The sequence below is a fragment of the Chromatiaceae bacterium genome, assembly GCA_016714645.1.
Lineage (GTDB): Bacteria > Pseudomonadota > Gammaproteobacteria > Chromatiales > Chromatiaceae > M0108.
In genome coordinates this window covers 747714-978399 of sequence record JADKCI010000001.1, presented here as the reverse complement: position 1 = coordinate 978399, position 230686 = coordinate 747714, and the positions used below count along the sequence as shown (strand labels likewise).

The window sequence follows — 230686 nt, the reverse complement described above, 5'->3', positions numbered from 1 at the left end:
GAGCGCTGCGAGCAGGCCCTCAACATCCTCTGCGATGCCTATGACCGCCGCGATCACTGGAAGAAGAAACGCGCCTTCCTGGATCGCATGCGGGCGCACCCCTGTCGCGGCCTGCGCGCCGCCGCCTGGCAGCGCCTCTGCACCATCCATATCGACGAGGGCGCCTTCGCCGAGGCGCGACTGGCCTTCTCCCAGACCCAGCGCGAGGCCCCGGATAATCCCGGCACCGCCCTGCTGGAGATTGCCCTGCTGGCGACCCAGCACGAGGAAGGCCTGGCCCGGGATCGCGCCCTCTTCTGGCGCCACAAACTGCGCCGTTCGGGGGAGGAGGACGCCGGGATTTTTGATTTCCTGGAGCAGGCCGGCCGCGATCCCCAGGATGCCCTCATGACCAGCCAGTCGGCCGTCATCGACCACCGCCTCATGGACCTGCGCGACTGGACCAGGGCTAACGCCCAGCGCCCACTCCCGCTTTATCAGCTGGAGGCGGCCATCCTGGAGACGCGGGACGTCAAACCCCTGGCCGCCACCCCCGCCGCGGAGCGGGACGCCGTGGGCTATCCCCAGCCAGCTCCCGAGCCCCGCCACCAGATGCGCCTGCTCCCGCCGCCCGACCTGGCGGCACTGGAGACCCAGTGGCAGACCGCCTTCCCGGCCCCTAAACCCCTCGGCCCGCAACTCATGCCGATCGCCACCGCCACCAACCCCTGGGAGGAGGAAGAGCGGGAAGAGGCGGACTGGCTGGCCTTTCTCGACCGCCAGCCGGAGGCGGCGGACAGCCTCGACATCCTCGACGACCTGGTCACCGCTATTTATGTCCATCCGGACAGCGCCCTACCCTGGATCGCGCGCGCCCTGCTCGTGCCCCTGCTGGAGCGGGCCCAGTCGATCCTGGCCCGGGTGCTGCCGGACGAGGACCCCCGGAACCTCCCCTGGGAACTGGCGGACAATCGCCCGGCACTGCGCCTCCTGTTCCGACTCTACCTCGCCCAGAGCGAAGCCGGCCAGGAAGAGGAGGCCGTCGCCAGCCTGCACCGACTGCTGCGGCTCAATCCCCGCGATCATCACGGCATCCGTGCCGATCTCATGAATGACTACCTCCGCCACGGCGAGGACGAACAGGCCCTGGCCCTGGCCCGACGCTTTCCCAGCGACCGCCTGGTGGACCTGGCCTATGGCGAGGTCCTGGCCCTCTTCCGCCAGGGCTCGTCCCGGCAAGCCCAGCAAGCTTTGCGCCGCGCCCAGAGCCAGCTGCCTCTCATCCCCCGCTACCTGACCCAGAAACGGGTCGCCCGCCCGCGCGCGCGGGAGCCAGGGCCCAGCCCAGCCAGCGCCGAGACGGCCTGGTTCTATCGCGAGTCCATGCTCGATGTCTGGGAGGCCGAGCCGGGGCTGCTGGACTGGCTCCGCCGACAGGCGGGTTAAGCGCCGTCGGGCAGGCAAAGGTTAAGGGTTCCGAACAGGCCGGTACCTCTTTGTGGTGCCGGCGGGCTAATGCGGATGCGGTGGTCGCCGGGCCTGAGTCACCCGTTTCTCAATCGTGACTCAGCGGCGGGGCAACCCAGCCCCAGAGACCCGCGGACGCCGGCTTCAGGGGGTCGCCTGGGGCCCCAGGGTGCCATCGCGCAGGCCAGCGATGACGGGGGCCGTGCCGGGTCGCACGCCCCGCCACAGCCAGAAGGCCTCGGCGGCCTGTTCCACCAGCATCCCCAGGCCGTCCAGGACCCGAGCGGCGCCGCGGTCCTGGCCCCAGCGGCAAAAGGGGGTGACCCGATCACCATAGACAAGATCATAGGTCCAGCCCCCGGGGGCCAGGCAGCCGTCCGCTATCGCCGGCAAGGAACCGCCCAGGCCGGCGGAGGTGGCGTTGATGATGAGGTCGAAACCCTCGCCCTCTAGCTCGTCAAGGCCGCCGCCGCGCACCTTTCCCCATTCCCAGCCCTGCCTGGCGCGCAGGTTTTCGCCGAGGGTGGCCAGGGCCAGGGCCCGCCCGGTCGTGCGGTTGGCGATCACCAGTTCCGCGATCCCGGTCTCCAGCAGGGGCTCCAGCAGGCCCTTGGCGGCCCCACCCGCACCTACCAGGAGCACCCGCCGGCCCGGAAAGACAAAGCCGTGGTTGCCGCCCAGGTCACGGACCAGGCCGACCCCATCGGTGTTGTCCCCCCGCAGCCGGCCATCGGGCAGCCGGATCAGGGTGTTGACGGCCCCTGCGATGGTCGCCCGGGGGCTGAGTTCGTCGGCCAGCTCCCAGGCCTGCTCCTTGAAAGGCACGGTAACATTGAGCCCCTGGCCGCCGCTGTCCAGAAAACGCCGCACCTCGCCCGCGAAGTCCGCCAGATCGCCGAGGATGCGACCATATTCAAGATCCTGGCCCGTGGCGCGGGCAAAGGCGGCATGGATCAGCGGCGACTTGCTGTGGGCGATGGGGTTGCCGATGACGGCATAGCGGTCGGTCATGGCTCAGCCTTGCAGCCAGCGGGCGGCGTCCTTGGCGTAATAGGTGAGGATGGCATCGGCCCCGGCGCGGCGGATCGACAGCAGGGACTCCAGGACCACGGCGCGCTCGTCGAGCCAGCCGTTCTGGGCCGCAGCCTTGAGCATGGCGTATTCACCGCTGACCTGATAGGCCATGGTGGGCACGCCGAATCGCTCTTTGACCCGCCGCACGATGTCCAGGTAGGGCAGGGCGGGCTTGACCATGACCATGTCGGCACCCTCCTGGAGGTCGAGGGCGACCTCGCGCAGGGCCTCGTCCGTGTTGGCCGGGTCCATCTGGTAGCTATACTTGTCGCCCCCGCCCAGATTGGCCGCCGAGCCCACGGCGTCCCGGAAGGGACCGTAGAAGCTGGAGGCGTACTTGGCGGAATAGGCCAGGATGCGGGTATGGATGTGACCCGCCCCTTCCAGGGCGGCGCGGATGGCGCCGACACGCCCATCCATCATGTCCGAGGGCGCGACGATGTCCGCTCCGGCTTCGGCATGGGACAGGGCCTGCTTGACCAGGACCGCCACTGTCTCGTCATTGAGCACGTAGCCGCTGGCATCAATGAGCCCGTCCTGGCCATGGGTGGTGAAGGGATCGAGGGCGACGTCGGTAATAACGCCCAGGTCCGGCAGGGCCTGCTTAAGGGCACGCACCGCCCGTTGGGCCAGGCCCTGGGGATTGAAGGCCTCGCGAGCGTCCTCGGACTTAGCCTCGGGCGGGGTCACGGGGAAGAGGGCGATGGCCGGGATGCCCAGATCCAGGATCTCGCGGGCCTCCACCAGCAAGAGGTCGATGCTCTTGCGCTCCACCCCCGGCATGGAGGCCACCGGCTCGCGCCGGCCCTCGCCTTCCAGGATGAAGACGGGGTAGATCAGGTCTTCTGGTCCCAGCCGCGTCTCGCGCATCAGCCGGCGGGTAAAGACATCGCGGCGCATACGGCGCGGGCGGAGCGCGGGGAAACCGGGGCAGGAAGGGTTATCAGAGGTCATGGGCGAGTCCATAATGGCGAGAAGTTGCGGTAGGTACGAAACGGCGAGTTTAGACTCGGGACCCTTGCCCGTCCCGCGCCACTCACCCGTCTTGGGAAAATATCCTACCCTTGACCGCCAGCTAGCACTAGCCCAACCCCGAATTGCCACGAGCCTCAGCCATGTTCCAGCATCATAGCCACGCAGACCACCGTCACGATCACCGCCACGACCACCCGCACGTCCATGGCCCTCAGCCCCGGCACCCCAACAGCTTCGCCGTCGATCGCCCGGATTTCGAGGAGCGGGTGATCGGGGCCTCACGGGAGGGACCCATCCTGGTGGATTTCTGGGCCGACTGGTGCGGCCCCTGTCACGCCCTGACGCCTCACCTGGAACGAGCGGTGGCCGAATGCCAGACGGCCATCCGCCTGGCCAAGGTCGAGGTTGACGAGGGTGACAACATGAAGCTGGCGGGGCATTACCGGCTGCGCGGCTTCCCCACCGTCATCCTCTTCCGTGACGGGGAGGAGCAGTGCCGCTTCAGCGGTGCCCGCTCGACGGCCCAGATCCGCGACTGGTTGCGGGAGCATCTGGACGCAGCCCCCACCGGGGGCGGGGCCTGATGCCTAAGGTGCTTTTCGGCAATACCGCTATCACCCCGCGATCGGGCCGGGCGACCAACGTCGGCCCTGGAGCCCCGCCGAGGGTAGCCCGTATCGATCTTTCAGGAAGGCTCCCAAGCCCTTGCGACGAACTGTCAATCAAGCCGCCTCGGCCAGCCAGTCCCGCGCCACCAGGAATCTGTCGTAGAGCGCCGCCTCCGACGACCCGGGCTCGGGCTGCCAGCCATAGCGCCAGCTCACCTCTGGCGGCAGGGACATGAGGATGGATTCGGTCCGGCCACCCGATTGCAGCCCGAACAGTGTGCCCCGGTCATAGACCAGATTGAATTCCACATAGCGGCCCCGGCGGTATTTCTGAAAGGCCCGCTCCCGCTCGCCCCAGGCCAGGTCCTTGCGCCGCTGAACGATCGGCAGATAGGCGGGCAAGTAGTGATCGCCGACACTTTGTACCAAGGCCAGGCTGCGCCCGAAGCCCCCTTCATCGAAATCGTCGAAAAAGAGGCCACCGATGCCGCGTGGCTCGTCGCGATGCTTGAGGAAAAAATACTCGTCGCACTGGCGCTTCAGACGAGGATGGACCTCGGCCCCAAAGGGCAGGCAGGCGGCGCGGGCGACCCGGTGCCAATGGATGGCATCCTCCTCGAAACCGTAATAGGGGGTCAGGTCGAAGCCGCCGCCAAACCACCAGACCGGCTCGGCACCCGACTTTTCGGCCATAAAGAAGCGCACATTGAGATGGGAGGTAGGCACGTAAGGATTGCGGGGGTGCATGACCAGGGAAACGCCCATGGCTTGATAGGCCCTGGCCGCCAGTTCCGGACGCCGCACCGTCGCCGAGGCCGGCAAACTGGCCCCAAAGACCTGGGAAAAATTGATTCCACCCTGCTCGAAGAGGTCGCCCCCGCGCAGAACCCGACTACGGCCGCCCCCCCCGCCGGGCCTCCGCCAGGTCTCCTCGATGAAATCGGCGTTACCATCCTCTTGCCGCAGGGCCTGGGTCAACCGGTCTTGAAGCGCCAGGAGGTAATCCTTGACGGCGTTGGCATCGGGCCTGGAGGTCATGATTCAGGCCCTCGCGCTGGCCGTGGTGGCGGGATAGAAATGGACCGCCAGCCACAGGCAGCGGGGCTCGGGGTGCGTCTCCAGCACCCGGTGCGGGGTATGGGCGGGAATGACCAGGTGATCACCCGGACTCAGAGGCACTCGCCTCCCGGCTACCTCCAGTACCGCCCGGCCCTCCACCAGCATCACCCATTCATCCTGTTCCTGGTCGTAGAGACCAGGGTCCGGGGAGGCGCTGCTGCTGATCCGCTCGACACGCAGATTGGCCTGGCGCCAGAGATCCTCGCAGGACTCCCCGAAGACAGGGGCAGGCGAATTGGTAAAGAAATTAACGGGGTTCATGGCAAGGTAAGACCCTCCAGTTCATCGTTAGGCCCCAACAAAAAAACCGACACAAGGTCGGTTTTAGTGTGCGCCGCCCCCGATCGATGGGGCGACAGCCGGGTCCGAGAATCCTCAGGCCATCGCTTTGATGCGAGCATTGATGCGACTTTTGTGACGGGCGGCCTTGTTGGCGTGAATTAGCCCCTTGCCAGCGGCGCGGTCTAGGAAGGGCACCGCTAGCTTGAAGGCCGCCATGGCAGCTTCCTTGTCACCCGCGGCAATAGCCTTGAGCGTGTTCTTAACGTAGGTGCGCATGGCGCTACGGCGAGAGGCATTGTGCTGGCGGCGCTGCTCGGACTGACGGGCGCGCTTGATGGCTTGGGGGGAGTTGGCCAACTGGTATCTCCTAAAATCCTGTGAGACTCGCGGGGCGAAATTCAAGACCGAGCATTGTCCCTAAGCAGCGTGCCTCTGTCAACCGAGCCCTGGATATTTGTCATTCCCACCTCGGCCCAGGCGGACCGGCACCGGCCGGCACACCCTCCCGCCAACTGGCTCCCCAATGCGCTATCTGGACCATTTCGAAGAATTTAGCCGCGTTTAACACCCCGGGACCCGAATTTTTGATGGCCATATGGGTAGGATGCTCTACTATTACCGTTCCGTGACTTTGCCCGAGCCGCCCGCGCGGGCCATCCGGGTTTCCCCTTGAGACCCCCATAAAAATTCCAGTCGATACATGCACGACATGCACGCGGAGGCAGATGATGTCTGAAAACGAGGTCCAGCCGACCACCGAAATATCCGCGGCGACGCACGCCGCCAGTGCCACGGCCGCCGCAACGGCCAGCGCCGCGCACCCTCAGGAAAGCGAGCACCAGGAGCCAGCGGCCAAGGCCGCCCCGGCGAAGGAACCGCATGCCAAGGATGCGGAGAAGCAGGCCGCCAAGGCGGCCGAGCCCAAGAAGGCTGAAAAGGACGACAAAGCCGATAAGGAAACCAAAAAAGAAAAGCCGCCCAATATCCTGGTGAACATCCAGGTGGATGAGAAGGCCCTCAAGAAGGAGGCCGAGGCCTACTATCCCTACAAGAAGAAGCTACCGACGGCTGAATACGAGGTGATGAAATTCGATCTCCAGATCGAGTTGCTCAAATGGCAAAATTGGGTCAAGGAGAGCGGCGAACGCGTCATCGTCTGCTTCGAGGGCCGCGATGCCGCCGGCAAGGGTGGCACCATCAAGCGCGTCATGGAGCACCTCAACCCCCGCGGCGCCCGCGTCGTCGCCCTGGAGAAGCCCAGCGAACGCGAGCGCACCCAGTGGTACTATCAGCGCTATCTTGAGAATCTGCCCGCCGCGGGCGAGATCGTCTTCTTCGACCGGTCCTGGTACAACCGCGCTGGCGTGGAACGGGTCATGGGCTTCTGCACCCCAGCCGAGTATCTGGAATTCATGCGCCAGACCCCGGAACTGGAACGTATGCTGGTCCGCAGCGGCATTCGCCTACATAAACTCTGGTTCTCGGTCACTCGCAAGGAGCAGTTGCGGCGCTTTAAGTCCCGCGAGCACGACCCGCTCAAACAGTGGAAGTTGAGCCCCATGGACCTGGCCTCCCTGGACCTCTGGGATGAATACACCAGCGCCAAGGAAAACATGTTCTTCTACACCCACACGGCGGACTCCCCTTGGACCGTGATCAAGTCCGACGATAAAAATCGGGCCCGTATCAATGCGATGCGCTTCCTGCTCGCCAAGAGCCCCTACCCGAATCGTAATCCGGCGGTCGCCTGCCTTCCTGACCCCGAGATCGTGGTCGCACCGCAGATCCAACATCTGAATCCCGCTTCGCTCTAAAACCCAGGGAGACGCCATAAGGCTATGTCGACACGCTACGAAAAACACGCCAAGCAGGTAGTCAAGGGCTTCAAGGAAGTCATCGACGATGAGGCCAAGAAGGCCCTCACCGACGAAGACTTCGACCAACTCGCCATCTTGATCAATTCCGCCATCACCAACTCCGTCCTCTCGGCGGTGGAAAAGGTGGCCGATGACCTGGAGAAGTCCGTCCGCAAGATCCGCCGCGGGGCTGAGCATTACGACGACTAAGGGCCCGGAATGGGCGGGGCGGGTTGATTGCAACCCGCCCCGCCCTGCTCACTCGAACTTATCAAGGTGACCGCGACGCTTCATCATGGCCATGATGCGCTCGGTCAAGATCAACTCCATGGCATACATCATCTTGCCGCCCGGAATCACCAGGGTATTGAAGCCCGTGATCATGGCCCCCTCGATCAGCCCCTTGAGGCGAAGCTTGTACTCCACGTCTGGCTTATCCTTGAGGAAATGGATGAGCACCAGGCTCTGATCCGCCGTCGGGATATTGGTCACGCAGAAGGGATTGGAGGTATCGGTGAGGGGGATGCGCTGGAAGTTGATGTGCGTCTGGGCAAACTGGGGCAGGATGTAGTGCATGTAGTCATACATGCGGCGATGAATGGTGTCCATGACATCCGCGGGCTGGTAGCCACGTTCAGCCATGTCACGGTTGATCTTCTGCACCCATTCCAGATTGATGGTCGGGCACACGCCGATGAGCAGGTCCACCTCCTTGGCGAGGTCGATATCCCCAGCGACCACGCCGCCGTGCAGCCCCTCGTAGAAGAGCAGGTCCGTGTCCGGCGGTATGGGCTCCCAGTCAGTGAAGGTACCTGGCTCCGCGCCGTACAGGCTGGATTCCTCCTCGTCGTGGACATAGTGGCGACGTTCACCCGCGCCCGAACGGCCATAGGACTGGAATAACTCCAACTGCTTGTCAAAGAGATTGCCCTCGGGTCCGAAATGGCTCAGATGGTGGTCATCCTTCTTGGCCTGCTTGAGTTCCGCCCGCATCTCCTTGCGATTAAAACGATGGAAACTGTCGCCCTCGATGAAGGCGGCGCGCGCGCCAACGCGCTTGAAGATATGCTCCAAGGCGTTCTTAACGGTGCTGGTGCCGGCGCCGGAGGAACCGGTCACCGCCAGGATGGGGTGCTTTCTCGACATACTGTCGTCCTCATGCTCTCGTGTTGTCGTTACCGAAGTCGGGCGTGTTGGCCCGAAACCTTCAAGTGAAGCGCGATATTTTTCACGCCCCTTGGGGTATCATCGTCTCCCAGCCCTGTCCCAACAAGTACTAACTCCTGCGGTGGTTGCAGGCGCCGGCAAGATTCAGCCCGAGAAATCCGCACGAAATGACTGAAGGCCTCCGCCCCGCCATGACCACCCACGCACCCGGCGCGCACCCGGCGCCCTGGGGAGGGCCCTGGCGCGGGCATCACCGCTCCCCAGCCCGACCCGGCCCAAGCGTCTGGCTCATCGGCCTCCTTCTGCTGATCTTCATGACCGCAGTCCCCGCCGCCGATGTCATGCCCTACGATCTGACCCTCAAGCCGACCGGCAATGCCGCCATGGACCAGGCCCTGCTGGACGCATCCCTCCTCGCCAGCCTCCGCGAGGAGGCCAAGGCCGGGGCCTTCGCCCTGGGCTCCCGCGCCAACAACGACCTGCCGCGCCTCGACGACGTGCTGCGCAGTTTCGGCTACTACGACGCCTACATCGACATCCGCCTCAACGGCCTGCCCCTCGACGAACCGGACCTGGTGGCGCGTCTCGAGGCCAGTGCCGAGGCAACGACGACCCCGACCGCCCCCATCCCCGTCCAGGTGTCGATCGATCTCGGCCCCCTCTACCACCTGGGCGAGGTCCGTCTCGACGGCGAGATACCGGCCAAGGCACGCGCCGCCTTCACCCTGGAGCCCGGCCAGCCGGCCTTGGCCGCCAGCGTGCTCGCCGCCGGCCAGGCCCTGTTGACTGCCCTGCGCGAGGAGGGTTATGCCCTCGCCGCGATACCCGCGCCGGAGGTCATCGTCCTGCACGCCACCCGGACCATGGACGTCACCTACACCGCTACCCCGGGCCCGCGCCTCGCCATCGGCCCCGTAACCATCCGTGGGCTGGATAGGCTCAAGGAGGACTATGTGCAGCGCCGCCTGGGTCTGGAACCTGGCGAGCTCTATAGCCCCAGCCGTCTGGAGCGAGCGCGACGGGAACTCACGGACAGCGGCGTCCTGTCCAGTGCCCGCCTCATCCCTGGCACGGAACCCGACGCCTTCGGGCGCCTGCCCATGACCCTGGAGGTCACCGAACGCCCCCCACGGGTGCTGCGTTTCGCTGGGGCCTATTCGTCCGACGAGGGCGGCAGCGTCTCGGCCTCCTGGACCCATCGCAACCTCTTTGGCCGCGCCGAACGCCTGACCCTGCGCGCCGATATCGGCACCCTGGGCGCGTCCTATACCACCGAACCCAGCTATCTCGTCAGCGCCGCCTTCGTCAAACCCGACATCTGGCGGCGCAATGACGACCTGAACCTGGACCTGGCCGCGGTCCGTGAATTCCTCGACGCCTACGATCGGGACGCCATCTCCGCCGGCGTCTCCCTGCAACGGCGTTTCAGCGAAAACCTCAGCGCCGGCCTGGGCGTCGGCATGGAGCGCTCCCGGATCACCCAGGACGACATCACCCGCGACTACCACCTGGCCTTCCTGCCCCTGACCCTCAAATACAATGGGGCCGGCGACCTCCTCGATCCCCGCGAGGGCGCGCGTCTAGACGCCCGGGTTGCCCCGACCCAGGTCCTGAGTGGCGACGCCAGTAATTTCATCCACCTGCGCACCACCGGGACCGCCTACCTGGACCTGACGCGCCTCACCAGCGCCCAGCGGGAATCGGGACGGACCATCGTCGCCGGCCGCCTGTCCATTGGCCGCATCTTTGGCGCCTCGGCCGATCAAGTGCCCCCGGACTGGCGCTTCTACGCTGGTGGCGGCGGCTCGGTCCGTGGCTACCCCTACCAATCCATCGGTCCCCAAACCCTCACGGGCCAGCCCAAGGGGGGCAGCAACCTGCTGGAAACCAGTCTGGAACTCCGCCAACGCCTGTGGGGGAACTGGGGTGGCGCCATCTTCGCCGATACGGGTGCCGTCTCCGACCTGAATTTTCCCGGCACCGGCACCTGGGCCATCGGCGTAGGCGCCGGCATCCGCTATCACACCCCCGTGGGGCCGGTACGGCTGGATCTCGCCACCCCGCTGAACAATGAGGCGGACGATCCCGCGGTACAGGTTTACATCGGCATCGGCCAGGCCTACTGACCATGCGCCGCCTGGTACGCCTCCTCCTCATTCTGACCAGCCTGCCGCTCCTCCTGGTCGCCGCCCTCTGGGGGGCCGCCAACACCGGGCCGGGGCGGGACTTCATTGCCCGCCAGATCGGCCCCCTGAGCAGCGGCCTGGTCCAGGTAGAGGGCCTGGCGGGCCAGTTGCCCCTGAACCCACGCCTGGCCCGGCTGGAAATCCGCGACGCCGAGGGCGTCTGGCTCCTGGTTGAAGAGGTGGCCCTGGACCTGAACCCCTGGCCGCTTTGGCGAGGCCAGATCCAGGTCGAGGCCCTGACGGCGACGACCCTGGCCCTGGACCGGCTCCCCGCCTACGCGGAGAGCACGGAGACCTCAACACCCTTCCAACCGCCCCCCCTGGCCCTGCGCCACCTCGCCGTCCAGCGTCTGACCCTGGGGCAAGTGGCGCCCGGGGCGCCCGCCATGAGCGTCACGGGCCAGGGGACCCTGACCCGTCTCGATGACTTCTCGGCCCAAGTCGCCCTTGAGATCCCCGGCCGCGCGGACCGCTACCAGGTGGCGCTGACGGCCAGCCCCGCGGACCTCCGCCTCGACCTCCAGATCCACGAGGACCCCGCGGGCCTGATCAGCGCCCTCCTCCGTGCCCAGGGCGTGCGGCTGCCACCGGAGGTGGATCGCTGGCAACTAGCGGCCAAGGGCACGGGTCCCTGGACCGCCCTCGCCCTCACGGCCGACCTGGCGGCGGGCCCCCTCCAGGCCACGGCGGCTGGCCAGCTCGATCTGCAGACCCAGTCCGCCGCCAACCTCAAGCTGCGGGCCGAGCTACCGACCATGTCCCTGGCGTTACCGGATGGCGCGACCATGGCCTGGCAGGCTATTCACCTGGAGGCCGATCTCAATGGACCCTGGAGTGCGCCCCAGGGCCAGGCCCAGTTGGAGGCAACGGGTCTGGACTACGGCGAATCGGGGCTGTCCCGCTTGACGGCCCACCTGGAAGGCGATGCCCAGGGCGTGAGACTGGAAGGCCAGGCCAAGGGCGCCCGCATCCCAAAGGCCCCGCCCGAATTCGCCGAGCAGCCCTTGCGCCTGACCGCCGAACTTGCGCCCCGGGAGCCGGGCCAACCCTTCCGCCTCGACCTCGATCACCCCATCGCCCAATTCTCGTCCCAGGGTAAACTGGAGGAGCTGTCGGGACAGGCGACCCTCACCCTGGCCGATCTCACCACGCTTGCCATCCTGACGGGACAAGACCTGGCCGGCAAGGTCCAGGTCGTCGCTGATTTCGCCCTCGGCGAGGCCGCCGGCCGCTCGCCCCGACTGGCAGCCAGCGGCGAGGTACATCTTACCCGGGCACCCGGCCCGACCCTGGGCCTCCTCGGCCCCGAAGCCCGGCTGGCTGTGACCGCCGCCCCGGTGAACGGTACCTGGCAACTCGCCAGCGCCCGCATCGATGGCGCCAAGCTACAGGTCCTAGCCACCGGCTGTGCCGCCGAAGAGTCGGGTGCGGAGGGATCGGGCCCGGATGCGCCCCCGCTGGCGCCGCCCAGCGACTGCGCGGCGGGACCCCACCAAGCCCTGCATTGGTCCCTGGACCTGCCCGACCTCACCGCCCTGGCCAGCGACTGGACCGGCCGGTTCCAGGCCGAGGGCACCTTCGCGGGCTGGCCACCGCCCAGTCACGCGGATGCCGCCACCCCCGCGGCCTCCGACCTGAGTGCCAACCTGACCCTGGACGCCCGTCATGCCCAACTCGGTGCCGCCAAGGTCACTGGCCAACTCGCGGCCAACCTGAGCGAGGCGAGTGGCGACCTGAGCCTGGGCGGCGACTGGGGTGGCCAGCCCCTCGCCCTCCGCCTCCTGGCTGACCGCGCGGCGAATGGCGCACTGAACCTCACCCTCGACGGCAGCCATCTAGCCGGAATCACCGCCAGCGGCCAAATGCACCTGCCCACGGGCGCCACCCTGCCCCAGGGCGAACTCAAGCTGGAGGCCAGCCGTCTCGCCGACCTGGGGCCGCTTCTGGGTCAGGAGTTGGCCGGCAGCCTCGATCTGCGCCTGAACCTGACCGCGACCCAGGCCAATCTCACCGCCACGGGCAAGGGGCTGCGTCTACCCAGCGCCATCGGTATCGGCCAGGTCAGCCTGGAGGGTAAGGTAGCCGATCTCCCGGCCCTGGCCGGCATCGAGGCCCGACTCCAGGTTGATGGCCTGACCGCTCCCGAGGTGGCGGGGGACCTGACCCTGACCGCCAAGGGCCAACAGAGCGCCCTGGACCTGACGGCTACCTCCCGCCTGACCACCTCCCCCCTGGGCGCCGCCAGCCTGGGGTTGGCGGCCGGTCTGGACATCCCTGGCCACCGGCTGTCCCTCACCAAGCTGGAGACCCAGGCCAATGGCGAGACCCTGCGTCTGCTGGCCCCCGCGGCAGTGGATTTCAAGGATGGCCTGGCGGTAGATCATCTCAGGCTGGGGCTGGGCACCGGCACCCTCGACCTCAGGGGCCGCCTGCTGCCCGAGCTGGACCTGGAGGCCAGCCTGGTCAAGCTGCCCCTCGAAAGGATCGCCGCCCTCGCCGGCAGACCCGTCGCCGCTGGTCTCCTCGACGCTCAAGTCAAGCTCAAGGGCCAGCCAGACGCCCCGGCGGGCAGCCTGAGCCTCAAGGGCAGCAGCCTAAGACTGACCGAGGACAACGGCTTCGGGATGCCTCCCGCCGGGCTGGATACCAACCTGACCCTCAAGCCCGGCGCCAACGCCCTGGATGTCAGTGCCCAAATGGGGCCTAAAGGCAACCTGCGGCTGCGCGGCCAGGTCGGCGGTACCCTGCCCCTGGCCCCCGGCGTCCTCGCCCTGCGCGCGGACGGCCACATCGACCTCGGCCTCCTGGATCCCCTGCTCACCCCCGCTGGCCGTCAGGCCACGGGTCAGGCCAACCTCGATGCCCGCATCGCCGGCACCCTGGCCGCGCCCAAGCTCGAAGGCCGGCTAGGCCTCGCCGGGGTCGCCTATCGCGACTGGAACTCGGGACTCAACCTCACCCACATCGCCGGCAATCTGATCCTGGATGGCGACCGGCTGCATCTGGAGGGCCTGTCCGGCCAGGCCGGCAGCGGCACCCTGACAATCTCCGGCGACATCGGCCTGCTCGCCCCGGGCCTGCCCCTGAACCTGAGCCTGGTCGCCCGCAACGCCGAGCCCATCCGCTTCGACTGGCTGAAGCTCAGGGGCGATGCCGATCTCAGTCTCAAGGGCCCCGCCGCCGGGGCGACCCTGGCGGGCAAGATCCACTTCGACCGCATCGACATCCGTCTGCCCGAACGCGTGGCGGCGAGCGTCCCCATCCTGACGGTGCGCGAAGAGGGCGTGTCTCGCCAACCTCGCGCCCAGCCTCCGCAAGCGGCAACCCCCGCAGTGCCCTTCCAGATGGGTCTGGAACTGAGCCTGGCCGCCCCCCGCGGCGTCTATATCCGTGGCAAGGGCGTGGACGCCGAACTGGGGGGAGAGCTGCAAGTGGGCGGCAACCTGGACCAGCCCGCCATCGCCGGCGGCTTCAACCTGATCCGCGGCGAGTACATCCTGGTCGGTCAGACCCTGAAATTCAGCCGTGGCCGCATCGGCCTGGATGGTGCCGCCGGGCTGGACCCCACCCTGGACCTGGAGGCGCGGGTAACGGCAGCGGGCAGCACCGCCATCCTTGGCGTCAAAGGCACGGCGACCGAACCGCGCATCGTCCTAAGTGGGGAGCCCGAGCTGCCCCAGGACGAGATTCTGTCCCGCCTCCTCTTCGGCGTCGCCGGCACCCGCCTTTCGCCCTGGCAGACGGCGCAGGTGGGCCTCGCCGCCGCGCGCCTGGCCGGGCTAGGCCCCAAGGGGCCCGGTCTCCTGGAAAGCGCCCGCACCACCCTGGGGCTCGACAGGCTGAGCGTCGGCACCGACAAGGACGGGGGCACCACCGCCGAGGCGGGCCGCCAGCTCTCCGAACGTGTCTATCTTGGCGCCCGCCAAGGCACCCGCGCCGGCGAGACCCAGGGCGTCCTGCGCATCGAACTCACTCCCAGCCTCCGCCTCGAGACCGATATCGGCGCAAGCAGCAGTTCCCGCGCCGGCATCGCCTACGAACGTGAATACTGAAATCCTTTCCCGAGGAGGATAGGGCCGCCGAGCGGACGGATTATTGCGTTATCATTTACGCCTTCAACCGGAGGGAGATTTGGATGTTTGACTGGATTTTTCTGCCCGAGGCCTGGCTGGCCCTGGCGACCCTAACGGCGCTCGAAATCGTACTGGGTATCGACAACATTATCTTCCTCACCATCCTGGTGGGCCGGCTGCCGGAGCATCAGCGCCAGCGGGGACGGGTGATCGGTCTGGCGTTGGCGATGGGTACCCGCATCGCCCTGCTGCTTTCCCTGGCCTGGATGATGAAGCTGGTTGCCCCCTGGTTCATCATCCTGGGGCATGAAATCTCGGGGCGGGACCTGATCCTGATTCTGGGCGGACTCTTCCTGCTCTTCAAAAGCACCATGGAGATCCACGAGGCCGTGGAGGGGCCCGAGGCGGGCGAGCCCTCCCTGGCCGGCAAGGCTGGGGCCGGTTTTGTGTCCATCGTTGTCCAAATCGCCATCATCGACATCGTTTTTTCCCTCGACTCCGTCATCACCGCCGTCGGCATGGCCAGTCAAGTCCCGGTGATGGTGATCGCGATCGTCCTGGCGGTGGGGGTCATGATGTTCGCGGCCAAAACCATTGGCGACTTTGTGGACCTTCATCCCACCATCAAGATGCTGGCCTTGAGCTTCCTGGTCCTGATCGGCTTCGCCCTGGTGGGCGAGGGCCTCGGCCTGCACATCCCCAAGGGCTACATCTACTTCGCCATGGCCTTCTCGCTGGGGGTGGAGATGGTCAATATGCGGATGCGCACCAAAGCTAAGCCGGTGGAGCTGCGCAAGTGGCTGGAGGAGGATGCTCCCGAGGTGCCCCGCCAGGACATAGCCTGACATGGCCCTGTCAGATCCCTTGTCAGGCCTGGCGCCAGGCAAGGGACCCGGTTTCACGCCCGAGAGGGTCAGCCTTGGGCCGAGGTCGGCCCCGGCCTCCGGTTCCGGGGCTTCCATGAATCTTGATGCCTGAAGAAGAGCTTGCGATGAAATCCTGTTTCCAGCCCAGTGCCCGCCAGATGAACTGGCTGATCGCGATCGGGTTCGGCTCGGTCTTCTACGCCTACTATCTGCGCCATATGGTCATTCAGAACACCCATGTCTTTCTGGCCTGTCAGGAGGGCCTGGATACCTGGCTCTGCTCGACCATGAATCTCGCCATCCTGCTCTTCAACCAAGGGGCCTTCGGCGCGGTGGCGGTGGTGGCGGCCTGCCTGCATCTATTCTGGCCGTCGGTCCTGCTCTTCGCCCTCGCCCTCGGTGCCGCCGGCTTTGGACTGGTGATGCAGAATGGCGACATGGCCGGGTTGGCGGTCGGTTTGCTGGTGCTCAGTCTGGCTCGCCCCGCGCGATCATAAGGGTAAGGGCGAGCACCGCCAGGGCAAGGCAGAAGCCTACGGCCTGCCAGTTGGCTACACCTTCGTTGAGCAGGATGTAAACCGCCGCCAGCGCCAGGATCGTGGCGGCGGTCTTTTCCGCCAGGGGCCTGGAGCTGGAGCCTTGCCGCCGGCGCAACGCTAGCACCAGGAAGGGTATGAGCCCGCCGATGAGTTGGGCGTAGGGGAAATCGACATAGCGCGGGTCGAACACCAGCATCAGCGCCGTCTGGATCGTCAGGACCACCAGGGCCGCCAGGGCCAGCCCCGCGGCGACCGCGCAGCGGTCCCGAGGCCAGCGGGCCACTGGGCCCATCACCCGATAGAGCGGCGGCACCCCTTGCCGTACCATCAGTGCCCCCGCGCCGGAGATGGGTGCCAGAGCCGCCACCGCCACCCAGGCCATGGAACCGATCCAGCCGGACAGACCCAGGCTCTCCACCCACATGGCCTCGACGGCCAACCCGATGGCGGTGCCTGACACCAGGGCGATGGCCGCGACGCCAAACCAGGCGGCCGTCGTAGCCCCGCTCGTGCGCCGGGCCGACCAGCCAGCGGCCAGGAAGATGAGGGTTACGAGCAGGACGCCCATCAGGGCCTGCCAGGGCCAGAAGGGATGGTTCGATACCGGCTGGCCCCAGGCGAATTTCGGCGCGCGCCCCTCGGCATCGAACAGGCCCCAGTAGCCGCCGACCGTGCCCTCGCGTTGGCGCTTCCAAGGCTGATCGAAGGCCTCGATCAGATTGACGCCAAACTTTTCCCGGTCGGCCAAGGCCATGACCTCATGGAGAAAACGGGCTTGATTGACCCGCGATGGCGTGGCCCCATCCCGCATCCGTCCCGCGCTCGGCCAGCCGATCTCGCCGATGAATATCTCCTTATCGGGCAGCAGGGCCACGATTTTCTGGCGTGTCGCCTCCGCATGGGCGACCGCGCCCGCCACCGGGGTGGGGAAGTCCTCCCAGTAGGGCAAGAGGTGGATGGTGACGAAGTCCACGTCCTTGGCGAGGTCGGGATGACGCAGCCAGAATTCCGGGACATCCGCATAGGTCACCGGCACCGGCACGGCGGCCTTGACCTCGCGAATGGTGGCCCCGAGGTCGGCGGGGGTCATTTCGCCGCGGAGCAGCACCTCGTTGCCGACCACCACCGCGGACACGACCTCGGGATAGCGTTGCGCCAGACCGATGGCGGTATCAATCTGCGTGCGATTCCGGTCACGCTCCGGGGCGAGCCAGATGCCCAGCATCACCTTCAGTCCCGCCTGTTTGGCTAGCTCCGGCACGAGATGGGTACCATGATTGACGCCATAGGTGCGGATGCAGCCGGTGCGGGTCGCCAGTTGGCCCAGGTCCGCGGCGATGCGCGCCGGATCGATCTGGATGTCGCCGACGAGGGGGCTCTCGTCGCCGCGAAAGGGCGCGTAGGAGAGACAGGGCGTTTGGCTCGCCTCGCCTTTTAGGGTTGGCATGGGTTCCGGCCGGCCCAATCCCCACCAAAGAGCCGTGACCACCAGCAGGGAGAGCGCGTAGAGACTAAGGGGGAGCTTCATCGGGAACCTGTTGCAAGAGGGACGGATACGGATGCTTAGGGACGCGAGGCCATAAAGGCCAGCCTTGGCGTCGCATCAGGGGGATGGCGGATGCTTCCCGAGCCTCGGCCGCGCCATCAGAGCTTGGCGTCCTGGCCTGGAGGCGCGGGGCTGGCCGCCCTAGGCCTGAACTGGGGGCGGTCCAGCCAGTAGGGATCGGCTACGCCCTCACGATAAGCCTCCAGCGACGCGGGGGAGGAGTTGACGCGCAGGTTGGCGAAGGTCCCTTCCTCGGTCTCCCAGCGCTCATGCCAGAAGACGGCGGCGCGGAAGAGGCGGTAGGGGTCCTTGAGGGCGGGGAAGGCGGCGCGGATGAAGTCTGCCTTGTCCCCGGGCTTAAATTCGCCCACCCCCCACTCGGCCAGAATCATGGGCTTATCGGGATTGATGCGGTGCAAGGCGGGATAGGCATCCTCCAGGACGTCATTAAAGGAGGGCGAACCGTCGAAGCGATTCAGTTTGCCGTAGGCACTCAGTCCCAGCCAATCCGCGTAGGCGTCCCCGGGATAGTAGTTGGCCATCACATTCCAGGGCTCCTTGGGCAGGGAGGCATTGTTGGCATGAAAACCCCAGAGAATGTTATCGACACCCCGGGCCCTGACACGGTCGATGACGTAGCGATTAGCCCTTTTCACCAGCTCGGGGCCGGCGTAAAGGGTACGCCCCTCCTCCTCGCCAACAATCTCGCCACCCCCGTACAAGACGCCTGACCAGGGGAACCAGCTACCGTTAGCCTCCAGGCCCCAGGTGACGAGCAGGGGCTTGCCATGGGCCTTGGCCCCGTCGGCCCATTGGTCGATATAGGCGTCCCATTGACCCGCGAGGATGCTCGGGACCTTGAAGCGGTCTGGACCGCGGTTTTCCATATAGGGCCGATCCCAGGGTGACCAGAAGATCAGCGGCACGGCCCCATAGGCGGCAATGATATTGGCGGCCTTGGTGGGGAACTGCTGCTCCCCCCAGAAGCTACCAAAGGCGACGATGGCGAGATGTTTGCCGGTCAGCTTCTCGAAGTCCGTGAGGGCGTCATAGGTGACATCGCCCTCGCCCTCGCCAAAATCCACATAGGCCCCCGTATAAGCCGCGTCCTTGGGCAGGACGAGATCCACTGGCCCCGTGGGCATGACCGCGGCCGGGACCCGCTTATCCGCCGATTCACCACTCTGACCACAGCCCGTCAGGACCGCCAACAGCGCCAGCATGCCCAGCAGCCTGGCCGACGCCAGCGCGGGCCAGCCTCGGCCTGGGTATAGCGGAGGTAAACTCATCCCCGCCTACCCTCCGTCAGGCCCTGGGCGACCGTGGCGGTGCGATCCAGTTTGCCCCAACCCACCCATACCCCCTTAAGGGCCTTGAAGATGGCCTTGGCGACAGCGTAATTGAAGACGGGCCGGTAGATGATCCGCATCGGCAGGATGAGCCAAACCTGGCGCAGGGGTTCGCGCTCAATCCAATAGGCTACCGCCGCCAGCAGCATGTCCGAGGCGATGAAAATAAAAAAGTAGATATAGAGCAGCAGATTGGTCGGGTTGAGAATGAGGGCCGCGAGCAGCACCCCATCCACCAGCAGCCCGATGGCCACCAGCACGAAATTGAAGAACCAGGCATTGGGCAGGCTGAACCAACCCAGGGCGCCATGCCGCAGGGCGAAGAGCAGGTCCCGGTGTTTCCAGAGGCACTGCAGGGTCCCGAAGGCCCAGCGGAAACGCTGACGGGCAAAGGTGCGCGGGGTCTCGGGGGCCTCGGTCCAGGCCACCGCCTGGGGGGCATAACGGATGCGGTAGCCCTGGCGGTGCAGGCTCAGGGTGAGGTCCGTATCCTCGGCCAGAGTGTCGGTGCTGATCCCCCCCGCGGCCCGGATGGCGTCCAGCCGGAAGGCGCTCACCGCCCCGGGGACCACGGTGATGCAGTTCAAGTGATCATAAGCCCGACGGTCCAGGTTGAAGCCGCAGGAATACTCCAGGGCCTGAAAGCGGGCAAAGAGGGTTGCGAGGTTACCGACCCGCGCCCGGCCGGAGACGGCGCCGACCCGGGGATCGGCGAAGGGCCGCACCAGCTCGGTGATGGTGCCGGGCTCGAACTGGGTATCGGCATCCAGGCTGACAACGATCCCATGTCTGACCTCCTGGAGGCCCTTGATCAGGGCCCGGGCCTTGCCCAGATTGGCCTGGCGCACCAGGCGAATGCGATCATCCTCCTTCACCATGGCGGCGACGATATCACCGGTCCCGTCACTGGAGCCGTCATCGACCACGATCACCTCCATGGGTCCGGGATAGCGGGTGGCAAGCAGGGTTTTCAGCGTTTGGCGAATCACCTTGGCCTCGTTATAGGCCGCCACCAGCACGGACACGGGCGGACAGGAGGGGGGCGGACACTCAAGCGGCGGCCAGTCGGACGCGGCCCGAGCCAGGCGCTCGGCGCGGCGACTACGCAAGGCGAGTCCAATCACCATGAGGGTCTTGAGGATGGTCAGGGCGGTGGCCAGGATCAAGAGGGCCCAGAGGAAATTGCTCACGGCGTGGATGATCTCGAAGCCGCCGTCGCTGATCATACGGATGATGGGCTGCTGATTGGCCGGCACGGGGGGCATGAGTTGCGCTGCCGGGATTTTCAGGATCTCGGAGAGCGGCAGGATGGTCTCGCCCCTGGCCCGCAGGTAGTGGATGATCTCGGGCAAGACCTCTACCGTTTGGGTCCGGTCGCCGCCCGCGTCATGGAGCAGGACGATGCTGCCCCCATCCCGCCGGCCCATGCGGACACGCTCGAGCATGGTCTCCACCCCCGGCTTAGCCCAGTCCTCGGGATCGATATCCATGGTCACCGTCAGATAACCCATGCGCTGGGCAATGCCAATGGGCACCAGTTCCTCGACGGTATGGGGGTTGGTATCGGCGTTGTAGGGGGGCCGGAAGAGGATGGTGGACTGGCCAGTAATGGATTCAATCAGGCGCTGAGTGGCGTTCAGCTCCAGCCTGGCCCTCTCCTCCGAGACCTCGGCGATATTGGGGTGGGTGTAGGTGTGGTTACCGATCAGGTGCCCCTCGCGGACAATCCGCTGAACCAGTTCGGGATGCTTCTCCATGTTGGCGCCGATCAGGAAAAAGGTCGCCCGCACCCCCTCACTTTTAAGGATATCCAACAGGGCCGGGGTCCATTCAGGGTCCGGGCCATCGTCGAAGGTAATGGCAACCGCATCCTGGGGTCCCGCGCCCTCATGCACCAGTGTCAGATATGTGGGGAACTTCTCGTAGCGGGCGCTGGCCAGGTTGTTCTTGTCAAGGGTGACGCGGCGGAGACCATCGGCGCGGTGGTCGTCGATGGTAATGAGACTGCCCTTGCCGACATGGGCCATGGCATTGCCGGGGCTGAGGGTTTCGAGCTGGGCGAGGTCTAGCGGGGCAAGAGGCTTGGCGGGATCGAGGGCCAGGACGGGCCAAATGTCGGGGTCCTCGGTACCCAGCCGGAAGATAGCGATGCCGCCGGCCTGACTGGCCCGAGTGGCCCGCAACTGGTTCAGGAAGGTGACGGCGTCCAGAAACCAGATATTGTGGACGGCGTCCTGATCCTGGTACCGGAAGCGCGGATTCAGGGTTGGCGAATCGAAGGCCAGGCCCTTCTGGGCCGAGCGCCCGGCCATGGCCATAGCGTCCTCGAAACTGATGAGACTGGCCTCCTCGTCACCCTCCCGCCAGTCGTAACCATAGGCACCGATGCCGATCACCCATTGGCCCGGCTGGCCATAGCCCTGGGTCAAGGTGCCGAGCCAACCATTGAAGAAGGTTTGGGAGGCCACCGGACCGGGCGGATTGAGTTCGGCGTTCTCGTCGTAGAGGGCGGCGACGAACCGATCGACATGGGCGGCGAGGGGCTCCAGGTCCAGCAGGACCAATTGGCGGCGGGCCGGGACACTGAGCCACAGCTCCAGATCATTAGCGTGGAGTGCCGCGGCCACTCGGGCCAGCAAGGCGGTCAGGGCCTCCCGGTAGTAGGGATCGATCTGCTGCCAGTCGATGAGGACGCCCGCCGCGCCGACCTCCTGGAGGGTCACCACCAGATTGGCCGCGAGGAGTTCCTGTTGGGCAAGGGGCCCATTCAGCAGGGTCTCCACCGCCTCGGGCTGCCAGACCTCGTTGGCATCCAGGTTGCGCAGTTGGGGAATGAGGGCCAGACCCGCCTCTCGCGCCAGCTCCAGGACCTCCTCGGACTGGGTCAGCTTGATCCCGCCCTGGCCATTCTCCAGGTAGAGCCAGTCGGGGGCCAGGTGGGTGAGTTGGTCGGCATGGGCCTTGAGGGAGGCGAGGGCGGCGGGGTCCCAAGTCTCGAAATAGCCCAGGCGGATGTCACCCGTGGGCCCAGCGCCGGACACGGCCAACCCCCGACCCTTGTGCTCCTTGGCGAAATCCAGCCAGAGGGGCTTGGCCGCCTCCCGACGGGCCTGTTCCACCGGGGGCTGGGCCTGCAGCCGCGCTTTGAGCTGTTCCGCCGCCGGGGGCAGTCCGAGGCTCGAAGGTACGAACAGCGTCTGAATGAAAATGACCATGCCTAAGGCCGCCAGCCCCCCCAGGAGCAGGCTATAGCGCTTGAATCTTGGCCAGCGCTTGCCTGGGCGATCAAGGAAGACGAAGGATTCCGCGCCCTCGGAGCCCGGTTGGCCCTCCCGCCGATCACTGGTTGTGGGTTCTAGTGACATCTTTCCTAATCCTACCGCCCAGGGCTGATGGGTGTAAGGGGGCTGCCGGCGAGCCATGCGGCGGTCTGCTTGCGTTGCTTGGCCGGCATTATGGCGAGAGATTCCTAGGGGTGGAAGGGTACCGACGTGACTATATCAGGCGCAACGCCATCCCATAACAGGGGGCGCGTAGAATAAGCGAACTTTCGCTGGCCCGTGGATAAAAACCTCGCCCCCATGAAACGCCCTAACCACATTGTATTATTGTCTTTTTTGTTGCTGTCCGCCTGCCAGCAGCCGACCGAAACCCTCTTGACCGGGGATACCCAAGGCACCAGTTGGCACCTCAAAATGGTCCTGGACGGGACCTCCGCCAACCCGGAGGAGATCGGGACGGCCGTCGCGGCCCTGTTTCGCCGAATAGACGAGCGGTTTTCCAACTGGCGCGAGGATTCGGAACTGGCCCGCTTCAACCAGCAAGAGACCCGGGACTGGCAGAGCCTCTCGCCGGAGGTCGTCCAACTCACCCACCTCGCCCGCGAGATCCATGACAAGACCGGGGGCTGTTACGACCCAACGGTCCAACCCCTCTCGGAACTCTGGGGCTTCGCCCGCGAAGAGCAGCGCCTACCCGAACCCGCGGAGATCCAGGCCATCCTCGCCCACATCGGCATGGACAAGCTGGAGATCGATGCCACCCAGGATCGGCTGCGCAAACGCGACCCGGAGCTGCGGTTGAGCCTGGATTCCATCGCCCAAGGCTACACCATCGGCGCCATGGCCCAACTGCTGGAGGACCGGGGCATCCACAACTACCTCGCCGAAATCGGCGGCGAGATGAAGGTCAAGGGCCACAAGGCCAACGGCAGCGCCTGGCGCGTGGCGGTCGAGAAGCCAAGGCCCATGATCCGGGAGGTCCAGCGCATCCTCGAGCTTCATCGGGAGGCCGGCATTGCCGTCATGACCTCGGGGACCTACCGCAACTATTTCGAGGCCGATGGCAAGACCTATTCCCACATTATCGACCCTCGAACGGGGATGCCCGTCAACCATCGGTTGCTCTCGACTACCGTCCTGCACGAGGACCCGACCCTGGCCGATGCCTGGTCCACCGCCCTCCTCTGTGTGGGCGAGACCGAGGGGTTGCGCATCGCCGAGGCGGAAGGGCTACGGGCCCTGTTCATCCACCAGGAGGGGGACCAGCTCAAGGAGACCTTGAGCCCAGCCTTCGCCAGGTACCTGGAGCCCTGAGCACCGGACCACCAGGCCGGGAACTCCGGCGGGCAACCCCAAATCCAATTTTCGATAATCCGCCAACCCCAATTGTCCCATCCTCGATCCCCGCGGAGGTTTGTCATGACACCCTCACCCCTCTGGCACCAGCACGACGTCGCCACCAGCTTCCAGGAACTCGGCTCCAGGCGGGAGGGCCTGACGGAGGCCGAAGCCCAGGAACGCCTGGCCCGCTTCGGCCCCAATCGCCTCACGCCCCCCCGGAAGCGCGGGCCCCTGATGCGCTTCCTTCTGCAAATCCACAACGTCCTCATCTATGTCCTGCTGGGTGCCGCCGGGGTCACTGCCCTGCTGGGGGAATGGGTCGATACGGGGGTCATCCTGGGCGTAGTCCTCATCAACGCCCTGATTGGCTTCATCCAGGAGGGCAAGGCCGAAAAATCCCTGGACGCCATCCGCAACATGCTCTCGCTCCAAGCCACCGTCATCCGGGAGGGGCAACGGCGGGAAATCGCCGCCGAGGACCTGGTGCCGGGCGAGATCGTGCTCCTGGCCTCCGGGGACAAGGTCCCCGCCGACCTGCGCCTGATCGAGACCCGCAACCTGCGCATCGAGGAGGCGGCCCTCACGGGCGAATCGGAACCGGTGGAAAAATCCCCGGACCCGGTCGCCGCCGACGCCCCCATCGGCGACCGGGTCTGCATGGCTTACTCCGGCACCCTGGTGGTCTTTGGCCAGGGCCGGGGCCTGGTCGTGGCCACCGCCGACAACACCGAGATCGGCCGCATCGGCCGCATGCTGGCGGACGTCGCCGGGGTCATGACCCCGCTCCTCAAGCAAATGGCGGTCTTCGGCCAGTGGCTCACCATCACCATCCTGGCCCTGGCCGCCTTCGCCCTGGGCTTTGGTATGCTGGTCCACGGCCAGGGCGCCGCCGACATGTTCCTGGCCGCGGTGGGCATGGCCGTCGCCGCCATCCCCGAGGGCCTGCCCGCCATCATGACCATCACCCTGGCCCTGGGGGTGCAACGCATGGCCGCCCGCCGGGCCATCGTGCGCCGTATGCCCGCCGTGGAGACCCTGGGGGCGGTCACCGTCATCTGTTCCGACAAGACCGGAACCCTGACCAAAAACGAGATGACGGTGGGTCACCTGGTCATGGCCGGCCAGGTCATCGAGGTGCAAGGAACGGGTTACGCGCCCCAGGGTGGCTTCTCGGCCCAAGGCCGGGAACTGGACCTGGAGGAGGTGCCGGCACTCATGGAAATGGGCCGTGTCGCCCTGCTCTGCAACGACGCCCGCCTGCGGGAATCCGGGGGCGACTGGCACCTGGAGGGCGATCCCACCGAGGGGGCCCTGCTCACCCTGGGCTACAAGATGGGCCTGGACCCCTCTTTCGAGGCCGAGGCCCTGCCCCGCCGCGATGTCATCCCCTTCGAATCCCAACATCGCTTCATGGCCACCCTGCACCACGACCACGGCGGCCATGCCTTTGCCTACATCAAGGGCGCCCCGGAAGAGGTGCTCCTGCGGTGCGCCCATCAGCGCCAGGCCGGCGAGGACCAGCCCCTCGATCTCCCCTGGTGGCAGGGCCAGATGGAGACCCTGGGGCAGAGCGGCCAGCGGGTTCTAGCCCTGGCCTTCGCCGCCATGCCCCCGGGCAAGGCGGAACTGGAGTTCACCGACCTGGACGGCGGTCTCACCCTACTGGGGCTGGCGGGCATCATGGACCCACCCCGCGAGGAGGCCATCCGCGCCGTGGCCAACTGCCAGGCCGCCGGCATCCGTGTCAAGATGATCACCGGCGACCACGGCGTCACCGCCCAGGCCATTGGCGCCCGCATGGGCATCGGCAACGGCCGGGCCCTCACCGGGGCCGAGGTGGAGGCCCTGGACGACGAGGCCCTGCGGCAGGCGGCGGCGGAGACGGATATCTTCGCCCGCGCCAGTCCTGAGCACAAGTTGCGGCTGGTCCAGGCCCTCCAGGCCAATGGCGAGGTGGTGGCCATGACCGGCGACGGGGTCAACGACGCCCCGGCCCTGAAACGGGCGGACGTGGGCGTGGCCATGGGCCGCAAGGGCACGGAGGCGGCCAAGGAGGCAGCGGCCGTGGTGCTGGCCGACGACAATTTTGCCACCATCGCCGCCGCCGTGGAGGAAGGCCGCACCGTTTACGATAATCTGCGCAAGGCCGTCATCTATGTACTGCCCGTCAGCGCCGGCCAGGCCGCCATGGTACTGGTGGCCGTGCTCCTGGGCTCCACCCTGCCCATCACCCCGGTGCAGATCCTCTGGGTCAACATGGTGACCGCCGTCACCCTCTCCCTGGCCTTCGCCCTGGAAAAGCCGGAGGCCAACATCATGCGGCGCCCGCCCCGTGACCCGGCCACGCCCCTGGTGGACGGCTTCATGCTCTGGCGCATTCTGTTCGTCACCCTGCTGATGGCCCTGGCCTCCTTTGGTCTCTTTCTCTGGGAAACGGCGCGGGGCGCCGATATCGCCACGGCGCGGACCGTGGCGGTCAATGCCCTGGTGGTGGCGGAGATGTTCTACCTCTTCAACTGCCGCCGCCTGCATGACTCCATCCTCAACCGCGAGGGCTTCCTGGGCAACCGCCTGGCCCTCCAGGCCATCGCCTTCCTGCTGCTGCTGCAACTGGGCTACACCTACCTGCCCCTGATGCAGACCCTCTTCCACACGGCCCCTATCGACCTGACCGCCTGGCTGCTGATTTTGGCCGTTGGGGTCCTGCTGCTCCTGATCGTGGAGGGGGAAAAGGCCCTGATCAGCCGTTACCAACGGCGGGGGACTCGGGGAGGCTGAAGCACCCGACCGCATGAACACCGCCGTCCTGGTCATTTTCGTCATCGTCTATCTGGGCATGATCCTGGGCGGCCTGCCCTTTTTGCAACTGGACCGCACCGGCGTCGCCCTGCTGGGCGCCATCGCCCTGGTAGGCGTCGGGGCGGTCAGTATCGAGGCGGCGGTGCAAGCCCTGCACCTGCCGACCCTGATCCTGCTGTTTGCCTTCATGGTGGTATCGGCCCAACTGCGGCTGGGGGGCTTCTACGCCTGGGTCACCCTCAAGCTGGGGTTGCTACCCCTGGGGCCCCCGCTGCTGCTGGGGGCCCTGGTCGCCCTGGTCGGGGCCCTGTCGGCGGTGTTCAGCAATGACGTCGTCTGTCTGGCGGTGGCGCCGGTCCTGATCGACGCCTGCCGGCGGCGGGGTCTTAACCCCCTCCCCTTCCTGCTGGGGCTGGCCTGCGCGGCCAATGTCGGGTCGGCGGCCACCCTCATCGGCAACCCCCAGAACATGCTGATTGGCGCCACCCTGGGGCTCTCCTTCAGCGGCTACGCGGCCCAGGTGCTGGCACCGGTGCTGCTCGGCTTGCTGGCGACCTGGGCCATCATCGCCTGGCAGGCACGGGGGCACTGGGCCGCGCTGGTCCCGGCCCGGGAGGAAGCGCGGGGACAGCGGCTCCCCGATGCGCCCGCCTTCAACCGCTGGCAGACCACCAAGGGCCTGCTGGTGGCCGGGGCCCTGCTGGGGGTCTTCCTCTTCACCTCCTGGCCCCGCGAGGCTGCGGCGCTGGTGGGGGCCGGGATCCTGCTCACCAGCCGCCAACTGCATTCGCGCCACATGCTCGGGCTGGTGGACTGGGAATTACTGGTGCTCTTCATGGGCCTGTTCGTGGTCAACCATGCCCTCCAGGACAGCGGACTGGTAGCCGAGGCGGTGAGGGCAATGGCGGCGGGGGGCGTCCCGCTGGAAGCGCCGGGACCCCTGTTCGGGGCGGCGGTGCTGCTCAGCAATCTGGTCTCGAATGTGCCAGCGGTGATGCTGCTGTTACCCCTGGCGACCGATCCCCTGGCGGGGCCGATCCTGGCCCTGGCCAGCACCCTGGCGGGGAATCTGTTGTTGGTAGGCAGTATCGCCAACCTCATCGTGGCGGATGCGGCGGGACGGCGGGGCCTGGCGATCGACTGGCGTACCCACGCCCGCGTGGGCGTTCCGGTCACCCTGGCGACCCTGGGCATCGCGGCGGCCTTCCTGGGCTGGCGATGGAGCGGAGGGCCGGGTTAGGCAGGATTTGCCCGAGCGGGCGGATTCAGAATGCGGCGCGCAGCCATGCTTAACCAGCGCGCCGCGCCGTCGCTAACCCCAGGTCTCCACCTCAAAACCGACCACCGTGCGCCGCTCGCGGCTAAATTCGACGCCAATCAGATGCAAGGGACAGCCCGAGGCGCGGTATTTGTCCGCGTAGCCACGCTCCTTAATCTGGCGCAATGCGCCGCCCTCGGGCTCCCGCGCCACGACTTTGAATTCAAATAGATAGATCTGACGATTGAAACGCACCGCCATGTCCAGTCGTCCGGCATTACTGCTCTCCTCCGGGACAATCGCCAGCCCAAGGGAAGCGAAATAGGCGTAGAAGACGCTCGCGTAATAGCCTTCGTAGCGGGCGATGGGGTTGTTGCGGTACCAGTCCGAGGGGATGCCGGCGAAAAAGGCGGTAAACAGCCGTTCGAGTCCCGCAAAGTCGTTGGCCAGGAGCAGATCGTAGAGTCGACCGACATTTTCCATCGTGGCATCGGAACGGACGGCAAGCTGCTCCAACAGGGCGCCGTTCAAGCCAGCGCGGACCTCCTGGTTCGGGTAGCGCAGTCGATATTGGATCACGGGGCCGAGTTGGCGGACCGAGTCGATGGTGAGATAGCCGGTCTGGAACAAGAGGGCCTCCGTGGCAATCCGATCCACGTCGAAGGCGGAAAGCAGTTGCTCGCTGGCCAGCAGATGCTCCAGGCGGGGGACAAAGACCTGGCGCTCGAGCAAGAGGTCCACGAGAAAGGTCGGAGTGGCCGTCTCGAACCACCAGGGGCGGAATTGGCGCTTTTCGAACAGCAGCAGCAGGTCGAAGGGGTTGTAAACCGCCTCTCCCGTCCAGTTGTAGCCGTTGTACCAGTCGCGGATCTGTTCGCGGTCGAGCCCCGGCAGTTCCGGGGCAAACACCTCATTCAGGTCCGTCTCAGTGTAGCCGCACAGTGCCGAATACTTGGCATCAATGCTGATATCATTGAGATTATTTAGTCCGGAAAAGAGACTGACCTTGCTGAATTTCGAGACACCGGTCAGAAAGGCGAACCGCAAATGCGGGTCCGCGCCCTTGATGACTGAATATAGATTGCGCAAGCCATCGCGCATGGCGCGTGCGATCTCGGGCGCGGTCAGGTTGTCGAGGATGGGTTTGTCGTACTCATCGACCAAGACCACTGCGCGCTCACCATATTTGGCCTCGGCCGCGCGCATCAGGCCAAGAAAGCGGCCCGCCAGGCTCCGATGTGGGCTTTGTACCCCGAGGTTTGCCTCGTTATCGGCCAGGATCTCGCCGATCCGCTGATCGAGTTCGGCCCGGCTGTGCATCACCCCCTCGGCGAAGCTCAGACGAATCACCGGATGACGCCGCCCCCAATCCCAGCGCGGATGTGCCCAGAGCCCCCGAAACAGCGGCTCATTGCCTGCAAACAGCTCGCCCAGGGTATCCAGGAACAGGGATTTGCCGAACCGGCGCGGACGCGACAGGAAGAAATACTTGCCTTGCTCGATCAAGTCCAGGGCGTAACCCGTCTTATCGACGTAATAACAGTCGCGCTCCCGAATCTCCCGGAAGGCCTGGATGCCGATGGGTAGGATCTTGCGTGTCATGGGACTTCTCGGTGCTTGGCAGCCCCAAGTCTAAACTAGCACGCCGGTTTCACCCAAGGCCCTGACCCTGCTATGTCTCGCAAAATGAGCTTCATGGCGGTTCCTCGTCGAGGCAGGCGAAATACCACGGCTTGCGATCAAGGTTAAGACGATGCGGAAGCCCAGGGATCTCAACGATTGAGCAACCACCCCGGGAAATCATGGCCTCCTGTGCATCACTGTTCCGTAACAACAATCTCGTAACCTGGTATCTGGACGGAATCCAACGCGAACCGCAGCCTCGATCTAGGGGTCATATGACGCAACATTGTCCGCATCTGCCCCCCCAAGGACCACACGGGGTCGAGTTACGAAATAAAACAAATATCCAGCCCGATTCCCTGGGGAACGCCGTCGCATCGCGCCACTGAATCGGCACGCAAGAAGGCGGCGCCAGAGCGATAATGGGTCGCTTCCAACCCACCTCAGTGGAGGAGACATGTTTCAGGTCCGCATTCACGGCCGCGGGGGCCAGGGCGTCGTCACCGGCGCCGAAATGCTCTCGATCGCCGCCTTTCTCGAAGGCAAGCACGCCCAGGCCTTCCCCAGCTTCGGTTCGGAGCGCACCGGCGCCCCGGTCGTCGCCTTCTGCCGCATCGATAACCGGGAGATCCGGCTGCGCGAGCCCATCATGGCCCCGGACGCCATCATCATCCAGGACCCGACCCTGCTCCACCAGGTTGACGTCTTTCAGGGCCTCAAGCCCGATGGCTATGTCCTGATCAACTCCAGCAAGAGCTTCGAGGATCTGGACATCGGCGAGGTGGCCACCAAGCTGCGCGCCGATCGCCATGCCTGCGTCCCGGCGACGGAAATCGCCATGAAGCACCTGGGGCGGCCCCTGCCCAACGCCGTGCTGCTCGGCGCCTTCGCCGGGCTCTCGGCGGCCATCAGCCTCGCCGCGGTCATCTCGGCGATCCGCGACAAATTCTCCGGCAAGGTCGCCGAAGGCAACATCGCCGCGGCCACCGCCGCGTTCGAATTCGTCAAAGGCAAACGCTCGCCAGGGGAGATCGCCTAATGGCCCTCAAACAAATCGAAGGTTCCCACGGGGTCGCCGAGGCGGTTGCCCTCTGCCGGCCCGAGGTCATCTGCGCCTATCCCATCAGCCCCCAGACCCACATCGTCGAGGGCCTGGGGGAGATGGTGAAATCCGGCGACCTGCGCGCCGAATTCATCAACGTCGAATCGGAATTCGCCGCCATGTCCGTGGCGATCGGCTCCTCCGCCGCCGGCGCCCGCACCTACACGGCTACCGCCTCCCAAGGCCTGCTCTTCATGGTGGAGGCCGTCTATAACGCCTCCGGCCTGGGCCTGCCGATCGTCATGACCGTGGCCAACCGCGCCATCGGCGCCCCGATCAATATCTGGAACGATCACAGCGATTCCATGAGCCAGCGCGATTGCGGCTGGCTCCAGCTTTTCGCCGAGACCAACCAGGAGGCCCTGGACCTGCACATCCAGGCCTTCAAGATCGCCGAGGAGCTGTCGCTGCCGGTGATGGTGTGCATGGACGGCTTCATCCTGACCCACGCCTACGAGCGCATCGATGTCCCGAACCAGGAGCAGGTGGACAACTTCCTGCCACCCTTCGAGCCGCGCCAGGTGCTCGACCCGGCGGCGCCCCTGTCGATCGGGGCCATGGTCGGCCCCGAGGCCTACACCGAGGTGCGCTACCTGGCCCACCTCAAGCAACTCCGGGCGCTGGATCTGATCCCGCGGGTCGCGGCGGAATTCAAGGCCATGCTGGGCCGCGAGGCCGGTGGCCTGATTCGCCCCTACCGGGTCGAAGGCGCGGAAACCATCGTCGTGGCCCTGGGTTCGGTCCTCGGCACCATCAAGGATACGGTGGATGAACTGCGGGAGGCCGGCCACCCGATCGGCGTCGTCGGCATCACCACCTTCCGCCCCTTCCCCCTGGACGCCACCCGCTACCTGCTGCGGGATGCCAAGCGGGTGCTGGTCGTCGAAAAGTGTTTCGCCATCGGCGTGGGCGGTATCGTCGCCACCAACGTGCGGTTGGCGCTCGATGGCACGGGTCAGCCGGTCCGGGACATCATCGCCGGTCTCGGTGGCCGCGCCATCACCAAGGACAGTCTCGCCCGCATTTTCCGGGAGGGCATGGCCGACCAGCTTGAGGCCATGACCTTCCTGGACCTCGACCACGCCGTCGTTGACCGGGTGCTCGAGCGCGAGCGTCAATCACGCCGTTCCGGCCCGACCGCCGAGAACATCCTGCGCGAGGTCGGCACGGTCGCTTCCAAGATCGCCTGAGAGGGACCCCTATGTCATTTCAACCCGTCCGCTTTTACCAGACCGGCACCTTCACCGTCGGTAACCGCCTGCTTGACCAGGACAACCGCTCGGTCCAGGCCACCCAGGTCCGCACCAATTCCCTCAACTCCGGCCACCGCGCCTGTCAGGGCTGCGGCGAGGCCCTCGGCGCGCGCTACGCCATCGACGCGGCCATGGTCGCCTCGGATCGGCAACTGATCGCCGCCAATGCCACCGGCTGCCTGGAGGTCTTTTCGACGCCCTATCCAGAGACCTCCTGGCAGATCCCCTGGATTCATTCCCTGTTCGGCAATACCGCCGCCGTCGCCACCGGCATCGCCGCGGCGATGCGCATCAAGGGCCGCTCGGATGTCCGCATCGTCGCCCAGGGTGGCGACGGTGGCACCACCGACATCGGCTTTGGCTGCCTGTCCGGCATGTTCGAGCGCAACGACGACGTCCTCTATATCTGCTACGACAACGAGGCCTACATGAACACCGGCGTGCAGCGCTCCTCGGCGACGCCGCCGGCGGTGCGCACCGCGACGACCATGCCGGTCGGCCCCGAGCCGGGCAATGTCTTCGGCCAGGGCAAGAATGTCCCCCTGATCGCCATGGCCCACGGCATCCCCTACGTCGCCACCGCCACCGTCGCCGACCTGCGCGACCTGGAGTACAAGGTCAAGCGGGCTATCGGCATTCGCGGGGCCAAGTACATCCACATCTTCGTCCCCTGCCCCCTCGGCTGGGGTTCCGCCTCCAACGAGACCATCCAACTGGCGCGCATGGTCAAGGAATGCGGCCTCTTCCCGGTCTATGAGGCCGAGAACGGCGAGGTGGTCAGCGTCTCCAAAATCCGCAAACAGATCCCGGTGGAGGAATACATGCGGCCGCAGCGGCGCTACGCGCACCTCTTCGGTAAGACGCCCGCCACCAAGGTCATCGCCAAGATCCAGGCCATGGCCGACCGCAATATCAAAAAGTTTGGCCTACTCGAAGAGGGGGTGAACCGATGAGTACCGTCAAGAACAAGCCCTTTGCCATCACCCTCAATGTCGGCTCCTCGCTCGCCAATAAGACCGGCTCCTGGCGCACCGCGCGCCCCGTCTATCTCGACCGCCTGCCGCCCTGCAACAACCAGTGCCCGGCGGGCGAAAACATCCAGAGCTGGCTGTACCTCGCCGAGGAGGGCAACTACGAGCAGGCCTGGCGCAAGATCATGGAAGAGAACCCCTTCCCGGCGATCATGGGCCGTGTCTGTTATCACACCTGCGAAGGCGCCTGCAACCGCGGCAAGGTCGACCTGCCCGTCGGCATCAACTCCGTCGAGCGCTTCCTGGGCGACCAGGCCCTCAAGTACGGCTGGACGGTGGCCCCGGGCAAGCCCACCGGCAAGAAGGTCATGGTCCTGGGCGCCGGCCCCAGCGGCCTCTCGGCGGCCTACCATTTGGCCCGGATGGGGCATGCCGTCACCGTCTTCGAGGCCAGCCCCAAGGCGGGCGGCATGATCCGCTATGGCATCCCCAAGTACCGGATGCCGCGCGAGAAACTGAACGCCGAGATCCTGCGCATCAAGGACATGGGCGTGGATATCCGCCTCAACAGCCGCATCACGGACGTCGCCCAAACCCTGCGGGAGGGCGACTTCGCGGCCTGCTTCCTCGCCGTCGGCCTGCAAGAGGGGCAAAAGGTGGATATTCCGCAACGGGGGGATCTGCCGGTTCTTGACGCCATCAGCGTGCTGCGCGCGGTGGAACTGGAGGACCCGGTCGCCCTCTTTGGGCACGTAGTGGTCAATGGGGGCGGCAACACGGCTATCGACGTGGCCCGGTCGGCGATCCGCCTGGGGGCCATCTCGGTCACCGTCATCGTCCGCCGGGCCCGCGAGTACATGCCCGCCCACCCCGGCGAGATCAGCGAGGGTCTCGAGGAAGGCATCAAGCTGCTCAACTTGCGCCAGATCATCGGCATCGACGGCCACACCCTGACCCTGGAGACCATGGTCCCCGGCGAGGGCAGCGGCATCCTGCGGACCGGCCAGACCACCACCATCGAGGCGGACGTCCTGGTCCAGGCCTTCGGCCAGACCGGCGATTTTTCGGCCTTCGACCAGCTCCCCGGCCTGGTGATCGCCGACGGCGCCGTCCAGGTAGGCACCGACCTGATGACCGGCGCGGCCGGTGTCTTCGCTGGCGGCGACATGATCCCCTGGGCGCGTAACGCCACCGCCGCCATCGGGCTCGGCAAGAAGGCGGCGCGCAACATCGACGCCTATCTGCGCGGGACGAAATACACGCCCAAGCCGAAGGCGGAGATCGCCGACTTCAACAAGCTGAATACCTGGTACTACTCGGACGCGCCGCGCACCATCAGCCCCCTGCTCGACCTGGTCCGGCGCACCACGGGCTTCGCCGAGGTCGTCGGCAACCTCGACGAAGGCAACGCCCTCTTCGAGGCCCGGCGCTGCATGAGTTGCGGTAACTGCTTTGAATGCGATAACTGCTACGGCGTCTGCCCCGACAACGCCGTAATCAAGCTGGGTCCCGGCAACCGCTTCCGGTTCAACTACGACTACTGCAAGGGCTGCGGCATCTGTGTTTCGGAGTGCCCCTGCGGCGCCATCAAGATGGTTCCGGAGGAGATCTGAGGGCGTGGCCCACCCCGTGGTTTTGAAACGCCTCTGATCCGTTCCGAGTTAAGGGCCGGCCTATAGGCGCCCATCCACGGCCCCCGCCGGCAGAATGGACTTGACGTCATAAAGGATGGACCTGGCCTTGCCCAGGGCCCTGATGGCTTCGGAGCCCATCGCGGTGAAGTCGCGGTGGGCAACGGCCAGGATGACGGCATCGTAACCGCCGGGCGCGGGCAGGGCCGCCAGGCAGTCGATGCCGTATTCGTGCCTGGCCTCGGCGCGATCCACCCAGGGATCGAAACAATCCACCGCGATGCTGTAGTCACGCAGGGCGTCGATGATATCGATGACCCGCGTATTCCGCAGGTCCGGGCAGTTCTCCTTGAAGGCAAGGCCCAGGACCAGGATGCGGCTGTTACAGACGCCGATGCCATGGCCGAGCATGAGCTTGACGACGGTCTCGGCGACATGGGCGCCCATGCGGTCATTGATGCGGCGGCCGGCGAGAATGACCTCGGGGTGGTAACCGATGGCGATGGCCTTGTGGGTCAGATAGTAGGGATCGACGCCGATGCAGTGGCCGCCAACCAGGCCGGGGCGGAAGGGCAGGAAATTCCACTTGCTACCGGCCGCCTCCAGCACCTCCAGGGTGTCGATGCCGAGCCGCCCGAAGATGAGGGCCAGCTCGTTCATGAGGGCGATGTTGAGGTCGCGCTGGGTGTTCTCGATGACCTTGGCGGCCTCGGCGACGCGGATGCTGCTGGCGGGGTGGGTGCCGGCGACGATGATCTGGCGGTAAAGGGCATCGACGATGGCGGCGATCTCGGGGCTGGAGCCGCTGGTGACCTTTTTGATGGTGGTGAGGCGGTGGTCGTGGTCACCGGGGTTGATGCGTTCGGGGCTGTAGCCGAGGTGGAAGACCTGGGGTTCATGCCCCCTCTCCCCCGGCCCCTCCCCCGCCAAGGGGGAGGGGGGTGAAGACGGCGCGGCGGTGTGACTTCCTGCTCCCTCCTCCCTGGCGGGGGAGGGTTGGGGAGAGGGGGAGGAAAGATACTTGAGCCCGGACACCCGCTCCAGCACCGGGGCGCAATCGTCCTCGGTGCAGCCGGGATAGACGGTGGATTCGTAAATGACCAGGTCGCCGGGCTTAAGGACCTGGCCGACGGTGGCGGAGGCCTTGAGCAGGGGCGTGAGGTCGGGGCGCTTGTACTCATCCACCGGGGTAGGGACGGTGACGATGAAGATGCGGCAGGCGCGCAAGGCCTCCAGGTCATGGGTGATACGCAGTTGCCGGGCGGCGGCCAGGGCGGCGGGGGTGACCTCGCGGGTGCCGTCGTGGCCCGCTTGCAGTTCCGCGATGCGCCCGGCGTTGATGTCGAAGCCGACCACGGGGCGGTGCTGACCGAATTCGACCGCGAGCGGCAGGCCGACGTAGCCCAGGCCGATAATGGCGAGCGGGGTGTCGGGGGCAGTGAGGTGAGCGAGGTTTTCGGTCATGATGGCAGCTAGACTGATGCGCGCAAGCGACGAGGGAAAGTCGAAAATAATAACCGGAACAGGATCAAGAACCCAACCCAGCAATAGTAGGCACAGCAATTCCCGCCGGGCTTGGGCGGGGCCCGCCGAGATGGGCAGGAGAAATGCCCGGAGCTAGTAAAACTGGTATTTAATCACAGGGGTTCTGACATATCACCTTGTGACATGACATCAGATAGTCTCTTTCAGGACGACCTGTGACTTTCATGTCAAGGCTGGGGACCGGGCTTAATTGAGCCTGAGGGAGGCACTGGCTTAAACCTGACTTGCTCCCCCTCGCTCCCGTAACCAAAGAAAGATGACGGGCGTGACAATGAGGATGTGCACCAGGCTGGAGATCATGCCACCAACCACGGGGGTGGCCAGGGGCTGCATGATCTCCACACCGGTGCGCTGGAGCCAAAAGATGGGGGTTAGGGAGGCGATGGTGGTGGCGACGGTCATGACCTTGGGGCGCAGGCGAAGGCGGGCGCCCGCCTTGACGGCCTGGGTCAGCTCCTCGCGGGTGAGGGCCCGCCCCAGGCGCTGGCGCGCCGCCTGAACCGATTCCTCCAGATAGGTGACCATGATGACGCCGGTCTGGATGGCGGTACCGAACAGGGCGATATAGCCGACCCAGACGGCAACGCTAAAGTTAAAGCCCATCCAGGCTTGGAGCAGGACGCCACCGGTGAGGGCAAAGGGCACCGCCAGCAGGACATGGGCCGCCTCCCCCACCGAGCGGAAGGTCATCACCAGGGCCCCGAAAATAATCAGGATGACGGCGGGGAAGACATAGAGGAGGGTCTGGCGGGCCCGCAACTGGTGCTCGTATTGGCCCGAGTATTCAATCGACATGCCCGGGGCCAGGCTGACCTGGCTGGCGATGCGTTCCTTGATGTCTTCGACGAAGGTTCCCAGGTCGCGGTCGCGGACATTGGCCTGGACGAAGACCCGCAGCCGGCCGTTCTCGCTCTGGATCTCGTTGGGTCCGACCACCCGCTTGATGTCGGCCACCTGGCGCAACTGGACGGTGGCCCCGGCCGGGGTGGTCACCAGGATCTCACCCAGCCGGTCGATGTCGCCGCGCTCCCCCTGTTCCAGGCGCACCTGCAGCGGCCAGCGCTCGCGGCCCTTGAGGGTAGTGCCGACGGTGGCCCCGCCGATCCCGGCCTCCACCTGCCGGAACACCTCCTGAACGCTGAGCCCATAGCGGCCGAGTTGGTCGCGGCGCACGGCGATCTCCAGATAGGGCTTGCCCTGCACGCGCGAGGGGGCCACCCCTACCGCTCCCCGCACCCCGTTGATCACCCGTTCGACCTCAAAGGCCTTCCGCTGGAGGGCGTCCAGGTCATCGCCAAAGAGCTTGACCCCGACCTGGGCGCGGATGCCGGTGCTGGTCATGAGGATGCGATTCTCGATCGGCTGGAGAAAGCCGGGCACATAGCCGGGCAGGTTCATCAGCTCCGCCGAGAGGTCGGCAATGATGGAGGCCTTGGTGGTCCCGGCTGGCCACTGGTCGCGGGGCTTGAGCTGGATGGTGGTCTCGATCATCTCCACCGGGGCCGGATCGGTGGCGGTGGTGGCTCGCCCCAGCTTGCCCGCCGCCGAGACGACGGCCGGGTGGGCGCGGATCACCTGGTCCTGCCAGGCCATGATGCGCTTGACCTCGGTCAGGGCGGTGGCGGGGAGCAGGACCGGCATGAAGAGCAGGGAGCCCTCCTCCAGGGTGGGCATGAACTCGCTGCCGAACCCCTGGGTATGACGCGCGACGGACTCAGGCAGCCGCTCGTTGACCGCCCGGGGCAGGCCCAGGGCGATGACCAGGCAGACGGCGAGCAGGCTGGCGGCGAGCCCCAGCACGGCCTTGCGGTGGCCGAGGGCCCAGTCCAGCGCCGGGTCATAGAGCCGCAGCAGCCCCTTCATCAGCCAATTCTGGTCCTCGGGCTGGAGCGGCCCCCGCACCAGCAGGGTGCAGAAGACCGGCACCGCCGTCACCGCCAGCAGGGTGGCGCCGATCAGGGCGAAGGTCTTGGTGTAGGCGAGGGGGTGAAAGAGCTTGCCCTCCTGGCCGGTCAGCAGGAAGACCGGCACGAAGGCCAGGATGATGATCAGCATGGAGAAGACCAGGGGCCGGCCCACCTGGGTGGCGGCCGTCAGGGTCTGGGCAAAGACCTCGGCGGGCGTGAGCCGCCGCCGCAGGGCCGCCTCGGCGCGCTCGCAGTGCCGGATGACGTTCTCGGTCATGACGATGCCGGCATCGACCAGGACGCCGATGGAGATGGCGATGCCCGTCAGGGACATGATGTTGGCGGCGATGCCAAACTGGTCCATCAGGATGAAGGCGATGAGGATGGAGGCCGGCAGCGGCAGGGTGACGATCAGGATGCTGCGGAAATGGAAGAGAAAGAGGATGTGCATCAGGATGACGAGGAGGATTTCCTCGGTCAGGGCCTCCTTCAGGGTGGTGATGGCACGCCCGATCAGGTCGCTGCGGTCGTAGAAGGCCACCAGGCTGATGCCGGGGGGCAGGCCGGGCGCCAGAGTGGCGATCCGGGCCTTGACATCCTGGATGACCTGGTAGGCATTCTCGCCGTATCGCATCACCACGATGCCGCCCACGACCTCCCGCCCATCGACATCGAGGGCCCCGCGGCGGAAATCGCCCCCGACCTGGAGGGTGGCGACATCGCGCAGATAGAGGGGCGTACCGTTGCGGGGCAACACCGGGATCTGCTCCAGGTCGGCGATATCCCGCACCAGGCCCACCCCGCGCACCACGAACTCGGCGCCATTCTCCTCGATGGTCTTGCCGCCGACATTGAGGTTACTCGCGGCCACGGCGTCCATGACCTCGCCCAGGGTAGCGCCATATTGCTTCAGCTTGAGGGACGAGACCTCGATCTGATACTGGCGCACGAAGCCGCCCATGCTGGCGACCTCGGCCACCCCCGGCACGGCGGCGAGCTGATAGCGGACATAGGTATCCTGAATGGTGCGCAGCGAACCCAGGTCCTGAGTGCCCGACTCGTCCTTGAGATAGTACTGAAAGACCCAGCCAAGCCCGGTGGCATCGGGTCCGAGCCGCGCCGTCACGCCCTGGGGCAGCAGGTCACCCAGGGAATTGAGGCGTTCCAGGACCCGGGTGCGGGCAAAATAGACATCGACCGCGTCGGCAAAGATGACGGTGAGAAAGGAGAAGCCAAACATCGAACTGGCCCGCACCGTCTTGACCCCGGCGAGGCCCTGCAAGGAGACCGAGAGCGGGTAGGTGATCTGATCCTCGACCTCCTGGGGTGAACGCCCCGGCCAGTCGGCGTAAACGATGACCTGATTCTCCGAGAGGTCGGGGATGGCGTCGATCGGTACCCGGTTGATCGCCACCAGTCCCCAGGCGCACAGGGCGAGGAAACCGCTGATGACCAGGAAGCGGTGGTGCAGGGACCCCTGGATGAGGCGGGCGATCATGGGCAGGCCTACTTGACCTCGTCGCCGCAGCCCAACATGGCGGGACCAAAGAAGGGGTTGCGCAGTTGCGGGGTGCGCGAGGGCCAGCGCGCGGTACCCAGCACCGGACTCATGGGGCACTGATAGATCCAGATATCCCCGCGATGACGCAGATGCTCCTCCTGGGCCAGGTCCGCCACGGCGGTGCTGAAGGGCTCGAAGGCATGGCGCGCGGCCTCCAGATCGGGGGCCTCGGTCAGCTTGCCGGTCAAGGCCGCCAGGCCCGCGCGGCTGGCCGGGGGATGGCCCGCCAGATAGGCGGCGAGGGCCTCCCGCAGGGCGGGCACCTGCTTCTGATATCCAGACAGGTCATCGCTGGCAAGGGCGCTGGCAGCATCGGCGGTCACAAGCACCAGGGTGCGGAGGAGCCCGGTGGCGGTCTCATCGTGGCCTGGGGTGCTGGCGTCCACCTTGGCGGGCAGGACCGGGACCGGTTCGGCCGCCGCGACCTGGATGGCGGCATGGGCGAGTTGCGCCTGGGAATCGAGGATCAGGGCGGCCTGGGTCACCAGCCGATCACCCTCGGCGAGGCCACTCAGGATTTCCACCTGGGTATCGCCCACCCGCCCGAGCCGGACCTCCCGCGCCCGATAGCCCTGCCCGGCCTCCTCGACATAGGCGATGGGCCGCTCGCCATGTTGCAGAATGGCGGCCCGCGGCGCGAGCAGGGTCTCCGGGGCGGTGATGGCCACCGCCGCCTGGGCGGTCTGGCGGTAACGGAGCTGGCGTTCAGGGTTCTCCAGGGTCACCCGCACCCGCGCCGTGCGGGTCATCTCATTGAGGCTGGGATCGATGAAGCTGATGGGGGCGGTCAAGACCTGGCCGGGCTGGGAGGGGATCGAGACCTCGACGGTCTGGCCGACGCGCAACCAGGCCAGGTCCGGCTCGTAGGCGTCGAATACGAACCACATGCGCGAGAAGTCCCCGATCTCGAAGAGGGGATCGTTGGTCTTGACGTATTGGCCTTCGTAAACCGCGCGGCTGATGACGGTGCCGGACAGGGGGGCGCGGATGTTGACCATGGCGGTGGGCTTGTGGGTGCCCTCCAGAATCACGATCTCCTCCTCGGTCAGGCCCAGCTCCAGCAGGCGCTCGCGGGCGGCCGCGCGTTCGGAGAGGGACGAGGCGACGGCGCCGGCCTTGATGCGCTCGACATACTGGCGCTGGGCGGTGAGCATCTCGGGGCTGAAGACGGTGGCGAGCGGCGCCCCGGCCTCGACCTCGGCACCCACATAGTTGACCTGGAGCTTTTCGATCCGACCCGGCACCCGGGCGGCCAGGATGCGGTGGCGGGTGTCGTCGTCCTCAATGACCCCGCTGACGCGCAGGGTGCGGGTGAGGGTGCCCCGAATCACCGGGCTGGTTTGCACCCCGGTCACGGCGGCCTGGGCGGCGTTGAGGGTGACCCGATCAGGATCGATCGTCCCATCGCCCTCCTGGGCGACGGCGACCAGTTCCATGCCGCAGATGGTACAGCGGTCGCCCGGTTTATCCGATTTGATCCATGGGTGCATGGGGCACTGATAGACCGCCGCATTGGGGACGGGGTCCGAGGTGGCGTGCAGGTGGGGGATGGCGGCCAGGACCCTGGACGGGCCACCCAGCAAGGAGACAAGGACCATCAGGACGCAGAGGCCAAGGCGGAACAGAGTCAGGCTAGGCATAGGGGCACCTTACAAGGGATCAGCTAACCAATCAGGGCACCGATTTCTGGGGCTTGGCAAAATCCGTCACGATCTTGCTTAAATCGGCGGGGGTGAGACTCTCGTCATAGATGCCGGCGCCGACCTGGATATCCGACTTGAAGGAGACCGGCGCGCTATGAACGTAGGAGATCTTGCGGGAGGCCTTCGCCTCGCCTGGCTTTGGCCACCAGTACTCGACCCAGCCGCCCTCTCGGTTCTCGCCCGCCTTGCACATGTCCTGGAACAAGGGGTGGTCCTTGTCGTCGCGCATTTGCAGGATGGGTTTGCCCACCAGGTCGGGGCGCAGGGGGTGGGCGATCATCACATCGTCTCGGCAGCTATAGACAAAGACATAGCTGTCCTTCCAGACCCAACGGGCATCCTTGTTATTGTTGAAATCCGAGAAACCGGCCAGGCCCTTGTCTTCCAGATATTTGGCGGCCTCCCGTACCTTGGCCACGACCTCCTCGGCGGAGGCGATGGCGGGATCGGCGGCCCAGGGGGAAGCGGGGGTAAGGCCCAGGGTCAGGATCAGACTGGCCAGGGCAAACTGAGTTTTTCCCATCATTGAGGTCCTCTTGAATCGAATTTTGCCGATCAGGGATAAATCTGGCGCTGAAAAGGCGCCCTCAGCCTAACCAGGCCTTACCCGCGGGCAGGAGCTCACGCCCATAAAGCTCGTTCAGGATGATACGAGCCATCATGTACCAGGCCGACAAGGCGCACAGGATCAGGGTATAACCGGCGACGACCGTCATTTGCGGGTAGCCAAAGTGCGCCAGATCCAAGAGGACGAAGCCGGCCAGCAGCAAGCTGAAGGTGACGGCCATGGCGCCATGGATACGCAGGGAGCCCACCCAGAGGATGGCCGTAAACAGGGTCCAGGCGACGAGGAACCAGCCGACATCCTCGGTGCTGGCTTTGAAGAGATCGAATTTGTTGGCGATCAGCATCAGCGCCAGGGCAATCCAGAAGGCGCCGTAGGAGGTGAAGGCGCAATAGCCGAAGTTGTTGCCCGTCTTCTGCTCCTGAAGTCCGGCGATCAGTTGCGCCAGGCCACCGAAGATGAGTCCCAACCATACCACGGGCCCAATGCTGGGCATCCAGCCGACGTTGTGGAATTGCAGCACCAGGGTCGTGAGACCGAAGCCCGCCAGGCCAACGACCGCCGGGTTACCAAGTTTTTGTTCCGCCATGGTTTCTTACCTGAATGCCTCTTGAATTTGGTTGAGGGGCGGGGATTGGAGTGGGATACACCCCGCCCCGGGGACTCTGGGGCTTCAAGAACAGGGTACCCAGGAGGATAACTGGGTACGCGATTGAGGGTTTTACAGGGTGGGCTGGCGGGAGCCGCCAGCCTTGAGAAAGCTAGGCCGCCTCGACTCCCGAAGCGGCGGCCTATTAAGGTGCCCGTCGTTAGTCGGCCAGGGCCACGACGCTGACGCGGGCCGTTCCACCCATGGCCAGCTTCTTGGCGGCGGCCCGGGAGAGATCGATGATGCGACCGCCCCGGTGGGGGCCCCGGTCATTGATGGTCACCTCGACCTGCTTGCCATTCCTGAGATTGGTGACCTGGGCCCGGGTCCCCAAGGGCAAGCGGGGATGGGCGGCGGTAAGGGCATTTTGATTGAAGACGTGACCACTCGCGGTTTTCTTGCCATGGAATCCGGGACCGTACCAGGAAGCCTTGCCCACCTGGTGGCTCTCGGAGGACTTATCGCCCTTATTCCACTTCTTACTGCCCGCATCCGCGTGGGATGAAAAGCCGATGGGTAACGCCAGGGCTATCATCAGCGTGAATGGAGAGATTCTGGCAATCCTGAAGCGAGGAAACCGAGCCTTGGAGCGGGGTTCGTGTCGTGTATTCAAGAGTAACCTCGTTAATCGATCGGGATAAAAATCAACAATTTGCTATAAAATGCAGATAGTTACCCCGAATTGACAAAAATATGAACGGCAAGGTTACCATGACTTGGGGACAAAAGACCAGAGGCGCGGCCTAGGAGACTGGCTCCTCGTCCGGCAAGGATACGGATTCGGCCAGTCCCACGGTGCCATCCTCGGCGATCGCCAAATCCTGGAAGAGGACCTTGGTGATGCGGTGTTTGTCCATCTCCAGCACCTGCAGGCGGGCACCTTCCAGAGGCACCTCGTCGCCAATCTGTGGGATGCGACCCAGTTGGTGGTACACCAGGCCACCCAGCGTGACAAAGTCACCGTCCGGGAAGGGGAAGTTCACCAGGGATTCCAGATCGGAGGTCCGGATGCCCGCGTCGATGGCGTATTGGCTGCCGCTTAACTTCTTGACGTAACGGTGTTTGTGCTTGCTGAATTCATCCGAGTAGTCGCCAACGATCTCCTCCAGGATATCCTCCAGCGTAATCATGCCGGCGGTGCCACCATATTCGTCCACCACGATGGCAAGCTGCTGACCCGTGCGCTTGAAATCCTTGAGCAGTTCGCTGAGGGCCAGGGTCTCGGGGACAATATGCAGGGGCAGCATGATATCGCCGATGCGGTGCTGCTTGATGGGGGCAACATCATCCGTATCGGCCAGGCTACTGAGAAGTTCCTTGATGGCGATCATGCCCACCATATCGTCCAGGTTGACATCATAAACCGGGTAACGGGCATGGCGACCCTCCCTGAACATAATCAAGGCCTCCGCCACCGTGGCATCCTTGTTCATGGCGGTGATGTCGGTACGCGGCACCATGGCATCCCTGACCTGCTGCTCGTCGAGGTCGAACACCCCCCGGATCATCTGGGTCTCCTCCGCGTTGAGTACCCCGTCATGTTCGCTCGCCGTCAGGATGGTACGAATCTCCTCCTCCGTAATGGAAAAGTGCCCGGCCCCTTCCTTGGCCAGATCGCGCTGACCGAAAACCCAAAGCAAGCCCTCGGAGGACTTATTCATAATCCAGATCAAGGGTTTGAGACTAGAGTAGAGAAAGTTCATGATGCCGGCGACGGCCAGGCTCAGGGTCTCGGCCTTGTGGAAGGCCAATACCTTGGGCGCCAGTTCGCCACCCACCACGTGCAGGAAGGAGATGACGACAAAGCCAAAGATATAGGCAGCGGTATGAGCGACATCCACCAGGGACTGGCCGCCGGAGAAGCTGATGGCCATGGCCTCGAACACAGGATCGATGAGATGTTCCATGGTGGTGATGCCGATGGCGCCCAGGGCGAGGGAGACCAGGGTGATGCCGATCTGGGTCACCGAGTAGAAGCGTTCCGGCTCCTTGTGCAGCAATTGCACGGTGCGAGCGGCCTTGTTTCCGGTATCCGCCAATTGCTTGATGCGGCTGCGCCGCGCCGAGGTCAAGGCGATCTCGGAACCGACGAAAAAGGCGTTGCCCATCACCAGCAGGACGACGGCGAGAAGATTGAAGATCAGGTGGCTTTCCATCTTTATTTTAGGTCTATCAGGTTGCCGGTCATAGCCGGAATAGAACACCTTGATAATTCATAAGGGTTCGCGAATGGCGGGGGCTAATCACCCCTCCGCCACCTCAGGGCGGACGGGATGACGCCAAGCCAAGACACTCAATCCATTGACGGAAGGGAGACAAGCGCGCGAGCGCCCGGGGGACGGCCAGCGGGCAGGTACCCCTTAACCGAGCGGGGCGCACCCCGCTAGACCTGCGCCCCCGCGCCATCCCCTTCCTTCTTGACCAGGGCCAGGTTGGCGGGGCTGACACCCAGGAGGATCGCCACGTTGCTGGCGATGTAGATGGTGGAGAAGGTGCCGGAGATGACGCCCACGATCATGACCAGGGAGAAGCCACGCAGGGTCTCGCCACCAAAGAGATAAAGCGCCACGACCACCAGGAAGACGGTACCGGCGGTGATGATGGTCCGCGACATGGTCTCGTTGACCGACTGGTTCATGATCTCCAGGGGTGAGCCCTTGCGCACCTTGCGGAAATTCTCGCGGACCCTATCGAAGATGACGATGGTATCGTTGAGCGAGTAGCCGATCACGGTCAGGATGGAGGCCAGGACATTGAGATCGAACTCAAGCTGGAAGAGGGTGAAAACACCGAGACAGATGATGGCGTCATGGATGGTGGCGGCAATGGCGCCCACGGAGAAGCGCCACTCGAAGCGCAGGGCGACATAGAGGAGGATACCGAAGACCGAATAAAGGACGGCCAGGCCGCCCTGCTCGGTCAGTTCCTTCCCGACCTGGGGACCCACGAACTCCACCCGCCGCATCTCCACCTTGCCGCCGACGGACGCCGCCAGGGTATCGAACACCTTTTGGCTCAGGGCGGCATTATTGGTTTCACCGCTGGGGGGGATGCGCAGCAGGATGTCGCGGTTGCTGCCGAAGTGCTGCACCGTGATCCCCGACAGACCTGCGGCTTCCAGGACATCGCGCACCTCGGCGGTGTCGGTCGGCTCCTGATAGCCCAGCTCGATGACGGTACCGCCGGTGAAGTCCAGGCCGTAGTTCAGGCCTTGGACCGCCAGCGAGACAAAGGTGATAAAAATGAGCACGCCGGAGAAGACCAGGGCCTTCCAGCGGTGGGCCATGTAGTCAATGGTGCCAAACTTGATTTCACGCATGATGGGTCCCTCAGACGGGCAGGCGCGCTAAGCGCCGACCGCCCCAGATCCAATTGATCATGGCGCGGCTGCAGGTGATGGCGGTGAACATGGATGCGATGAGACCCACGGTCAGGGTAACGGCGAAGCCCTTGATCGGCCCCGTGCCGAAGCTGAAGAGGACCACGGCGGCGATCAGGGTGGTGACGTTACCGTCAATGATGGCCGACAGGGCCTTGTCATAGCCCGCGGCGATGCTGGCCTGGGGGGTATTGCCATTGCGGATTTCCTCGCGCATCCGTTCGAAGATCAGGACGTTGGCGTCCACCGCCATGCCGATGGTCAACACCATGCCCGCGATACCCGGCATGGTCAGGGTCGCCCCCAGCAAGGCCATGACCGCCACGATCAGCACCAGGTTCAGCATCAGCACCACGTTGGCGACCACCCCGAACCAAGAGTAATAGAAGGCCATGAAGACGACGACGGCGAGGAAGCCGATGATCACCGACATCAGGCCCTGGTCAATGTTGTCCTGACCCAGGCTGGGGCCCACGGTACGCTCCTCCACGATTTGGATGGGGGCGGCCAGGGCGCCGGCGCGCAGTAGCAGGGCCAGGTTGTGGGCCTCCTCGGAGGAGTCCAGGCCAGTGGTCTGGAAGCGCTTGCCGAAGGGCTCGCGGATGGTGGCGACGCTGATCACCTCCTCCACCTTCGCGGTGGTCTTCACCGGCTTGCCGTCCACCTGCTTGGTGGTGGTCCGGTTCTCGATAAAGACCACGGCCATGGGCTTACCCACATTCTCGGTGGTCATGTCGAGCATGCGCCGGCCGCCAGGGCCGTCCAGGGCAACGGTGACCATGGGCGTGCCACTCTGGGAGTCGAATCCGGAGGCGGCGTCGGTGATCTGATCGCCGGTGACGATGACCCGGCGCTTGAGCAGGACCGGGCGCCCATCCCGATCACGGTAGAGCCGGCTGGCCGCGGGCACCTTGCCCGCCTCGGCATCGGCCACACTGTGCTCGGTGTCCACCAGACGGTATTCCAGGGTCGCGGTGGCCCCCAGAATCTCCTTGAGTCGCCCCGGGTCCTGGGCGCCGGGCAGTTGGACCACGATACGCCGGTCGCCCTGACGGGCGATATTCGGCTCCGCCACGCCCAAGGCGTTCACCCGGTTACGCAGGGTGGTGACATTCTGTTGGAGTGCGAAGTCCTGGAGTTGCTTCTGCTGCGTCGGGGTCATGGCCAGGGTGACCAGGAAGTCGCCGCCCTGCTCCAGGACCTCCATCTTCAGGTCCCCGAACTGTTTGGCGATGACCTTCTCGCCCGCGTCGCGGGCCGGCAGGTCCGCGAACTTGACGATGACCTGACGCTGGACCCGGCTGACCGTGATATAGCGCGCCTTGGCATCGCGCAACTGGGTGCGGATGTCCTCGACATAGCGATCGAGGGCCTGGTCCACGGCGGCTTCCATGTCCACGTCGATGAGCACATAGACACCCCCCCGCAGATCCAGTCCCAGCGTCATGGGCTTGAGACCCAGGGCCTTGATCCAGCCCGGCAGATCCGTGGACAGGGTGAGGGCGCTGCGGTACCGGGCGGAAAGGCTGCTCTCAATCGCCTCCTGGCCACGCAGTTGATCACCCGAGCTATCAAAGCGCACCAGGATCTTGCCACCCTCCAGGGTGTCGATCCGCTTGAAGGGGACCTTGGCATTCTCCAGGGTGGCGCGGATCTCATCGGCGCTGGCGGCGGTCATCTCGGTCTTGCGGGCGGCCGAGACCTCGATGGAGGGGTCCTGGGGGAAGAAGTTCGGCAGGGCCAGCACCAGGCTCACCAGGATGACGCCCAGGATCAGCAGGTTTTTCCAGAGGGGGTAACGATTCATGGGGATCGGTTCTCGCGGGGATCACGGCGGACCCAGGGTTAGAGAGGCAGGTCCGGAGCAGGGATCGGTGTGGCCGCTTCAGGCATTCCTCCCAGGCACCGGGCCGGCGTAGGGCCGACACGGCGACGTTGAGGACCGGGATTACAGTTCCTTCAGGGAACCCTTGGGCAGCACCGTCTCCACGGCGACGCGGCGTACCTTGACCTGGACGCCCTCGGCGACCTCGACCAGGGCGAAATTCTCGCCCAAGTCCAGGACGCGGCCAGCGATGCCGCCGGCGGTGACGATCTCATCGCCCTTGGCCATGGCCTCGACCATCTTCTTGTGTTCTTTCTGGCGCTTGACCTGGGGACGGATCATGAGGAAATAGAGCAGCACTACCAAACCGATGGGAAAGAGCAGGCTCAAGAGGGGATCGCTCTGTGCCGCGGCGCCAGCGGCCTCCTGGGCCAGGGCGTCGGAAATAAAAAAGCTCATGGTTAGACCTCGACTAGGGATGGCGTCGCCAGGCAACGCTAGGCTAAAAAACTCGATGGGCATTATGCCATGGATGATAAAGGGGATGTCCCGAAAAAATTTGCCGCCGTGGCAAGGTTGGTTGCTCTGGATAGTGGCCGGATTCCGGGCCTCGGCTGATAATGGCCGGGGTCGACTTGACACCTGATTCAGGCCAGCCCGGTATGCGTCGTCACGCCCTATCGCTTCATTCCCCATCCGGACCCAGCCCGTGAAACCCTTATTCAGACTCCTGGCCCCCGTCATCCTGATCGCCCTCATCGCCATCGCCTGGTGGCTCTGGGGCCGGGCCGGCAAGGGTGACGCCGGTCTGACCCTCTACGGCAATGTGGATATCCGCGAGGTCGAACTGTCGTTCAGGCAGCCGGGACGCCTGGAGTCCCTGAGGTACGAGGAGGGCGAGAGGGTTCACCAGGGCGACCTGCTCGCGGAGTTGGACGAGCGCCCTTACCGGGATGCCCTGGCCGCCGCCGACGCAGCCTATCGGCGCGCCGAGGCCGAACTCGAAAAGCTGCGTCACGGCAACCGCCCCCAGGAGATCCGGCGCGCCGAGGCGGAGGTGAACCTCTTCACGGCCCTGGAGAAGCGTTTGGCCGCCGAACTCAAGCGACAACGTGAGTTGGCCGCCTCCGCCTTTGCCAGTCAGCAGGAACTGGACAAGATCCATGCGGATTACGACGAGGCGGTCGCCGGCCTCGTCATGGCCCAGCAGACGCACTCCCTGCAGCGGGAGGGTGCGCGCGCCGAGGACATCAGCGCCGCCGAGGCCAACCTCGCCAGCGCCGCCGCCGCCCGCGACCAGGCCCAGACCGCCCTGGATGACACCCGCCTGATTGCCCCCGCGGACGGCATCATCATGAGCCGGGTCCTGGAGCCGGGTAGCATGGTAACCAGCCAGACGCCGGTCTATACCCTTTCGCTGCCCGATCCCGTCTATGCGCGTGCCTACGCGGCGGAGCCCCAGCTTGGCCAGGTGGCGCCCGGGACCCCGGTACAGGTGACCACCGACAGCTCCAGCCAGGTGTACCGGGGCCACATCGGCTTCGTCTCGCCCAAGGCGGAATTCACGCCAAAAACGGTGGAGACGACCGCCTTGCGGACGGACCTGATCTATCGCCTGCGGATCATCATTCCCAAGAGCGACGAGGGGCTGCGGCAAGGGATGCCCGTCACGATTCAGGTAGCGGCCCCGGCCACCCCCGCAGGCCCGGGATCATGACATCGGCGCCCCCGGCGGCCGCGGTGCTGCTGGCAGCGGTTACCAAGCACTTTGGCGCGACCCAGGCCCTCAAGGGACTGACCACCGAGATCCACGCCGGCCGCCTCACGGGGCTCGTGGGCCCCGATGGGGCCGGCAAGACCACCCTGATGCGCCTGATGGCGGGCCTGATGGCGCCCACCTCTGGACGGATCGGCATCCTGGGACGGGATACGCAGCGCGATGCCGGGGACCTCGCCGCCCTCGTTGGCTACATGCCCCAGCGCTTTGGGCTCTACGAAGACCTGTCGGTGATGGAAAACCTGCGCCTCTATGCCGCCCTGCGCGGCATGGCCGCCCGCCAGCGCGACCAGGCCCTCGATCGGCTCCTGACCTTTACGCGGCTGGGTCCCTTCACCCCGCGGCTGGCGGGCAAGCTCTCCGGGGGCATGAAACAAAAACTCGGGCTGGCCTGCGCCCTGCTGGGCACGCCCCAGGTCCTGTTGCTGGACGAACCCAGCGTTGGCGTGGACCCCGTGAGCCGGCAGGACCTCTGGGACATGGTCGCGGCACTGACCGGCCAGGGCCTGGCGGTGGTCTGGGCCACCGCCTACCTGGACGAGGCCGAGCGGTGCGAGTCCGTGCTGCTGCTCAACGAGGGGGAACTGCGCTTTGCCGGCCCCCCCGCCGCCCTGACCGGGCGCATCAGCCACCGCTGCTTCCGGATACGGGCCCCCCGGGGCGATCGCCGCGCCCTGCTCCAGCAGGCCCTGAACCTGCCCTCCGTCTGCGATGGGGTGATTCAGGGCGAGGCGATCCGCCTCGTCCTGCGCCAGGATCAGTCCTCCGACAGCATCCAGGCCCTGGCCAGGGCGGCGGGGGCCCAACTGGAGGCCGTGACGCCCCGCTTCGAGGATGCCTTTGTCGATCTGCTGGGGGGAGGACCCGGTGGGACATCCGCCCTGGCGGAGCGCATGCCGCCCCAGGACCTGGGCCTGGACTACGCGGTCGAGTGTCGCCGCCTGACCAAGCGCTTCGGCGCCTTCGTGGCCACGGACGAGGTGACCTTCCAGGTGCGGCCGGGGGAGATTTTCGGTCTGCTCGGGCCCAATGGGGCGGGCAAGTCCACCACCTTCAAGATGCTCTGCGGCCTGCTCAAGCCCAGTTCCGGCGAGGCCCGGGTGGCGGGACTGGACCTGCGGCGCGCCAGCGGGCAGGCCAAGGGACGCCTGGGCTACATGGCCCAGAAATTCTCGCTCTATGGACTGCTCTCCATGCGGCAGAACCTGGCGTTTTATGCCGGGGTCCAGGGTCTGGAGGGCCCCCTGAAACGGGAGCGCATCGCCGAGATGGTGGAGACCTTCCAGCTCGCCGCCTTCCTCGACCGGGCCCCGGAAGAACTGCCCCTGGGGTACAAGCAGCGGCTGGCCCTGGCCTGCGCCCTGATGCACCGCCCGCCCGTCCTCTTCCTCGACGAACCCACCTCGGGGGTGGACCCCCTCACCCGCCGGGAATTCTGGACCCACATCAACGGCCTGGTGCGCAAGGGCGTGACGGTGATGGTGACCACCCACTTCATGGACGAGGCCGAATACTGTGACCGGATCGCCCTCATGGTCCAGGCGCGGGTCATTGCCCTCGACACCCCGGACGCCCTCAAGGCCGCGGTGGCCTTGCACCCGGGGGAGGAACCGACCATGGAGCAGGCCTTCATTCGCCTCATCGAGAGGACGGACGCGACCCTGGCGGCGGCCCCCCGGCGGGAGGCGGCATGAGCGCGCCCACCCCCTGGTCATCCCAGGGCTTTTCCGGGAGGCGACTCCTGGCCCTGGTACGCAAGGAGGGGCTGCAGGTGGTGCGCGACCCATCCGCTATTCTGATTGCTTTCGTACTGCCCGTGATCCTGCTGTTTCTCTTTGCCTATGCCGTCTCCCTGGACATCCGCCAGGTCCCCATCGGCCTGGTGCTGGAGTCGGAGGATCCCAGCGCCCAGTCCCTGGCCGCGGCCTTTTCCGGGACCCGCTACTTCCAGGTGACACCGGCCCGGGACCGGCGCCAGGTGGCCGGCGCGGTGGCGGCGGGCGATCTGAAGGGCTTCGTGGTGATTCCCGCGGACTTCGCGCACCGCCTCGCCGAACCGCTGGCGGGGCCCCTGGTGGAGGTCATCACCGATGGTTCCCAGCCCAATAACGCCGGGTTCGTCGCCCATTATGCCGAGGGGGTGGTCCTGGGCTGGGCCCAGGCCGAGGGCTTGGTGCCCGCCCCCCGGGTGGATTTACAGCCACGCTTCTGGTTCAACCCGGAGATCGAGAGCCGCCGCTTCCTGGTGCCCGGTGCCATCGCCATCATCATGACCATGATCGGCACCCTCCTAACCGCCCTGGTGCTGGCCCGCGAATGGGAACGGGGCACCCTGGAGGCCCTCTTCTCTACCCAGGCCCGGGTAGCCGAGATCCTCATCGGCAAGTTGCTGCCCTATTTTGGTCTAGGCCTGCTGGCCACCCTGGGTTCGGCGGCGCTCGCCATCAGCGTTTTTGGCCTGCCTCTCCAGGGCTCCTGGGGGACCCTGCTCCTGGTGTCGGCGGTCTTCCTGGTGCCCGCCCTGGGTCAGGGGCTGGTGATCTCGGCAATCACCAAGAACCAGTTCATCGCGGCCCAGGTGGCCCTCTTCACGGGCTTTCTGCCGGCCTTTCTACTCTCGGGTTTTCTGTTTGAGATCGACTCCATGCCCGCCCCAATCCGCGCCATCAGCCTGATCGTCCCGGCCCGCTATTTCATCGCCTCCTTGCAGACGGTCTTTCTGGCGGGGGACACCTGGCCGGTGCTGGTGCCCAACATGGCGGCCATGCTAACGATTGGCGCGGTATTTTTCGCGCTGGCGCGGCTCAAGACCCGCAAGAGCCTGGACGCCTGACGCGGGAGCCCTTACCGATGAACCTGATCCCGCCCCGCCTGCGCGCCCAGATCGTCAAGGAACTGTTGAGCATTCTGCGCGACCCGCGCGCCCGCTTCATCCTGATCGGCCCGCCCCTGCTCCAACTGCTGGTCTTCTCCTTCGCCGCCACCCTGGAGGTCAGCAACGCCACCCTCGCCGTTTACGACCGCGATGGGGGCCGCTGGGCCCAGGAATTGGTGGCGAGCCTGGGGGCCGCCAGTTTCGTGGGCACCCTGCGCCAGGTGAATAGCCGGCAGGCCCTCCACGCAGCCATCGAACGGCGGGAGGCGATCCTGGCCTTGGAGATTCCCGACACCTTCTCGCGCCAGATGACGTCCGGGGAGCCCGCCGCGCTCCAAGCCATCGTCGATGGCCGGCGGGCCAACTCCGGCCAGGTGGCCCTGGGCTATGTCGAGGAGGTGGCATCCAATCTGGGGGCGGCCTTCGCGCCCGCCGCGCGACAGCCCCCGGTGCGCATCAGCATCCGGCACGCCTACAACCCCAACCTCATCTATCAGTGGTTCGTGGTGCCCAGCCTGGCGGGCATTCTGGTGATGGTCGTCTCCCTCACGGTCACGGTCCTATCCATCGCCCGTGAGCGGGAGTTGGGGACCTTCGATCAACTGCTGGTGTCGCCCACCACCTCCACCGAGATCATCCTGGCCAAGACGGTGCCCGCCCTCCTAATCGGCGGCACCTTGGGCCTCCTCATGGTCACGGCGGGGATCGCGGGCTTTCGCGTCCCCTTCCAGGGTTCGCTCCTGGCCCTCGCCGCCGCCATGCTCCTCTTCATCCTCTCGATCGTCGGGGTGGGGTTGATGATCTCCGCCATCAGTGCCACCCAACAACAGGCCATCCTGGGCGCCTTCGCGGTCGTGGTGCCCATGATCCTGATGTCCGGCTTCGCCACCCCCGTGGAGAATATGCCCCCTGTGTTGCAATGGCTGGCGGAAGGCATCCCCCTCAAGCACTTCCTCATCATTGTCCAGGGCTCCTTCCTCAAGGGCATGCCCCCCGGGGAGGTCTGGAGCCATGCCTGGCCCCTGATCATCATCGCCCTGGTCACCCTGGGGCTGGCCACCCTGCTGGTGCGCAGTCGGCTGCAATGACAGGGATATTTCCTGATCTTCAGCCCTGACCCCGAGCCAGTCAGTCCAGGGCCTCGCGGTCAGCCGCCCTGTCGCGCCTGGAAGTCATGGGCGAAGCTTTCCAGCCGGCCGGCCGCGATGGCTGACCTTAGGTCGGCCATCAGGGTCTGGTAGTAGCGCAGGTTGTGGATAGTGTTGAGCCGCGCCCCCAGGATCTCGTGGCAGCGATCCAGATGGTGCAGATAGGCGCGGCTATAGTTCCGGCAGGTATAGCAGTCGCAGTCCGGGTCCAGGGGGCCCGTATCGGTGCGATGGCGGGCGTTGCGGATGCGCACCACCCCGGCATGGGTGAAGAGGTGGCCGTTGCGGGCGTTGCGGGTAGGCATGACGCAGTCGAACATGTCGATGCCGCGCATCACCGCCTGGACGATATCGGCTGGGGTGCCGACCCCCATGAGATAGCGCGGCCGGTCCGCCGGCAGGCGGTCGGCGAGGAAGTCCAGGACCCTCAGCCGGTCCGCCTCGGGCTCCCCCACCGAGAGGCCGCCAATGGCGTAGCCGTCGAAGCCAATCTCGGCCAGGCCCGCCAGGGACTCGGCGCGCAACGCCTCGTACATACCGCCCTGGACGATGCCAAAGAGGGCCGCGGGGTTTTCGCCATGGGCCGCCTTGCTGCGCGCCGCCCAGCGCAGGGAGCGCTCCATGGAGGCTCGGGCCTGCTCCGGGGTCGCCGGATAGGGGGTGCAGTCGTCGAAGATCATGACGATGTCGGACCCCAGGGCGCGTTGCATGGCCAGGGATTCCTCGGGGCCCATGAAGACCCGGCTGCCGTCGATGGGTGAGCGGAAATGGACGCCCTCCTCCTTGATGCGGCGCAGCTTACCCAGGCTGAAGACCTGGAAGCCGCCCGAGTCGGTGAGGATGGGCCCGGGCCAGTGCATGAAGTCGTGCAGGTCGCCATGGCTGGCGATGACCTCGGCGCCAGGGCGGAGCAGGAGGTGAAAGGTGTTGCCGAGGATGAGCTGGGCGCCGACCTGCCGCAGCTCCTCCGGGGTCATGGCCTTGACGGTACCGTAGGTGCCCACCGGCATGAAGGCCGGCGTCTCCACCACCCCGCGGTCAAAGGTCAGGCGCCCGCGGCGGGCCTGGCCATCGTTTGCCAATCGCTGAAATTCCATCCTATTTCATCTCCTCGGTCGCGCCATAGCCAGCGCCTTGCCGCTCCCCCTCGTCACTGCCCTGCCCCACCGCCCGTCCCCTCAGCCAGCGCGCCAGACCATGCAGGTCGGCGATTTCCACCAGGGGCGGCTCCAGATCCACCGGCCAGGTCTGACCGTAGCGATTGACCCAAAGCACCGCCAGGCCGTGATCCCGCGCCGCCTGCACATCGTAAACCGGGTGATCCCCGATGTGCAGGGCCTGGTGCGGCGCCAGGCCTGCCCAGTCGAGGGCTGCCTGGAAAAGGGCAGGATCGGGCCGGGCCGCACCCACCGCGGCGGCGGTCAGTGATCGATGAAAGAGGCCGCGCAGGGGGGTGCGGTCGATGTCTGAGTTACCGTTGGTCACGGAAACCAGCCGGTAGTCCGCCGCCAGGGCGCGCAGGATCGGGATGACGTCCGGATAGGGCTCAACCTGGTTACGGTGCTCGAGAAACACCGCCATGCCCTCCGCCGCCAGGGCGGGATCATGGCCAAACTCCGCCAGCAGGATCTCCAGGGAGGTGCGCCGCACCACCGTCACATCGTGGGCAATGGCCGGGCATTGCGTCATCAGGTCGCGCCGATGGGCCCGCAAAGCCTCCAGATCCATGGCTTGCGCCAGGGCGGGCGCCCGCTCGGCAAGCCAGGCGAACATGGCGGCCTCGGCGCGCTGAATAGGCTCCAGACAGGGCCAGAGGGTGTCGTCCAGGTCCAGGGTGATGAGTTCGATCGGGTGCGGAGTCACGGGCAAGCCTGTGCATGCTACAAGGTGCCACCATTTTGCCCCAAGCGGGCGGTTGCGGAAATCCGCCAGGGCTAACTGACGGTCTTTAGCCACGCCCCGCCAGCCAGGACGAACTCCTGCTGGATAGCCTTGACAACCGGGCGGGACCGCCCAACTCGGGGCTTAGGCTGCGCCCCGGATCGGCCAGGTGGTGATCCACATCCCCCAGCCCCTGCTCGGGAAGGCGACGGCCCGGGTGGGCCGCAAGATCTTGGTCCGCGCGCCTAACCCTCCCGCGGCCAACAGGGGGCTTGACGCTTAATTCATGGCGTTATTGCACATAGCGACACCAGAAGGGATAGATCATACCCTGGTTGTTTGACGGGATTAAGGGCGTCGGCTAGACTCGGGAAAAGATAATGAGGCAAGGACTAATCCTGCTGGTGTGCGTTCTCCGGTACGACAACGAAAGCGGAAAGGGTGACCACCGGCATTGGAATGAGGCGGAATCTGGATATGTGTTCTTAGACCCAGACAGGCTATTGGTGGGTTTCCAAGCAGATATCGACAAGCAGATATCGAGAGGTGGAACCATGAAAACGGTCATTCTTGAAGTCAGGTCCCCCAAGGAAGCCATGGCTGGGTTTTCGCAAGCCTGGAAGTCGAACAAGGCCCAAAGGGCAACACGCATCAGTTTTTCGTCCCCCGAGTTGCTTTGGAAAGTGCTAACGGCGAAGCGCTGGGAGTTGCTGAAGGCACTGTGTGGAACCGGGCAGATTTCCATCCGCGAGGCTACCCGGCGAGTTGATCGAGACGTAAAGGGAGTTCACGGTGATGTGGTCGCGTTGATTGAGGCGGGACTTCTCAACCGTACCGCTAACGGCGGCATAGAGTTTCCCCATGAGGCGGTGAAGGTAGAGTTTCTGCTTCAAGCGGGGTGATAGTCGGTGGCCGAACAATTCGCTTCAGGCCGATGTCCCTGACAGGCCGCGGCCTGATCTCAAATGTCGCTATTATTCCGCACCATCACAATTTTGGCAATATTAAGGCAATATTATGGATTGGTCGACAGCCATCAATAACCCGTTCTTGAAAGACCTTCCCTTTAAGATTGAGCTTGATAAATGGGGCAAGATTCTCATGAGCCCCGCGACCAATAACCATGGAAGTCTACAATTTGAAACCGGCGCCAGGATTAGAGATGCCAAGAAGGGCAAAGGTAAAGTAATTACTGAATGCTCGATTCAAACAAGCGAGGGGGTAAAAGTTGCCGATGTTGCGTGGGCATCGGATTCATTTATTGATAAATTCGGATTTGAAACGCCTTATAAACGTGCCCCGGAGATATGTGTGGAAGTCGTTTCTCCCTCAAATTCCCAGGGAGAGATCGATGAAAAAATAGCATTATATTTATCAAAGGGAGCGCATGAAGTTTGGATCGTCAGCGAAGACGGTAGGACCCAATACTATACCTATGAAGGTGAAATTGAATGTAGCGAGGAAATCGGCGGCTAACGAATAAGGACAAGGGGCTTGATTTCCCATCGCCACCACCGAAATGGGGATAAATTTTCCTCCCCACTTCCCGAGGTCCAAATGTTCACTTTTCGTCGCCAGATTCAGTTACCTGCCCCCGGCGAGGCCCTGCCCGGCCGCGACCAAGTCATGACGGTGACCAACCGCCACTGGGTGCATGGGCGCCCCCTGCTGCCGCCTTTCCCAGCGGGACTGGAACTGGCCCTCCTGGGTCTCGGCTGCTTTTGGGGGGCGGAGCGGCGTTTTTGGCAACTCGAGGGCGTCTGGACCACCGCCGTGGGTTATGCGGCGGGCTTCACCCCCAACCCCCATTATGAGGAGGTCTGCTCCGGCATGACCGGCCACAACGAGGTGGTGCGGGTGGTCTTCGATTCGGCCAGGATCGGCTACGAGCAGGTGCTCAAGACCTTCTGGGAGTCCCACAATCCCACTCAGGGTATGCGCCAGGGCAATGACGTCGGCACCCAGTACCGGTCCGGCATCTATTACACGAGCGAGGCTCAGCGCCTGGCCGCCGAGGCCAGCCGGGAGCGCTTTGCCACGGCCCTGGCCGCTAACCGGCGGGGCACCATCACCACCGAGATCCTGCCCGCGCCGGAGTTCTACTATGCCGAGGATTACCACCAGCAGTACCTGGCCAAGAATCCGGGCGGTTACTGCGGTCTGGGTGGCTGCGACGTGGCCTATCCGGGTTGAAAGAGTTTAAGCTTTACCCCGTTTGGCGAGATCACACGCAACGACCTTGGGTTTTCGGCTTGCGACGCCCGTACAATGGCGACTTCAGGATTCTTGCCCTTAATGACCCCCGCGAACTGACCTGTGACCAAGACAACCTGATGGCACCTGGCTAAGAGAGCCGAGCCCCCCACAAAGGCCGGGTCTTGGCGGATCACTGCCCTCCATATACTAACCTCCGCAACCACAGACGCGCCCATGAACGACACCAACGATTTCGCGGCCCTCCTGGCCGAATTCGACCAGACCCATAATGCAGCCGCCGAGAAGGGCGCCAAGCCCGGCGACCAGGTCAAGGGCCGGGTGGTGGCCATCACCGAGGACCAGGTCTTCATCAATCTGGGTGGCAAGGCCGAGGGCATCATGGACGCCGCCTCCCTGCGCGACCCGGAGGGTCAAGTGACCGTCGCGGTAGGCGACGAGGTGACGGCGACGGTCGCGGGGATCGAGGAGGACGGCACCCTGCGCCTGGGCAATCAGCAGGCCCGTCAACTCCATGGCGTGGCCGAACTGGAACAGGCCTATCGCGAGCAATTGCCCGTCCATGGCCGGGTGACGGCCGTGGTCAAGGGTGGCTTCGAGGTCCAGATCGCGGGCCAGCGCGCCTTTTGCCCGGCCTCCCAAATGGATCTGCGCTTCATCGAGGACCTGTCGGAGTTCATCGACCAGCACCTGGACTTTCGCATTACCAAATACGAGGGTGGCCGCCACATCAATCTGGTGGTCTCCCGCCGGATGCTGCTCGAAGAGGAGCAACGCCTGCGCGCCGAGGCCATCCGCGCCAGTCTCAAGGAGGGCGCCGTGCTCCAGGGCACCGTCACCTCCCTCCAGGACTATGGCGCCTTCGTCGATTTGGGCGGCCTGGAGGGCATGATCCACATCAGCGAGCTGGCCTTCCACCGGGTCAAGCACCCCAGCGAGATCCTCAGCGTCGGCCAGCCGCTGGAGGTCACGGTGCTGCGGGTCGACAAGACCGACAATCCCAAGCGCCCGGAAAAGATCGCCCTCTCCATCCGCGCCCTGTCCCAGGATCCCTGGACCGAGGTGGCCCAGCAATTCCCCGTTGGCTCCCGGGTCCAGGGCCACGTCACCCGGCTGCAGCCCTTCGGCGCCTTCATCGAACTGGCCCCAGGCCTGGAGGGCCTGGTCCACATCAGCGAACTGGGTACCGGCAAGCGTATCGGCCATCCCCAGGAGGTGCTGAGCCCCGGCCAGAAGGTCGAGGCCAGCGTCCTCGCCATCGACCGGGAGCAACGCCGCATCAGCCTGACCCTGGACGAGGCCAAGGCCGCCGAGGCCGCGCCGGACCTGGCCAGTTACGCCCCCGGCGTCAAGACCACGACCGGCGATCTGGGCAGCTTTGGTGCCCTGCTCAAGCAGAGCATGGCCAAGCCCCGCTGATCCCCTGGCCCGGGCTTTAGTCCCTCTGGATAGCCCCGACGCTCTGGCGTCGGGGCCAGTTCGACGGTAGGCGGCGGCGCCTCAACCAACACCGCAACCCTCTCGCCCCATCCCCCAAAATTTTTTGGCGATCACCCCTTGACGCCTGCCGTTCCGGTACTATTTTTCACTTCGAGGATGCTCCCCGGAGGTCCTCGCAACCGCGTGATCCATCCTGGATACGCTCACTGAAAACATATTGCTCATTGAGGATATGACCATGTCAAACATCGACTTCTCTCCCCTCTTCCGCTCCATGATCGGCTTCGATCGGCTATCGTCCGCCCTGGAGACCGCCTATCGCTCCGAACCGGGCGGTTATCCTCCCTACAACGTGGAGGTTAGCGGCGAGAGCGACTACCGCATCACCATGGCCGTCGCCGGCTTCTCGCCGGGCGAGCTCGCTCTGGAGGTCAAGGAGAACATCCTGACGGTCTCCGGCTCACGGGCCGAGGATGAAAAGGAAAGCCGTTTCCTCTACCGGGGAATCGCCAATCGGGGCTTCGAGCGCAAATTCCAGCTTGCGGATTATGTCCGGGTGGTAGATGCTCGACTCGAGAATGGCCTTCTGCATATCGAGCTGCGCCGTGAAATCCCCGAGGCCATGAAGCCCCGCAAGATCGAGATCCGGGGTGATGCTGGACCCCTCTTGGAAGGTGAGAAGCTCAGGGCCGTCGCCTGAGCGACGCGACGCCGGACCTGATGTCCGGTAATCTCTGACGACAGGCCGGGTATCCCCCGGCCTTTTTGTTGATTTCAACCCGATTCAAGTGCCCCCCATGAAAGCCATCGGTTATCAAGCGTGCCTGCCGATCCAAGATCCATCCTCCCTGGTGGACATTGACCTGCCCGTGCCCGTGCCCGGCCCGCGGGATCTGCTGGTGGAGATCGAGGCCATCTCCGTCAACCCCGTGGATACCAAGATCCGCCAGCGCGCGGCCCCACCCCCGGGCGAATACCGGGTCCTGGGCTGGGATGCCTCCGGACGGGTCCGCGCCGTGGGCGCCGAGGTGACCCTCTTCAAACCGGGCGACGAGGTCTGGTATGCCGGGGCTCGCGATCGGCCCGGCAGCAACGCGGAAATGCAATTGGTGGACGAGCGCCTCGCCGGCCACAAACCCCGAAGCCTGAGCCATGCCGAGGCGGCGGCCCTGCCCTTGACCCTGATTACCGCCTGGGAACTCCTCTTCGAGAGGCTTCAGGTCGCCCGCCGGACATCCGGCGAGCCCGGGGCGGGGGGGGAGGCCCTCCTGATCATCGGCGCCGGTGGTGGCGTGGGCTCCATCCTCACCCAACTGGCCCGCCAACTCACGGGCCTGACCGTCATCGGCACCGCCGCCCGGCCCGAGACACGACAATGGGTCCAGGACCTGGGGGCCCACTTCATCGTCGATCATAACCAACCACTGGCGCCCCAGTTGGCGGCCATCGGCCATCCCCGGGTCCGCTATATCGCGGGCCTGACCCAGACCGAGCAGCATCTGGCGGCCATCATCGCGGTCATCGCCCCCCAAGGCCGCTTCGCCCTCATCGACGACCCGCGCCAACTGGACATCATGCCCTTCAAACAGAAGTCCGTCTCTATCCATTGGGAATTCATGTTTACCCGCAGCCTGTTCTCCACCCCCGACCTCCAGGCTCAACACCAGATCCTGGAAGAGGGGGCCGGCCTGGTCGATCAGGGCCTTATCAGAACGACCCTGGCTAGCCACTTCGGGCTCATTGACGCCAGTAACCTGCGGCGGGCCCATGCCCAGATCGAGAGCGGCCAGTCCCGGGGCAAGATCGTTCTAGAAGGCTTTGGGGCCTGATTTTTCAGTCGGCACGCCCCCTGCGCCACCACCCTCTAGTTATACCGAACACGCAGGCGTTACCGGTCCGCAGGGACGGGTGGCGGCGGGTGGGGGTGTCGACAGCAGGGATGCTGTCGCCAAGCCTACAGGGACGTATTCACGGCGTCCCCCAACCGCCGCCACCCGACCCTGCTGCTCTGGGCTTTAAGAGTGACGAAGGGCTCTAAGGAAAAAATCTTGCGAAATTCTTCGGAATTCGGCATCATTAACTCCGTGCAGTGTTATCTTGTAGTGTTCCGGTAGTACCTCCTCCCCGTAGTGCGTGGCAGATTCTTCCGTGATTACCTAACACTTGTCTGCATATACACACGTTTAGTTCAATCCAGAGATTTACCGTAATGGCTATAGGCACAGTTAAGTGGTTCAGTGACGAAAAGGGCTTTGGCTTCATCGCCCCTTCCGACGGCAGCAAGGACGTCTTCGTCCATCACAGCGCCGTTCAGGGTAGTGGCTTCAAGTCGCTGGCCGAGGGTCAAACCGTTTCCTACAACGTTGAGCAAGGGCAGAAAGGCCCGAGCGCGACCAACGTCATACCCCAATAAATCCAGGGGGGCCTAGGCCCGCTACCTGGTAAGAAGAAAGCCCCGCCCTCAAGCGGGGCTTTTGCATTTCAAGGCCTTCACACCCAGAGGGAGCGGCCCTCCCTGGCCAGACGGGTCTCGGTCGCGCCTAAGCCTTGCGGCTCCTGTCGGGGTTATGGTTATGCCGCCCCATTGGCAACCAGCACGGCCATGCCGCGGCTCTCCACGCGATAGCGGTGGCTATCCAAGAGTGGCTTCAGCGCATCCAACTCCTGAATAACCTCGTCACCCGCCTTACCCGTATCGACAAAATCGCACCAGGCACCCTCGTCAAGGTGAGGCAACTCGAAGTCGTGAGCCTCCCAATGGGCATTTGCCATGAGGAAGATATCCTCGGCGCGGCCGCCCGGGGCATTGCCCCTGAGATTCATGGCCAGACTACGCGAGTCATGGCTCCAGTCCGGCTCTCCGATCCTTAAGCCGTGCCAACGAATCTCGGCACCCCGCTCCCAGTCCAGCCAACTGATGCGGTTGTCGCTGTTGCCAGGCTGCCCACCCTACCCGACTCCCCCCGGATGAAACGGCGGATGTCGTCGCGGAACCGGCCATTCCATTCCGCCCAGCGCCCCCAGTTAGGGAAACTGCCCACCTGGTTGCAGTTGATGGTATTGCCGCACCCGGAAAAATTCATGTAGCCGCCATCGCTTCATCGTTGGGGATCCCCCGCTATATGTTCGCATGGAGGGGCGGGCCTGTGGTGCGGATATTCACACCCAGGGCCACCCATTCCCTGACGAGGCAGGTCACGGGGCTTGACAGAGGCCCGATCGACGATTATTGTGCACTGCAACAATTGCTGCACTGCACCAATTGCCCACTTACCCGTCTACTTTGGAGATTAACCATGAACACGACCGAAACCTTAAACACCGTCAAAGATCTTTCCATCAAGGGCATGGAGCGGATGAACAGCCTGAATGAGCTGAACATGAGCCTCTTCGAGCGCATGGCCGCCCAGCAGATGGACGCCCTGAAGATGCTGATGGAGCACGGCAAGCGCACCATGACCCTGGCCACCGACGCCAAAAGCTACAACGCCTTTCTGAAGGGCCAGATCGAGGCCGCCAAGGGCCTGAGTGAGCAGGTGATGGCCCAGTCTAAGGCCAGCATGACCCTGGCGGGTCAGGTCAAAGAGGACTACCGGTCCTGGTACATGAGTAACCTGGCCGAAGTCAGCGCCGACCTGCGCAAGGTCGTCCCCGCCATCTAAGTGGTTACCTGAATGCCACGGGGGGTTACCTGAATGCCACGGGGTCCAGGGAAGGACCCGCCCGCCCGCCCCTGACGCCAGGATCAAGGAGCAGCGGCGAACTTGAGGCCAAGAATCCCGACCAGGATGAGGCCGACGAAGAAGAAGCGCGCCAGGGTCGCCGGCTCGCTGAACAGCCAGATGCCCAAGAGAAAGGTGCCTACCGCGCCAATGCCAGTCCAAACCGCATAGGCCGTCCCCATGGGAATGGTCCTTTGCGCCAGGAGGAGCAAGGCCCCGCTCGCCACCATACAAAGGACGGCGAAGCCGATCCAAACCCAGCGCGGACCCGCTGCCGTCATCCCATACTTGAGACCGACGGGCCAGCCCCATTCAAAAATCCCCGCCACGACCAGATAGACCCAAGCCATAGTTTCGCCTTCCGATGTCAGCCAGGGTACGCAACCCTTGGGGACATGATACCCACTTGATCAATCCGCAGGTTATAGCCGTAAGCGGTACTCCCGCGACAGGTGCCGGAGGACTGGCCCCCGGTCAAAAAAGCAGTTTCTATCCCTATCAATATATTAGTGCTTGCTTATATACCGATATTCCCCCATACTCTAGTCAGTCCCAATGAAGATGTCGTTAGGTAACCCTTTCTTCAGGCGGAAATTTTCAGGAGATGATTCACATGAACTTTGACACTTTGACTCTCGGTGGCCTTGTGCTCGCCTTCCTGGCGGCTGGCCTGATGATCGCCATACAGCGCAATAACGAGAAGCTATCGGAACTGCATCGCCGTATGCGCGGGTGCGGGACCTGTTGAGCACCGCTTACCCAACCCACTAACAGGAACCCTCCGAGGAGGGCGCCAGCCAGATGGGCTCCCTGCCCCCCAGACCGCCTGCACGGCCATCGGCCTTCAGGCGGTTTTTTTATGACCGGCCAAACATGACCATCCCTTTTATGGGCACAACCACCCTGGCAAAAGGCAGGCACTGGTTTGGGACAACCTCCGTTCATCGGCTAATCTTCGATTGCTAGCAGTCAATCACCTACTCACTGGAGTCATCGATGAAGACCTCGACCCCTATCCCCGCGCTAACCACCATCATCCTCGCCACCGCCTTGACCCTGGCCGCCCCCTTGGTCCTGGGCCGAGGCGACCCCCAACTGGGCCGGCTGTTATGCGGGCCTCAACGCGGGCTATGTCTGGTCGAATGTCTCGGGTGACTTTTTGGGATATGCCAGGGAACCCTGGGTGTCTTACGACATCGGTTCAGCCACCCTGACGGGCGGGCGGGGCTGTCGGTGGTCAACTTGACTGCGACTACCAGAGGGGCAAGATCGTCATCGGAGGTCGCGTCGCCATGGACTGGTCGAATACCTCCGGCAGCCATGTTTTCCGCGATGGTTCGTCGCCGCAAGCGCTCGGCATTTCTCGGGGAGCGCAGCAGGTGAGCCGTTTCAACCAGGCTTTCCAACTCATCCGCGGCAATCATGGCCACGTCGCCGCCGGAGCGGCGGCGAAGAAGCCGATCGCCTCGCGCGGGTAGTCAAGAGTGAGGTTTTTTTAAATTCAGGTCGTCACCGCCTGGCGGGTGGTCGCCCCCTCTCCCCGGCCCTCCCCCGCCAGGGGGGAGGGGGCTACGACCACGCCGACCCGGCAATAGCCCGGGGCAGTGGTTGCTCCAGCTTATTGCGCACCGCCGCCAGGGTCGGCGCCAGGCCGTCGGTCTTCACCATCTCCAGCACCTGGCGCACCTTGTCTGGCTGCTGGCGGCCTGCTCCAAGGGATTGGCCTTGCCGAAGTCGACCAGCATGCGTTCGGTGCCAGCGGAGATCAGCGAGCGGCAGGTCCGGATCAAGACTTGTCCGGCGCCGGCGCGCGGACTCGGGGCTTCGACCACTGCGATGGGGCCGTTCTGCATGTTCTGGAGAATCTGTTTCATCACAATCCAAGCAGCAGTTTCGCAACCTTGCCGGCGAAAAACCGCTCGCTCCACAATTTCAGTCCAGCCTGCTCGGGCGCCGCCAGGAACGGCGCCACATCCCGGGCGGCCGTCGGCCAGTCGATCGCCTGAATGCGCGCGATCAAGGCTGACTCCAACCAGACTCGATCCAGCTTCACCCCCTGCTCCTGCCACGGGCCGTACTGATCGAGCGCGGCGGCAAGATGCGGAAGATTCGGTGTCACGCCCTGGGCGACGTACCAGCCAAAATCGAACCAATCCCGACCCTTGAGGTAGGGACGGCAGAGGAGGGCATGAAGCTTCAAGGCGAAATTGCTCGCCAGATCCTGGGTGCACAGCTCGAAGTCGAGCGGGAAGTCGAGATAGTGGTAGTCGAATCCGGAACCGGCCGGTGGACGGGTATCGATCTCCAGCTTGATCTTGAGTTTACGCCTCGTCTCGCCGCGATAGAACGACAGATCGAGCTGGCGCGCGATGGAGTCGTCCTTGCAGGGTGTCGATCAGGGTGCGTAGGCGCCGATGCCGATAGACGGGTTGCAAGGCGTCCAAATCATCGGCGCGTAGCCCGCTCAGGTCATCCGGGTCGATACGCAGACTGCGCAGCAGATCGGCGAGTCCCGGCCAATCCGCTTTGAACAGGCCGCAGCGATCCAGCAGGGCGCGCCAAGGGCGGGCCACGAGTGCCGCCTGTCCATCGAGGACGACCCGCTCGACCCCTTCGAGAAAGTAGCCCGGATTCAGCGCCAGAGGCTGGAATAGAAAGGTTCCAAGATCGGGAGCCGTCATTTCGTCGCGCCGCCGACCAGCTTTCATTTTTTGAAAGTTTCCAGCATTTTTGCGGGTATCGGCGCATCGGCCTGACGGTGGTGGGTGGGAGCCGTCTCGGTCGCCCTATGATTTGCGCAATAACTGTTCCAAGGCGGCGACGATCCGCTCGCCGGTGTGTCCATCCCACAACGGCGGGATACCGCCCGTCTGCCATTCCCCCGCAAATAACCGATCCAGCACCGGCCCCAGCCGCTCCGGATCCGTACCTACCAACAGTTTAGGTGTACAGCAACCGACGGCCTTTGGCTTGAGGAATCGGATCCCCAAACTCCGCGGCGGTATCGATCCACAGCCGGATGGCCTCCTGCGCAGTGGCCAAGGCGGACTCGTAGGCATCCCCATGCGCCATACAGCCAGGGCCGCAGCCCCAGAAGGGCATAGCGCACCCACAGCATCAGGCCGACCAGGCTCCAAGTGTGGCAGATCATGCCCTCAAGGTGCATTTTGTGTCGATTTTCGACCGGGATTATAACGCCTTGATGGTAATCACCAACGACAGGTCCAACTCGGCATGCTCCGCCATCAGCGCCTGGGCGACATCCGCCATGGCGGGAGTCGGCTCCGCGATGAACCGGGTCAGCCACGCCTCCCCCGCCAGGTGCCGGTACTCCGCCCTCACCTCCGCCCGGTCGAACTCCTGGGCGAAGAGATCAGCGATCCATTGAAAAGGCTGTGACATGCGCACCTCCCCAAAAAACCGCAGGAACCGCGGATAGCTGCCGGCCACCTCACGGGACTACCTGAGCCAGCACCGCCCGCAGGGAGGCCTCATCACGCGGGTCCAATGCGGCGCGCAACCCCGCGAGGGCCGCCTGCAACCGTACGGATTCGACCTCCCCCGCCTGGCGCGCGACGCGAATCTTGGGATGCGGTGTGGGGGCGTAGGCCTCGGAGGCATAGAACAGCTCCTCGTAGAGCTTTTCCCCCGGTCGCAGGCCGGTGAATTCGATCTTGATGTCACGACCGGGTTCCCGCCCCGACAGCCGAATCATCTGCTCCGCCAGATAGCGGATCTTCACCGGCTCACCCATGTCCAGCACGAAGACCTCGCCGCCCTGGCCAATCACAGCCGCCTGCATGATCAACTGGCAGGCTTCGGGGATGGTCATGAAAAAGCGCTCGATGTCCGGGTGAGTGACGGTCACCGGACCGCCGCTTTCAATCTGGCGCTGAAAGCGCGGCACCACGCTACCGGCGGAGCCCAGCACATTACCAAAGCGCACAATCATGCAGCGACAGTCGGAATGGCGATCCCTATCCAGACACAACAACTCGGCGAAACGCTTGCTGGCCCCCATGATATTAGAAGGGTTCACCGCCTTGTCGGTCGAAATCAGCACAAAGCGCTCGCAACGCCAGCGATCCGCCGCCGCCAGCATCACTTGGGTGCCGAGCACATTGTTGTCCAAGGCCGCGGCCACCTGATCCTCCAGCAAGGGCACATGCTTGTAAGCCGCGGCATGGAAGACCACCGCCGGCCGGGTCTCCTTAAACAGCGCTTCGACCGCGGCGACGTTGGTCACATCCACCAGGCGCCGCGTCAGGGGCGGCGGATCGGCACCCTCCAACAGCTCCATTTCGATCTGGTAGAGGTTGAACTCAGCATGATCCACGAGCACCAACTGGGCCGGCCGCAGGCGCCGTAACTGCCGGCACAGTTCAGAACCGATAGACCCACCAGCCCCGCTGACGAGTACCACCTGGTCCTTCAGCCCCACCCGTATGCCCTCCCAATCCAGGGTCACCGGGTCACGTCCCAGCAGGTCTTCCAGGGACACGGGCCGTAATTGGTGCACCGCCACCTGACCCGCCAGGAGTTCCCTGACCTGGGGCACGGTACGGAACGGCTTGCCCGCCGCCTCGCACAGGCCCACCAGGCGCCGCATCTCGCGCGCCGTGGCACTGGGGATGGCCAGCAGGATGAGGTCGATGCCATAAATCTCGACCAAGCTGGGTAATGCCTGGCAGGTGCCACGGATGGGCACGCCATGGACAACGCCGCCCTGGCGGCGCGGCAGATCATCAACAAAGGCTACCGGGACATAACCGGCGTGATGATCACGCAACAGGTCACGCACCAGCATCTCCCCGGCCCGCCCGGCGCCGACGATCAGGACGCGCTGCCCACCGCTGAAATCCAGACGCCGATCCTTGAGCCAGCGATAGAAGAGGCGCGGCCCCGCCAGCAGCAGGACCTGAAAGATCACGAACAGCAAGGGCAACGACCGCGGCACATAGGCCATGCGGTTGAAGACGAACAGCAAAAATAACAGCAGGGTGGTACCGGTCGCCACTGCCTGACCGATGCGCACCAGATCGGTCAGGGAGGCAAAACGCCAGACGCTGCGATAGAGACCAAAGGCCCAGAAGGAGGCCCCCATCACCCCCATCACCAGGGGCAGCATGGTCACCGCCTCGGTGATGAACTCCGGCGGGATGTAGGCCAGATTGAAGCGCACCCAATAGGTTAGCCCCCAGGCCACCGGGATCATCAGCAGATCGTGCAGGAAGACCAGCAGTCGCGAGCGGGCGCGCTGAAACCAAGGCATCATGGGCGGGGGCTAAAAATAGGGCGCCAACTCAGCCGGCGGCTTGGGCAGGCCCTTAAACCACTTCCAGGCTATCTGGCTCTTGGGGAAGAGGATGATCCAGATGGTGGCGATGATGATCAGAAAGTAATTCCTGGCCGTATGGTGCTCGATATACCAGCGCTCCACCTCGCCCTTGTAGGGCATGATCACCAGGTCATAGAAGGCCACCGGGTCGGCGGCGTCCTTCATCATCTTCTCCTCGCCACGGAACAGGATAGGACCCATCCCCGACAAGCCAGGACGAACCTTGCTCAGCTCGCGTTGAATCTCCTCGGCATAGGCGGCAAAGCAACGTGGCGTTTGGGGTCGCGGCCCCACGATACTCATGTGGCCCAGCCACACATTGATCAACTGCGGCAACTCATTGATCTTGCTTTTGCGCAGCCAGCGCCCGACCGGCAACACCCGCGGGTCGTTGTGGAGGGTCAGTTCGCCCGTACCGATGTTCGGGCTATTCTTGAGCATGGTCGCAAATTTCAGCAGATCAAACAGCTTGCCATCCTTGCCCACGCGCGGTTGGCGGAAAAAGACCTCGCCCTCCCCCGTAAAGCGCAGGATTGGGATCACAATGATCCAGAGCGGCAACACCCAAGAGATAAAAATGGTCGCCAGGATAAGATCGGCGATTCGGGTACCGTCGAATTTAGCCATCACATCTTGTCATCCAAAAACTTGCCCAGTTCCCTGTGCCCAAACTCGGGGATCATAGTGTGAAACAGCTCCACCAGCTCGTCGCGCTCCCAGATACCCTGGGCCTTTAAGGCGGCGATGCGTTCCAGGAACAGTTCCAGTTTGGCGGGCTCAAACTCAGGCGCGTTCTTGATGACGCCGATGGTCGCGAAACGGTCCAGGTCCAGGGTTTCGCGCTCGGTATAAAACTCCTCGAAATCCTTCTCGCCCGTGGTATCGCTGGCAAAGAAATAGCAAGGCCACTGCTTCCGGGCCAGGCGCTCGGCCACGCAGTCCCGCGCCTCGTCCTCGCTGGCGCAGAGGTAAGGCTCGTAGCCCAAGGCGTGCAGGTAGCGCACGGCGATCTCGCTGAAGGTAATGAGGTGCAGCTTCTCGCTCAGCTTGGGGAAGAAGATGTCGCGGTTCTCCCCCAGCAGGCAGGACAGCAGGCACAGCTCGCCGGACTCCTGGGGGGTGACGAAATAGCGCCGCACGTCGTTGGGTGCCGAAAAGGGCTGGCGCTTGGCAAAGCGCTGGTTGAAGCCGTGCAACAGGGAGCCGTCGGAGAAGGCGACGTTGGCGAAGCGCGCCGTGGAGATCGGCAGCCCCAGGCTCGCCCGCATCAGGAACATCTCCATGATGCGCTTGCTGGCGCCCATCATATTGGCCGGGTTGGCGGCCTTGTCGGTGGACACGCAGAAATACTTGCGGGCGCCCCCCGCTTGGGCCTGCGCTAGGGCGGCGATGGTGTTGAGGATGTTGACATCCACCATCCGCATCAGCGTGAACGGGTCCTTCTCGCTGCGCACATGCTTGAGGGCTGACAGATTCAGCACATAATCATAGCCTCCCGCCCAGCGCAGCAGGGCGCCAAATTCCACCGAACCGCAGTCGATAGCAAAGGTGCGGAAGTCCCCCTCGATGTAGCCCAGGGTGCTGCGGATATCGCGCACCAGTTCCACCAGATTGTTTTCGCTGATGTCCACCACATGCAGCACCCGGGGCCGGCGCTTGAAGATCTCCCGCGCCACCGCCTGGCCGATGGACCCGGCGCCACCGATGACCAGGAAGCGACTGGTTTTCACCCGCTCCGACAGCAGGGCTTCATGGCGGGTCAGGTCCGCCTCGAACAGCGCCTGATCCCGGCCGATCAGTTGCAGGACATCATACATAAGGGAACTCCAAGGCACTCACGTGCCAAAGGATAAATTTGAGGTAGCCGGTACGATCGTTCTTGCGCAGCCAATCCAGATCTTCCTGTGCGTTTTCAAGAATTCGAACTTTGTAAGTCATGGAATATCTGTTCAACGGTTGGCAGGTCAGACAAACGTCCAGCATCGCGCTGCGCAGGGCCGGCCAGCAACGCATCTAAAGCACGTCGATCACTCAGCAGTCCCAGCGTTTCGCGCATTGCATCGAATTCATCCTGGGGAATGAGCACCACCGCACCGCAATCCGAAACGATGGCCGCTTCTTCATGATCCCGTACGGCCATGGCAATGACCTCGCCTAAACCAGCCGCTGCTTGTTGTACCGAATAAAATTGCATTTTCAACGACCTTAAGACTCGTTAGGATCGACGCCTAGACCTTGCGGCATCTTGATCATCATTGCCGCGCAGCCTCAATGCCTGCGCCTTCAGTCATCACCCCCTCCGGCACGCTGGAGGGCAGATTCACCACCCGCGATTCCAACTAGAGGGAATTGGCCGACCCATCATGCTGGCAATCGGCATACATGGCAAGCGGTGCATCAGCCGCCAGATAGGCTGGGTCATGACCCCCCGGCCATTGGTATCGTGTCCAGCCCCGTGTGATCAGGTACCGGGACCCAGGAGAATTCACCCCGCAAACAGCGGCCCACCCGCAGGCTCGGCACCAAGGTCAAACCCTAGTGTCAGGCCGGTTGCGATCAACGGCGGTGCCGGGAAGAGTACCCCAAACGCAAAAAAACCTGACCGTAGCCAGGTTCTTGCGTAGCAGGGGTGGGGAGAAACAACCCATCCCATCACATATAGACCGCCAGTTCCTTCGGCGGGTTGGGTAAGCCCTTAAACCACTTCCAGGCTATCGGGCTCTTGGGGAAGAGGATGATCCAGATGGTGGCGATGATGATCAGAAAGTAATTCCTGGCCGTATGGTGCTCGATATACCAGCGCTCCACCTCGCCCTTGTAGGGCATGATCACCAGGTCATAGAAGGCCACCGGGTCGGCGGCGTCCTTCATCATCTTCTCCTCGCCACGGAACAGGATGAGGCCGATGCCAGACAGGCCAGGGCGGACCTTGATCAGTTCCCGCTGCACCGATTCCGCCTAGGCGCCAAAGCAGCGCGGGGTCTGGGGCCGGGGCCCGGCGATGCTCATGTGGCCAAGCCAGACATTGATCAATTGCGGCAATTCGTTGATCTTGCTCTTGCGTAGCCAGCGCCCCACCGGCAACACCCGCGGGTCGTTGTGGAGGGTCAATTCGCCCGTACCGATGTTCGGGCTATCCTTGAGCATGGTCGCAAACTTGAGTAGATCGAAGAGCTTACCATCCTTGCCTACCCGCGGTTGGCGATAAAAGACCTCGCCCTCGCCGGTAAATCGCGCCAACGGTAGAGGGTGTCCTTGGGGATCCCCGTCTCTTGCGCCAACTCGCCAACAGCGCGGCGCTGCGGGGGCAGCATCTTAGCCATGAGGCTGGCTTTGAACTCGGGTGAAGAGTGGGTCATGAATGAATACCAGTTGTGCGTCGCCGAGGGCTTGCGCCGCGCGATCTGGCGGTCAAGGCCCCTCGACAACGATGATGCCCCATCGTCACATAAATTCTCCGCGGGGGAGGTGACATCTATCCTGACACCGGGGGCCCAGGGTGCTGCGGATATCGCGCACCAGTTCCACTATTCATGGGTGGACTCCGGGGGATGGACTGGCTCCGATCCAGATTCAATCGGCCAGGATCTCGTCCAGGGTCGCGGCGGTGAGCACGCGTTCGGACCAGCGCAGTAGGGTGTCGGCATCGGCGACTTCGATGCGCTGGTGGATGTCGGCGGGCAGGTCGCCAAAGCGCAGGCGTAATTGAGCGGTCAGGATCCGCGCTTCCCCACGCTGCAGGCCTTCTTTATGGCCTTCTTTATGGCCTTCTTGCCGGCCTTCTTTATGGCCTTCTTGCCGGCCTTCTTGCCGACCTTCCTCTCGGCCTTTGTCGGTAAAACGCTGCGCAAATCCAGCCATGGTGGTTACCTCTTGCGGGTAAAGTTGGGTATAACGCTGGCGTTCATTGTCATCCAGGTCGGCATAGATGTCGATGAAGTCGACGTATTTGAGCCGCTGCTCGGGGCTCGGTTCCAGCGTGACGAGGCCCCCGATGGCTTGCGCCTCGACGGCGGCAAAGAAGTCGATGGCCTGGTGCGGGTAGTCGAGGATGAGGTTTTTGAAGTTGTGGTCGTGGTTCATGGGGTCTCGGTTGGGCTAACGGCTTCCGCCCCCTCTCCCCCGGCCCCTCCCCCGCGCGGGGGGAGGGGAGAGAAGCGGGCACGGCGGTGTGACTTCTTGCTCCCTCCCCCCTGGCGGGGGAGGGCTGGGGAGAGGGGGCTCAAAACTGCTCCAGCTTGTTACGCACCGCCTCCAGGGTCGGCGCCAGGCCGTCGGTCTACACCATTTAGCCTTTATTAACAGCCTGTTAGGCAAAATGCGTCCTGCGCATTGGGGCACTGCCCTTTATTTTACCCTGGCATGCGGGATATTCGGGCTGGCGGGGTTGGCCGTGACCTGTTGGGTGCTCGGCATCAGCACCAAATCCAGGTCTTCCATGGGGACCGCGCCGAGCAGGACTTCATCACCCAGGACCAAGGCGCCGACGAAGCAGATGCGGTTGTCAAAGGCGACCTTGACGGGACCCACATAAGGCACTTTCATGGCACGCCCGTCGGCCACCGTGACCTCGCGCAGGGTCTCGGTTTCCAATTCGAGTTGGATCGCGATATGTTCGGGCAGGCACAACATCAAGGCACCCCTGTCAGCCAGAGCGCGGACGGACAGGGCCTTTAATGCGGGTTTACGCGGGTTGGTCAACTGAATATCGGCAAAGATATGGCCCATAATGCCCTCCAATTGCCAGCGAGTGATGTCTCTAAGGGCGGGAAAACCGCCCTAAGCCGCTCAGGGTACTTCCGGTATCGGTTGCCGCAACGCTGCGATCAACAGCACCCGAAACCGCTGGGGATGGACTGGCTCCGATCCAGATTCAATCGGCCAGGATCTCGTCCAGGGTCGCGGCGGTGAGCACGCGTTCGGACCAGCGCAGTAGGGTGTCGGCATCGGCGACTTCGATGCGCTGGTGGATGTCGGCGGGCAGGTCGCCAAAGCGCAGGCGCAGCAAGGCGGTCAGGATCCGCGATTCCCCACGCTGCAGGCCTTCTTTATGGCCTTCTTTATGGCCTTCTATATGGCCTTCTTCCCGGCCTTTTTCGGTAAAACGCTGCGCAAATCCAGCCATGGTAGTTACCTCTTGCGGGTAAAGTTGGGTATAACGCTGGCGTTCATTGTCATCCAGGTCGGCATAGATGTCGATGAAGTCGACGTATTTGAGCCGCTTCTCGGGGCTCGGTTCCCGCGTGACGAGGCCCCGGATGGCCTGGTGCGGGTAGTCGAGGATGAGGTTCTTGAAGTTGTGGTCGTGGCTCATAGGGTCTCGGTTTGGGTTAACGCCTCCTGCCCCCTCTCCCCAGGCCCCCAGCAACCTGGCCCCTGACACCTTCTCTAAACCTGTCCCTGGGCATCGCCCCCTCCGGCACGCTAGACGGCAGATTCACCACCCGCTCCTCCAGCCAGATCGAATGCTCCAGCCCATCATGCTGGCAATGCTGATACATGGGCAAGCGGTGCATCAGCCGCCAGATGGGCCGGGTCATGACCCCCTGGCCGTTGGTAGCGGCCAACAAGGCCTCCCGCGCCGCCGGGGAATCCAGCACCACCGCGTTCAGCCAGTGATTGGGCAGGGTGCCGGCCAGTGGGGGGATCAGCCGCGGGGGCGCTCCCGCCGCCTCGGCGCTGGCCGCCGCCCAGACCCCCAGCACCGCCGCATAGCGCGCGGCGATCCGCGCCTTGACCGCCAACATGTCCGGCAGCCGTTCCATCTGGGCGCAGCCGAGGGCGGCGTTCAGGTTGGGCAGGCGGTAGTTGTAGCCCGTTGCATCGTGGACGAACTCATAGGGGTGCGGGACCTTGGCTGTCGTTGTCAGATGCTTGGCCCGCGCCGCCAGCTCCGGGTCGTCGGTGAGGATCATGCCCCCGCCACCGGTGGTGATGATCTTGTTGCCGTTAAAGCTCAGGGTCCCCAGCCGGCCGCAGGTGCCGGTGTGGCGCCAGCCGGGGCCCGGGGGGTTGGGCGTCTCCGCGGCCTGGCCCCCGCTCCCCCCGCCCTCCCCCGCGCGGGGGGAGGGGGCCAATCCATCGCCCGCCCACACCCAACTGCCTAAGGACTCGGCCGCATCCTCGACGACCGGAATCCCCCAGGCGTCACAGATGGCCACGATCTCCTGGATGCGCCCCGGCAGGCCGAAGGTATGCATGGGCACGCAGGCGGCCAGTCGCCGGCCGCTGGTCCGGTTGTAGACGCCGTCCTTCCGGCGCTCGCCGTGCTGGTTCAGAAAGGCGGCCAGCGCCACCGGGCTGAGGCTCAGGGTGTCGCGATCGACATCGACGAACACCGGCCAGGCGCCGGCATAGCGGGTGGCGTTGCAGGTGGCGACGAAGGTCAGGGCCTGAGTGATGACCTCCGTGTCCGCCGTCACCCCCGCCAATTGCAAGGCCAGGTGCAGCGCCGCCGTGCCGTTGACCGTCGCCACGGCGTAGCCTGCCCCGGTGAAGGCCGCGATCCGCGCCTCGAACTCCGTCACCCGCGCCCCCACCGAGGAGACGAAGTTGGAGTCGATGCAGTCCACCAGCCAGCGCCGCTCCGGGCCTTCGAACACCGGCCGGTGCAAGGGGATGGGACCGGGGCCGAAGAGGGCGCGGATCGCGGCGATCAGGGGGGCGTAGGGGGCATGGGGATCAACCATGGTTGAACCATCCGCGCTGATCATGGCGCCAGGCAAACATCAATGCTTGGCTTCCCTGAGCATAACCTGCCGCAACAGATCATTGATGCGCGTTTGGTAATCTCGACCTTGGGCTTTAAACCAAGCCACGACATCCGCGTCGACCTGCACGGTGAGTTGCTCCTTGGGGGGATGATAAAATTGACCCACTTCAGCGCCCCGCCATTGCTCGGCGGTGGTCGGCGGGATATCTGAATAGTCAATATCCTCGTCCGGCATGGCGTTCAGGACTCGCAGTTCTTCAAGTTGGCCTTGCGTCAGCTTGTTGTTAGGAACCTTGTTCATACACCCTCCGTTCCGACCTGTCAGCTTTTCGAGCCGAGATGATGCGGATGGTTTACTCACCGTCACTTTCGGTCAAAGAATGCGCCACGAGCATGAGCATAACCCCGCCAACCCTACCCAAGGTTTGCCAGCGCGATTCACCCTTCTCGACTCGGTCTTGCCGGGTGACATGCAAGGGATCATCGAAAACATGCTGGGCGGTCTCGAAGCTCAAACACATCAGTATCTGCCTGACGGAGGTTGACAGCATAGCCTGGAAAACCTCAGGGGAGGGAATGGCCGCCAACACTGCTCATGGCCTATGAACATCACCCGGATGATCCCACCGCCAGGCCAGCAGGCCCAGGTACTCATGCCAAGCGGTCTCGCTCTTACGCAGACCATTCGACGACGGTAACCAGTCTACCAGACGCTCAGGCTGCCCCCGACGGTTAAGTATTGAGTTGGCGCCGAGATCGGGTCCAAGCCTACTACGGTTTGAAAGTGCCGCATGGCGCGCGGCATATGGGTGGCGGAGGTAACCAGAATCAGACGCTGACCAGCGCTAAACATCCCCCACCCGCTGAACATAGACCGTGGAGTCGGCCCCCCGATGGACCTCGATCTCCGCCACCGGCTCGGCGCCCATGCGCCGGTAAAAACGATGGGCCGGAGCCAGGGGGGCACCGACGATGATCTTGAACGCCCCCTGCCCGCGGGTGGCAAAGAAGATTTTCAGCCCGGCATACAGGTCCGCGGCCATGCCCCGACCCTGGCAGGCGGGATCGACGGCAATACTCAGCAACTCCGCCGTCGGCAGGGTCGGCATCTCGGCACCAGTAGTCTCGACGCCGATAGCCTCGGCACCAGACGCCCTGACCTGACCATGCCCTCCCCGGCTGTACCGCAAAATCTCAACAATGCGCCACAGGCGCCTGGGCATTAGCAGCGTGGGCGCCAGACTCAGCCCCAGGGCCAGCCAATGCCGCAGCAGGTGCCGATAGACCTGACCCATATTCAGGGTCCCGGCCACGAAGCCCACCACTCGCTCACCCTCCCGGGCCAACAGCAGGCAAGCGTCCGGGCACTCGTCGATGGCCTGATAGAGCAGGCTTAGAAAGCGCGGTCCCAAGGTGGATAAAAAGCCCTGGTCGATCGTGTCCGCATGGAGTTGCGCCACCCGCCGGTAGTCCGCCTGCCTGATCGCATCCATCCGGCTCTTGCCCTCTTGGCGAAATCTAACTAATACCCGTGCCTACGTGCGCCCAGTCACCACCGCCCCTTCCAGCCAAGCCACGAAGCGCCCAGCCAGCAAGGCCCGGTCGTATTCCGTGGCCGCTAGTTGCCGGGCGCGGACGCCCATGCGTAAGCGTTCCGTCGGGTGATCCGCCGCCTGGCACAAGGCAGCCGCGAAGGCCCCCGGATCATCCGGTGGTACGGCAAAGCCACACTGGTGTTGCTCGATGATCTCCGCCAGCCAGCCGGGATAATTGTTCAGCACCGGCAGGCCAGAGGCGAGGTAATCGAAAAACTTATTGGGCGAGGTCCCGTAATAAAAAGCTGGCACGTTGGCCAGGATCTGCAGGCCGACATCCGTGGCCGCCATCAGGCCGGCCAGCTGGCCCTTGCCCACCGGGGGGTGAAAGACGACATTGTCCAGCCCCTCGGTCTGGGCGCGGGCCTGAAGTGCCGGCTTCAGTTTGCCGTCGCCGATCAACACCAGTTTGATATCCAAACGCCCGCGCCGATTCAGCTCCGCCGCCGCATCGAGGACCGCATCCAGGCCGTTGGCGATCCCGTGGGTCCCGGTAAAGACCGCCATCAGGTCATCCGCGCCCACCCCAGCGGGCCGCCAGGGCTCACCCGGGGCACCGAAAATATCCAGGTCGCAGCCATTGGGGATCAGGGCGATGCGCTCCCGCGCCACCCCACACCGGGCGATGCCGTCCACGATCCCCGGCGACAGCCCCACCAGCCGCTGGGCGGAGCGGTAGGACACCCACTCCAGCACCCCCATGGCCCCCAGCACCAGCGGGTTGGTGATCACCCCCATGGCCCTAGGCAGCTCCGGCCACAGATCGCGTACCTCGAACACGAAGGGCTTGCCCCGCAACCAGCGGGCACAGATACCCGGGAGGCCCGCGGTCAGGGGCGTGGTGGTCGCAAAGAGGACATCATAATCGCACCGCAGGGCGATCCAGGTGCTTTGCCAGGCGAACTTGAGAAAGGTCAACGTCCGCTTGAGAAAGCCATCCCGGTTGGAATAGGGCAACGCCAATTCGATGACCTGGATGCCATCCACCAGGCCCTCCCGCCGCCCCGCCCGATAGGCCCCTTCGAGACCCGTCCGGCCGCCGGCATAGGAGCCGCAGACCATCGTGACCTCGTGCTCACGGGCCAACAGCGCTCGCGCCATGGCATAGGAGCGGGTGCCGGTCGACCCTTGGGGGGTGGAGAAATGCTGATGGTAGTACAGGACTTTCACGGGTTCTCCCCGGCCGCCGACCCAAAGGCGTATTCGCTCACCATCCGCCCCGGCTGGTTGATTTCCACCTCCAGCACCGGCACGGCCTCCCGTTGCAGGTAATAGCGAGACTCCCAACCGGTGGTCAACTCCAGCCGCGCCACGGGCACGCTGGCGGTCACGCGCAAGGCGGTCCCGGTATCGCGCCGATGAGCGGTATCACCCTCCAGGTACCAATCCCCCGGAGCCAGGCGCCAGCGCAGCACCGCCTGTCTGGCGACCCCCCCCACCTGGTCCTCCACCCGCAGGGAGGTCGCCGTCAGCCGAACCTGGCGCTGGTGGCTGGCACCTTGGGCGTCGCGATAGCCGGCGGCGGCCGTCTCCGCCTCTGGGGTGGCGGACACCGGGGCGACCCCAGCGGCCCGCAGCCAGTCGCCAAACAAAAACCGGCTCAGGCGCGGCATCTGGTCCCGGTCGTCGAACTGGATGGTGTTGTGGCCCGCGGTACCGCTGAAGTAGCGGCTCACCGCTTCCCCGGCATTGTAGCTGTAACTGCCTGCGTCCCGCAGGTGGTTGACGCCAGCGACCCACAGGTCCAGGTGCAAGGCATCGGCCTGGCTGGGGCGAAAGCGAAAGCGCGGATAGCGCAACAGGGCAAGGGCCGGGCCCCGGCGCAGCAGGCTGTAACCGCCGGCATCAAACTGGACCGAACCGGGCGGCTCCGCCGGCCGGGTGGGCACCGGAATGCCCAGCCAGCGCAAGGGCCAGTTCCAACTGGCCCCACCGTCAGCCGCGTCACCGTGGGCGCGGCGGTCAACGAACAGGGCCATGGCCAATTGCACCGTAGGCCGGTAGTCCCGGTAATCGCTATCCCCCAGGGGCAGCAACCGGGCGCCATCGTTGGCCCCCAGGACCGGGGCATCTCCCGTCTCCGGCTGGGTCATGGCGTGCAACCAGCGGGTCGCGGCGGCCAGGCGCTCATAAAGACGGAGGGAGAAGACCGGCAGATTCAGGCAACGGCGCCAATGCTCCACCAGGCTGTAGGTGTCGAGCATCAGGCGGTGGTAATTGACCGAGTACTGGCTGAAGCTGCCATCGACCTCGATCAGTCGCGCCGCCCGATTTTCCAACCATCGCCGCCCCAGCGCCGCCCAGCGCTGGCCGTCCCGCCCCCCCAAGGTAGCCAGCCAGGAGCCGCCGATGAACAGCGCCGCTGCCTCGGAGGTGCCGTGATTGTTGTCCTGGGCGATGGCGTACTGGAGGGTCGGGGCGATCCGCCGCAGATGGGCCATCAGTAAGCCCACCAAGGCAGGCGTCGGCCGGCGGACCTGACCCAGCAGCAGAGCCGCCACCGCCAGATGCAGGACCCGGATCGACGCCTCCTGGCCACACTTCCAGTTGGGCCCCCGGTAGGGTGGGTTATGCGCCACCCAATCCGCCAGCCAGGCGTTCAGCCGCTCCAGCCCCTCGGGCTCACCCAAACAGGCATGCTGGGCAAAGGTCAGGACCCAGTCGAAGCGCGAGGCCTCCCAGATCGTTTTGATGTCCCCGACGCGTTCATCAAAATCCGGGATCTGCCACCAGGGGCGCTCGGGGTCCGGCACTTCCACCCCGGTGAAAGGATTGCGATGCCAATGGGGTAGGCCAGGGTCGTCGACCTGGAACCAGCCAAAATAATCTTGACGATGCCACCAGCGTTGGTTGGCTGGCAAAGGGGCAAGCATGTCGCTGAGCCCAGCACCAGCGACGGGTCCCGACTGACAGGAATCATCGTCAGCCCATGGCGGGGTGGAGACCAATGAGGTAAAAAAATCCCCCGCAGGTACAACCGCCCGAATGCGCCTGACGGGGTTGAACCCCCATTTAACCCCGATCTTGTAGAACAGAAACCTGCCCAAGTTAGGCAGGCCCAGCGCCAGAATCGTGGATGCTTTGGTCGACAGCGTGCTCAAGGCAGCTTCCTGACTACCGAACCGTCAAAAATTGCTCTGGTGATAGACCAGCCTGGCGGATGATTGCCCTCAGGGTACCCTCGGGCAAATCACCGGCATGATTCGGAATCGTGGTGTACAAACCCGTCTCAGGGTTGAACCAGATCTCATGACTGCCAGCAGCCTGGCGATCAAAGACAAAACCAAATTGCTTCAGTCGGCGCACAACATCACGATAGGAAAACCCTGACAACCGGCCCATCAGCATTCTCAAACGCCAATAATCAGCGGATAGTCAAACGACAGCTCAATCGGCTTCAGCGGCACCGTCACCTGGCGCTCCCCTTGTGCCTCAAGCAGGTGCCGCGCCACGTCTTTGGCAATATCCAGGGTCTCCTGCACCGTGCGCCCTTGGGCGACCAACCCTTGAATATCCTCCGAGGTAGCCAGAAACCCTCCTTCCTCAAGCACCTCGATATGAACCTTGATCATTTTTTCCATATAACGTCATTCCTCCGCCAACAGATCAGAACAGTAGGACTGGCAGTTTAGAGAGCCCAGGCAAAGAATGCACTCACTGCCCCCGCAACTGCTCCGCCGCCTCAATCGACACCCGCGCCACCTCCAGGATCTCCTCCAGTGGGATGGGCGCGGGCTGGCCCTCGGCCACGGCTGCCAGAAAGGCCGCCGCACAGGCGTTTTGGCCCTTATCCTGCCGCCACAGGTTCATGCCCCGGAAACCCGGCCAGCCAAAGGCGCGCAGTTTGCGGAAATTGTCCAGTTGCAGCACCCGACCGGCGGCAAAGACCTCGATGCGCTCCTTGGGGAAGCTGGCGGCGCCGTTGGCCAGATAATGGATGGTGCCGAACGACCCGTCCGCGAAACCCAGTATAATGGCGGCTTTATCCTCGGTCACCGCCACGCCCGGTGCGTCGCCCATCCGCCGCGCCTGCACCGAGACGATCGGGCTGCCGGCCAGGAAGCGCATCAGGTCGATGAAATGACACGCCTCGCCGATGATGCGCCCGCCGCCCACCGCGCGATCCTGGGTCCAATGATCCGGCGGGATGGCGCCGGCGTTCATGGTCATAATGAACGACTTCGGCTCGCTCACGCCAGCCAGCAGCGCCTTCATCTTCTGGATCTGCGGCGCAAACCGACGATTGAAGCCCACCATCAACAACGGCAACTTTCTCCCCTCCTCCCCCGCGGGGGAAGGGCCGGGGGAGAGGGGGTCAACAGCATCCTCAATCTCCCCCAACTCCTCCAGCGTCAAGCACAGCGGCTTCTCGACGAAGACCTGCTTCCCCGCCGCCAATGACTTGACCACGAAGGACGCATGCAGATGGTGCCGCGTCACGATCGCCACGGTGTTGATCGCCGGATCGGCCAGCATGGCCTCCAGATCGGTGCTCGCCTCGTCGAAACCGGCGCCGCGCCCGTGAATGACGCCACTCACCCCGCCGGAGGTAACGATGGTCTTGCAGCGCGCACCTGCCGCCTTGAACGCCGGGATCAACACCCGCGAGGCATAGTTGCCAGCGCCGATAAATCCGCAGACCGGCTTTGTCGGATCGGCCGCGCGCACGGCGCCCGCCAAGGTCACCGAACGCGCGCGTAGCGCCGCGGCCGGCACCTCCGGATACTCCAGCAGAATGCCCAGCGCGCCCTTGTCGTTCGACAACAACGCATAGGCCTCCGGCGCCTCTTCGAACGCAAAGCGATGACCGATCAACGGCTTCACGTCCAGTCGACCATCCGCCAGCAGATCCAGCACGGCCGCGAAGTTGCGCTGCTCCGTCCAGCGCACGAAGCCGAGCGGATAGTCCTGTCCCGCGTCTTCGTAGCGCGGGTCATAGCGCCCCGGTCCATAGGAGCAGGAGACCTGAAAGCTCAGCTCCTTCTCGTAGAACTCCGAGCGATTCAGCGCCAGCCCCGTCACCCCGACCAGGATGATCCGCCCGCGTTGGCGCGACATCCGCGCCGCCTGCGACACCGGATCGCTCGACGCCGTGGAGGCCGTGATGATCACCCCGTCCACACCCCGCCCAGCGCTGAAGGCCAGCCCGGCCGCGACCGGATCCTCGCCCCGTCCAGGATTGCACACCGCCGCGCCGAAGCGCGCCGCCAGCGCCAGCTTATCGGCATCGAAGTCGATCGCCAGCACCCGGCAGCCGTGGGCGCGCAGCAGTTGCACGGTCGCGAGCCCAATCAACCCGACCCCGGTCACCACATAGGATTCGCCGAGGGTCGGCTGGGCCAGCCGGATGCCTTGCAGGCCGATGGCGGCCAGCACGGTGAAGGCGGCGGAGGCGTCATCGACCGCGCCCGGGATGCGGGCGCACAGGTTTCGTGGGACGCGCACCAGGTCGGCATGGGGGCCGTTGGAGGCGACCCGATCACCCGGTTTGAGATCCGTGATGCCGGCACCGACTTCGACCACCACGCCGGCGTTGCAGTAGCCGAGTGGGATCGGTTGGGCGAGCTTGGCGCGGACGGCGTCGACGGTGGTCATGAGTCCGTCGGTGCGCGCCTTGTCGAGCACCATTTTGACCTTCTCGGGCTGCTGCCGGGCCTTGTCCACCAGGCTCGCCTTGCCGAAATCCACCAGCATGCGTTCGGTCCCCGCCGAGATCAGCGAGCACCGCGTCTGAATCAACACCTGCCCCGCACCCGCGCGCGGACTTGGCGCCTCGACCACCTCCGTGGTCCCGTTTTGCATATTCTGTAAAATCTGTTTCATCACAGTGGGGCGCTATCAAACGCCCGCTTCCTCCTGAACCAATAACCGCTCCAACGCCGCCATGATGCGCTCCCCCGCCCGTCCATCCCACAAGGGTGGGATAGCGCCCGTCTGCCATTCCCCCGCAAACCGCCGATCCAGCACCGGCCCCAACCCTCCGGACCCGTCCCGACCAACCGTTTAGGCGTACAGCAACCGACGGCCTTTAGCTTGAGGAATCGGGTCCCCAAACTCCGCGGCGGTATCGATCCACAGCCGGATGGCCTCCTGCGCATTGGCCAAGGCGGACTCGTAGGTATCTCCATGCGCCATACAGCCCGGTAGTTCGGGGACCTCCGCTAGATACGCCTGATCCGCGTCACTCCAATAAATGATGGTTTCGTACTTAAACATTATTCCTCCTCACCAACCAGTCGTTGGTTCACGAGTATCGCGCGCACTTGGCGGACTTGATAGGGCTTAGCCTTGGCACCATCCCGCTGCAGATTGATTTTCTCCACCACGCCGGGCTTCCGAAAGACATGATGGCTGCCGTGGATGCGCTCTTCAAAGCCGAGTCGCTTCAGCAGTTCACGCAGTTCCTCAAAATTGATATTTGCGTCCGCGAACCCACTGAGGATTCTGAGCACCAACTTGTCGTTCCTACCCATGGCTTAAGAGGCTCTCCGCCAACTCAATCGTCACCTGACTCACCTCCAGAATCTACGGCAGCGGGGTCGGCGCCGGGCCGCTCTCGCGCAGGGCCCGGCTCAGGCCTTCTGGCGCATCAAGCCGCTCACCCCCACCGGCCGTCATGATCGTCTTGCCCGCCCCGGGCACCACGAAGAATTCACCCAAGTTCTGCATGTTCTGTAAAATCTGTTTCATCGCCTAGTGGCGCTATCAAACGCCCGCCTCCTCCCGAACCAATAACCGCTCCAAGGCCGCCACGATGCGCTCGCCCGCCCGTCCATCCCACAAGGGTGGGATACCGCCCGTCGGCCATTCCCCCGCAAACAGCCGATCCAGCACCGGCCCCAACCGCTCCGGATCCGTCCCGACCAATACATTGGTCCCGATGCTCACCGTCTCCGGCCGTTCGGTGGTGTCGCGCAGCGTCATGCAAGGCACGCCCATCACCGTGGTCTCCTCCGTGATTCCGCCGGAATCCGTGATCACCGCCTTGGCGTGCTTCACCAAATAATTGAACTCCAGATACGGCTGCGGCTCGACCAGCCGCAGACCCGCCGGCAGATCCGTCAAGGCGCCCAGCGTCTTCGCGGTGCGCGGATGCACCGGAAAGACCACCGGCAGCCCGCGCGTGCCCGCGCCGATGGCCGCCAGCATCCGCCCCAGTGCCGCACCCTCATCGACATTGGCTGGCCGATGCAGAGTGACTACGAAATACTGGCCCGGCTCCAAGCCCAGTTCATCCCAGAAGGCCGGCGGCCGCAGCCGGTCCAGATGGGCCAGCAGGGTATCGATCATGGTGTTGCCGACAAAGAAGATCCTCGACGCCTCGACCCCGGCCTTGTCCAGATTGGCGTTCGCGAAAGCGCTCGTCGTGAAGAACCAGTTGGTGATAGCATCCGTCACCATGCGGTTGATCTCTTCCGGCATGGTCCAGTCGCCCGAGCGGATGCCGCCCTCGACATGGGCCACCGGCACGCACAGCTTCTGTGCCGTGATCGCGCAGGCCATGGTCGAGTTTACGTCCCCGACCACCAGACAGAGCTCCGAGGGCCACTCCAACAGCAGTCGCTCGTAGCGCGTCATGATCGCCGCCGTCTGCTCGGCTTGGGTGCCCGAGCCGACCTCGAGATTCACATCCGGTTCTGGGATGCCGAGTTGGGCAAAAAAATCGCCCGAGAGGCGGGCATCGTAGTGTTGGCCGGTGTGGATCAGGCGGTACCTCAAAGGGCCACCTACCGGAACCCGGGCGTCTAAGGCCCGGATGATGGGCGCAACCTTCATAAAGTTCGGCCGGGCGCCGGCGATTATGTCGATGAGCATGATTTAGGCGTACAGCAACCGACGGCCTTTGGCTTGAGGAATCGGGTCCCCAAACTCCGCTGCGGTATCGATCCACAGCCGGATGGCCTCCTGCGCATTGGCCAAGGCGGACTCGTAGGTATCCCTATGCGCCATACCGCCAGGTCGTTCGGGGACCTCCGCTCGATACGCCTGGTCCGCGTCACTCCAATAGATGGTTTCGTACTTGAACATTATTCCTCCTCACCAACCAGTCGACGGTTCAAGAGTATCACCTCCAGAATCTCCGCCAGCGGAATCGGCGCAGGGCCGCCCTCGCGCAGGGCCTAGACGAAGGCTGCTGCGCAGGGCCTTCTAGCCCTTGTCCTGGCGCCACAGGTTCAGCTTCCTGAACCCCTGCCAGCCGAAGTCGGCCAGCTTACGGAAATTGTCCAGTTGCAGCACCCGCCCGGCGGCGAAGACCTCCAGCCGCACCTAAAACTACGAGCGGTTCAGCGCGAGCCCCGTGACTCCCACCAGCACGATCCGCCCGCGCTGGCGCGATATCCGCGCCGCCTGTGACACCGGATCGCTGGAACTGTGGTCGCCGCGTTGACGAGCGCGCCGTCCACGCCGCGCCCGCCGCTAAACGCCAGCCCCGCCGGCCCGGGTCAGCACCCTGTCCGGGGGGTGCACACCGCCGCCCCGGAGGCCGACGCCAGCGTCGGCTGCGCCAGTCGGCCGCAGGCACGGCGCTTCGACCAGTTCAGTCGCGCCGGTTTTGAGGGATTGGGGGTTCGTTTCGTGTGGTGGGCGGATCGTCTGGGTGGCTGGCGCTATAGCGTACCTTGGGTTCGTCTGCTGGACGTTGCCGGTGCCGGCACCGGCGCCGATATCGAGGACGATGGCCGTGGGGGTGAGATGCTGAAGGTCACTGGGTATTTTGTTCTCTACTATTTGCCATTCCCGGACTACCGTCTGAATAGACAGTGGCAGGACACGGTTCATCGCCAGTCCTGGGTATTCGGTAATATTAAGCAATACTTTCGCCCTCCTTGAGCGCCAAAACAGTGATATTCTCCCCTCGCCGCGCCAGAACACAATACGAATTATATAGAGGACCAAATATGTGAAGCACCCTAATAGTTACGTTGACGCCGCATTCTTTAAGCAAATTATTGATAGTTGCTTGTAATACGAGCGCAACTCCATACTGCCGTGCCTTCGCGATCCTAAAGCCAGAATTCGTTAGCATATTCTCTGCTGATCGCAGCGTATGCAAGAACAAGTGTCGTGGTGAATCGCGATGCGCCCACTGACGGGGACTAAGAGCGAAACTCAGCGAATTTATACCGGGAAAATTCATTACCAGAATCCCCCCAGGCTTTAAGAGCCGATGCAGTTCGCGCAGTATCTGCATTGGTTCGAGCAAATGTTCAAATACGTGCTCCAGTCTAATTAAATCGAAAGAATCGCCGGGAAGATTTAAATCCGAAAGTTGACCGGAATAGACCTGAATACCGGCCTCTTTGAGCCGTCCACTCTTTTCCTGATTTGAGTCAATATCGTAGCCGCTCAGCTGACTATACCCGAGCATTGCCATTGATAGAAGCCAGTTACCACTACCATACCCAACCTCCAGAATCAGACAATCCTTTGGCATCTGAAGTGGAATACCCAGCGTATATGACACAGTTTTTCCAGAAATTAATTCTGCAAACCACCCTATGGCGGCCTCTGTTAATCGCTTAACACTGGGTATAAAATATGAAGCAAATCTCCATTGAGCCACCTTGTATTTTAAGCTTTTTGATTCGTTTTCCGGTAAAGCTTTATCGGATGAGTAAGGTCCATAATCTGATGTATAGAAGGTCTGCAGGATAGCCCATGATGGCTTCGGGCTGATGAACCCAAGCCCGCAATCTTCACATTTCAGCAAGGCATAACTCCATGTTGATTCCTTACCATTTTCATCTACATATTGATGAGACTGATCGCTTAGGATCGTCCCAAATGTTGTGCTACCACAACTACCGCAAAACTCACAGTTTGGTTGCATATTTAGACCTTGGAAAACGCAGGAATGCCATTGCCCGATGCACCTTCTGCTGCTAGTGGAAAACAGGAATGGCTAGTCGAGGTTAGTGGCGGTTACGAAGTCCCGAGAGCATCTTTGTCATCTCTTGGCAAACACGCGGAGACGTGAGTCATGAACCCAGCTAGAAAGGCAAAGGTCTCAGTTGCACATCGTTGCCACGAAAACTGCTGCGCCCTTAAATAACCTGCATGCGCCTTCTCGGCACGTAACTGCGGTGAACCGATCAATTCGCGTAAGATCCGGGCGATATCTTCAGGCTGTTCTGGATCGAAGTAACTTGCTGCATCTCCCAACAGTTCCTGCATCGATGATCGCGACGAGCAAGCAATGGGTAACCCAGCACTCATCTTTTCCGTAACGATTTGTCCGAAAGTCTCGCAACTCGATGCAAAAACGCCAAGATCCGCTTGCTCATAGATCCGATGCAGATCCGAGTAAGGCTTTGCTCGATGGTAGCGAACCCAGAGACCTTCAGGATCCAACCGAGCTATCGTGTGGTTTAGACGCGTCAGGGCTGGGGGATAAGCTGGCCCGACCAGATCTAACACTACCGGCAACCCATCGCGCCGCAAACGCGAGACCGCGTCGACCACATGCCACTGGTGCTTATATTGATTGATGATCGAAACGTAGAGTAAGCGATAGGGGTTATCTAAACGGTAATCACTGATCGGATGTTGAGCTTTCGGCGCCATCCTGAACTGATCATTCAAACCATGATGGATCACTTTGGTTGAAGCTGAGAGTGCTCCGGTGACATTGAGAACACGATCCCGGGCCTTTTCCGTCAAGAAGATCACGCCATCCGCGACACGAAAAGAGCGCGACTGGGTCCATCGCAACAGCAACAACCTCATTGTGATCAAGGACCAGCCAAAGCGCCGCAACTCCTGCATCTCGAACGGCAGAAGATTTTGGCTCATGGTGACTACCGGTCTGAAGGATCCCGCGTAGCTTCCCCCTGGGACAAACAGCAGGTGACACCCTGCATTGCGTGCGGCCTCTGACAGTTTGAAACGTTGCCAGAGGGTTCGGCTAAATACCCCCTTATCAAGTTCGCTTGGCTGGATTTTCCGCAGCCAAGGACGATTTTCAACAGCTGATAGCGTACATGACCCACCCCAAACTAGAACTTTTCCAATCCCATGGTCTGCGGGCTTAGCAGCCCGTAGTAACTCAATGAGATGAATGAGACCTCCACCTTGCCGTAAATTGGTGGCGTCGATTCCAATGATTAGTTCAGTACATTTAGAGCGGTTTTGTTCCATTATTAATAATACCCCTGTCGCGTCGCCTAATAATCAGGGCGTTCTTACGTCCGATACAGCGGGAGTCGACCGCTCGGCTTCCACCAGGCGATCAATCAGTTCATCGAATCCTACCCGCGCCCGCCAACCGAGCAACTCCTGCGCCTTGGTCGGATCCGCGCGGCTCACCTGGATGTCGGTAGGGCGAAAGAGTGCGCGATCAACGAGAACATGGGCACGCCAATCCAACTCCAAGCGCTCGAAAGCCTTGACGACAAATTCTTGTAGCGAATGCGACTTGCCAGTCGCCACCACGAAATCGTCCGGTTCGGGGTGTTGGAGAATCCGCCACATCGCATCGACATAATCAGGCGCCCATCCCCAGTCACGCACGATCTCCAAGTTGCCCAATTCGAGGGTCTCAGGCGCACCTTGGGCGATCCGGCATGCGGCCGCCACGATCTTACGGGTTACGAAACGCGCTGGCCTGAGCGGTGACTCGTGATTCGCAAGGATGCCCGAACACGCGTACATGCCATAGGCTTCGCGATAATTCGCCACCTGCCAAAAGGATGCGGCTTTGGCCACCGCATAGGGGCTACGGGGCCGAAAGGGTGTTGCTTCGTTTGCGGGGCAATCGTCGGTATGGCCAAAGCACTCCGTCGAACCCGCGCTATAAAAACGTATGTCGGGATTGATGAAACGGATCGCTTCCAGCAGATTCAAGGTTCCGACACTGATGCTGTCCAGAGTTTCGGCGGGCTGCTCGAAGGAGAGCCCGACCGAACTCTGCCCCGACAGGTTGTAGATCTCATCCGGCTCCGCCTTGACGATAGCATTGAGTACGCTCCGAAAATCGTTCACGGCCGCCGACAGCAGTTTCACCCGGTCGCGGATTCCAAGACGCCGCAGATTCGCAAAGCTGGAAAGTTCAGCATCCCTGGATACCCCAAACACGACGTAACCTTTGCCGAGCAACCATTCGGCGAGGTAACTCCCATCCTGGCCGGACACGCCGAAAATCATCGCCCTTTTCACACCGTCGCCCCTCGCGCGCTGTTCGCCCGCCGATCAATTTCACGATATAGCGCCGCGTATTGCCGAGCGATCTCCTGTACCCGAAAGCGTCGGACGTTCTCGAATCCAATCCGCACAAGGTTCTCCCGATAATCTCGCTCGTCGATGACGCGGCACACTCCGGCCCGAATGCTCTGGACATCAAAAGGATCCACCAGACACGCCGCGCCACCCGCGACCTCGGGCATCGACAGGAGATCGCTGGTCACCACCGGACGGCCCACAGCCTGCGCCTCCACGATCGGCAGGCCGAATCCCTCGTAGGTCGAAGCGAACAACAGCATGTCGGATTGCATATACTGCTCCAGCAGGGCTTCGCGTGATAAACTTACATGATTCTCGTAACAAATCCCGTGCTGTGCGAGCAGATCACACTGTCGCTCAGAAAGCTCACCGATAATCACCAATACGCACTCCAGTCCCGCAAGGGCAGCGACATGGCGTTCGAGGTTTTTGTTGGCTCTGGCGCCAACATGAAGAATCCGTGGCCGGGTTACATTAAACGCCTTTGGGTCAGACTGGAACTCATCAGACACGTTGCAATAAATCACATGAATTTTTCCCGGATCGCACCGAAGATAATGCAACAGGCGGTCCCGGGTCGCTTGCGAAATCACCGCGATAGCCGTACAGCGCTTCTCAGGGAGCCAATACCAAAAAAACCACAGCAGCCAGAACTTGACCCAAGAGTGCCGATCCAGTGGAATACAGTCCAGGACCGTCAACAGCGTCCGTCGCCGATCAAGAAAATAGGTCAGGTAATGAACATCACCAGTGACGTGGTATACATCGGCCTGCCGCCGGGATACACGAATTGAATCATAGAGACGACGCCATAGCCCATTTGAGTAGAACCTGTTGGTCAAGACCTCCAATTGGAGATCTTCAGGCAAATGGCCGCGAACGTCTTCGTACAGGCGTTCCACGCTGAAAAACCCCGAACGGGGTCGGCGGACTAGCTGTACCACTTTCAGCATTGGAAATCCTGGCATCTACTATTCATCAATGAACTATCATCAAGTCTCATGGTGCTATCGAACCGGAGAGTTATGGGTGGGTGATCTTTTACCTACAGACTGCATCCGCTACAAAAAAACCTATCTTGAAGTAATGCCGGTCACGTATAAGAGTGCGACGGTAACCGCGCCGCTGGTTACCATGCGATAAATATAGAATTGCAAAAGGGTCACTGCATCGGCCGATACCAATGCCATGGATGAAATACCAAGAAATAGCGCCAGAAATGGACCGATGCTTCCCCAGCGGTCATTCAAAAATATGGCCATCCAAGTAGCGAGCATTCCCATCAAAAGATAGACGATGATGACGCCAAGGACGCCAGACCGCCTGAATGAATCCGCCAACAAGGTTGGTGGAATATTATTCCAAATCGTGAACCCATAATATTCCATGATATCTCGACCCAATCCTTCGTTCTTTTCCGGAAAGAACACTTGTGGGACATAAGAGAAAAGGACATTTTTCAAGTCCGCCTCGGTCCAGCCATACTTTTCGATACTTCCTGACTGTGCACTGCCCAGCAGTTCAAGTCCTTCGGCTTGCGCAAGTCGAGCCGTAAATGTTGTTAAACTTTCGATGACAAATCCATCACTGGAGGTACTGAGTATGGATTCCCGGAATATCTGCCCACGCGCTTCGGTTGACATGTTGCGATCAAAACGCACGCTGTTGCGATACGCGGACATGACCCCAAAGTAGCTAATAACGAATACAGGAAGGAATACAATGATCAATTTGGAACGTTTTGCAAGACGGATACCGTCCCATTGATGCAAGGCCAACCATAAAAGTGCCAGCGCAAGGACGGCAAAGATCAATTTGCTTCGCCCATAACCGATCATCATTCCCTCGATCGGAACCACGAAGGCGGCACCAAGGAGTGAGGCAACCAACCACCATTTCGTGCGCCCGGCATACAGATAGATAGCAAGAAGAATGAGCGGTACGCTCTCGATCGACTGAATGGCGCCAGTTATGAGGTTATAGTACAAGGTGCCACCGCTTCTGGCTTCACTGCTTAAAATAACTGGTGCAATGAACAAGATGCAAAAAGCAGAAAGCTTCCAGTCTTGAAACTTGAACTCCCGAAACAGCGTACGGGGGGTCTTCGGAATTATCGATTTGCCAGCGATCCAGGCGCCCAGCAGATAGGATGAAAAACCTAGGCCTAGATACAGCAGGGCATCATTAAGGTAGCGAAGCCCAAAATCGCCCCAAGCGTTTTGGAGTGTTGCCATCCCCACGCCGCCGACGATATACGAAAGGACATTCCCTAGCCAGAACATGACGCCGGGTGACGCGGGGACCAACATCTTGAGGCGCTTTTCCCAGGCATAAAGCAAAGCGCCGAAGCCCAGTATGATCAGAGATCGGCTATAGGGGTTGGGGATCAAGAGGAGCAAGCTGGCCGCGCAAACCACAATGATCTGGATTTGGAGTGAACCGAATAAGCGATACATAGCTCCCTACTAGGCCCAAACAACGTCGAGAATTTCGCGGAGCCGTCGTTGATTGGAATACCCCGACGACTGACAGCGTTGGTAACCGGCCTCGGCAAGCGCAAGACGGCGCTCATCGTTCTGAAGATACGCAGTCAGCTTGGCGATCAGTTCGGCGACATCATCGAAATACTCGGCCTCGCGGCCCTCCGCGAACAACTCAATATGTTCCTGGGTCCGTTCGGCCAACATGAACGCCTTACATGCCGGGATTTCGACACTTCGAGTAGTGTGGAGATCGCGCGCGACCTTACGCAGATAATGTAGATTGATCTTGGTCCCACTAAACACTTTTGCGGCATCCTCCGCCTGGACCCAGCCTGGTCGAACCTCCAGGTTGGCATGGGACTTTGCCGCACATTCCCACCCAGGACCCCAGATTCTTACCCGGATTCCCATCTGAGCGACCGCCAACATGGTCTCGAACCGCGGCTGTTCATACCCACCTAGGAAAGCGACATCCGCGCCCCACTGCTCCTGTTCGCTCGCCGTCAGTTGACGCGGGTAGTAAGCCTGCTCGTCAAACGACTGAGTCGTGTAGTAAACCTGCTTGGCGCCTAGCGCGGTTAGCTCGCTGACGTTGAAACTCTTGTGCGTGACATGCCAATCATAGCGTGCGATCGAACGTCGGTAAGAACGTGACTGGTTGGTGGGGAGCAACATGTCATCGGGGCTGTAGGCGATGAGGCGTATGCCCGGATGCCGTTGCTTGATTTCGGACAGGACCTTGGGCTTGATGGTCAGTCCCTTTTCAATCCAGATCAGCTCCGGAGGGCACCGGTTAACAGCTTCGAGTATCCGCTGATTGGCACCAGCGAGATCCCAATCGAGGCCAATGCGCCGGCCCAGGCGTGCGCCCAATGACTTCAACGCATGTCCATCGGGCGGTGTCGTGTCGACCGGCTCCACCTCGAAGCCAAGTTTACGGAACCCGAGCATCCGCTGCCTGGAGGTGGTTCCAACCCAGAGTGGCCCTACGAAAAGAATTCTGATCATAACACGATTCGCCTCGTGCAGATAGCTGCGTCATCGTACAGGAGCCGCGCGTGTTGGCAGATGGCGGCGGCCTGCTCCAGTTGCTCGCTGCTCATGTCCACGCCCTCCAGGTTTCGATAGCCGAGCTGCTCCAGCATGAATAGAAAGTTACCATGCCCACAGCCCACGTCGAGGATCGCCGCGCTTCGATCAGTCGGTAGACAGGCCTTGAAACACCCTTCGGCTGCCCTGGCCCTTTGCACATATACCCCCTGCTCGTATAAGATTTTTTGGGTATGTGTTTTTCCGGTGACATATTTGGCGTAGAGGACCTGTCGATACCCTCTGGGGTTGGTGGCCTTACGATTCACTGGGGACCCCTTGTTTCGTCATCACATAATCGAGCGCCTTCCGCAGCTCACTCAAAGTCCGCTGATACCCCCAGTCTGCCACGACCGCCCGCGCCCTCGACCCCATGCCGCGCGCCAGGTCAGGATCGCGAACGAGATGCTCGATCTCCCCCGCCAGCGCGTTCGTGTCGCCGGCGGCGAAGACCGCGCCGGTTTGCCCCGGCTGAATCAAGTCCACGCCAGCGCCCACGCTATCGGCGGCGATCACGGGCAGACCACACACCATCGCTTCGTTGACCGACACCCCCCAAGGTTCCCATACGGCGGGGTGGACGAAGACATCGGCTAGGGCGAAGTACTTCGGCAGCTCACTATAGTCGACATAACCTGGTAAATGGACCCCACGAAGATTTGACCGTGCGACAAGATCACGAATATCGGTATTGAGAACGCCATCGCCCACTAGAATCAAATGCACATTAGGGTTACGCTCACCGACCTTGTGGTAGGCCCGCACCAACGTCAACGGATCTTCGCGCGCCACAAACTTCGCGATTCCCAGCACCACGAAATCCTCGGCCTGGATGCCCATCGCATGGCGCAGGGCCACTCGATCCGGGACAAAGCGTTCCCAGCGATTCCGCAGATAGTCATGGTCGACCGCATAAGGAAACTCGAACAAGGCGTCGGCGGCGATGCCGCAATGAGTCATGCGGCGCCTTGCCAGGGTCCCCGTCGGATGGCCCGTCTTATAAAGACGGAGGAGCAGCCTGAGCAAGAGATTCTTCGCCATCGACAACGGTGATCTCGGTGGATGGGTCACCACGCTGTCGGCCCGCAGCCCCGTCCAAGTCCCTGCGACTCGACTCAGCATTGCGGCCCCCAAAGTGATCGGGAAATTATATCCCGCGATCACAAGCAGGTCGTGACGATTGCCGGCACACATCCCCCACAACTCGCGAAGCCGCTTGAGCCACGAATTCGACAGGATGAGATATCGGTAGCCCGAGGTGATGTCATGATCCCAGCCCGAGCGACGGTTGATTTCCCGGTCGTAGGATGGAACACTCGCGCCACGACTAAAGTAATAAACCGTCAGATCGATATCCGGTTGATTCGTGATCACACGGAACAAAGGGCCATCGAACTGCGTCGGGTGCGACTGAAGGATACCTAGGGAATAACGTTTCTTCTTCATCCAGTGCTGACGACTCCAATGTAAACCTGGCCGCACGCGGAATCTGCACCGTCGCCCCTGAGCCCATCATCCTCGCGGCGGCGGAGGGCCGACATCATCATGGCGTTTCGGGAGCCCAGCCCGCGCGACCCCGCCATACCGACGCCCGCCGCAGACCCGGTATTCCGCCGGGCATCAGTCGAATGCCATCGCGATGAGCCGATAACCACGCCCCCCACCAACTAAACGTGCTGTTAGCCAGGATGAAATGCTGGCAGCAACTCATCAGCCACAAATCGAGGATCGCCCCATCATCGCCCTCGTTGTGATCGACCAGTGTCACTCTGTCCCGCGGGATTTCCAGTTTCCGGGCGGCCGCCGCCACGTCATCGGAAAATAGGAAATAATGCGGCCATGGAATTCGACGCTCGATCTCTTGCACGGCCTGCTGGTAATACTCCGCGCCAAGGTTGTGATCGGGCGACGGCGTGGTCGGTGAATCAAACCAGCGCACATGCAAGGCGACTGACTGACATCCATCCATGCGCCTGGCGAGTTCCCGATCACGGTCCGACGGCGTCCGCCTGAACGCGAGATCGGTGCGCACCGTCCCAGCCACATCGGCGAAGTGTCGCTCATCCTGCCAAAGGCCATCCAAATAAACGGTCCCGTGTGGAACAAGGGTTAACAGGCTTTCATCAAAGCCATTCCCCTGCTGTTCGATGTAGCGACGTTCCGCCAGCGGCCGGCGTCGCGCCAGCCATTTGGCGAGGGCGCGGCGCCCCCGCTCGAAGGGTTCCATCCGCTCGCGCGGGGTGGCTTTCCGACATGGAATGGCAAAATGATCGAGCGCGTAGGCCCGACGATAGCGATGGTCGCGGACGAACCCGGTGACGTCATCGAGAATCAATTCAACTTGCGACACGAGCGCCAGGCGACGCGCCGCCGCATAACAAAATAGTTGATTCCCAATCCCGCCCTTAATTCGCACGATGATCTTTCGGTCCATTTTCCTAATCAGTTCCCCCAGTCAACCCTGCCTGTCCATGGGCAAGAAGGCAGTTCATGCCTGCCGGCTAATCGTCCAAGCCGATATTCATAATGTCCGGAGCTTTAGCGCGACCCAATTTTGATACTGAAAATTCTCGAAGCGCTGCTCATAGCGGTCCGCGGCAACCAAGCGATTGGGATGAATCTTGTAAAGATGATAGTCAAACGGGGTGAGAATATCGAAAAGGTCTTTCAACAGAATCCGGGCGTCAATGAAGGTTCCCCCGTATTCAAACTGGATTCGCTCGATCCGTTCTTGCTCAAGCATGCGGGCCGCACCCTGCAGAACGCTCAATTCGTGGCAATCAACATCTGATAAAGAACCAGTCAGCAAGGTGATTTGATGAAGATAAAAATACCAAGATGATAGTGACTGGTCGCCAAGTCCACCAAGTCCGCATCGTTGGGCTGGATCTCCCGTAACCCACTGACGGGGTTGAAAGTTACCAGCCGCTGCAACTTCATCTGGTTCGATTCGGCGAGGTTCAGAATGGTGCGCGGGTCAAACACCCAGTTGGCGTTAAACTCAACACGTTCGCGCCCAATCGGTGTGGAGAGGTAGAGAGTCCCACCCGGCTTCAGGAGTTTCACCATGTTGGCGATGCCCTGCTCGTAACCGCGAGGATTGATCGGATCACCGTAGCGGCCCAGACCAAAGTGCTCCAGCGCGTGCAGGCAAGAGAGAGAGTCGCAGTACCCCCCCGCAACATCACTGGGCATGGAGCGCGCATCCATCAGATCCGCTTGACGGAAGACGACGCCCGGTACCAGGGAGGGGATGGGTCGCACATCGAACACCTCTATCTCCCGAAAGCTGGCCACATGAGCGACAAATCCGTCTACCCGCGAGCCAACGTCCACATGCCGTTCCGGCTTGGCTTCGTGGATCGATCGCGCCACTAACAAATCCTGCCAGAAGTATTCGCTCCTAGTGGTCCCGCCTTCTTCGAACCAGTCGTGCAGGCATGGGACCAATGTCAACCGCCCCGCATACCCTTGGCGAAACAGCCGCCAGTCGTGGATGAAGCCCGGAAGGCCACGCATCGACCGAGCAAATCTCAACGGATCAAGGCCGAACTGGCTGATGATGCGATGTAGTTTGATGATGGTTGGTTTTAACAGCATGCTATTTCATCTATTCTGCCCCGAAAATGGTTGGCTTGTGGCGACCCAAAGCCTCGTTCCCTATCGCGCATTGCCGCCATCCGTAAGCCCCTATGCGTCACCGCCAGTCTCCTTATTTTCACAAATTTAAATATGCACCGGTAATTGTCTCGACAATCTAAAAATAGCCAAATCTGAGAACTATTAGTCTGCGCACCTAGCCCAACCGGAATTTTTTTAACTTTCTCTTCAACACCATTATGCTTCATAATACCGACCCGCCGCTGAGCGCTGAATAATGATAAGATATAGCTGAAATTTTTGTAGCGCATCAGACTCAACATGGACTTTAAAACGGCGTTGATATCCCAGACTAGTTTATAAATTTCTCGTAACCACTCAAGTCCCGACCCAAGTCCCGACCTAGCCGTGGTCCGTATTTCTGGCTATCATACTTCCATTTAATTGCGTTCTTAATGACACGAACATCATCATCGTGCGCTAACAAGGACTGTGTGAGGTATTTTGCCGTCATGGCTGTAGCACTACCAAGATACTTGACGGCGCCCAGTTTGCCTCGCCGGAGCATGCCTGCAATGACCCGATAAAGACCCAGCCCTTCGACGACGCCGTGGACTCTACCGAACTTGCGCACCCGTGCGTCGGGGAACCGGGACAAGTAGCTTGCAGTATTTAAGCTCCTAATAACGATAGAATTCAGTCCTTGTATTTGCGAGTCCCGCATCTCATGATCGCCGGAAATAATCCCGCCAGGGGGGAGGAGTACCACATCGCCTCTGGAGGCGGCAATAATATTATTAACGTAGTCGCAACTCATAGTATCGAGCCAGGCTCCGGCACTGATGTCAAGAATTTCTCGGCGATACAGCGTCGAACTCGGGGTGCCCAGCTCGTTTCCGGTCACGCAAACCCTTTGCATATAATCGTTTGATGTCCATCGTTTAGGTGCGTCCATGCGGAAAATAAATTTCCCGAAGCCCGTGTTCAAATTTTCACAAAAAACGACAGTGCCGATTACGGAGACCCGTTCATCGACATGATCGAGCATGACTTGGAGAAACCCGTGGGTTATTTTGTCATCCCCGTGAAGAAACTTAATCCATGGCCTGGTCGATTTTTTTAACAAATAGAGATGGTTACCCCAGAGCCCTAGTTGCTGACTTTGTCTAATAACATTAAGTCGGGGGTTTAACAAAATATCATCAAATTCGGTTACGGGATATTGGTAGGCGTCATTAATTGAGACAATTATCTCTCCGACTGATGTTGCCAAGGCGCTTTCCAATGTGGCGCGAAAAAAGGGGCCGGGACGATAGACAGGAATTAAAAGAGAAACGTCAGATTCTTTGTAAGCGGTCATGCCTCTTGTCTCCGAAAAAAATTTTGTTTCCGGGCGGCCGCCGCCACGTCATCGGAAAACAGAAAATAGTGCGGCCATGGAATTCGACGCTCAATCTCTTGCACAGCCTGCTGGTAATACTCCGCGCCGAGGTTGTGATGGGGCGACGGCGTGGCCGGTGAATCAAACCAGCGCACATGCAGGGCGACCGACTGATACCCATTCATGCGCCGGGCCAGATCCCGATCACGGTCCGACGGCATCCGCCTGAACGCGAGATCAGCACGCACCGCCTCAGCGACATCGGCGAAATGTCGCTCGTCCCGCCAAAGGCCATCGAGCAACGGTGTCCGGTTAAGGTCATAGGTAGGCCTTCAGCATAGGCCCTATCTCGCGTTCATAGAGCCCTGGCGAGGCTGTTTTGAGGAAACACAGTTTAAAGAACCGCAGGACCTGGCGGCTCACCTTGGTGGTATAGCGGAACAAGGGGGCCGTCCAGTCCGGGCGATCGGTACCATCCGGGTCTTCTAACTTCGCCTTCTGCCGCTTTTCCTGTTTGGCCCAGGCCTTCTCATCCTGGGCCCCGGCGGCGCCCAGGCGGGTGTGGAGGAGGATGGCCACCAGCAGGCTGGTGATGATGGCCAGCTGCGCCTGATTGGCGATAGCCACCCGGCCCTTACCCCAGGCCTTGGCCTGGGCGAAGTCATTTTTCCAGGTATCAAAGCACTTTTCTGCCTCCCAGCGGCGGAAGTAGAGAAAGGCCACCACGCCGGGTAGCAGGCTGAAGTCATTGGTGAGGAATTGCCACTCCCCGCCGCGGCGGGCGCGGTAGGTGATGAGGCGCCAGGTCCTCCCGCGAACTTGACAAGGTGACGCGCAGGTCTTTCATCACGCCCGCGTTGGCCGGGTCATCGGCGATGGGTAGGCCCTCGGTCGCATCCACGCTCAGGTTGCTTTTCATGCGTGTGATCATGGTCACCTGCAGCGCCCGCTGCTTGGCATCCCAGAAGGGGGCATCGATAAAGGCCCGATCCACCAGCCATAAGCCGCGGCGCTCACGCGTCAGGGCCTGGGCGTCCTGATCATAGTCGCGCAAGATCCGGGTTTCGTGGCGGCTCCGGGTGTCGACCCGGACGTCTTCCGGCACCCCCAGGCGCAGATTGTAAAAGCTCAGCAAGGCATGGCCCTTGGGATTGTCCTCGCCGCCCTGGCGGGGCGTGCGCCGCCGGCAATGGGCACTCTCGGCCTGGTAGGTGCCATCGATGGCCCGCACCGGCCGATCCCCCAGACCCGGAATGCTCGCCAGGCGATCCGGGAGGACCGCCAGGGTCCAGATGCAGCAAGGTCTGCACCTGCTCGCGCAGGGTCGGCATCCCCTGCAGTTGCCGGAGCACCCCCAAGGCGATGAAATCCGGCATCGTCAGGGTGCGGCCCACGGCCGCCTGGCGCACCCGCGCCAGGGCCCGGGAGACGGGATCGAGCAGGTCAGCCAGGACGGTGTTATCGGTGAGGCGGTGCATCAGGGTCTGGAGACGATTGAACATGGCAAGCTACCGTATATTACTGTTTTTCAACAGAAAATGCGAGCATATTGCCAGCCTCTTGTCAAGTCTTTTTTGGGCCAGGGTGAAAATAATCGGGACGCCTAGGGATGCGGCTGACGCTGCTCTCTCGACGCGCGGTGAAAATGCCAAATTCCGCTGGGGTGGCCTCTCGGCTCTTCCTAGGCGGTCAAACGGGATAGCTTTGCGGTCACCAGGAGGGGCAAACCGGACACCGTTGGCCATCGAGATAAACGGTCCCGCGTGGCATGAGAGTCAACAGGCGCTCATCGAACCCATTCCCCTGCTGTTCGATATAGCGACGTTCCGCCAGCGGCCGGCGTCGCGCCAGCCATTTGGCGAGGGCGCGGCGCCCCCGCTCGAAGGGTTCCATCCGCTCGCTCGGAGTGACTTTCCGACATGGAATGGCGAAATGATCGAGCGCATAGGCCCGTCGATAGCGATGGTCGCGGACGAACCCGGTGACGTCATCGAGAATCAATTCAACTTGCGACACGAGCGACAGGCGACGCGCCGCCGCATAACAAAAAAGTTGATTCCCAATCCCGCCCTTAATTCGCACGATGATCTTTAGGTCCATTTTCCTAATTGTCAAGCCCCGGGAGATTGTTTATCTCGGAAACGAACAGCTCCGGTCGCTTTTCCTGCCGTTTCCGTAGTGCCTCGACGAGGCTGAGATGGTCGAGGGCGCGTTGCGGGATTTGGGCGTTGTAGGTGGCGACATAGCGGATCAGGGTGTCTTCGAGATGCTCCCCGGAGCGGAAGCGGCGGGTCGCGAGCACCTCGCCGATGCGCCCGTTGAAGCGTTCGATCATGCCGTTGGTCTGCGGGTGGGCGGGCTTGATGAGCCGGTGCTCGATGCGGTGCGCGGCACAGACCCTGTCGAACGGGTGCCTGCCCGTCGGCTCGCGTTCGCCGGCGGCGCAGAAGCGGACGGTAAACTCCTTGCCGTTGTCGGTGAGGAGCTTGGCGATCTTGAAGGGAGCGGCGGCGAGGAGACGCTCGAGGAAACCCTGGGCGCCGGCGGCGGACTTCTCCGGGAGGACCTCGACGTAGACCCAGCGGGTGGCGCGGTCGATGGCGGCGAAGAGGTAGCGGCGGCTGTCCTCGTCGGGCATCTGCGGCAGATATTTCACGTCGACAGGCACGAACCCGGGCGCGTAGTCCTTGAACGGCTTGGGCGCGGCCTTGGCGGTCTCCTCGCGCGGCAGCAGGACCTTCAAGTCGGAGACTCCGTGGCGGCGCAAGCGCGGTCGAGTCCCGAGCGCGAAACGCCCGCAGACGAATTCGCGCGTCACCGCCAAGAGGTCGTCCAAGGGCAGCAGCAGCGTTCGGCGCAGCGCCACCACGATCGCCTCCTGCGGGGCGCTCAGGGTCGTCTGCAAGCGGTGCGGGGTATGGGAGCGGTCGGCGCTGTCCTCGCGGCGGCGCCACTTGCGCACGGTCGGCTTGCTCAACCCAGAGCGGCGCGCCAACTCGGCGATCGGCAGCGTCGACGCGCGCAGCTCCCGGCGCATGGCGGGGGTGGTACGGGCGTTCTTGTGAAGGCGAAGCTGCATGGGCGATCTCTGGCATCGTGACGGTTCGGCGACCCCCGGGACGGCGTGCCGCCGCCGGGGGAGACTGCGCTCGCCCTCAGGGCTCCCTGCGTCTCCCCCGGCGGCGAGCTCCTCCAGCACCTCCCGGGCTAGGAAGAGAGGGTAACTCTTCCGGGGGATATAATCATCCGGGGCGGGACACCTAATCAGTTCCCCCAGTCAACCCTGCCTGTCCATGGGCAAGAAGGCAGTTCATGCCTGCCGGCTAATCGTCCAAGCCGATATTCATAATGTCCTGAGCTTTAGCGCGACCCAATTTGATACTGAAAATTCTCGAAGCGCTGCTCATAGCGGTCCGCGGCAACCAAGCGATTGGGATGAATCTTGTAAAGATGATAGTCAAACGGGGTGAGAATATCGAAAAGGTCTTTCAACAGAATCCGGGCGTCAATAAAGGTTCCCCCGTATTCAAATTGGATTCGCTCGATCAGTCCTTGCTCAAGCATCCGCGCAGCACCCTGCAGAACGCTCAATTCGTGGCCTTCAACATCGATTTTCAGCAGATCGACGCGCTCCAATCCTCGGTCCTGGCAATACTGATCCAGGGTTTCGAGATCCACGGTTTCCGATTTGGATTGATGAATGGGGAGTCCCTCACGCGGGTAGAGTGAGTTGGTTCCAGCACAGTCACCGAAGACGTGTAGTGTTCTTATCTCATGGGCCGCACTCAGACCGAATGGATTAAATGTAACGCGTGCTGAGCGGGCACTGAGATTTTCTCGCAATTGCTTAAAGGTATTCAGGCTTGGCTCGAAGCAATGAATATTCACGGTTGAATTAATCTGCAATGCCAATGATGCCCAGTCACCGTTGTTTGCACCTACATCGAAGACTGTCGAACATTGCGGAAGGGCTTCTCGTAACCACCGTAGTTCGCCATTAGTACGGATATCGCCGTTATTTTCACCATTGACATAATTGACATAGCGGCGGCAAAACCGGTATAAAACATTTGATAGCATGTCTCTTTTCCCTAAACCTTTAGTCGATTGCGTTTGGCTTTAGAGAATTAGTCAGTAATGCGACTTGGTGAAGATAAAGATACCCAAGTTGTAGGGCTGCTCGGCCAGCGCTGGTAGTTCGTCCGGCATGGGCTCGATCTCCCGCAACCCCCTGCCTATCAAGACCCGTAAGATTGCATACCTTCTTTTTAAACAATCCCGGGCGCTTCTCCTGCCAGTCTTGCAGGGCCTGAACGGGCGCCATATGCCCTAACGCACGCTGGGGAATCTGATGATTATATAGGCGCACGTAGCGGCTCAGGGTGTCCTCCAGACTCTGGGCTGAATCGAAGCGGGTGGTCGCCAGCACCGCGCTGATGCGGCCATTAAAGCGTTCGACCCTGCCCTTGGTCTGGGGATGACGGGGCTGGATGAGGCGGTGGTCGATGTCGTGTTGCGCGCAGGCGCGGTCGAAGCGATGGCGCCCAGTGGGATCGCGTTCGCCGGTGGCGCAAAAGCGATCGGTAAATTCCTTGCCGTTATCGGTCAACACTTTTTGCACCGTGAAGGGCGCTTTAGTGATGAGTCGCTGGAAAAAGGCGGCCGCATTCGCTGCCGTTTTCTCGCCGAGAATCTCGACATACACCCAGCGTGAGGCGCGATCGATGCCGACGAACAGATAGCGATGCGCCTCTTCATCCGGCATCTGCGGTAGATACTTGACATCGACATGGACAAAGCCAGGCTCATAATCCTTAAAAGTTTTCTGCGGTTGCTCGTCGCCTTCCGGCTGGGGCATCAGCGCCTGGAGATTGGAGACGCCATGCCGCCGCAGGCAGCGATCTAGGCCCGAACGCGAAACCTCGGGATTGAGGAACTCGCGCGTCACCGCCAGCAGGTCATCCAGGGGCAGGAGCAAGGTTTTACGCAACTCGATGACCACTAACGCTTGGGCGGGTGTCAGGGTCGTGTGCAGACGATGAGGACGATGGGAGGCATCCTGATCGTTGTCGCGGCGCCGCCATTTACGCACCGTGGCGCGGTTCAGGTGGTACTCGCGGGCCAGTTCCCGTTCCGACTGGGTGGATTCACGCAACTCCTGGCGAATGGCCGGGGTGGTGCGCGCGTTTTTATGCAGGTTCAGATTCATGGTTCGCCGGTCTCCGGTCAGTCGTTGCCCTGGTCTTGCGCGTGGCGTGACGGGTGCGTTTAACCGCTTCCCTAAGGGTGCGCAGAACGTCCCTCGCTGAGAATAACGGATAACTTCATCTCGGAATATAATCACACGGGGCTGGACACTTAGCGGCATGGGTATGGATAATCTTTTCAATCAGCATGACCACAACCGGCGCCACACGCCCCGGTATTCTCGCCGCGACTCGGGTGATAAGCTCAGCAATATCAGCGCATAACTCGACGTCATGGCTAGGACCACTGCGGTGAATGACCACCACTGGTCTGGTTCGCTCCAGCGGCTAAAGACCCATGCGGTTAGTAGGGCGGCAGCGACGACACGGATGGATTCATGCAAATAGGCACTGACGTCGCGGCGACCGATTTGTAACAATCGAACAAAGACCCGGGGATAGTACAGTCCGGACACCAGTAGTGTCGCTATGATCGGCGCCACAACCACGCCAACAAGCCCATGGTAATGCGCGCCAACGATCATGAGCGGAATTGACACCAGCCCCTGGATCAACTGCGCGATGCTATTGCCTTTGATGTTACCGAGGGCGTAACACAGGCTCGACAGGGCGCTCGCGAAGACCAGGACCATAATCTGTAGAATAATCAGGCTATTGACCAGTGACCCCGCATAGAGGTCCGCGCCTACCCAAAGCTTGATGAACGCTCCGTTCAGCAGCCAGAAGCCCACTCCGACCAGCCCCATAATCCAGAGGATGATTTGCATTAGCCTCAACAGCACCGCGTATGTCCGCTCGGTGTCGCCTGTACCCCACAAGGAACCTATGGCAGGCATAAAAGCCATCGCTGGACGTTCCAGAAAGGTCCGGCTGAGATCAGGTACTTTCCGAGTCAACATGTAGACCGGGGCGGCTTCCGGACCAAGGTAGCGGGTGACGATCAGTGCATCCATGCTAGCCGCGATCGTCCCCACCGCTTTGCCCAGAAAAGTATAGGTCATGAGACGGGTGAGCTCACGGAAGCCGGCGAAGGACGGTCGCAAGCGCAGGCCATCAGTAGCGGCACGCCATGCCAAATAAATCATATTGCCGAGCAACAGGCCCGCCCCCCGGAAAACCATGGGGAGTGCCAAAGCCATCAAGCCCCAGCCCTCGTAAAACAGCCAGACCGTTAAGACAAGGCTAGCCAATTGAGTGACCATGAAGACGAGACCAATCCCCAGGCTGCTTTGCAAACCCTGGTTAAAGGCTGTGATGCCATAGGAAAAGATCAACAGCGCTGTTCCCAGTACCGCCATCAAGAAGGCTGGCAGTAGTTGCGTATAGGATGCCGAAGTATCGAGGTTTAGTAAGCTCATTAAATACGGGGCTGCAGCCCAGCCAGCCCCGACTACGACTAAAGCAAGCAACAAACTCAGAACAACACCATTAGTCAGCAACCCGTTGAGCGCCGCCGCATCTTCCCGACCATAGGCCACACTGGCTTTCTGCATGATGACGCTTGAGAGACCCGGGTCCACTATCGACATCCAGGCGATAACATTACTTGCCGCCAGCCAAGCGCCATAAACATCCAGTGAGAGGAATTGAAGATACAGAGGCACCAAGACCACGCCGGAGAGTATGGCGTAGAGAATAGTGAAGTAATGGAAGAACACATTCCATCGAGTTGTTCTCGTTCGGCTACGCACGGACGCAGCCATGATGACGCGATGATAAGACTTCGAGAAACAATTTAATCGGCATTACATTACAGTTTTTCATACGGCTGTTAAGCCTGTAGGCACGCAAACCAGATATCTCCCCAACAACCAGACGCACCCCATTTGCCAAGTCAAAAAAATCGCTAACCCCTAAGCCTAGCTCAGTTTTTCTTATTAATGTATTTAGTTTTTCTTTAGGTATTGAGTTATCAAAGTAATACGTCGCAAACCATTGGATGGCCATTCTCCTAAGTTTACGTCTTGTACTATCAAGCTCTTTATATCCGAGCAACTCGGTATTCTTGAACACATCTAGGGCAGCCAGCGTCAGAAATCCAGAATTCCAGCCTGGTACACCAAATCTGGAAGCATTCAGTTCATTTTTATCCCCTCCCCTTAATACACACACCTCATCTAGCCCAGACACTTGGCCCTCAACGTGTAATACAGATGTAGGCAGATAGAACGGCAGCATCAGTGTTCGCGTATTCCAGTCAAGAAAACTCTGGCTATTGCACCACTCAAAACACTTATCTAGAGCTTGTTGAATTTTTTTTGTATTACGGTATGTGTGGGACCCGATGAATGCAGGACCCCACTTAATCACATCCGCTATTGTCAAGTTAGCTGTAGGCCTGTTCCGACCAACGCCGCTTACTGGATACTCAGACATGTCCAAAAGAACACAAGCTTTATCAAAATCAAATATGATTCGGCTCAATGCGCGCGAAAGTAGCATATCTGCATTAGATGCAACGATAGCATTATATCTGTCCACTAAAGCATCAGGACAGAAGATGTCGTCATCACCATGTAGAAACACCACTTCATCCGGCAAAGCGTTTTCCGATATCGCTGAATACCAACTCTCGACGGGAATCAGGGTCTTTTCACGAAATATAATCTGCCAATCAAACCGAGTGTATTCAGCAAACTTACCCACAACCCTGGCTATTTCATCCGCCGCTGGCGGGTAGTTATTCACCACCAAAACTCGAATCGCTTCGGGAATTTTGTCTACTCGGCATTGCACCAGACTTTGCAACACCCAGTGCAGGCATTGGGTCCGTTTATAAGTCGGAATAACCATTAGCATGGAGTTTATTACCTGCCTTATCTAAGGTCTTCGCTCAGACCAGTGCTGCACTGTAGAAATCCCGAGACCGTTCTCGTCGCTCGAGCTGCAAGGGGTTTGCCCTGATAGGTCCAGCGAATCGGATTGGCCATCTTAGCGTTGAAAACGTCAATGAACGCGGACATCTTATTTTGGGGGTCCTCAACCAAGGTGAAGCTGCCGCGACGGATGACCGTGCGGGTGAGGATCGAAAACCACATCTCGAACCCGCTGTGCCACGAGGCATGTTTCGGGGTGAAATGAATAAGGATGCGATGGCTCGAGTTGCGCAGGGACGTCTCGCGAGTCGCCACCGACTTGAGAATGCCGTATTTGCCCTTAGCGCCGAGATTGCCGGTCAAGCCGATTCGCATCTGTTTCGTGGTCAAATGCCCTCGTCACCAACCGACGACTTCGCGATTGTCGGAGGGTGAGAGCGCCGAATAGCTGTTTTTTGCGGTGTACAGGCATCCAAAACTTTATTGATCGCCAGACCGTTTAATTTTATGTGCTTCGCGATCCTGGTTTAGTTTTACTTGCTTCGCGATCTTGGGGGGGATTCGGTGCGTGTTGCTGTGCTCGCCGGTTCAGCCGCGACATCCGCTTCAGTTACCTTGACGGATCTCAGAAAAAGTTTGGGCGATGCCCTCCCGGAGGCAAATCTGCGGTTCCCACCCAGGTAAAGACGGTCCTTGCCACAACTGCATAACTTCACGTTGTCTGTACGGACGCCCGCCCCATTCGATAGGTAGCAGTAGTCCCGATATCTCCTGGATCTTGTCAACCAACTCTCGGAGGACGAGGGCCTCCCCAGAATAAACGGCATATTTTTCGTGACTCTTACTCCCCACAGTCTGGAGACGCTCTGCGGAAACAAGAAAGGCGCGTGCAACATCAACCACATGGACAAGGTCCATCATCTGGTCTCCGCCGCTCATAGCAAGCGGCTCCTCTCCTGCTGCCGTGCGCCGCAGCAAATTGATGAGCTTAGGTCGCGGGTCGTCCGGTCCGTAGGTGTCGTGGAGCTTGAGGGTGATGACGCGCAGTCCCCGGGCCTCAATGTAATATTGCAACAGGGCCTCGAAGGCCTGCTTGGTCGCAGCGTAGAGGTTGACCGGGCTGTAGTCGTCATTCTCGTAATGCTGCCAGGCGGTGCCGGTATTGACGAGCGCCGTTACGCCGGCCAGAGTCATCGCCTCGACTAATTGGGTGGCGAATAGCAGATTGCTGTGGATGAGCGGCTCCACGTCTTTGGGCTGGTGCTCGGAAATGAAGAGCGATGCCAGATGGAAGACCACGGACGGCTGTGTGGTCTGAAACAGCTCGATGAGCGAATTGGTGGTGCCGTTATGGTTGTGGAGTCTTAGCCTGTCGCTCAGCCCGGCCAGCGGCGCGCGATCCGAGTCGGGGCGGACGATGGCCTGAACCATCCACCCTTCGCGGAGGAGGTGTCTGACCAGATGCCGGCCAACGAAGCCGGTCGCGCCGGTTACCAGTGCACTGCGATGGGTCATCCACTGATCCCCGCCTGATACTCAGCCTGGTAGACGAATGGGCTGTCGAATTCGGCCAGAGTGGGGAAGCCCTGGTCGCGTCCCGAAAGCAAGGGTCGCGGCAGCGGCCAGGGGATGTTGACCGAGTCCCAGCGGATGCCGGCGTCGCCCTCGGGCTGGTAGATCGAGGTGACGTTGTAGACCAGGGTGGCGGGCTCGTCTTGGGTGCAGAAGCCGTGGGCCAGGCCTGCCGCCAAATACATCATGTTGCCGCGGGCGGCACTCAGCTCAAGTTTGACGTACCGGCCATAACTGGGCGAGCCCACGCGAAGATCGACGGCGACATCGAGCACCCGGCCCGCGATGCAATAGACCAGCTTGGCGTGGTCGCGCGGCGGCAGCTGAAAGTGCAGGCCGCGCAGAACACCGGGGGCTGAATTGGTGTAGTACTGCTCGGCCCAATCTGTGCGCAAACCAGATTCCTGAAACTGATCAGCATGATAGGTCTTGACGAATATACCGCGCGAATCCTGGAATACGCTGGGTTGCAGCTCGTAGCAACCGGGAATGGCCGTCTGGATGATGTCAAGCTTCATAGGCCCGGATATCCGATTGCGTGATTGCCAGAAAGTCCGCACGCGCTACAGATGCGCGTCGATACCAGTTCACCGTGCGCGCGATCGTCTCACCAAATCCCCACTGTGGCTGCCAACCAAGTTGGTGGAATGCCTTGTCCCAGGCCAGGTTTAGGAGGCTGGCCTCGTGGGGCGCGTTGGGATCTGACCGGTCAATCCAGCGGCCGGGCCAGAGCTGAAGGATCTGCTCGACCAAGGCGCTGACGGTTTGGTTGGCGTTGAGCGCGGGTCCGAAGTTGTATGGGGCGCAGGTGGCTTGCAGGGCTGCCGGATCCGTTGACTCCAGAGCTTGGCGTTGGCGCGCGGCGAGCTGGAGGTAGCCGGCGAGGGGCTCCAGAACGTGCTGCCAGGGTCGGGTTGCGGTCCGATTGCGAACGGGTATGGGCTCGTCGCGCTGCAGGTGGCGGATGCAGTCGGGGACGATGCGGTCTTGTGCCCAGTCGCCGCCGCCGATGACGTTGCCGGCGCGGGCGGAGGCGATGCCGATGCGTGGCGGGTCGCACTGGTGATCCGGGTTGAAATAGGAGCGGCGGTAGGCGGCGATGGCGAACTCGGCAGCGCCTTTGCTGGAGCTGTAGGGGTCGTAGCCGCCGAGGGCGTCGTCTTCGCGGTAGGCGTATAGCCATTCGCGGTTTTCGTAGCACTTGTCAGTGGTGATGAAGACGGCGGCGCAGGTGCGGCGGCTGGCTTGGCTATCGGCACAGTAACGGGCGTCGAGCTGGCGCAGGGCGTCGAGCAGGTGGACGGTGCCCATGACGTTGGTGGCGTAGGTCTCGACGGGCTCGGCGTAGGACAGGCGCACGAGCGGCTGGGCGGCGAGATGGAAGACGTAGTCGGGCTCAGTGGCGAGAACGCGTTGGGCGAGGGCGTCGCGGTCGCGGATGTCGAGGATGTGGTGCTCAAGGCGATCGGCGAGGCCGAGCTGGTCGAATAGGGCTGGCTGGGTGTTGGGCGGTAAAGCGATGCCGACGACGCGGGCGCCGAGCATGAGGAGCCATTCGCTGAGCCAGGCCCCTTTGAAGCCGGTGTGGCCGGTTATTAGCACGGTTCGATTGTTGTATTTTGATTTTAGGTCCATGGGAGGGGGGTTAAGTTTTAAGGGTGTGGGGCTTTTTATTCCCAGGCGTCGATTAGGACTTGTTTGGGGGCTAGGTTGTAGTCGGTGGTTAGGCAGTTGCGGACGGTCTCGATCATGGGCTTGGGGCCGCTGAGATAGAAGGCGGTGCTGTTGGCGTCGGCGCAGTCGCGGAGGATTGCTGCGAGGTCGATGCGGCCGGGGTGAATGCGGTTGTCAGTGCCATCCGCGCCCTGCTCGGCGTAGTAGCGGACCTGGAAGCCGGGTACCTCGGCGGCGCAGCGGTCGGCGAGGTGACGGTAGATGAGCAGGTCCGGGGTTTGGGCGCCGTAGTGCAGCGTTGCTTGTTTAATGGGCAGTGCGCCTGTGCTGAGCGCTGCGTCCATGAAGGCACAGAAAGGCGTGATGCCGGTGCCACCGGCGATAAGGACGGCGCGAGGGTAGCCGTGGCTGGCGTCGATGGTGAAGTCGCCGTATGGGCCTTTGGCCCAGACTTGGTCACCTGACTGGAGCCGGTCGAGGATGTTGCTGGTGTAGGCGCCTTGACGGCTGATGGTCAACTCGACGGTGTGGCGGTCGGCGACGGCGTTGGCGACGGAGAAGACGCGGCTGTCGGGCCAGAAGCCGGCGGGGTCGAACGGCTCCACGGACAGGTGGATGAACTGGCCGGGGGTAAAGCGCGGTAGGCGTTTTTCCGAGCGTAGACGGTAGGTGGCCACGTTGGGGGTGTGGCGGATCGCTTGGTCGACGGTGGCTTGGAAACGGATGGGCATGGGGGAGGTTTTAAGTTTTAGGTTTTAAGCTTTGTAAAACTCCGTCAAAGACGGCCAAGATGTGATCGATCATCGGGTCGCTAAGGCCCGGATAGACGCCAATGAAAAAGGTGTTGGTGGTGATGATGTCCGTGTTGTCGAGGGTGCCGACGACGCGGTGGCTGATGTTTTGGTAGGCCGGGTGGCGCAGGAGGTTGCCGCAGAAGAGGTTGCGGGTCTCGATGCGGGCGGCTTCCAGGGCGCCGACGAGATCGGCGCGGGTGACGGTCGAGTCGGGACGGACGGTGATCACGTAGCCGAACCAGGAGGGATCGGCCTTGGGTGGTGCTGTGTGCAGGATGAGCTTGTCGGCGTGTCTCGCAAGACCGGCGGCGAGGCGGGCATGGTTGCGTTGGCGGTCGTCGATGAAGCGGGGCAGTTTGCGCAGTTGGGCGCAGCCGACGGCGGCCTGCATGTCGGTGATCTTGAGGTTGTAGCCGATGTGACTGTAGACGTATTTGTGGTCGTAGCCATGGGGCAAGGTGCCGAATTGTTGGCTGAAGCGCTTGCCGCAGGTGTTGTTCTCGCCGCCGGAGCAGTAGCAGTCGCGGCCCCAGTCGCGGAAGCTGCGGGCGATGCGGGCGAGTTCGTCGAAGTTAGTGAGGACCGCCCCGCCTTCGCCCATGGTGATGTGGTGGGCGGGGTAGAAACTCAGGGTGGCGAGATGGCCAAAGGTGCCGGTGTATTGGCCGTCGTAGCGGCTACCGAGGGCGTCGCAGTTGTCTTCGATCAGCCAGAGGTGGTGGCGATCGCACAGGTCGCGCAGCTCGCGCAGCTCGAAGGGTACGCCCATGGTGTGGGCCATCATGACGGCCTTGGTTTTGGGGCCGATGGCGGCTTGGATGGCGTCGAGGGTCGGGGTGTAGGTGCCGAGCTGGACGTCGACGAAGACCGGGACGGCGCCGTTTTGAATAATCGGATTGACCGTGGTCGGAAAGCCGGCGGCGACGGTGATGACTTCGTCGCCGGGGCGGATGCGCCGCTCGCCCAGCTTGGGGCTGGTCAGGGTCGAGAAGGCGACTAGGTTGGCCGAGGAGCCTGAATTAACAGTCAGAAGGGTCTCGATGCCGAGGAAGTCGGCGAGACCGGTCTCGAATTCTTCGGTGAAACGCCCGGCGGTGAGCCAGAAGTCGAGCGAGGAGTCGACGAGGGTCATCAACTCATCGGCGTCGTGGACGCGGCCGGCATAGTGGACTGGGTCTTGGCCGGGGCGAAAGGCGGTGCGCTCGGCTTGGCCCGCCGCGTGGAAGGCGCGGACCTTGGCGAGGACGTCCTGACGCAGGGCGGATTTGGTGGTCATCGGGTCGGTCATACGCTGTCGCTCCAGGTCTTCCAGGGGGCCTTACCGCTTCGCCAGAGGTGTTCGAGTTGCAGCTTGTCGCGCAGGGTGTCCATGGGCTGCCAGAAGCCGTCGTGGCGGAAGGCGGCGAACTGGCCTTCATCGGCCAGACGCTCCATGGGCTCGCGCTCCCAAATGGTCGCGTCGTCGTCGATGTAGTCGATAACCTTCGGCGAGAGGACGAAGAAGCCGCCGTTGATCCAGGCGCCATCGCCTTGAGGCTTCTCCTGGAAGCTGGCAATGCTGTCGTGCTCCAGATTGAGCGAGCCGAAACGGCCGGGGGGTTGGGTGGCCGTCAGGGTGGCGAGCCTGCCATGGCCTTTGTGGAAAGCAATCAGGGCGCTGATATCGACATCGCAGACGCCGTCGCCGTAGGTAAAGCAAAAGTCTTCGCCGTTGAGATAGGGCTGCACGCGCTTGAGGCGACCGCCGGTCATGGTCTGCTCGCCGGTGTCCACGAGGGTGACGCGCCAGGGCTCGGCGTGCTGCTCATGCACTTCCATGCTGTGGGTGCGCAGGTTGAAGGTCACATCGGACATGTGCAGGAAATAGTTGGCGAAATACTCCTTGATCATGTAGCCCTTGTAGCCGCAGCAGACGATAAAGTCGTTGATGCCGTGGGCGGAGTAGATCTTCATGATATGCCAGAGAATCGGCTTGCCACCGATATCGATCATGGGCTTTGGTTTGAGGTCGGTCTCTTCGGCGAAACGGGTGCCGAGACCGCCGGCTAGGATCACGGATTTCATGTGGATTTTAAGCTTCAGGTTTTAGGTTTTAATTTTTTTGGATATTTGGTTGGGGTTAGAGTTGGTGTTTGGGTAGGTTTTGGCGAGGATCATCAGGATCGTCGCGCAAGGCTTGCCGTGTTTTGCTAGCTGTCAAGCCCCGGGAGATTGTTTATCTCGAAAACGAACAGCTCCGGTCGCTTTTCCTGCCGTTTCCGTAGTGCCTCGACGAGGCTGAGATGGTCGAGGGCGCGTTGCGGGATATGGGCGTTGTAGGTGGCGACATAGCGGATCAGGGTGTCTTCGAGATGCTCCCCGGAGCGGAAGCGGCGGGTCGCGAGCACCTCGCCGATGCGCCCGTTGAAGCGTTCGATCATGCCGTTGGTCTGCGGGTGGGCGGGCTTGATGAGCCGGTGCTCGATGCGGTGCGCGGCACAGACCCTGTCGAACGGGTGCCTGCCCGTCGGCTCCGCGTTCGCCGGCGGCGCAGAAGCGGACGGTAAACTCCTTGCCGTTGTCGGTGAGGAGCTTGGCGATCTTGAAGGGAGCGGCGGCGAGGAGACGCTCGAGGAAACCCTGGGCGCCGGCGGCGGACTTCTCCGGGAGGACCTCGACGTAGACCCAGCGGGTGGCGCGGTCGATGGCGGCGAAGAGGTAGCGGCGGCTGTCCTCGTCGGGCATCTGCGGCAGATATTTCACGTCGACAGGCACGAACCCGGGCGCGTAGTCCTTGAACGGCTTGGGCGCGGCCTTGGCGGTCTCCTCGCGCGGCAGCAGGACCTTCAAGTCGGAGACTCCGTGGCGGCGCAAGCAGCGGTCGAGTCCCGAGCGCGAAACGCCCGCGCAGACGAATTCGCGCGTCACCGCCAAGAGGTCGTCCAAGGGCAGCAGCAGCGTTCGGCGCAGCGCCACCACGATCGCCTCCTGCGGGGCGCTCAGGGTCGTCTGCAAGCGGTGCGGGGTATGGGAGCGGTCGGCGCTGTCCTCGCGGCGGCGCCACTTGCGCACGGTCGGCTTGCTCAACCCAGAGCGGCGCGCCAACTCGGCGATCGGCAGCGTCGACGCGCGCAGCTCCCGGCGCATGGCGGGGGTGGTACGGGCGTTCTTGTGAAGGCGAAGCTGCATGGGCGATCTCTGGCATCGTGACGGTTCGGCGACCCCCGGGACGGCGTGCCGCCGCCGGGGGAGACTGCGCTCGCCCTCAGGGCTCCCTGCGTCTCCCCCGGCGGCGAGCTCCTCCAGCACCTCCCGGGCTAGGAAGAGAGGGTAACTCTTCCGGGGGATATAATCATCCGGGGCGGGACAGCTAGCAATGTCCGCTCATGCATTATGCGGAGGGCATTGTTAACGATGCCGTCAAGAGACTGATTCTTGGATTTCATGTGCGATCCTGGATATTCGCTTTTTGAGGTGGACCCCATCCATTAAACCACGATAATCAAAAAATAAGTTAATCTCTCGGGAGTTATTATTTTAGCTGCATTAATTGATATGATTGCACACTAGAAAATCAATTGTCAAGCCCCTTATTCTATTCTAGGTAAAGGGATTCACATCATCGACAAAGGCAACTCCCCACTCCAAAAAAAACCCGTCCTATAAGGACGGGGCAATGAACTAGTAGGATATGGTAGGTTTTCTTGATCTGGACTCAATGAAGATACCAAGATCCCCGATCTCTCTGAACTCCGCGCCAACAAACCTACATTGCCGGATGAAATATCTTGCTGGGTTGCGGTAAAGCCGCAACCCATTACTCATCTACCTCCCTAATTGATCGGCGTAGGAACTGGCGACGGACTCGCGACAACCCATGCCGAATTAGGTGTAGCCGAGTCATTAAACGCCCGGATCTGGAAATACCAGCCCGTGTTACGCGAGAGGCTACTAAATGTCCCCGTGACACTGTTAGCCCCTGGGGTCGGCGAAAGATTGGCAACGTCCGTGGTGAATCCTGCGTCGCTTGCCCGCTGCACTGTGAATCCAGTGTTGCTATTGGATTCATCGGTCCATGTCAAGGTACAGTTCGCCGTCTCAGTTGTACCGATCCTGATGCAGTTTACTGCCACGTTGCTAGGCGCCGCAGGTGCTACCGTGTTGTTCATGCTCACGGTCGCCGAAGCCCTGGAACCCTCGGCATTGATCGCCAATACTCGGAAGAGGGCATTGGTCGTGGCGTTGATGCCCGTGGCCCCCGTCAGCACCTCTCCCGTTGCCGCTGACTGGGCAGCATCCCGCGCCACTGTGCCACCGAAGGTGATCCAGCTACTGCCGCCGTTATTGGAGATTTGTCGCTGGAAGCTCGTCTCGTTGTTCGACGCATCGGTCCACATGATAGTCATGGCCGTCGCACTGGTTCGATATGCGGATACATTGGTGGGGGCAGCAGGCAATAACGAAGGGTCCGCCCCGGGCACCGGGAAGGGTGTCGCATTTACCCAGGCAGAGGTCGGTGTCGCAGAATTGTTCACAGCCTGCACCCGGAAATACCATGCCGTGAAGCGCGGCAGACTCCCAAAGGTCCCCGTGACACTGTTCGCCCCTGGGGCCGGCGTGAGATTCGCCACGTCCATGGTGAATCCGGCGTCACTAGCCCGCTGTACCATGAATCCAGTATTGTTATTGGACATATCAGTCCAGCTCACCGTGCAGCTTGCATTGGCTGTCGTACCGACCTGGGTGCAACTGGCCGCCACATTCCCGGGTGCCGCCGGGGCGACCGCATTGTCCATTCTAATGGTTGCCGAGGATGTTGAGCCTACGGCATTGGTCGCCAATACTCGGAACAGGGAGTTAGTGGTGCCGTTGATGCCCGTGGCCCCCGTCAGCACCTCTCCCGTTGCCGCTGACTGGGCAGCATCCCGCGCTACGCTTCCCCCGAACGTGATCCAGCTACTCCCGCCGTTATTGGAGATTTGTCGCTGGAAGCTCGTCTCGTTGTTCGACGCATCGGTCCACATGATAGTCATGGCCGTCGCACTGGTCCGATAGGCTAAGACGTTCGCCGGTGCCATCGGGAACGTCATGATGGTTACCGGAGGTGCCGAAGTCGCATAAGCCGACTTCCCTGCCACATTCTCCGCCGCTACCCGGTAGATGTAGGTGACACCTCTCTTCACCGTGGTATCAATGTAGGTGACAATATTGGCGGCCAGGTTGGTGAGCTGGGTGAAGGTTACGCCATTGTCAGAAGACCTTTCGACGACGAAGCCAGTCTCATTGGTGGCGTTATCCGTGAATGACAGCGTGACCTTGGGCGGCTGGGTTTGGGTCGGGGTCGTTACCAGATTCGTCGGCGCGTTTGGAATTGTTCCGCCCACGCTGATCGTTTCTGACACCGACTGAGCGGTCATGCTCATGAACTGCCCACCTGCGCCTACCAAGTTATTGGCTACGACCCGGTACTGTACGGGTACCGAAGCATTGTAGGTGTTGGTGTCGGTGATCGAACGTGTCCCCCCCTTGGTGTTGGGTTGATCAAGGGGTGATTGCGACGTGCCGACGTTGCTCCAGGTGGTGCCATTCGCCGAGCGCTGCAACGTAAAGGACGTCTCGGTGATGGAGTTGTCTCGCCAGGTCACTCGCACCCGCCTGTTATTGTTGACGAGGGCAGATACCAAATTGGACGGGGCAATCGGCGGGATGACGGCGGACTGGGGCCGCATCATATCCATCTCTTCATGGCTCAGGATGTGGCAGTGCCAGACGTATTCCCAACCGAAGTTGACGAGCTTATTGGTAAGCAGCGCTGTCGGATTGCCTTGGGCGTCTATGCTGTTGAAGCCATAGGGGCTGCCGGGCGGGGTCATGGGGTTGAGCAGGCGGATGCTGTTAGGCAACTCGAAGGGCAACTCCGGGAGCACCGGCCGCAGGGCGACGATGGTGTCCTGAAGCGGGCTGACCCGCACGGTTTCCTTCCAGCCCATCTCGGTGGGATCGTTGGGGGTAATGATGTTGTCCCAGGCGACCCGGTTGAGCAACTGCACATCGTAAAGGTGGAAGTGCAGGGGGTGGGTATCCACACCGTTGTGGGTGATCTTCCAGATCTGGGTACCGTCGCTGGCCACCGAGATGGGCGTAACGTCCATGACGGAGGGCAGGTTAGTGCCGTTGATGAGCTCGGTCTGCGGGTTGACGTAGGGGTAGAGGACGATGTTCTGCAGGGCCGGGGTAGCCGGGACGATCTCCAGACCCATGTTGGCGGACATGCGACCAAACTCATCAAAGGCCGCCGAGTTCATCTCGTCGTGGATGCCCTTGGGCTCGATCATGACCTCCAGCTTAGACGTGGGCCTGCCCGTCGTCGGATTCACCGTGCTGGTAAGCGCGTTGAACCCGAACTTGGTCCCGCCTTGTTCGTCGATTCGCAGTATTCCGTCACACACGACGCTGGTGTTGCCAGGACCGTTGCAGTCGCCGGAGGCGTAGAATTTGGTGCCGTAGGCCGAGTTATAAGCACTTTGCCCGACGATGATCGGGTGCTGGGCCGACTCGAAGGCACCGCTGCCATCCGCCTTATGGGCGAAGGCCTTCTTCAACTTATTCAGGTCAAAGGCAGGTTGGGGAGTACCTGCGACCTTGACCTGCATGATGGTGCGGGTGTTGGGTCCGTAACCCGGCAGGATGGGCGGTACACCGACCGGGGCGAGGTCCGGGGCGCCGGTGTAATAGTCATAGCTGGGAACACGGGCCGGGAAGGCGGCGGGGGCGTCGTTGTAAAGGATCAGGGTCTTGCCCGCGAAAGCCGAGAAGTCCACGATCACGTCGGCGCGCTCGGCCGGGGCAACCAGCAGGGAGTGAAGATCCACGAGACCCACATCAAAGCGCGTGGGGTCCGTGATCCAGGTGGTGAACTGCTGACCGTCCACGACCGCTGGGGCCGGCAGGAAACCACCCTCGTTACCGATGGCGATCCAGTCGGGACCCGCCGTGGCGGCGCCTTGGACGGGCGTCGGGAAGACCACGGGGTCGAGCTGGGCGGCGGCCAGTTCGATGGGGTTGAGGGCCACCTCGGTGCCGCCAATGGGCGCTCCCACGCCATTGATGTCAGTGCTGGCGGTCGTGGGGTCGGCTATGTACCACTGCAGGTTCCAGAAACGGTCATTGGCCGCGTTGAGGATGCGCAGGCGATAGGACTTCGGCTCCAGCGTAACGGTGGGGTAGAGGGTGCCGTTGACGATGGGGGTATCGTTGAACTGCTCCATGCCGGCGGCGATGTTCGGCGTACCCGGGATCAAGACCGGCTCGCAGAAGGGATCGACCTGGTATTGCCAGGTGCTGGGGTCTTCAATGTTGCAAGGAACCGCCAGGTCCGTCGTAAAGTTGGTGGCGGGGTCCTTGTTGAAGTAGGGATTGGCGATGGGTCCGTAAGGGGGATCGGCGGGCGGCCAGAACCAGGGCCCATACATCCACCGGCCAAAGCCGCTCATGCCACCGGCGTCGCCGGGATTCTGGGCGGTCATATAGACGTGGTGATACCAGAAGTCGCCATAGCTACCCCAACGGGTGTAGTCCCAGGTTGGGTCCTGCTCGGAGAGCTGGATGGGTTGGGGGACAAAGGTGCGGTCCTGGATGACAAGGGGGATCTGGTCGGCGGGAATAGTGCCGTTGCTGACCAGGGCCTGCTCGACGGGGTCGGAGATCAGGTAGCCGGCGGCCTCGCCCGCATAGACGTTGAGGCGGGTGATGCCCCAGGCATGGTCATGGTAGAACATAAACCGGGCGGACTGCTGGTTGGTGTAGTAGAAGTTCATGCAACCATCCCGGTCACCCGAGCAATTGGGGACGCCGGCGGGGGGAGGCGCCATGTCCGGCACATCGGCAACGCTAGCCCCTTCGGGGTAGGTGGTGGGCTCGGCGGCGGGGGTGATCCATTGATCCGGGGTGCCGTCACTGATCCAGGGGCTCAGACCGCCGTGCAGGTGCAAGGTGGCGCGGTTGTCCTTAAAGCAGATGGCGTCGTCCTTGGGTTCCTGGGTGCAGTAGGGGTTGCGCACCTCGTCCAGGACGGTGCCATCGTTCTCGGGTTCCCAGGCGTCGATGATGCCGGCGCCATAGAGGGTGGAGTCAACGGGTAAGAAAAGGTCGCCCCCACTGCCTTTGGGCAAGAGGTTATAAAAGGTGATGCGCACCGGCTTATCCTTGGTCGCGGCAATCACCGGCCCGAGCCATTGGGGCTCGGTGACGCCGACGGCTTGGCTACCGTTTGGCATCAGGATGGGACCATCCGGACCCACGAGGGGTACGCCAGCGCCGGTTTGGGCGTCGGTCTTGAGCTGGACATAGCCACGGATCAGGGTGCCGGTGGCGGGCAGGGAGGAACTCAACCGCTTACGGTATTCCACCAGGGCGACGACATAGTAATCCGAGGCGGGGATCGAGTGGCCATTGAGGGAGGTGGTTGGCCCGAAGGTCGTGGTGTCGGGCACCCCCAGGGGGAGGAACTGCCCGAGATTGTTGGCGGCCGCGGCGCAGTCACCTGCAACGGCGGGATTGCAGAGTTTCGGCAAGGTGTCCTGGAACTTCTTGATGCCACCGGCGGTGATATAGCCGGAGCCGGGGGTAACCAGGGCGATACCGGTCACGCCACCCTTGTCGATGCGGGCCGTGGCGGTGGCGCCCGTGCCGGTGCCGCCCGCCGAATCGGTGATGGTGACGGTCGGGTCCGTCCGATAACCGGCGCCAAAGGTATCCATGGCGAGGGTCTGAATGAGGAGGGTGGAGGTGGCGGCCGCGCCGGTGCCGGGATCGTTGCGAATCGGGTCGAAGAGGGTACCGTCCATGATATTGATATTGGGCGGGAAGGAATACCCGGATCCCACCTGATCGACTACGATCGAGGTAATCGTTCCAGGCCCCGCGGTACCGCAGGCGGCGTTCGCATCGTTATCACAGATGGGGTGAGCTTGGGCCGCGACCCCGTCGGCGCCATCGGGGAAATCAACGTACACCGAGGGGAAGGTGTAGCCACTTCCGCCACTGGTAACCGGGATCGAATAGACACCACCATAAGCGGTGGCCGTCGCCGGCGTGACGGGATCGGCACCACCGGGGCCGCCGCCAGTGATATTGACTAACGGCGCGGTATAACCCTGGCCCGCGGCGGTGACATCAATGCCAAGAACGGCTTCGGTACGTGTGACGGTGGCGGTCGCCGTGGCACCGCTACCGGCACCGTTGATCGCTACGGTCGCTCCACAGACGCTAAGATCAGTACCCGTACAATAGCCTTCGCCGGGATTCGTGATGGCAAGGCCAATGACCTCGCCCCGCGCGCCCACGGTGGCCATGGCGGTGGCCCCGGCGCCCGCGCCGGTGATCAATACTTCAACGGAAGGCAGGGTCAGGGGGCTGTTCGCCCAGTTCGGGAAGGGCCCAAAGTAGTGGGGGACCTTGGTCTGGTCAATCGGGGAAGTTGGGGCCGTCGCGGGCATGGCGCCGGCGGTCATGGCGGAGGACAAGGCTGGGGCTTGCGCGGCCAGGCTGCCTTGGCGGACGGCGGCGCCGGCGGCCTGGATGGCTGCCCGTTGGCCGGACTTGGTGAGAATCGGCTGATCCGGGCCGGTGCTGGCGACACTCACGCCAATGCCCAGGCCCATCCCCAACAGGGACGCTAGAATAATTTGTTTAAATAGTGAGGACTTAGGGTGGCGGTTCCTGGTTTCCCCAGGTGGACAGACATATTTATGCATTTTTAACGCTCGCTCGCGGAGGAGGAAGGAGTCTTTCGGCGGAACAGGAGGTCTTGGGCGAAACTTTTCTTAGACCATCCTTAATAATATCGTTCCATGGTCGGACTATCCGGTATATGGGTGAAAACCCCCATAATGGGCTCGCATCGGTGCGAATTGTCATTGAGCCGGCACGGGCGGAACCCATCCAATGGTAAATGGGCGGGACAGGGGCGGTTAGGGTTGCCGGGTGACGGAGCGGGTAAGCGGGTCAACGATACTGAGGCAGAGTCATGATTGGAAAGGAGACGCGAATCTTGGTGGTGGAGGATCACCGCATCCTGCGCGAGGGTTTGCGGGCCATTCTGGATGCCCAGGCCGATTTCCGGGTGGTTGGCGAGGCAGGAGACGGCCGGGAGGCCATTAGCCGCGCCCGTGACCTGAGGCCTGACGTCGTCTTACTGGATATTTCCATGCCCCGCATGAACGGGCTGGAGGCGATCCAGGACATCAAACGGGTGGCGCCGGGGGCACGGGTGGTGATTCTGACGGTACATGGCGACCTGGAATATGTGGAGGGCGCGCTGCGCGCTGGGGCTGATGGCTTCCTGACCAAGGACTCCAGCGGCGATGAACTGACGACGGGGGTGCGCAGCGTCGCCCGGGGGACCCGCCATCTGTGCCAGGCGGTCGCCGAACTCCGGGCGACGGCGGTGGCGAACGGGAGGGTGCCAGGGGCCGGCATGGTGAATGGCACCACCCTCTCGCGGCGGGAACAGGAGGTCCTGAAACTGGTGGCGGAGGGTTATCGCAGTCGTGAGATTGCCGCCTGTCTCTGCATCAGCATCAAGACCGTGGAGAAGCATCGCTCAAGCCTGATGCACAAGATCGGGGTGACGAACATCTCCGGGCTCACCGCCTACGCCATCGAGCGCGGCCTGGTCTGTTCCTTGGCCCGGAAACCCCAAGGGCCAGCTCGCCTCGACCCGCGTCCCCGCGCCACCGCGGGCGCGGATGCGCAACTCGCCACCCGAGAGGGCGGCCCGCTCGCGCATGGAGCCCAGGCCCAGGCCCGGACCCCGGTCCGCCATCCAGCCGGGGTGGGCGGAGGCGCCGAGGCCATCGTCGCTGATCCGCAGGCGGAGCCAGCCCGCATCCAGCCGCAGGTTCACCCGGACCAACTGGCCCTGGCTGTGTCTGGCGGCGTTGGCGCAGGCCTCCTGGAGGATGCGGAAGATTGGGGTCTTGAGGGCCGGGGGGATGTCGGCCTCGGGCACCGCGAGGTGGTGTCGCACCCTCAGGCCGGGATGAAGCTTGGCGAAACGGCCCAGGAACCAGCGGAGGGTCGCGAGCAGCCCCAGATCATCCAGCATGGCGGGGCGCAGGTCGGTGGCGATGCGCCTCAACTCGTCGGCCACTTCGCGCAGGGTCGGCACCCATTGCCCTAGGGGCGGCATGGAGGACCGGCGTTCGATGGCCGGTTGTTGGAGCAGCCAGGCCTCCAGGGACAGGCGGACGGCGGTCAGGGTCTGGCAGGGGCCATCGTGGAGGTCACGCGCCACGCGCCGGCGCTCCTCCTCCTGGGCCCGCAGCAGGCGTGCCGAGAGGTCGCGCAGCTCCTCTTCCAGCCGCTTGCGTTCGGTGAGATCCTGGAGAGTGACCAGGGTCAGGGTCTCGCCCCGGCTTTGGATGGGGGCGTGCCGTAGGACTACCCAGCGCGGGAGACCGGACCGGGTGAGCAGCCGGCATTCGATCTCCGGGATGGGGCTGGGGCCAGCCCCCCGGAGGGCGTGCGCCACCCGCTCCCGGTCCTCGGGATGGATCAGGGTCAGGGCCTCGGTCCCGAGTACCTCGTCACGGGAACTGCCCAGGATCTCGGCGAGGCGAGGATTCACCAGGCACAACCGGCCCTGACGCATCATGAGGATGCCGGTGGGGGAGTTTTCCACCAGGGCCTCCTCCCGCACCTGGGCCAGTTCCTGGTCGCGGTCGCGAAGGTTGGCGCCCAGTTGGGCGACGAAGTAGGCGATCAGGACCACGCTGAGCAGAAAGGCACACCACATGCCTTGCACATGGAGATCGAAGTCGCTGGAATCGTGATGATGGACATGGGAGACCGGGAAAGGCCAGTGAAATACCATCAGGACCGTGTAGGCGGCCGCCGCCAGGGAGCTGACCAGCCAGATGAGTCTGGGCTGGAGGGTCGCCGCCGCCACGATGACCGGTAGCAGCAGCAGGATGATGAGGGGGTTGTGCGCGCCCCCGGTCAGGTAGAGGCTGACCGCAAGGCTGGCGAGATCGATCACCGCCTCGCGCGCCAGAGAGCAGGACCGGGTCCCGGACGGGGTGTGCGACCGACGGAGGAGCCAGAGGCTGTAGCCGAGCAACCCCAGGCCGATGATGAGCAAGGGGCCGATCGGCAGGATGATGCCGAGTTGGGTATGCACCCAGCCATAGGCCAAGGCCTGCCCGGCCAGGGCGCCCAGACGCAAGCGCAGCATTTGGCGGAGACAGATGGCGCAGAGCGACGGATGGGGGACTGAGTTCGCCACCGTTAGGTTAAATCCCGATCACAGGCGGTTGAAGTAATGAATCCAAAAGGGCCAAGGCGGTGGGGGCTGGTGACGGTGTTGATGCTAGGGGGCATGGCCTGGGCGGCCGCGGACCCGCCGGACCCCGATGCCGGTCAGCCCCCTCCCGACCGCGTCCTGTGTGAATTCTGCGCCCGGCCCGAGGCCAAGGATCTCGAACACTGCCGACTTCAGGAGGGCATGAAGCCGGCGACGGTGGCCCCCCAGGGCGGGGATTTCACCCTGGAGGCGGCCAGTGGTCCGGTGGACCTGGCCAGCCTGCGCGGCCAGGTGGTGCTGATTTATTTCGGCTACACCCTCTGCCCGGATATCTGCCCGACCAATCTCGCCATGATTGCCAGGGCACTGAAGGACATGACGCCCAAGGAACGGGAGCGGGTACGGGGTCTGTTTGTCAGTGTCGATCCGGAGCGCGATGATCTCCAGCGACTGGCCCAGTATGCCGCCTACTTCCACCCCAATATCCTGGGTGTCACCGGCAACCCCGAGCAGGTGGCGCGGGCCGCGGAGCTCTATGGCGCGATTTACCGGCGGGTGGCGCAGGCCGATTCGGCCATGGCCTATCTTGTGGACCACTCAGCCGATACCTATGTGGTGGATGCCCAGGGCCGCTGGGTGCATACTTTTCCGCACGCCACGCCAGCGACGGAAATGCTGGCGTTCATCCGGGGTCTGCTGGCCAAAGAGTGACCACCCCTTGGTTGGCAATCCCTTCACACCCACCCCACGGAGACCCGTCCTAATGAATAGAACCTCAGCCTTCCTCGCCGCGGCCTTCCTGGCCACCCTTACCCTGGGGGCACAGGCGGCGGAGATCACCGTCGGTGACCCCTACGCCCGGGCGGTCCCCCCGGGCCAACCCAACAGCGCCGTCTTCATGACCCTGGCGAACGCCTCTAAGCAGGATCGCGCCCTGGTCGGCGCCGAGAGCACGGCCGCCGGGGTCGTGGAACTCCACACCCATGTCAACGAGGACGGGATGATGAAGATGCGTAAGATCGACAAAATCGCCATCCCTGCCGGTCAGACCGTGGCCCTCAAGCCCGGTGGGCTCCATGTCATGCTCATCGGCCTCAAGGAGAACCTGGAGCCGGGCAAGGAGGTGCATATGAACCTGCTCTTCGACAACGGTACCAAGGAGCACATCATGGCGCCGGTCCGTAAGATCGAGATGGCGCCCAAGGCGCACTAGTTTCCAATACCTGATAACACGAGGAACATGGCAATGAAAACACTGCTACGTCTGATGATGGCCTTGGCTGTCATGATGGGTGTCACCGCTGGCTCGGCAATGGCCGGCGATAAGGATCCCCTCTTCATCAACCTCACCGTGGATGACGCCCATCGGGTCGATATGGCCGTCACCTTTGGCAAGAATCAGCTCGAACGCGGCCATCCCCTAACCATCTTCCTGAATGATCGGGGGGTTCTGGTGGGTTCCACGGCCAATGCGGCCGCCTTCGCCGATCAGCGTAAGGCCCTGGAGGAGGTGATCGGTCAGGGGGCGACCGTCATCGTCTGCCCCATGTGCATGAAGCATTATGGCGTCAAGGAGACGGATCTGATGCCTGGGCTCAAGATCGGTAGCCCCGACCTCACCGGTCCCGCCCTCTTCCAGGACGACACCAAGACCCTGACCTGGTAACCACCCACCCGAAATGAAGGCCGGCCCCGAGCATCATGCTCGGGGCCGGCTTTTGCTTGTTTGGACTGGTTACCCCACTTGACACGCTACCGCCCTGCCCTGTCATATTGGGCATGGGGCAAACCCGGGCGAGGAGCCTCTCTGCATCATCACCGGGGTTTGATGAATGCGCATTCTAACATCCAGGCCCTACCTTGGCCAGGCTGCGGCCACCGTCCGCGGGTGAAGGTGTGGGCGCCGGCGACGCTGACGGCCTAGGGCACCTCATCGCTGATGAGCGTCACGGTAGCTCTGGCGGGAGTGCCGACGGCATAGTTCGGGCTTTGCTTGAGGGTCAGGAGGACGGTCTCGGGTAATTCCTGAAGGTTATCCTGCTGGGGCGTGAGGGTCTTGGTGACCCGGGTCTTGCCGGCGGGGAAGACCACGCTGGTGCCAAGGGCGACGTAGTCACTGCCGGCGGTGGCGGTGCCGGTGACCTTGTAGTTGACGGTGAGGGCGGCGGCGGTGTCACCCGTGCGGATAAAGGTGTAGCGGCCGGTGGTGAGGTCCGCCTCGGTAGCGGTGTTGTCGGTGGCCTTGACGGTAACGGTCTGGGTGACGGTCTCGTCACTGGTGATCGTCACGGTGGCTTTGGCGGGAGTGCCGACGGCATAGTTCGGGCTTTGCTTGAGGGTCAGGATGACGGTCTCGGGTAATTCCTGAAGGTTATCCTGCTCGGGCGTGAGGATCTTGGTGACCCGGGTCTTGCCGGCGGGGATGACCACGCTGGTGCCAAGGGCGACGTAGTCCCTGCCGGCGGTGGCGGTGCCGGTGACCTTGTAGTTGACGGTGAGAGGGGCGGTGGTGTCACCCGTGCGGATGAAGGTGTAGCGGCCGGTGGTGAGGTCCGCCTCGGTAGCGGTGTTGTCAGTGGCCTTGATGCTGACGCTGACGGACGCCAATAAATCAAAACTATTCAGGGGCGTACCACCGCGCACGAGGCGGACGTTGTAATCCAAGGTCTGTGCCGTGGCAAAGCTATACCCATCCTGAAAGGAGACATACCAGGCCCACTCTGGATTGAGCGGATCAAAGGGATAAGTCGTTGAAGACCAATACCAAAGGGATGCCGTATTCGGAAAGGCATTGCTATCTATGGCGGGACTCACGGCGGTGATATCCACCAGGGACTCCAATTCCGTTCGGTTGGGCAGGCGCCAATCGTCGTAGCCGCGATGTAAATCTGTGTTGGCGGTGACCGCCAGGCCGAGGGCGTTGCTCCAGGGATAGGTGTAGTTGGTGCTGGTGGGATCTGGATCACAGCTAGGGGGGGGGCCTGGTGTATAGTCCTGCCCCCAAGAGCACTGATCCCACATCAGGCCTGTATCGGTATCGGTGACAGTACCGTCGCCATGGTCCGTGAAGGCTGCCGAGGCCGGAGCCGCGCCCCACAAGGTGCTTAGCAAGACGATGAAAAACATCGAAAAACTGGATCGATGGCTCATGGGGAACCTCGGCGGGTGAGTCTGACGAAAGGACCCGGCTATCCCTCGGATAGCTAAGCGGATTTGGCGAGACAATGACTTGTGAAGGCTAGGAGGCAATTGACTATCCGCCGCGCACAAGCCGCACGTAATGATATTGGGCCAGATTTTGGGTCCTGGATACGGCGGTCGAGTTGCCATCCTTGAAATAAACCAACCAGGCATAGTTGTTCGGAAGAGACGTCCAGAGATCGCTGCTCCAATAGCCCACGGGATATGGAGAAACCGCGAATGCCGTATTCGGAAAAAAATCAGCGTCGATGGCTGGTTGGCTTGCCCCATGATCGATGATGGAGAGGAGTTCGCGGCGGCTCGGCAGGCGCCAGTCATCCAGGGTTTCTCCGCAGAGATCCAGGGCGTTGACCGTGACGACATAATTATCGGTATTGCAGTCAGCACCAGCGAAGCACTGAGTACCGCCAGTCCGATCGCCCCAGAGGTATCTCCAGCCCATGTCCCGTACCCCGCCATCATCCGTCTTGACCTCCCAGATGAGACCGGTGCGGTTGTCCCGTATGCAGGCCGGGGTTGCGGAAGGGATGGGGGGGGGCGTATCCGTGGTCAAGGGGATCTCGACACCCGAGGCATCCAGGGGTGTGAAATCGAAACCCGCGACCCCACCACCGATTTTAGTCAATTGACCGGCGGTGGCCGCCGCATCGGCACCGAAGCGGGCATCCTGGCGAGGATGGGTGGCCGCGTTCCCGGTATTGGCCTCGGTGCAGGTCGTCAAGCTCCCGTCATCAACACACAGGTCTTGACCGGTGTCGTTGAGGACCGCTGCCAGCGTCGATTGGGTGGGGAGTAAGACCAAAGTGAGCAGGATCGTCGGAACACGCATATAGCCTCCTCGGGATGACGGCAAAACAGAAGGATGAAGGCCAGACCTCGGGCGCGACCGGACGGTAGGAGTACGGTGGCAGGAATGAGACGATGGGTCAAATGTCATGAGTCAAGCTGCGCCTCTACCGCAAGTCCAGAGTCTTGGTACGATTAAATTTAAGTTAGCGAGGATTATTCCATACCAGCTCGGCAGGTCAATGGGTGGAAAACCTCATTTGAAGCTTGAAATCAGACAAGGCCACCAGGGGTTAGTTCCTCGCGGCCGCTCCAGGCGCAATCAAGCCTGCTTCGCACCAGGCGGTGCTGTCAGGCCATTTCGGTCGCCTGGTCGAACCCCGTCAGCGCCTCAGGGCCTCAGCCCCCGGGATCGCCACACCAGGTAGGCGGCGGGGATGACGGCCAGGGTCAGGATGGCGACGCTGATTACGCCACCCAGGAGGGGCGCGGCGATGCGCTGCATGGCCTCGGAGCCGGCACCGCCACCGAGCATGATGGGGAGCAGGGCGGCGAGGATGGCGAGCTTGGTCATGGTCACCGGCCGCAGGCGGGTCAGGGCGCCCTCCACCACCGCCTCCCGGACGTCGGCGCGGGTGAGACCCGCGGCCCCGCGCGCCTCCCGGCGCTGGGCCAGGGCGCGATCGAGGTAGAGGATCATCACCACGCCGATCTCCACCGCTACCCCGCCCAGGGCAATGAAGCCGATGGCCGCGGCCACGGAGAGCTGGTAGCCGAGGAGATACATGAGGAAGAAGCCACCGACGAGGCCCAGGGGCAGGGTCGCGATGATGATGAGCACCTCCGCCAGGTTGCGGAAGTTGAGATAGAGCAGGACCAGGATGATGGCCAGGGTGAGGGGCACCACCAGCCAGAGGCGCTCCTTGGCCCGCTCCCAGTGCTCGTAGGCGCCGGACCAGGCGATGGAATACCCTGGCGGCAGGACCACCCGCTCGGCGACGGCCTGCTTGGCCTTGGCGACATAGGTGCCGACATCCCCGCCCTTGACCTGGACATAGACCCAGCCATTGAGGCGGGCGTTCTCGGTACGGATCATGTCCGGCCCGTCCACCACCTCGACGCGGGCGACGGCCCCCAACTGCACCTGGGTGCCCTGGGTATCCGTGACGAGGGGCAGGCCCTTGAGTTTCTCCAGGGAGTCCCGTGCGTCCGCGGTGTAGCGCAGGCTCACCGGGTAACGCTCCCGCCCCTCCACCACCTCGGTCAGGTTCATGCCGCCGACGGCGCTGGAGACGATCTCCTGGACATCCGCCACGGACAGGCCGACCAGGCCCATGGCCATGCGGTTGGGAGTGACCTTGATGTAACGGGCGGAGGAGACGCGCTCGGCGAAGACGGATTGGGTCTCGGGAAGCGCCGCGAGGGCCTCCTCGACCTGCTCGCCGAGGCGCTGGATGACCTCCAGGTCCGGCCCGGCGATCTTGGCGCCGACCGGGGTCTTGATGCCGGTCGAGAGCATCTGCAGGCGGGCGTTGATGGGCATGAGCCAGGCGTTGGTGAGGCCAGGAAACTTGACGGTGCGGTCCAGCTCGGCCTTGATGTCCTCGATGGTCACACCAGGCCGCCACTCCTCGCGGGGCTTGAGCTGGATAGTGGTCTCGATCATCTCCATGGGCGCCGGGTCGGTGGCGGTCTCGGCGCGGCCGACCTTGCCGAAGACCCGCGCCACCTCGGGCACGGTCAGGATGAGGCGGTCGGTCTGTTGCAGGAGCTGGCGGGCCTTGTCGGGGGCGATACCCGGGAAGGTGGTGGGCATGTAGAGGAGATCGCCCTCGTCCAGGTCCGGCATGAACTCGGAGCCCAGCCGCAAGGCCGGCCAGGCCCCGGCGATGGTCAGGGCCAGGGCCAGCCACAGAACCTTCACAGGCTGGCGCATCACCCAGGCGAGGAGCGGTCGGTAGGCGGCCATGAGGGCGCGGTTGACCGGGTTTTCCTGCTCGCCCCGCAAGCGCCCGCGCACGAAGAGCCCGAGCAAGACCGGGACCAGGGTGATGGACAGTAGCGCCGCGGCGGCCATGGCGTAGGTCTTGGTATAGGCCAGGGGGGCAAAGAGGCGGCCCTCCTCCCCTTGCAGGGCGAGGACGGGCAGGAAGCTGAGGGTGACGATGATCAGGGAGAGGAAGAGGGCGGGGCCGACCTCGGTGGTGGCCCGCCCCACCAGGGCCCAGCGGTTGGCCGCGGTCAGGGGCTCGCGCTCGGCGTGCTTGTGCAGGTTCTCGATCATGACGATGGCGGCATCGACCATGGCGCCAATGGCGATGGCGATGCCGCCCAGGGACATGATGTTGGCGCTGAGCCCCTGCCAATACATGACCATGAAGGCGGCCAGGATGGCGATGGGGAGGCTGATGACCACCACCAGGGCGGATCTGAGATGCCAGAGAAAAAGGGCGCAGACCAGGCTGACAACGACCAGTGCCTCGATGAGGCGGCTGTCGAGGGTGTCGATGGCGCGGTGAATGAGCCCGGAGCGGTCGTAAACCGGCACCAGCTCCACCCCAGCGGGCAGGCCCCGTTGCAGCTCGGCCAGCTTGTCTTTGACGGCGGCGATGGTCTTGAGGGCGTTGCCACCCGGGCGCATCAGGACGATGCCGCCGACGACCTCGCCCTGGCCGTCGAGCTCGGCGATGCCCTCGCGCATCTCGGGCCCCAGGCGAATCTCGGCGATATCGCCCAGGCGGAACACCGAGCGGGTGGCCTTGAAGGGTTCATAGACCTGGGTACCCATGGCCATCCCCGAGGCGCCGGCGGGGGCCACCCGGGGGGTGATGGGGATGTTGCGCAGGTCATCGAGGCCCCGCAGGCGACCGTCGATGCGGATCATGTAGCGCGCCTCCGCCATCTCCAGGGCTCCGGCCCCGGTCTCGCCGGTGGCGCGTTGAAGGCTCTGCATGAGATTGACGAGAGGCATCTGGTAGGCACGCAGCAGCTCGGGGTCGATCACGACCTGGTACTGCTTGACCATGCCGCCGACCGTGGCGACCTCGGAGACCCCGGGGAGGGACTGGAGTTCGAACTTGAGGAACCAGTCCTGGAGGCTGCGTAACTGGGCCAGGTCATGGCCGCCGGTACGGTCCACTAGGGCGTATTGATAGACCCAGCCGACGGCGGTGGCATCCGGGCCCAACTCGGGGCGAGCGGCGGCGGGGAGGCGGGCGGATACCTGGCTGAGGAGTTCCAGCACCCGGGAGCGCGCCCAATAGGGGTCGGTGCCGTCTCGGAAGACGACATAGACATAGGAGTCCCCGTACATGGAATAGCCGCGTACCGCGACCGCCCCGCTGACGGCGCGCAGGGCCGTGGTGATGGGATAGGTGACCTGGTCTTCCACCACCTGGGGGGCCTGACCCGGGTAGCTGGTCTTGACGATGACCTGAACGTCCGACAGGTCCGGGATGGCATCCAGGGGGATGTTGCGCAAGGCATAGCCCCCACCCGCGATGATTAGGGCGGTGGCGAGCAGGATCAGAAAGCGGTTGCGCAGTGACCAGGCGATGATGGCCGCGATCACGGCTGAGTCCCCCCGGGCGCGGCCTCGGTGTGGGGACGCTCGCTGCTCAGGCGCCTGAGTCCGGCCCTGAGGTTAGCCTCGGAGTCCAGCAGGAACTGGGCGGACACCACGACCCGGTCACCCTCCTGGAGCCCGGAACGGATGATCATCTCGTCCTCGCCCAGGTCATCGATCGCCACTGGCCGCGGCTGGAAGCGCCCGCCGTCCCGGGCGAGGATTACCCGCGCGCCCTTACCGGTGAAAATCACCGCCTCCCGGGGAACCAGCAGCACGTCAGGTTCGGGGTCCACCTCGACGTTGACGACGGCGGTCGTCCCCCCTGGGATCTCGACGCCTTCCAGGTCGATGGACACCCGAAATTGCAGGGTGTGGGAGGACAGATTGATTTGCGACTCCAGGACATCCACCAATCCCCGCCACTCCCGCGCCCCCAGACTCGGAAATCTCACCCGGACCACCTGACCGGGTTGCAAGAGGGCGGCCTGGCCCTCGAAGACCTGGGCCTGGATCAACATGGCCTGGCCCTCGGCGTCCGCCTCCCTGGCGGCGTTTTGGGCCGCGCGACTGCGGGCGATGGGCCGGTAGCTGCGTACATTGCGGGAGAGCAGGACACCGAAACCTTCCACGGTGCGAGGGAGGGTGCCCTGGCGCACCACGGCGGTCCGCACCCCCAACTGATTGATGACCGCCTCCGGGACCGCGATCGTCGGCATCTCCATTGCCATTTCCATCGCTTGCCCCGGGGCGCTTGTGGCGGCGGTAGGGCTGGCCGCCGGCTGCTCTGCCTGGACGGCCACCAGGTCCATGCCGCAGATGGGACACCGGCTACCCGGCTCGGCGCTCACCACCTGGGGGTGCATGGGACAGACGTAGGTCGCCTCCGCTGGCGGGTGCGCATGGTCATGAACCGGGGCTTGCGCCGATAGTTCCTCCCCACTGACGTTAAGGGCGCCCCCGAGGAGGGGCAGGGCGAGCATGAAAGTCAGGAGGACCTGGGTAAGGAGGCGGTGAGATAGGTTCATAGCAGGCAAAAACACTCAGCGGTAGGGGGCGGGCGGGGCTCGTTTTGCACGGGGCTATTTTAGAGTAAGGGGAAAGGCATTGCGATTCTCTCGACCAAGTATCCGCGCCCGCCGGGGTCGGTGATGCCCCATACTCCCACACATCCTCCCCAAGGGAGGCGACTGCTATCCTGACGCCTGGGGGCCTCGCCTCGCGGAAAATTGCAGAACATCACAATATTCTGAATTGCATTTGAATCCCGCCTGGAACTCCGGTACGTTCCCTCGTCGCCACAATCAAAAAAGTCTTTCTGTGACTACCAGACATCGGGGGGGTTACTCTGGCCATGCGTATCGTGCGAAGTACCGTTTTTTGCATCCTTGCAATTACCTTTAGCTCGGCTCGGTCGGCCCACGCCGCGAATGCCTCCTTCGAGACCACGCACTTCTCCGGCTCCGGCAACTGCGCCTTCTGCCACAACAGACTGGTTGACGCGAAGCGGAAGGATGTTTCCATAGAGACCGAGTGGAGCGCCACGATGATGGCGAACGCCTCCCGGGATCCCTTCTGGCAGGCCAAGTTCGCCAGCGAACTGATCCGCAACCCGCAGCTCGCGGATGTGCTGAACGACAAGTGCACCCGCTGTCACGCACCGATGGCGAACGAGGAGGCATCCTACTCTCCTGCCCCGGGTGACACCCAGTTCTTCGACGTCGGCTTTATCAACCCGAGCAATGTCTACCACGACACCGCCATGGATAGCGTGAGCTGCACCCTTTGCCACCAGATCGCCGACGACAGCACCCTGGGCACCCCGGCGGGGTTCTCGGGCCGCTTCACGATCAATCCCGACGTTCGCCTCGCCTACGGCCAGTACGCTAACCCTAAGGTGAACCCGATGCAGGGAGATACCGGCTTCACCCCCCGGTATGCGCCCCATGTCTCCGACTCGGCGCTCTGCGCCACCTGTCACAACCTCATGACGCCGGTACTGGACAGCAGCGGCAAGGTCATTGACGGTATGGAGTTCCCGGAGCAAGCCGTCTACACGGAGTGGGAGAACAGCGCCTTCGCGGACGGCAGGGCGGAGGCGAGCTCCTGCCAGGAATGCCACATGGCCCGTACGGACGGGGTCAAGATCGCCAACCGGCCCCAGAACCTAACCCGGCGCAACAACTTCGCCCGCCACGGTTTTTATGGCGGCAACACCCTGATGCTCGACATCCTGAGCGCCAACCGGGCCGAGCTCGAGGTCGGTGACGGTGACTTCGCCGCCACTATAGAGGCCACCCGTGCCACGCTCCGCAGCTCCGCCGATCTCGCGATCGAACAGGCGTCGTTTGACCCGAGCACGAAACAACTGCTGGTACGGGTCCGCGTGACCAACAACTCCGGCCACAAACTGCCCACCAGCTACCCCTCCCGGCGCGTCTACATCCATCTCACCGTCTCCGATCCCGCAGGCAAGACCCTGTTCGAGTCGGGTCGATTGAAACCAGCCACGGGTGTGGTCGCCGGCGTCAACGCCGATATCGGCACCGGCTTCGAGCCCCATTACAGCGGGGAGATCACCCGCGCGGGCCAGGTCCAGGTTTACGAGGCGATCATGGGCGACTCGGACGGCAACCTCACCTACACGCTGCTGCGCGCCGCGGATTACCTCAAGGACAACCGAATCCCGCCGCGGGGGTTCAATGATCAGGTCGTACCGGACTCAGTCGCCGTCGTGGGTGTCATCGACGACCCGGATTTCGGCGCCGGGAGCGACCTAGTGACCTACCGCATTGATCTTGATCCCAAGATCAGCCTTGTGAAGGTCGCAGCGGAGCTAAACTACCAGACCATCGCCTACGGTTACCTGCGCGACCTGCAGAAGGATGCCGCCGATCCCACGGTCGCGCGCTTCCTCGATATGTACAACGCATCCAAGGTGCGCGCAGAGACCATCGCCTCGGCCACCACCCAGGTGCCGCGTTAAACGACGGCGCAGTAACCACTAGCTCGACAGACCCCGCCACAACCGGCGGGAACCGGCCCCAGGCGGCACCACCCTGAAGCAGCCGCGTAGGGACTCAGGGGTGACTCAAAAAGAAAGGGCCTAGGTCCAGATGACCTAAGCCCTTAATTTTTTGGTCGGGGTGAGAGGATTCGAACCTCCGACCACCTGAACCCCATTCAGGTGCGCTACCAGGCTGCGCTACACCCCGTAAAAGAAGGCATGGTAGGGACTGACCCTTTCTCTGTCAACCTTAGGTTGACTCAGCAAATCCCTTCATTGGGGGACCCGATCCCCCAGTACGGCCCCACGAGCCACGGAACGGCGGCGCTGCTGGAAGAAGCGGCGTAACAGTTCACCGCATTCCTGGCCCAGAACATCCCCCTGACACTCGAGGCGATGATTGAATCGCTGGTCCGGGGGCAGCAGGTGGAAGACGCTGCCGCAGGCACCGCCCTTGGGGTCGCGGGCGCCGTAAACAACGCGGGCGACGCGGGCATGAATGAGGGCGCTGGCGCACATGGGGCAGGGTTCGAGGGTGACGTAGAGGGTGGTGGCGGGGAGGCGATAGTTGCCGAGGCGCTGGCCCGCGGCGCGCAGGGCGCGAATCTCGGCGTGGGCGCTGGGGTCATGGGTGGCGATGGGGCAGTTCCAGCCCTCGCCCAGGACCTGGCCGGCGGCGATCAGCACCGCACCGACCGGCACCTCGCCCTGGGCCCCCGCCCGCTCCGCCAGGGCGATCGCCTGGCGCATCCAGTGGCTATCGTCTAGCGCGGTGGACTCGCAGGGCTCGGGCATGGCCTGGCGGTGGACCCGCGCCCCTCACTCCCACTCGATGGTCCCCGGGGGCTTGCCGGTGATGTCATACACGACCCGGGAGACATCGCGGACTTCATTGACGATGCGGCGGCAAACCTGGTCGAGAAAGTCATAGGGCAGATGGGCCCAGCGGGCGGTCATGAAGTCGATGGTCTCGACGGCGCGCAGGGCGATGACGTGGGCATACTGGCGATTGTCGCCGACGACGCCCACGGACTTGATGGGCAGGAAGACGGCGAAGGCCTGGGAGACCTGGTCATAGAGGCCGGCGCGGCGTAACTCCTCAATGAAGATGTGATCGGCCTGGCGCAGGGTGTCGGCGAAGGCGACGTGGACCTCGCCCAGGATACGCACCCCCAGGCCGGGGCCAGGGAAGGGGTGGCGATAGACCATATCCGAGGGCAGGCCGAGTTCGATCCCGATCTTGCGCACCTCGTCCTTGAAGAGTTCGCGCAGGGGCTCGACCAAGGCCAGCTTCATGGTGTCCGGCAGGCCGCCGACATTGTGATGGGACTTGATCACCTTGGCCTTGCCGGTCTTGGCGCCGGCGGATTCGATGACGTCGGGGTAGATGGTGCCCTGGGCCAGCCACTTGACGTTGGGCAGCCGTTCCGCCTCCGCCTCGAAGATATCGATAAAGGTGTTGCCGATGATCTTGCGTTTGTGCTCCGGGTCCACGACCCCGGCCAGGCGCTCGAAGAAGCGCGCGCCGGCATCGACGCGAATGACCTTGACGCCCATGTGGCGGGCAAAGGTGCTCATGACCTGATCGCCCTCCCCGAGGCGCAGCAGGCCGTTGTCCACGAAGACGCAGGTGAGGCGGTCGCCGATGGCGCGGTGCAACAGGGCCGCCACCACAGAGGAATCGACGCCACCGGAGAGGCCGAGTAGGACATCATCCTGACCCACCTGCTGGCGAATCTGGGCAATGGCCTCGTCGATGATGTTCCGGGGCGTCCAGAGGCCACCGCAGCCGCAGATGTCGTGGACGAAGCGCTCCAGGATGCGCTGGCCCTGGCGGGTGTGGGTCACCTCGGGGTGGAATTGGAGACCGTAGATGCACCGCGCCTCGTCGGCGATGCCCGCCAGGGGCGCATTATCGGTGGTGCAGATGGCCACGAAGCCGGGCGGCAGGGTATCCACCCGGTCGCCGTGGCTCATCCAGACATCGAGCAGGCCAAAGCCCTCGGGGCTGGCGTGGTCTTCGATGTCCCGCAGCAGTCGCGAATGGCCCCGGGCGCGGACCTGGGCATAGCCGTATTCGCGATGGGTCGCCGGGGCGACCTGGCCCCCCAACTGGGCGGCGAGGGTCTGCATGCCGTAACAGATGCCGAGAATCGGCACGCCCGCGGCGAAGACGGCGGCATCGGCCCGGGGCGTCTGCTCCTCGTGGACGGACTGGGGGCCGCCGGAGAGGATGATGCCCCTGGCGCCGAAGCCAGCAATCCCCGTGGCGTCCAGGTCCCAAGGGTGGATTTCGCAATAGACCCCGGCCTCGCGCACCCGCCGGGCGATGAGCTGGGTGTACTGAGAGCCGAAATCGAGGATCAGAATCCGATCGGCGTGGATGGCGATGGGGTTGAGGCTCATGAGGTGTCTCGGGGAACTCAGATTTCGATGCGGTAATTCGGCGCTTCCTTGGTGATCTGCACATCGTGGACGTGGGACTCGCGCATCCCCGCCGTACTGACGCGCACAAACTCGGGCTTGGAGCGCATCTCCTCGATATCGGCGCAGCCGGTGTAACCCATGCTGGAGCGCAGACCGCCCATGAGCTGATGGATGACGTTGAGCACGCTGCCCTTGTAGGGCACCCGGCCCTCGATGCCCTCGGGCACCAGCTTCTCTTTGTCCTCGTTTTCCTGGAAATAGCGATCGCTGGAGCCCTCCTTGGCGCCCATGGCCCCCAGGGAGCCCATGCCGCGATAGGACTTGTAGGAACGCCCCTGATAGATCTCGATTTCCCCGGGTGACTCGTCGGTGCCGGCGAAGAGGCCACCGATCATGACGGAGTGAGCCCCGGCGGCAATGATCTTGGCGATGTCGCCCGAATAGCGCAGGCCGCCATCGGCGATGAGGGGCACGCCAGTGCCGGCCAGGGCCTCGGCCACATTGGCCACCGCCGTGACCTGGGGCATGCCCACCCCAGCAACGATCCGGGTGGTGCAGATGGAGCCCGGCCCGATGCCGACCTTGACCGCGTCGGCCCCGGCGGCCAGGAGGTCCCGCGCCGCCGCGCCGGTGGCGATGTTGCCGCCGATGACCTGGAGCTCGGGATACTGGCGCTTACACCAGGCCACGCGATCCAGCACCCCCTGGGAATGGCCGTGGGCGGTATCCACCACGATCACATCCACCCCCGCGGCGACCAGGGCCGCGACCCGTTCATCGGTGCCGGCGCCGACCCCCACGGCGGCACCCACCCGCAGCCGCTGCTGGTCATCCCGCGAGGCATTGGGGAAGTCCTTGGCCTTCTGGATGTCCTTGACCGTGATCAGGCCGCGCAACTCGAAGGCGTCATTGACCACCAGCACCTTCTCGATGCGGTGCTTGTGGAGCAGGGCCAGCACCTCCTCGCGGCTGGCGCCCTCCCGCACCGTCACCAGACGGTCGTGCCGGGTCATGATATTGCGCACGGGGTCGCCGGGGCGGGTCTCGAAACGCAGGTCGCGCCCGGTGACGATGCCGGTGAGGTGGCCGTCCTCGGTCACCACCGGCACGCCCGAGATGTTGTTCTCCCGAGTCAGCCGCATGACCTCGCCAATGCTGGTCTCGGGGGTGACCGTGATGGGGTTGCGGATAATGCCGCTCTCGTACTTCTTGACCGTCAGCACCTCCTTGGCCTGGCGCTCGGCGGACATGTTCTTGTGGACGATGCCAATGCCACCTTCCAGGGCCAGGGCAATGGCCAGCCGGGCCTCGGACACCGTATCCATGGCCGCCGAGACCAGGGGGATCTTGAGTTCGATGCCCCGGGTCAGCCGGGTGCTCAGGTCCACCTGATTGGGCAGCACGCTGGAGTGGGCGGGGACGAGGAGGACATCGTCGAAGGTGAGGGCTTCCTGGATCAGACGCATGGGGGCCTCGCTCGCTGTAAACCAAATGGGTATCTTGAAGGACCGGGCAGTATAGTTTTCCTGGCCAGGTCGGTAAACTGGCAAGACCCACCCTCGTTCGCAATCCCTGGCCCGCGGAACGGGAGCCGCCACCCTGCATGACCACCGACTTCGACCTCTCCCGCGACATCTGGACCATCTCCCGCCTGGCCCGGGAGGTCCGCGCCGTGCTGGAGGGCAGCTTCCCGCTGCTCTGGGTGGAGGGTGAAATCTCCAACCTGTCCCAGCCCGCCTCGGGGCACCTCTACTTTGCCCTCAAGGACCCGGCGGCCCAGATCCGGTGCGCCCTGTTCCGCAACAAGCGCCTGCTGCTGGGCTTCCGCCCGGCCAATGGCCAGCAGGTCCTGGCACGGGTCCGGGTGAGCCTTTACGAGGGTCGGGGCGACTTTCAACTGGTGGTGGAGCACCTGGAACCCGCCGGCGAGGGCGCCCTGCGCCTGGAGTTCGAGCGGCTCAAGCGCAAGCTGGCGGCGGAGGGGCTCTTCGACGCGGCCCTCAAGCGGCCCCCGCCGGCCTTTCCCCGCCAGGTGGGCCTCATCACCTCCCCCAGCGGCGCCGCCGTGCGGGACCTCATCAGCGTCCTAGGGCGGCGTTTTCCGGCCCTGCCCCTGGTGGTCTATCCCGCCCGGGTTCAGGGCGAGGGCGCGGCGGCGGAACTGGTGGAGATGCTGGCCCTGGCCAACCAGCGCGCCGAGTGCGACGTCCTCATCCTGGCGCGGGGCGGCGGCGCCCTGGAAGATCTCATGGCCTTCAACGACGAGGACCTGGCCCGGGCCATCCGCGCCTCCGCCATTCCGGTCGTCACCGGCGTGGGCCACGAGATTGATTTCACCATCGCCGACCTGGTGGCGGACCAGCGCGGCGCCACGCCCTCGGCCGCGGCGGAACTGGTCAGCCCCTCCGCCCCCCATCTGCGCCAGCGCCTGGCCGCCTACGAGCAACGTCTGATCCAGGCCCAGGCGCGGCGCCTGGAGGGACTGCGTCGCCACTGGCTGGCGGCGGAACGCCACCTGCGCTTACTGCATCCCCTGGCCGAACTGGAGCGCCGCCAACAGCGCACCGACGACCTGGAGCGGCGGTTGGGGGAGGCCATGGCGCGGCGGCTGCGGAGCCTGCGTCACCGCCGGGACCTGGCCTGGAGCCGCTTGCACCCCCTGAGTCCCGCCCAGCGTCTGGCGGGGCTCGCCCAGCGCCTGGCCAACCTGGAAGGCCGCCTGCGGCGCCTCCCAACCCGGCTGATCGCCCTGCGGCGCGAGCATCTGGCCGGCCTCGCCCATGCCCTGGATGCCCTGAGCCCCCTGGGCACCCTGACCCGGGGCTATGCCATCCTGCGGCGAGCGCCGGCGGGCGAGGTCATCCGCGACGTCGCCCAGCTAGCGCCGGGTGATCTCGTCGAGGCGCGCCTGGGACGGGGAGGTATTACAGCTCGGGTCGAGGGTGTTGATAGCGTCCAAGCGGCCATGCCTTGAAGGGTCTGACTCGAGACGGTCTTTTTCCTCCAGCGCCATTCGCAACTCACCCCTCATAAGCCGATGCCGGCAGCCGCAACAAGCGTTCACTGCGCCAGACTCGAACGATGCTTACGCTAAGCAGCTCCCGCCGATAGACGATCCGGAAGGTGGTCAAACTCCGGCACGATCCGCCCAATGTCCGGGTGGTCGACGAGGATCTCGACACGTTGGAAAATTTCGGCGACGAGCCGGTCGCCAACCTCCGGAACATTCTCCGCTCTATACCACCCTTGGATTGCGGCCAGGTCGCCAAGGGCGGACTCGGCGAAGCTGATCCTGGCGAGGGCCATGCCCTCAAGCCAAGCCGAATCTGGCCTTGGCTTCGGCGAGGGAGACCTCGCGGCCGGCATCCAGGTCGGCCATGCCAACGATCACCGCGCGCATGAAGGCGCGCTCCTCCGCGGCCTCCTCGAAATCAGACACGGACTGCATGACGGCGACCCCGCGGCCTCGGCGGGTGAGCAGCACGGGCCGATGGGCCTCTACCGCCTGTCTGACCACGCGACCGGGGTTGACCTTGAGGTCGGTCAGCGGGACCACGTCTTCGGAGAATTTCACGCTCATGGTCGGCTACCTCTGGGCTGGTTTGGCCGGACAATAGCACCTGTTAAGGGGTCTGCCAACATGGCTGACAACAGGGGGATTGATGAAAAATCCAAGCCGGGATCAGCTTTTACGCTTAACGAATTTCTTCAGTCGCTGCCGCTGCTTGACCTGCTGGGGGGTCGGGGGAGTATGGCGACCCTCGTAGGGATTCTCCCCGGTGCGCAATTCGAGCCGCAGAGGGGTGCCGTGCAGTTTCAGGATCTGGCGGAAGCGATTGATGAGGTAGCGGCGGTAGCTATCCGGCAGGGCCTCGGTCTGCTTGCCGTGGATGACAATGATGGGGGGATTACGGCCCCCCTGGTGGGCGTAACGCAGCTTGATGCGGCGACCATTGACCAAGGGCGGCTGATGTTCCTGAACGAGGTCCATGAGCAGGCGGGTCAGCTCCGGGGTCGGCAGGTGCCGCACGGCATTGGCGAAGACCCGGTCCACCTCGTCCAGGAGCAGGCCGACCCCGCTGCCGTGGAGGGCGGAGATGTAATGGACGGCGGCGAAATCCAGGAAGCCCAGCTTGCGCGTGAAGTTCTCGCGAATGGCCTCCCGTGCCTCCTTGGTCAGCCCATCCCACTTGTTGACGGCCACCACCAGGGCCCGGCCGCTCTCGACCACCTGGCTGGCCAGGGTGGCATCATGCTCCCCGATGCCCTGGTGGGCATCCAGCATCAGGATCACCACGTTGCTGGCCTCGATGGCCTGGAGGGTCTTGATGGCGCTGAATTTTTCAATGAAGTCATGCACCTTGGCGCGGCGCCGCATGCCGGCGGTGTCGATCAGGGTGTAGCGGCGATCGCCGAGGCTGAAGGGGATAAAGATGCTGTCCCGGGTGGTGCCGGGCTGGGCGCAGGCCACGACCCGTTCCTCGCCGAGGATGCGGTTGATGAGGGTCGATTTACCGGCATTGGGGCGACCCACCACGGCGACCTTGGTGCCCGCCTCCTCGTCCGCCCCCTCCCCGGGCTCCTCCAGGCTCTCGGGCAAGCTGGCGAAGACCCGGTGCATCAGGCTGCCGACCCCCCGGCCCTGGACGGCGGCGATGGCCACGGGCTCCCCCAGGCCGAGCTGGTGGAAATCCACCGTCGCCATCTCGGGTTCCAGCCGATCCGTCTTGTTGACGACCAGGGTGACGGGTTTGCCGGTGCGGCGCAGGCGCGCGGCGATATCCAGGTCCGTGGGGCCGCAGCCCTCGCGGGCATCGACCATGAACAGCAGCTGGTCCGCCTCCTCGATGGCCAGGGCGACCTGCCGGTCCATCAGGCTCTCGATCCCCTCCTTGGCGCCGCTGAGGCCCCCGGTATCCACGATGATGTAGGGGCCGGGCCCCAGGCGGCCAACGCCGTATTGACGATCACGGGTGAGACCCGGGAAGTCGGCCACCAGGGCGTCGCGCGTCCGGGTCAGCCGATTGAAGAGGGTCGATTTGCCGACATTGGGCCGGCCGATGATGGTGAAAACGGGAAGCATGAGGGGCCTTGGGCGCTGAGGGAGGGCCGCGCCGGGCGCGGCCAGGGTCGAAACGGACGGGTCGGGATCAGAACGCAGGGGTTGGCGTCTTGGTCGCGGTCGGCATCGGGGTGGGTGACTGGGTCGTGGCCGGGGACACGGCGCCGAGCGAGAGGGCGGCGAGGGTGCCATCGGCGCCGAGGACGAAGACGCGCCCTCCAGCGACCAGGGGCTGGGCCTGGATGCTGCCCTTGGCCACGCGCTGCCGGCCCAGGATGCGGCCATCGTTCCGGGCCAGCAGGTGGACATAGCCCTCCAGATCACCCACCACCAGGCTGTTACCCACCACGGCCGGGGCGGTCAGGTTGCGGTAGCGCAGGGCCTCCTGCTTCCAGATACCGGCGCCGTCCCCGGGCTTGGCGGCCCAGACCAGGTCGTTGGAGTCGGTCACGTAGAGGGTCCCATCCGCCTCCGTCAGGCCGGCGTAGGAAGAGAGGGCGCGGCGCCAGAGGACGGCGCCGCTGGTCAGATCCAGGGCCGCCAGGTCACCGTTGTAGGCCGCGACGTAGAGAGTCTCACCGACCACCAGGGGGGTGGCGTTGAGGTCGGCGATGCGCTCCAGCTCGGAGCGGCCCCGCGGCGGGGTCACGGTGGTGATCCACTCCGGCAGGCCCGAGGCCAGCTCGATCTTGGCCAGGCGACCACCGGAGACGCCGACGACGGCATACTTGCCCACGATCAGGGGGGTACTGCTGCCGCGCAGGGTCAGGGTCGGAGCCTGAAAATCATAGTTCCAGAGCTTCTCGCCCTTGGCGGCATCGAAGCCGAAGACACTGTCGTTAAGGGTGTGCAGCACCACCAGATCGCCGGCGAACCGGGGGACCGAGAGGATTTCGCTGCCCACCTGGGTCCGCCACAGCTCGGTGCCATCCGTGGTCGAGAGGGCGATGAGTTCGCCATTGGTGGAACCCACGACCAGCCGGGTGCCCGCCACCTCCGGGCCACCACTCAGGGCCAGGCCGGTTTCACGCTGCCAGAGTGGACGACCATCGGCGGCGTTCACCGCCATGACCAGGCCCTTGGCGTCCGCGACGTAGAGGCGGCCATCCTGGAGGGCGGGGGTCAGGCTCAGGCGACGACCCTCCGTGCCCTTGCCGGTGCTGACGGACCAGAGGCTGGTTAAGCCAGCGTCCGCCGTACCGGCGGTCAATTCCGTGGGTGGGCGCGGGTCCACCTCCCCCGCCAACCAGGGGATATAGCTACAACCGCTCAGGAACGCGAGAGCGAGCAGAGCGGGCGCGAAGCGGAGCATGGGTCTCATGGGCCTATCCCCTGGCGGGTGTGGGGCCGGGCGCCGGTCAAGTGGCGGGCGGCAGGTTTTCGACTTTGAGTTGCAACAGGGCCGCATTGGCGGCGCCCAGGGCGATGGCCTGGTCATAGGCGGCGCGGGCCTCGGCGGCGCGGCCAGCCGCCAGGGCCAGATCGCCCCGCAGGGCGGCGAAGTCGCCCTTGAAGGCCGTCCCCTGGTCTTGTTGGGCGATCAGGGTCGCGGCGGCCTCCAGGTCACCCTGGGCCATGAGCAAGCGGACCAAGCGCAGGGCGGCGACCCGGGCCAGACCCGGATCGGGGGCCTTGGCCATGGCCTGTTCCAGGGCCTTGCGGGCCGCCTCGGGCTGTTTCGTAACCATCTCCACCCGGGCCAGCATCAGGTTGGCCAGGGCGCCATAGGGGGTTTCCCCATGCTTCTCCAGCAGGAGGGCGGCCTGGGTCCGGGCGGCCGCGGCATTACCCGCCTCGACGGTGGCGACGAGCTGTTCGAAGGCCGAGGAGGCCTGCTGGGCCATACCCTCCTGGTGATCCACCCAAGCCCGCCAGCCAAAGACGGCCGCCAGGCCAATGGCCAGGCCACCGACCACCGAGATCCCATTTTCCTTCCACCAGCCCTTGATGGCCTCAACTTTTTCTTCGTCGGTTTCGTAGGCGTTCAATCCGCTTACCTCATTGATTAACTTCAAAAATTCGGTTTGTCATCGGCGCGATTTGGGTCCGGGGTCGCTCACCGTTGCCCGCCGGGCCGGAGCAGCAGCGGCCCCGCGCTCGGCAGGGGGTATCAGTGCCGCCCCGCCAGCAGGAAGGGGCCCAGCGCCTCGTAGGTCAGGTCGCGCTGCTCGCCTTCCTCGCGCAGGGGTTTGACGCCGAGGACGCCGCGCTCCAGTTCGCCCTCGCCCAGGACCAGGGCATAGCGGGCGCCACTGCGGTCCGCCTTCTTGAACTGGCTCTTGAAGCTGCCGCCGCCGCAATGGCATTGCAAGCGGAGGCCGGGAGTGGCGTCGCGCAGGCGTTCCCCCAAGGCCGGGGCGGCACCCTGGGCGGCCGCGCCGACGGCGACCAGATAGGCGTCGAGGGCGTTGGGATCGGCGGTCACCTCCCCGGCCTGCAACCGGGCCTCCATGAGGGACACCAGGCGCTCCAGCCCCATGGCGAAGCCCACCGCCGGGGTATGGCGGCCGCCGAGTTGGGCGACCAGACCGTCGTAGCGCCCCCCGGCGCAGACCGTGCCCTGGGCCCCCAGGTCATCGGTGATCCACTCGAAGACGGTGCGGTTATAGTAATCCAGACCGCGCACCAGACGCGGATTCACCTGATAGGGGATGCCAGCGGCATCAAGCCCGGCGCGAAACTGCTCGAAATGCAGCCGGGACGCCTCCCCGAGATGATCGAGGATGACGGGGGCGCCGGCGATGACGGCCCTCAGGTCCGGATTCTTGGAATCCAGCACCCGCAGGGGATTGGTCTCCAGGCGGCGCAGACTGTCCTCGTCCAGGTCCTCGGCATAGGCGCGCAGGTAGGAGATCAGCTCGGCGCGATAGGCCGCCCGCTCCTCGCCCTCGCCCAGGCTGTTGATCTCCAGGCGCAGCCCGTCCAGGCCCAGGGTCCGCCAGATGCGGTGGGTCAGGAAGAGGACCTCCTGATCGATGTCCGGCCCCTCCAGGCCGAAGACCTCGACGCCGATCTGGTGGAACTGGCGATAGCGACCCTTCTGGGGCCGCTCGTGGCGGAACATGGGACCGCGATACCAGAGGCGGCGCGACTGGTCGAGGAGGCCATTCTCGATGGCGGCGCGCACGCAACTCGCCGTGCCCTCCGGGCGCAGGCTGAGGCTGTCGCCATTGCGGTCCGGAAAGGAGTACATCTCCTTCTCGACGATGTCGGTGACCTCGCCGATGGAGCGCTTGAACAGCTCCGTCACCTCCACCAGGGGGGTGCGGATCTCGCTGTAGCCATAGGATTCCAGCACCTGGCGGGCGCCATCCTCCAACCGCTGCCAGAGGCCGATGCGGTCGGGCAGGAGGTCGTGCATGCCACGAATGGCCTGGATATTTTTTGCCATGCGAATTCAGGGCTTGGGAGCCGGGTCCAGAATGAAGCGGGCGACATTGCCGCGCACCACGGATTGAAAGTCGAAGGGCTGACCACCGACCTGGATGCGGGTCGCGGCGGCATTGCCAATAATCAGGGAATAGGGCGGCTTGCCCCCCAGCAAATGCTGGTCGCCCTGGTCCATTTCGCCAATCAGGCCGTAATTCATGGTGCTGTCGCGGATGTCCACGGAGGTGGGCCCGGTAAAGGAGATCACCACGTCGAGCTTTTCCACGACCTGGGCCACGTCAGCCTCGGGCGGGCTTCGGGACGGACTGGCGGCGGGGGCCGCCGGGAGGTCTTTCTTAGGTGCGTTAGCGGCCGCGCCCGCCTCTTCCTCGATCACCGCCGTTTCCTCCTCCTGCGGCTCGTCCAGGGGCTCCATCGAGGACTCGTCCAGGGAGGTATCCGCGCCGGCTTCATCCTCGGCGGCCTCGTCCACCCGAGCCTGGGGCTGGGTCAGGCCATCCGGAACCGGCTTTTCCGCCACTGGGGGGCTGGTCGTGGCCTGAACCGCGGATCTTTGCAACCACCAGGCCAGCGCCAGAATGAGAACGAGAAGCAGGGCCGTGATGCCTGCCCAGAGGGATTCGTTAGCTCGGGGTTTCGAGGACCGGCTTGAGGGCTCGGTTGAGGGCCGGCTTGCCTGGCGCTCCGGCGCGACGGGGGGCGCGGTGGGTTTGCGCGCCGGCGGCGTGAGGGCGGCGCGATAGGCCTCCCCCAAGGCCTCCGGGTCCAGGTCCAGCAGGCGGGCATAGGACTTGACGTAGCCGACGACGAAGACCGCACCCGGCAGTCGCGGGTAATCCTCGTTCTCAATGGCCTTGACCCGTTCCGGTGTCAGGCGCAAGTCCCGGGCTACCTGGGTGAGGTCGAGACCCCGCCGCAGGCGGGCCTGGCGCAGACGTTGGCCAGGGCCTGGGGCGGGTTCGGCCCCGGTTGCCTCGACCGCATCCTCGTCGGGGCCTGGTTCGGATCGATCAGTCATCATGGCTCTCAAAGGGATTGAACTTCCGGAGCATCCGGATAATTTTCGCGCAGCAACTTCTCATACCGGCTGGCGGCCGGACGCGCGCCCAGGGCGCGCTCGATTCGCACCCCCAACAGCAGGGCCTTGGGGCCGCGCCCGCCCGCCGCGAGATAGCGCTCCAAATAAGACTTGGCGGAGGGGTTGCGACCCTGGGCATGCTCCAATTCCGCCATCTCGATCAGGGCCGGGGCGTAGCCAGAGTTGGCGGAGAGGGCGCGGCGCAGGGCCTGCTCCGCGACCCCGGCCTGGCCGGCGCGGCGGGCGCAGATGCCGGCACGGGTCTCGGCCATCCAGGGGGCATTAAAGAGGGGGTTGGCCAGGGCCTGCTGGTACTGGGCCGCCGCACCGGCGTAATCGCCTCGGTCGCAGAGGAAGTTACCCCACGCCATCAGCAGATAGGGATCATTCGGGGCCAGGCCCAGTGCGGTCCGGAAATGCTGTTCCGCCAGGTCCGGCTGCTTCAACTGCTGGTAGATGGTGGCGATGACATTGTGGGCCTGGGCATTATTGGGGTCTTGCTCCAGGGCCTTCTGGGCATTCTTGAGGGCCGGCTCGATTTCGCCCAGCCGGTAATACTCGGCGGCGATCTGGACGTAGAGTTCACCCGGGTCAGGCTGGGACGCATCGGATTTAACCCCCTTGTCACCCCCGCAAGCAGCCAGGAGGAGGCTCATGGCCAGGGCCACCCAGCCGCGCGACCGCTTCATGCAGCGCCTACCGGCAGGGGCCAAACCGGGGAGACCGGGGCGCGACGGCCGCGATCCCGCACCCGACCGACCAACTGGCCGCAGGCGGCGGAGATCTCATCACCCCGGGTCTTGCGAGTCGTGGTAAAGAGCCCAGAGCGGATCAAGCGGTCGCGGAAGGCGAGGATGCGCTCGCTGGGCGAGGTGCGATAGTCGCTGCCGGGGAAGGGGTTGAAGGGAATCAGGTTGACCTTGGAACGGGTTCCCTCCAGCAGGCGAATCAGTTGCTTGGCGTGGGTCGGGCTGTCATTGACGCCATCGAGCATGACGTATTCCCAGGTCACGCGCCGGCGCCGCTCGTCGCCGATATAATTACGGCAGGCGGGAATCAGCACCTCCAGGGGGTACTTCCGGTTGATGGGTACCAGCTCGTCCCGCAGGGCGTCGTTGGGGGCGTGCAGGGAGACCGCCAGGGAGACATCGCTGACCTCTGCCAGGCGATAGATATTGGGCACGATGCCCGAGGTACTGACCGTCACCCGCTGCTTGGCGGCCATGTAGGCCAGGTCGTCCTGCATGATGGAAAGGGCGGTGACCAGGTTATCGAAATTGGCCAGGGGCTCGCCCATGCCCATCAGCACCACATTGGAGGGCGGCACCCCGAGCCAGCGCGTGGCGTGCCAGACCTGGCCGATGATCTCCCCCGGGGTCAGGTTGCGGTTGAAGCCCTGCCGCGCCGTGGCGCAGAAACTACAGTTGAGGGCGCAGCCGACCTGAGAGGAGACGCAGAGGGTGTTGCGCCGCTCCTGGGGGATCAGCAAGGGGATCAGGACCGTCTCTACCCGCTGGCCATCCGCCAGTTCCATCATCCACTTGCGGGTGCCATCGGCGGAGGGCCATTCCTCGGCCAGGCGGGGCGGGCGGATCTCGGTGGTGTCGTGGAGCTGGGTCCGCAGCCCAAGGGACAGGTCCGTCATGGCCTCGAAATCCAGGACGCCGTGCTTGTGGATCCACTTGAAGAGGTTACGACCATTAAAGGCCTTGTGGCCCAGAGCCGTCACCAGTGCCTCGCAACCCTTCAAGTCCAGATCGAGCAGATTGGGGCGCGCGGTCGCCAGGCCACCGGGAAGCGGGGTAGCGGCAAGATGCGTCAAGGGAATGGAAATGACGGCCATGCGTGGCAATAGGGTCTGAATTGGGCTTATGAGTGGAGGGCCTAGGGCCAATCCCGCGCCCGATACCTGGGCCTGGGTGGTCCAGCAGGGCGGGGCGGACGGGAAATAAACCCATGGAGTAACGGCCAAAGTTTAACCAGTCCGGCGGCGGGTGGCAATCGGGCCGGACCCTTGAGGGACCCTGCCAATACCCCCCTTGCCGGATAAAGTTCGGGCCGCTAGACTCCAGCGTTCGGTGGTAAGCGGCGAGGACCCTCCCCCATGACCTGTTTTGATGTCTTCAACGGCGATGCCGACGGCCTCTGCGCCCTGCAACAACTGCGCCTGGAGGACCCACGTGACGCCGTCCTGGTGACCGGGGTCAAGCGGGATATCGGCCTCCTGGCGCGGGTGCCGGCCGAGGCCGGCGATGAGGTCTGGGCGCTGGACATCGCCTTGGAAAAAAACCGGCGGGCCCTGGATCGCCTGCTGGCGGCGGGCGCCCGGGTGCGTTATTTCGATCACCACTTCCCTGGCGAGATCCCCGAGCACCCCCTCCTTGAGGCCCACATCGACACCACCCCGGATCGCGGTACCAGCCTGCTGGTGGATGACTATCTGGGCGGTAGCCAGCGCGCCTGGGCGGTGGTGGGCACCTTTGGTGACAACTTCGACGAGTCCGCGCGCCGCGCCGCCGCGCCCCTGGGCCTGACCAGCGGCCAGATCGAGGCTCTGCGCGACCTGGGCATCTATCTGAATTACAATGGTTATGGCGCCGAGGTGGCCGACCTGCACTTCCCGCCGGACGCCCTCTTTCGCCGGCTGCGGCCTTACGCCAATCCCCTGGATTTCATCGCCATCGACCCGGCCTTTGGGCAACTGCGGGATGGCTTTAACGAGGACATGAGCCGGGCGCGGGCCGTCGCGCCCGAGTTCGAGGACCCTGGGCACCGGCTGCACCTCTTGCCGGCGGTGCCTTGGGCGCGGCGCGCTGGGGGTGTGCTGGCTAACGAACTGGCGCGGGCGGCCCCGGATCAGGCCCATGCCATGCTCACGCGCCTCCCGGCGGGCGGCTTCGTCATCAGCGTCCGGGCGCCCCTCACCCGGCTCCAGGGGGCGGATGATCTCTGCCGGGGCTTTCTCGGGGGCGGCGGGCGTCCGGCGGCGGCGGGCATCAACGAGCTGGCCGACAGCGACTACGATGCCTTTGTGGCGGCCTTTCTTGCCGCCTTTTGATCCGCTGGCACCTGAAGAGGGTTGAGGTTTGGGGTGATCGAACATCCTTGAGTTTTCGGCGGTTAGGGTCGGGTGACGGCGTCCCCCAACCACCGCCACCCGACCCTACTGGTCCGCGTCTTAGATGGACGGGCTCTGGGTCGTCAAAAGTCAGTAAGCACATCCTCGGCATTGGCGGCAGGCTCGCTGAACCGTCGAATCGTCAGGGCACAACGCTGCTCAATCAGGGCCACGATTCGCTCGACCACCCCACTGCCAGCAAAGCCGTGTCCCGGACTGGATTGGAGCTTGCGCGCAGTAGACAGCCAAGCGGGGGTGTAACGAAAATTCAGCCGCCCTTCGACCAGCGCCAAGGTGCCGATGCGGTCAGCGAACAGCCAGACCTCCAGTTCAGGCGCCATGGTCGTTGCCCTCACGTTGGTCTTCGGCGACCGTAGATGGCAAGCCGCTAAGTTGCAGCTCTCCACCCAAGGCATCGATGACCCGCAGCACGTTTTCCAGTCGCACCGTCGGCTTGCCTGCTTCAAGATCGACAATGAAACGTACGCCAACCCCTGCCGCCAGGCCTAACTGGGGTTGCGTCAGCCCGAGCTGTTTACGGGCAGCACGAAGTGCGGCGCCGAGTTGTTGAGGTGATCGAATGGATGTCATGGCCTACTCAATTTCCCGTTCGGGGCATTTTATGCCAGAACTTACCTCAGCCCTATATAAATTTCCCGATCGGGAATATTGAGAGTTATCTTGGCATGAGTTGTTCGCTAATTTCCCGATCAGGAATATCTTTGAGGTTTTGGCGGTAGGGTCGGGTGACGGCGGGTGGGGGACGCCGTAAATACGTCCCTGTAGGCTTGGCGACAGCATCCCTGCTGTCGACACCCCCACCCACCGCCACCCGACCCGGCTGGTCTGTGCCGAAGATGGGCGGGCTCTGGGTTTGGAAACCCCAGTCCGCTTGGGGCAGGATGCGGTGCTCAATGGGGGGATCTATCCGGGGAAGCCGTTAGCGTATCGAGCCGGGAATTAATCCTCACATCGTCCACCTTCACGCAAGGGCCCACCATCGAAGGGTCTTTATGGGTGACGTCGCATCAATCAGGCTTGAGTGGTGAGCTCGGTGACGAGGGCGGCGAGGAGGTTCGCGGCAGTGGCGCGGGAGGCGGCGAGTTGGGCTTCCAATTGGTCAACTTGGGCCATCAGTTGATCGACTTTGGCCACGATTCGGCGTTGTTCGGCGAGGGGGGGGAGGGCGAGAACTGTCGGGTAGACTTTGCCGCCTGAAATGACCGGTTGTGCGGTTGCGTTGTCCCGTTCGCGGAGGTCGGTGGCTTTAAGAAGCCAACTCAGGAAATTTATATCCATGTGGTCCTCATGGAATGTTGTGATGAACGCGTTGTCCGTGACCCACGCCCTTTCCGGCGTCACGTGAATGCTCCCGCAATAGAAACCCACTCGACCAATGACGAGAGTTCGTTTCGCCACATTGTGCGCGTCATGGTAGCCATTTACGCCGTTGCCGCCATAGACTGGAATTGGGCCGGCGTTCATATCCTTGGCAACTAAACCATCGCCCGAAGATATTCGCATGATTTGCCCAAAACGGCACCATGCCCAACCGATTGGTAGCGAAAACGGCGCCTCGTCATCCTCGATAGGCGGCAGTGGTTTTGGAGCGGATAGTTTCTTGGTCGCCACCAACCGATCAAAGAAGGAATGCGTCTCCCGAAGTATTGAGTCCGCCGGTTCGTCGTTGGGGTCTTGGGGGACGAGTTTGCCTTGGACGGCGAGGGTGAGGATGGATTTGCGGAGGTCGGCCGGGGTGATGGTATAGGACGGGTGGAAGAGGAACTGGAGGTTGGCCGGGGTGGGCGCGTAGGCGAAGCGAGCCAGCGAGGCACGGGCGAGCGCGGCGTGCCGCGTCTCCCGTTCCTGCTGCTGCGCCTCCAGCCGATCACACAACGCCATCAACTCATCCACCTTCGCCACGATCCGCTTCTGCTCGGCGAGGAGTGGGAGGGGAATTTCGAACTGTTCGATCATGCCCTTCGTCAGCGCCTGCCGTGTCGCACCAACCTGAATTTCATCGATCATCCGTTGCACCGACGGGCTCGCGAGGAACATCGAGAGAAACCTCGGTAGCAGTTCCTGCGTTGGGCGGATGATCGTGACATGTTGGTTGACTCTCGCCCCGGCCATCTCGCTCGGCGCGATTGTGACGCGGCCGATGGAGGCTCCGGTAATGTTCAGCAGCACGTCATTGGGCTTCACGACGACATTGGAAAGTTTTTCGGCCTGCTCATCGCTCAAGAACACGAGCCCGGCGCGGTCGAAGCCACGGAAGTGAACGTTCATCCAGCGAATCAACGGAATGCCCTCGCCGAAATAGGATTCGCGGCCACCCGCTGGAGTTGCACCGCTTCCGATCTTGGTCGCGAGCGACTTCAACGCGCGAGTTTCCCATTGGCCTTTGCGCGGCAGGAGACGACCTGTTGCCGCTAAGTCCAGCACCAACTCCCGCATCTTCGCTACCGCATCAGGCGCGTCGGCGAACAGATCGAACTTCTCGAAGAAAGTGTGAAGGTTGAAGGATGAAGGATGCGGGGATAAGGATGAGGGTTGAGGGGCGAGGGATGAGGTGGCGGCAGGATCGGCTTTCATACTTCAACCTTCATCCTTTCCTCGCCGTCCCACATGTCCCGGTAGGCGTGGACGTAGCCGGCGGTGGCGGCGGGGTTGATGGCGTAGTAGTAGCGGCAGAGGGCTTTGAAGAGAGCAAGGCCCTCCGGAATGCAGGCGCAGTCGAGCAGGTGATCCAGGGTGTGCTCGATTGCCTGAGCCTCCCGGACCTGGGATTGGATGAGGTCTTGGGCGATGGGAGTAAGCGCCGCGACTCGTTGCCGATGGAGATCGTTGAGCCTGGCCGCGAGGGCACTGATTTGTGCGAAGTCGGGGACCACAGGGGCGGTTGCAGGCTTGCGGACCCCTTTAGCCTTCATCGTCGATCTCCTTTCCGAGTTGTGTGAGGAAGGCTTCCATTTCCTGCTTCTTCGGCATCTCCACGGCGTAGCGGGAGACGAAAAGCTTGTTCGGCAGATCGCCGAGGGCGAATTCGACGAGGGCTTCGTTCTTGCGGGTGCAGAGGAGGATGCCGACTGGCGGCTGGTCGCCGGGCGTCATTTCGTGCTTCTTGTAGTAGGCGACGTAGGTGTTGAGCTGGCCGAGGTGCTCGTGAGAAAAGGCGGTGGTCTTCAACTCCACAAGGACGTGGCACTTGAGGACACGGTGGTAGAAGACGAGATCCACGAAGAAGTGCTCTTCGCCGATGAGGAGGCGCTTCTGCCGGGCTTCGAAGCAGAAGCCGTGGCCCATCTCCAGGAGAAACTCCTGCAAACGGTCGAGCAAGGCGTCCTCCAGGTCCGACTCGCCCATGGCGTCCTGCGCACGGAGACCGAGAAACTCGAAGACATAGGGATCGCGAATGATCTGGGCGGGCTGGAGCTTTTCCGCTTTGGCGTGCGCCATGGCGGAGAGCTTGGCTTTGTTCTTGGAAAGGCCGGTGCGCTCGTAGTACAGACTGTTGATTTGGCGGCGCAACTCGCGGACCGACCAGTTGCCGCGGATGCACTCGATCTCATAGAAACGGCGCTGGGTGTGGTCGGGGATCTGGATAAGCTCTGCGAGATGCGTGAAGGACAGACGGAAGATCAGTTCGGGATGGGCAGGGATCAATGGTGGAGTCACTGACTCCACCATTTGAGATTCGGGAGTCACTGTCTCCCGAATTTGGACTGGAAAAGATGGAGCAAGGGCCAGAAGGGGGCTCAACTCTGGTAGCAACAGAGATTGTGGAGTCAACGACCCCACAATCTCTGGATAAGTGAGGTAGAACTGCCGGAACCGATAAAGCTCACGGCGCTCGCAGCGCGCCCACCCTTGTTGCACCAGCCGTTCAGCGAGGGTGTCCATCAATTTGTCGCCATAGGTGGCCCGGTCCACCCCCTGACGCTCATACAATTCGATCTGCCGACCGATGAGCCAGTTCCGAAGGGTGAGGCCGAGGTTGACGGCTTTGATGGCAAATGTCTGCGCGTGTTGGTGGATCTGGACAATGACGGCCACCAGCGACTCGAAGTCGCCACTCAGTGCCGATCTGGCAGGTTTCCTTTTCATCGCGTCAGTGCCTCCATGAGCTGCGCCTTCAACTGTGCGCGGGTCTCCGCGACTTGCGCCAGCAGCCGTTCGTGCTCCGGCAGCAGGTGGTCCAGGTCGCCGGGGCCGGTGTCTGGTTGGTGGGGATTCTTGAGATCGAGGTTGAAGTTGCCGGCCTTGATCTGGTCGATGGAGACGCGCCAGGCCCGCTCGTTCTCGACGCGGGCGGCGAAGCCGCCCTCTTCCGTGCCCCACCAGGCGCGTTCGCCCGCGAACTCCTCGATGCGGATGGGCTTGCCCTTGTTGTAGCTCTTGGCGCCGGGCGGATAGGGGTGTTCGTAATACCAGACCGCCGTCGTCGGCCGGCCCTTGGTGAAGAAGAGGAGGTTGGTGCGGATGCCGGTGTAGGGATTGAAGACGCCGTTGGGCAGGCGGACGATGGTGTGCAGGTGGCAGTCGGTGAGCAGGGCCTCCTTGATGCGGGTCTTGACCCCTTCGCCGAAGAGGGTGCCGTCCGGCAGCACCAGGCCGGCGCGCCCGCCGGGCTTGAGGAGCTTCATCAGCAACACGAGGAAGAGATCGGCGGTCTCGCGGGTGCGGAACCCGGCGGGGAAGTTCGCCTCGATGCCGTCCTCCTCCATGCCGCCAAAGGGGGGATTGGTGACGATGAAGTCCACCCGCTCCCGCGGCCCCCAGTCCCGCAAGGGCCGGGCGAGGGTGTTGTCGTGGCGGACATTGGAGGGCACCTCGATGCCGTGCAGGAGGAGGTTGGTCATGCAGAGGACATGGGGCAGGTGCTTCTTTTCGATGCCGGCGAAGCAGTCCTGGATGCGGCGCTCGTCGGCCGCGGTCTTGGCCTGCTTGCGCAGGTGCTCGATGGCACAGGTGAGAAATCCGCCGGTACCACAGGCCGGGTCGAGGAGGGTCTCGCCGAGACGCGGGTCGACCTGCTCGACGATGAATTGGGTGACGGCGCGCGGGGTGTAGAACTCGCCAGCGTTGCCGGCGGATTGCAGGTCCTTCAGCAGCTTCTCGTAGATGTCGCCGAACAGGTGGCGGTCGTCGGAGGCGTTGAAGTCGATGCCGTTGATCTTGTTGATGACCTGCCGCATCAGGGTGCCGTTTTTCATGTAGTTGTTGGCGTCCTCGAAGCTCATGCGGATGAGCCCGGCGATCTTGTCGCCACCGCCGGTCAGGGCCTTGAGCCTGGGGAGCAGGCTGTTGTTGACGAAGTCGAGCAGGGCGTCGCCGGTGATGCCCTCGTCGTCCGCCGCCCAACTGGACCAACGCAACCGCTCGGGTAAGGGCGAGCGGTAGTCGTCGCGCAACAGCTCCAGCTCCTTCTCGCGGTCGTCGAAGATCTTGAGGAAGAACATCCAGCCGAGTTGTTCGAGCCGCTGCGCGTCGCCGTAGGTGCCGGAGTCCTTGCGCATGATGTCCTGGATGGTCTTGACGAGGTTGGAGACATTCGGCATGGGCTAGGCGGCCTTCTGGTACAGGGCGGTTTCGAGTTGGCGCACGGCGGCGAGATAGGCGCTCTTGCCGCCGAAGAGCTTGACGATCTCCACCGGGGTGCCCAGGGTGGGCAGCGGGTCCACCTTGAGGATCTCCAGGGACTCGACGCTGCGGAGGCCGGCGTCGGCGTATTTCTGGAGCAGGGCCTCGAGGACGGCGCGGGCCTGGTCGCCGTAGGCGGCGAAGATGTTGCGCTTGCGCACCTTGTCGGCCCGCTCCCGGCGCGTCAGGGGTGGCTGGTCGAAGGCGACATGGCAGACCAGATCGAAGGCGTCGTAGTCGCGGCCCACCTGCTCGGCCAACTCGTCGAGCAGGACACCCTTGTCGGCCAGCTCCTCCAGGATGGCCAGTTTGCGGTCGGCGTCGTTCCAGGCGTTGAGAAAGGCATCCAGTGAGGTGTAGGCCTTGCGCAGGGTCTGGCGGGAATAGTCCCGGAGTGACTCGGTAATGAGCCGGCCGTCGGCGTCAAGATACTGGACGCGCTCGGTGACGACGCGGACCGTGACATCGTCCACATAGTAGCGCTTGACGCCGGGGCCAGGCGGCTCTTGGTCGCCATCGAAGGGATCCGCGTCGCCCTCGGCGCCGATCTCACCCTCCCCGGCTTGCGGGTCATCCTCGGGTGGGATGAGCGGCTGATCGGGACCTGGCTCGTAGATCTGGACAGGATCGCCGTCGAAGTCCGGGTCGGCAAAGAGCGCCGTGGCCCCCCGGAAATCCAGGATGGTGAAAAACAGCTTGTTGTAGTCCTCGTTGATGCGGGTGCCGCGCCCGATGATCTGCTTGAACTCGGTCATGGACCTGATCTGTTTGTCGAGCACGATCAGGCGACAAGTCTGGGCATCCACGCCGGTGGACATGAGTTGGGAGGTCACGGCGATGACCGGAAAGGTGGATTCCGGATCGATGAAGTTGTCGAGCTGGGCCTTGCCCTCGTCGTTGTCACCGGTGATGCGCATCACGTACCGGCTGTTGGCGGCGGCCAGATCCTGGTTGGCATTGACCAGGGCCTGGCGCATGCGCTCCGCATGGTCGATGTTCTGGCAGAAGACGATGGTCTTGGCGAAGCGATCCGTCGCCTTAAGAAACTCGGTGATCTTGGCGGCGACTAGGAGGGTACGCTGTTCGAGTATCAGGTTACGGTCGTAGTCGCTGTCGTTGTATTCGCGGTCCTCGATGGCATGACCAAATTTGTCGATCTGCCCCAACACCGGGCGCCAGCCGTTCAGGTCCCGATCCAGCCCGATCCGCACCACCTTATAGGGCGCCAGAAAGCCGTCCGCGATGCCCTGCCGCAGGGAGTAGCTGTAGAGGGGCTCGCCGAAGTAGTCGCTGTTGGAGACGTCCTTGGTTTCCTTGGGGGTGGCCGTCATACCGATCTGGGTGGCCGCGGCGAAGTAGTCGAGCACCTTGCGCCAGGCGGCATCGTCCGCGGCGCTGCCCCGGTGACATTCATCGATAAAGACCAGATCAAAGAAGTCCGGGGAGAACTGCTGGTAGATGTTCTGCTCCTCCTCGGTGCCGGTCACCGCCTGATAGAGGCAGAGATAGATCTCGAAGGCCTTGTCCACCCGGCGGTGGGTGATCTTGGTCAGGGCCTGACCGAAGGGCTTGAAGTCGTTGGTCTTGGTCTGGTCGGCCAGGATGTTGCGATCCACCAGGAAGAGGATGCGTTGCTTGGCGCCCGATCGCCACAACCGCCAGATGATCTGAAAGGCGGTGTAGGTCTTGCCCGTACCCGTGGCCATGACCAGCAGGATGCGGCCCAGGCCCCGCGCGATCGCCTCTACCGTGCGATTGATGGCGATGAGCTGGTAATAGCGGGGCGTCTTACCCGAGCCGTCATCAAAATAATCCTGAGTAGCGACGAGGGCTTGGGATCCAACCAACCCCTTGGACTGGCAGTAGCGCGTCCAGAGCTCTGCGGGGGAGGGAAATTGATCCAGCGGTATCTCGCGGGTCACGGCCCCGCTAGTCACCGTGCGGTCATGCTCCAGGAAGGCGTCGCCGTTGGTACTGTAAACGAAGGGGATATCCAGCATTTCGGCGCAATCCAGCGCTTGCGGCATGCCGTCGCCAACGGCGTGGTTGTTGTCCTTCGCCTCGATGAGGGCCAGGGGGATGTTGGGCTTGTAAACCAGGATGTAGTCGGCCCTGCGGGCGACGCCACGCCGCACCGATTTCCCGCGAACGATGACCCGGCCCTTGGTGAAATAGACCTCCTCGCGCACCTGCGTCATGAGGTCCCATTTATCCCCGTTCGCGCCGACCAGCGCGGGCGTGATGAACTTGGTGCGAATGTCTGCTTCGGTCAGCGCCTTCTTGTTCATCGGTCCATCTCATGTCGACCTGCTGCGTCCAACAAGGACGATGCCTTTCCCTTTGTGCGTCGCAAGGCATTGATCGTCGTTCCGCCAAGGTATGCGCGTTCCCAGGGACGGCCGGAACAAGGATCAAGGCCCGTCGCAACGGGGTAACCGTGAGCCATCAGGGGGCAATCGGCACAACTGATCTCAGCCGCTGACGGATCTGCTGGTAGACGGCGACCGGCACGTCCTCGCCGACCTCAATGGTCACGACCAGGGCGTAGTCGATCGCATCGTCCAAGCCCTGCGCGTCCTCCCGGCAGTTGACCTGAATCCTCACGACATCGCCGTCAGCTAAGGCGCGGGCCTTCTCGCCCTCGAACACCTCGTGTTGGACCGTGCCGCGCTTGACGGAATCGTCGTCATAGCCGTTCTGGCCACGGGCTACGCCGATCAAATCGCTGGCGTCGGTGCCGAACCAAAGCTGGGCATTTCGGTAGCGCTGTTGGTTGGCCACTATGGGTGTGAACCAAGCGAGGGTAATGGTCAGGCGGCGAAGGCCGCTGGTGCCGCTGAGGTCCGCAGGCAAGGGCAGCGCGAAGGCATGGGCCTCGGCGCTGGTCAGGGACCCAAATCCGAGCAGGGTGGCCCGCCGCTCGGTACATCCCAGGGCGCGCTCCGGATCGACGAGTCCGTAGCCGAGGAAGCGGCCGGTCAGTTCCTTGATCTTGTGCCCGCCTACCTCCGGCTTGAAGAGACCACGCATCCGCTCACCCGCCTCGGCCCAGCGCGCCCCGTGAACCAGCAGCGCCTTGAGAAGCACGGCGTCGTACCGCGACTGTAATGCGGGGCCGTCGGACCGGGATCTCAGGGCTTCCAGCATCTCGAACAGTTGCGCCCCCAAACGGGTAGCAAGGGCGGCGGCGTTGCTGGTTCCCCGAAACCAGAGCGTCTTGTCCAATTCGCCAGCCACTGAACTGGGGACTGCGGTCTTCTGCCCCGGCGGCCCGTAGGTCTGTAGGGGGACGAGCCGAATGTCCTGGGAGCCCGTGCCTACAGCCTCTTCGTAGATCTGCCGTCCGCCAGGCATCAGGATCTCCGGCTTGAGTGCCCGCCGGAATCCGAGGCCGTTGGCGCTGATTGGGCTTGCCAAGGACCGCGTCGGGAACGGATCGCAGTGGTAGGTCGCGTGAGGGCCTTGCGAACAGGTGTCCGCATGGGCGGCCCCGACGGTCAGGGCATTGATGGACTCGGCGGGTGACAGGATGCGGCGGTTGCGGGCGTTTGCCTTGAGCGCGCTCAGTATGGCCGCCTCGCGGGCCTGTGCGTCAACATTGGACCAGGCGGTCCTCGACAGGTCTAGGGCTATGGCGTCTGCGTGGTTGCCGGCGCTCACGATGAAAAGCACCCCGTACTTGAACGAGAGCCAGTCGAGTAACCGAGCCCAGGGGCTCAGGCTATGAAGGAAGGCCCGGGAAGGGTCGCCGACGGAGAGGTTGACGATGCGAATCTCAGGGGCCTGGGCCTCGGTGCCGCCTTCGCCCTCAAAGAGCCGGCGTACGGCCCGGTGAATCAGGTCGACTGGAAGAACGCCCTCCGGGATGTGCTCTGCGGAGTTACGGGCGTTGACCTGGGGGACCAGGATGGGCCGGCAGTAGACGCGGCGGGCTAGCGGTAACTCGGCCGCGTCCAGCTCGCCATGGACGATGAGCGACGCCATGGAGGTCCCGTGCATCCGGTGCTGTGCTGGGGCGTCGGACTCATAGCTGTCCGGGTCGTCGATGATCAACCGGTCTTTCAGAAGCGTGTGGCCGACCAGGGGGACGCCATCGAACAGCGCCACGACGGGCGGCAGTGCCGGATTAGGCCGTTCCGTTGGTTGTATTGCGGCCTCCCCCGCCTCCCCCGCCTCCGGCGCGAGGATCAAGGGGACGGCGCATTGTCCAACCGGCCGGAGAAGCCAGACATCATTGCAGCGTAGGAGATCGATATTGCGGTCTTCGTCGAGCAGGAGCGACGCGGCCCCGGCGGGGATCTCCCCAATGACCGCGTGGTAGCGGATGTCGGCGAGTTGAAACCGGGTCGCCACCGTCCCGCCCAGGTCGCTGATCAACCGGCCGACCTCGGCCTCGGCCAAGGCGCGCCGTTCCGCGGTCTGCCTGTACCAAAGCTCGGCCTCGAAGGGCATGGTTCCCTCGCCAGCGCCGATGCGCTCCGCGAGGTCCTCCAGTACCCCGGTCTCCCGCAGCCGGTCCTCGATACCCCAGGGTCGGATATCGACGATCAGGGGGAAAATGTCCCGCCAAGCCGTCTCGCCATAGGGCCAGACCGCGTTGGGGTCATCCCGCCACCGGCGCCACCGGTTCAGTAGTTCGTCGAGTGCTCGGCGATCAGTCATGGTGAGAAAGAGGCGCCCGCGATAGGGCTTGTCCTGAGGCTGGCCCTTGGCGTTGAGCGGGTAGATGGTTTCGCTGGGGTCAAGGTCTATCTCGTCCTCGGCGAGCCATTCGAGACCGATCGCCCTGGCGGCGGCCACGAAGTTGTTCGGATCGGTGGCAAGCTCGATGACCAGTGCCATCTCCGGCTCAATCCCTGCTGCGCTTGCCCGGAGGCGGATGCGCTCGGCTGCGAGGGCCTGTTCGAGACGGGTCAGCTTGGGATCGAGATAGGCGGCGACCGCCTGCCGCGAGCGGGGACTGAACCTTGGGCGACCAAAGCGACCAGATGGCTTTGTCGCCGGCACAGGATGTTGAAAGAGGAGAAGCGGCAGGCGATCTCCGTTGCTCATGAATCCTCTGTCCGGTCTGTTGCCAGCGCTGGTTCGCCAAGCTTGACGGTAAACCGCTGCTGCCAAGCCTCAAGCCTGGTTTGTACGATCCGTTTCAGGTTGCTGTCGGGCAGCGCCAAGACATGTCGGCGCAGCACGTCCTCGCCGAACTGTTCCGCCTCGGCGAAGCTCAAACCTTTGAGCCGCATCGCGAGCGAACGGGGTGGCCAACCCAGTGGCTCGCCCAGACGATCCTGAAAGCGGCGAAACCACTCTTCGAGCGTGGCCTGGTTCGGCGGCGGTAGCTCCAGGCGCAACTGGAAACGGCGCCAGACCGCACGGTCGAGCAACTCCGGGTGGTTGCTGGCGACGACGGTCACAACATGGCTTGGCAGGGCATCGATCTGCATCAAGAGGGTACTGACGACGCGCTTGATCTCCCCGGTCTCGTGGGTATCGCCCCGTTCCTTGCCCAAGGTATCGAACTCGTCGAAGAACAAGACACAGCGCCGGCTCGCGACATGTTCGAACACCCGACGCAGGCGCTGGGAAGTCTCGCCGAGGAAGCTACCAATGACCGCCTCGTAGCGAACGACGTACAGCGGCACCATGAGGGCGTCTGCAAGGGCCTCAGCCAACGTGGTCTTACCGTTGCCTGGAGGCCCGGCCAGCAGCACCCGATGCCGAGGTTCTAGGTTGTAGGTCCGCAGTAAGTCGGTGCGGTGGTGCTCTTCGACGAGTTCGCCGCAGGCGATGCGCGCCACATTGGGCAGGACCAGGGAGGCTAACGACCGCCTCGGTACGATCTCGTGCAGCAGTTCGGCGGCCTTCTCGTCGGGGACCGCAAGTCCGAGCGGCTTGCGGCCGTTGCCGTTGAGGTTCAGACCCTGCACCAGCCGGTCGGCGAGCAGAGAATGGTTCTTCGCCCGCTCCTCGGCTGCCATGGATTCGACAAGACGCGCGAAGGCGCCCCGATCACCCCGGGTGCCGGCCTTGACCAGATCGACAATCAGATCGGCGCGTGGCATCAACTCTCTAGACCATAAGAAGACTATTCGCAGCGGCGAGGCAGATGGGAACCGCATGACTGCTCGGCCTCGCTGCCGTGCGGCCCGCAACACGGTGCGGCAGGCCTGGGTCCTTGGGAACCTCGCTCCCGCGTACGGACAGGAAAATCCACCAGCCTAGACCGGTATGGCCCCGATATTAGCCTTACCAAGGACCATGGGCAAGGATGTTGGTAGCTGATTCTCCCCTGGTTGCGCTCCTTACTCGTCGAGGAAATCCGTCGGCGCCACGGCCCCAGGTTAGGGGGCCGGCTTTAATGGCGCAGGTTCGTCAAAACCGGCGGCGGGCAAGGCTGGAGCGGCGGACGGAGGGGCCTGCCGCGAGGACTGGATGGGGGCCGGTGCCGGCCTGGCCGGTTGCTTGGTGGGCTTGAAGGGGGCCTGGACCTGCTCCACCGTATCGGTGGTGGCCCCCTTGGCGGCCTCCCATTTCTCCTGAGTATAGGACTGGGTCGCCTCCCAACCCTGGGTGGTAAAGTCCTTCGTCGCCTGCCAACCCCGCTGGGTATGCGCCTGGGTCGCCTCCCAGACGCTGCTGGACTGCTGCTTGGTGGCCTCCCAGCCCTGGGTGGCGGTTTCGGTGGTGGCCGAACCCACGGCGCCGGCGGCCTCCTGCACCTGGGCACCAGCCTTGGACCAGAGGCTGGGGCTGGCACTCGCCTTCGTCTCGGACCCGGACTGGGCCAGCAGGGGTGAAAAGGCCAGGGCCAGGCCCGCACCCAGGAACGCGTGATGGAATCTCATGGACTTTACCTCCTGATCGCAATAAATTTCAGTCTTGGTGGGCCCGCCTAGCGCCGCCAGCCCGCCAGCAATTCCAGGCACTGGCGATTCATTGCCCAGGCCCGCTCCAGGCTGTCGGCCTCGGTGTAGGCACGCAGTTCGGGGGCGTTGCCGGAGGGGCGCAGATGGGCGATCTCGCCGCTGGCGAAGGTGATGCGCACGCCATCGGTGTTATCGATGGCGTCCACGGACCCGAATCGCCCCCCGAACAGGGCCTCCGCCGCCTGGAGGTCACCCTGGATATCCCCGCTGGTCAGGGCACCCAGATGCTCCCGACTGAGGGCCGTCGGAAAGTCCTTGAGACGATCGCTGGCCGTGAAGCGAGGGGGCAGGCTCGCGGCCAGGGCGGAGAGGGTGATGCCCTGCTCCTGGGCCGCGAGCAAGAGGGCGATGGCGACCAGGAGGGCGTCCCGGGTGGGCAGGGCCGGCAAGCGACGACCCGCCATCATCAGATCGGTGGCGGTGAGGAAGCCGCCATTGGCCTCGTAACCCACGACGGTCGTCAAGCCCTCCGCCACCAGCGCCGTCATGCGGGTAATGACGTAGGGCGAGCCGATGCGCGTGCGCCGAATGGCCGAAAACCAGCCGCTCTTCTCCAGGGCGGTGTTGCAGCTTACCGGGGTCGCCACGCCATCGGCGCCCAAATAGCGGGCACAGAGAATACCCGTGACATCGCCACGCAGCCATTCACCCCGCTCGTCGGACACCAGGGGCCGGTCGCCATCGCCATCCGTGGAGACCAGGGCCTGGTACTGGCCGCTGGCCGCCCATTGCCGGCCCAGGATGACATCCTCGGGGCGGATGGCCTCGGTATCGACGGGGATGAAGACCTCGGAGCGGCCCAGCCGGTCCACCTGGGCCCCCAATCCGGTGAGGACCTCGAAAAAAGGCATCGCGGGCGACGCTGGAGTGTTCGTAGAGGCCGATACTCAAGCCAGCCAGGCAGCCCGCCGGGAAGAAGTCCAGATAGCGGGCCACGTAAGCCTGGTAACCGGCGGCATCCTCCGGAGGCAGTTTCGGTACCGCGCCGGGAACCCAGGCGCCATCCGCCGCGAAAAGGCTACCGGGCAACTCGACCACCTGGGCGCGGATGCCGGCCTCGTCCTCCTTCATGATCTCCCCGGTCGGCAGATTGAACTTGATGCCGTTGCGATCATCGGGGATGTGGCTGCCGGTGACCATGAGGCTCGGCATCCCCTGGGCCATGCCGAAGGCGGCGACGGCCGGGCTGGGGATGCGACCGACATAGCGCGGCCGGTAACCCAGATCGCCCACCGCCTGGGCGCAAGCGGCCAGGATGCGGCCGGTGCTGGGGCGATAGTCCCCCGCCAGGGCCACCTCGCCGCCCGGTTGGAGCGCGCCGCTGGCAGCGACATACTGGAGGAAGCCGAGCGTATAGGCGTAACAGACGCGGTCCGTCATCTCCACCGCCAGTCCCCGTGCCCCGCTGGTGCCGAACTGGACCCCGCTTTGGACCATCAGATCCCCGATTTGCATCCTCCGTCTCCTGGCTGAGATTGATCCTGAGAGGCCCCGTGCCTGGCTCACGGCCGCAAGCCCTTGGCATCCCCCGGGGCGAGATTCTATAAGTTTGGATGGGCCGGCGTCAGGGTGGCGATCAAAATTGTTGGGCCCAGGGACAAGGCTCCCGGCCCTGCGCGGGGTTAGAGTCTGCCAGCATCAAGGTGGCGGGGTCCAGCAACCCCAGGCCCACAACCTCAGGCGCCGGGGTGGGGCCATGTCCCGGTAGCCAGGGCCCGGGGCACCGCAATTCCACTCGGGAGGGGACGACAAGCCGGGCAACGAATACTAGAATGCAAGAGTCCCTGTGCCCATCCATGTCGGATCGGTCGGGCGCCACGCATTACCAAAATCCCAGGAGGAACTAACCCATGCACGACAAGACCCCCTATCTGCTGTTCGCCTCGGCCGCGGCCCTGAGCTTAGCCCTGAGCCAGGCAGCCATGGCGCAGACCGCCGCCGCCCCCGCCGCTCAAGCCCCGGCGGTGGTCGCACCCCCCGCCCCCCTGGTTGCGGAAGCCGCCCCCGCACCGGTCCCGCCCGCCCCCGCGGCGGCCGCGGCCCCCAGCCCGGCCCCGGTAGCCGCGGCCGAGGCACCGGCTGGCGCCGAAGCAGCCCGCGCCACCGCGGCGGCCCATGCCGATGCCGCCGCCAAGCGGATGGAGGAGCGCCGCGCCGAAATGATGGCCAAGCGCAAACAGCGCTACGAGGAACTCCGCAAGCGCGCCGAGGCGGCGGGCCTGAATCTGCCCGAGTCGCCACCCTGGGACGAGGCGGGCTTCACGCCCCCCGAGATGCCCGAAATGCCCGAGATGCCAGCCTGGGCCAGCCCCCCCGGCATGGAAGGCCTGGATCAGGAGTGGATGGCTCGCCACGAGCAGGCCATGCAGGCCATGCGTGAGCGCGCCAAACAGCGCGCCTCCGCCGAGGGTCCGGATCAGGCCCCTTGGAACATGGAAACCGCCGAGGAGCATCGCGCCCAGATGGAAAAGATGCGCAATGCCACCCCCGAGGAGCGGGCGGCCCTGCGTGACCAGCACTGGGCCGAGATGCGCGAGCGAGCCGCCGCCAAAGGTATAACCATGCCCGAGACGCCGCCCTGGAAGGAGGCCGAGCAGCGCCGCGAGGCCAGAAAGGCGCAGTGGGAGAGCTACCGCAAGATCATCGACCAGATGACCGAGGAGCAGCGCGAAGCCGCCCAGGCCCTGTTTGGCCAGCCGCCCATGCCCCCCATGGGTCGCGAAATGAGCCCGCCCATGCCCTATGGTCAGGATTTTGGCGCCCCGCCGGCCAGGCCCTACCCGCCCGCTAACCCCGGATTTGGTGGCCCCGGCTACCAAGGCCCGGGCCAGCCCATGCCCTGGTCGGGCGGCTATCCCGCCCAAATGCCAGCGCCCATGATGATGCCCAACAGCGGTTATAACCGCTGGTAGCCACCGGCTTGGATAGTCACCCGGAAGGGTCTGGCTCCCCCTGGAGCCAGACCCTTCCGGGGCACATTAAAACGATAACGGGGACACCACGGGGAGAGCTTTCATTATGAAGATTATCCGCAATCTGCTGGCCCTGATCGGGTTAGCCAGCCTGATCGGCCTCGGCTACGCCTATGTACGGCTGGCGCCGGCCCTGTCCGAGTTCGACAGCGATTTCCCTCGCGTCTATGGCGAAATGGGCCAGCGTCTGCTGGAGACGGGCGACCCGGGCGTCGCCATGATGTGGGCCGTGCAGGTGGAAGAGGGCCTGACTCCGGAAGAGGTAATCGAATCCCTCAAGAGCCTCGCCACCAGTCGCAATTTCCTGTTTGTCGGCGAATCTCCCTTCTACAAACAGATCAAGGCCATCACCGGGGAAGACTACCGCTACGTCAACTTCCTGTCCTTCTGCGACGCCGGGGTGGGCAAGCTGATGCTGGAATACCGCGACCAATACAGTGGCTTCATGCCCTGCCGCATCGCCCTGGTCGAGGACAAGCAGGGGCGTCTCTGGCTCTATTCCATGAATCTGGAGCTCATGATCCATGGGGGTAAGGCCCTGCCACCGGATCTCAAGGCGGCGGCCCAGCGGGTCAGCACCACCATCCAAGAGATGATGCGGGGGGCGGCCAAGGGCGAGTTCTGATGGCGTCTTCGGGATATACCTGAGTTTTCGGTTGCCTGGGCCGGGTGGTGTCTGGCGAGGGGGGTGCCGTGAATACGTCCCTGTAGGCTTGGCGACAGCATCCCTGCTGTCGACACCCCCGCCAGCCTCCACCCAGCCCTCCTGCACTATGCCGGTGAGTGACCAGCGCCGTGGGTATACATCCGGAGCCAGGGGGGCGGGGCAGGGCAAAGGCGAGGGGCGCGGCGGGGAGCTTAGCCCGCCACGCCTAACCATTGGTCGAGCACCTCATGCACCGGCTCGACCCCCTGGCGATCGAAGGAGGAGAATCGCTCGACGCGGATGCGCTCGCCTTCCTTCGCTACCGCCCGCCGCACCAGGTCCAACTGGGCCATGCCAGCCCCCCGCTTGAGCTTATCGCTCTTCGTCAGAAGCAATAGCAGAGGCAAACTCGTCTCGCGGCTCCAATCCAGCATCCGCAGGTCAAAGTCCGTCAGGGGATGGCGGATATCCATGACCACCACCAGGCCAATCAGGGATTGACGATGTCGCAGGTAATCGGCCATCAGATCCTGCCACTGGAGCTTGATGGCCTCCGAGACCCGGGCGTACCCGTAACCAGGCAGATCCACCAGGCGGCGGCCCTCGCCGGTTGCAAAGAAGACGATCTGCTGGGTGCGCCCCGGGGTCTTACTGGTGCGCGCCAACTGGCGCTGATCGCAAAGGGTGTTGATGGCGCTGGACTTGCCGGCATTGGAACGGCCGGCAAAGGCCACTTCGCGCCCCGTGTCCTCCGGGGCCTGATCCAGGCGGGCCACGGCGCGGAGAAAGGCGGCCTGTCGATAAAGGGTATTCATACGCCCGGGGTCCCGGCCAGGGCCTGGTCGTCGCGACACCAATGGCCCGACCTGCCGCCCGACTTCTCCACCAGTCGCACCGATTCGATACTCATGCCCTTATCCACCGCCTTACACATGTCATAAATCGTCAGGAGGGCGACCTGGACCGCGCACAGGGCCTCCATTTCCACGCCGGTCTGGCCCAGGGTCTCGACCTGGGCGCGGCAGCGCACCCGGGCGGTCTCTCGCTCCGGCTCCAGATCGACCCGAATGTGGGTCAGGGCCAGGGGGTGACAGAGGGGCACCAGATCGGCGGTGCGTTTGGCCCCCATGATGCCGGCCACGCGGGCGATGCCCAGCACGTCCCCCTTCTGGTGACCCCCGGCCAGAATCAGCTCCAGGGTCGCGGGCAGGAGGCGTATCCAGCCCTCCGCGATGGCGCGGCGGCGGGTCGCGTCCTTGGCGCCCACATCGACCATGTGCGCCTCGCCAGCCTCGGTGAAGTGGGTCAGTCCCGTCATGGCTGGAGTTGCGATCATGCCACCGCGGGGGCGTAAGCCCGGCGCTCCAGGGACTTATCGAGTTCGTGGGCCTCGCATTCCAGGGTCTCGAGATCGACCAGGAACCAGGTGGCCGCGGATCGACCCACGCCGCCAACCGTCCCGGGATTGAGCAGCAGGGTCTGGCCGCCCTTCAGATGGGGCAGCCACTGCTGGAGGGGATGGTGGCTGTGGCCGCAGCAGACCAGGTCCCAATCGCCCGTGGCCGCGAGGGCGCGGGCATAGTGGGGATAATGGACAAGGAAGATGCGCCGGCCGCCGAGTTCGATGCCCGCGTCCATGCCGTGATATTCCACGACACTATTAGGGTCCGCCGCCAGGCGCCCCAGGGTAAACATGTCGCCGGTGTTATTGCCATGGATGGTATGCACCGGCAGGCCATATTTCTCCAGGCAGCGCAGGGTACTGGGGGCAACCACGTCGCCACAATGCAGCACCACCTCGGCCCCCAGGGACTTGGCCTCGGCGACGGCGGCGTCCAGCAAGGGGATATGGTCGTGGCTATCGGAGAGGAGACAGATTTTCATGGAGAGCGGCTTCCAGCCTGAATGAGCGGTGAGGGGCGAGCCGGGAGGGGGAGTCGGCACCCCTAAGCCGACGGGGCACCCGACTCGCCGGGCTCCTCTTCCCGAGGGAAGGGGAGCGGGCCGTACCTAGAAGTTGGGCTTCTTGGGCGCGTCCTCGTACATCTTGATACTGGCCATGATTTCGGCCTTGGCCTCGTCAGCGCCACCCCAACCGGCGATGCGTACCCACTTACCCTCGTCCAGATCCTTGTAATGTTGAAAGAAATGGGAGATCTGATCAAGAACGACCTCGGGCAGGTCGCGAAAGTCCTGGACGGAGCGGTATTGGCGAGACACCTTGTCGGTAGGTACGGCGAGGATCTTGGCGTCGTCACCGGACTCGTCGGTCATTTTCAGCACGCCAACCGGGCGGCACTTGATGACGGAACCGGGGATCAGGGGGTAGCTGGTCAAAACCAGGACATCCACCGGATCGCCGTCGTTGGACAGGGTGTGGGGCACATAGCCGTAGTTACAGGGGTAGTGCATGGCCGTGTTCATGAAGCGATCCACGAACATGGCGCCGGTTTCCTTATCCAGCTCGTACTTTACGGGGTCCGAGTGAGACGGGATCTCGATGATGACGTTGATCTCGTTGGGGACGTGATCGCCCGAGTTGACTCTGTCCAGATTCATTATGGTTCTCCGCGGGCGCCACACCTCGGCGCCACCAACAAAAAAGGGGCCGACGCACCCGCGTCGGCCCCTTGAATTGTCCTGCATCGCGGCGCCGGGCGCAAACCCCGGCGCCGGTCCTGGTCACCGCCAGGAACGGCGAGGGCGCCGGTGTGGACCGGCGCCCACCTCCCGTCAGAGTACGGGTACGATCAGCAGGGCGACGATGTTGATGATCTTGATCAGCGGGTTGATCGCCGGACCCGCGGTGTCCTTGTAGGGGTCGCCAACGGTATCGCCGGTCACGGCCGCCTTGTGGGCCTCGGAACCCTTACCACCCAGATTGCCATCCTCGATGTACTTCTTGGCGTTATCCCAGGCACCGCCGCCCGTGGTCATGGAGATAGCCACGAAGAGACCGGTGACGATGGTACCGATCAGCAGCCCACCCAGGGCCTCCTTGCCGAGCGTAAAGCCGACCACCACGGGGATCAGCACCGGCAGCAGGGAGGGCACGATCATCTCGCGGATGGCGGACTTGGTGAGCATGTCCACCGCCTTGGAGTAATCCGGCTTCTGGGTGTAGTCCATGATGCCGGGCATCTCGCGGAACTGACGACGCACCTCATTGACGATACCACCCGCGGCGCGACCCACCGCCTCCATGGCCATGGCGCCGAAGAGGTAAGGCACCATGCCGCCAATCAGCAGGCCGATAATGACCATGTGATTACTGAGACTGAAGTTCAGATGGGCGGTACCGGTGGGATCCAGGGCATGGGTGTAATCGGCAAACAGCACCAGGGCGGCCAGACCGGCGGAGCCGATGGCGTAGCCCTTGGTCACGGCCTTGGTGGTATTGCCAACGGCGTCGAGGGGGTCCGTGATGTTGCGGATCTTCTCGTCCAGGCCCGCCATCTCGGCGATACCGCCCGCGTTGTCGGTGATGGGGCCATAGGCGTCCAGGGCGACGATGATACCGGTCATGGAGAGCATGGAGGTGGCGGCGATGGCAATGCCATAGAGTCCCGCCAGCTCGTAGGCGCCCCAGATGCTGGCGCAGACGGCGAGCACGGGGGCCGCGGTGGATTTCATGGAGATGCCCAGGCCGGCGATGATGTTGGTGCCATGGCCGGTGGTGGAGGCCTCGGCAATGTGGCGCACCGGGGCATACTCGGTGGCCGTGTAATACTCGGTGATGATGACCATCAGCGCCGTCAGGACGATACCGATGACGGCGGCGCCATAAAGAGCCATGTTGGAGTATTCAGCGTTAGCGCCAGCGGGATTGATCCACCAGGTGACCGGGATAAAGAGCGCCAGGGCCACGGCGCCCGCGACACCCAGACCCTTGTAGAGGGCGATCATGATCTTAGTATCGCCCTCCTTCGTCTCGACGAAGAAGGTGCCGACGATGGAAGCAAGGATGGCGACGCCCCCCAGGGCCAGGGGATAAATCACGGCGGAAGTGCCCGCGCCCACCAGCAGGGAACCCAGCAGCATGGTGGCGACCACCGTCACGGCATAGGTCTCGAACAGGTCGGCGGCCATGCCGGCGCAGTCGCCGACGTTATCGCCCACGTTGTCGGCGATGACCGCCGGATTGCGTGGGTCATCCTCCGGGATGCCAGCCTCGACCTTACCCACCAGGTCCGCGCCCACGTCGGCGCCCTTGGTGAAGATACCACCGCCCAAACGGGCGAAGATGGAGATGAGGGAGCCGCCAAAACCCAGACCGACCAGGGCGTGCAGGATCACGTCCTCCTTCACCCCCTGGCTGGATAAAAAGCCGTAGTAGCCGGCGACGCCCAGCAGACCCAGACCCACCACGAGCAGGCCCGTGATGGCGCCACCGCGGAAGGCCACCTGGAGGGCGGCGTTCAGACCATCATTGGCCGCCTGGGCGGTGCGAACATTGGCGCGCACCGAGATATTCATACCGATGTAGCCCGCCGCCCCGGATAGCACGGCACCGATGACGAAGCCGATAGCGGTGTAGGAATCCAAAAGGAAAAAGAGGATGACTGCCAGGACAGCGCCAACGAGGCCGATAGTGGCGTATTGGCGGTTGAGATAGGCCTGGGCGCCTTCCTGGACGGCGGCGGCGATCTCACGCATGCGATCGTTGCCATCGGGAAGCGCCAGGATCCACTTCACGGACCAGACGCCGTAGGCGAGCGCCAGGAAGCCGCAAAGCAGCGCAAAAGTCGTACCTGCTGACATTCGGAGTTACTCCTCATTTAGATTGGGGTGAAAATTATAGGAATTTATCCAGGTTCGGCGAGAAGGCATCGGGTTAACCTCCTCCGCGACGCGATTCAAGCACAGAAACCCGCCGACGTCACGAACCCGTCATGATTTTCTCGTTTCTGGCTACGATCGAGGGTTCCTGGCCCTCTTCTCAACGTCCGACGCGGCTGAAGTCGGTGCCGGGCTTGAGCCCAAAGCGGGACTCCAGTTCGAACTCTAGGATCAAGCCATCCGCCGCCGCCCGGCCATGCTCCCGCTGGATTTCCCCGAGCAGGAGTCGCACCGCGTTGCGATTGTAACCGCTCCCGAATCCCAGTTGTTCGGTAATGATCTCGCGAGCACGCATCAGGGTCATGGCGACGGCTACCAGGTGAAAAAAGCATTTTCCTATCGGGAACAGCCCCCTGCCCCGGGGGCCCTGGCCAACCACCGCGCGGCACGACGACCCCCTGGGGACCGCCGGCCGCCCGGGGGCGGCAACTCACAGGCTGAAGGGGGCCAGTTTCTTGGGCACCGCCACATTATCCAGGGTGACGTACTGGGGCAGGCCGTTCTCGTAGGGAGGGTAGTCCTCGCCCTGGATCAGGGGATAGAGGTAGTCACGGCACTTGTCGGTGATACCAAAGCCATCCGCGCTGATGAAGTCCTTGGGCATGAACTTCTCGACGTTCGCCACCTCCGACAGGGGCGCCATGCCGATCTCCCAGACGTAGGGCGAGGAGGACTTGCGCACCACGGTCGGCATGATGGCGCTGTGGCCGGCGATGGCGTACTCGACACCCGCCTTGCCTAGGGCATAGGCCTGCTCCACGTCGGACTTGGCGCCCAGGTGGCGGGCGGCGCGCTGGAGATAATCCGCCACCGCCCAGTGGAATTTGTAGCCGAGGGCATCCTTGACCAGGTTGGCCACCACCGGGGCGGCGCCGCCGAGTTGGGCGTGACCGAAGGCATCGCGCGTCCCTTGCTCGGCCAGGAAGCGGCCATCGGGCCAGTGGCAGCCCTCGGAGACGCAGATGGTGCAGTAGCCGTACCGCTCGACGTTGGCCTTGACCGCCGCCAGGAAGCGATCCTGGTCGAACTCCACCTCGGGGAAGAGGGTGATGACGGGCATGCCCTGATCCGCCACCAGGGCACCGGCCGCGGCGATCCAACCCGCGTGACGCCCCATCACCTCGATGACGAAGACCTTGGTGGAGGTGGCGCACATGGAGCGCACATCGAAGGATGCCTCCAGGGTGGAGGTGGCGATGTACTTGGCCACCGAGCCGAAGCCGGGGCAGTTGTCGGTGATCGGCAGGTCGTTGTCCACGGTCTTGGGGACGTGGATGGCCTGGACCGGATAGCCCAGGGCCTCGGAGAGTTGGGAGACCTTGTAGCAGGTGTCGGCGGAGTCGCCGCCGCCGTTATAGAAGAAGTAGCCGATATTGTGGGCTTTGAAGACCTCGATGAGGCGATCGTACTCGCGCTTGTTGGCCTCCAGGCTCTTGAGCTTATAGCGGCAGGAGCCGAAGCCGCCGGAGGGCGTATGGCGCAGGGCGGCGATGTGGGCGGCGGACTCCTTGCCGGTGTCGATCAGGTCCTCGGTCAGGGCGCCGATAATGCCGTTGCGGCCGGCATAGACGTTGGCGATCTGGTCCGGATGCTGGCGGGCCGTCTCGATGACGCCGCAGGCGGAGGCATTGATTACGGCGGTAACGCCACCGGACTGGGCATAAAAGGCATTCTTCGCGGTCATGATTTCCCCTCGTTGTTTCTCGTCTCGTTATGAACTTGCCCTTCGTCACGACGCGGGGCAATGAAAATGATAGGCGCCGCCAGGCTGCCTAGCGTCAGCGTCGGCGGCCGGGCGACGACTGACCTGGCAGGTCCCCCCGCTGCTCGGCGGTATAGTCCGCTTGGGCCTGGAGCAGGGAGACGGCGCATTCGGACAGGTCGTCGTATTCGTCCACCCCCGTACCCATCTGCTGGTGGACCCGGTAGAAAAACTGGCATCGATAGCGGCGATCACCGGATTTGAAGATGACGAAATTACAGCCGTCATCCGTGTTCCAGAACATGACCGGACAGGAGGTCAGTTCGCGGTCCGAGGCATGGAGGCGGATCTCGGCATCCGCCAGCTTGATCTCCATCTCGCGGCCATAGCGTTCCCGCAGCGTGGTCTGGACCATCCAGCGTTCGGATTCGGTGATGTCGGGGATCTCGGCCATAAGCGTATTTTCCGTGATCAATGCGGTGGGCCGGGGCGCGGCCTCGCCAATGGGTTCTAAAGGGTACCGGAAGCTGGCCAGGGCTCCCAATCCAAAACATGGATGCCGGAATGGAATCTCCTGATCATGCCCGCAGCCCCGGTCAGCGTCGCGCCAACCGCGGTAAATCCTCCCCCAGGCCCAGGGCCTGCTCAATGAAGGCCCGTTTGAGGAACGGCGAGCGGTCGGCGACGGCCAGGCCGGCGCCACGGGCCGCCACCAGCAGGGGGTTGCGGTTGCCGAAGAGCCGCTGGAAGGCCTCCATGACCCCCAGCATGCGCATATTCTCGCCCCGGCGGGCGCGTTCGTAGCGGCGCAGGGTCCAGAGGCCGCCGATATCCCGGCCCTTGGCCAGGGCCTCGGCGAGATTGTCCGCCAGTTGGGCGGCATCCAGAAAGCCGAGATTCACGCCCTGGCCAGCCAGGGGATGAAGGGCATGGGCGGCGTCGCCGATGAGGGCGAGGTGGGGCCGGACATACTGATCCGCGTGCTGGAGGCGCAGGGGGAAGGCCGCGCGGCGGCCAATGGCGGTGACGGCGCCCAAGCGCCGCTCGAAGGCGGTCTCCAGCTCCGACCGGAAGGCGCTATCGTCCAGGGCCATGAGTTGGCGAGCCCGGTCCTCGGTCGCCGACCAGACGATGGAGCAGCGGCCATCCGCGAGGGGCAGGAAGGCCAGGGGCCCGGTGGGCAGGAAGCGTTGCCAGGCCGTCTGCCTATGGGGCTCGGTGACCCGGACATTAGCGACAATGGCCTGCTGGTCGTAATCCCAGCCCGAGGTCGTAATGCCCGCCCGGGCGCGCGCCCAGGAGTCGCGCCCATCCGCGCCCACCAGCAGGCGGGCGGCGACACAACGGCCGTCGGTCAGATCCAGCAGGGCCCGGTCCCCGGTCAGGGTGAGACGGAGGCCGCGAGCGGGGCAGAGCAACCGGATATCCGGCGCCGCCTCCAGTCGCTCCCAGAGGGCAAGCTGGGTGACGCGATTCTCGACGATGTGGCCCAGATCCGGCTCGCCGAAATCGGCGCTGTCGAAATGGATGCTGGCGCCACCCACGGCGTCCCAGACCCGCATCTCCCGGTAGGGACTCATGCCCAGTTCCCGCATCCGGTCCCAGGCCCCCAGGCGCTCCAGGAGGCGCTGACTGGCGCGGCCCAGGGCGGAAACGCGTAAATCGATTTCCCCCACCGGCCAGGCGCGGCAGGGCTCCCGGCCCTCCGCGACGACGATCGTCAGGCCCAGACCGGAACAGGCCGCGGCCAGGGCCGCGCCCACCATGCCACCTCCGACCAGGAGGAGATCGCATTCGAGATCCGGTGTTTTCATAGGGGCAGTCCTCGGGCCAGCCGGGGCAGATGCCCGGCGGTGCCCATGAAACGCTGGGCGAGGGCATGGCGCGCCCCCGGCAACAGATCCAAGGCCAGCAGCCCCAGGTCACGCCCCAGGCGCAGGGGCGGCCAGGGGTTGACGAAGAGATGGGCCAGAAAATCCGTCGCCAGGCCCGTCCGGTCCTGGTCGTCGCCCCGCGAACGCTGGTAGGCCTCCAGAGCCTCCGGGGCGCCGGGATCGGCGCCGGCGCGCACCCGGTCGGTGACGATCTGGGCCAGGGCCGCCAGGTCGCGCAGGCCGAGATTCAGGCCCTGGCCCGCCACCGGATGCAGGGTGTGGGCGGCATTGCCGATGAGGACCAGGCGCTGGCGCACCGGATGGGATGTCAGCAGCAACTTGAGGGGGTAGGCCAGCCGCCGTCCGGGGCGAGCGAGACCGCCGAGTCGGTAGCCAAAGCGGGCCTGGAGGCGGTCGAGGAAGGCCTGGTCATCCAGCCCGAGTATCCCCGCCGTCTCCGTCTCCCGGGCCGTCCAGACCAGGGAATAGCGCCCCTCGGTCATGGGCAGCAGGGCCAGGGGGCCCGTGTCCGTGAAGCGTTCGAAGGCGACGCCGGGTTGGGGCCGGTCCGGGGTGAGGGTGGTGATGATGGCGTCATGACCATAGCCGCGCTCCAGGGCCTCAAAGCCCAGGCGCTTGCGGATGGCGGAATCGCCGCCGTCCGCCGCCACCAGCAGAGCGGCGCTCAGGAGTTGAGATTCGCCGCCACTCGCCACCTCCACTTCGACGCCCCCCTCCTGGAGATGAAAGCCCAGCAGACGGGCCGGACAGAAGACCGCGACGCCGTCCATCCGGGTCTGGATGGCCTGGGCGATGAGTCGGGCCGGGGCCACGTAACCCAGGGCCGGAACCCCTTCCTCGGCCGCATCCAGGTGGGCAAAGCCGAAGTGGCCCCGATCGGAGATATGAACGCGACGAATGGCCTCGGCATCCGGGGCCAGGTCTGCCCACAAGCCCATTGCCTCCAGGATGCGCCGGCTGCCCCAGGACAGGGCCAGAACCCGCTCGTCATAGCTGGGCTGGCTCCGGGCGGTGGTGGCCAGCGACTCCACCAGGGCCACCCGCAGGCCGGCGCGCCCCAGGGCGCAGGCCAGACTGCCCCCCACGAGCCCACCGCCGACGATGATCAGATCGTATTTTGTCGCTGTCATCTCGCTTACCGATCGTTTTCCGCGCCTAACCGCCCATCCAGGCCTCGATCTCCGCCACCGATTTGGGGGCATCGCGGGACAGGATCTCGTGACCCTCCGCCGTCACCACCAGGTCGTCCTCGATGCGGATGCCGATGCCCCGGAAGCGCTTGGGCGCCTCCTGGCGGGTCGGGGCGACATAGAGTCCGGGCTCCACCGTCAGAGCCATGCCCGGCTCGAAGCGCCGCCAGTCGCCATCGCGCTTGTATTCGCCGACGTCATGCACATCCATGCCCAGCCAGTGGCCGGTCCGATGCATGTAGTAAGGCTTGTAGGCCTCCTCGCGGATGAGCTTGGGCACCGCCTTGCGCCCCCCCGCCAACAGGCCCAGATCCACCAGGCCACGGGTCAGGGTCTTGACGGCGGCCTCATGGGGCTCGATCCAGCGATTGCCCGGCACCACCTTGGCGATGGCCGCCGCCTGGGCGGCCAGGACCAGTTCGTACAGCTCCCGTTGTGGCGGGCTGAAGCGCCCATTGACCGGGTAGGTACGGGTAATATCGGAGGCATAGCCGTCCAGTTCGCCACCGGCATCGATCAGCACCAGGTCACCCTCCCGCAGGCGCTCGGCGTTGTCCGCGTAGTGAAGGACGCAGGCGTTAGCGCCGCCACCGACAATGGGCGGATAGGCCTGGAAGCGCGCGCCGCCCTCGGCGCAGGCGCGGGTGAATTCGGCCTCCAGCTCGAATTCCCAGCGCCCCGGTTGGCAGAAGCGCATCACCCGGCGGTGGGCTGCGGCGGAGACCCGCGCGGCGCGGCGCATCAGCTTGATCTCGGTCTTGTCCTTGATCAGGCGCTGCTCGTGGAGCAGGGCCTCGAGACTGACCAGGGCCCGTGGGGCGCTCACGCCAGCGCGCACCTGGGCCCGCAGCTGCTGGATCCAGCCCATGACCTTGAGATCCAGGTCGGCCTCCCGGGCCAGGGGATAGTGGAGTTGGTCACGATCCGCGAGCAGCTTGGGCAATTCCTCGTCCAGGGCGGCGATCGGATGGGCCTGGTCGGCCCCGTAAAACCTGATGGCCCCCTCGACACCGGCGCGGGCACCCTCCCAGACCTCCTTTTCCGGGTCGCGGGGCCGGCAGAAAAGCACTACCTCGCCCTCCTTGCGACCGGGGATCAGGGCCAGGAGGGCCTCGGGCTCGGGGAAGCCAGTCAGGTAGGTAAAATCGCTGGCCTGGCGATAGGGGTAATGGGTGTGGCCATTACGCACCTGCTCCGGGGCCGTGTTCAGGATGGCCACCCCTTCCCGACCGATGGCGGTGAGCAGGCGGTGACGCCGGCGCTGGTATTCCGCCAGGGGGATGGCGGGCGCCAGGGCCGGTGATTCGGCGGTTGCCTGGGCGAGAGACTTGTTGCTAGCCATGGCTTCAGCCCCTCGCGCGTCCGGTTTCTTCATGAAGTAAGCGGGCGGCGACCCAGAGGAACTCCCGCAGTTCCATGAGGGCGCCCTCCTCCTCGTCCCCCGCCGCACTCCCCTCCAGGCCATCAAGACCCTCCAGATCCAGCCGGGTGATCTCCATCAGGTCGCCGAGAATCTCCCGGGCCTGATCCGAGAGGACCTCGGCCTTGAGGCCTGCCAGGCCCAGGCCGAGGATGAAGCCCCGAGCCCAGTCGTACAGTCCCTCCGCCCGCTCGCGCAGGGGGGAATCCTCCTCGGGCAGCACCAGGGTCAGGGCCAGATCCTCCCCCTCCATCTCGGCACGCACCCGGTCCGCCAGGGTCCGCAGCGACGGCGGGAGGTCCAGCGGCTGGAGGCCCGGCTCGCCCTGGGTGAAGAGTTCGCGGCCCCAGAGGGTCTCCGCATCGTTTGCCCCGGCACACAGGAGTCCGCACAGCAGGCCGTGCGCCTCGGCGGGGGAGGCGTTCAGGGTCGATTCCTCGAGCCCCTGGACAAGCTCGCTATAGGCGTAATCCGAGGTGGCGGACATGGGGATGATGACGATTTGGGCTAAGAGTGCAAGACGGGCGCATCATATCATGAGCCGGCGGGCGTCTGGCCGGGATCGGGGCAGGGGCTTCCACGGACGGATGCCCGATTGACCCTGGCGGTTGAGCCTTTTATAGTGCGCCGGTCATATCTCGGAAGCTGAACCGTGAGCCATTTCGATATCGAAACCCTTGAACGGCAAGTGGATGAACTCATCCAGATCTGCAACCGCTTGCGCGAGGAAAATACCTGGCTGCGCGCCCGTCAGGTCACCCTGGGGGAAGATCGCGCCCAACTCGTCGAGAAGACGGAACTCGCCCGCAGCAAGGTCGAGTCCATCATCTCTCGTCTCAAAACCATGGAGGACGATTTGTGAAACAAGAACAAGTCCCGGTCACGGTGCGCATCCTCGATAAGGAGTATCGGGTCGCCTGTAGCCCCCAGGAGGAGGAGGGGCTGCTGGAATCCGCGCGCCTGGTGGATCGTCGCATGCGCGAGATGCGTCAGTCTGGCCGCATTGTGGGCCCCGACCGCATCGCCGTTATGGCCGCCCTGAATATTGCTCATGAGCTGATCCAGTTCCGTCAACATCAGGCCGTTCCTGGCGCCAACGCCGACACCAGCCGGCTCTCGATCATGCAGCAGCGCCTGGCCGGCACCCTGGATACGCAAAGGGGGCTAGACCTGGAGTCAGAAAGCGTATAGCCTTGCAGTCAGACATTCCCTGCGGTGTTCGAAGATGGCCTGGGTATTTTCTTGAGCCTATTCATCGCCCTGGGGGCATGACCGTGGAGCCGTTGCGCATGTCCGCCTCGAGCGGGAAGCCTGAAGCGAAGCCGACTGTCCCCACTTGAACCTACCGGTTCAAGAACAAAGGCCTTGGCGGCACAGGCGGGGAATGTCCCCCTTCACTACCTCATCATGATTGCCATTCCCGAATTGCGACGGCGCTTGCGCGACGAACGTCGTCGCCTATCGAATGCCAGCCAGCGGCAGCACGCCCAACAATTGGCCCTCATCCTGGGCAGACACCCTGTATTTTTGCGCGCCCAAAATATAGGTGGCTACTGGGCGGGCGATGGCGAAATTGACCCGGCACCCTTGCTGAAATCCGCCCAGGCCCGTCACAAGTCCTGTCACCTGCCGGTGCTCAGGCCTCACCCCCGGCGTAAGCTCTGGTTTGTCCGTCACGCGATCGGCGATCCCTTGCGGGCCAACCGCTACGGCATCCCCGAGCCCAACCTGCGTAACGGCCGCATTCGTCCGCCCTGGGCCCTCGACCTGCTGCTGCTGCCCCTGGTGGGCTTTGACGCCGACTGCAACCGCCTCGGCATGGGGGGTGGCTACTATGACCAGACGCTCGCCTACCTGAGCAGCCGCACCCACTGGCGGCGTCCCCTCCTCGTGGGCCTGGCTCACGAGTGCCAGCGGGTCGCACGGCTTGAGGTCCGCCCCTGGGACATCCGGCTGGACATGGTCGTGACGGAAAAGAGGATCTACTCCTGGCACATTAGCTAAGTTTCTGCTTACCGGGCCGGGTGGTGTCTGGCGGGGGACGCCGTGAATACATCCCTGTAGGCTTGGCGACAGCATCCCTGCTGTCGACACCCCCGCCAGCCCCCACCCGGCCCTCTGGTGACATGCTGGCGAGTGACGAGCGCTCCCCTTCTGGCCGCCCGCGCCAAGCCCTGAACTACCTGGTGGCTGAGCCCCGGGGAGTTCAATCCTCGCTGCCGGCCCCCGCGAAGATGCGGCAGGCGGGGTTATCGGTCTCGTCCCAATAGCGATAGCCCAGGCCATCCAGCCGCTGGATGAGCTCGGGACGTTCCGGGGTGGCAACCTGCAACCCCATCAGCACCCGCCCGTAGGCGGCGCCATGATTGCGGTAATGAAAGAGGCTGATGTTCCAGCGCCGCCCCAGACCGGTCAGAAAGTTCAACAGGGCACCGGGGCGCTCGGGGAATTCGAAGCGCACCAGCATCTCGTCGGCGAGGCCCTGGGCATGGCCACCGACCATGAAGCGGATGTGGAGCTTGGCGGTCTCGTTCTCCGTCATGTCCACCACCCCAAAACCCTTATCCCCCAGCCGGGCGAGGAGCTCCCTGCGCTCCTCGTCGCCCCGCCCCAACTCGACGCCCACGAAGACCTGGGCCCGCCGCCGGTCGGCATAGCGGTAGTTGAACTCGGTGATCTGGCGCTTGCCCAGGGCGCGGCAGAATTCCAGGAAGCTGCCGGGCCGTTCCGGGATCTCCACCGCCAGCAAGGCCTCCCGGCGCTCGCCGAGTTCAGCGCGCTCGGCGACGTGGCGTAACCGGTCGAAATTGATATTGGCCCCGCTCTCGATGGCGACCAGGTTCTGGCCCTGGATGCCCGTCGTCTGGACATGGCGTTTGAGCCCCGCCAGGGCCAGGGCCCCCGCGGGCTCGGCAATACCGCGGGTATCGTCAAAAATATCCTTGATGGCGGCGCAGATCTCGTCCGTGCTCACCAGAATCACCTCATCCACCCGCCCCCGGGCGACGCGGAAGGTCTCCTCACCGATCAGCCGCACCGCCACGCCGTCGGCGAAGAGCCCCACCTGGGGCAATTCCACCCGCTGGCCGGCGGCCAGGGCGCTATGGAGGGTCGGGGCATCCTCGGGCTCCACGCCAATCACCTTCACCTCGGGCCGCACGTACTTGATGTAGGCCGCTATCCCCGCGATCAGGCCACCGCCGCCCACGGGCACATAGACGGCGTGCAACGGCTGGGGGTGCTGGCGCAGGATTTCCATGCCGATGGTGCCCTGGCCGGCGATGACATCCGGGTCGTCGAAGGGATGGATGAAGGCCAGGTTACGCTCGGCCGCCCAGATCAGCGCCTGGGCATAGGCCTCGTCGTAGGAATCGCCATGGAGCACGGCCTTGGCACCGAACCCGCGCACGGCCTGGACCTTGATGGGGGGCGTGGTCCGGGGCATGAGGATGGTGGCCTGGACCCCCAGCCGCGCCGCGCCCATGGCGACTCCTTGGGCATGATTGCCTGCCGAGGCGGTGATCACACCGCGATTCAGGGTCTCTTTGTCCAGGTTGATCAGCTTGTTATAGGCGCCGCGCAGCTTGAAGGAAAAGACCGGCTGCAAGTCCTCGCGCTTCAGCAGGACCTGATTGCCCAGGCGCCGCGACAGGCCCTCCGCCTTTGTCAGGGGGGTCTCCCGGGCCAAGTCATAGACCCGTGCCCGCAAGATCCGTTCGATATAGTTATCAGCCATTTTGTCATCTTACCCGCAAGCCGACGCCCTGGGGAGGACTTGCTATCATGACGGGATTTTCAACCAGCAGACGAGGAGAAACCATGATGACCCAAGACGAGATGAAACGCCTGGCCGCCGAGGCCGCCCTCGATTATGTGCAGGGGGGCTTGGTGGGGGTGGGCACCGGCAGTACGGTGAACCACTTTATTGACTTTCTGGCCAAGATCAAGGACCGGATCGAGGGGGCCGTCTCGAGTTCCGAGGCCTCGACCCAGCGCATGGAGGCCCTGGGTATCCGGGTTTTCGATCTCAACGAGGTCGGCGGCCTTTCCCTCTATGTGGATGGGGCCGACGAGGCCAACCATCGCCTCGAACTGATCAAGGGCGGGGGCGGCGCACTCACGCGGGAAAAGATCGTCGCCGCCGCTAGCGACAGATTCGTCTGCATCGCCGATGAAAGCAAACTCGTGGAGGTTATGGGCCACTTCCCCTTGCCGGTGGAGGTCATCCCCATGGCCCGGAGCTACGTCGCCCGGGAATTGGTCAAGCTGGGTGGTACCCCGGCCTGGCGCCAGGGCCTGGTGACCGACAATGGTAACGTCATCCTGGATGTGGCTGGCCTGGCCATCCATCAGCCCCGGGAACTGGAGCAGCACATCAACAACATCCCCGGCGTGGTCACCGTGGGCCTCTTTGCCCTGCGCGGGGCGGATGTCCTGATTCTGGGAACGGCGGCGGGGGCGCGGCGGCTGGAGCCGGTTTAGAGCCGGCATTTTCAGCACCACGGAAAACGGGGCCCGAAGGCCCCGTTTACTGATCCCGGGGGATCAAGTCGGGCTTAGAAGCTGTGCATCATGCCAAGCTGGAAGCCCTGCCAATCGAGACTGTAGTTCTCAACGCCAATGCCGTAAATGTCACCGTTCGCGTCGTATCTACCGTAGGCCAGGCCCACCTCATCCTGGTCATTACCGGAATAAAGCATGAAGGCCTTGGTACGCTTGCTGAAGTTGTAGTCAGCACCAACCGCCCAAGTCTGCCATTCATACGAATCGAAAGGAGCGGCCAAACCATCCAGTTCCGCCTGGCCATACATGGCTTTCAGGCCCACGTTGCCAAAGTTATAGCCCGCTTGAATCTGCCAGAGATCATTCTGAACGTCATCAACGAAGTAGCCACCATCCCAGTTCTCGTAGATACCGGTCAGGCTGAAGCCGTTCCAGTCGAGAATGCCCAAGCCAACGCGAACCTTGTTCCATTCGGAACCATTATAAAAAGGACTGTCGATCTGTTCGTCAGTGTACCCGGCGAGCGCCTCGCCCAGGCTTTCATAGGCCAGACCAGCGTACCAAGGGCCGTTCTTATAGATGGCCGCCAGGGAATAGGCTTCCGCTATGCTGTCGGCATCGTTATTGAACGCACCAATAGTCGTCGCACCACCGCCGGCATGCACCGCACCCGCGAACTGAAAGCCCGAGAAGCTGGGGCTGATGTAAGCAATGACATTGTCGGCGCGCAAATCCTGGAAGCCAACCGTGTTGTTGTTGTCCGCCATGGTGTCGGCGAAGAGGTCCAGAGGTCCGGTGGAGATCTTCAGCGGGGTGTCGTGACGACCCGCCAGGACAGTACCGAAGTTACCGGCCAAACCGACAAAGCTATTACGCATGGTAACAGGCTCGTTTCCGGTGACAGCCGTATTTTGGGTGTCCGTCAGGGAAATACCGAACTCAACCTGGTAGATCGCCTTGATACCGTTACCAAGGTCCTCGGAACCCTTAACACCAATACGGCTGGCCGGGCCCTGGGGGGTAGGAATGAAGGGGTTGGAAGTAAAACCTTGGTGCCGTTATTGCCGCTCAGACCCCAACCCTCGAAACCCTTGTTAAGGGGGTTCAGAAAACCAATTGTGCTATCGATTGCTTGGGGGAAGCGTTGATTAAACTGATCCTGAGTAATGATGCCCCGACGAACGAGGTCCACACCCTCGGCGAAGATGGCTCGGAAATCACTGTCATAGTTTTGGATGTTTACGACATTGCCCATGCTCAGGGTATGGTCCTGATCCATGTAATCAATGGCGACATTCAACTTGCCGTACAGGATAGCGTCGGCAGAGGCGATGGCGGGCGCGGCCAGGGCGGCGGCGACGGCCAGGGTAACGAGTTTCTTGTTCATGGTGTTCTCCACTGTTGCTGATTTGCCAGTATTGACTGCTGAAAAGCGATACGCGTTATGCGTGTGAGGAGAATGATAGACCACGGAGGGACAGGGCGCAACAGTTTTTTCGAAAAAGATACAGTTCGGGCATCTGTTGCGTTTTTAGCACAAGATGCGGGCCATTAGTGCTTAATCTATTGTTTTTATGAAATATTAAATTCAATGACAGGCCCCGGTCAGTCCCCGAAGGGACGCGACGGGGGGAATTTTTTTATCCTGGAGCCCGAAAGCTGGCCCCCCGAGGGGGAAAATCACCTTAGGGCGTTGCGTGGACGCCACGACCACCTTTTTGCTCATCGGCGCCCACCAGCCCCTCCCGGGGCAGCGGGGTCCATGACGATTGGACCTCAGACGCAGAAAGGCCCGCTGGAAGCGGGCCTGGGTTTGGCTGGGGGACGAGGATTTGAACCTCGGTTAACGGAGTCAGAGTCCGCTGTCCTGCCGCTAGACGATCCCCCAAGGGGCGAACGGCGGGTGGCTTTTCTCTATCGGGAGCAAGCCACCTGGGCGGTCGCTAAAACTTAACGCTTGCTGTACTGAGGACGCTTACGGGCCTTGCGCAGGCCCACCTTCTTGCGCTCGACCTCGCGGGCATCGCGGGTGAGGAAGCCGGCCTGACGCAAGGGACGACGCATATTCTCGTCGAAATCGACCAGGGCGCGGGCGATGCCATGACGGATGGCGCCAGCCTGGCCCGTGTTACCACCGCCGGTAACGCTCACCTTGACATCGACCCGGTTCAGCATGGAGACCGTCTCCAGGGGCTGACGAACCACCATACGGGCCGTCTCGCGGCCAAAAAAGGTATCGAGCGGACGGTCGTTAACGGTGATCTTGCCAGAGCCAAGGCTCAAATAGACCCGCGCGGCGGAACTTTTGCGACGGCCGGTGGCGTAATGAATTTGCGACATGGGCTAATCCTGATCCTTTAGAAGTCGAGCGGCTTGGGCTGCTGAGCGGCATGCGCATGCTCGGGACCCGCATAGACACGGAGCTTGGTGAGCATGGCGCGCCCCAGGGGCCCGCGCGGCATCATACCCTTGACGGCATGATTAATGACCCGCTCCGGCGCCTTGACCAGCAACTTCCCAAGGTTGATGGACTTGAGGTTGCCGATGTACCCGGTGTGGTGGTAGTAGATCTTGTCCGCGAGTTTGTTACCCGTCACGCGGATCTTCTCGGCGTTGACAACCACGAGGTAGTCACCGGTGTCCACATGGGGGGTGTAGCAAGGCTTATGCTTGCCGCGCAGCCGGCGCGCCAACTCGGTGGCAAGTCGCCCGAGGGTCTTGCCCTCGGCGTCGATCAGGTACCACTCGCGGCGGACCTCCGCGGGCTTGGCACTCACAGTCGTCATGTCCGTTGCTCCAGGGCCTGGAAAAGGGTCGGTTCGAGAAAGACGGCGGATGTTACAGGACGCCGCCCCGGTTGGCAAGGGGACGAGAGACCTGACCTGAAACCCGGGGCCGAGCGGCCCGGCAACCCCGCTCTAAATACGCGGGCCGGAGGCGCGGCGCCCGGGCCCTCATCCCGGGAGCCGCAAGCGCTCGACGACCTGGCCGCCGATGAGGTGGCGCTGCAGGATCTCCTCCAGGTCCTCGCGATCGACGTAGCTATACCAGACCGCCTCCGGATAGACGACGATGACGGGGCCCAAGTCGCACCGGGCCAGACAGCCCGCGCTGTTGATCCGGACGCCACCCTCCCCGGCGATGCCGACTTCCTTGGTCCGCCCCTTGAGGTAATGGCGCAGATCCTCGGCGCCACACTGGGCGCAGCACTGGCTTCCGTCCTCGCGACGGTTGAGACACATGAAGACGTGATAACGGTAGTAGGACATGATGGACCTCGCCTCCCCGGCTGAACCCTGAACGGGGTAACAGGTTACCATTAGCGGCCGGCGAAGAAACCTCCCGTGGCGCCCCTAGCCCGCTCGACGGGACAACGACCTGCCCGGAACCGCCCAGCCCCAGCCACTTCACACGCACCACTTGAACCCGCCTTGAACCCAGCCGACATCCCCAGGCACCTGGCCCACACCGCCGACCGCTGCGTCCGCTGCGGCCTCTGTCTGCCACATTGCCCCACTTATCGGGAGGCGCGCCAGGAGGCCGAATCCCCGCGCGGGCGCATCGCCCTGATCCAGGGCTGGGCCGAGGGTGAACTGGGTGCCTCGCCGCGTCTCCTCGATCACCTGGACAATTGCCTGGAATGCCTGGCCTGCGAGCGGGCCTGCCCCACCCTGGTCCCCTTCGGCAACCTGATGGACCAGGCCCGCGCGGCCCATTGGCGCTCGGCCCCCGCCTGGCGGCGCATCCCGCATGCCGCCTGGCTCGGGGCCCTGGCCAGCCGTGCCGGGGTCACCCTCGCCGTCGGGTGCGGGCGTCTCTATCGGGGCTCCGGTCTGGCGCGCCTGGCGGCATGGGGCGGTATCCGCCGCTGGCCAAGCCTGGCGGCCCTGCATCGCCTGGCCATCCAGTTCGAGCGACTGCCCCGCCTACCGGCCTCCCCACCGGCACGGCCCGCGGCGGGGGAGCGCATCGGGCTGTTCCTGGGTTGCATCGCCCGCGCCGCCCAGCCCGGCGCCATCGAGGCCAGCCTGCGGGTTATGCGTCGCCTTGGCCTCCCGATCGAGGTTCCTGACGACCAGACCTGTTGCGGCGCCCTGCACCGGCACAACGGTCTGCCCGAGGGGGCCGACCAGCGGCTGAGGCGCAACGCGGCGGCCTTTGCCGGCTTGACACCCGTGGGTCTCGCCAGCGCCTGCGTGGCGGAACTGCGCGGCCATCCGCCCCTTGGCGACAGCCAGGAGCTCTGCCGCCTGTTGGCCGACCGGGACTGGCCCGCGACGGTGCGCCTGGCCCCCTTGCCGCAACGGGTCGCGGTCCAGGTCCCCTGTTCCCAGCGCAACCGGCTGGGGGATGAAGACGCGGCCTTCGCCCTGCTGCGCCGCATCCCCGGCATCAACCTGGTCCCGCTGCCCGACAACGCCTTTTGTTGCGGGGCTGCCGGGACCTACCTCCTGCAACGCCCCGTCCTGTCCCGCACCCTGCTGGCCCCCAAGATCGCCAGCCTGGCCGCCCTGGAGGTCCCGATCCTGATCACGACCAACACCGGCTGCGCCCTCCACCTGGCCGCGGGCGCTCGCGAGGCCGGGCTACGGATCGAGGTGCTCCACCCGGTGGAGCTGATCGACCGTCAAATGCGTCTCGGCTGATCAGGGCGGGCTGGCCGAAGAGGAGTCCAGACGCCCAGCTATCCCGGGAAATGGACTCTGGGCCGGGCCGATGGCGGGGACCAGCCCTCCCCTGTGCCGGAAGGATGCGGTAGGCTATGGCCCATCAGCGCCGGGGCCCAAGGTCGGCCCCTGGCACACCCCTTGCCGAGAGACGCCATCACCGCCATGAACACCCGTGATTACACCCCGCTGGATCGCTTGCTGATGGGCCTGGACCAGGGGGTGCGCACCCTCTTCGGGCCGCCCCTGGTCACGGAGCGCCCCAGTCCCGCCGCCGGTCTCCCGGATACGGAACTGGGCGAGCGGGAACGGCGCCATGTGGCGCGCCTGATGCGCATCAACCACACGGGGGAGGTCTGTGCCCAGGGCCTTTACCAGGGTCAGGCCCTCACCGCCCGCCTGGAGGAGACGCGCGCCAGCATGGCCCGTTCAGCCCAAGAGGAAAACGATCACCTGGACTGGTGCGAGCGCCGCATCAAGGAACTGGGGGACCGCAAGAGCCTGCTCAATCCCCTCTGGTATGCCAGCTCCCTGGCGATCGGCGCCGCCGCCGGTCTGGCGGGGGACAAGTGGAGCCTCGGGTTCGTGGTAGAGACGGAACGTCAGGTGGAGAACCATCTCGAGGGGCACCTGGCGGAGGTGCCCACCGATGACCTCAAGACGCGGGCCATCCTGGAGCGGATGAAGGCGGACGAGATCCACCATGCCGAACTGGCCCAGGCCTCCGGCGGAGCCGAATTGCCGGTCCTGGTCAAGCTCGCCATGAAGCTGACCGCCAAGGTCATGACCGGCACCGTTTACTGGATCTGACGGGGCCGGCTAAGGACCCACCGGCGCGATTTATGGCCCCCCCTTGCGGGGGAGGGCTGGGGAGAGGGGTTATCGTTCTCAGGCCGCGCGGATTTCGAAGTCATGGGTAAGCTGGGCGGTTGCCCCCAGCATGATGGAGGCGGAGCAATATTTCTCGGCGCTCAGGGCGATGGCCCGCTCGACGTGTTTTTCGCTCAGATTCCTGCCGGTCAGGACAAAGTGGACGTGGATGCGGGTGAAGACCTTGGGGTCCTCCTCGGCCCGTTCGGCCGCCAGTTCCACCTCGCAGCCGGTCACTTCCTGACGGGCCTTGCGCAGGATGGAGAGGACATCGAACTCGGTGCAGCCCCCCATGCCGAGCAAAAGCAGTTCCATGGGCCGAGGGCCCAGATTGCGGCCACCATGATCGGGTGGACCATCCATGACCAGGGCATGGCCGCTGGGCGATTCCCCGACCATGGTCACCCCATCCAGCCATTTAACGCGTGCTTTCATATCAGCCTCTTGAGTTTGAGGGTGGGGGGCCCCGTCAGGGCTCGGCGAACAGGCGACGCAATTCCGCCCCGGGGTCGTCCGCGCGCATAAAGGCCTCCCCGACCAGGAAGGCATGGACGCCTCGGCCGCGCATCCGGGCCACGTGGGTGCGATCGAGAATACCGCTCTCGGTGACCAGGAGCCTCCCGGGCGGGATGGCATCGATCAGTCCCAGGGTGGTGTCCAGGCTGACCTGGAAGCTGCGCAGATCGCGGTTGTTGATGCCGATCAGCCGTCCGGGCAGGGGCAGGGCCCGCTCCAGTTCCGCCCGGTCGTGGACCTCGATCAGGACATCCATGCCCAGTTCCAGCGCCAGGGTGTTCAGGTCCCGCATCTGGGCATCGGTCAGGCAGGCGGCGATCAGCAGGATGCAATCCGCCCCCAGGACCCGGGCCTCCAGGACCTGGTAGGGGTCCAGGATGAAGTCCTTGCGGATGACGGGCAGGGCGCAGGCGGCGCGGGCCTCCTGAAGGTAGGCGTCACACCCCTGGAAAAAATCCACGTCGGTGAGGACCGAGAGACAGGCCGCCCCGCCGCGTTCGTAGCTTCGGGCGATGTCGGCGGGATGGAAATCCGCCCGCAGGATGCCCTTGCTGGGGGAGGCCTCCTTAATCTCGGCAATCACCGCTGGCTGCCCGCTGGCTGCCCTGGCCCACAAGGCATCGGCAAAACCCCGGGGTGGAGAGGCACCCGCCACCTCCGCCTCCAAGGCTTGAAGGGGCCGGCGCTGGCGGCACTCGGCCACTTCCACCACCTTGCGGTCCATGATCTTCCTGAGGATGTCCGGGATCTCGGCCATGGTTTGCGCGTCAATCCGGGGCTTAGGCAAAGGCTTGGGTCAGGGCCACCAGCCGTTCGAAGCGGTGGAGGGCCTCGCCGCTGTCGATGGCCGCCCCCGCCCAGCGCACCCCCTCCGTCAGGCTGTCGGTGACACCGGAGACATAGATCGCCGCCCCGGCATTGAGGAGCACGATATCCCTGGCCGGTCCGGGCTGGCCATCCAGGACGGCCTTGAGCAGCATCAGGCTATCGGTGGGACCGGTCACCCGGATGGCGTCCAGGGGAGCGCGCGCCAGGCCATAGTCCTCGGGGCGCAGGGTGAAGCGCAGGATCTCCCCCTCCTTGAGTTCGGCCACCTCGGTGTTGTCGCCAATGCTGATCTCGTCCAGGCCATCGCGGGAATGGACGACCATGACATGATGGCTGCCCAGGCGTTGCAGGACCTCCGCCAGGGGAATCAGCAACTCCTCGCTGAAGACGCCGAGGACCTGATTGGTCACACCCGCGGGGTTGGTCAAGGGCCCCAGGATATTGAAGAGGGTCCGCACCCCCAGTTCCCGGCGCGGGGCAATGGCGTGTTTCATGGCGCCATGGTGGCCCGGGGCAAACATGAAGCCGACCCCGCAGTCGCGCACGCACCGGGCGACCTGGGCGGGGGTCAGGTCCAGCCGGACGCCCGCCGCCTCCAGGACGTCGGCGCTGCCGGACCGGCTGGAGACCGAGCGGTTGCCGTGCTTGGCCACGTGACAGCCCGCCGCCGCCGCCACGAACATACTGGCGGTGGAGACGTTGAAGGTACCCGCGCCATCACCGCCCGTGCCGACGATGTCCACCACCCGGCCCAGGCTGGCGGGCCCCTGGCGCGGCCGCTCCAGGTCGAGGGTGCCATCGACGATGTCCACCGCGTCCTCGAAGTCATGCAGGTCCACCGGCGTGGCCAGTGCCCGCATGACGGAGGCGGCGGCGGTGATCTCGGTGACCGTCTCGCCCTTCATGCGCAGGGCCACCAGGAAGCCGGCGATCTGCGCCGGGGTCGCCCCGCCGGTCATGATGAGTTGCATGACGGCGGTCATCTCGGGGTGCGTCAGGTCATGGCGGTCAATGACCTTGGCGATCGCCTGCTTGATATCCACGACTGTCATCCTCCTAAGTTGTCACTAGCGGTCGACGCGGGGTCACGGGACCGACAGGGCATGCTCACCTCGAATAGGGCGCGCGCCGCCATTACCGATCTTCCAGGAAATTGCGGAGTAACTCATGGCCTTGCTGGGTGAGAATGGATTCCGGATGGAATTGCACCCCCTGAACCGGCAGTTCGCGATGGCGCAAGCCCATGATCTCGTCGCGCTCGCCCGCCGGGGTAAGGGTCCAGGCCGTCACCTCCAGGCAGGCGGGCAGGGTCGCGGCCTCCACCACCAGGGAGTGATAGCGCGTGGCCTGGAAGGGCTGGTCGAGCCCGGAAAAGACCCCCGTATCGGCATGATGGATGGGGGAGGTCTTGCCGTGCATGACCTGGCGCGCCTTGACGACCTGGCCCCCAAAGGCATGGCCGATGGACTGATGCCCCAGGCAGACGCCCAGGATGGGCACCCGCCCGGCGAACGCGCGGATCAGCGGCACCGAAATGCCCGCCTCCATCGGCGTGCAGGGCCCCGGGGAAACCACGATGCGCTCCGGTCCCAGGGCCGCCACGCCCGCCAGGTCGATCTCGTCGTTACGATAAACCCGTACCTCGACCCCCAGCTCCCCCAGATACTGAACCAGGTTGTAGGTAAAGGAATCGTAGTTATCGATCATTAGCAGCATTCAGCGCCCAACCTTTTGTTTTTGCTTGCGGGAAAAGAACTCTTGATTGGATAATGCCCCCAGGGGCATCCCAATTTCCCGGGGGCCCGCTGGCCGGGACCAGCCTGACAGGCAGGCATGCAGGGTCGACATTCTCTCGCAGTTCTGGCGTTGAAGGAACCTCCATCTTGCCGACGACACCCGCCAGCGGGCTGGGCAACGCCGGTTCTTTCCCGCGAACCAGTGGTCAGGCCGCGCCGAAGCTCCGGATCGGCTCGCGCCAGTTGATTTCCGGAAATCCTCGGGGCCATGATAGCTCCATCGCGGCGGCCGGATCTCCCGGCGGCCGGTACTATGGCCTCGGCTGGCCAAACAGAGAGGGCGCTTGTAGATGACGGAATTCATTCAGGAGATGCTAGCCTGGATTTCGGCTAATCCCCATTGGGCTTATCTGATCATCTTCCTGGTCGCCATGACCGAATCCCTGGCGGTGATCGGCATGTTCATTCCCGGCGCCGTCATGATGGTGGGGGCCGGACCGCCGATTGCCGCCGGGGTGCTCAGCTTCTGGCCCGTGATGGCCTGGGCCGCGGGCGGGGCCATCGTGGGCGACGGCATCAGCTATTGGCTTGGGCATCATTACCGGGAGCGGTTGCGCCTCATCTGGCCCTTCTCCCGCTACCCGGACAGCCTGGCCCGGGGTGAGCGCTTCTTCGAACAGTACGGCGGTAAGAGCGTGGCCTTTGGCCGCTTCGTGGGGCCGGTCCGGGCGGTGATCCCGGTGGTGGCGGGCATGATGGGCATGGATTCCAAGCGCTTCCTGGCCGCCAACGTCCTCTCCGCCCTCGCCTGGGCGCCGGCCTATATCGTGCCCGGCATCGTCCTGGGCGCCTCGCTGGAACTGGCGGCGGAGGCGACGGCGCGACTGGGCATCCTTGCCCTGGCCCTGATCCTGACCCTGTGGTTCGTCTTCTGGGGCGTGCATCGCCTCTTTCTGTTCTACAGCCCTCGGGCCGGGCGCTGGGTCCAGGCCCTGCTGAGCTGGGCGGACGTCCATCCCCGTGTCGGCGAGATCGCCCGCGCCCTGGCGGACCCCCATCATCCCGACGCCCGCGCCCTGGCGGGTCTGGCCGGGCTCCTGCTGTTGGGGGCCCTCGCCTTCGCGCTCATGATGGGCCTGGCCATCGACGAGGCCCCGGAACTGCGTCTCAACCAGATGGTGCTGAATCTGGCGCTGAGCCTGCACACACCCGGCGCGAATCACCTCATGGTCGCCGCCAGCCGTCTGGGGGACCTGATGGTCATCCTGCCCCTGGGGATCGCCGTCCTCGTCTGGCTGTTGGCGCGGGGCCAACGGCGGCAGGCCGGCTACTGGATCGCCGCCCTCGCCTTCGGCCTGCTGGCCCCGCCCCTGCTCAAGTGGCTGCTCCAGGTCCCGCGCCCGGACATCGGCCTCGTCGGGCTCTCGTCCTGGGCCTTTCCCAGCGGCCACGTGCTCCGCGCCACCGTCACCTACGGCTTTCTCGCCGTCGGCCTGGCCGGGGCGGGGACCATGCCCCAGGCCTGGCGCTGGCTCCCCTACGCCCTTGCTGCCATACTGGCTACGGCGGTGGCTATTTCCAGCGTCTATTTGGGTGCCCACTGGCTCACGGATGTCATCGGCGGCCTGGCCCTGGGCCTGGCGTGGATCGCCGCCCTGGGGCTCTCCTTCCGCCGCCACACCCGGCCGGCACCCTCCTGGCATGGACTGGCCGCCCTGTCCAGCGCCGCCCTGATCCTGGCCTATGGCGGGGCCAGCCTGAGTTTCCATGCCGCCGACCTGGACCGCTATCAGCCTAAACCCGAGAGCATCAGCCTCTCCGAGGCCCAATGGCTGGCCCAGGAGTGGCGGCAGCTTCCCCAATGGCGCGAAGACATCCAGGGCATGAATGGGCACCCCCTGAACCTGCAATACGCCGGCGACCCCCAGATCCTGACCCAGGCCCTGGCGGCCCAGGGTTGGCAAGCGGCCGATACCCTCTCCTTCGAGAATGCCCTCCGGCTCCTATCGCCTTCACTGCCCCTGATGGAGCTGCCGCTCATTCCCCACGTCCATGACGGCCATCACGAAGCCCTGGGCCTGGTCAAGCAGGAGGGCGAGAAGGGCCGCCTGGTGCTGAGACTCTGGGCCACGCCCTACCTCATCGACGGCCGCCAGCCCCTCTGGGTCGGGAATGTCACCGACCAGCACAAGCGCCTGATCCTCAATCTGCTGGCCATCCCCGCGACGGGCAAGGACCCGACCGCGGCCTTGAGCGCCGCCGCGCCGGACTTCGCGGCGCTGAACCCGCAACGACCCCCGGCGGATGGTCCCTGGCTGTTGGAGGGGATGGATTGAGGCGAAGCCGGGGCATGAGCGTGGCAGACGCGCGGGCGGACGGTGCCAGGGACGCCCCCGCGTTACCGGGGAGGCGCCTCCTCACCCTTGGCCGCCCAGAGCCGCAACCTGAGTCCGGGCTCGGTGCTCAGGCCGACGGTGGCGGAGGCGATCCGACCCTCGGGGTCGATTACGAAGCTCGCTGGCACCCCGCCCACACCCCAGCGGCGGGCGATAGCCCCATCGGGATCTGGCACCACGGGAAAATCCAGGTCCGCCGCCTGGAGGTAGGACATAATCTCGCCCGCCTCCCCGGATTGCAGGGCGACGGTCAGCACCCGATGATCCCGGGCAATGGCATCGACAAAGCCGTCCATGGCGCGACAGACCGGGCACCAGCTCGCCCAAAAATGCACCAGGACCGGCTCGCCCCGTAAGTCCCGCAGATCCACCCAGGCCCCGGTCTGATCCAGGCCAGCGAGAGGGGGCGCCTCCCCCTTGGCCAGGGGTCTGGCCTGCCACCACTGGACACCGCCCAGGATCAGGAGCGCCAGGCCGATATTGACCAGCCACCCACGCCAACGCGGGGACCTGGCCCGGGGCTGGCCAGGGTCAGTGGCCGGCATCAAGGGCCGCCAACAGGCGCTCATGAATGCCCTGGAAGCCGCCATTGCTCATGACCAGCACCTGGTCCCCTGTCCGGCCTTGGTGGGCGATAGCGGCGACGATGTCCTCGATCCGGGAGTAAATCGCCGCCCGTGCCCCCAGGGGGGCAAAGACAGAGTCGGCATCCCAGCCGAGATCGGGCGGGGCAAAGACAAAGACCTGGTCCGCGGTCTCCAGCGAGGCGGCCAGGGTGGCATTGTGGACGCCTAGGCGCATGGTATTGGAACGGGGTTCCAGGACGGCGAGGATGCGCCCCCCCACCCCTCCCGCCTCGGCGTGGCGGCGCAGGCCCTCCAGGGTGGTGGCGATGGCGGTGGGGTGATGGGCAAAGTCGTCATAGACAGGGATGCCCCGGGCCACGCCGCGCAGTTCCATACGGCGCTTGACCCCCTGGAAGCGATTCAGGGCCTCCAGCCCCAAGGCCAGGGGCACCCCCGCATGGCGGGCGGCGGCAAGGACGGCCAGGGCGTTGGCGACATTGTGGTGGCCCGTCTGACTCCAGTTCACCTCGCCTCTGTCGCGCCCCTGGTGATGCACCCTGAACCGCGAGCCATCCGGCGCCAGCAAGGTCGCCGACCAGTCGCCCTCCGCCCCTACCGCTTCCCGCGGGGTCCAGCAGCCCATGGCCAGGACCTGATCCAGGGCCGCCTCCCCCTGGGGGTGGATGATGAGACCGCTGCCCGGCACGATGCGCACCAGGTGATGGAACTGGCGCTGGATCATGGCCAGGTCGTCGAAGATGTCGGCGTGGTCGAATTCCAGATTATTGAGGATGAGGGTCCGCGGCAGGTAGTGGACGAACTTGGAGCGCTTGTCGAAAAAGGCGGTGTCGTACTCATCCGCCTCCACCACGAAGAAAGGGGCCGCGCCCAGGCGGGCGGAGAGGCCGAAATCCCGGGGCACGCCGCCGATGAGGAAGCCGGGGTTGAGCCCGGCGTAGTCCAGGACCCAGGCCAACATGCTTGATGCGGTGGTCTTGCCATGAGTCCCGGCCACCGCCAGGACCCAGCGGTCCCGCAGCAGATTCACCTTGAGCCATTCCGGCCCCGAGACATAGGGCAGACCCCGGTCGAGCAGGTATTCGACCACGGGCAGACCGCGCTTCATGGCATTGCCCACCACCACCAGGTCCGGCGCAGGATCAAGATGGCTGGCGGCGTAACCCTCCATGAGACCAATGCCCGCCGCCTCCAGTTGGGTGCTCATGGGGGGATAGACGTTGGCGTCGGAACCCGTGACGCGATGGCCAAGGGCGCGCGCCAGCAGGGCGATACCGCCCATGAAGGTGCCGCAGATACCGAGGATGTGCAGGTGCATGTCAGGAACCGGGAAAGAGGCCGTTGACGAGGGCCGAGGCCAGGAAGTTGAAGGCCACCGCGATCAGGACGCCCTGACCGAGGCGCAGATCGAAGCCATGGCGCAGGATATGTCCCGTCACCAGCAGGCTCCAGAAGAGCAGGACGAGGAGCGGCAACCCCGCCAGGGAGGTCTCTCCCCGGGATTCGGCGCCCGCCACCAGGCCCAGGGGCACCAGGGCGAGCAGGCCCAGCAGGGCACCGGCGCCAAAGAGGGCGGTGGCAACCTGCGAAAACCGGGGCTGGTGATTCGTGACCCGCAGGGCCAGTAACAGCAGGCCCAGGGTCAGGAGGGCATCCGCCAGTCCCTGGCCCAAGGCGATGGGGGCCGTTAGGCCCGCCGCCATGCCGACCAGCACGGCGGTGACCAGATGTACCACCAGCACCAGGCCCAGCAAGGCACTGGAGCCGGGCAGGTCCTGGGGGCCCCGGCGCAGGAGGCAGAGTTCCACGAAAAACCGGATCAAGGCGCTCACGTCGCGAGTCTCCAACCGGGGGTCAAGGTCGGCGCCTCGCCCCTAATACCCGAATCAGGGCCAAACCCAGCAGGGCCCAGGCCAGACCGATGGCCAGACCATTGCCCCAACGGGCGAAGGGGGTGAGCCCGGCGCGGGGTTGGATCTCGGCGCTGAAGAGGCCGCGCTCGAAGGCGGGCACCGTCCCCTGGACCTGGCCCCGGTGATCGATAATGGCGGAGATGCCGGTGTTGGTGGCGCGCAGCAGGGGGCGACCGTTCTCCAGGGCTCGCATGCGGGCAATGCCCAGGTGCTGATGGGGCGCGAGGGAGTCGCCGAACCAGGCGTCGTTGCTGACGTTGATCAGGTAGGCCGCGTCCGGCAGGGCCTGGACCACCTCGGCGGCGAAGGCGTCCTCGTAGCAGATGGAGACCCCGACGCGATGGGGGCCAACCTGGAGCAGCGGCCGCTCGGCCTCCCCGGAGCTGAAGTCCGACATGGGGACCTGGAAGGCCTTGGCCAGGGGCCCCAGGAGGGAGCGTAGCGGCATGAACTCGCCAAAGGGCACCAGGTGGCGCTTCCGGTAGAGGTCCTCGTCGCCCTTGCCCAGACTGATGAGGCCGTTGTAGTAGGTCTGGCGCTCGTGATCCAGCACCGGCAGGCCGATGACGAGTTGGGCCCCCTCCTGCCGCGCCTCCTCGGCCAGGGGCTCCAGCAGGGGCTTGCGTACCCGGTCGAGAAATTCCGGGATGGCCGTCTCTGGCCAGACGATGACCGCGTTGCCGAAGGCCTCGCGGGTCAACTCCACATAGGCGCGCAGGGTGGGAAAGAGGGATTCCTCGTTCCACTTGAGGGACTGGGGAATGTTGGCCTGGAGGACGGCGGCGCGGATGGGCGCGCCCGCGGGCTGGGTCCATTCCAGGCGCCCCAGGCCCAGCCCGGCGAGCCAGATGAGGGTGAGCGCGAGGGTGGCGCCCAGGCGGGCACGGCCCCGCCAGACCGTCAGGCCCCAAAGGAGGCCGGCGGACAGGGCGATCAGCAGGCTGACGCCATGGACACCGACGAGGGGGACAAAGCCCGCCAGGGGGCCATCGACCTGGGAGTCGCCGGCGTTGAGCCAGGGAAACCCGGTCAGGAACCAGCCCCGAAGCCACTCCAGCAGGACCCAGAGGGCGGGAAAGGCCAGGAGGGGAACCGCCCAGTCCTGGACGACCGCTAGGGCCTGCGGTCGGGGATCGGCCTGGGTAGCGGTCGAGACCGGGCGCGGGCGAGCCAGCCAGGCGGTCAAGCCGCCGAGGAGTCCATGGTAAAGGGCCATGGCCAGGATGAAGAGCAGGGTCAGGGCATGGGCCAGCCAGGTCCCCATGTTGCCAAATTCGTCCAGGCTGATGCGAATCCAGAAGACGCCAAAACCCAGCAGGCCGATACCAAAGGCCCAGCCGATGAGCAGGCCCTCACCTGGCCGCCGGCCCGACAGCAGACCCAGAAGCACCGCCAGTGCGACCACCAGCGCCGGGGAGAGCCCAAAGGGCGGGAAGGCCAGTACCGCCAGGGCGCCGGCCCCGGCGGCCAGGAGGGCCGCCAGCGGGGTGCGGAGATAAAGCGTCCCGGGTGCCGATAATTGGGCGGGTGTCAAGACAGGGTTCCCGGGGGGTCGCCAGCCTGATCGGTGGCGGGTTCGAAGTCGAGGGATGCGGAGTTGATGCAGTAACGCAGGCCGGTGGGCTTGGGCCCATCCTCGAAGACATGGCCCAGGTGCGAGCCACAGCGGTCGCAATGGACCTCGACCCGCGCCATGCCCAGGCTCGTATCCCGCTCGCTGGCCACGGGGGAGCTGGCCAGGGGCTGCCAGAAGCTGGGCCAGCCACTACCGGAGTCGTATTTGTGCCGGGCGTCGAACAACTCGGCGCCACAGCCGGCACAGTGGTAGATGCCGGGGGACTTGTTAGCGTAATGCTGGCCGGTAAAGGCCCGCTCGGTGCCCTTTTCGCGGCAGATCCGATATTGGTCCGGGCTCAGGCGGGCCCGCCATTCCTCGTCCGTCCTGTTGATTGTGTCGCTCATCATCAACCCCGGTAGTGGCCAGACGCCTGGCCGACGCCATATTGAGTTAGTATTTTGCCAGCTTGGCAACCGCCCGTCCTATTTCCATACACCCATGTCCACTACCCCCAGGATGTACCCTTTTCACCATGTCTGAATCCGTACCGCAACCCCAGCCAGGCCGGAGGCGCCGCGGCCCGCGCGGGGCCCTGGTCCGCCTCCTGCTCATGGTCTGTGCCATTGGCATCTTCATCCTCGGCTACCAGTGGGGCAATCAGCGGCACTTTGGCCAGCCCCCCGCCATCGAGGGTGTAATCCTGGCGCCGGCCATGCCCCTGCCCGCCTTTGCCCTGGTGGACACCGAGGGGCAGCCCTTTGGCCGGGACCAACTCGCCGGCCACTGGACCCTGCTCGCCTTTGGGGACCTGGCTCAGCCCCGGGGCCAATTGGCCATCCAGCGCTTGCTGGACGTTTACCACCGCCTGGGGACCGAGGTCGAACCGGACCAGCGTCCCTGGCTGGTCCTGGCCGCCGCCAGCCAACCGGCCGACCTGGCGCGGGACTTTGGTCGCCTGTCGCCCGCCCTGCGCCTGGTGTCCGGCGAGGCCGGGGACCTGGGTCAACTGGCGAAACTCCTCGGCGAACCGCCCCACCCGGAACGGGATAGCCGCGCCACCCTCTATCTCATCGCCCCGAACGCCAGGCTCCTGGCCTTCTTCCCCGCCAGCCAGGCCGCTCCAGCGGTGGCCGCTGACTTGACCCTCCTGGCCGCATGGCCCCTGGACGCCCTGGAGAACCTCTCCCATGAATGACTTACCGCCCACCTGGTCCGACCGGCTCTTCGTGGGCTTGCAGTACCTGCTGCCTCAGCACCTGCTCTCGGCCCTCATGTATCGCCTGGCTCGCATTCGCTGGCGCCCCCTGAGCGCGCCCCTCATCCGGGTCTTCGCTCGTCACTTCCAGGTCGATATGACCGAGGCCCTGCAGCCAAACCTGGCGGTCTATCCCAGCTTTAATGCCTTCTTCACCCGCGTCCTGCGGCCGGAGGCCCGCCCGCTACCCGCGGAGCCCCAGGCCCTGGTCAGCCCGGCGGATGGGGGCCTGAGCCAGTTTGGCGCCATCAAGGAGAGCCGCCTCTTCCAGGCTAAGGGGCTGGATTACGCCCTGGAGGACCTGGTGGTTGACCCCGACTGGGCGCAACGTTTCGTGGGCGGCAGCTTCGCCACCGTCTATCTGTCACCCCGCGATTATCACCGGGTCCACATGCCGGCGACGGGGCGGCTGCGGGAGATGATCCACGTCCCCGGGCGCCTCTTCAGCGTCAATCGCGCCACCGCCAGCCTGGTGCCGCGCCTCTTCGCCCGCAACGAACGGGTCGTCTGCCTGTTCGAGGGCGAGGCGGGACCCTTCGCGGTCATTCTGGTCGGCGCCATCTTTGTCGGTGGCATGGAGACGGTCTGGGCCGGCGAGGTGACCCCCGCCCGCGGCGCCTCCCCCCGGCGCCGTTATGACGAAGGCGCGACCGTGAATCTGGTCCGGGGCGCCGAGATGGGCCGGTTCAACATGGGCTCCACCGTCATCCTCCTCTTCCCCCCGGGGGCGGTGGCCTGGGAAACCGATCTAGCCCCAGGCGCCTCGCTGCGGATGGGCCAACGGCTCGGCAGTCTGAATCGGGTCGGTCATTCCCGGCCGGGAGGCGTCGGCAAGACCGCCCCCGAGGCGCCTCCGGTAGCTGGCAAAACGGAGGGCCGCTTGCCCTCGGCCTTGAGCACCTCAAAGGGGTCCGGGCCCAAGCGCTCGCGGCCGGCGTCCCGCAGGCGGCCCAGGTAATCCAGCCAAAGGGGCTGCCAGGCACGGCCCAGCTTGTAGAGATAACCCCAGTCGTAGAGCCCCGACTTGTGGCCATCGTCAAAGAAGATCTTCAGGGCATAGCGGCCGATCGGCTGGAGGTCGCGGATGTTGACCCCCTCCTTGCCAAACTGGAGTACCGCCTCGTCCGGGGAATGACCGCGCACCTCCGCCGAGGGTGAATAAACGCGCAGATATTCGACGGGCAGCAAAAAACGGGCCCCATCGTCATAGGTGATTTCCAGCAGTCTTGACTGCTGGTGGAGCTGAATATCGGTCGGGAGCGGATGGGAATCCATGTTTAAGGCTAGGCCGCAGGCTAGAGTCTGATGGATCCCCAGAGGTGGGGCCAACCGAGGGTGGAGATCAAGTCCGGTGCGTCAATTATCCGGGTGCCGCGCCGGGACTAAGCCCAGGCGGCAGGCGGGTTGAAGGGCGCCTCATGGCGCGGAGGGCTCGGACCTGGCCCCTGCCGGAATCCCGGTACGGGGCGGACCCAGCTCCTGGACCAGAATCCAGGGCTTGACGACCAGGGTCCAGAGGTGGGCATCGGTGGCGAGCCAGGCCTTGGCCTGCGCATCCGTGGCCAGAGCGACCTGACCAACCGCCAGCCAGTCATGGAAGAGGGCGGCCCGATCCTGGGACATAGCCAGGCCGACCTCGAGGAGGTCGAGACCCGGCGCCACGGCTACCACCGCGCCTTGGGCAAAGAAGCGCAGCAACTCGCGCCAGGGGGCGGTCGCCGTCTCACCATGGAGTTTGGCACGTAGCCGTAAATCCTCCGCACGGCCAGCCGGCGGGTCCTGGCCATCGGCAAGCATGGCATCAGGCCCGGTGGCGCAGATAGTAATCAAGGAGGGCCGCCGTGGAGGCATCGTGATCGGCACCCACCTCGCCCCGCTCCAGCTCGCCCAGGATGACCCCCGCCAACTGCTTGCCCAACTCGACCCCCCACTGATCGAAGGAATTGAGGCCCCAGATGATGCCCTGGACAAAGATACGGTGCTCGTAAAGGGCGATCAGGGCACCCAAGGCCCGGGGGGTGAGCTTATCGACCAGGATGGTGTTGGTCGGCCGGTTGCCGGGAAAGCTACGGTGCGGGGCCAGGGCCTCGACCTGGGCCGGCGCCATGCCCGCCGTCAGCATTTCGGCCCGCGCCTCCTCGGCGGTGCGACCCCGCATCAGGGCCTCGGTCTGGGCAAAAAAGTTCGCCATCAACTGGGTTTGATGATCGCCCAAGGGGTTGTGGCTCTTGATGGCGGCGATGAAATCCGCCGGGATCATCTGGGTACCCTGGTGGATGAGTTGGAAGAAGGCGTGCTGGCCATTGGTGCCCGGCTCCCCCCAAACCACGGGGCCCGTGGTGTACTCGACCGCCACGCCGTCACGGGTCACCCCCTTGCCGTTGCTCTCCATATCCGCCTGCTGCAGATAGGATGGCAGGTACATGAGGTATTGGTCGTAGGGCAGCACCGCGTGAGTCCGGGCCCCGGCGAAATTGGCGTACCAGACCCCGAGGAGGGCCAGGATGACGGGCACGTTATACCCCAGATCCTTGGACTGAAAATGATCGTCCATCTCATGGGCGCCCACCAGCAACTGGCGAAAGCGGTCCATGCCCACCGCCAGGGCGATGGGGACGCCGATGACGGACCAGAGGGAATAGCGGCCGCCCACCCAGTCCCAGAAGCGGAACATGTTGCGGGTATCAATACCAAATTCAGCCACCTGAGCGGCATTGGTGGAGACGGCGACAAAGTGGTCGCGGACCGCCACCGGCCCAAGCCGGGTCACCAGCCAATCCCGGGCGCTCCGGGCATTGGTCATGGTTTCCTGAGTGGTGAAGGTCTTGGAGGCGATGATAAAGAGCGTCTGGTCCGCCTCCAGGTTACGCAGGGTTTCGGTCAGATGGGTGCCATCCACGTTGGACACGAAGTGGACCCGCAGGTCGTTGGTCTGGTAGTGACGCAGGGCCTCGCACACCATGAGGGGGCCAAGGTTGGAGCCCCCGATGCCGATGTTGACCACGTCGCGGATGGGCTTGCCGGTAAAGCCGTGCCAATCGCCACTGCGGACCCCGGTGACAAAGAGGTCAATCTTTTCCAGTTCCGCGTTGATGGCCGGCATGACGTCCTCGCCATCGACCATGACGGGGCGGTTGGAGCGATTGCGCAGGGCGACATGCAGGACGGCGCGATTCTCGGTGTTATTGATGTGGTCGCCCCGGAACATCCTGCGAATCCAGCCATTCAGATCCACGGCCTTGGCGAGATCCAGCAAGAGGCTCAAGGTCTCGTCGGTGGCGATGTTCTTGGAGAAATCGACGAAAAGGTTGGGCGCCCTCAGCGACAGGCGCGTGGCGCGGCCGGGATCGTCGGCAAAGAGATCGCACATGCGAACTGCGGACATTTGCTTCCAGTGCGCTTCGAGGGCCTTCCACTGGGTGGTCTCGTTCACTAAGGCCATGACGACGAACTCCTGATGAAAACGGGCGCTGGTCGCCCCGTGACATGATGGGCGAGCCAATCCGCCCTGCGAGGGCCCAATGACGCTTCCAAAAGCTCGCGCCGCGATGACCGCATGGGCCAATGTGTGCTAGTTTGTCTCGCTTGCGGACAGGGACGCCAGATATTACCACTTGGCATCATCGAAGGGCGGATTGCCTTACGCTGACAGGACGGCCTTTGTCGTTGCACTGGCCGGATAGAACGAGGTTGGAGGGTCTTCCTGGCGGCCCGGCCTCGGCGAATCCGCCTATCATTGGGAGCGCCTTGTCATGGCCGCGCCAACAACCGAGAACCAGCGCCGCCTCCTCTTCGCCAGCAGCGAGGCCCATCCCCTGATCAAGACCGGTGGCCTGGCCGATGTCGCCGGCGCCTTGCCCGCCGCCCTACGCGAACTGGGCCATGACGCGCGCTTGATCATCCCCGCCTATCCCCGTGCCGTAAGGCAGTTGCGCGAGCTCCGGACCCTGGGCGACCTGCGCCTCCCCGGCTCCGGGCGGACGGTGCGCATCCTTGGCGGACGCCTGCCTGACAGCGAACTGCCGACCTACCTGGTAGATGCCCCAGACTACTTCGCGCGCGAGGGCAACCCCTACACCGACACCAGCGGCAAGGATTGGGGCGACAACGCCGATCGCTTCATGCTCTTCTGCGAGGTGGTGGCCCGCATCGGCATGGGCTGTCAGGTGCTGGACTGGCGCCCGGAGCTTATTCACTGCAATGACTGGCAGACGGGTCTGGTGCCGGCCCTGCTCCATGGTCAGCCGGATCGCCCCGCCACCGTTTTCACCATCCATAACCTGGCCTACCAGGGGCTGTTCGACCGCGCCACCTTCGAGCGGCTGCGGCTGCCGGAGGTCTTTTGGACCCTCCACAGCCTGGAATTTCACAAGCAACTCTCCTTCATCAAGGGCGGGATCGTCTTTTCCGACCGGGTCAATACCGTCAGCCCGACCTACGCGCGCGAGATCCGGACGCGGGAATCCGGCTGCGGCCTGGATGGGCTCCTGACGGGACTGGGGCGACGCTTTTCCGGCATCCTCAACGGCATCGACTATCGGGCCTGGAATCCGGCCGAGGATACCCAGATCACCCAGCCCTACGACAGCGAGACTTTCAGCCTCAAGGCGGAAAACAAGCTGGCGTTACAACGGGAATTCGGCCTGCCACGCAACGAGGAGGCGCTGGTCTTCGGCCATATCGGGCGACTGGTGCAACAGAAGGGGGCGGACCTGATCCTGGGCATACTGCCGCGCCTGCTGGCGCACCCCAATACCCAGTTCATTCTCCAGGGTTCCGGGGAGAAGGCGACGGAGAATGCCCTGCTGGCCGCCGCCCGCGCCCACCCGGATCGGGTCGGCATCTTCATCGGCTATGACGAAGACCGCGCCCACCGCGTCGAGGCCGGCAGCGATGCCTTTCTCATGCCCTCGCGGTTCGAGCCCTGCGGGCTCAATCAGCTCTACAGCCTGCGTTACGGGGCCGTGCCCCTGGTGCGCCGCACCGGCGGTCTCGCGGACACCGTGATCGATGCGGGACTTGCGGGTATCGAGCGTGGGGAATCCACGGGATTCTGCTTCGACCAACCCAACTCCGACAGCCTCTGGCAGGCCATGGATCGCTGCCTGCGGATCTTTCGGGACAGCCCCGAGCTTTGGCGGCGCCTGGCCCTCAACGGCATGGGCCAGGACTTCAGTTGGTCAGCCAGCGCCCGGCATTACGATGAGCTCTATGCCGAGGCACTGGGGATTTAGTAGAAGCGGTCAGCCGTGGCTGGATTTCATCAGCAGCCTGAAGATCTTGAAATTGATGACCCAGAAACAATGGATATTTGCGACGCTCCCCTTTTTTCAGGGCCCCGATACAGGCCTGCAACTGGGTGTTGGCCAAGAGACGCTATCAAGGCTGTCAGGGGTTGTCAAAATAACTGGCGAGCAACTTTTTCCCCACCCGGGGTGCGGTCAGGTTCAGGGACAGGATACCTAATACATGGCAGCCGGCCATGGAAGGCGGAGCCTGGTCCAACGGATCCCCGACGCAGGATGTTCAGGTCGGGAGATGCCGGGGGGCGCAGGTTTCTTCGATGCAGCGCCCCCAGGACTTCAATCTCTTAGAGCAAATCCGCGACGACCTCGCGCTCCTCGAGCAACTCCTTCTCCGTCACCTTCATCCGGCTCTTACCGAAGTCAGTGACCTCCAGGCCCTGGACGATCTGGTAGTCGCCGTTCTTGCAGGTCACCGGGAAGGAGTAGACCAGACCCTCGGTGATGCCATAGCTGCCATCCGAGTGGACCGACATGCTGACCCAGTCATCATCGGGGGTGCCGAGGAACCAGTCGCGCACATGATCGACCACTGAACCCGCCGCCGAGGCCGCCGAGGAGGCACCGCGCGCCTCGATGACAGCGGCGCCGCGACGCTGGACGGTGGGGATCATGTGGTCGATGGCCCAGTCCAGGGACACCAGGTCCAGGGCCGGGGTGCCCCCGACGGTACAGTGGGTGAGGTCCGGATGCATGGTCGGGGAGTGGTTGCCCCAGACGATCATGCGACGGACGTCAGCCGCCAGGCGGTTGGTCTTCTTGGCCAGCATGCCGATGGCGCGGTTGTGGTCCAGGCGCGCCATGGCCGTAAAGCGCTCCTTGGGCAGGTCCGGGGCATTGGCGGCGGCGATCATGGCGTTGGTGTTGGCGGGGTTACCGACCACCATGACGCGCACATCCCGGGCGGCATGTTCGTTGATGGCCCGGCCCTGGGTCGAGAAGATGCGGGCGTTCTCGGTGATCAGGTCCTTGCGTTCCATGCCCTTGGTGCGTGGCTTGGCGCCGACCAGGAGGACATAGTTGGTGTCGCGGAATCCAATCTTGGGGTCATCCGTCAGGACGACATCATGCACCAGGGGAAAGGCGCAGTCCTCCATCTCCATGCCGACCCCGCCCAGGGGCCCCATGGTCATGGGCAGTTCCATCAGCCGCAGGATCACGGGCTGATCGGGGCCGAACACATCGCCGGCGGCGACACGGAAGGCCAGGGCATAGCCAATATTGCCGGCGGCGCCGGTGATGGTCACTTTGATGGGTTTTTTCATTATCGTTTCAATCCTCTCATCCAGGCGTTAAGTACTGGGATCAGGGCGGCGGTTAGCCGGGTTATCGCGGGGCGAATCCAGGGTGAAGAGGGCCTGGGCATCCTTGACTTACGATCACCTCGGCCAGTCCAGTTTCAGGGTTACTCGGCCCCAACGGCCAGGCCAGCGAATAGGGCTTCAGGGGAGTCAGGCCGCTTGTGCAGGAATAGCGTGGCCCGTACGGGTCACGCGATTGTTTTCGTCCAGATAGACCAGGCTGGGACTGAAGGCATCGGCCTCGGCGTCATCCATGGCCGCGTAGGCACAGATGATGACCCGGTCGCCAGGCGCGGCCTTGTGCGCGGCGGCGCCATTGACCGAAATGATACGGGAATGGCTGTCGGCACGAATGGCATAGGTCGTGAAACGCTCACCATTGGTGACGTTATAGATCTGGATCTGTTCGTACTCGCGAATCCCCGCCAGGGCCATCAGCTGTTCGTCGATGGCGCAGGAACCCTCATAATCGAGCTCGGCGTGCGTGACGCATGCGCGATGCAGCTTGCACTTAAGTAAAGTCAGTTGCATATGGGAAACCCTCTGGCGAACCTAAAGCCGGAGCATGAGGAAAGAAGTGGAAGCATTTTATTTCAAAATGGAAAGCATTGCTGCATTTTCTGCTGCGCCGCAGCATTGTCCCCGTTCCGGCCAGGAGCAGCTCTTTAAGGAGGGTGAAGATTAGCCTGTTGCGCGTTTCATCTCAATGGGATGCCACCGGAATCCTAGCGTCGGACGCAAAGATTGTCGATCAGCCGCGCCCGGCCCAGGCGGGCTGCGGCCAGCACCACCAGATCCTGATCCTCAATCCCCGCTGGGCCAAGATCCCCGGACCGACGGACGCTGAAATAATCCGGGCCGAATCCGGCGGTGGCGATTTCCTCCGCCGCCAGGCGCTCGACCTCGGGGATGACCACCCCGGCGCGCAGCCGTTCGCCACCCCGCAGCAGGGTCTGGTAGAGGGCGGGTGCCCGAGCGCGCTCTTCCCGGGTCAAATAACCGTTGCGGGAACTCATGGCCAGCCCATCCGGCTCCCGCACCGTGGCCAGGCCCCTAACCCCGACCGGCATGCTCAGGTCCTCGGTCATGAGGCGGATGACCAGTAGCTGCTGAAAGTCCTTCTCGCCAAAGATGGCCAGGTCGGGCTGGACCATGTTGAACAGCTTGCAGACCACGGTCGCCACGCCCACGAAGTGACCCGGCCGGCTGGCCCCACACAGGAGGTCCGAGATACCGGGCACCTCCACCCGGGTCTGCCCGGCCTGGCCACGGGGATAGACGGCGGCGACCGCGGGCGCGAACAGTAGATCGGTCCCCGCCGCTTCCAGCAGGGCGCGGTCCTGCTCCAGGGTGCGAGGGTAGGCGGTGAAATCCTCAGTTGGCCCAAACTGGAGGGGATTGACGAAGATACTGACCACGACCCGGTCCGCCAGACGCAGAGCCTCCCGCACCAGGGCCAGATGCCCTGCGTGCAGATTGCCCATGGTGGGGACGAAAGCCACCTGCTGACCCGCCCGGCGCCAGTTAGCGATGCGCGCGCGCAGGGTTGGGACCTGTTCGATGAATTCCAGAGGCATGGGCTGAGACCGGGGTGGTGAAGGCAGGGCCTTTAGTAGGCGGTTTGCTCGGGGCCGGGAAAGTCTCCGCTGCGTACCGCCTCGACATAGGCGGCGATGGCCGCCCCCAGGCTGCCGCGTCCGGTCAGGAAATCCTTACTGAAGCGTGGCGCCCCCCGGGGATTCAGGCCCAGCAAGTCATAAAGTACCAGGACCTGGCCATCACAACCATTGCCCGCGCCGATGCCAATGACCGGTATCCGCAAGGCGCAGACGATCTCCCGCGCCAGGTCCGCCGGAACACATTCGAGGACCAGGAGCCCCGCCCCCGCCTCCTGCAGGGCCACGGCATCCTCCAGAATGGCCAGGGCGGAGGTCCGATCCCGCCCCTGGTAGCGATAGCCGCCCAGGCGATGGATGGATTGAGGCAGGAGCCCCAGATGGGCGCAGACCGGGACCCCGTTAGCGGTGAGCCGGTGCACGGTTTCCACGAAGGGGGCACCCCCTTCCAGCTTGACCATCTGGGCGCCGCCCTCTCGCATCAACCGGCCGGCACTGGCCAGGGCCAGGTCCGGGGTGGCGTAGGTCAGGAAGGGCATATCCACCAGGATGAGGGCCTGGCGGCGGGCCCGCGCCACGCAGGCGCTGTGATAGACCATATCATCCAGGGTCACGGGCACCGTGGTCTCCTGGCCCTGGACCACCATGCCCAGTGAATCGCCCACCAGGAGCACCTGCACGCCGGCCTCCTCAAGGAGGCGACAGAAGCTGGCGTCATAACAGGTCAGGGCGACGATGCGTTCACCCCCCTGTTTCATGGCTGCCAGGGTAGAGAGGGTGATAGGCTTGGTGTTCATGCAGGCATCTCGGTGAATGAAGGCAGGCCAGTTCCCGCGCCCGGCTCAAGCTGGTGGTGATTCTGCCAGCGAAATCCCGCCCTCACAAGGGCGGGCCAAGGCCAGTAATCGGATGCCATCCCGGGGGCAGGCCGCCAGGAGCGCGGCCAGGCGGCCCTGGCCCGGGATAGCGAGGTCCCCGGGGGCTATGTCCGCGAGGGGGACGAGGACAAAGGCGCGTCGTGACATCTCCGGATGCGGCACATGCAGGTCGGGTTCGTCGACGCGGTCCTCCCCGTACAAGAGAATATCCAGGTCCAGGGGGCGCGGCCCCCAATGCCCTTGCTCGCGTACCCGACCATGGGCATTCTCGATGGCCTGCAAGGCGAGGAGCAAGTTCCGGGGCGAGAGCTGCGTCTCCAGGCTGACGACCGCGTTGACATAATCAGGCTGATTCGCAGGGCCCAGGGGCTTGGTCAAATAAAGCGGGGAGGCCCTCAGCATCCGACTGCCGGTCAACCGGCCCAACTCGACCAGGGCCCGCCGCACCTGTCCCTCGGGCCCCGCCAGATTGGCGCCAATAGCGACATAGGCAAGATGGGCAGTCTGTTCAGCCCCCATCCCCACCCCCATGGGGGGGAGTGCCCCGCGTCTCGGCGGCGCCTTCGCCCCCGGCACGGGGACGGCGACGGCGGCGCTTCTTCCGAACTGGCCCCGTCATCCCATCCCGGTCCAGCCCCGAGGCCTCCTGGAAGCGCGTCCACCAGTCCGCCAACTCCTGGTCCGCCTCGCCACATTCGGCCCGCAACACCAGGAAGTCGTAAGCCGCGCGAAAACGGGGATGAGCCGCCAGGCGATGGGGCTGCTTACCTTCCAGTTGCTCGAAACGCGGCTGCAACTCCCAAACCTCGCGCATGGGCAGGCTAAACCGCTTGGGGATGCTCACCCGCGAAAGCTGGGCCGCGAGTACTTCGCCCCCGGCCTGGACCATAGCCTCGTGGGGATCGGCGCCCAGGTCCACCAGGGTGAAAAAACGACGCCGCACCGGCTCCCACAGGAGCAGGGCGAACAGGAAGGCCGGTGTCACCGGCTTATCCTCCTGAATGCGGCGATCGGTATTCTCCAGACCGCGACTGACAAAGGTGATGGGGAAGGCGTGATCCTCATGGGCCAGGCACTCTTCCGTCGCCGGAAAGAGTTGCCCGAAAAGATCATAGTGCCGCAGTTTCTCGAAGCCTTCCAGGCCGACGCCGGAATGCAGAAGCTTGAGGACCTCCTCGAACAGGCGCGCCGCCGGCACCCCGCCCAAGAGACTGCTCCATTCCCTCAGGGGGCGCTCGCAGTCGGGGTCGATGTTGAACCCGAGCTTGGCGGCAAAGCGCACGGCCCTCAGCATGCGCACCGGGTCTTCCCGATAGCGCCGCTCCGGGTCATCGCCAATGAGACGCAGCCGGCCGGCCTGCAGATCCTCGAGGCCACCCGCGTAGTCGATGACGGTAAAGTCGGCGATGTTGTAATAGAGGGCGTTGACGGTGAAATCGCGCCTCAGGGCGTCCTCCTCCCGGGTGCCATAGAGGTTGTCGCGCACAATCATGCCGTTTTCGAGGTGGCGTTCGCCATCGTCCTCCAGCTCGCCGCCGCCACCCCGGAATGTCGCTACCTCGATGATCTCGGGACCGAAATGGACATGGGCGAGACGGAAACGTCGCCCAATTAGACGGCAGTTGCGGAAAACCCGGCGGACATCCTCGGGCCTGGCATCGGTGGCCACGTCAAAGTCCTTGGGCTCGCGGCCGAGCAGCAGATCGCGTACCCCACCCCCCACCAGCAGGGCCTGATAGCCCTCCTGTTTGAGGCGATAAAGCACCTTGAGGGCGTTCTCACTGATATTGGCGCGGGAGATGCCGTGCTGGTCGCGCGGTACGATACGACAGGAATCGGAGTCTGGGTACAAGCTGGCGTCTTTCCTGGCGGGGCCTCGTCCTGGGACTGGCACCCGCTAGCCTGGGTATTCACTAAAGAAGAAAGCCCTTGGCCATCTTGCATGGCAAGGGAGGAGAATTTTCACCAGGCGGCTTGAGAAGCTCTGGCTCACGCGTATAATACGCTTTCTTCGCTATTTCTTCTCGCTCCTATCGTCTAGTGGTTAGGACGCTGGCCTCTCACGCCGGTAACAGGGGTTCAAATCCCCTTGGGAGTACCAATCAACCAAAGGGTCCGGTCGAACGTGTCGACCGGACCCTTTTTTGTGTTCGTCACCCCGACAATCTTACCTACACCCGGCCCGTCGCCAGGGGCACATCCATGAGGATCGTGAGACCCCGGGCTGGGAGATCACCCTATGGGTACCGGCAACCCATGGGTTCGCGTCTCCGTCATCAGTACAGGAAAGGCCGACGCCGAGGCCCATCTCCAGGCCTTCACCCTGGCGACCCGATCAAGGCCTGACCTTACCCCGTAATCCTTCCAGGCGCTGCAAAATAGGTCCCAGCACGGGGCCAAGCTTATGGCGCATGAGGCTGCCCGTGGCGGTGGTGTCGCGGAGGAAAGGGCGCAGCACGCCATAACCGAGACCCGAGAGCAACCTCATTGCCGCCAGGTCGTACCGCAAACTGGGAGCCGCGACGAGACAGGCGTGGAGGGGAGCGGGGGCCTGGTCGGGATCGACACAGGCCTCGGCCTCGGCGATCAGCGCCGCTAAAGTCAGGTCCGGCGCGCCCTCGGGGCGCAGGGGGGCGAAATAGGCGGCCGCCGTTTCAAGCGTGGTCAAGGTCAGGTCCTGGGTAGGGGGCTTGGCGAGGACCTGGGCGAGGGTTTTCAACCAGGTCTGGCCGGGGGCGGAAAGGACTCTTAACAGGGCCTGGGCCCAGGGATTGGCGTCGCTGAGCAGGGACTTGAGTCGAGGGGCAAGCGCCACAAAGTCGGCGCGCGCGGGCACTAGGTCCGGGAGGCCGTCGGGCCTGGCCTGAAGGAAACCGAGGGCATAGGCCGGTTTGCGCGCGGCCTTATGCCAGATTTCCAGGCACCGCTGCTCGGCAAGTAGCCCTGGCTGCAGCACCAGCCGCACGGATTCCGCCATTTTTTCCATTTCGGTCTCGAAGGGCAGAAACTCCACCAGATATTCAGCCAGAATGGGGCCCATCTGGCCCTGGACGATAGCGGGATACCCTAACATCCGCCGCGCATTCTCGGCGTCCTCCATGGCCCACCAGGCCCGACGCCCCAGTTCATCCGTCAGACCTGGGGAACAAACGGCGGCCACCACGGCCTCGGGCTCACCCAGGAGCAGCAGTTGGGCGAGGCTCTCGTCCCGCATCTGGCCCATCCGGGTCCAGCGCCGCAGATAGGTGGGATAGCCACCTGGGGAACCGAGAATATGGCCCGAGATGAGTTCCCGCACGGCACGCACATAGACCTCGGGCCGGGCCGTCGGGTTAAGGGTGATACAGGCCTCACCCCGTTCCGACAGGCCATGGACCCGCAATCGCGACTCGTCAATGCGGATCGCCTGGGGTTGGTTGGCCAGCAAGACGTTGAGCCTCAGACTGTCCTCACCGGAGAGTTCGATCATGGCAGGGGGAGAAATTGGAGGGCGTGAAGGCGCCCGACGGCTTCAGTCCGCAGTGGGCGGGCAGTAGCCACTGTCCTTGGGGTTGAGGAAGATGAAGTGGAACTGCCCGGGTTCCATCTCGATGTAATCCAGGGTCGCCTGGTCGAGCAGGGGGATGTTCTCCGGGGCCATAACCACTGGGACCCCCTCGCAGTCGAATTGAATATCGTCCTCGGTGCCCTCGTCGAACCCCATGCGGTAGTCAATACCGCCATCGGGTTTTTGATGGGCCGCCAGGCGCAGGGCCAGGCCCTCGGCGCCCCCCTGACGGGCGGCCTCATGGACCTGCCCCACGGCGGATGCGGTCAGTCTGAACATACCCCTGTCCTCATGTCTGTGTTGTGAGCGGTTCAAAGCACGGTCGTCCCGCGCATTCCTTAAGGGACATTTTATCAGCGATCCTGCCAGGCCGGGTATTCAGCCTGGGCGGCGACACCGACGGACCTGGGCGATGAAGCGCGCCGGCCATCCCACGCCACCGACATGGCGCAGGTGGGCATAGCTAGCCAGAAGATTTTTATAGATGATGCCGTCATGGCACCCATCCACGCCACTGCCCCGCAGGACCTCGTAACCGTAAACCCAGGCTGGATCCGGATCGACGATGGCGGAATGATGGAATTCATGGGCATGGATCTCGGGCGCATGATCGGGGAGCCTGGGCCAGGGGAAGGCATCTCGTTCGCGCAGAAGGATGTAGCCTCGGCCTTGAGGCCGGTCATGCATGGCCACGTCGGCCTGGAGGACGCCGCACATGGGGGCGATTTCATCCCGCCAGCGCAGCCCCCGGCAGAGATACATGAGGCCACCGCACTCGGCGTAAGCCGGGCCACCACCCTCAATGAAGGCTCGTACCGCCTCGCGCATGGCCCTATTGGCGGCCAGTTCCCGCATGCGGTACTCGGGAAAGCCGCCGCCGATGAGGAGTCCATCTACCTCTGGCAAACCCAGGTCGTGGACGGGACTAAAGGGGATCAACTCAGCCCCCGCCGCCCGCAGGGCCTCAAGGTCATCGGGGTAATAAAATCCGAAGGCCTCGTCCCGGGCGATGCCGATCCGCAGGTCTCGGCCCCGGGGCACAAAACCAGGGATGGGGGGAAAAGGCGCCAGGGGTGGGGCCGAGGCGCTGATCCGCAGCAGGGCATCCAGGTCCACCTGGTCCGCGATCATGCGGCGGATACCCTCGATCTGGGCCTCGGCCTCCCGGCTCTCGTTACTGGGCATCAGGCCCAGGTGGCGCTCGTCGATGAGGGGCTGGAATTCGCGATGGATGGCACCCAGCAGGGGCAGATCCGTGTAATGCTCAATGACCCTGCGCAGATTGCCTTCGTGGCGCTTGCCGCCGACCTTATTGAGGATGATCCCGGCGATACACAAGCTGGGATCAAAGGCCTGGTAGCCCAGGAGCAGGGGTGCCAGACCCCGCGACATACCTTGGACATCCACCAGCAGGATTACTGGCGCCTCTAGCAACTTGGCCAGTTCCGCGTTGCTGTTGCTACCCTCCAGATCCGTGGCATCGAAGAGGCCCACATTCCCCTCGATCAGGCCCAGGTCCGCATCCCCCATGGCCCGCGCGAAGGTCTCGCGGATCTCCGACAGCCCCATGGTGTTGTAGTCCAGATTCAGGCAATCACGGCCCGCCGCCTGGCCAAGCCAAAGGGGATCGATATAGTCGGGACCCTTTTTGAAGGGCCGTACCCTTTGTCCTTGCTGGGAAAAGTTTCGGCACAAGCCGATGGACAGGGTCGTCTTCCCGGAAGATTTATGGGTAGCGGATATAAAGAGGCGGGACATGGTGAAGGGACGCAGAAACTCTGGAAATGTAAACGGGGATGACACCTCGGGCATCATCCCCGTTCTCGACCATCCGGAACCCCTGGCAGGTCCGGATCAGGCCTTCACGGCGGCGTGGGGATCCACGTCCTTGTCCGCCAGGGATTCGGGCAGGAATTGCAGCGCCCGCACGCCAACTGCGGTGATGATCAGTGCAACCGCCACCCCGCCGAGACCGAGGAGAAACTCCGGCATGCTGGGGGCATAGGCCGCGATCTGGCCACCCACGCCATCATGAAATCCAGACTCCAGCAGGGTCTTGCCCGGGAAAAGGGCCATGGGGAAGGCCTGGCCACCAATGATAATGACATACATGCTCGCCAGCCCCCCGAGCACCACCAGGCCGCAAGCCCCCGCGATCCAGCGCCTATCCTGGCCCAGCGCGGGATGAAAGAGTATGCCAAAGGGCGCCAGCAGACCCAGGATCACCCAACCAAACCAGAAGGCCAGGGTGTAGCGGCCGCCGCTGACCAGATAGAAGGACACCAGATCGTAATTCTGGGCCCCGTATAGTTTGGTCAGGAAATAGATGAGGATAAAGAGCAGGACGGCGGAGATGAAGATACCCATGAGGCCCTTGAGACGTTTGATAATAAAGGGGCCGAGAGGGCGCTGGTCCTGGGAGAAGGCAAACATGAGCACCAGCATGAAAATCGCCAGGCCATAGAGGAAGGACATCACAATGAACATGGGTGCCAGCACGGCGGTGTCGAAGGCCTGGCGAGCAACGATGAAACCGAAGATGGATCCCGTGCCCGTGGTCAGCAAGAGACGCCAGACGAAGGCAAAAGTGCCGGCGGCTTTGTAGTAACCCCGAAATCCGCGATCCACCATGGTCACCAGATAGGCGACGACGATGGCCACAAAACCCGAATAAAGAATGACGTTCCAGGCAAAGATGGAGCGAAAGTTATAGCTTGTCATGGCCACGATCAGGCGGTCGGGGCGACCCAAATCGAGGACCAGCACCATAAGCCCCCCGATTAGCAGCGCCACCGCCAACAGGGCAGAGAAGCGGCCCAGAGGCTGATAGGTCGATTTCCCGAAGACGGTGCCGATACTGGCGATGTTCAGGGCACCAGAGGCGGCAACGATGAGGAAGACGGCAAAGATATGGGGCATACCCCAGACCACTTCATTGTTCATGCCGGTCACCCAGTGGCCCTGGTGCTCCATGTACCAGAAGGCCAGGCCGCCAATGCCAGCGATAGCGGCGAGACCGGCGAGCAGGGCCCAATAGCGCTGCGGTGACAGCCGCCATTCGCGATAAACGATTCTTTTCATGTCTGGATCTCCCCCGGCGTCACACGCCCGAATAGCGGACGCCCGTGTTCAGGGCGAGGTTCTCGCGGATCTGACGACTGGGCATGGCGGCCAGGGCCTTGCTCAACGTGCTTTCCGGATTTTTGAGGTCACCAAAGATGATGGCATGGTGGCCCTGAGCGGCGCAGGCATCGGCGCAAGCCGTCGAGGTCTCGCCATTGTCGCGGCGATGGACACAGAGATTACAACTCTCCACGCAACCCTTGCCACGCGGCGCAAGGGTCAGCTTCTCCTCGACCTCCGCATGGATGAAGGACCGCGCCTTGTAGGGGCAGGCCATCATGCAATAGCGGCAGCCAATACAGAGGTGCCGGTCCACCAGGACGATGCCATCCGAACGCTTGAAGGAGGCCCCCGTGGGACAGACATCCACGCAGGGCGGGTGCTCACAATGCTGGCACATCATGGGCAGGTTGGTAACCCGACCCGTGAGGTTGTCCTCAAGCTTGATCTTGCGAATCCAGCGCGCCTCCTGACGATCCCACTTTTCGGGGTCCATGCTCGCCGGCATTTGCTGAAGGTCAAGACCGTTTTCCTGGTTGCAGGCGGTAACGCAGGCGGTACAGCCCTCGGCACACCGGGTGGTATCAATCAGCATGCCATAGCGCACGGCATCCGTGACCCGTTCGGAGCGCGGATCTGCGCTCGCGATCGTATGGAGCAGAACGCCAGGGGCCAGGGTCATGGATGCGACGCCCGCCGCCGCGCCAAGAAAACCTCGGCGACCCTGGTCGATCTCTTCGCTGGAATTATTCATCGTGACTCCCCATTCTCAGCGCAGGACCGGCTGGATATGACCAGGCGGTACCTGAGTGCCGGATGCCGGTGCGCCAGAGCCCGACGGACGGTCACCACCCAATTTGGATAGCCCCCTTCTGCTCGGTCGGTACCGTGGCGTGGCAATCGAAACAGTTTAGCCGTACCGCCGCGAAGTCGTGACAGGCACCACAAAACTGCCTTTCGTCATTGACGGGCAGCAGGTCGCCAGTCGGGCCCTTGGCGCCATGGCAGGCAATACAGCCCGCCAGACTGTGTTTCGTTGAACGGATCCCGCCATGCACCGTCTCATCCCGCTGATGTTTGATCACCTCCATGTGATTCCGGCGCATGAAATCCGTCGGCTCCACGCAGCTTTTCTCATTCGCGGCCTGGGAACCCGTCACCACGAAGTTGTTTCCGGCGGCCTGAACGGCCAGGGCCAGCAAGGCCCCGGCCAGGCCTAGGGAGATCAAGCTGCCTCTGAGAAGGGCTTTCGCCATCGTCCTCTCCCGAGTGATTATTCGCCAAGCCCCATCTTGATGTAGCCCGTGGGACAAACATCGGCGCAGATATGACACCCAATGCACCGCATGTAGTCGGTGGCCACGTAGCGCCCGGTGGTGTTCTCGCCCTTCTTGACCCGATAGACGGCGTCCTGGGGGCAGAAGATGACGCAGTTGTCGCACTCGAAGCACATGCCGCAACTCATGCAGCGCTTGGCCTCATCAATGGCCTCGGTCTCCGACAGGCCGATGACGCGCTCCTTGAAGTGGCCCAGAACCTCTTCGGCCGTGGGCACCTCTTCCTTGCGCAGGTTGCGGGCGTGGTAGCCAAAGTGGCCGAGGAAGAGCTCGTTGTGGGGGATGACCTCGGCGGCGGAGCGGTCCTCGTAATTATGGATGGCCCAATTACCATCCGAGGTGCCGCGCATATCGCCGCGCTCGCTGGGTTCAAACCTCTCGGGTGCCAGATGCGCCTCTTCCATTTTCCGCAGCAGATCGAAATGATGAACGTCAACCTTGGGCCGGCGGCTGAACTCTTCCTGCCGGAGATACTCATCGATAGAGTCGGCGGCCACCGAGGCCTGACCGATGGCGGTCGTCAACAAATGCGGCCGGATGATGTCGCCAGCGACAAAGTGCCCGGGCCGGTTGGGAACCTGATGGAACTTGTCGGCATTGATGAGGCCCCGGCCATTATCCATGACCTCAATACCGGTAAGATCACCGCCCTGGCCGATGGCGGAGACGATCAGATCAGCCTCGAGAATGCGTTCGGTGCCCTCGACGGGGATGGGCCGCATACCCTCCATCTTGCAGTCACAAACCTTGAGGCCGATGGCCCGGCCTTCCGCATTCTTGATGAGCGCCAAGGGCATAACGCCATCCAGGACGGTAACGCCCTCGGTCAGGGCATCATGGACTTCATGTTCGGCCGCGGTCATCTTGTCCCGCGTGAAGAGGGAGGTCAGGGTGACCTCCGCGCCCTGGGCCGCCGCAGTGACGGCGGCGTCATGAGCCACATAGCCATCGTGAATGACGGTCTCGGGAAGATCGGAAGGCTTGGCGTTCTGGATGTGTCCAATGCGGCGGGCCACGGAGACCACGTCTACGGAGGTATCGCCACCGCCCACGCACACCACCTTGTCGGCGGTGACCTTCATGCGGCCCTCATTGAAGGCCTTAAGGAAGGCGACGCCGGAGACGCAGTTGGGAGTGCCAGCCCAGCCTTCGACGGGTAGACCGCGACCACTTTGGCAACCGATGGCCCAGAGAATGGCGTCGTAGTCCTTTTCCAGTTGCTCGATGCTGACATCCTGGCCAACCCGAACGCCAAATTTCACCTCGACCTGGCCCATGTCCAGGATGCGCTGGATCTCGGCATCGAGCTTGTCGCGAGGGACGCGATACCCGGGAATACCGAACTTGAACATGCCACCCAAGCCCTGGTTGGACTCGAAAATAGTGCAGCCATGGCCCTTGCGGCGCAATTGATAGGCCGCCGCCAGGCCCGCCGGACCACCCCCAATGATGGCAACCTTGCGGCCGGTGTCGGGACCGGCGACGAAACCGTAACCCTTGGCGATAGCGGTATCACCAATATATTGCTCGACGGCGTTAATACCGACGAAGTCTTCCAGTTCATTACGGTTGCAACCATCCTGGCAGGGCGCGGGACAGACACGACCCATCATGGACGGAAAGGGGTTTGCATCGGTGGAACGACGGAAGGCGTACTCCTGCCATTCCACCCCAACCGGCGGCTTTTCCTGCTGGCGTACGATGGCCAACCACCCACGGATATCTTCGCCCGAGGGGCAGGAACCCTGACAAGGTGGCGTCTTATGCACATAGGTTGGACACTTGTGCGTGGTGTCCTGCACAAAAATTTTCTGGGTCAGATTGCCCCATTCCTGCTGGCCATCTTGATACCGTCGCCAGGAAACCTTGGTCTTCATCTCGTCGCTGGAAGTCGCCATGTATTGTTCTCCTTACCAGTGGGAACCCGTGTTTTGATCCGATTACCGGGGCGGCAGGGGTCGCTCCGGCGCAATATTAGTCGCCGATCAGTCCTCGTCGTCCTCGGACTCATCGTCATCCTCGTCAAGGTCATCATCCTCCCCCGGGGTCAGAATGATGGCGTTGGAAACCAGTTGGTGGACGCTGACAATCTGCTCCATCTCCATGCCGTAGTAAGGCAGGACCTTGGTGAACTGACTCTTGCAGATGGCGCAGATGGCGGCCATGTGGGTGACGCCCTTCTCTTGAATAACGTTGTTGAGGGCCGTCATGCGCGGCAGTGCGCCCTTGACCCGCAACTCCATGAGGTCATCGGTTAAGAGTCCGCCACCGCCCCCGCAACAGAAGGTGCGTTCACGGATGGTGTCTTCGTCCATGTCATGGAAGTTGTTGCACACGGCCTTGATGACGGCGCGGGGTATATCGAACTGCCCCCCCGGGTCCGGACCCATGCGGCTGGCTCGCGCCACGTTACAGGAGTCGTGAAAGGTCAACACCATGTCGTCATTTTGCGACTTATCCAGATTCAGCTTACCCCGCTGGATCAAGTCATTCGTAAACTCGCAAATGTGCTGAGGCACTGGATAATTCGGGTCCAGGAAGTCCCAGGGGCCCGCCAGCGTATTGAGGAAGCTATAGGCGACGCGCCAGGCATGGCCACATTCACCGAAGACGATACGCTTGACCTTGAGGGCGATGGCCGCCTCGCGGATACGCTGCGAAATCCGGCGCATGTTCTCGTAGGAGCCGATGAACATGCCAAAATTGGCCGCCTCCGAGGCGATGGTGCTCAGAGTCCAGGAGACGCCGGCCTCATGAAAGACCTTGCCGTACCCGATCAGTCCATCAACATGAGGCTCGGCAAAAAAATCGGCCGAGGGCGTCACCAGCAGGATGTCGGCACCGACCACATCGATGGGATAACGAACCTTGACCCCGGTGTCATCAAAGACATCCTCCTCCAGTCCTTCGAGGGTGTCACGGAGGGCAGGGCCTGGGAGGCCCAGGTTGTTGCCTATCTTGTAAACCTTGGCGATGATCTCGTTGCAGTATTTCTGCCCAACGCCGATGTGATCCATGATTTCCCGCGCGGCCATGGAGATTTCGGCGGTGTCGATCCCGTAGGGGCAGAAGACCGAGCAGCGACGGCACTGGGAGCACTGGTGGAAATAGCTGTACCAGTCATCCAGCACCTCCTGGGTCAGGTCCTCGGCACCTACCAGCTTGGGAAAGTACTTGCCGGCCAGGGTGAAATAGCGCCGATAGACCTTGCGCAGCAAATCCTGACGGGCGACCGGCATATTCTTGGGATCACCGGTACCGATGTAATAGTGGCACTTGTCGGTGCAGGAGCCACACTTCACGCAGGCGTCCAGATAAACCCGTAGGGAGCGATATCGGCCCAGCAGATCGCCCATCTTATCGATGGCCTTCTCCTGCCAGTCGTCCACCAGAACCCCCGGGAAGCCCAAGGGTTCTTGATGCTCCGGCTTGGCCACGAAGGGCCGCGAATGGGCCATAACCCCTGGCGTGACGGCGGGGATTTCGAGATAGGGCTGGAGTTCGGGAACCTCCAGTTTAACCTTAGCCATGATTCGACCTCATCCGCGTATCGTGTCTTGTCTTGCCTTCGGCCAGGACGGTGGGCCTTGCCCGATCCGAACTGCCAGCCAAACTTATTGTTCGAACCGCTTGGCCCAAGGCGCCAGATGCCTCTGCTCCCGCGGGTTATCCACCTGGTTGCGCGACGGGCTGAAAAAGAGCCCGGGTGCGTGAAGTAGCTTGCTGAAAGGAAAGACGATCATCAGGATGACAACCAGCAGCATGTGCAACAGCAGCAAGGGGTCCGCAGGCAGGGGCTGGATGTGGAACCGCATAAGCCCCAGGAAGAACTGCTTGACCGAGATGACATCGACATGGATGACAAAGCTCATGCCCAGTCCCGTCAGGCCTATGCCGATCAAGAGGGCGAGAATAAGGTGGTCCGAGGGTCCCGTGATATAGCGAACGCGATCCACCAGAAAGCGCCGCGACCAGAGACCGGCGAGCCCCACAACCATCGCCATCCCCCCGTAGATACCGAAGGGCTGAATTAGCTGAATCGGCAGCCAAACCGGATCCATAAAATAGCGAAGATGGCGCAAGGTAACCAGGAGGAGGCCAAAGTGAAAAATCCAGCCGAAAATCCAGGTCCACTTATTGCCCTTGAATAGGCTCTCGAAAAGGACAACCTCACGGGCAAGTCGAAAGATTACGCCGCTTTGGGTAACGGGCGCCGGCGTCGTTGGGATCTTAAGAGGCGCGGGGGTGCGCGCGTACTGCAAGATCTTGTTCGCTAGGCCAGCCAGGAGCACCAGGGTGGCAAAGTAGAACAGCGAGGCATATACAAGTGTCAGGAATGACATGCTACCGCTACCTTCGGTGAATCCGTCGGAGACACGGGGATGGCGTTTGCCCCGGTCTGGTTATCTCTCGTCACCGCCTAAGCCTACCCAGGCATTACGGAGTCGCATTCATGGGTTCCTGGTTCTGGTTCCCCGTACAACCCCGTGGTCCGCGGTTTACATAAGTCACCCCGCGGACCGGTTAGCCCGGCAGGGGATCAGACGCAGCCGGTCGGCTTCGGCAGGCCGGCGTAGCGGCAAGCCTGTTTGGACGGTCCATAAGGGAACAGGCCATAGAGGTACTTACTGGTGCCCTTGTCCTTGCCCAATTTCTTGCCAACGGCCTTGGTCAGAACCCGCACGGCGGGAGCGATTTGATACTCCTCGTAGTACTCGCGCAGGAAGTTGATGATGTCCCAGTGCTCATCGGTCAGTTCCAGGTCATCCTCCTTGGCCATGACACCCGCAACGCCGGGAACCCAGTCGTTGATATTGGCCAGATAACCTTCTTCGTCGGTTTCAAAAGTCTTGCCGTCGACCACGATTGGCATGATGAAAATCTCCTCGATTGGTTACAAAACAGGGGTTACAACCAGGCCTGGACTTTGTCGTTTTCCACGGCCAGATCCACGAAACCGGCATAGTCCACGACTTTGATGCCATCGATCAGACGATCCTCGCGGAAACCGCGGGCCTTGATGTCCGGGCCAAGAACGTAGACCGACACCTTGCCGAGCCCAACCTTTAGTTGTGCCTCGGCGCTCGAACCCGCCAAGGCGGCATAAACACCATCCTCCATGAGGAGAACAGATGCCCCTTGGGAGGCAAACTTGAGGCAGGACTCCAAAGAGTTGCGCTCGAAGGGGGACTTGTTGACAGTGTGCAGGATACTCATGGAAACCCTCCTTAGAAGCTGAAGACCACGTCGGATTCATCCATGAGCTCGGTCACACGGGCGGAGTCCACCACCTCGACGATGTTTTCGATTTCCTCCTCCGTCTCCATGTCCTCATAGGCGATCGATACCAGATCGTCCTGGGTCAGGCCACGGGCCGCGAGGGAATCCGCGTCCACGAAGATGTACTTGACTTCGTAATCGCCCAGCGTGCGGTAGGTGGGCGAGAAATTCTTCATGCCAATGCCCGCGGTGTCCTGGCCCTTGACCAGTTGAAAGACGCCGTCATCGACGAACATGAGATTAACTTCCTGATCGAAGGCCGCCCCGATCAGAACAACTTCCAGGGACTCCCAGGCATAGATGGTGCCATAGGGGGCCCTGCGGTTGAGGTACATGAATTTCTTCACGACTTCGGACATGACGCTTACCCCTATTAGTCACCAAAGACGACGAGACGATCCGACTGAATAGCCGCCTCGACCAATTGCCCGAGCCCGGAGATACGGAACCTGGGATGAATGTTGGTGGCGTCCTTTCGATTACGCTGGGCCTCGCCATCGTCCACGATACCGCGTCGCTGGGCCGCGGCCACGCAGACAACCATATCCAGGTCGTACTTTTCGGCCAGGTCCGCCCAACGATTGACCACGTGGCGATCATCCTGGGGCGGAGTCGTCAGACGCGTCGCGTTGTTGACCCCATCGTGATAGAAAAAGACCCGAAAGACTTCATGCCCCTTCTCCAGGACGTTCTTGGTAAAGAAGTAGGCAGAGTCGGACGCCTGGTGTTGATAGGGTCCTTCATTGATCTGAATTGCAAACTTCATTGCGACCTCGATCTGATTCGGCCCTCCAGCCCCTTAAGGCTAGAGGGCCTTCGCCCTAGAAGCGGATGTAGTTGGAGGCGTTGAAGCTGGCCCGCGCGCCACGCCAGGTATCGATGTGATACTTGGTGAAGGGCAGCTCGACCTCTTCGAAGAATCGCGGCCAGCCGATGCGCTCAATCCATTCGTTGACGCGCTCCCAATCCTGGGCGCCTTCCTTGTAGGCCTTGAGGATGCGCTTGACGATGGCGGTCGCCTCGGGCCAACGCGGCGGGTTATTGGGGATACCAGCGGCCACCAGCTTCTGGAAGGTGGGCTTACCACGTGCATTGGAGTGGTTGCCACCGACCCAGATCGCCAGCTTGGAGTGCTCGGCATCATTGATCTGCATGGGCGGACAGGGCGGGAAGCAGGCGCCGCAGCAGATGCACTTGCGCTCGTCCACTTCCAGAGAGGGCTTGCCGTTGACGATGGCCGGACGGATGGCGGCCACGGGGCACCGGGCAACCACGGAGGGGCGCTCGCAGACATTGGCCACCAGGTCGTGGTTGATCTTGGGTGGCTTGGTGTGCTGGATATTGATGGCGATATCGCCCTGCCCACCGCAGTTGATCTGGCAGCAGGAGGTGGTGATATGCACCCGGTTCGGCATATTGGCGTTTTTGAACTCATCTATGAGTTCGTCCATCATGGACTTAACAACGCCGGAGGCATCGGTGCCCGGGATGTCGCAATGCAGCCAGCCCTGGGTGTGGGAGATCATGGCCACCGAGTTCTGGGTGCCGCCCACGATAAAGCCCGCCTCCTCGACGGCCTTGATCAGGGGGTCGACCTTGGCGGCATCGGCCACCATGTACTCCAGATTGGAGCGCAGGGTAAAGTGGACGAAGCCGTCCCCAAACTGCTCGCCAATATCACAGAGCTTACGCAGGGAGAAAAGGTCCAGGATACGCTGAGTACCAACCTTTACGGTCCATATCTCGTCCCCACTGTAAGCCACATGACGCAGGACGCCAGGCTTCGGGTGCTCATGGTACTTCCACATACCAAAATTCTTGCGCTGCACGGGGTGCATATACTGCCAGGGATCGGGACATCCGGTTTCGATCGGCTCACGCATGTCGGCTGCTGCCATCGCCTTTCCTCCAAGAATGCTGTTAGGTCTTGAAACGGTTCCGGGCACGGCGCCCCCCGGGGGGCGCCGGCCGCGTGGGGTGCTAGCCGGCCTCGGCCTTGCGCTCGAACCAGGCCTCGGCGGCCTCGTCCCAGCCATCCATGCGGATGTAGGAACTCTGGCGCGGGTGGCTGAGCATGTTGGGATCCGGCTCGACACCGATCCCTTCGAGGAAGTTGGCCAGACCAATGCGCTCGATCATCTCACCGCAGCGCTCATGCTCCAGACCATTCTCGGCCCAGAAGTCGATGATGGTGGCGCCCAGTTCGACCATGGATTCCCAGTCTTCCTCGGTCTCCAGCTTCTTGAAGGGTACGAGCACGGTGCCCATGAGATCGCCGATCTTCAAGGTGCGCTTGCCACCGATCAGGATGGTGACGCCCTTGTCATCGCCGGGATGCAGGGCCTTGGGCATGACGTTCAGGCAGTGCATGCAGCGCACGCAATCGCGATTGTTCACCGCCAGGGTATCGTCGTCGTTGAGCGACAGGGCCTTGGTGGGGCAGCGGGTGATGACGTTGTCGATGTAGTACTGACGACCCTTGTCGGCGACATAGGCCTTGACCTCGGCCTGATCGACCTTCATGTCATCGCGCCAGGTGCCAATGACGGCAAAGTCGGCGCGCTCGATCGCATTCTGGCAATCGTTGCCGCAGCCGGAGACCTTGAACTTGAACTTATAGGGCAGGGCCGGACGGTGCACGTCGTCCACGAAGTTGTTGACCAGCAAGCGGTGGGCCTTGAGTTCGTTGACGCAGGACATCTCGCAGCGGGCCGCGCCCACGCAGGACATGGCGGTTCGCACGCAGGGGCCGGCGCCACCCAGATCCCAGCCATACTCGTTGATCTCATCAAAGAAGTGCTGGGTTTTGGCGGTATCGGTGCCAATGAACATGATGTTGCCGGTCTGACCATGGAAAGTCACCAGACCCGACCCGTACTTCTCCCAGCTATCCGCGAGCTGACGCAACATAGCGGTGGAGTAGTGGTTGCCCGCCGGCGGCTGAACACGCAGCGTGTGGAATTCCTTGGATTTCGGGAAGGCCTTGCCGACCTCGGAGAAGCGGGGAATGATGCCGCCGCCATAACCATAGACGGAGACGGTGCCGCCCTTCCAGTAGCCCTTACGGGTCTCGTAGGAGTGCTCGAGCTGGCCGAGCAGGTCGTTAGTAACCTCATTGATGCGCGATTCCGGATGCTCATCGCGGAGACGCTTGATGCCGCTGATGAAGCTCGGCCAAGGGCCGGTCTCCAACTGATCGAGCATCGGAGTATTGTGCTTTTCAATAGCCATTGCGCTGTCTCTCCTGTCTTTCTAAAGCGGAAAGGTTTGGAAGCCTTATTGTCACGGTCTCGCGGCTTGATAAGGGTCGCGGGGCCCCATAATTTGGATCTTACGAGCGGCGGGTCAGCCGCGCCTTGTGGTCTTGCCACCTGCCTTAGGGCGGGTACAAACTGTGTCGCACTCCAATATACCCCAGAGGCCAGAGGCGGGCTATTCCACTGACGGGGAGATATTCCCGCCCTGCTCATATCTCTTAGGGGATAGTCATGACTCTAGTTTTTACCCGCTTTGCGAGATCAACCGAGCAGGTAACCCCCGGCCGCTGAACACTGGCGACCGGACACGAATTATCATAAATCTTACGGCATTAGTTACAGCCGGTCAATGATCGATAATATAACCTTATGCTAATCCACTCAGCCGCCATCGGGTCCTTGGCGACCCTTCCCGTAGTCTTCAGCCACCCTTTTCAGCCCCCGCTCGACGACTTTCATTAGGGGCCGCCACCGTTGCATTCCCCCGCGGTGGCGGCATATCCCTCCCCAGACTTCAATCCTAGCGGAAATCCAAACGCATGTTGAAACTCAGCGACATTCTGGTAGCCAACAAGGAAATTGAATCCTTTGAGGAACTTGCGCCCATCATTCAGGGCATTGCCCGCAGCGGGGAGCGCTTCTTCCGCATCGATCTCAAACCGCCTTACCCCGATACCCCGGAAAACTGGGAGGATCGTCTCGAGGCGGCCTTTAGCGGCCTGATTCGTTAGACCCACACACGCTACCAGGATAACGCCATGGACCTTAACCTTCTGGAAATCAACAGCCGACGCCTGGCTGAAACCGCTGCGGATGCCGTCATCAACCTGGCCGCCGAGCAGGCCGCCCTGGAATCTCATCTGGGAGCCTTGCGGGAGCGGCTGGATCACCTTACGCGCAGGGGGGCCGGGGCCGCCGAACTCGCGGATGTCCGTCTGCAAATGGCTCGCGCCCTGGTTGGCCTGGAACGAGGGGAAGAGGCCTGGGCCCTGGGTCGGGAGGTGCTTGACGTCTTCATCGCCCACGAAGACTTTGAGTCTGCGGCCGATGCCTGCGACGTCCTCTTCCAAGCCGATCAACCCCAATCCCTGGCGGCCCTTGGCCAGGGAATCTGGCTGGCGGTCACCTACCCCATGGACCCGGACCTGTCAGTGGAACTCCTGACTCACATCGTCGAGGAGACCCCGACGACGCGGATGGCGCGGCCGTGGCAGCCACCACCGCCCTCTTCCTGGCCGACATCCGCGCGGAGGGGACTCAGCGGGAAAACCTGATGTTCTTCACCAACCAGATCCTCGGCCAGGTGGCACGCCGCCATGGTGCCGTGGACAGCCAGGAGGCCTTTGACTATTGGATGGAGAAGCTCGAACTCAAGCAACCCGAGAAATTTCTGGTCCGACTGCGCAACGTGGTTGATGTCCTGGTTCAGGATGACTGGTGGTTCGACCGCGAGGCCCTGAGCGAGCGCCTGCCTGTAAACTAACGGGAACACACCATGTTTTGGCAAGAAAATCCCAGCGAACAAGACTGCGAGGTCACGGCAGAGGTCGTCGATATCCTCTTCGCGCTCGACTGCAAGCGACTGCCCGTTGACCATGCCCATGCCCTTGCCAGCGCCATCATTGATGCGCTGCCCTGGTTTAGCGACGAGGCCGATGCGGGGGTACACAGCATTCACGTCGCCGGCTCCCAGAATGGTTGGGAACGGCCAACGCACGGCACCGAAAGTCATCTCATCCTCTCGCGCCGCACCAAGCTGGCGATACGCTTGCGTCAGGAGCGACAGGATGACCTGATTCAGGGCCTGCGCGGGCGCACCCTGGACGTAGCCGGTTGCCCTCTCACGATCGGCGAGGCGAAGATCAAGCCCCTCAGCAAGGACACCACCCTTCTGGCCCGCTATGTTGTCACCCAGGAAGGCGATGACGAAGAGGCCTTCCTGACGCGCATGGCACGGGAACTTCATCACCTTAATATCGGCGTTCGCAAGGCCCTGTGCGGCAAAACCACCACCCTCACCATCCCCGGCGGGGGCTTGCAAACCCGCAGCCTCCTGCTGGCCGATCTGTCCCCCGCGGAATCCATCCGTCTCCAGGTCACTGGATTAGGATCGCACCGCCACATGGGGTGTGGCCTCTTCATTCCGCACAAGGGCATAGACTCGGTGCGCAAATAGGCTGGCACCGCCTGGGTTTCGAGGTCGTGGGAATCGTCAACTAACCTTTAGCTTCAGCAAAGCCCCCGCCTTGAGGGACTAGCCGTCACCCAGTCAAGCGGTAGCAAACCCAAGAGGTGGGGGACCCATCCCTGGTCCCCTCACTGACTAGGGCAAATCTAGACGCCCAGCAGCAAACGCGACGGGTCCTCGAGCATCTCCTTGATGGTGACCAGGAACTGGACGGCATCACGGCCATCGATGATGCGATGGTCGTAGGAGAGGGCGAGATACATCATGGGTCTTGCGACGATCTGTCCCTGTACCACCATGGGGCGCTCCTGAATCTTATGCATACCGAGGATGGCGCTTTGGGGCGGATTCAGGATAGGCGTAGAGAGCAGGGAGCCAAAGATGCCCCCATTGGTGATGGAGAAGGTGCCGCCCGTCAGGTCCTCGAAGCTCAGGCTTCCGTCCTTTGACTTGCGACCAAAGTCGGCTATGCCCTGCTCCACGCCGGCCATGGTGAGTTGATCGCAATTGCGCAGAATGGGGACCACCAAGCCACGCGGGCTGCTGACGGCGATACCGATGTCATAGTAGCCGTGGTAAATGATATCGGAGCCATCCACCGAGGCGTTCACGATGGGGAAGCGCCGCAGGGCCTCCACCGCGCCCTTAACGAAGAAGGACATAAAGCCCATGCGCACGCCATGGGCCTTCTCAAACTGATCCTTGTATTTGTTGCGCAGCTCCATGATGGGCTGCATATCCACCTCATTGAAGGTGGTCAGGATGGCGGCGGTCTGTTGAGCCTGAACCAGGCGTTCGGCGACGCGTGCCCGCAGACGCGTCATGGGCACGCGCTGCTCGGGCCGGCCCGCCTCGCCGCTCAGCGCCGGGGCTTGGGTAACCCGCGGAGTCATATCGAAATCGGCGGCGGGGCGACTGGCCTCACGCTGGTCAAGATGGGCCACGACGTCGCTCTTATGGATGCGCCCATCCTTGCCGCTACCGGCGATCTCGGCGGGATTGAGATCGAGCTCCTTGACCAGGCGGCGGGCGGCCGGCGCCAGAATGGCACCGGGCTCCGACACCGCGCCAGCGGGGACACTGGCGCTGGCAGTCGGCTTGGCAGGCTCGGCCCCGGCGACTGGCGCGAAACTGACGGCGCCGATGCGGCCAAGGACGGTACTGGCGGTAACCACTTCGCCGACCGCCATGAGAATCTCGGACAACTGCCCATCGGCGGGCGCGGGCACCTCCAGGACCACCTTGTCCGTCTCCAGATCGACCAGGCTTTCGTCTTTCCTGACCGGGTCGCCCGGCTTCTTATGCCAGGCGAGGACGGTGGCATCGGCGACGGACTCCGGGAGGGCGGGAACGAGGACTTCAGTAGTGATTGTCATAGCGGGATCCTGCGATTCTGTTTTTCGTTGAGCTGGCCAGAGAGGGCCTCGTCAATAAGGCGCTCCTGCTGTTCGACATGAACGTTACGGTGGCCAACCGCCGGAGCGGCGGAGATGGCCCGCCCCGCGTAGCACACCTGTCGATTGTCCGCCAGCAGGCGGTGGAAGCGGTGCTTGATCTGGTCCCAGGCACCTTGGTTCTGGGGCTCCTCCTGACACCAGATGAACTGGGTCGCGGCGGTGTAGGGGGCCAGGGCGGCGGCGAACTGATCTCTGGGAAAGGGGTAGATCTGCTCCAGACGCAGGATGGCCACGTCCGTGAGACCACGCGCCCGTCGCGCCTCCAGCAGGTCGTAATAGACCTTGCCGCTACACATCACCACCCGCTTCACCCCCGCCACAACCAGGGCATCGCTCTCGCCGATCACCGGCTGAAAACGGCCATGCTCCAGGTCGTCCAGGCTGGAGGTCGCCAGACGATGGCGCAGCAAGCTCTTGGGCGTCATGACGATCAGGGGCCGACGGTAATTCCGCAGCATCTGGCGGCGCAGTAGATGGAACATCTGGGCCGGGGTACTGGGGACACAGACCTGAATATTATCCTCGGCGCAAAGTTGCAGGTAACGTTCCAGGCGGGCCGAGGAGTGTTCCGCGCCCTGGCCCTCCAGGCCATGGGGCAGCAGCATCACCAGGCCACAATCCAGATTCCACTTGGTGCCAGCGGAGGTGATGAACTGGTCGATCACCACTTGGGCCCCATTGGCGAAATCACCAAACTGGGCTTCCCAAAGGGTAAGGTCATTGGGCTCGGCCAAGGCATAGCCATACTCATAAGCCAATACCGCCTCCTCCGACAGGATGGAATCGATGGCAATGAAGGGTCCCTGGCTCTCGCTCATGTGCTGCAGGGGGGTATAGCTCTCCCCCGTAAGCTGGTCGTGAATTTTGGCATGGCGATGGAAGAAGGTGCCACGGCCGCAGTCCTGTCCCGAGAGGCGCACCGGAAAACCGGCGTCAACCAGACTGGCGTAGGCCAGGTTCTCGCAGAATCCCCAGTCGGCCAACTGATCGCCCTTGGCCATCTTGCGCCGCTCGTTCCAGATCTTACTGACCCGGGGATGAAGCTCGAAGCCATCGGGTACCCGCAGCAGTCGCTGGGCCAACTCTTGAAGTTTGGCGCGCGCTACGCCCGTATCCACCTCCTGGTCCCAGCCCTTGCCGGCAAAGGCCCGCCAGGAAACCCGAAAGGCGTTGTCCAGCCCGCACATGACAGGGCGGGCCATGACCACCCCATGCTCGATAGAGTTACGATACTTCTCGACCAGGGCCTCCGCGTCCTCCTTGCCCAAGATGCCCAACTCGGCGAGCCGCTGCGCGTAGACCTCCCGGGCCGTGGGATGGGCGCGGATCTTCTTGTACATCATGGGCTGGGTAACGGCGGGCTCGTCGGCCTCGTTGTGACCCAGGCGGCGGTAACAGATCAAATCGATGACGACATCCTTGTGGAACTCGTTCCGGTAGTCCAGGGCCATGCGAGTAACAAAAATGACCGCCTCCGGGTCATCGCCGTTCACGTGGAAGACCGGGGCCTGAACCATCTTGGCCACATCAGTGCAATAGGGCGTGGACCGGACATCCAAGGGGTGGCTGGTGGTAAAGCCGATCTGATTGTTGACCACCACATGCAGGGTCCCACCGGTGCCGTAACTGCGGGTCTGGGAGAGCTGCAGGGTCTCGGGCACCACGCCCTGACCGGCGAAAGCCGAGTCACCGTGGATGAGCAGGGGAAGGACCTGGTCACCGGTTCGATCGCGGCGGCGGCGCTGGCGGGCCCGCACCGAGCCCTCGATGACCGGATTGACGATCTCCAGATGGGAGGGGTTGAAGCCCAGCACCAGGTGGACGCCCCCGCCAGGAGTCTCCACGTCGGAGGAGAAGCCCAGGTGGTACTTGACATCCCCAGCCTTGTCTCCGACATGGGGGACGCGGCCTTCGAATTCGTCAAAGAGGGTCTTGGGCGGCTTGCCCAGCAGGTTAATGAGGACATTGAGTCGGCCGCGATGGGCCATGCCAATGACGACCTCCTTGATGCCCTTGCGCCCGGCACGCTGGATCAACTCATCCATCAGGGGAATCATGGCCTCGCCGCCTTCCAGGGAAAAGCGCTTCTGGCCAACATAACGGGCGTGGAGATAGCGCTCCAGCCCCTCCGCCGCCGTCAGCAGGGTCAACAGCCAACGCCGATCCTCGGACTCCAATTCCGGCTTAGCCCGATAGCCCTCCAACCGCTTCTGAATCCAGCGTTTTTCCTCAACGCTGGTGATGTGCATATACTCTGAGCCCACGGCCCCGCAGTAAATCTCCCGCAGGAGGGCAACGATATCGCTCAGACGCATGCGGTCGGGGGCGTAGAGGGAGCCCGTATGGAAAACCTGATCCAGATCCGCCTCGCCCAACTGGTAAAAAGCCGGGTCCAAGTCCTGAACCGGGGGCTGCTCGCGCAAATGAATGGGATCCAGGTCGGCGGCCTGATGGCCGCGATAGCGATAGGCATTGATAAGCCGCAGGACCGCGGACTGCTTCTCCGCCGCCGCTGGCTCCAGTCGTTCCGAGGAGCGGACCAAAGGCCGGACATGGCTCTCCCGCGCCAGGCGCAGAAAATTTTCCTTGACGGGACCGTGGGGTATATCATTCGCGGCCCCGCCGCGCATGACGTCGAAGCGTTGCCGCCAGGCCAGATCCACGCTCTCGGGGTCGGCGAGGTACCGCTCGTACAGGTCTTCGATGAAGGCCGCGTTGCCTCCATACAACGCGCCCGAGGCGCGAAACATCTCGATCAAAGCGCTCATGGTGGTAATAAACTCCGCAGGTTGAGCCTGTCTTTATCGATGCACCTCTGGCGGGCGCTTGGATTCAGTCATGACTTCGCCACTGGACTCAACCCTGGTGTAGCACACCCAGACCGAGGCCAGTTCGGATGACAATAGTCAATTAAGCCACTGTATAGCACAATAAGGGCAGTCATGGACAAGAGATTGCCGCACCCCATTCCTTGGACGCCTACGAATGTTTTGGGCCCCGCCAGACAGGCCTTGGCGCGCCTGGCCTACGCAATCTTCACTTCACAAATCCTGGCGCTAGGTTATACTCAGCCGTAAATAATAGCGCTAACCGCTTCGCGCCCACACCCCCCAGGCACGCTTCCTCTGTACACCCATTCTCGCTCAGACCAGGCCAGTGCCCACTGGACGGTCCCCATTTCACCCCCTTCTCCCCCTGTCGTCCCGTTGCGACGTCGACCGGAGTCCTTGGGATGCTCCACCTTTGGCGCATCCCATCCAGGAGTTTTCATGCCCTTTTCTTCCCTCGGCCTCAGGGCCGAATTGCTGCGGGCGATTAACGCCCAAGGCTATGATGTTCCCACCCCTATTCAGGCCCAGGCCATCCCGCCGGTACTCGCCGGTGGCGACATCCTGGCGGGTGCCCAGACCGGCACCGGCAAGACCGCCGCCTTCGCCCTGCCCATTCTCCAGCTTCTCCATGGCCGGGCCAGAACCGGCCGTCAACCCCGGGCCCTGGTGCTGACGCCCACCCGCGAACTGGCGGCCCAGGTTGAGGAAAGTTTCCGCACCTATGGGCAATTCCTGCCGCTGCGCACCGCCGTTATCTTCGGGGGCGTCGGCATCCAGCCCCAGGTGGAGCGGTTGCGGGTTGGTGTCGATCTGGTAGTAGCGACTCCCGGTCGGCTGCTGGACCATGCCGGTCAGGGCACCATCGACCTGTCCCGCATCGAGATCCTGGTCCTGGACGAGGCCGATCGCATGCTTGACATGGGCTTCATCCATGACATTCGCCGAGTGCTGCGACTCCTGCCGCCGCGCCGCCAGAATCTGCTCTTCTCCGCCACCTATTCCGCCGAGATCGAGCAACTCGCCACCGGCATCCTGCGTTCACCGACCTTCATCGAGGTTGCGCGTCGCAACGATACCGCCGACCTGGTACGGCAACTGGCCCACCCGGTGGACAAGACCCGCAAGCGCGAACTGCTATCCCACCTGATCCACGCTGGCGGCTGGGAGCAGGTACTGGTCTTTACGCGCACCAAGCATGGCGCCAACCGGCTGTCCGATCAGTTGGCAACCGATGGGATCAGCTCCGCGGCCATCCACGGGAACAAGAGCCAGAGTGCCCGCACCCGGGCCCTGCTGGGCTTCAAGCAGGGCGAAGTACGGGCACTGGTAGCAACCGACATCGCCGCCCGGGGTCTGGACATCGACCGGCTGCCCCATGTGGTCAACTACGAGTTGCCCAATGTCCCGGAGGACTATGTTCACCGCATCGGGCGCACCGGCCGCGCCGGCTCGGAGGGCACCGCCCTGTCGCTGGTCAGTCCGGACGAACATAAGCTGCTGGCCGACATCCAGCGATTGCTCAAGCGGAAGATCCCCCTTCATACCATCCTGGGCTTCGAGCCACTCCCCATGGGTTCCGCCCCTCCGGATCCGGAACCCGTGCGCTTTCACCGGCCGCGCCCGGCGACAAACGCCAAGCCCCAGGGTCCTAATCCGCATCGGCAAGGCCCGCCGCGGCAGGGCACGAGCGGGCACAGGATGCGCCAGGCGGGTTGATCAGGATGCTAGGAGCCCCGCACCCCCTTCTTCCCGGGCTTGCGCAAGCGGCCCGGAATCCGACCGTCGATTAAGTTGTGTATTGATTATTCGACCGTTCTTCTTTTGCCAATACACATAAGATCTATCGAGACAGAAGAGACATGAACATTTACGTTGGCAACCTCTCATACGGCGTCACCGAGGACGAACTACGCGAGGCCTTTGGGGCTTACGGCGAAATCTCCAGCGTCAGCCTAATTAGCGACAAGTTCTCTGGCCAGTCTAAGGGCTTTGGCTTCGTGGAGATGCCCAACAACTCCGAGGCGGATGCCGCCATCAAGGCCCTCAACGAGACCCCCCTCAAGGGGCGCAACATGCGCGTCAACCAGGCCAAGCCCCGCACCGACCGTCCCCAGCGCAGTGGCGGCGGTGGTGGCGGCCCTGGCGGTGGGCGCCGCTACTAAGCGGCGTTCCGTGGCGACGGTCTTGCGCCGTCGTCCAGCCCCTAAAGGCCGGTAGCCAACTACCGGCCTTTTTTATGCTCCCAGAAACGAATGCCCCGAGGAGCCGACCTGGTTTCAGCGGAAGGGCCGCAGATACCACCACTCGAAGGCGCGCTTCAGCCAATGAAACAGCCGGCTGGAGGGCAGCATCAGGTTGTGTTTCTCGGTACGGGCCACCAACATGCCCCGATCCATGGCATCGACGATACACACCAGTTCGACCTTGAAGGTCTTGCTGGGCGCCTCGCCCCGGAACTCCGCCAGCAGGTTCCCGACGGCCGCCCTGGCCTGGAGGTCCGCCATGTGGGCCTGCTTGGGCATCCAGTCCGGTCCCGGAAAGCTGCCGGAATCACCCGCGACATAGACCCGCTCCAGGCTGGCAACCCGGCACTGGGCATCCGCCTGGATTAGGCCGCCAGGGGAACGGGGCAGATGAGTCTTATCAAACCAGGTGTTGCCGGTCATGCCGGGCATAAAGAGAATGAGATCGGCGGCGAAATCCCCCCCCTCCGTGCTCACTTGGGTATCACTGAAGCCCTTGAGTTTGTGACCGAGATGGGTCTCGATATCGCGCTTACGCATCTCGGCCATCAGGCCCACGACGGCCTTGGGACCCAGCCGATTACCCGGCTTGTCCGCCGGGCTGAAAAAGATCAGCTTGAACTTATCCCGACGTCCCTCCTGGCGCAACTGGCGATCGATACCAAAGAGGAACTCGAACATGGGCCCACCCCGCATAGCCTGGGGCTCCAGAGGGTTACCAGCGAATCCCAGGGCGATGACACCCCCCTTCATCTCGCGAAGGCGATCGCGGATGCGCTCAGCGGCGGCGATCCCCTCGCAGGGGGTAATGGCGTGCTCGATGCCGGGCAACTTCTTGATGAAGCGCCCGCCAGAGGCGATGATGAGGCCATCATTTTCGACGGGGCCAGCGCTGGTCTCCAGTAACCGGCCATCGGCGCTCAGGCTCAGGGCCTCCGCCCCCCGGTGCTCGACCCCCAGGCGGCGGAAAAAGGGGGCAAGCGGCAAGCGCAGATCCTCGGCGCGCCGCAGGCCCGAGGGGATCCAGATGAGACCGGGCAGATAGACGAATTCGGCCTTCGGGCTCACCACCGAGATCTGAATACCGCCGGCCTTGTGGAGGGCGCGGACGGCGGTCATGGCGGCGAAGCCGGCACCAACGACGGTGACGCGAGGCATGAGGCTCTCCTGATGGGATACTTGTATGATCATGAGACGTGACGCGCTGCCAGCCGTAGCAGAGAGCGACAACGCCTCGCGGCGCTAGCGGGTCACTTTAGGATAAGGGGGAAGTGTACAGATGAAGCCAAGAACCTTCGACACCATCATCATCGGCACGGGACCGGCGGGCGAGGGC

Annotated in this window: 208 protein-coding genes, 3 tRNA genes, 1 other RNA gene and 12 pseudogenes (2 of these 224 only partly in view); 59 read left to right on the top strand and 165 right to left on the bottom strand. The window is 63.6% G+C overall.

What is annotated here, in order from left to right; all coding sequences use genetic code 11:
* Positions 1-1425, top strand: the 3' portion of a protein-coding gene (locus tag IPN92_04525; GenBank protein ID MBK8637569.1) for an SEC-C domain-containing protein. The gene continues 552 nt to the left of window position 1, outside the view; 1425 of the gene's 1977 nt are visible here — the last part of the coding sequence; its start codon lies beyond the left edge, outside the window; the stop codon is at positions 1423-1425.
* 165 nt (positions 1426-1590) lie between these two features.
* Here the strand turns inward: IPN92_04525 and aroE are convergent, their stop codons facing one another.
* Positions 1591-2457, bottom strand: a complete 867-nt coding sequence (aroE, locus tag IPN92_04520) for a shikimate dehydrogenase (GenBank protein MBK8637568.1) — start codon at positions 2455-2457, stop codon at positions 1591-1593.
* A 3-nt stretch (positions 2458-2460) separates the two neighbouring features.
* On the bottom strand, positions 2461-3474 hold the full coding sequence (hemB, locus tag IPN92_04515; GenBank protein MBK8637567.1) for a porphobilinogen synthase: 1014 nt from the start codon (positions 3472-3474) through the stop codon (positions 2461-2463).
* 161 nt (positions 3475-3635) lie between these two features.
* Here hemB and IPN92_04510 point away from each other — a divergent pair, with 161 nt between their 5' ends.
* Complete coding sequence (locus tag IPN92_04510; GenBank protein ID MBK8637566.1) at positions 3636-4079, top strand: thioredoxin family protein; 444 nt, start codon at positions 3636-3638, stop codon at positions 4077-4079.
* 138 nt (positions 4080-4217) lie between these two features.
* Here IPN92_04510 and hemF read toward each other — a convergent pair whose 3' ends face one another.
* The 3 genes from hemF to rpsT all read right to left on the bottom strand — a co-directional run bounded on the left by hemF (position 4218) and on the right by rpsT (position 5861).
* Positions 4218-5141, bottom strand: a complete 924-nt coding sequence (gene hemF / locus IPN92_04505; GenBank protein ID MBK8637565.1) for an oxygen-dependent coproporphyrinogen oxidase — start codon at positions 5139-5141, stop codon at positions 4218-4220.
* A 3-nt stretch (positions 5142-5144) separates the two neighbouring features.
* A complete protein-coding gene (locus IPN92_04500) occupies positions 5145-5483 on the bottom strand; it encodes a cupin domain-containing protein (protein MBK8637564.1) in 339 nt (112 codons plus the stop codon).
* Between the two features lie 114 nt (positions 5484-5597).
* Complete coding sequence (gene rpsT, locus IPN92_04495) at positions 5598-5861, bottom strand: 30S ribosomal protein S20 (protein MBK8637563.1); 264 nt, start codon at positions 5859-5861, stop codon at positions 5598-5600.
* 371 nt (positions 5862-6232) lie between these two features.
* Here rpsT and ppk2 point away from each other — a divergent pair, with 371 nt between their 5' ends.
* Both ppk2 and IPN92_04485 read left to right on the top strand, forming a co-directional pair.
* Positions 6233-7318, top strand: a complete 1086-nt coding sequence (gene ppk2, locus IPN92_04490) for a polyphosphate kinase 2 (GenBank protein MBK8637562.1) — start codon at positions 6233-6235, stop codon at positions 7316-7318.
* A gap of 24 nt (positions 7319-7342) precedes the next feature.
* Positions 7343-7570: a phosphatase gene (locus IPN92_04485; GenBank protein ID MBK8637561.1), complete on the top strand. Its 228-nt coding sequence runs from the start codon at positions 7343-7345 to the stop codon at positions 7568-7570.
* Between the two features lie 48 nt (positions 7571-7618).
* Here IPN92_04485 and IPN92_04480 read toward each other — a convergent pair whose 3' ends face one another.
* A complete protein-coding gene (locus tag IPN92_04480) occupies positions 7619-8506 on the bottom strand; it encodes a phosphoribulokinase (GenBank protein ID MBK8637560.1) in 888 nt (295 codons plus the stop codon).
* Positions 8507-8694: 188 nt separating this feature from the next.
* Between IPN92_04480 and IPN92_04475 the strand changes: the two genes are divergently transcribed.
* From IPN92_04475 to IPN92_04460, 4 genes are all read left to right on the top strand, one after another.
* Positions 8695-10653 (top strand): outer membrane protein assembly factor, encoded by a 1959-nt coding sequence (locus IPN92_04475; GenBank protein ID MBK8637559.1) that lies wholly within the window; start codon positions 8695-8697, stop codon positions 10651-10653.
* Positions 10654-10655: 2 nt separating this feature from the next.
* Positions 10656-14765 carry a translocation/assembly module TamB domain-containing protein gene (locus IPN92_04470; GenBank protein ID MBK8637558.1) on the top strand — a complete coding sequence of 1370 codons (4110 nt, stop codon included), beginning with the start codon at positions 10656-10658 and terminating at the stop codon, positions 14763-14765.
* A gap of 83 nt (positions 14766-14848) precedes the next feature.
* Complete coding sequence (locus IPN92_04465; protein ID MBK8637557.1) at positions 14849-15631, top strand: TerC family protein; 783 nt, start codon at positions 14849-14851, stop codon at positions 15629-15631.
* Between the two features lie 146 nt (positions 15632-15777).
* A complete protein-coding gene (locus IPN92_04460; GenBank protein MBK8637556.1) occupies positions 15778-16149 on the top strand; it encodes a hypothetical protein in 372 nt (123 codons plus the stop codon).
* On the opposite strand, the gene IPN92_04455 is transcribed toward IPN92_04460, so the two are convergent.
* The 3 genes from IPN92_04455 to IPN92_04445 form a co-directional block, all read right to left on the bottom strand.
* A complete protein-coding gene (locus tag IPN92_04455) occupies positions 16121-17719 on the bottom strand; it encodes a beta-(1-6) glucans synthase (GenBank protein ID MBK8637555.1) in 1599 nt (532 codons plus the stop codon). The genes IPN92_04460 and IPN92_04455 overlap by 29 nt on opposite strands.
* Positions 17720-17835: 116 nt before the next feature.
* Positions 17836-19026 (bottom strand): beta-mannanase, encoded by a 1191-nt coding sequence (locus IPN92_04450; protein ID MBK8637554.1) that lies wholly within the window; start codon positions 19024-19026, stop codon positions 17836-17838.
* Positions 19023-22451 carry a glycosyltransferase gene (locus tag IPN92_04445; GenBank protein ID MBK8637553.1) on the bottom strand — a complete coding sequence of 1143 codons (3429 nt, stop codon included), beginning with the start codon at positions 22449-22451 and terminating at the stop codon, positions 19023-19025. The genes IPN92_04450 and IPN92_04445 overlap by 4 nt, the downstream gene beginning before the upstream one ends.
* 216 nt (positions 22452-22667) lie before the next feature.
* Between IPN92_04445 and IPN92_04440 the strand changes: the two genes are divergently transcribed.
* The 3 genes from IPN92_04440 to IPN92_04430 all read left to right on the top strand — a co-directional run bounded on the left by IPN92_04440 (position 22668) and on the right by IPN92_04430 (position 27747).
* Positions 22668-23681 (top strand): FAD:protein FMN transferase, encoded by a 1014-nt coding sequence (locus IPN92_04440; GenBank protein MBK8637552.1) that lies wholly within the window; start codon positions 22668-22670, stop codon positions 23679-23681.
* A gap of 105 nt (positions 23682-23786) precedes the next feature.
* Positions 23787-26486 (top strand): cation-transporting P-type ATPase, encoded by a 2700-nt coding sequence (locus IPN92_04435; GenBank protein MBK8637551.1) that lies wholly within the window; start codon positions 23787-23789, stop codon positions 26484-26486.
* A gap of 13 nt (positions 26487-26499) precedes the next feature.
* On the top strand, positions 26500-27747 hold the full coding sequence (locus IPN92_04430; protein MBK8637550.1) for an anion transporter: 1248 nt from the start codon (positions 26500-26502) through the stop codon (positions 27745-27747).
* Positions 27748-27819: 72 nt separating this feature from the next.
* Here the strand turns inward: IPN92_04430 and IPN92_04425 are convergent, their stop codons facing one another.
* Positions 27820-29367 (bottom strand): ATP-binding protein, encoded by a 1548-nt coding sequence (locus IPN92_04425; GenBank protein ID MBK8637549.1) that lies wholly within the window; start codon positions 29365-29367, stop codon positions 27820-27822.
* Between the two features lie 478 nt (positions 29368-29845).
* On the opposite strand from IPN92_04425, the gene IPN92_04420 reads away from it, so the two are divergent.
* The 4 genes from IPN92_04420 to IPN92_04405 are packed head-to-tail and all read left to right on the top strand — an operon-like array spanning position 29846 to position 34327.
* Entirely contained in the window at positions 29846-30427 is a 582-nt protein-coding gene (locus tag IPN92_04420) for a 2-oxoacid:acceptor oxidoreductase family protein (GenBank protein MBK8637548.1), read from the top strand.
* Entirely contained in the window at positions 30427-31680 is a 1254-nt protein-coding gene (gene porA / locus IPN92_04415; protein MBK8637547.1) for a pyruvate ferredoxin oxidoreductase, read from the top strand. Before IPN92_04420 ends, porA begins: the two co-directional genes overlap by 1 nt.
* Positions 31681-31691: 11 nt before the next feature.
* Positions 31692-32696 (top strand): pyruvate ferredoxin oxidoreductase, encoded by a 1005-nt coding sequence (locus IPN92_04410; GenBank protein MBK8637546.1) that lies wholly within the window; start codon positions 31692-31694, stop codon positions 32694-32696.
* Positions 32693-34327, top strand: a complete 1635-nt coding sequence (locus IPN92_04405) for an NAD(P)-binding protein (protein MBK8637545.1) — start codon at positions 32693-32695, stop codon at positions 34325-34327. The genes IPN92_04410 and IPN92_04405 overlap by 4 nt, the downstream gene beginning before the upstream one ends.
* Before the next feature lie 60 nt (positions 34328-34387).
* Here the strand turns inward: IPN92_04405 and IPN92_04400 are convergent, their stop codons facing one another.
* The 10 genes from IPN92_04400 to yajC form a co-directional block, all read right to left on the bottom strand.
* Positions 34388-35809, bottom strand: a complete 1422-nt coding sequence (locus IPN92_04400; GenBank protein ID MBK8637544.1) for a nucleotide sugar dehydrogenase — start codon at positions 35807-35809, stop codon at positions 34388-34390.
* A 294-nt stretch (positions 35810-36103) separates the two neighbouring features.
* Positions 36104-39295 carry an efflux RND transporter permease subunit gene (locus tag IPN92_04395; GenBank protein ID MBK8637543.1) on the bottom strand — a complete coding sequence of 1064 codons (3192 nt, stop codon included), beginning with the start codon at positions 39293-39295 and terminating at the stop codon, positions 36104-36106.
* Between the two features lie 8 nt (positions 39296-39303).
* A complete protein-coding gene (locus IPN92_04390; protein MBK8637542.1) occupies positions 39304-40998 on the bottom strand; it encodes an efflux RND transporter periplasmic adaptor subunit in 1695 nt (564 codons plus the stop codon).
* Between the two features lie 31 nt (positions 40999-41029).
* Positions 41030-41584 carry a cache domain-containing protein gene (locus tag IPN92_04385; protein ID MBK8637541.1) on the bottom strand — a complete coding sequence of 185 codons (555 nt, stop codon included), beginning with the start codon at positions 41582-41584 and terminating at the stop codon, positions 41030-41032.
* Positions 41585-41648: 64 nt separating this feature from the next.
* On the bottom strand, positions 41649-42215 hold the full coding sequence (locus IPN92_04380; protein ID MBK8637540.1) for an acetate uptake transporter: 567 nt from the start codon (positions 42213-42215) through the stop codon (positions 41649-41651).
* A 220-nt stretch (positions 42216-42435) separates the two neighbouring features.
* On the bottom strand, positions 42436-42810 hold the full coding sequence (locus tag IPN92_04375; GenBank protein MBK8637539.1) for a septal ring lytic transglycosylase RlpA family protein: 375 nt from the start codon (positions 42808-42810) through the stop codon (positions 42436-42438).
* 208 nt (positions 42811-43018) lie between these two features.
* The gene (locus tag IPN92_04370) at positions 43019-44431 is read right to left on the bottom strand and encodes an HlyC/CorC family transporter (protein MBK8637538.1); all 1413 of its coding nucleotides are present in this window, start codon (positions 44429-44431) and stop codon (positions 43019-43021) included.
* A 227-nt stretch (positions 44432-44658) separates the two neighbouring features.
* Positions 44659-45594, bottom strand: coding sequence for a protein translocase subunit SecF (secF, locus tag IPN92_04365; GenBank protein MBK8637537.1), 936 nt, complete (start codon positions 45592-45594; stop codon positions 44659-44661).
* Positions 45595-45604: 10 nt separating this feature from the next.
* Positions 45605-47461, bottom strand: coding sequence for a protein translocase subunit SecD (secD, locus tag IPN92_04360; protein ID MBK8637536.1), 1857 nt, complete (start codon positions 47459-47461; stop codon positions 45605-45607).
* Between the two features lie 141 nt (positions 47462-47602).
* Complete coding sequence (gene yajC, locus IPN92_04355) at positions 47603-47938, bottom strand: preprotein translocase subunit YajC (protein ID MBK8637535.1); 336 nt, start codon at positions 47936-47938, stop codon at positions 47603-47605.
* 235 nt (positions 47939-48173) lie between these two features.
* Here yajC and hlyD point away from each other — a divergent pair, with 235 nt between their 5' ends.
* Genes hlyD through IPN92_04335 form a run of 4 tightly spaced genes read left to right on the top strand, consistent with a single transcriptional unit; the run spans position 48174 to position 53219 of the window.
* Positions 48174-49196, top strand: coding sequence for a secretion protein HlyD (hlyD, locus tag IPN92_04350; protein MBK8637534.1), 1023 nt, complete (start codon positions 48174-48176; stop codon positions 49194-49196).
* Positions 49193-50950 carry an ABC transporter ATP-binding protein gene (locus IPN92_04345; GenBank protein MBK8637533.1) on the top strand — a complete coding sequence of 586 codons (1758 nt, stop codon included), beginning with the start codon at positions 49193-49195 and terminating at the stop codon, positions 50948-50950. Before hlyD ends, IPN92_04345 begins: the two co-directional genes overlap by 4 nt.
* Positions 50947-52089 (top strand): ABC transporter permease, encoded by a 1143-nt coding sequence (locus IPN92_04340; GenBank protein ID MBK8637532.1) that lies wholly within the window; start codon positions 50947-50949, stop codon positions 52087-52089. Before IPN92_04345 ends, IPN92_04340 begins: the two co-directional genes overlap by 4 nt.
* A gap of 17 nt (positions 52090-52106) precedes the next feature.
* Complete coding sequence (locus IPN92_04335; GenBank protein MBK8637531.1) at positions 52107-53219, top strand: ABC transporter permease; 1113 nt, start codon at positions 52107-52109, stop codon at positions 53217-53219.
* Between the two features lie 59 nt (positions 53220-53278).
* Here the strand turns inward: IPN92_04335 and tgt are convergent, their stop codons facing one another.
* Together tgt and IPN92_04325 are read right to left on the bottom strand one after the other, a co-directional pair.
* The gene (gene tgt / locus IPN92_04330; protein ID MBK8637530.1) at positions 53279-54376 is read right to left on the bottom strand and encodes a tRNA guanosine(34) transglycosylase Tgt; all 1098 of its coding nucleotides are present in this window, start codon (positions 54374-54376) and stop codon (positions 53279-53281) included.
* A gap of 1 nt (position 54377) precedes the next feature.
* Positions 54378-55142 (bottom strand): HAD family hydrolase, encoded by a 765-nt coding sequence (locus IPN92_04325; GenBank protein MBK8637529.1) that lies wholly within the window; start codon positions 55140-55142, stop codon positions 54378-54380.
* A gap of 572 nt (positions 55143-55714) precedes the next feature.
* Here IPN92_04325 and IPN92_04320 point away from each other — a divergent pair.
* The 7 genes from IPN92_04320 to IPN92_04290 all read left to right on the top strand — a co-directional run bounded on the left by IPN92_04320 (position 55715) and on the right by IPN92_04290 (position 61227).
* The gene (locus tag IPN92_04320; protein MBK8637528.1) at positions 55715-56062 is read left to right on the top strand and encodes a DNA-binding protein; all 348 of its coding nucleotides are present in this window, start codon (positions 55715-55717) and stop codon (positions 56060-56062) included.
* A 115-nt stretch (positions 56063-56177) separates the two neighbouring features.
* Positions 56178-56636, top strand: a complete 459-nt coding sequence (locus IPN92_04315) for a Uma2 family endonuclease (GenBank protein MBK8637527.1) — start codon at positions 56178-56180, stop codon at positions 56634-56636.
* 81 nt (positions 56637-56717) lie between these two features.
* Complete coding sequence (msrA, locus tag IPN92_04310; protein ID MBK8637526.1) at positions 56718-57353, top strand: peptide-methionine (S)-S-oxide reductase MsrA; 636 nt, start codon at positions 56718-56720, stop codon at positions 57351-57353.
* A 237-nt stretch (positions 57354-57590) separates the two neighbouring features.
* Positions 57591-58793 (top strand): 30S ribosomal protein S1, encoded by a 1203-nt coding sequence (gene rpsA / locus IPN92_04305; GenBank protein MBK8637525.1) that lies wholly within the window; start codon positions 57591-57593, stop codon positions 58791-58793.
* Positions 58794-59052: 259 nt separating this feature from the next.
* The gene (locus tag IPN92_04300; GenBank protein MBK8637524.1) at positions 59053-59514 is read left to right on the top strand and encodes an Hsp20 family protein; all 462 of its coding nucleotides are present in this window, start codon (positions 59053-59055) and stop codon (positions 59512-59514) included.
* 97 nt (positions 59515-59611) lie between these two features.
* Complete coding sequence (locus IPN92_04295) at positions 59612-60643, top strand: zinc-binding alcohol dehydrogenase family protein (GenBank protein ID MBK8637523.1); 1032 nt, start codon at positions 59612-59614, stop codon at positions 60641-60643.
* A 380-nt stretch (positions 60644-61023) separates the two neighbouring features.
* Positions 61024-61227 (top strand): cold-shock protein, encoded by a 204-nt coding sequence (locus IPN92_04290; GenBank protein MBK8637522.1) that lies wholly within the window; start codon positions 61024-61026, stop codon positions 61225-61227.
* Positions 61228-61385: 158 nt separating this feature from the next.
* On the opposite strand, the gene IPN92_04285 is transcribed toward IPN92_04290, so the two are convergent.
* Entirely contained in the window at positions 61386-61637 is a 252-nt protein-coding gene (locus tag IPN92_04285; GenBank protein MBK8637521.1) for a hypothetical protein, read from the bottom strand.
* A 473-nt stretch (positions 61638-62110) separates the two neighbouring features.
* Here IPN92_04285 and IPN92_04280 point away from each other — a divergent pair, with 473 nt between their 5' ends.
* On the top strand, positions 62111-62476 hold the full coding sequence (locus IPN92_04280) for a phasin family protein (protein MBK8637520.1): 366 nt from the start codon (positions 62111-62113) through the stop codon (positions 62474-62476).
* An 83-nt stretch (positions 62477-62559) separates the two neighbouring features.
* Here IPN92_04280 and IPN92_04275 read toward each other — a convergent pair whose 3' ends face one another.
* The gene (locus IPN92_04275) at positions 62560-62886 is read right to left on the bottom strand and encodes a multidrug efflux SMR transporter (protein ID MBK8637519.1); all 327 of its coding nucleotides are present in this window, start codon (positions 62884-62886) and stop codon (positions 62560-62562) included.
* A gap of 646 nt (positions 62887-63532) precedes the next feature.
* Here IPN92_04275 and IPN92_04270 point away from each other — a divergent pair.
* Both IPN92_04270 and IPN92_04265 read left to right on the top strand, forming a co-directional pair.
* Positions 63533-63691 (top strand): hypothetical protein, encoded by a 159-nt coding sequence (locus IPN92_04270; GenBank protein ID MBK8637518.1) that lies wholly within the window; start codon positions 63533-63535, stop codon positions 63689-63691.
* Positions 63692-63828: 137 nt separating this feature from the next.
* Positions 63829-64014: a hypothetical protein gene (locus IPN92_04265; protein MBK8637517.1), complete on the top strand. Its 186-nt coding sequence runs from the start codon at positions 63829-63831 to the stop codon at positions 64012-64014.
* A 95-nt stretch (positions 64015-64109) separates the two neighbouring features.
* Here IPN92_04265 and IPN92_04260 read toward each other — a convergent pair.
* From IPN92_04260 to IPN92_04125, 28 genes and pseudogenes are all read right to left on the bottom strand, one after another.
* Positions 64110-64410: pseudogene (locus IPN92_04260) on the bottom strand (dehydrogenase).
* Positions 64410-64919, bottom strand: a pseudogene (locus tag IPN92_04255) (nucleotidyl transferase AbiEii/AbiGii toxin family protein). Before IPN92_04255 ends, IPN92_04260 begins: the two co-directional pseudogenes overlap by 1 nt.
* Positions 64858-65244 (bottom strand): hypothetical protein, encoded by a 387-nt coding sequence (locus tag IPN92_04250; GenBank protein MBK8637516.1) that lies wholly within the window; start codon positions 65242-65244, stop codon positions 64858-64860. Before IPN92_04250 ends, IPN92_04255 begins: the two are co-directional and overlap by 62 nt.
* A 232-nt stretch (positions 65245-65476) precedes the next feature.
* Positions 65477-65638 carry a type II toxin-antitoxin system HicB family antitoxin gene (locus IPN92_04245; GenBank protein ID MBK8637515.1) on the bottom strand — a complete coding sequence of 54 codons (162 nt, stop codon included), beginning with the start codon at positions 65636-65638 and terminating at the stop codon, positions 65477-65479.
* Positions 65639-65725: 87 nt separating this feature from the next.
* The gene (locus IPN92_04240; protein ID MBK8637514.1) at positions 65726-65938 is read right to left on the bottom strand and encodes a hypothetical protein; all 213 of its coding nucleotides are present in this window, start codon (positions 65936-65938) and stop codon (positions 65726-65728) included.
* A 49-nt stretch (positions 65939-65987) separates the two neighbouring features.
* Positions 65988-67811 carry a polysaccharide biosynthesis protein gene (locus tag IPN92_04235; GenBank protein MBK8637513.1) on the bottom strand — a complete coding sequence of 608 codons (1824 nt, stop codon included), beginning with the start codon at positions 67809-67811 and terminating at the stop codon, positions 65988-65990.
* A 9-nt stretch (positions 67812-67820) separates the two neighbouring features.
* Entirely contained in the window at positions 67821-68501 is a 681-nt protein-coding gene (locus tag IPN92_04230; GenBank protein MBK8637512.1) for a sugar transferase, read from the bottom strand.
* Positions 68501-69691 (bottom strand): UDP-N-acetylglucosamine 4,6-dehydratase, encoded by a 1191-nt coding sequence (locus IPN92_04225; protein ID MBK8637511.1) that lies wholly within the window; start codon positions 69689-69691, stop codon positions 68501-68503. The genes IPN92_04230 and IPN92_04225 overlap by 1 nt, the downstream gene beginning before the upstream one ends.
* 95 nt (positions 69692-69786) lie before the next feature.
* On the bottom strand, positions 69787-70074 hold the full coding sequence (locus tag IPN92_04220; GenBank protein MBK8637510.1) for a hypothetical protein: 288 nt from the start codon (positions 70072-70074) through the stop codon (positions 69787-69789).
* A 452-nt stretch (positions 70075-70526) separates the two neighbouring features.
* Positions 70527-71114: pseudogene (locus IPN92_04215) on the bottom strand (sugar transferase).
* Between the two features lie 333 nt (positions 71115-71447).
* On the bottom strand, positions 71448-71957 hold the full coding sequence (locus IPN92_04210) for a transposase (GenBank protein MBK8637509.1): 510 nt from the start codon (positions 71955-71957) through the stop codon (positions 71448-71450).
* A 264-nt stretch (positions 71958-72221) separates the two neighbouring features.
* A complete protein-coding gene (locus IPN92_04205; GenBank protein MBK8637508.1) occupies positions 72222-72602 on the bottom strand; it encodes a clan AA aspartic protease in 381 nt (126 codons plus the stop codon).
* A gap of 145 nt (positions 72603-72747) precedes the next feature.
* Positions 72748-73188 (bottom strand): transposase, encoded by a 441-nt coding sequence (locus IPN92_04200; GenBank protein ID MBK8637507.1) that lies wholly within the window; start codon positions 73186-73188, stop codon positions 72748-72750.
* A gap of 16 nt (positions 73189-73204) precedes the next feature.
* On the bottom strand, positions 73205-74563 hold the full coding sequence (locus IPN92_04195; GenBank protein ID MBK8637506.1) for a LegC family aminotransferase: 1359 nt from the start codon (positions 74561-74563) through the stop codon (positions 73205-73207).
* Positions 74564-74602: 39 nt separating this feature from the next.
* On the bottom strand, positions 74603-74887 hold the full coding sequence (locus tag IPN92_04190) for a BrnA antitoxin family protein (GenBank protein ID MBK8637505.1): 285 nt from the start codon (positions 74885-74887) through the stop codon (positions 74603-74605).
* Positions 74871-75137 (bottom strand): annotated as a pseudogene (locus IPN92_04185) (BrnT family toxin). Before IPN92_04185 ends, IPN92_04190 begins: the two are co-directional and overlap by 17 nt.
* A gap of 152 nt (positions 75138-75289) precedes the next feature.
* Positions 75290-75457, bottom strand: coding sequence for a YdcF family protein (locus IPN92_04180; protein MBK8637504.1), 168 nt, complete (start codon positions 75455-75457; stop codon positions 75290-75292).
* Entirely contained in the window at positions 75432-76079 is a 648-nt protein-coding gene (locus tag IPN92_04175) for a GNAT family N-acetyltransferase (GenBank protein ID MBK8637503.1), read from the bottom strand. The genes IPN92_04180 and IPN92_04175 overlap by 26 nt, the downstream gene beginning before the upstream one ends.
* 42 nt (positions 76080-76121) lie before the next feature.
* On the bottom strand, positions 76122-77351 hold the full coding sequence (locus tag IPN92_04170) for a glycosyltransferase family 4 protein (protein ID MBK8637502.1): 1230 nt from the start codon (positions 77349-77351) through the stop codon (positions 76122-76124).
* On the bottom strand, positions 77348-79282 hold the full coding sequence (locus tag IPN92_04165) for a heparinase II/III-family protein (GenBank protein ID MBK8637501.1): 1935 nt from the start codon (positions 79280-79282) through the stop codon (positions 77348-77350). Before IPN92_04165 ends, IPN92_04170 begins: the two co-directional genes overlap by 4 nt.
* Positions 79283-79295: 13 nt before the next feature.
* Complete coding sequence (locus IPN92_04160; protein MBK8637500.1) at positions 79296-79523, bottom strand: type II toxin-antitoxin system HicA family toxin; 228 nt, start codon at positions 79521-79523, stop codon at positions 79296-79298.
* A gap of 8 nt (positions 79524-79531) precedes the next feature.
* Positions 79532-79762 carry a type II toxin-antitoxin system HicB family antitoxin gene (locus IPN92_04155; protein ID MBK8637499.1) on the bottom strand — a complete coding sequence of 77 codons (231 nt, stop codon included), beginning with the start codon at positions 79760-79762 and terminating at the stop codon, positions 79532-79534.
* Positions 79763-79835: 73 nt separating this feature from the next.
* Positions 79836-82004, bottom strand: a complete 2169-nt coding sequence (locus IPN92_04150; GenBank protein ID MBK8637498.1) for a bi-domain-containing oxidoreductase — start codon at positions 82002-82004, stop codon at positions 79836-79838.
* A gap of 180 nt (positions 82005-82184) precedes the next feature.
* Complete coding sequence (locus IPN92_04145; GenBank protein ID MBK8637497.1) at positions 82185-82397, bottom strand: type II toxin-antitoxin system HicB family antitoxin; 213 nt, start codon at positions 82395-82397, stop codon at positions 82185-82187.
* Positions 82397-82654 carry a type II toxin-antitoxin system HicA family toxin gene (locus IPN92_04140; GenBank protein MBK8637496.1) on the bottom strand — a complete coding sequence of 86 codons (258 nt, stop codon included), beginning with the start codon at positions 82652-82654 and terminating at the stop codon, positions 82397-82399. Before IPN92_04140 ends, IPN92_04145 begins: the two co-directional genes overlap by 1 nt.
* 52 nt (positions 82655-82706) lie before the next feature.
* Entirely contained in the window at positions 82707-82871 is a 165-nt protein-coding gene (locus IPN92_04135) for a hypothetical protein (protein ID MBK8637495.1), read from the bottom strand.
* A 15-nt stretch (positions 82872-82886) separates the two neighbouring features.
* A complete protein-coding gene (gene wecB / locus IPN92_04130; GenBank protein ID MBK8637494.1) occupies positions 82887-83996 on the bottom strand; it encodes a UDP-N-acetylglucosamine 2-epimerase (non-hydrolyzing) in 1110 nt (369 codons plus the stop codon).
* Positions 83997-83999: 3 nt separating this feature from the next.
* Positions 84000-84209 carry a type II toxin-antitoxin system HicB family antitoxin gene (locus IPN92_04125; protein MBK8637493.1) on the bottom strand — a complete coding sequence of 70 codons (210 nt, stop codon included), beginning with the start codon at positions 84207-84209 and terminating at the stop codon, positions 84000-84002.
* Positions 84210-84644: 435 nt separating this feature from the next.
* On the opposite strand from IPN92_04125, the gene IPN92_04120 reads away from it, so the two are divergent.
* Entirely contained in the window at positions 84645-85013 is a 369-nt protein-coding gene (locus IPN92_04120; GenBank protein MBK8637492.1) for a hypothetical protein, read from the top strand.
* Here the strand turns inward: IPN92_04120 and IPN92_04115 are convergent.
* The 15 genes from IPN92_04115 to IPN92_04045 all read right to left on the bottom strand — a co-directional run bounded on the left by IPN92_04115 (position 84988) and on the right by IPN92_04045 (position 98184).
* Positions 84988-86013: a class I SAM-dependent methyltransferase gene (locus IPN92_04115; protein ID MBK8637491.1), complete on the bottom strand. Its 1026-nt coding sequence runs from the start codon at positions 86011-86013 to the stop codon at positions 84988-84990. The genes IPN92_04120 and IPN92_04115 overlap by 26 nt on opposite strands.
* 92 nt (positions 86014-86105) lie before the next feature.
* Complete coding sequence (locus tag IPN92_04110) at positions 86106-87320, bottom strand: glycosyltransferase family 4 protein (protein MBK8637490.1); 1215 nt, start codon at positions 87318-87320, stop codon at positions 86106-86108.
* Between the two features lie 33 nt (positions 87321-87353).
* Complete coding sequence (locus IPN92_04105; protein MBK8637489.1) at positions 87354-88337, bottom strand: GDP-mannose 4,6-dehydratase; 984 nt, start codon at positions 88335-88337, stop codon at positions 87354-87356.
* Positions 88334-89302: a glycosyltransferase family 4 protein gene (locus IPN92_04100; protein ID MBK8637488.1), complete on the bottom strand. Its 969-nt coding sequence runs from the start codon at positions 89300-89302 to the stop codon at positions 88334-88336. Before IPN92_04100 ends, IPN92_04105 begins: the two co-directional genes overlap by 4 nt.
* 171 nt (positions 89303-89473) lie before the next feature.
* The gene (locus tag IPN92_04095) at positions 89474-90856 is read right to left on the bottom strand and encodes a hypothetical protein (protein MBK8637487.1); all 1383 of its coding nucleotides are present in this window, start codon (positions 90854-90856) and stop codon (positions 89474-89476) included.
* Between the two features lie 9 nt (positions 90857-90865).
* Positions 90866-91891: a glycosyltransferase gene (locus IPN92_04090; GenBank protein MBK8637486.1), complete on the bottom strand. Its 1026-nt coding sequence runs from the start codon at positions 91889-91891 to the stop codon at positions 90866-90868.
* Positions 91888-92241: a class I SAM-dependent methyltransferase gene (locus IPN92_04085; protein MBK8637485.1), complete on the bottom strand. Its 354-nt coding sequence runs from the start codon at positions 92239-92241 to the stop codon at positions 91888-91890. Before IPN92_04085 ends, IPN92_04090 begins: the two co-directional genes overlap by 4 nt.
* Positions 92231-93418: a glycosyltransferase gene (locus tag IPN92_04080; protein MBK8637484.1), complete on the bottom strand. Its 1188-nt coding sequence runs from the start codon at positions 93416-93418 to the stop codon at positions 92231-92233. The genes IPN92_04085 and IPN92_04080 overlap by 11 nt, the downstream gene beginning before the upstream one ends.
* Positions 93419-93515: 97 nt before the next feature.
* Positions 93516-94406 (bottom strand): alpha-1,2-fucosyltransferase, encoded by an 891-nt coding sequence (locus IPN92_04075; GenBank protein MBK8637483.1) that lies wholly within the window; start codon positions 94404-94406, stop codon positions 93516-93518.
* Positions 94407-94493: 87 nt separating this feature from the next.
* Positions 94494-94742: a hypothetical protein gene (locus tag IPN92_04070; GenBank protein ID MBK8637482.1), complete on the bottom strand. Its 249-nt coding sequence runs from the start codon at positions 94740-94742 to the stop codon at positions 94494-94496.
* A gap of 32 nt (positions 94743-94774) precedes the next feature.
* Positions 94775-95572 (bottom strand): DUF268 domain-containing protein, encoded by a 798-nt coding sequence (locus IPN92_04065; GenBank protein ID MBK8637481.1) that lies wholly within the window; start codon positions 95570-95572, stop codon positions 94775-94777.
* A gap of 352 nt (positions 95573-95924) precedes the next feature.
* Positions 95925-96932, bottom strand: coding sequence for a glycosyltransferase (locus IPN92_04060; GenBank protein MBK8637480.1), 1008 nt, complete (start codon positions 96930-96932; stop codon positions 95925-95927).
* Positions 96929-97255: a hypothetical protein gene (locus IPN92_04055; GenBank protein MBK8637479.1), complete on the bottom strand. Its 327-nt coding sequence runs from the start codon at positions 97253-97255 to the stop codon at positions 96929-96931. The genes IPN92_04060 and IPN92_04055 overlap by 4 nt, the downstream gene beginning before the upstream one ends.
* Before the next feature lie 16 nt (positions 97256-97271).
* The gene (locus tag IPN92_04050; GenBank protein ID MBK8637478.1) at positions 97272-97676 is read right to left on the bottom strand and encodes a hypothetical protein; all 405 of its coding nucleotides are present in this window, start codon (positions 97674-97676) and stop codon (positions 97272-97274) included.
* Positions 97677-97698: 22 nt separating this feature from the next.
* Positions 97699-98184: a hypothetical protein gene (locus tag IPN92_04045; protein ID MBK8637477.1), complete on the bottom strand. Its 486-nt coding sequence runs from the start codon at positions 98182-98184 to the stop codon at positions 97699-97701.
* Positions 98185-98245: 61 nt separating this feature from the next.
* Between IPN92_04045 and IPN92_04040 the strand changes: the two genes are divergently transcribed.
* Positions 98246-98560: a hypothetical protein gene (locus IPN92_04040; GenBank protein MBK8637476.1), complete on the top strand. Its 315-nt coding sequence runs from the start codon at positions 98246-98248 to the stop codon at positions 98558-98560.
* A 103-nt stretch (positions 98561-98663) separates the two neighbouring features.
* On the opposite strand, the gene IPN92_04035 is transcribed toward IPN92_04040, so the two are convergent.
* From IPN92_04035 to IPN92_03965, 15 genes and pseudogenes are all read right to left on the bottom strand, one after another.
* The gene (locus IPN92_04035; protein MBK8637475.1) at positions 98664-99053 is read right to left on the bottom strand and encodes a hypothetical protein; all 390 of its coding nucleotides are present in this window, start codon (positions 99051-99053) and stop codon (positions 98664-98666) included.
* A 4-nt stretch (positions 99054-99057) separates the two neighbouring features.
* Positions 99058-100032, bottom strand: coding sequence for a transposase (locus IPN92_04030; protein ID MBK8637474.1), 975 nt, complete (start codon positions 100030-100032; stop codon positions 99058-99060).
* 281 nt (positions 100033-100313) lie between these two features.
* Complete coding sequence (locus tag IPN92_04025) at positions 100314-101033, bottom strand: FkbM family methyltransferase (protein MBK8637473.1); 720 nt, start codon at positions 101031-101033, stop codon at positions 100314-100316.
* Between the two features lie 181 nt (positions 101034-101214).
* Positions 101215-102162 (bottom strand): annotated as a pseudogene (locus IPN92_04020) (IS481 family transposase).
* Between the two features lie 180 nt (positions 102163-102342).
* Positions 102343-103818 carry an oligosaccharide flippase family protein gene (locus IPN92_04015; GenBank protein MBK8637472.1) on the bottom strand — a complete coding sequence of 492 codons (1476 nt, stop codon included), beginning with the start codon at positions 103816-103818 and terminating at the stop codon, positions 102343-102345.
* Positions 103819-103843: 25 nt separating this feature from the next.
* Positions 103844-104959 (bottom strand): glycosyltransferase family 2 protein, encoded by a 1116-nt coding sequence (locus IPN92_04010; GenBank protein ID MBK8637471.1) that lies wholly within the window; start codon positions 104957-104959, stop codon positions 103844-103846.
* A gap of 17 nt (positions 104960-104976) precedes the next feature.
* Positions 104977-105366: a hypothetical protein gene (locus IPN92_04005; protein ID MBK8637470.1), complete on the bottom strand. Its 390-nt coding sequence runs from the start codon at positions 105364-105366 to the stop codon at positions 104977-104979.
* A gap of 216 nt (positions 105367-105582) precedes the next feature.
* The gene (locus tag IPN92_04000; GenBank protein ID MBK8637469.1) at positions 105583-106491 is read right to left on the bottom strand and encodes an NAD(P)-dependent oxidoreductase; all 909 of its coding nucleotides are present in this window, start codon (positions 106489-106491) and stop codon (positions 105583-105585) included.
* On the bottom strand, positions 106488-107066 hold the full coding sequence (rfbC, locus tag IPN92_03995) for a dTDP-4-dehydrorhamnose 3,5-epimerase (protein MBK8637468.1): 579 nt from the start codon (positions 107064-107066) through the stop codon (positions 106488-106490). Before rfbC ends, IPN92_04000 begins: the two co-directional genes overlap by 4 nt.
* Positions 107056-108183: a CDP-glucose 4,6-dehydratase gene (gene rfbG, locus IPN92_03990; protein MBK8637467.1), complete on the bottom strand. Its 1128-nt coding sequence runs from the start codon at positions 108181-108183 to the stop codon at positions 107056-107058. Before rfbG ends, rfbC begins: the two co-directional genes overlap by 11 nt.
* A 35-nt stretch (positions 108184-108218) precedes the next feature.
* The gene (locus IPN92_03985) at positions 108219-108953 is read right to left on the bottom strand and encodes an FAD-dependent oxidoreductase (GenBank protein MBK8637466.1); all 735 of its coding nucleotides are present in this window, start codon (positions 108951-108953) and stop codon (positions 108219-108221) included.
* 10 nt (positions 108954-108963) lie between these two features.
* Positions 108964-110292, bottom strand: a complete 1329-nt coding sequence (rfbH, locus tag IPN92_03980; GenBank protein MBK8637465.1) for a lipopolysaccharide biosynthesis protein RfbH — start codon at positions 110290-110292, stop codon at positions 108964-108966.
* 8 nt (positions 110293-110300) lie between these two features.
* The gene (rfbF, locus tag IPN92_03975) at positions 110301-111080 is read right to left on the bottom strand and encodes a glucose-1-phosphate cytidylyltransferase (protein ID MBK8637464.1); all 780 of its coding nucleotides are present in this window, start codon (positions 111078-111080) and stop codon (positions 110301-110303) included.
* 125 nt (positions 111081-111205) lie between these two features.
* A pseudogene (locus IPN92_03970) lies at positions 111206-112184 on the bottom strand (IS481 family transposase).
* Between the two features lie 644 nt (positions 112185-112828).
* Positions 112829-117754: a multicopper oxidase domain-containing protein gene (locus IPN92_03965; GenBank protein MBK8637463.1), complete on the bottom strand. Its 4926-nt coding sequence runs from the start codon at positions 117752-117754 to the stop codon at positions 112829-112831.
* Between the two features lie 1268 nt (positions 117755-119022).
* On the opposite strand from IPN92_03965, the pseudogene IPN92_03960 reads away from it, so the two are divergent.
* Both IPN92_03960 and IPN92_03955 read left to right on the top strand, forming a co-directional pair.
* A pseudogene (locus IPN92_03960) lies at positions 119023-119376 on the top strand (response regulator transcription factor).
* A 96-nt stretch (positions 119377-119472) separates the two neighbouring features.
* A pseudogene (locus IPN92_03955) lies at positions 119473-119655 on the top strand (helix-turn-helix domain-containing protein).
* Here the strand turns inward: IPN92_03955 and IPN92_03950 are convergent.
* The gene (locus tag IPN92_03950) at positions 119599-121281 is read right to left on the bottom strand and encodes a PAS domain S-box protein (protein ID MBK8637462.1); all 1683 of its coding nucleotides are present in this window, start codon (positions 121279-121281) and stop codon (positions 119599-119601) included. The pseudogene IPN92_03955 and the gene IPN92_03950 overlap by 57 nt on opposite strands.
* A 219-nt stretch (positions 121282-121500) precedes the next feature.
* Between IPN92_03950 and IPN92_03945 the strand changes: the two genes are divergently transcribed.
* Genes IPN92_03945 through IPN92_03935 form a run of 3 tightly spaced genes read left to right on the top strand, consistent with a single transcriptional unit; the run spans position 121501 to position 122965 of the window.
* Positions 121501-122010: an SCO family protein gene (locus IPN92_03945; protein ID MBK8637461.1), complete on the top strand. Its 510-nt coding sequence runs from the start codon at positions 121501-121503 to the stop codon at positions 122008-122010.
* A 52-nt stretch (positions 122011-122062) separates the two neighbouring features.
* The gene (locus tag IPN92_03940; GenBank protein ID MBK8637460.1) at positions 122063-122512 is read left to right on the top strand and encodes a copper chaperone PCu(A)C; all 450 of its coding nucleotides are present in this window, start codon (positions 122063-122065) and stop codon (positions 122510-122512) included.
* Positions 122513-122545: 33 nt separating this feature from the next.
* Positions 122546-122965, top strand: coding sequence for a DsrE family protein (locus IPN92_03935; GenBank protein ID MBK8637459.1), 420 nt, complete (start codon positions 122546-122548; stop codon positions 122963-122965).
* A gap of 254 nt (positions 122966-123219) precedes the next feature.
* Here the strand turns inward: IPN92_03935 and IPN92_03930 are convergent, their stop codons facing one another.
* The 4 genes from IPN92_03930 to IPN92_03915 form a co-directional block, all read right to left on the bottom strand.
* Positions 123220-124449: a DUF1566 domain-containing protein gene (locus IPN92_03930; GenBank protein ID MBK8637458.1), complete on the bottom strand. Its 1230-nt coding sequence runs from the start codon at positions 124447-124449 to the stop codon at positions 123220-123222.
* Between the two features lie 103 nt (positions 124450-124552).
* Complete coding sequence (locus IPN92_03925) at positions 124553-125329, bottom strand: DUF1566 domain-containing protein (GenBank protein ID MBK8637457.1); 777 nt, start codon at positions 125327-125329, stop codon at positions 124553-124555.
* A gap of 348 nt (positions 125330-125677) precedes the next feature.
* Entirely contained in the window at positions 125678-128857 is a 3180-nt protein-coding gene (locus IPN92_03920; protein ID MBK8637456.1) for an efflux RND transporter permease subunit, read from the bottom strand.
* Entirely contained in the window at positions 128854-129879 is a 1026-nt protein-coding gene (locus tag IPN92_03915) for an efflux RND transporter periplasmic adaptor subunit (protein ID MBK8637455.1), read from the bottom strand. The genes IPN92_03920 and IPN92_03915 overlap by 4 nt, the downstream gene beginning before the upstream one ends.
* 518 nt (positions 129880-130397) lie before the next feature.
* On the opposite strand from IPN92_03915, the gene IPN92_03910 reads away from it, so the two are divergent.
* Positions 130398-131837: a hypothetical protein gene (locus IPN92_03910; protein ID MBK8637454.1), complete on the top strand. Its 1440-nt coding sequence runs from the start codon at positions 130398-130400 to the stop codon at positions 131835-131837.
* A gap of 152 nt (positions 131838-131989) precedes the next feature.
* Here the strand turns inward: IPN92_03910 and IPN92_03905 are convergent.
* The 4 genes from IPN92_03905 to guaB form a co-directional block, all read right to left on the bottom strand.
* Positions 131990-132066: transfer RNA gene (locus tag IPN92_03905), tRNA-Pro, on the bottom strand.
* A gap of 65 nt (positions 132067-132131) precedes the next feature.
* Positions 132132-132653 (bottom strand): tRNA adenosine(34) deaminase TadA, encoded by a 522-nt coding sequence (gene tadA, locus IPN92_03900; protein MBK8637453.1) that lies wholly within the window; start codon positions 132651-132653, stop codon positions 132132-132134.
* Between the two features lie 24 nt (positions 132654-132677).
* Entirely contained in the window at positions 132678-134264 is a 1587-nt protein-coding gene (gene guaA, locus IPN92_03895) for a glutamine-hydrolyzing GMP synthase (protein MBK8637452.1), read from the bottom strand.
* 17 nt (positions 134265-134281) lie between these two features.
* A complete protein-coding gene (guaB, locus tag IPN92_03890) occupies positions 134282-135751 on the bottom strand; it encodes an IMP dehydrogenase (GenBank protein ID MBK8637451.1) in 1470 nt (489 codons plus the stop codon).
* Positions 135752-135888: 137 nt separating this feature from the next.
* On the opposite strand from guaB, the gene IPN92_03885 reads away from it, so the two are divergent.
* A complete protein-coding gene (locus tag IPN92_03885; GenBank protein ID MBK8637450.1) occupies positions 135889-137259 on the top strand; it encodes an exodeoxyribonuclease VII large subunit in 1371 nt (456 codons plus the stop codon).
* A gap of 46 nt (positions 137260-137305) precedes the next feature.
* Here the strand turns inward: IPN92_03885 and IPN92_03880 are convergent.
* From IPN92_03880 to rlmN, 9 genes and pseudogenes are all read right to left on the bottom strand, one after another.
* Positions 137306-137591 (bottom strand): annotated as a pseudogene (locus tag IPN92_03880) (type II toxin-antitoxin system RelE/ParE family toxin).
* 4 nt (positions 137592-137595) lie between these two features.
* Complete coding sequence (locus tag IPN92_03875; protein ID MBK8637449.1) at positions 137596-137865, bottom strand: type II toxin-antitoxin system Phd/YefM family antitoxin; 270 nt, start codon at positions 137863-137865, stop codon at positions 137596-137598.
* Positions 137866-137967: 102 nt separating this feature from the next.
* Positions 137968-139368, bottom strand: a complete 1401-nt coding sequence (gene der, locus IPN92_03870; protein ID MBK8637448.1) for a ribosome biogenesis GTPase Der — start codon at positions 139366-139368, stop codon at positions 137968-137970.
* A 67-nt stretch (positions 139369-139435) separates the two neighbouring features.
* The gene (gene bamB, locus IPN92_03865) at positions 139436-140668 is read right to left on the bottom strand and encodes an outer membrane protein assembly factor BamB (GenBank protein ID MBK8637447.1); all 1233 of its coding nucleotides are present in this window, start codon (positions 140666-140668) and stop codon (positions 139436-139438) included.
* Between the two features lie 37 nt (positions 140669-140705).
* Positions 140706-141335, bottom strand: a complete 630-nt coding sequence (locus tag IPN92_03860) for a tetratricopeptide repeat protein (protein ID MBK8637446.1) — start codon at positions 141333-141335, stop codon at positions 140706-140708.
* A 122-nt stretch (positions 141336-141457) separates the two neighbouring features.
* A complete protein-coding gene (gene hisS, locus IPN92_03855) occupies positions 141458-142738 on the bottom strand; it encodes a histidine--tRNA ligase (GenBank protein MBK8637445.1) in 1281 nt (426 codons plus the stop codon).
* A gap of 6 nt (positions 142739-142744) precedes the next feature.
* Positions 142745-143758, bottom strand: a complete 1014-nt coding sequence (locus IPN92_03850) for a DUF4115 domain-containing protein (protein ID MBK8637444.1) — start codon at positions 143756-143758, stop codon at positions 142745-142747.
* Between the two features lie 5 nt (positions 143759-143763).
* On the bottom strand, positions 143764-144504 hold the full coding sequence (gene pilW / locus IPN92_03845) for a type IV pilus biogenesis/stability protein PilW (GenBank protein MBK8637443.1): 741 nt from the start codon (positions 144502-144504) through the stop codon (positions 143764-143766).
* Positions 144501-145658: a 23S rRNA (adenine(2503)-C(2))-methyltransferase RlmN gene (gene rlmN, locus IPN92_03840; GenBank protein ID MBK8637442.1), complete on the bottom strand. Its 1158-nt coding sequence runs from the start codon at positions 145656-145658 to the stop codon at positions 144501-144503. Before rlmN ends, pilW begins: the two co-directional genes overlap by 4 nt.
* 261 nt (positions 145659-145919) lie before the next feature.
* Between rlmN and IPN92_03835 the strand changes: the two genes are divergently transcribed.
* Entirely contained in the window at positions 145920-146873 is a 954-nt protein-coding gene (locus tag IPN92_03835) for an acetyltransferase (GenBank protein ID MBK8637441.1), read from the top strand.
* Between the two features lie 143 nt (positions 146874-147016).
* On the opposite strand, the gene IPN92_03830 is transcribed toward IPN92_03835, so the two are convergent.
* The 11 genes and pseudogenes from IPN92_03830 to IPN92_03780 all read right to left on the bottom strand — a co-directional run bounded on the left by IPN92_03830 (position 147017) and on the right by IPN92_03780 (position 160954).
* Positions 147017-147274 (bottom strand): hypothetical protein, encoded by a 258-nt coding sequence (locus IPN92_03830; GenBank protein MBK8637440.1) that lies wholly within the window; start codon positions 147272-147274, stop codon positions 147017-147019.
* The gene (locus tag IPN92_03825; GenBank protein MBK8637439.1) at positions 147264-147524 is read right to left on the bottom strand and encodes a helix-turn-helix transcriptional regulator; all 261 of its coding nucleotides are present in this window, start codon (positions 147522-147524) and stop codon (positions 147264-147266) included. The genes IPN92_03830 and IPN92_03825 overlap by 11 nt, the downstream gene beginning before the upstream one ends.
* A gap of 441 nt (positions 147525-147965) precedes the next feature.
* Positions 147966-149390 carry a restriction endonuclease subunit S gene (locus tag IPN92_03820; GenBank protein ID MBK8637438.1) on the bottom strand — a complete coding sequence of 475 codons (1425 nt, stop codon included), beginning with the start codon at positions 149388-149390 and terminating at the stop codon, positions 147966-147968.
* A 134-nt stretch (positions 149391-149524) separates the two neighbouring features.
* Entirely contained in the window at positions 149525-149866 is a 342-nt protein-coding gene (locus tag IPN92_03815) for a hypothetical protein (GenBank protein ID MBK8637437.1), read from the bottom strand.
* A complete protein-coding gene (locus IPN92_03810; protein ID MBK8637436.1) occupies positions 149856-151040 on the bottom strand; it encodes a DUF1016 family protein in 1185 nt (394 codons plus the stop codon). Before IPN92_03810 ends, IPN92_03815 begins: the two co-directional genes overlap by 11 nt.
* The gene (locus tag IPN92_03805) at positions 151037-152494 is read right to left on the bottom strand and encodes an SAM-dependent DNA methyltransferase (GenBank protein MBK8637435.1); all 1458 of its coding nucleotides are present in this window, start codon (positions 152492-152494) and stop codon (positions 151037-151039) included. Before IPN92_03805 ends, IPN92_03810 begins: the two co-directional genes overlap by 4 nt.
* Positions 152495-152497: 3 nt before the next feature.
* Positions 152498-154864 carry a DEAD/DEAH box helicase family protein gene (locus tag IPN92_03800; GenBank protein ID MBK8637434.1) on the bottom strand — a complete coding sequence of 789 codons (2367 nt, stop codon included), beginning with the start codon at positions 154862-154864 and terminating at the stop codon, positions 152498-152500.
* Positions 154865-155021: 157 nt separating this feature from the next.
* Positions 155022-157628, bottom strand: a complete 2607-nt coding sequence (locus IPN92_03795; GenBank protein ID MBK8637433.1) for a S8 family peptidase — start codon at positions 157626-157628, stop codon at positions 155022-155024.
* The gene (locus tag IPN92_03790) at positions 157625-158635 is read right to left on the bottom strand and encodes an AAA family ATPase (protein MBK8637432.1); all 1011 of its coding nucleotides are present in this window, start codon (positions 158633-158635) and stop codon (positions 157625-157627) included. Before IPN92_03790 ends, IPN92_03795 begins: the two co-directional genes overlap by 4 nt.
* A 279-nt stretch (positions 158636-158914) precedes the next feature.
* Positions 158915-159418 carry a hypothetical protein gene (locus IPN92_03785; GenBank protein MBK8637431.1) on the bottom strand — a complete coding sequence of 168 codons (504 nt, stop codon included), beginning with the start codon at positions 159416-159418 and terminating at the stop codon, positions 158915-158917.
* Positions 159419-159465: 47 nt separating this feature from the next.
* A pseudogene (locus tag IPN92_03780) lies at positions 159466-160954 on the bottom strand (phosphomannomutase).
* 395 nt (positions 160955-161349) lie between these two features.
* On the opposite strand from IPN92_03780, the gene IPN92_03775 reads away from it, so the two are divergent.
* Positions 161350-162411: a hypothetical protein gene (locus IPN92_03775; protein ID MBK8637430.1), complete on the top strand. Its 1062-nt coding sequence runs from the start codon at positions 161350-161352 to the stop codon at positions 162409-162411.
* A 106-nt stretch (positions 162412-162517) separates the two neighbouring features.
* Positions 162518-163096: a DUF302 domain-containing protein gene (locus IPN92_03770; GenBank protein ID MBK8637429.1), complete on the top strand. Its 579-nt coding sequence runs from the start codon at positions 162518-162520 to the stop codon at positions 163094-163096.
* A 233-nt stretch (positions 163097-163329) separates the two neighbouring features.
* On the opposite strand, the gene IPN92_03765 is transcribed toward IPN92_03770, so the two are convergent.
* The 12 genes from IPN92_03765 to IPN92_03710 all read right to left on the bottom strand — a co-directional run bounded on the left by IPN92_03765 (position 163330) and on the right by IPN92_03710 (position 174650).
* Entirely contained in the window at positions 163330-163932 is a 603-nt protein-coding gene (locus IPN92_03765; GenBank protein MBK8637428.1) for a YihA family ribosome biogenesis GTP-binding protein, read from the bottom strand.
* Positions 163929-164435, bottom strand: a complete 507-nt coding sequence (gene moaC, locus IPN92_03760) for a cyclic pyranopterin monophosphate synthase MoaC (protein MBK8637427.1) — start codon at positions 164433-164435, stop codon at positions 163929-163931. Before moaC ends, IPN92_03765 begins: the two co-directional genes overlap by 4 nt.
* 14 nt (positions 164436-164449) lie before the next feature.
* On the bottom strand, positions 164450-165001 hold the full coding sequence (locus IPN92_03755) for a metallophosphoesterase family protein (GenBank protein ID MBK8637426.1): 552 nt from the start codon (positions 164999-165001) through the stop codon (positions 164450-164452).
* A gap of 126 nt (positions 165002-165127) precedes the next feature.
* A complete protein-coding gene (gene ppa, locus IPN92_03750) occupies positions 165128-165676 on the bottom strand; it encodes an inorganic diphosphatase (GenBank protein MBK8637425.1) in 549 nt (182 codons plus the stop codon).
* 174 nt (positions 165677-165850) lie between these two features.
* Entirely contained in the window at positions 165851-167878 is a 2028-nt protein-coding gene (locus IPN92_03745) for a sodium-translocating pyrophosphatase (protein ID MBK8637424.1), read from the bottom strand.
* Between the two features lie 178 nt (positions 167879-168056).
* Positions 168057-168260 (bottom strand): hypothetical protein, encoded by a 204-nt coding sequence (locus IPN92_03740; GenBank protein MBK8637423.1) that lies wholly within the window; start codon positions 168258-168260, stop codon positions 168057-168059.
* A 126-nt stretch (positions 168261-168386) separates the two neighbouring features.
* Positions 168387-169640, bottom strand: coding sequence for a 6-phosphofructokinase (locus IPN92_03735; protein ID MBK8637422.1), 1254 nt, complete (start codon positions 169638-169640; stop codon positions 168387-168389).
* A 94-nt stretch (positions 169641-169734) separates the two neighbouring features.
* The gene (locus IPN92_03730; protein ID MBK8637421.1) at positions 169735-170112 is read right to left on the bottom strand and encodes a hypothetical protein; all 378 of its coding nucleotides are present in this window, start codon (positions 170110-170112) and stop codon (positions 169735-169737) included.
* 142 nt (positions 170113-170254) lie between these two features.
* Positions 170255-171472, bottom strand: coding sequence for a UbiH/UbiF/VisC/COQ6 family ubiquinone biosynthesis hydroxylase (locus tag IPN92_03725; GenBank protein ID MBK8637420.1), 1218 nt, complete (start codon positions 171470-171472; stop codon positions 170255-170257).
* On the bottom strand, positions 171469-172683 hold the full coding sequence (gene ubiH / locus IPN92_03720; GenBank protein ID MBK8637419.1) for a 2-octaprenyl-6-methoxyphenyl hydroxylase: 1215 nt from the start codon (positions 172681-172683) through the stop codon (positions 171469-171471). Before ubiH ends, IPN92_03725 begins: the two co-directional genes overlap by 4 nt.
* Before the next feature lie 25 nt (positions 172684-172708).
* The gene (locus IPN92_03715; GenBank protein ID MBK8637418.1) at positions 172709-174025 is read right to left on the bottom strand and encodes an aminopeptidase P N-terminal domain-containing protein; all 1317 of its coding nucleotides are present in this window, start codon (positions 174023-174025) and stop codon (positions 172709-172711) included.
* A 64-nt stretch (positions 174026-174089) separates the two neighbouring features.
* Positions 174090-174650, bottom strand: a complete 561-nt coding sequence (locus tag IPN92_03710) for a UPF0149 family protein (protein MBK8637417.1) — start codon at positions 174648-174650, stop codon at positions 174090-174092.
* 165 nt (positions 174651-174815) lie between these two features.
* Here IPN92_03710 and IPN92_03705 point away from each other — a divergent pair, with 165 nt between their 5' ends.
* From IPN92_03705 to IPN92_03690, 4 genes are all read left to right on the top strand, one after another.
* Positions 174816-175025 carry a TIGR02449 family protein gene (locus IPN92_03705; protein ID MBK8637416.1) on the top strand — a complete coding sequence of 70 codons (210 nt, stop codon included), beginning with the start codon at positions 174816-174818 and terminating at the stop codon, positions 175023-175025.
* Complete coding sequence (locus IPN92_03700) at positions 175022-175354, top strand: cell division protein ZapA (protein MBK8637415.1); 333 nt, start codon at positions 175022-175024, stop codon at positions 175352-175354. The genes IPN92_03705 and IPN92_03700 overlap by 4 nt, the downstream gene beginning before the upstream one ends.
* A gap of 13 nt (positions 175355-175367) precedes the next feature.
* Positions 175368-175551: non-coding RNA, 6S RNA (gene ssrS, locus IPN92_03695), on the top strand.
* Between the two features lie 19 nt (positions 175552-175570).
* Entirely contained in the window at positions 175571-176167 is a 597-nt protein-coding gene (locus IPN92_03690; protein ID MBK8637414.1) for a 5-formyltetrahydrofolate cyclo-ligase, read from the top strand.
* Positions 176168-176369: 202 nt separating this feature from the next.
* Here IPN92_03690 and ilvA read toward each other — a convergent pair whose 3' ends face one another.
* Entirely contained in the window at positions 176370-177899 is a 1530-nt protein-coding gene (gene ilvA / locus IPN92_03685; GenBank protein ID MBK8637413.1) for a threonine ammonia-lyase, biosynthetic, read from the bottom strand.
* Positions 177900-177985: 86 nt separating this feature from the next.
* On the opposite strand from ilvA, the gene rpiA reads away from it, so the two are divergent.
* Positions 177986-178645 (top strand): ribose-5-phosphate isomerase RpiA, encoded by a 660-nt coding sequence (gene rpiA, locus IPN92_03680; protein MBK8637412.1) that lies wholly within the window; start codon positions 177986-177988, stop codon positions 178643-178645.
* Positions 178646-178719: 74 nt separating this feature from the next.
* Here the strand turns inward: rpiA and IPN92_03675 are convergent, their stop codons facing one another.
* From IPN92_03675 to IPN92_03650, 6 genes and pseudogenes are all read right to left on the bottom strand, one after another.
* Positions 178720-179694, bottom strand: a complete 975-nt coding sequence (locus IPN92_03675) for a porin (protein ID MBK8637411.1) — start codon at positions 179692-179694, stop codon at positions 178720-178722.
* 239 nt (positions 179695-179933) lie between these two features.
* Positions 179934-180053 (bottom strand): annotated as a pseudogene (locus tag IPN92_03670) (porin).
* 427 nt (positions 180054-180480) lie between these two features.
* Positions 180481-180554, bottom strand: a tRNA-Gln gene (locus tag IPN92_03665).
* 62 nt (positions 180555-180616) lie between these two features.
* Positions 180617-181006 carry a 30S ribosomal protein S9 gene (gene rpsI, locus IPN92_03660; protein MBK8637410.1) on the bottom strand — a complete coding sequence of 130 codons (390 nt, stop codon included), beginning with the start codon at positions 181004-181006 and terminating at the stop codon, positions 180617-180619.
* 17 nt (positions 181007-181023) lie between these two features.
* Complete coding sequence (gene rplM, locus IPN92_03655; GenBank protein MBK8637409.1) at positions 181024-181452, bottom strand: 50S ribosomal protein L13; 429 nt, start codon at positions 181450-181452, stop codon at positions 181024-181026.
* Between the two features lie 168 nt (positions 181453-181620).
* On the bottom strand, positions 181621-181938 hold the full coding sequence (locus IPN92_03650) for an NAD(P)H-dependent oxidoreductase subunit E (protein MBK8637408.1): 318 nt from the start codon (positions 181936-181938) through the stop codon (positions 181621-181623).
* A 159-nt stretch (positions 181939-182097) separates the two neighbouring features.
* Here IPN92_03650 and IPN92_03645 point away from each other — a divergent pair, with 159 nt between their 5' ends.
* On the top strand, positions 182098-183312 hold the full coding sequence (locus IPN92_03645) for a (Fe-S)-binding protein (protein ID MBK8637407.1): 1215 nt from the start codon (positions 182098-182100) through the stop codon (positions 183310-183312).
* 186 nt (positions 183313-183498) lie between these two features.
* Positions 183499-184143, top strand: a complete 645-nt coding sequence (gene coq7, locus IPN92_03640) for a 2-polyprenyl-3-methyl-6-methoxy-1,4-benzoquinone monooxygenase (protein MBK8637406.1) — start codon at positions 183499-183501, stop codon at positions 184141-184143.
* Between the two features lie 78 nt (positions 184144-184221).
* On the opposite strand, the gene IPN92_03635 is transcribed toward coq7, so the two are convergent.
* From IPN92_03635 to IPN92_03620, 4 genes are all read right to left on the bottom strand, one after another.
* Positions 184222-184638 carry an OsmC family protein gene (locus IPN92_03635; protein MBK8637405.1) on the bottom strand — a complete coding sequence of 139 codons (417 nt, stop codon included), beginning with the start codon at positions 184636-184638 and terminating at the stop codon, positions 184222-184224.
* Between the two features lie 34 nt (positions 184639-184672).
* Positions 184673-185476, bottom strand: coding sequence for an indole-3-glycerol phosphate synthase TrpC (gene trpC / locus IPN92_03630; protein MBK8637404.1), 804 nt, complete (start codon positions 185474-185476; stop codon positions 184673-184675).
* 22 nt (positions 185477-185498) lie between these two features.
* Positions 185499-186590, bottom strand: coding sequence for an anthranilate phosphoribosyltransferase (trpD, locus tag IPN92_03625; GenBank protein ID MBK8637403.1), 1092 nt, complete (start codon positions 186588-186590; stop codon positions 185499-185501).
* 91 nt (positions 186591-186681) lie between these two features.
* A complete protein-coding gene (locus tag IPN92_03620; protein MBK8637402.1) occupies positions 186682-187263 on the bottom strand; it encodes an aminodeoxychorismate/anthranilate synthase component II in 582 nt (193 codons plus the stop codon).
* 370 nt (positions 187264-187633) lie between these two features.
* On the opposite strand from IPN92_03620, the gene IPN92_03615 reads away from it, so the two are divergent.
* Positions 187634-189619 carry an LssY C-terminal domain-containing protein gene (locus IPN92_03615; protein ID MBK8637401.1) on the top strand — a complete coding sequence of 662 codons (1986 nt, stop codon included), beginning with the start codon at positions 187634-187636 and terminating at the stop codon, positions 189617-189619.
* A 62-nt stretch (positions 189620-189681) separates the two neighbouring features.
* On the opposite strand, the gene IPN92_03610 is transcribed toward IPN92_03615, so the two are convergent.
* Genes IPN92_03610 through msrB form a run of 5 tightly spaced genes read right to left on the bottom strand, consistent with a single transcriptional unit; the run spans position 189682 to position 194138 of the window.
* Positions 189682-190224 (bottom strand): protein disulfide oxidoreductase, encoded by a 543-nt coding sequence (locus IPN92_03610; protein ID MBK8637400.1) that lies wholly within the window; start codon positions 190222-190224, stop codon positions 189682-189684.
* Complete coding sequence (mpl, locus tag IPN92_03605; GenBank protein MBK8637399.1) at positions 190211-191581, bottom strand: UDP-N-acetylmuramate:L-alanyl-gamma-D-glutamyl-meso-diaminopimelate ligase; 1371 nt, start codon at positions 191579-191581, stop codon at positions 190211-190213. Before mpl ends, IPN92_03610 begins: the two co-directional genes overlap by 14 nt.
* Before the next feature lies 1 nt (position 191582).
* Positions 191583-192095 (bottom strand): hypothetical protein, encoded by a 513-nt coding sequence (locus IPN92_03600; protein MBK8637398.1) that lies wholly within the window; start codon positions 192093-192095, stop codon positions 191583-191585.
* 22 nt (positions 192096-192117) lie between these two features.
* Positions 192118-193710, bottom strand: coding sequence for an apolipoprotein N-acyltransferase (lnt, locus tag IPN92_03595; GenBank protein ID MBK8637397.1), 1593 nt, complete (start codon positions 193708-193710; stop codon positions 192118-192120).
* Entirely contained in the window at positions 193707-194138 is a 432-nt protein-coding gene (gene msrB, locus IPN92_03590) for a peptide-methionine (R)-S-oxide reductase MsrB (GenBank protein ID MBK8637396.1), read from the bottom strand. Before msrB ends, lnt begins: the two co-directional genes overlap by 4 nt.
* A gap of 128 nt (positions 194139-194266) precedes the next feature.
* Between msrB and IPN92_03585 the strand changes: the two genes are divergently transcribed.
* Both IPN92_03585 and psd read left to right on the top strand, forming a co-directional pair.
* On the top strand, positions 194267-194929 hold the full coding sequence (locus IPN92_03585; protein ID MBK8637395.1) for a hypothetical protein: 663 nt from the start codon (positions 194267-194269) through the stop codon (positions 194927-194929).
* Positions 194922-195947 (top strand): phosphatidylserine decarboxylase, encoded by a 1026-nt coding sequence (gene psd, locus IPN92_03580; GenBank protein ID MBK8637394.1) that lies wholly within the window; start codon positions 194922-194924, stop codon positions 195945-195947. The genes IPN92_03585 and psd overlap by 8 nt, the downstream gene beginning before the upstream one ends.
* A gap of 458 nt (positions 195948-196405) precedes the next feature.
* On the opposite strand, the gene IPN92_03575 is transcribed toward psd, so the two are convergent.
* Positions 196406-196786, bottom strand: a complete 381-nt coding sequence (locus IPN92_03575; GenBank protein MBK8637393.1) for a DUF2288 domain-containing protein — start codon at positions 196784-196786, stop codon at positions 196406-196408.
* Between the two features lie 4 nt (positions 196787-196790).
* On the bottom strand, positions 196791-198431 hold the full coding sequence (gene pgi, locus IPN92_03570) for a glucose-6-phosphate isomerase (GenBank protein MBK8637392.1): 1641 nt from the start codon (positions 198429-198431) through the stop codon (positions 196791-196793).
* A 310-nt stretch (positions 198432-198741) separates the two neighbouring features.
* Here pgi and glgA point away from each other — a divergent pair, with 310 nt between their 5' ends.
* The gene (gene glgA / locus IPN92_03565; protein MBK8637391.1) at positions 198742-200223 is read left to right on the top strand and encodes a glycogen synthase GlgA; all 1482 of its coding nucleotides are present in this window, start codon (positions 198742-198744) and stop codon (positions 200221-200223) included.
* A 356-nt stretch (positions 200224-200579) separates the two neighbouring features.
* Here glgA and IPN92_03560 read toward each other — a convergent pair whose 3' ends face one another.
* From IPN92_03560 to pcnB, 6 genes are all read right to left on the bottom strand, one after another.
* A complete protein-coding gene (locus IPN92_03560; protein MBK8637390.1) occupies positions 200580-201560 on the bottom strand; it encodes a malate dehydrogenase in 981 nt (326 codons plus the stop codon).
* A gap of 183 nt (positions 201561-201743) precedes the next feature.
* Positions 201744-202124 carry an aspartate 1-decarboxylase gene (locus IPN92_03555; protein ID MBK8637389.1) on the bottom strand — a complete coding sequence of 127 codons (381 nt, stop codon included), beginning with the start codon at positions 202122-202124 and terminating at the stop codon, positions 201744-201746.
* Between the two features lie 194 nt (positions 202125-202318).
* Positions 202319-203170 (bottom strand): pantoate--beta-alanine ligase, encoded by an 852-nt coding sequence (locus IPN92_03550; protein MBK8637388.1) that lies wholly within the window; start codon positions 203168-203170, stop codon positions 202319-202321.
* A 32-nt stretch (positions 203171-203202) separates the two neighbouring features.
* Positions 203203-204006: a 3-methyl-2-oxobutanoate hydroxymethyltransferase gene (gene panB / locus IPN92_03545; GenBank protein MBK8637387.1), complete on the bottom strand. Its 804-nt coding sequence runs from the start codon at positions 204004-204006 to the stop codon at positions 203203-203205.
* A 45-nt stretch (positions 204007-204051) separates the two neighbouring features.
* A complete protein-coding gene (folK, locus tag IPN92_03540) occupies positions 204052-204606 on the bottom strand; it encodes a 2-amino-4-hydroxy-6-hydroxymethyldihydropteridine diphosphokinase (GenBank protein MBK8637386.1) in 555 nt (184 codons plus the stop codon).
* Entirely contained in the window at positions 204596-205939 is a 1344-nt protein-coding gene (gene pcnB / locus IPN92_03535) for a polynucleotide adenylyltransferase PcnB (protein ID MBK8637385.1), read from the bottom strand. The genes folK and pcnB overlap by 11 nt, the downstream gene beginning before the upstream one ends.
* Before the next feature lie 174 nt (positions 205940-206113).
* On the opposite strand from pcnB, the gene IPN92_03530 reads away from it, so the two are divergent.
* Positions 206114-206188, top strand: a tRNA-Glu gene (locus IPN92_03530).
* Positions 206189-206422: 234 nt separating this feature from the next.
* On the opposite strand, the gene IPN92_03525 is transcribed toward IPN92_03530, so the two are convergent.
* The 15 genes from IPN92_03525 to dsrA form a co-directional block, all read right to left on the bottom strand.
* The gene (locus tag IPN92_03525; GenBank protein MBK8637384.1) at positions 206423-207553 is read right to left on the bottom strand and encodes a sulfur reduction protein DsrS; all 1131 of its coding nucleotides are present in this window, start codon (positions 207551-207553) and stop codon (positions 206423-206425) included.
* 45 nt (positions 207554-207598) lie between these two features.
* A complete protein-coding gene (locus IPN92_03520; protein MBK8637383.1) occupies positions 207599-207913 on the bottom strand; it encodes an iron-sulfur cluster assembly accessory protein in 315 nt (104 codons plus the stop codon).
* Positions 207914-208012: 99 nt separating this feature from the next.
* Positions 208013-209392 (bottom strand): cobyrinate a,c-diamide synthase, encoded by a 1380-nt coding sequence (locus IPN92_03515; GenBank protein MBK8637382.1) that lies wholly within the window; start codon positions 209390-209392, stop codon positions 208013-208015.
* Positions 209393-209488: 96 nt separating this feature from the next.
* On the bottom strand, positions 209489-210715 hold the full coding sequence (nrfD, locus tag IPN92_03510; GenBank protein MBK8637381.1) for a polysulfide reductase NrfD: 1227 nt from the start codon (positions 210713-210715) through the stop codon (positions 209489-209491).
* Between the two features lie 19 nt (positions 210716-210734).
* Positions 210735-211511, bottom strand: coding sequence for a 4Fe-4S dicluster domain-containing protein (locus tag IPN92_03505; protein ID MBK8637380.1), 777 nt, complete (start codon positions 211509-211511; stop codon positions 210735-210737).
* A 91-nt stretch (positions 211512-211602) separates the two neighbouring features.
* Positions 211603-212013 carry a sulfur reduction protein DsrJ gene (locus IPN92_03500; protein ID MBK8637379.1) on the bottom strand — a complete coding sequence of 137 codons (411 nt, stop codon included), beginning with the start codon at positions 212011-212013 and terminating at the stop codon, positions 211603-211605.
* 17 nt (positions 212014-212030) lie between these two features.
* Complete coding sequence (locus IPN92_03495) at positions 212031-213992, bottom strand: NAD(P)-binding protein (protein ID MBK8637378.1); 1962 nt, start codon at positions 213990-213992, stop codon at positions 212031-212033.
* An 87-nt stretch (positions 213993-214079) separates the two neighbouring features.
* The gene (locus IPN92_03490; protein ID MBK8637377.1) at positions 214080-215624 is read right to left on the bottom strand and encodes a (Fe-S)-binding protein; all 1545 of its coding nucleotides are present in this window, start codon (positions 215622-215624) and stop codon (positions 214080-214082) included.
* A gap of 84 nt (positions 215625-215708) precedes the next feature.
* On the bottom strand, positions 215709-216437 hold the full coding sequence (locus IPN92_03485) for a respiratory nitrate reductase subunit gamma (protein ID MBK8637376.1): 729 nt from the start codon (positions 216435-216437) through the stop codon (positions 215709-215711).
* Positions 216438-216634: 197 nt separating this feature from the next.
* A complete protein-coding gene (locus IPN92_03480) occupies positions 216635-216967 on the bottom strand; it encodes a TusE/DsrC/DsvC family sulfur relay protein (protein ID MBK8637375.1) in 333 nt (110 codons plus the stop codon).
* A 35-nt stretch (positions 216968-217002) separates the two neighbouring features.
* Positions 217003-217311, bottom strand: a complete 309-nt coding sequence (dsrH, locus tag IPN92_03475) for a sulfurtransferase complex subunit TusB (GenBank protein ID MBK8637374.1) — start codon at positions 217309-217311, stop codon at positions 217003-217005.
* An 11-nt stretch (positions 217312-217322) separates the two neighbouring features.
* Entirely contained in the window at positions 217323-217733 is a 411-nt protein-coding gene (tusC, locus tag IPN92_03470) for a sulfurtransferase complex subunit TusC (protein ID MBK8637373.1), read from the bottom strand.
* A gap of 14 nt (positions 217734-217747) precedes the next feature.
* Complete coding sequence (tusD, locus tag IPN92_03465; GenBank protein MBK8637372.1) at positions 217748-218140, bottom strand: sulfurtransferase complex subunit TusD; 393 nt, start codon at positions 218138-218140, stop codon at positions 217748-217750.
* 55 nt (positions 218141-218195) lie between these two features.
* Positions 218196-219272 carry a dissimilatory-type sulfite reductase subunit beta gene (gene dsrB / locus IPN92_03460; protein MBK8637371.1) on the bottom strand — a complete coding sequence of 359 codons (1077 nt, stop codon included), beginning with the start codon at positions 219270-219272 and terminating at the stop codon, positions 218196-218198.
* 82 nt (positions 219273-219354) lie between these two features.
* Entirely contained in the window at positions 219355-220605 is a 1251-nt protein-coding gene (gene dsrA, locus IPN92_03455) for a dissimilatory-type sulfite reductase subunit alpha (GenBank protein MBK8637370.1), read from the bottom strand.
* A 565-nt stretch (positions 220606-221170) separates the two neighbouring features.
* Between dsrA and IPN92_03450 the strand changes: the two genes are divergently transcribed.
* The 3 genes and pseudogenes from IPN92_03450 to cas6 all read left to right on the top strand — a co-directional run bounded on the left by IPN92_03450 (position 221171) and on the right by cas6 (position 222807).
* A complete protein-coding gene (locus IPN92_03450) occupies positions 221171-221362 on the top strand; it encodes a sulfur relay protein DsrC (GenBank protein MBK8637369.1) in 192 nt (63 codons plus the stop codon).
* Between the two features lie 27 nt (positions 221363-221389).
* Positions 221390-222114, top strand: a pseudogene (locus IPN92_03445) (hypothetical protein).
* A 12-nt stretch (positions 222115-222126) separates the two neighbouring features.
* Positions 222127-222807, top strand: a complete 681-nt coding sequence (gene cas6 / locus IPN92_03440; GenBank protein MBK8637368.1) for a type I-MYXAN CRISPR-associated protein Cas6/Cmx6 — start codon at positions 222127-222129, stop codon at positions 222805-222807.
* Between the two features lie 158 nt (positions 222808-222965).
* On the opposite strand, the gene odhB is transcribed toward cas6, so the two are convergent.
* Positions 222966-224189 carry a 2-oxoglutarate dehydrogenase complex dihydrolipoyllysine-residue succinyltransferase gene (odhB, locus tag IPN92_03435; GenBank protein MBK8637367.1) on the bottom strand — a complete coding sequence of 408 codons (1224 nt, stop codon included), beginning with the start codon at positions 224187-224189 and terminating at the stop codon, positions 222966-222968.
* A gap of 2 nt (positions 224190-224191) precedes the next feature.
* Positions 224192-227044, bottom strand: a complete 2853-nt coding sequence (locus IPN92_03430) for a 2-oxoglutarate dehydrogenase E1 component (protein ID MBK8637366.1) — start codon at positions 227042-227044, stop codon at positions 224192-224194.
* A 501-nt stretch (positions 227045-227545) separates the two neighbouring features.
* On the opposite strand from IPN92_03430, the gene IPN92_03425 reads away from it, so the two are divergent.
* On the top strand, positions 227546-228823 hold the full coding sequence (locus IPN92_03425) for a DEAD/DEAH box helicase (GenBank protein ID MBK8637365.1): 1278 nt from the start codon (positions 227546-227548) through the stop codon (positions 228821-228823).
* A 143-nt stretch (positions 228824-228966) separates the two neighbouring features.
* Positions 228967-229269, top strand: a complete 303-nt coding sequence (locus IPN92_03420) for an RNA-binding protein (GenBank protein ID MBK8637364.1) — start codon at positions 228967-228969, stop codon at positions 229267-229269.
* 114 nt (positions 229270-229383) lie between these two features.
* Here the strand turns inward: IPN92_03420 and IPN92_03415 are convergent, their stop codons facing one another.
* Positions 229384-230508 (bottom strand): NAD(P)/FAD-dependent oxidoreductase, encoded by a 1125-nt coding sequence (locus IPN92_03415; GenBank protein MBK8637363.1) that lies wholly within the window; start codon positions 230506-230508, stop codon positions 229384-229386.
* Between the two features lie 121 nt (positions 230509-230629).
* On the opposite strand from IPN92_03415, the gene sthA reads away from it, so the two are divergent.
* Positions 230630-230686, top strand: the start of a protein-coding gene (sthA, locus tag IPN92_03410) for a Si-specific NAD(P)(+) transhydrogenase (GenBank protein MBK8637362.1). The gene runs 1341 nt beyond the window's last position; 57 of the gene's 1398 nt are visible here — the first part of the coding sequence; its start codon is at positions 230630-230632; its stop codon lies beyond the right edge, outside the window.

Coding starts and splice junctions, on each gene's coding strand:
- aroE (MBK8637568.1), bottom strand. CDS start 2,457: ATGACCGACCGCTATGCCGTCATCGGCAACCCCATCGCCCACAGCAAG.
- hemB (MBK8637567.1), bottom strand. CDS start 3,474: ATGACCTCTGATAACCCTTCCTGCCCCGGTTTCCCCGCGCTCCGCCCG.
- IPN92_04510 (MBK8637566.1), top strand. CDS start 3,636: ATGTTCCAGCATCATAGCCACGCAGACCACCGTCACGATCACCGCCAC.
- hemF (MBK8637565.1), bottom strand. CDS start 5,141: ATGACCTCCAGGCCCGATGCCAACGCCGTCAAGGATTACCTCCTGGCG.
- IPN92_04500 (MBK8637564.1), bottom strand. CDS start 5,483: ATGAACCCCGTTAATTTCTTTACCAATTCGCCTGCCCCTGTCTTCGGG.
- ppk2 (MBK8637562.1), top strand. CDS start 6,233: ATGTCTGAAAACGAGGTCCAGCCGACCACCGAAATATCCGCGGCGACG.
- IPN92_04485 (MBK8637561.1), top strand. CDS start 7,343: ATGTCGACACGCTACGAAAAACACGCCAAGCAGGTAGTCAAGGGCTTC.
- IPN92_04480 (MBK8637560.1), bottom strand. CDS start 8,506: ATGTCGAGAAAGCACCCCATCCTGGCGGTGACCGGTTCCTCCGGCGCC.
- IPN92_04475 (MBK8637559.1), top strand. CDS start 8,695: ATGACTGAAGGCCTCCGCCCCGCCATGACCACCCACGCACCCGGCGCG.
- IPN92_04470 (MBK8637558.1), top strand. CDS start 10,656: ATGCGCCGCCTGGTACGCCTCCTCCTCATTCTGACCAGCCTGCCGCTC.
- IPN92_04465 (MBK8637557.1), top strand. CDS start 14,849: ATGTTTGACTGGATTTTTCTGCCCGAGGCCTGGCTGGCCCTGGCGACC.
- IPN92_04460 (MBK8637556.1), top strand. CDS start 15,778: ATGAAATCCTGTTTCCAGCCCAGTGCCCGCCAGATGAACTGGCTGATC.
- IPN92_04455 (MBK8637555.1), bottom strand. CDS start 17,719: ATGAAGCTCCCCCTTAGTCTCTACGCGCTCTCCCTGCTGGTGGTCACG.
- IPN92_04450 (MBK8637554.1), bottom strand. CDS start 19,026: ATGAGTTTACCTCCGCTATACCCAGGCCGAGGCTGGCCCGCGCTGGCG.
- IPN92_04445 (MBK8637553.1), bottom strand. CDS start 22,451: ATGTCACTAGAACCCACAACCAGTGATCGGCGGGAGGGCCAACCGGGC.
- IPN92_04440 (MBK8637552.1), top strand. CDS start 22,668: ATGAAACGCCCTAACCACATTGTATTATTGTCTTTTTTGTTGCTGTCC.
- IPN92_04435 (MBK8637551.1), top strand. CDS start 23,787: ATGACACCCTCACCCCTCTGGCACCAGCACGACGTCGCCACCAGCTTC.
- IPN92_04430 (MBK8637550.1), top strand. CDS start 26,500: ATGAACACCGCCGTCCTGGTCATTTTCGTCATCGTCTATCTGGGCATG.
- IPN92_04425 (MBK8637549.1), bottom strand. CDS start 29,367: ATGACACGCAAGATCCTACCCATCGGCATCCAGGCCTTCCGGGAGATT.
- IPN92_04420 (MBK8637548.1), top strand. CDS start 29,846: ATGTTTCAGGTCCGCATTCACGGCCGCGGGGGCCAGGGCGTCGTCACC.
- porA (MBK8637547.1), top strand. CDS start 30,427: ATGGCCCTCAAACAAATCGAAGGTTCCCACGGGGTCGCCGAGGCGGTT.
- IPN92_04410 (MBK8637546.1), top strand. CDS start 31,692: ATGTCATTTCAACCCGTCCGCTTTTACCAGACCGGCACCTTCACCGTC.
- IPN92_04405 (MBK8637545.1), top strand. CDS start 32,693: ATGAGTACCGTCAAGAACAAGCCCTTTGCCATCACCCTCAATGTCGGC.
- IPN92_04400 (MBK8637544.1), bottom strand. CDS start 35,809: ATGACCGAAAACCTCGCTCACCTCACTGCCCCCGACACCCCGCTCGCC.
- IPN92_04395 (MBK8637543.1), bottom strand. CDS start 39,295: ATGATCGCCCGCCTCATCCAGGGGTCCCTGCACCACCGCTTCCTGGTC.
- IPN92_04390 (MBK8637542.1), bottom strand. CDS start 40,998: ATGCCTAGCCTGACTCTGTTCCGCCTTGGCCTCTGCGTCCTGATGGTC.
- IPN92_04385 (MBK8637541.1), bottom strand. CDS start 41,584: ATGGGAAAAACTCAGTTTGCCCTGGCCAGTCTGATCCTGACCCTGGGC.
- IPN92_04380 (MBK8637540.1), bottom strand. CDS start 42,215: ATGGCGGAACAAAAACTTGGTAACCCGGCGGTCGTTGGCCTGGCGGGC.
- IPN92_04375 (MBK8637539.1), bottom strand. CDS start 42,810: ATGATAGCCCTGGCGTTACCCATCGGCTTTTCATCCCACGCGGATGCG.
- IPN92_04370 (MBK8637538.1), bottom strand. CDS start 44,431: ATGGAAAGCCACCTGATCTTCAATCTTCTCGCCGTCGTCCTGCTGGTG.
- secF (MBK8637537.1), bottom strand. CDS start 45,594: ATGCGTGAAATCAAGTTTGGCACCATTGACTACATGGCCCACCGCTGG.
- secD (MBK8637536.1), bottom strand. CDS start 47,461: ATGAATCGTTACCCCCTCTGGAAAAACCTGCTGATCCTGGGCGTCATC.
- yajC (MBK8637535.1), bottom strand. CDS start 47,938: ATGAGCTTTTTTATTTCCGACGCCCTGGCCCAGGAGGCCGCTGGCGCC.
- IPN92_04345 (MBK8637533.1), top strand. CDS start 49,193: ATGACATCGGCGCCCCCGGCGGCCGCGGTGCTGCTGGCAGCGGTTACC.
- IPN92_04340 (MBK8637532.1), top strand. CDS start 50,947: ATGAGCGCGCCCACCCCCTGGTCATCCCAGGGCTTTTCCGGGAGGCGA.
- IPN92_04335 (MBK8637531.1), top strand. CDS start 52,107: ATGAACCTGATCCCGCCCCGCCTGCGCGCCCAGATCGTCAAGGAACTG.
- tgt (MBK8637530.1), bottom strand. CDS start 54,376: ATGGAATTTCAGCGATTGGCAAACGATGGCCAGGCCCGCCGCGGGCGC.
- IPN92_04320 (MBK8637528.1), top strand. CDS start 55,715: ATGAAAACGGTCATTCTTGAAGTCAGGTCCCCCAAGGAAGCCATGGCT.
- IPN92_04315 (MBK8637527.1), top strand. CDS start 56,178: ATGGATTGGTCGACAGCCATCAATAACCCGTTCTTGAAAGACCTTCCC.
- msrA (MBK8637526.1), top strand. CDS start 56,718: ATGTTCACTTTTCGTCGCCAGATTCAGTTACCTGCCCCCGGCGAGGCC.
- rpsA (MBK8637525.1), top strand. CDS start 57,591: ATGAACGACACCAACGATTTCGCGGCCCTCCTGGCCGAATTCGACCAG.
- IPN92_04300 (MBK8637524.1), top strand. CDS start 59,053: ATGTCAAACATCGACTTCTCTCCCCTCTTCCGCTCCATGATCGGCTTC.
- IPN92_04295 (MBK8637523.1), top strand. CDS start 59,612: ATGAAAGCCATCGGTTATCAAGCGTGCCTGCCGATCCAAGATCCATCC.
- IPN92_04290 (MBK8637522.1), top strand. CDS start 61,024: ATGGCTATAGGCACAGTTAAGTGGTTCAGTGACGAAAAGGGCTTTGGC.
- IPN92_04285 (MBK8637521.1), bottom strand. CDS start 61,637: ATGAATCTCAGGGGCAATGCCCCGGGCGGCCGCGCCGAGGATATCTTC.
- IPN92_04280 (MBK8637520.1), top strand. CDS start 62,111: ATGAACACGACCGAAACCTTAAACACCGTCAAAGATCTTTCCATCAAG.
- IPN92_04275 (MBK8637519.1), bottom strand. CDS start 62,886: ATGGCTTGGGTCTATCTGGTCGTGGCGGGGATTTTTGAATGGGGCTGG.
- IPN92_04270 (MBK8637518.1), top strand. CDS start 63,533: ATGAAGACCTCGACCCCTATCCCCGCGCTAACCACCATCATCCTCGCC.
- IPN92_04265 (MBK8637517.1), top strand. CDS start 63,829: ATGGACTGGTCGAATACCTCCGGCAGCCATGTTTTCCGCGATGGTTCG.
- IPN92_04250 (MBK8637516.1), bottom strand. CDS start 65,244: ATGAAAGCTGGTCGGCGGCGCGACGAAATGACGGCTCCCGATCTTGGA.
- IPN92_04245 (MBK8637515.1), bottom strand. CDS start 65,638: ATGCCCTTCTGGGGCTGCGGCCCTGGCTGTATGGCGCATGGGGATGCC.
- IPN92_04240 (MBK8637514.1), bottom strand. CDS start 65,938: ATGTCACAGCCTTTTCAATGGATCGCTGATCTCTTCGCCCAGGAGTTC.
- IPN92_04235 (MBK8637513.1), bottom strand. CDS start 67,811: ATGATGCCTTGGTTTCAGCGCGCCCGCTCGCGACTGCTGGTCTTCCTG.
- IPN92_04230 (MBK8637512.1), bottom strand. CDS start 68,501: ATGGCTAAATTCGACGGTACCCGAATCGCCGATCTTATCCTGGCGACC.
- IPN92_04225 (MBK8637511.1), bottom strand. CDS start 69,691: ATGTATGATGTCCTGCAACTGATCGGCCGGGATCAGGCGCTGTTCGAG.
- IPN92_04210 (MBK8637509.1), bottom strand. CDS start 71,957: ATGAACCACGACCACAACTTCAAAAACCTCATCCTCGACTACCCGCAC.
- IPN92_04205 (MBK8637508.1), bottom strand. CDS start 72,602: ATGGGCCATATCTTTGCCGATATTCAGTTGACCAACCCGCGTAAACCC.
- IPN92_04200 (MBK8637507.1), bottom strand. CDS start 73,188: ATGAGCCACGACCACAACTTCAAGAACCTCATCCTCGACTACCCGCAC.
- IPN92_04195 (MBK8637506.1), bottom strand. CDS start 74,563: ATGGTTGATCCCCATGCCCCCTACGCCCCCCTGATCGCCGCGATCCGC.
- IPN92_04190 (MBK8637505.1), bottom strand. CDS start 74,887: ATGAACAAGGTTCCTAACAACAAGCTGACGCAAGGCCAACTTGAAGAA.
- IPN92_04180 (MBK8637504.1), bottom strand. CDS start 75,457: ATGTTCAGCGGGTGGGGGATGTTTAGCGCTGGTCAGCGTCTGATTCTG.
- IPN92_04175 (MBK8637503.1), bottom strand. CDS start 76,079: ATGGATGCGATCAGGCAGGCGGACTACCGGCGGGTGGCGCAACTCCAT.
- IPN92_04160 (MBK8637500.1), bottom strand. CDS start 79,523: ATGGGCCGGTTGTCAGGGTTTTCCTATCGTGATGTTGTGCGCCGACTG.
- IPN92_04155 (MBK8637499.1), bottom strand. CDS start 79,762: ATGGAAAAAATGATCAAGGTTCATATCGAGGTGCTTGAGGAAGGAGGG.
- IPN92_04150 (MBK8637498.1), bottom strand. CDS start 82,004: ATGAAACAGATTTTACAGAATATGCAAAACGGGACCACGGAGGTGGTC.
- IPN92_04145 (MBK8637497.1), bottom strand. CDS start 82,397: ATGTTTAAGTACGAAACCATCATTTATTGGAGTGACGCGGATCAGGCG.
- IPN92_04140 (MBK8637496.1), bottom strand. CDS start 82,654: ATGGGTAGGAACGACAAGTTGGTGCTCAGAATCCTCAGTGGGTTCGCG.
- IPN92_04135 (MBK8637495.1), bottom strand. CDS start 82,871: ATGAAACAGATTTTACAGAACATGCAGAACTTGGGTGAATTCTTCGTG.
- wecB (MBK8637494.1), bottom strand. CDS start 83,996: ATGCTCATCGACATAATCGCCGGCGCCCGGCCGAACTTTATGAAGGTT.
- IPN92_04125 (MBK8637493.1), bottom strand. CDS start 84,209: ATGTTCAAGTACGAAACCATCTATTGGAGTGACGCGGACCAGGCGTAT.
- IPN92_04115 (MBK8637491.1), bottom strand. CDS start 86,013: ATGCAACCAAACTGTGAGTTTTGCGGTAGTTGTGGTAGCACAACATTT.
- IPN92_04110 (MBK8637490.1), bottom strand. CDS start 87,320: ATGGAACAAAACCGCTCTAAATGTACTGAACTAATCATTGGAATCGAC.
- IPN92_04095 (MBK8637487.1), bottom strand. CDS start 90,856: ATGTATCGCTTATTCGGTTCACTCCAAATCCAGATCATTGTGGTTTGC.
- IPN92_04090 (MBK8637486.1), bottom strand. CDS start 91,891: ATGATCAGAATTCTTTTCGTAGGGCCACTCTGGGTTGGAACCACCTCC.
- IPN92_04080 (MBK8637484.1), bottom strand. CDS start 93,418: ATGAAGAAGAAACGTTATTCCCTAGGTATCCTTCAGTCGCACCCGACG.
- IPN92_04075 (MBK8637483.1), bottom strand. CDS start 94,406: ATGGACCGAAAGATCATCGTGCGAATTAAGGGCGGGATTGGGAATCAA.
- IPN92_04065 (MBK8637481.1), bottom strand. CDS start 95,572: ATGCTGTTAAAACCAACCATCATCAAACTACATCGCATCATCAGCCAG.
- IPN92_04060 (MBK8637480.1), bottom strand. CDS start 96,932: ATGACCGCTTACAAAGAATCTGACGTTTCTCTTTTAATTCCTGTCTAT.
- IPN92_04040 (MBK8637476.1), top strand. CDS start 98,246: ATGCAGCAAGGTCTGCACCTGCTCGCGCAGGGTCGGCATCCCCTGCAG.
- IPN92_04035 (MBK8637475.1), bottom strand. CDS start 99,053: ATGGACCTAAAGATCATCGTGCGAATTAAGGGCGGGATTGGGAATCAA.
- IPN92_04030 (MBK8637474.1), bottom strand. CDS start 100,032: ATGCAGCTTCGCCTTCACAAGAACGCCCGTACCACCCCCGCCATGCGC.
- IPN92_04025 (MBK8637473.1), bottom strand. CDS start 101,033: ATGCTATCAAATGTTTTATACCGGTTTTGCCGCCGCTATGTCAATTAT.
- IPN92_04010 (MBK8637471.1), bottom strand. CDS start 104,959: ATGCTAATGGTTATTCCGACTTATAAACGGACCCAATGCCTGCACTGG.
- IPN92_04000 (MBK8637469.1), bottom strand. CDS start 106,491: ATGACCCATCGCAGTGCACTGGTAACCGGCGCGACCGGCTTCGTTGGC.
- rfbC (MBK8637468.1), bottom strand. CDS start 107,066: ATGAAGCTTGACATCATCCAGACGGCCATTCCCGGTTGCTACGAGCTG.
- rfbG (MBK8637467.1), bottom strand. CDS start 108,183: ATGGACCTAAAATCAAAATACAACAATCGAACCGTGCTAATAACCGGC.
- IPN92_03985 (MBK8637466.1), bottom strand. CDS start 108,953: ATGCCCATCCGTTTCCAAGCCACCGTCGACCAAGCGATCCGCCACACC.
- rfbH (MBK8637465.1), bottom strand. CDS start 110,292: ATGACCACCAAATCCGCCCTGCGTCAGGACGTCCTCGCCAAGGTCCGC.
- rfbF (MBK8637464.1), bottom strand. CDS start 111,080: ATGAAATCCGTGATCCTAGCCGGCGGTCTCGGCACCCGTTTCGCCGAA.
- IPN92_03965 (MBK8637463.1), bottom strand. CDS start 117,754: ATGGATACCTTTGGCGCCGGTTATCGGACGGACCCGACCGTCACCATC.
- IPN92_03945 (MBK8637461.1), top strand. CDS start 121,501: ATGAAGCCGGCGACGGTGGCCCCCCAGGGCGGGGATTTCACCCTGGAG.
- IPN92_03940 (MBK8637460.1), top strand. CDS start 122,063: ATGAATAGAACCTCAGCCTTCCTCGCCGCGGCCTTCCTGGCCACCCTT.
- IPN92_03935 (MBK8637459.1), top strand. CDS start 122,546: ATGAAAACACTGCTACGTCTGATGATGGCCTTGGCTGTCATGATGGGT.
- IPN92_03930 (MBK8637458.1), bottom strand. CDS start 124,449: ATGAGCCATCGATCCAGTTTTTCGATGTTTTTCATCGTCTTGCTAAGC.
- IPN92_03925 (MBK8637457.1), bottom strand. CDS start 125,329: ATGCGTGTTCCGACGATCCTGCTCACTTTGGTCTTACTCCCCACCCAA.
- IPN92_03915 (MBK8637455.1), bottom strand. CDS start 129,879: ATGAACCTATCTCACCGCCTCCTTACCCAGGTCCTCCTGACTTTCATG.
- IPN92_03910 (MBK8637454.1), top strand. CDS start 130,398: ATGATGGCGAACGCCTCCCGGGATCCCTTCTGGCAGGCCAAGTTCGCC.
- tadA (MBK8637453.1), bottom strand. CDS start 132,653: ATGCCCGAGCCCTGCGAGTCCACCGCGCTAGACGATAGCCACTGGATG.
- guaA (MBK8637452.1), bottom strand. CDS start 134,264: ATGAGCCTCAACCCCATCGCCATCCACGCCGATCGGATTCTGATCCTC.
- guaB (MBK8637451.1), bottom strand. CDS start 135,751: ATGCGTCTGATCCAGGAAGCCCTCACCTTCGACGATGTCCTCCTCGTC.
- IPN92_03885 (MBK8637450.1), top strand. CDS start 135,889: ATGACCACCGACTTCGACCTCTCCCGCGACATCTGGACCATCTCCCGC.
- IPN92_03875 (MBK8637449.1), bottom strand. CDS start 137,865: ATGAGCGTGAAATTCTCCGAAGACGTGGTCCCGCTGACCGACCTCAAG.
- der (MBK8637448.1), bottom strand. CDS start 139,368: ATGCTTCCCGTTTTCACCATCATCGGCCGGCCCAATGTCGGCAAATCG.
- bamB (MBK8637447.1), bottom strand. CDS start 140,668: ATGAGACCCATGCTCCGCTTCGCGCCCGCTCTGCTCGCTCTCGCGTTC.
- hisS (MBK8637445.1), bottom strand. CDS start 142,738: ATGGCAAAAAATATCCAGGCCATTCGTGGCATGCACGACCTCCTGCCC.
- IPN92_03850 (MBK8637444.1), bottom strand. CDS start 143,758: ATGATGACTGATCGATCCGAACCAGGCCCCGACGAGGATGCGGTCGAG.
- pilW (MBK8637443.1), bottom strand. CDS start 144,504: ATGAAGCGGTCGCGCGGCTGGGTGGCCCTGGCCATGAGCCTCCTCCTG.
- rlmN (MBK8637442.1), bottom strand. CDS start 145,658: ATGGCCGTCATTTCCATTCCCTTGACGCATCTTGCCGCTACCCCGCTT.
- IPN92_03835 (MBK8637441.1), top strand. CDS start 145,920: ATGACCTGTTTTGATGTCTTCAACGGCGATGCCGACGGCCTCTGCGCC.
- IPN92_03830 (MBK8637440.1), bottom strand. CDS start 147,274: ATGGCGCCTGAACTGGAGGTCTGGCTGTTCGCTGACCGCATCGGCACC.
- IPN92_03825 (MBK8637439.1), bottom strand. CDS start 147,524: ATGACATCCATTCGATCACCTCAACAACTCGGCGCCGCACTTCGTGCT.
- IPN92_03820 (MBK8637438.1), bottom strand. CDS start 149,390: ATGCGGGAGTTGGTGCTGGACTTAGCGGCAACAGGTCGTCTCCTGCCG.
- IPN92_03815 (MBK8637437.1), bottom strand. CDS start 149,866: ATGAAGGCTAAAGGGGTCCGCAAGCCTGCAACCGCCCCTGTGGTCCCC.
- IPN92_03810 (MBK8637436.1), bottom strand. CDS start 151,040: ATGAAAAGGAAACCTGCCAGATCGGCACTGAGTGGCGACTTCGAGTCG.
- IPN92_03805 (MBK8637435.1), bottom strand. CDS start 152,494: ATGCCGAATGTCTCCAACCTCGTCAAGACCATCCAGGACATCATGCGC.
- IPN92_03800 (MBK8637434.1), bottom strand. CDS start 154,864: ATGAACAAGAAGGCGCTGACCGAAGCAGACATTCGCACCAAGTTCATC.
- IPN92_03795 (MBK8637433.1), bottom strand. CDS start 157,628: ATGAGCAACGGAGATCGCCTGCCGCTTCTCCTCTTTCAACATCCTGTG.
- IPN92_03790 (MBK8637432.1), bottom strand. CDS start 158,635: ATGCCACGCGCCGATCTGATTGTCGATCTGGTCAAGGCCGGCACCCGG.
- IPN92_03785 (MBK8637431.1), bottom strand. CDS start 159,418: ATGAGATTCCATCACGCGTTCCTGGGTGCGGGCCTGGCCCTGGCCTTT.
- IPN92_03775 (MBK8637430.1), top strand. CDS start 161,350: ATGCACGACAAGACCCCCTATCTGCTGTTCGCCTCGGCCGCGGCCCTG.
- IPN92_03770 (MBK8637429.1), top strand. CDS start 162,518: ATGAAGATTATCCGCAATCTGCTGGCCCTGATCGGGTTAGCCAGCCTG.
- IPN92_03765 (MBK8637428.1), bottom strand. CDS start 163,932: ATGAATACCCTTTATCGACAGGCCGCCTTTCTCCGCGCCGTGGCCCGC.
- moaC (MBK8637427.1), bottom strand. CDS start 164,435: ATGACGGGACTGACCCACTTCACCGAGGCTGGCGAGGCGCACATGGTC.
- IPN92_03755 (MBK8637426.1), bottom strand. CDS start 165,001: ATGAAAATCTGTCTCCTCTCCGATAGCCACGACCATATCCCCTTGCTG.
- ppa (MBK8637425.1), bottom strand. CDS start 165,676: ATGAATCTGGACAGAGTCAACTCGGGCGATCACGTCCCCAACGAGATC.
- IPN92_03745 (MBK8637424.1), bottom strand. CDS start 167,878: ATGTCAGCAGGTACGACTTTTGCGCTGCTTTGCGGCTTCCTGGCGCTC.
- IPN92_03740 (MBK8637423.1), bottom strand. CDS start 168,260: ATGACCCTGATGCGTGCTCGCGAGATCATTACCGAACAACTGGGATTC.
- IPN92_03735 (MBK8637422.1), bottom strand. CDS start 169,640: ATGACCGCGAAGAATGCCTTTTATGCCCAGTCCGGTGGCGTTACCGCC.
- IPN92_03730 (MBK8637421.1), bottom strand. CDS start 170,112: ATGGCCGAGATCCCCGACATCACCGAATCCGAACGCTGGATGGTCCAG.
- IPN92_03725 (MBK8637420.1), bottom strand. CDS start 171,472: ATGAAAACACCGGATCTCGAATGCGATCTCCTCCTGGTCGGAGGTGGC.
- ubiH (MBK8637419.1), bottom strand. CDS start 172,683: ATGACAGCGACAAAATACGATCTGATCATCGTCGGCGGTGGGCTCGTG.
- IPN92_03710 (MBK8637417.1), bottom strand. CDS start 174,650: ATGTCCGCCACCTCGGATTACGCCTATAGCGAGCTTGTCCAGGGGCTC.
- IPN92_03690 (MBK8637414.1), top strand. CDS start 175,571: ATGATTGCCATTCCCGAATTGCGACGGCGCTTGCGCGACGAACGTCGT.
- ilvA (MBK8637413.1), bottom strand. CDS start 177,899: ATGGCTGATAACTATATCGAACGGATCTTGCGGGCACGGGTCTATGAC.
- rpiA (MBK8637412.1), top strand. CDS start 177,986: ATGACCCAAGACGAGATGAAACGCCTGGCCGCCGAGGCCGCCCTCGAT.
- rpsI (MBK8637410.1), bottom strand. CDS start 181,006: ATGTCGCAAATTCATTACGCCACCGGCCGTCGCAAAAGTTCCGCCGCG.
- rplM (MBK8637409.1), bottom strand. CDS start 181,452: ATGACGACTGTGAGTGCCAAGCCCGCGGAGGTCCGCCGCGAGTGGTAC.
- coq7 (MBK8637406.1), top strand. CDS start 183,499: ATGAACACCCGTGATTACACCCCGCTGGATCGCTTGCTGATGGGCCTG.
- IPN92_03635 (MBK8637405.1), bottom strand. CDS start 184,638: ATGAAAGCACGCGTTAAATGGCTGGATGGGGTGACCATGGTCGGGGAA.
- trpC (MBK8637404.1), bottom strand. CDS start 185,476: ATGGCCGAGATCCCGGACATCCTCAGGAAGATCATGGACCGCAAGGTG.
- IPN92_03620 (MBK8637402.1), bottom strand. CDS start 187,263: ATGCTGCTAATGATCGATAACTACGATTCCTTTACCTACAACCTGGTT.
- IPN92_03615 (MBK8637401.1), top strand. CDS start 187,634: ATGACGGAATTCATTCAGGAGATGCTAGCCTGGATTTCGGCTAATCCC.
- IPN92_03610 (MBK8637400.1), bottom strand. CDS start 190,224: ATGCCGGCCACTGACCCTGGCCAGCCCCGGGCCAGGTCCCCGCGTTGG.
- mpl (MBK8637399.1), bottom strand. CDS start 191,581: ATGCACCTGCACATCCTCGGTATCTGCGGCACCTTCATGGGCGGTATC.
- msrB (MBK8637396.1), bottom strand. CDS start 194,138: ATGAGCGACACAATCAACAGGACGGACGAGGAATGGCGGGCCCGCCTG.
- IPN92_03585 (MBK8637395.1), top strand. CDS start 194,267: ATGTCTGAATCCGTACCGCAACCCCAGCCAGGCCGGAGGCGCCGCGGC.
- psd (MBK8637394.1), top strand. CDS start 194,922: ATGAATGACTTACCGCCCACCTGGTCCGACCGGCTCTTCGTGGGCTTG.
- IPN92_03575 (MBK8637393.1), bottom strand. CDS start 196,786: ATGCTTGCCGATGGCCAGGACCCGCCGGCTGGCCGTGCGGAGGATTTA.
- pgi (MBK8637392.1), bottom strand. CDS start 198,431: ATGGCCTTAGTGAACGAGACCACCCAGTGGAAGGCCCTCGAAGCGCAC.
- glgA (MBK8637391.1), top strand. CDS start 198,742: ATGGCCGCGCCAACAACCGAGAACCAGCGCCGCCTCCTCTTCGCCAGC.
- IPN92_03555 (MBK8637389.1), bottom strand. CDS start 202,124: ATGCAACTGACTTTACTTAAGTGCAAGCTGCATCGCGCATGCGTCACG.
- IPN92_03550 (MBK8637388.1), bottom strand. CDS start 203,170: ATGCCTCTGGAATTCATCGAACAGGTCCCAACCCTGCGCGCGCGCATC.
- panB (MBK8637387.1), bottom strand. CDS start 204,006: ATGAACACCAAGCCTATCACCCTCTCTACCCTGGCAGCCATGAAACAG.
- folK (MBK8637386.1), bottom strand. CDS start 204,606: ATGGGGGCTGAACAGACTGCCCATCTTGCCTATGTCGCTATTGGCGCC.
- IPN92_03520 (MBK8637383.1), bottom strand. CDS start 207,913: ATGTTCAGACTGACCGCATCCGCCGTGGGGCAGGTCCATGAGGCCGCC.
- IPN92_03515 (MBK8637382.1), bottom strand. CDS start 209,392: ATGTCCCGCCTCTTTATATCCGCTACCCATAAATCTTCCGGGAAGACG.
- nrfD (MBK8637381.1), bottom strand. CDS start 210,715: ATGAAAAGAATCGTTTATCGCGAATGGCGGCTGTCACCGCAGCGCTAT.
- IPN92_03505 (MBK8637380.1), bottom strand. CDS start 211,511: ATGAATAATTCCAGCGAAGAGATCGACCAGGGTCGCCGAGGTTTTCTT.
- IPN92_03500 (MBK8637379.1), bottom strand. CDS start 212,013: ATGGCGAAAGCCCTTCTCAGAGGCAGCTTGATCTCCCTAGGCCTGGCC.
- IPN92_03495 (MBK8637378.1), bottom strand. CDS start 213,992: ATGGCGACTTCCAGCGACGAGATGAAGACCAAGGTTTCCTGGCGACGG.
- IPN92_03490 (MBK8637377.1), bottom strand. CDS start 215,624: ATGGCTAAGGTTAAACTGGAGGTTCCCGAACTCCAGCCCTATCTCGAA.
- IPN92_03485 (MBK8637376.1), bottom strand. CDS start 216,437: ATGTCATTCCTGACACTTGTATATGCCTCGCTGTTCTACTTTGCCACC.
- IPN92_03480 (MBK8637375.1), bottom strand. CDS start 216,967: ATGCCAATCGTGGTCGACGGCAAGACTTTTGAAACCGACGAAGAAGGT.
- dsrH (MBK8637374.1), bottom strand. CDS start 217,311: ATGAGTATCCTGCACACTGTCAACAAGTCCCCCTTCGAGCGCAACTCT.
- tusC (MBK8637373.1), bottom strand. CDS start 217,733: ATGTCCGAAGTCGTGAAGAAATTCATGTACCTCAACCGCAGGGCCCCC.
- tusD (MBK8637372.1), bottom strand. CDS start 218,140: ATGAAGTTTGCAATTCAGATCAATGAAGGACCCTATCAACACCAGGCG.
- dsrB (MBK8637371.1), bottom strand. CDS start 219,272: ATGGCAGCAGCCGACATGCGTGAGCCGATCGAAACCGGATGTCCCGAT.
- dsrA (MBK8637370.1), bottom strand. CDS start 220,605: ATGGCTATTGAAAAGCACAATACTCCGATGCTCGATCAGTTGGAGACC.
- IPN92_03450 (MBK8637369.1), top strand. CDS start 221,171: ATGTTGAAACTCAGCGACATTCTGGTAGCCAACAAGGAAATTGAATCC.
- cas6 (MBK8637368.1), top strand. CDS start 222,127: ATGTTTTGGCAAGAAAATCCCAGCGAACAAGACTGCGAGGTCACGGCA.
- IPN92_03430 (MBK8637366.1), bottom strand. CDS start 227,044: ATGAGCGCTTTGATCGAGATGTTTCGCGCCTCGGGCGCGTTGTATGGA.
- IPN92_03425 (MBK8637365.1), top strand. CDS start 227,546: ATGCCCTTTTCTTCCCTCGGCCTCAGGGCCGAATTGCTGCGGGCGATT.
- IPN92_03420 (MBK8637364.1), top strand. CDS start 228,967: ATGAACATTTACGTTGGCAACCTCTCATACGGCGTCACCGAGGACGAA.
- IPN92_03415 (MBK8637363.1), bottom strand. CDS start 230,508: ATGCCTCGCGTCACCGTCGTTGGTGCCGGCTTCGCCGCCATGACCGCC.